Annotated in this window: 204 protein-coding genes, 2 tRNA genes and 2 pseudogenes (1 of these 208 running past the window's edge); 105 read left to right on the top strand and 103 right to left on the bottom strand. The window is 71.0% G+C overall.

All coding sequences use genetic code 11. The annotated features are described in order from the left end of the window. The 4 genes from CP975_RS21985 to CP975_RS22000 all read right to left on the bottom strand — a co-directional run. Nucleotides 1-192: the 5' end (the start) of a glycosyltransferase family 39 protein gene (locus tag CP975_RS21985; RefSeq protein WP_055529115.1), read on the bottom strand. The gene continues 1,014 nt to the left of window position 1, outside the view; only the first 192 of its 1,206 coding nucleotides appear in the window; its start codon is at nt 190-192; the stop codon falls past the left edge of the window. Nucleotides 193-355: 163 nt separating this feature from the next. Beyond that, entirely contained in the window at nt 356-1,999 is a 1,644-nt protein-coding gene (locus CP975_RS21990) for a phospho-sugar mutase (RefSeq protein ID WP_055529116.1), read from the bottom strand. A 481-nt stretch (nt 2,000-2,480) separates the two neighbouring features. Next, a complete protein-coding gene (locus CP975_RS21995) occupies nt 2,481-3,305 on the bottom strand; it encodes a purine-nucleoside phosphorylase (RefSeq protein ID WP_055536250.1) in 825 nt (274 codons plus the stop codon). A gap of 146 nt (nt 3,306-3,451) precedes the next feature. Then, nucleotides 3,452-3,889: a gamma-glutamylcyclotransferase family protein gene (locus tag CP975_RS22000; RefSeq protein WP_030795388.1), complete on the bottom strand. Its 438-nt coding sequence runs from the start codon at nt 3,887-3,889 to the stop codon at nt 3,452-3,454. 120 nt (nt 3,890-4,009) lie between these two features. On the opposite strand from CP975_RS22000, the gene CP975_RS22005 reads away from it, so the two are divergent. Both CP975_RS22005 and CP975_RS22010 read left to right on the top strand, forming a co-directional pair. Next, nucleotides 4,010-5,458 carry an NAD(P)H-quinone dehydrogenase gene (locus CP975_RS22005; RefSeq protein ID WP_055536251.1) on the top strand — a complete coding sequence of 483 codons (1,449 nt, stop codon included), beginning with the start codon at nt 4,010-4,012 and terminating at the stop codon, nt 5,456-5,458. Nucleotides 5,459-5,634: 176 nt separating this feature from the next. Beyond that, nucleotides 5,635-6,606 carry a DeoR/GlpR family DNA-binding transcription regulator gene (locus CP975_RS22010; RefSeq protein ID WP_150477256.1) on the top strand — a complete coding sequence of 324 codons (972 nt, stop codon included), beginning with the start codon at nt 5,635-5,637 and terminating at the stop codon, nt 6,604-6,606. A gap of 36 nt (nt 6,607-6,642) precedes the next feature. Here CP975_RS22010 and CP975_RS22015 read toward each other — a convergent pair whose 3' ends face one another. The 4 genes from CP975_RS22015 to CP975_RS22030 all read right to left on the bottom strand — a co-directional run bounded on the left by CP975_RS22015 (nt 6,643) and on the right by CP975_RS22030 (nt 10,493). Then, on the bottom strand, nt 6,643-7,206 hold the full coding sequence (locus tag CP975_RS22015) for a TetR/AcrR family transcriptional regulator (RefSeq protein WP_150477951.1): 564 nt from the start codon (nt 7,204-7,206) through the stop codon (nt 6,643-6,645). A 122-nt stretch (nt 7,207-7,328) separates the two neighbouring features. Continuing rightward, entirely contained in the window at nt 7,329-7,508 is a 180-nt protein-coding gene (locus tag CP975_RS22020; RefSeq protein ID WP_055533496.1) for a hypothetical protein, read from the bottom strand. Beyond that, a complete protein-coding gene (locus tag CP975_RS22025) occupies nt 7,508-8,392 on the bottom strand; it encodes a hypothetical protein (protein WP_150477257.1) in 885 nt (294 codons plus the stop codon). Before CP975_RS22025 ends, CP975_RS22020 begins: the two co-directional genes overlap by 1 nt. Before the next feature lie 325 nt (nt 8,393-8,717). After that, on the bottom strand, nt 8,718-10,493 hold the full coding sequence (locus tag CP975_RS22030; RefSeq protein ID WP_150477258.1) for an acetyl/propionyl/methylcrotonyl-CoA carboxylase subunit alpha: 1,776 nt from the start codon (nt 10,491-10,493) through the stop codon (nt 8,718-8,720). Between the two features lie 355 nt (nt 10,494-10,848). Here CP975_RS22030 and CP975_RS22035 point away from each other — a divergent pair, with 355 nt between their 5' ends. Further along, nucleotides 10,849-11,265 (top strand): hypothetical protein, encoded by a 417-nt coding sequence (locus CP975_RS22035; protein ID WP_246201590.1) that lies wholly within the window; start codon nt 10,849-10,851, stop codon nt 11,263-11,265. Here the strand turns inward: CP975_RS22035 and CP975_RS22040 are convergent. From CP975_RS22040 to CP975_RS22050, 4 genes are all read right to left on the bottom strand, one after another. Next, nucleotides 11,246-11,851, bottom strand: coding sequence for a Maf family protein (locus CP975_RS22040; RefSeq protein ID WP_055528457.1), 606 nt, complete (start codon nt 11,849-11,851; stop codon nt 11,246-11,248). The genes CP975_RS22035 and CP975_RS22040 overlap by 20 nt on opposite strands. 34 nt (nt 11,852-11,885) lie before the next feature. Further along, entirely contained in the window at nt 11,886-12,014 is a 129-nt protein-coding gene (gene mmpB / locus CP975_RS36255; protein WP_276314365.1) for a morphogenic membrane protein MmpB, read from the bottom strand. 72 nt (nt 12,015-12,086) lie between these two features. Then, complete coding sequence (locus CP975_RS22045; RefSeq protein WP_055528459.1) at nt 12,087-12,293, bottom strand: acyl-CoA carboxylase subunit epsilon; 207 nt, start codon at nt 12,291-12,293, stop codon at nt 12,087-12,089. A 10-nt stretch (nt 12,294-12,303) separates the two neighbouring features. Continuing rightward, entirely contained in the window at nt 12,304-13,887 is a 1,584-nt protein-coding gene (locus CP975_RS22050; RefSeq protein WP_055528461.1) for an acyl-CoA carboxylase subunit beta, read from the bottom strand. 124 nt (nt 13,888-14,011) lie between these two features. Here CP975_RS22050 and CP975_RS22055 point away from each other — a divergent pair, with 124 nt between their 5' ends. The 5 genes from CP975_RS22055 (at nt 14,012) to hutH (ending at nt 20,005) form a co-directional block, all read left to right on the top strand. Continuing rightward, the gene (locus CP975_RS22055; protein WP_055528463.1) at nt 14,012-14,872 is read left to right on the top strand and encodes a biotin--[acetyl-CoA-carboxylase] ligase; all 861 of its coding nucleotides are present in this window, start codon (nt 14,012-14,014) and stop codon (nt 14,870-14,872) included. Nucleotides 14,873-15,081: 209 nt separating this feature from the next. Beyond that, a complete protein-coding gene (locus CP975_RS22060) occupies nt 15,082-16,242 on the top strand; it encodes an adenylate/guanylate cyclase domain-containing protein (RefSeq protein WP_055528465.1) in 1,161 nt (386 codons plus the stop codon). A gap of 124 nt (nt 16,243-16,366) precedes the next feature. After that, complete coding sequence (locus CP975_RS22065; protein WP_030788494.1) at nt 16,367-17,164, top strand: enoyl-CoA hydratase/isomerase family protein; 798 nt, start codon at nt 16,367-16,369, stop codon at nt 17,162-17,164. Nucleotides 17,165-17,215: 51 nt separating this feature from the next. Beyond that, a complete protein-coding gene (locus CP975_RS22070) occupies nt 17,216-18,382 on the top strand; it encodes a GGDEF domain-containing protein (protein ID WP_055528467.1) in 1,167 nt (388 codons plus the stop codon). Between the two features lie 75 nt (nt 18,383-18,457). Continuing rightward, complete coding sequence (gene hutH / locus CP975_RS22075; RefSeq protein ID WP_055528469.1) at nt 18,458-20,005, top strand: histidine ammonia-lyase; 1,548 nt, start codon at nt 18,458-18,460, stop codon at nt 20,003-20,005. A 7-nt stretch (nt 20,006-20,012) separates the two neighbouring features. On the opposite strand, the gene CP975_RS22080 is transcribed toward hutH, so the two are convergent. Together CP975_RS22080 and CP975_RS22085 are read right to left on the bottom strand one after the other, a co-directional pair. Then, nucleotides 20,013-20,636: an AAA family ATPase gene (locus tag CP975_RS22080; RefSeq protein ID WP_070321161.1), complete on the bottom strand. Its 624-nt coding sequence runs from the start codon at nt 20,634-20,636 to the stop codon at nt 20,013-20,015. Then, the gene (locus tag CP975_RS22085) at nt 20,633-20,923 is read right to left on the bottom strand and encodes an LPXTG cell wall anchor domain-containing protein (RefSeq protein WP_055528530.1); all 291 of its coding nucleotides are present in this window, start codon (nt 20,921-20,923) and stop codon (nt 20,633-20,635) included. The genes CP975_RS22080 and CP975_RS22085 overlap by 4 nt, the downstream gene beginning before the upstream one ends. A 128-nt stretch (nt 20,924-21,051) precedes the next feature. Here CP975_RS22085 and CP975_RS22090 point away from each other — a divergent pair, with 128 nt between their 5' ends. The 4 genes from CP975_RS22090 (at nt 21,052) to CP975_RS22105 (ending at nt 27,420) form a co-directional block, all read left to right on the top strand. Next, nucleotides 21,052-21,387, top strand: coding sequence for a hypothetical protein (locus tag CP975_RS22090; protein ID WP_030788505.1), 336 nt, complete (start codon nt 21,052-21,054; stop codon nt 21,385-21,387). Nucleotides 21,388-21,701: 314 nt separating this feature from the next. After that, nucleotides 21,702-22,964 carry a L,D-transpeptidase gene (locus CP975_RS22095; protein WP_055528471.1) on the top strand — a complete coding sequence of 421 codons (1,263 nt, stop codon included), beginning with the start codon at nt 21,702-21,704 and terminating at the stop codon, nt 22,962-22,964. Between the two features lie 197 nt (nt 22,965-23,161). Beyond that, nucleotides 23,162-26,491, top strand: a complete 3,330-nt coding sequence (locus tag CP975_RS22100; protein WP_055528473.1) for a S8 family peptidase — start codon at nt 23,162-23,164, stop codon at nt 26,489-26,491. Nucleotides 26,492-26,586: 95 nt separating this feature from the next. Beyond that, complete coding sequence (locus tag CP975_RS22105) at nt 26,587-27,420, top strand: alpha/beta fold hydrolase (RefSeq protein ID WP_055528474.1); 834 nt, start codon at nt 26,587-26,589, stop codon at nt 27,418-27,420. On the opposite strand, the gene CP975_RS22110 is transcribed toward CP975_RS22105, so the two are convergent. Together CP975_RS22110 and CP975_RS22115 are read right to left on the bottom strand one after the other, a co-directional pair. Next, the gene (locus CP975_RS22110) at nt 27,402-27,788 is read right to left on the bottom strand and encodes a VOC family protein (protein ID WP_055528475.1); all 387 of its coding nucleotides are present in this window, start codon (nt 27,786-27,788) and stop codon (nt 27,402-27,404) included. The two genes, CP975_RS22105 and CP975_RS22110, sit on opposite strands and share 19 nt — an antisense overlap. Before the next feature lie 159 nt (nt 27,789-27,947). Next, entirely contained in the window at nt 27,948-29,000 is a 1,053-nt protein-coding gene (locus CP975_RS22115) for an NAD(P)-dependent alcohol dehydrogenase (RefSeq protein ID WP_055528476.1), read from the bottom strand. Between the two features lie 130 nt (nt 29,001-29,130). On the opposite strand from CP975_RS22115, the gene CP975_RS22120 reads away from it, so the two are divergent. Both CP975_RS22120 and CP975_RS22125 read left to right on the top strand, forming a co-directional pair. Continuing rightward, nucleotides 29,131-30,093: a helix-turn-helix transcriptional regulator gene (locus CP975_RS22120; protein WP_150477260.1), complete on the top strand. Its 963-nt coding sequence runs from the start codon at nt 29,131-29,133 to the stop codon at nt 30,091-30,093. 161 nt (nt 30,094-30,254) lie between these two features. Then, nucleotides 30,255-30,581, top strand: coding sequence for a helix-turn-helix domain-containing protein (locus tag CP975_RS22125; protein WP_055528478.1), 327 nt, complete (start codon nt 30,255-30,257; stop codon nt 30,579-30,581). Between the two features lie 7 nt (nt 30,582-30,588). Here the strand turns inward: CP975_RS22125 and CP975_RS22130 are convergent, their stop codons facing one another. Both CP975_RS22130 and CP975_RS22135 read right to left on the bottom strand, forming a co-directional pair. Then, on the bottom strand, nt 30,589-31,197 hold the full coding sequence (locus tag CP975_RS22130; protein ID WP_055528479.1) for a ClpP family protease: 609 nt from the start codon (nt 31,195-31,197) through the stop codon (nt 30,589-30,591). Nucleotides 31,198-31,211: 14 nt separating this feature from the next. Continuing rightward, a complete protein-coding gene (locus CP975_RS22135) occupies nt 31,212-31,871 on the bottom strand; it encodes a ClpP family protease (protein WP_055528480.1) in 660 nt (219 codons plus the stop codon). Nucleotides 31,872-32,109: 238 nt separating this feature from the next. Here CP975_RS22135 and CP975_RS22140 point away from each other — a divergent pair, with 238 nt between their 5' ends. Then, nucleotides 32,110-33,030: a hypothetical protein gene (locus CP975_RS22140; RefSeq protein ID WP_055528481.1), complete on the top strand. Its 921-nt coding sequence runs from the start codon at nt 32,110-32,112 to the stop codon at nt 33,028-33,030. Here CP975_RS22140 and msrA read toward each other — a convergent pair. Both msrA and CP975_RS22150 read right to left on the bottom strand, forming a co-directional pair. Further along, nucleotides 33,027-33,725 carry a peptide-methionine (S)-S-oxide reductase MsrA gene (msrA, locus tag CP975_RS22145; RefSeq protein WP_055528482.1) on the bottom strand — a complete coding sequence of 233 codons (699 nt, stop codon included), beginning with the start codon at nt 33,723-33,725 and terminating at the stop codon, nt 33,027-33,029. The genes CP975_RS22140 and msrA overlap by 4 nt on opposite strands. Nucleotides 33,726-33,837: 112 nt before the next feature. Continuing rightward, nucleotides 33,838-34,956 (bottom strand): hypothetical protein, encoded by a 1,119-nt coding sequence (locus CP975_RS22150; protein ID WP_055528483.1) that lies wholly within the window; start codon nt 34,954-34,956, stop codon nt 33,838-33,840. Nucleotides 34,957-35,080: 124 nt separating this feature from the next. Here CP975_RS22150 and CP975_RS22155 point away from each other — a divergent pair, with 124 nt between their 5' ends. After that, nucleotides 35,081-36,244 (top strand): cystathionine gamma-synthase, encoded by a 1,164-nt coding sequence (locus CP975_RS22155; protein WP_055528485.1) that lies wholly within the window; start codon nt 35,081-35,083, stop codon nt 36,242-36,244. 25 nt (nt 36,245-36,269) lie between these two features. Here the strand turns inward: CP975_RS22155 and CP975_RS22160 are convergent, their stop codons facing one another. The 3 genes from CP975_RS22160 to CP975_RS22170 form a co-directional block, all read right to left on the bottom strand. Beyond that, nucleotides 36,270-36,521, bottom strand: a complete 252-nt coding sequence (locus CP975_RS22160) for a hypothetical protein (RefSeq protein ID WP_055528486.1) — start codon at nt 36,519-36,521, stop codon at nt 36,270-36,272. 28 nt (nt 36,522-36,549) lie between these two features. Further along, nucleotides 36,550-37,032: a sigma factor-like helix-turn-helix DNA-binding protein gene (locus tag CP975_RS22165; RefSeq protein WP_055528488.1), complete on the bottom strand. Its 483-nt coding sequence runs from the start codon at nt 37,030-37,032 to the stop codon at nt 36,550-36,552. An 83-nt stretch (nt 37,033-37,115) separates the two neighbouring features. Continuing rightward, entirely contained in the window at nt 37,116-37,634 is a 519-nt protein-coding gene (locus CP975_RS22170) for a MarR family winged helix-turn-helix transcriptional regulator (RefSeq protein ID WP_055528490.1), read from the bottom strand. 157 nt (nt 37,635-37,791) lie between these two features. Between CP975_RS22170 and ilvA the strand changes: the two genes are divergently transcribed. The 3 genes from ilvA (at nt 37,792) to CP975_RS22185 (ending at nt 40,960) form a co-directional block, all read left to right on the top strand. Beyond that, nucleotides 37,792-39,021 carry a threonine ammonia-lyase gene (gene ilvA, locus CP975_RS22175; protein WP_055528492.1) on the top strand — a complete coding sequence of 410 codons (1,230 nt, stop codon included), beginning with the start codon at nt 37,792-37,794 and terminating at the stop codon, nt 39,019-39,021. Nucleotides 39,022-39,104: 83 nt separating this feature from the next. Continuing rightward, nucleotides 39,105-40,112 carry an ATP-binding cassette domain-containing protein gene (locus tag CP975_RS22180; RefSeq protein ID WP_055528494.1) on the top strand — a complete coding sequence of 336 codons (1,008 nt, stop codon included), beginning with the start codon at nt 39,105-39,107 and terminating at the stop codon, nt 40,110-40,112. Beyond that, complete coding sequence (locus tag CP975_RS22185) at nt 40,109-40,960, top strand: ABC transporter permease (protein ID WP_055528495.1); 852 nt, start codon at nt 40,109-40,111, stop codon at nt 40,958-40,960. Before CP975_RS22180 ends, CP975_RS22185 begins: the two co-directional genes overlap by 4 nt. A gap of 61 nt (nt 40,961-41,021) precedes the next feature. Here CP975_RS22185 and greA read toward each other — a convergent pair whose 3' ends face one another. Together greA and CP975_RS22195 are read right to left on the bottom strand one after the other, a co-directional pair. After that, nucleotides 41,022-41,519, bottom strand: coding sequence for a transcription elongation factor GreA (greA, locus tag CP975_RS22190; RefSeq protein ID WP_055528497.1), 498 nt, complete (start codon nt 41,517-41,519; stop codon nt 41,022-41,024). A 201-nt stretch (nt 41,520-41,720) separates the two neighbouring features. Continuing rightward, entirely contained in the window at nt 41,721-42,155 is a 435-nt protein-coding gene (locus tag CP975_RS22195; RefSeq protein WP_246201591.1) for a DUF4307 domain-containing protein, read from the bottom strand. 124 nt (nt 42,156-42,279) lie between these two features. On the opposite strand from CP975_RS22195, the gene mca reads away from it, so the two are divergent. Continuing rightward, on the top strand, nt 42,280-43,161 hold the full coding sequence (mca, locus tag CP975_RS22200; RefSeq protein WP_150477261.1) for a mycothiol conjugate amidase Mca: 882 nt from the start codon (nt 42,280-42,282) through the stop codon (nt 43,159-43,161). A gap of 19 nt (nt 43,162-43,180) precedes the next feature. Further along, nucleotides 43,181-43,432 carry a hypothetical protein gene (locus CP975_RS22205; protein ID WP_246201806.1) on the top strand — a complete coding sequence of 84 codons (252 nt, stop codon included), beginning with the start codon at nt 43,181-43,183 and terminating at the stop codon, nt 43,430-43,432. Here the strand turns inward: CP975_RS22205 and CP975_RS22210 are convergent. The 8 genes from CP975_RS22210 to CP975_RS22245 all read right to left on the bottom strand — a co-directional run bounded on the left by CP975_RS22210 (nt 43,429) and on the right by CP975_RS22245 (nt 53,252). Then, nucleotides 43,429-43,833: a peptidase inhibitor family I36 protein gene (locus tag CP975_RS22210; RefSeq protein ID WP_055528532.1), complete on the bottom strand. Its 405-nt coding sequence runs from the start codon at nt 43,831-43,833 to the stop codon at nt 43,429-43,431. The two genes, CP975_RS22205 and CP975_RS22210, sit on opposite strands and share 4 nt — an antisense overlap. A 173-nt stretch (nt 43,834-44,006) precedes the next feature. Continuing rightward, a complete protein-coding gene (locus CP975_RS22215; RefSeq protein WP_055528503.1) occupies nt 44,007-45,284 on the bottom strand; it encodes a wax ester/triacylglycerol synthase domain-containing protein in 1,278 nt (425 codons plus the stop codon). Between the two features lie 28 nt (nt 45,285-45,312). Beyond that, nucleotides 45,313-46,518 (bottom strand): beta-ketoacyl-[acyl-carrier-protein] synthase family protein, encoded by a 1,206-nt coding sequence (locus CP975_RS22220; protein ID WP_055528504.1) that lies wholly within the window; start codon nt 46,516-46,518, stop codon nt 45,313-45,315. Beyond that, complete coding sequence (locus CP975_RS22225) at nt 46,515-46,814, bottom strand: acyl carrier protein (protein WP_342787970.1); 300 nt, start codon at nt 46,812-46,814, stop codon at nt 46,515-46,517. The genes CP975_RS22220 and CP975_RS22225 overlap by 4 nt, the downstream gene beginning before the upstream one ends. 84 nt (nt 46,815-46,898) lie before the next feature. Beyond that, entirely contained in the window at nt 46,899-48,158 is a 1,260-nt protein-coding gene (locus CP975_RS22230) for a wax ester/triacylglycerol synthase domain-containing protein (RefSeq protein WP_055528507.1), read from the bottom strand. A 105-nt stretch (nt 48,159-48,263) separates the two neighbouring features. After that, the gene (locus CP975_RS22235; protein WP_167532715.1) at nt 48,264-49,610 is read right to left on the bottom strand and encodes a WS/DGAT domain-containing protein; all 1,347 of its coding nucleotides are present in this window, start codon (nt 49,608-49,610) and stop codon (nt 48,264-48,266) included. A 16-nt stretch (nt 49,611-49,626) separates the two neighbouring features. Next, on the bottom strand, nt 49,627-49,881 hold the full coding sequence (locus CP975_RS22240; protein ID WP_055528511.1) for an acyl carrier protein: 255 nt from the start codon (nt 49,879-49,881) through the stop codon (nt 49,627-49,629). 134 nt (nt 49,882-50,015) lie between these two features. Further along, entirely contained in the window at nt 50,016-53,252 is a 3,237-nt protein-coding gene (locus tag CP975_RS22245; RefSeq protein ID WP_055528512.1) for a tetratricopeptide repeat protein, read from the bottom strand. A gap of 136 nt (nt 53,253-53,388) precedes the next feature. Here CP975_RS22245 and CP975_RS22250 point away from each other — a divergent pair, with 136 nt between their 5' ends. Continuing rightward, nucleotides 53,389-55,410, top strand: coding sequence for a thioredoxin domain-containing protein (locus CP975_RS22250; RefSeq protein WP_055528513.1), 2,022 nt, complete (start codon nt 53,389-53,391; stop codon nt 55,408-55,410). Nucleotides 55,411-55,505: 95 nt separating this feature from the next. Here the strand turns inward: CP975_RS22250 and trhA are convergent, their stop codons facing one another. Then, nucleotides 55,506-56,222, bottom strand: coding sequence for a PAQR family membrane homeostasis protein TrhA (gene trhA, locus CP975_RS22255; RefSeq protein ID WP_055528514.1), 717 nt, complete (start codon nt 56,220-56,222; stop codon nt 55,506-55,508). A 279-nt stretch (nt 56,223-56,501) separates the two neighbouring features. On the opposite strand from trhA, the gene CP975_RS22260 reads away from it, so the two are divergent. Then, nucleotides 56,502-58,346 carry a phosphoenolpyruvate carboxykinase (GTP) gene (locus tag CP975_RS22260; protein ID WP_055528515.1) on the top strand — a complete coding sequence of 615 codons (1,845 nt, stop codon included), beginning with the start codon at nt 56,502-56,504 and terminating at the stop codon, nt 58,344-58,346. A 194-nt stretch (nt 58,347-58,540) separates the two neighbouring features. Continuing rightward, on the top strand, nt 58,541-60,253 hold the full coding sequence (locus tag CP975_RS22265; RefSeq protein WP_055528517.1) for an SMP-30/gluconolactonase/LRE family protein: 1,713 nt from the start codon (nt 58,541-58,543) through the stop codon (nt 60,251-60,253). 75 nt (nt 60,254-60,328) lie between these two features. Here CP975_RS22265 and CP975_RS22270 read toward each other — a convergent pair whose 3' ends face one another. The 5 genes from CP975_RS22270 to CP975_RS22290 form a co-directional block, all read right to left on the bottom strand. After that, nucleotides 60,329-60,739: an SCO4983 family protein gene (locus tag CP975_RS22270; protein WP_055528518.1), complete on the bottom strand. Its 411-nt coding sequence runs from the start codon at nt 60,737-60,739 to the stop codon at nt 60,329-60,331. 86 nt (nt 60,740-60,825) lie between these two features. Further along, nucleotides 60,826-62,037: a pyridoxal phosphate-dependent aminotransferase gene (locus tag CP975_RS22275; RefSeq protein WP_055528519.1), complete on the bottom strand. Its 1,212-nt coding sequence runs from the start codon at nt 62,035-62,037 to the stop codon at nt 60,826-60,828. Nucleotides 62,038-62,250: 213 nt separating this feature from the next. Continuing rightward, nucleotides 62,251-62,649 carry a DUF2267 domain-containing protein gene (locus tag CP975_RS22280; protein WP_055528520.1) on the bottom strand — a complete coding sequence of 133 codons (399 nt, stop codon included), beginning with the start codon at nt 62,647-62,649 and terminating at the stop codon, nt 62,251-62,253. 37 nt (nt 62,650-62,686) lie between these two features. Next, on the bottom strand, nt 62,687-63,109 hold the full coding sequence (locus tag CP975_RS22285) for an Hsp20/alpha crystallin family protein (RefSeq protein ID WP_030788642.1): 423 nt from the start codon (nt 63,107-63,109) through the stop codon (nt 62,687-62,689). Between the two features lie 153 nt (nt 63,110-63,262). Continuing rightward, a complete protein-coding gene (locus CP975_RS22290; protein ID WP_055528521.1) occupies nt 63,263-63,640 on the bottom strand; it encodes a hypothetical protein in 378 nt (125 codons plus the stop codon). A 397-nt stretch (nt 63,641-64,037) separates the two neighbouring features. Here CP975_RS22290 and CP975_RS22295 point away from each other — a divergent pair, with 397 nt between their 5' ends. The 4 genes from CP975_RS22295 to CP975_RS22310 all read left to right on the top strand — a co-directional run bounded on the left by CP975_RS22295 (nt 64,038) and on the right by CP975_RS22310 (nt 67,134). Continuing rightward, complete coding sequence (locus CP975_RS22295; protein ID WP_055528523.1) at nt 64,038-64,385, top strand: MerR family transcriptional regulator; 348 nt, start codon at nt 64,038-64,040, stop codon at nt 64,383-64,385. 317 nt (nt 64,386-64,702) lie between these two features. After that, nucleotides 64,703-64,906: a cold-shock protein gene (locus CP975_RS22300; RefSeq protein ID WP_030788646.1), complete on the top strand. Its 204-nt coding sequence runs from the start codon at nt 64,703-64,705 to the stop codon at nt 64,904-64,906. 275 nt (nt 64,907-65,181) lie between these two features. After that, nucleotides 65,182-66,738 (top strand): DEAD/DEAH box helicase, encoded by a 1,557-nt coding sequence (locus CP975_RS22305; RefSeq protein WP_055528524.1) that lies wholly within the window; start codon nt 65,182-65,184, stop codon nt 66,736-66,738. A gap of 102 nt (nt 66,739-66,840) precedes the next feature. Beyond that, entirely contained in the window at nt 66,841-67,134 is a 294-nt protein-coding gene (locus CP975_RS22310; protein ID WP_055528525.1) for an SCO5918 family protein, read from the top strand. A gap of 17 nt (nt 67,135-67,151) precedes the next feature. Here CP975_RS22310 and CP975_RS35890 read toward each other — a convergent pair. Further along, nucleotides 67,152-67,223: pseudogene (locus CP975_RS35890) on the bottom strand (XRE family transcriptional regulator); the annotation flags it as partial. Between the two features lie 161 nt (nt 67,224-67,384). On the opposite strand from CP975_RS35890, the gene CP975_RS22320 reads away from it, so the two are divergent. Together CP975_RS22320 and CP975_RS22325 are read left to right on the top strand one after the other, a co-directional pair. Beyond that, nucleotides 67,385-68,011, top strand: a complete 627-nt coding sequence (locus CP975_RS22320; protein ID WP_055528533.1) for an SAM-dependent methyltransferase — start codon at nt 67,385-67,387, stop codon at nt 68,009-68,011. 21 nt (nt 68,012-68,032) lie between these two features. Next, a complete protein-coding gene (locus CP975_RS22325) occupies nt 68,033-68,533 on the top strand; it encodes a DinB family protein (RefSeq protein ID WP_055528526.1) in 501 nt (166 codons plus the stop codon). A 30-nt stretch (nt 68,534-68,563) separates the two neighbouring features. On the opposite strand, the gene CP975_RS22330 is transcribed toward CP975_RS22325, so the two are convergent. Both CP975_RS22330 and CP975_RS22335 read right to left on the bottom strand, forming a co-directional pair. Next, a complete protein-coding gene (locus CP975_RS22330) occupies nt 68,564-70,183 on the bottom strand; it encodes an N-acyl-D-amino-acid deacylase family protein (protein ID WP_055528527.1) in 1,620 nt (539 codons plus the stop codon). Between the two features lie 212 nt (nt 70,184-70,395). Further along, on the bottom strand, nt 70,396-71,742 hold the full coding sequence (locus tag CP975_RS22335; protein ID WP_150477263.1) for an amino acid deaminase: 1,347 nt from the start codon (nt 71,740-71,742) through the stop codon (nt 70,396-70,398). 127 nt (nt 71,743-71,869) lie between these two features. Here CP975_RS22335 and CP975_RS22340 point away from each other — a divergent pair, with 127 nt between their 5' ends. The 4 genes from CP975_RS22340 (at nt 71,870) to CP975_RS22355 (ending at nt 75,727) form a co-directional block, all read left to right on the top strand. Further along, nucleotides 71,870-72,952 (top strand): sugar kinase, encoded by a 1,083-nt coding sequence (locus CP975_RS22340; RefSeq protein ID WP_055531482.1) that lies wholly within the window; start codon nt 71,870-71,872, stop codon nt 72,950-72,952. Next, nucleotides 72,949-73,725, top strand: coding sequence for an IclR family transcriptional regulator (locus CP975_RS22345; protein WP_055531474.1), 777 nt, complete (start codon nt 72,949-72,951; stop codon nt 73,723-73,725). The genes CP975_RS22340 and CP975_RS22345 overlap by 4 nt, the downstream gene beginning before the upstream one ends. A 7-nt stretch (nt 73,726-73,732) precedes the next feature. After that, the gene (locus tag CP975_RS22350; protein ID WP_055531476.1) at nt 73,733-74,143 is read left to right on the top strand and encodes a RidA family protein; all 411 of its coding nucleotides are present in this window, start codon (nt 73,733-73,735) and stop codon (nt 74,141-74,143) included. A gap of 138 nt (nt 74,144-74,281) precedes the next feature. After that, a complete protein-coding gene (locus CP975_RS22355; protein WP_055531478.1) occupies nt 74,282-75,727 on the top strand; it encodes a GntP family permease in 1,446 nt (481 codons plus the stop codon). A gap of 22 nt (nt 75,728-75,749) precedes the next feature. Here the strand turns inward: CP975_RS22355 and CP975_RS22360 are convergent, their stop codons facing one another. Then, nucleotides 75,750-77,090: a M14 family metallopeptidase gene (locus CP975_RS22360; RefSeq protein ID WP_150477265.1), complete on the bottom strand. Its 1,341-nt coding sequence runs from the start codon at nt 77,088-77,090 to the stop codon at nt 75,750-75,752. A gap of 222 nt (nt 77,091-77,312) precedes the next feature. Between CP975_RS22360 and CP975_RS22365 the strand changes: the two genes are divergently transcribed. The 15 genes from CP975_RS22365 (at nt 77,313) to CP975_RS22435 (ending at nt 89,783) form a co-directional block, all read left to right on the top strand. Next, nucleotides 77,313-78,644: an Nramp family divalent metal transporter gene (locus tag CP975_RS22365; RefSeq protein WP_055536341.1), complete on the top strand. Its 1,332-nt coding sequence runs from the start codon at nt 77,313-77,315 to the stop codon at nt 78,642-78,644. Nucleotides 78,645-78,828: 184 nt separating this feature from the next. After that, entirely contained in the window at nt 78,829-79,722 is an 894-nt protein-coding gene (locus CP975_RS22370) for a hypothetical protein (RefSeq protein ID WP_055536340.1), read from the top strand. 92 nt (nt 79,723-79,814) lie between these two features. Next, the gene (gene cpaB / locus CP975_RS22375) at nt 79,815-80,525 is read left to right on the top strand and encodes a Flp pilus assembly protein CpaB (RefSeq protein WP_055536339.1); all 711 of its coding nucleotides are present in this window, start codon (nt 79,815-79,817) and stop codon (nt 80,523-80,525) included. Nucleotides 80,526-80,535: 10 nt separating this feature from the next. Next, the gene (locus CP975_RS22380; protein WP_055536338.1) at nt 80,536-80,736 is read left to right on the top strand and encodes a hypothetical protein; all 201 of its coding nucleotides are present in this window, start codon (nt 80,536-80,538) and stop codon (nt 80,734-80,736) included. Between the two features lie 10 nt (nt 80,737-80,746). After that, the gene (locus CP975_RS22385; RefSeq protein ID WP_055536337.1) at nt 80,747-82,372 is read left to right on the top strand and encodes a CpaE/TadZ family protein; all 1,626 of its coding nucleotides are present in this window, start codon (nt 80,747-80,749) and stop codon (nt 82,370-82,372) included. Then, on the top strand, nt 82,369-82,785 hold the full coding sequence (locus tag CP975_RS22390; protein ID WP_055536336.1) for a TadE family protein: 417 nt from the start codon (nt 82,369-82,371) through the stop codon (nt 82,783-82,785). The genes CP975_RS22385 and CP975_RS22390 overlap by 4 nt, the downstream gene beginning before the upstream one ends. 33 nt (nt 82,786-82,818) lie before the next feature. Then, nucleotides 82,819-84,156 carry a TadA family conjugal transfer-associated ATPase gene (locus CP975_RS22395; protein ID WP_055536335.1) on the top strand — a complete coding sequence of 446 codons (1,338 nt, stop codon included), beginning with the start codon at nt 82,819-82,821 and terminating at the stop codon, nt 84,154-84,156. A gap of 34 nt (nt 84,157-84,190) precedes the next feature. After that, nucleotides 84,191-85,138 carry a type II secretion system F family protein gene (locus CP975_RS22400; protein WP_055536334.1) on the top strand — a complete coding sequence of 316 codons (948 nt, stop codon included), beginning with the start codon at nt 84,191-84,193 and terminating at the stop codon, nt 85,136-85,138. A gap of 27 nt (nt 85,139-85,165) precedes the next feature. Further along, nucleotides 85,166-86,041, top strand: coding sequence for a DUF5936 domain-containing protein (locus tag CP975_RS22405; RefSeq protein WP_055536343.1), 876 nt, complete (start codon nt 85,166-85,168; stop codon nt 86,039-86,041). A 327-nt stretch (nt 86,042-86,368) separates the two neighbouring features. Then, entirely contained in the window at nt 86,369-86,587 is a 219-nt protein-coding gene (locus CP975_RS22410) for a hypothetical protein (protein WP_199783260.1), read from the top strand. Then, the gene (locus tag CP975_RS22415) at nt 86,584-87,192 is read left to right on the top strand and encodes a pilus assembly protein TadG-related protein (protein WP_150477267.1); all 609 of its coding nucleotides are present in this window, start codon (nt 86,584-86,586) and stop codon (nt 87,190-87,192) included. Before CP975_RS22410 ends, CP975_RS22415 begins: the two co-directional genes overlap by 4 nt. A gap of 32 nt (nt 87,193-87,224) precedes the next feature. Then, nucleotides 87,225-87,818: a hypothetical protein gene (locus tag CP975_RS22420; RefSeq protein ID WP_150477268.1), complete on the top strand. Its 594-nt coding sequence runs from the start codon at nt 87,225-87,227 to the stop codon at nt 87,816-87,818. A gap of 2 nt (nt 87,819-87,820) precedes the next feature. Then, nucleotides 87,821-88,468, top strand: a complete 648-nt coding sequence (locus CP975_RS22425) for an OmpA family protein (RefSeq protein ID WP_150477269.1) — start codon at nt 87,821-87,823, stop codon at nt 88,466-88,468. A 79-nt stretch (nt 88,469-88,547) separates the two neighbouring features. Continuing rightward, nucleotides 88,548-89,372, top strand: coding sequence for a class I SAM-dependent methyltransferase (locus CP975_RS22430; protein WP_150477270.1), 825 nt, complete (start codon nt 88,548-88,550; stop codon nt 89,370-89,372). 48 nt (nt 89,373-89,420) lie between these two features. After that, nucleotides 89,421-89,783: a winged helix-turn-helix transcriptional regulator gene (locus tag CP975_RS22435; RefSeq protein WP_055532695.1), complete on the top strand. Its 363-nt coding sequence runs from the start codon at nt 89,421-89,423 to the stop codon at nt 89,781-89,783. Nucleotides 89,784-89,994: 211 nt separating this feature from the next. Here CP975_RS22435 and CP975_RS22440 read toward each other — a convergent pair whose 3' ends face one another. After that, nucleotides 89,995-90,369 (bottom strand): DUF192 domain-containing protein, encoded by a 375-nt coding sequence (locus tag CP975_RS22440; protein WP_425474330.1) that lies wholly within the window; start codon nt 90,367-90,369, stop codon nt 89,995-89,997. A gap of 332 nt (nt 90,370-90,701) precedes the next feature. Here CP975_RS22440 and CP975_RS22445 point away from each other — a divergent pair, with 332 nt between their 5' ends. Next, nucleotides 90,702-91,211: a hypothetical protein gene (locus tag CP975_RS22445; protein WP_150477272.1), complete on the top strand. Its 510-nt coding sequence runs from the start codon at nt 90,702-90,704 to the stop codon at nt 91,209-91,211. A gap of 33 nt (nt 91,212-91,244) precedes the next feature. Here the strand turns inward: CP975_RS22445 and mgrA are convergent, their stop codons facing one another. Continuing rightward, entirely contained in the window at nt 91,245-92,282 is a 1,038-nt protein-coding gene (gene mgrA / locus CP975_RS22450) for an L-glyceraldehyde 3-phosphate reductase (protein ID WP_055532525.1), read from the bottom strand. 131 nt (nt 92,283-92,413) lie between these two features. Between mgrA and CP975_RS22455 the strand changes: the two genes are divergently transcribed. From CP975_RS22455 to CP975_RS22470, 4 genes are all read left to right on the top strand, one after another. Further along, the gene (locus CP975_RS22455) at nt 92,414-93,175 is read left to right on the top strand and encodes an isoprenyl transferase (RefSeq protein WP_055532523.1); all 762 of its coding nucleotides are present in this window, start codon (nt 92,414-92,416) and stop codon (nt 93,173-93,175) included. A 330-nt stretch (nt 93,176-93,505) separates the two neighbouring features. After that, nucleotides 93,506-94,828 (top strand): RNA 5'-3' helicase PhoH2, encoded by a 1,323-nt coding sequence (gene phoH2, locus CP975_RS22460; RefSeq protein ID WP_055532520.1) that lies wholly within the window; start codon nt 93,506-93,508, stop codon nt 94,826-94,828. 398 nt (nt 94,829-95,226) lie between these two features. Next, on the top strand, nt 95,227-95,955 hold the full coding sequence (locus CP975_RS22465) for an aggregation-promoting factor C-terminal-like domain-containing protein (protein WP_055532518.1): 729 nt from the start codon (nt 95,227-95,229) through the stop codon (nt 95,953-95,955). Nucleotides 95,956-96,090: 135 nt separating this feature from the next. Next, nucleotides 96,091-97,410, top strand: coding sequence for an AI-2E family transporter (locus tag CP975_RS22470; RefSeq protein WP_055532516.1), 1,320 nt, complete (start codon nt 96,091-96,093; stop codon nt 97,408-97,410). A 60-nt stretch (nt 97,411-97,470) separates the two neighbouring features. Here the strand turns inward: CP975_RS22470 and CP975_RS22475 are convergent, their stop codons facing one another. Then, the gene (locus tag CP975_RS22475) at nt 97,471-98,001 is read right to left on the bottom strand and encodes an alkyl hydroperoxide reductase (protein WP_030793685.1); all 531 of its coding nucleotides are present in this window, start codon (nt 97,999-98,001) and stop codon (nt 97,471-97,473) included. Nucleotides 98,002-98,016: 15 nt separating this feature from the next. Further along, nucleotides 98,017-98,571, bottom strand: coding sequence for a peroxiredoxin (locus CP975_RS22480; RefSeq protein ID WP_030793682.1), 555 nt, complete (start codon nt 98,569-98,571; stop codon nt 98,017-98,019). Between the two features lie 133 nt (nt 98,572-98,704). Here CP975_RS22480 and CP975_RS22485 point away from each other — a divergent pair, with 133 nt between their 5' ends. Then, on the top strand, nt 98,705-99,658 hold the full coding sequence (locus tag CP975_RS22485) for a LysR substrate-binding domain-containing protein (RefSeq protein WP_425474270.1): 954 nt from the start codon (nt 98,705-98,707) through the stop codon (nt 99,656-99,658). Nucleotides 99,659-99,709: 51 nt separating this feature from the next. On the opposite strand, the gene CP975_RS22490 is transcribed toward CP975_RS22485, so the two are convergent. Genes CP975_RS22490 through CP975_RS22500 form a run of 3 tightly spaced genes read right to left on the bottom strand, consistent with a single transcriptional unit; the run spans nt 99,710 to nt 103,334 of the window. Further along, nucleotides 99,710-102,127 carry an FtsX-like permease family protein gene (locus tag CP975_RS22490; RefSeq protein ID WP_150477274.1) on the bottom strand — a complete coding sequence of 806 codons (2,418 nt, stop codon included), beginning with the start codon at nt 102,125-102,127 and terminating at the stop codon, nt 99,710-99,712. Then, nucleotides 102,124-102,810 (bottom strand): ABC transporter ATP-binding protein, encoded by a 687-nt coding sequence (locus tag CP975_RS22495; RefSeq protein ID WP_055532514.1) that lies wholly within the window; start codon nt 102,808-102,810, stop codon nt 102,124-102,126. The genes CP975_RS22490 and CP975_RS22495 overlap by 4 nt, the downstream gene beginning before the upstream one ends. Further along, a complete protein-coding gene (locus tag CP975_RS22500) occupies nt 102,807-103,334 on the bottom strand; it encodes a PadR family transcriptional regulator (RefSeq protein WP_055532527.1) in 528 nt (175 codons plus the stop codon). The genes CP975_RS22495 and CP975_RS22500 overlap by 4 nt, the downstream gene beginning before the upstream one ends. A 279-nt stretch (nt 103,335-103,613) precedes the next feature. Between CP975_RS22500 and CP975_RS22505 the strand changes: the two genes are divergently transcribed. Beyond that, nucleotides 103,614-105,875 carry a transglycosylase domain-containing protein gene (locus CP975_RS22505; protein ID WP_055532512.1) on the top strand — a complete coding sequence of 754 codons (2,262 nt, stop codon included), beginning with the start codon at nt 103,614-103,616 and terminating at the stop codon, nt 105,873-105,875. Nucleotides 105,876-105,944: 69 nt separating this feature from the next. On the opposite strand, the gene CP975_RS22510 is transcribed toward CP975_RS22505, so the two are convergent. From CP975_RS22510 to CP975_RS22525, 4 genes are all read right to left on the bottom strand, one after another. Next, nucleotides 105,945-107,978, bottom strand: a complete 2,034-nt coding sequence (locus tag CP975_RS22510) for a SpoIIE family protein phosphatase (protein ID WP_167532716.1) — start codon at nt 107,976-107,978, stop codon at nt 105,945-105,947. A gap of 62 nt (nt 107,979-108,040) precedes the next feature. Further along, complete coding sequence (locus tag CP975_RS22515) at nt 108,041-108,682, bottom strand: methyltransferase domain-containing protein (RefSeq protein ID WP_246201593.1); 642 nt, start codon at nt 108,680-108,682, stop codon at nt 108,041-108,043. Between the two features lie 116 nt (nt 108,683-108,798). Continuing rightward, nucleotides 108,799-109,488, bottom strand: a complete 690-nt coding sequence (gene fomD / locus CP975_RS22520) for a cytidylyl-2-hydroxypropylphosphonate hydrolase (RefSeq protein ID WP_055535826.1) — start codon at nt 109,486-109,488, stop codon at nt 108,799-108,801. A gap of 106 nt (nt 109,489-109,594) precedes the next feature. Continuing rightward, nucleotides 109,595-111,007 (bottom strand): class II fumarate hydratase, encoded by a 1,413-nt coding sequence (locus CP975_RS22525; RefSeq protein WP_055535828.1) that lies wholly within the window; start codon nt 111,005-111,007, stop codon nt 109,595-109,597. 196 nt (nt 111,008-111,203) lie between these two features. Here CP975_RS22525 and CP975_RS22530 point away from each other — a divergent pair, with 196 nt between their 5' ends. Next, a complete protein-coding gene (locus tag CP975_RS22530; RefSeq protein ID WP_425474331.1) occupies nt 111,204-112,673 on the top strand; it encodes a ricin-type beta-trefoil lectin domain protein in 1,470 nt (489 codons plus the stop codon). A gap of 83 nt (nt 112,674-112,756) precedes the next feature. On the opposite strand, the gene CP975_RS22535 is transcribed toward CP975_RS22530, so the two are convergent. Beyond that, nucleotides 112,757-114,424: a fumarate hydratase gene (locus tag CP975_RS22535; RefSeq protein WP_055535832.1), complete on the bottom strand. Its 1,668-nt coding sequence runs from the start codon at nt 114,422-114,424 to the stop codon at nt 112,757-112,759. Nucleotides 114,425-114,647: 223 nt separating this feature from the next. Here CP975_RS22535 and CP975_RS22540 point away from each other — a divergent pair, with 223 nt between their 5' ends. Both CP975_RS22540 and CP975_RS22545 read left to right on the top strand, forming a co-directional pair. Then, nucleotides 114,648-115,334: a DUF1707 SHOCT-like domain-containing protein gene (locus tag CP975_RS22540; protein WP_055535834.1), complete on the top strand. Its 687-nt coding sequence runs from the start codon at nt 114,648-114,650 to the stop codon at nt 115,332-115,334. A 125-nt stretch (nt 115,335-115,459) separates the two neighbouring features. Then, nucleotides 115,460-115,834: a WhiB family transcriptional regulator gene (locus tag CP975_RS22545; RefSeq protein ID WP_150477276.1), complete on the top strand. Its 375-nt coding sequence runs from the start codon at nt 115,460-115,462 to the stop codon at nt 115,832-115,834. Between the two features lie 108 nt (nt 115,835-115,942). Here CP975_RS22545 and glpX read toward each other — a convergent pair whose 3' ends face one another. Beyond that, complete coding sequence (gene glpX / locus CP975_RS22550) at nt 115,943-116,974, bottom strand: class II fructose-bisphosphatase (RefSeq protein WP_030793645.1); 1,032 nt, start codon at nt 116,972-116,974, stop codon at nt 115,943-115,945. A 165-nt stretch (nt 116,975-117,139) separates the two neighbouring features. On the opposite strand from glpX, the gene CP975_RS22555 reads away from it, so the two are divergent. Beyond that, nucleotides 117,140-117,658, top strand: a complete 519-nt coding sequence (locus tag CP975_RS22555) for a DUF4245 domain-containing protein (RefSeq protein WP_055535838.1) — start codon at nt 117,140-117,142, stop codon at nt 117,656-117,658. Nucleotides 117,659-117,760: 102 nt separating this feature from the next. Here the strand turns inward: CP975_RS22555 and CP975_RS22560 are convergent, their stop codons facing one another. The 4 genes from CP975_RS22560 to CP975_RS22575 form a co-directional block, all read right to left on the bottom strand. Next, nucleotides 117,761-118,351 carry a malonic semialdehyde reductase gene (locus CP975_RS22560; RefSeq protein ID WP_055535840.1) on the bottom strand — a complete coding sequence of 197 codons (591 nt, stop codon included), beginning with the start codon at nt 118,349-118,351 and terminating at the stop codon, nt 117,761-117,763. Nucleotides 118,352-118,479: 128 nt separating this feature from the next. Then, entirely contained in the window at nt 118,480-118,728 is a 249-nt protein-coding gene (locus CP975_RS22565) for an exodeoxyribonuclease VII small subunit (protein WP_055535842.1), read from the bottom strand. A 9-nt stretch (nt 118,729-118,737) separates the two neighbouring features. Continuing rightward, nucleotides 118,738-119,955, bottom strand: coding sequence for an exodeoxyribonuclease VII large subunit (gene xseA / locus CP975_RS22570; RefSeq protein ID WP_030793639.1), 1,218 nt, complete (start codon nt 119,953-119,955; stop codon nt 118,738-118,740). A gap of 176 nt (nt 119,956-120,131) precedes the next feature. Then, complete coding sequence (locus CP975_RS22575) at nt 120,132-121,523, bottom strand: APC family permease (protein ID WP_150477277.1); 1,392 nt, start codon at nt 121,521-121,523, stop codon at nt 120,132-120,134. Nucleotides 121,524-121,619: 96 nt separating this feature from the next. Between CP975_RS22575 and CP975_RS22580 the strand changes: the two genes are divergently transcribed. Then, entirely contained in the window at nt 121,620-122,603 is a 984-nt protein-coding gene (locus CP975_RS22580; RefSeq protein ID WP_150477278.1) for a 4-hydroxy-3-methylbut-2-enyl diphosphate reductase, read from the top strand. Nucleotides 122,604-122,652: 49 nt separating this feature from the next. Then, nucleotides 122,653-123,396 (top strand): polyphosphate--glucose phosphotransferase, encoded by a 744-nt coding sequence (gene ppgK, locus CP975_RS22585; RefSeq protein ID WP_055533077.1) that lies wholly within the window; start codon nt 122,653-122,655, stop codon nt 123,394-123,396. A gap of 57 nt (nt 123,397-123,453) precedes the next feature. Here ppgK and CP975_RS22590 read toward each other — a convergent pair whose 3' ends face one another. Next, nucleotides 123,454-124,116 carry a DUF6542 domain-containing protein gene (locus CP975_RS22590; protein WP_055533079.1) on the bottom strand — a complete coding sequence of 221 codons (663 nt, stop codon included), beginning with the start codon at nt 124,114-124,116 and terminating at the stop codon, nt 123,454-123,456. A gap of 225 nt (nt 124,117-124,341) precedes the next feature. Here CP975_RS22590 and ychF point away from each other — a divergent pair, with 225 nt between their 5' ends. The 13 genes and pseudogenes from ychF to CP975_RS22640 all read left to right on the top strand — a co-directional run bounded on the left by ychF (nt 124,342) and on the right by CP975_RS22640 (nt 140,233). Then, complete coding sequence (gene ychF, locus CP975_RS22595) at nt 124,342-125,430, top strand: redox-regulated ATPase YchF (RefSeq protein WP_055533081.1); 1,089 nt, start codon at nt 124,342-124,344, stop codon at nt 125,428-125,430. A gap of 399 nt (nt 125,431-125,829) precedes the next feature. Beyond that, nucleotides 125,830-126,028: pseudogene (locus tag CP975_RS35895) on the top strand (hypothetical protein). Between the two features lie 149 nt (nt 126,029-126,177). Continuing rightward, on the top strand, nt 126,178-126,402 hold the full coding sequence (locus tag CP975_RS36400; RefSeq protein WP_342787971.1) for a DUF6879 family protein: 225 nt from the start codon (nt 126,178-126,180) through the stop codon (nt 126,400-126,402). Beyond that, nucleotides 126,335-127,012 carry a helix-turn-helix domain-containing protein gene (locus CP975_RS36405; RefSeq protein WP_342788020.1) on the top strand — a complete coding sequence of 226 codons (678 nt, stop codon included), beginning with the start codon at nt 126,335-126,337 and terminating at the stop codon, nt 127,010-127,012. The genes CP975_RS36400 and CP975_RS36405 overlap by 68 nt, the downstream gene beginning before the upstream one ends. Before the next feature lie 302 nt (nt 127,013-127,314). Continuing rightward, nucleotides 127,315-128,931: a site-specific DNA-methyltransferase gene (locus tag CP975_RS22605; RefSeq protein ID WP_150477279.1), complete on the top strand. Its 1,617-nt coding sequence runs from the start codon at nt 127,315-127,317 to the stop codon at nt 128,929-128,931. After that, the gene (locus tag CP975_RS22610; protein WP_055533085.1) at nt 128,928-131,405 is read left to right on the top strand and encodes a DEAD/DEAH box helicase family protein; all 2,478 of its coding nucleotides are present in this window, start codon (nt 128,928-128,930) and stop codon (nt 131,403-131,405) included. The genes CP975_RS22605 and CP975_RS22610 overlap by 4 nt, the downstream gene beginning before the upstream one ends. Before the next feature lie 995 nt (nt 131,406-132,400). Further along, complete coding sequence (locus tag CP975_RS35900) at nt 132,401-132,826, top strand: hypothetical protein (protein WP_246201595.1); 426 nt, start codon at nt 132,401-132,403, stop codon at nt 132,824-132,826. Between the two features lie 91 nt (nt 132,827-132,917). Then, a complete protein-coding gene (locus CP975_RS35905) occupies nt 132,918-133,358 on the top strand; it encodes a DUF234 domain-containing protein (RefSeq protein ID WP_246201597.1) in 441 nt (146 codons plus the stop codon). Nucleotides 133,359-133,695: 337 nt separating this feature from the next. Beyond that, nucleotides 133,696-137,046, top strand: a complete 3,351-nt coding sequence (locus tag CP975_RS22620; protein ID WP_246201599.1) for a type ISP restriction/modification enzyme — start codon at nt 133,696-133,698, stop codon at nt 137,044-137,046. Nucleotides 137,047-137,634: 588 nt separating this feature from the next. Next, on the top strand, nt 137,635-137,838 hold the full coding sequence (locus CP975_RS22625; RefSeq protein ID WP_030789175.1) for a cold-shock protein: 204 nt from the start codon (nt 137,635-137,637) through the stop codon (nt 137,836-137,838). Nucleotides 137,839-138,001: 163 nt separating this feature from the next. Next, nucleotides 138,002-139,477: a DEAD/DEAH box helicase gene (locus CP975_RS22630; protein WP_055533089.1), complete on the top strand. Its 1,476-nt coding sequence runs from the start codon at nt 138,002-138,004 to the stop codon at nt 139,475-139,477. A 51-nt stretch (nt 139,478-139,528) separates the two neighbouring features. Next, nucleotides 139,529-139,885 (top strand): CBS domain-containing protein, encoded by a 357-nt coding sequence (locus CP975_RS22635; protein ID WP_055533091.1) that lies wholly within the window; start codon nt 139,529-139,531, stop codon nt 139,883-139,885. A 51-nt stretch (nt 139,886-139,936) separates the two neighbouring features. Further along, nucleotides 139,937-140,233, top strand: coding sequence for an SCO5918 family protein (locus CP975_RS22640; protein WP_055533093.1), 297 nt, complete (start codon nt 139,937-139,939; stop codon nt 140,231-140,233). 69 nt (nt 140,234-140,302) lie between these two features. Here the strand turns inward: CP975_RS22640 and CP975_RS22645 are convergent, their stop codons facing one another. Next, nucleotides 140,303-141,604 carry a cation:proton antiporter gene (locus tag CP975_RS22645; protein WP_055533095.1) on the bottom strand — a complete coding sequence of 434 codons (1,302 nt, stop codon included), beginning with the start codon at nt 141,602-141,604 and terminating at the stop codon, nt 140,303-140,305. Beyond that, nucleotides 141,601-142,314: a DUF6191 domain-containing protein gene (locus tag CP975_RS22650; protein WP_055533097.1), complete on the bottom strand. Its 714-nt coding sequence runs from the start codon at nt 142,312-142,314 to the stop codon at nt 141,601-141,603. The genes CP975_RS22645 and CP975_RS22650 overlap by 4 nt, the downstream gene beginning before the upstream one ends. Nucleotides 142,315-142,480: 166 nt before the next feature. Between CP975_RS22650 and CP975_RS22655 the strand changes: the two genes are divergently transcribed. The 3 genes from CP975_RS22655 (at nt 142,481) to CP975_RS22665 (ending at nt 156,088) form a co-directional block, all read left to right on the top strand. Beyond that, nucleotides 142,481-153,982 carry an amino acid adenylation domain-containing protein gene (locus CP975_RS22655; RefSeq protein WP_167532717.1) on the top strand — a complete coding sequence of 3,834 codons (11,502 nt, stop codon included), beginning with the start codon at nt 142,481-142,483 and terminating at the stop codon, nt 153,980-153,982. A gap of 92 nt (nt 153,983-154,074) precedes the next feature. Continuing rightward, the gene (locus CP975_RS22660) at nt 154,075-154,632 is read left to right on the top strand and encodes a DUF3995 domain-containing protein (RefSeq protein WP_150477954.1); all 558 of its coding nucleotides are present in this window, start codon (nt 154,075-154,077) and stop codon (nt 154,630-154,632) included. 133 nt (nt 154,633-154,765) lie between these two features. Continuing rightward, a complete protein-coding gene (locus tag CP975_RS22665) occupies nt 154,766-156,088 on the top strand; it encodes an ATP-binding protein (RefSeq protein WP_055528884.1) in 1,323 nt (440 codons plus the stop codon). On the opposite strand, the gene CP975_RS22670 is transcribed toward CP975_RS22665, so the two are convergent. The 15 genes from CP975_RS22670 to CP975_RS22740 all read right to left on the bottom strand — a co-directional run bounded on the left by CP975_RS22670 (nt 156,074) and on the right by CP975_RS22740 (nt 166,642). Then, nucleotides 156,074-156,586: a 3-hydroxyacyl-ACP dehydratase FabZ family protein gene (locus tag CP975_RS22670; RefSeq protein WP_055528883.1), complete on the bottom strand. Its 513-nt coding sequence runs from the start codon at nt 156,584-156,586 to the stop codon at nt 156,074-156,076. The two genes, CP975_RS22665 and CP975_RS22670, sit on opposite strands and share 15 nt — an antisense overlap. Continuing rightward, nucleotides 156,583-157,074 (bottom strand): hypothetical protein, encoded by a 492-nt coding sequence (locus tag CP975_RS22675; protein WP_150477282.1) that lies wholly within the window; start codon nt 157,072-157,074, stop codon nt 156,583-156,585. The genes CP975_RS22670 and CP975_RS22675 overlap by 4 nt, the downstream gene beginning before the upstream one ends. Further along, on the bottom strand, nt 157,071-157,454 hold the full coding sequence (locus CP975_RS22680; protein ID WP_055528881.1) for a hypothetical protein: 384 nt from the start codon (nt 157,452-157,454) through the stop codon (nt 157,071-157,073). The genes CP975_RS22675 and CP975_RS22680 overlap by 4 nt, the downstream gene beginning before the upstream one ends. Further along, entirely contained in the window at nt 157,455-157,868 is a 414-nt protein-coding gene (locus CP975_RS22685; protein WP_055528880.1) for a DsrE family protein, read from the bottom strand. A 2-nt stretch (nt 157,869-157,870) separates the two neighbouring features. Further along, entirely contained in the window at nt 157,871-158,206 is a 336-nt protein-coding gene (locus CP975_RS22690) for a hypothetical protein (RefSeq protein WP_055528879.1), read from the bottom strand. Further along, nucleotides 158,203-158,463 (bottom strand): acyl carrier protein, encoded by a 261-nt coding sequence (locus tag CP975_RS22695; RefSeq protein WP_055528877.1) that lies wholly within the window; start codon nt 158,461-158,463, stop codon nt 158,203-158,205. The genes CP975_RS22690 and CP975_RS22695 overlap by 4 nt, the downstream gene beginning before the upstream one ends. 41 nt (nt 158,464-158,504) lie before the next feature. Beyond that, complete coding sequence (locus CP975_RS22700; protein WP_055528876.1) at nt 158,505-159,221, bottom strand: 2-hydroxychromene-2-carboxylate isomerase; 717 nt, start codon at nt 159,219-159,221, stop codon at nt 158,505-158,507. 63 nt (nt 159,222-159,284) lie between these two features. Next, a complete protein-coding gene (fabG, locus tag CP975_RS22705; protein ID WP_055528875.1) occupies nt 159,285-160,031 on the bottom strand; it encodes a 3-oxoacyl-[acyl-carrier-protein] reductase in 747 nt (248 codons plus the stop codon). Continuing rightward, nucleotides 160,024-161,085, bottom strand: coding sequence for a beta-ketoacyl synthase N-terminal-like domain-containing protein (locus tag CP975_RS22710; RefSeq protein WP_055528874.1), 1,062 nt, complete (start codon nt 161,083-161,085; stop codon nt 160,024-160,026). Before CP975_RS22710 ends, fabG begins: the two co-directional genes overlap by 8 nt. Beyond that, complete coding sequence (locus CP975_RS22715) at nt 161,082-162,089, bottom strand: hotdog family protein (protein WP_055528872.1); 1,008 nt, start codon at nt 162,087-162,089, stop codon at nt 161,082-161,084. Before CP975_RS22715 ends, CP975_RS22710 begins: the two co-directional genes overlap by 4 nt. Beyond that, nucleotides 162,089-162,970, bottom strand: coding sequence for an alpha/beta fold hydrolase (locus CP975_RS22720; protein WP_055528871.1), 882 nt, complete (start codon nt 162,968-162,970; stop codon nt 162,089-162,091). Before CP975_RS22720 ends, CP975_RS22715 begins: the two co-directional genes overlap by 1 nt. Then, on the bottom strand, nt 162,967-163,968 hold the full coding sequence (locus tag CP975_RS22725) for a beta-ketoacyl synthase N-terminal-like domain-containing protein (RefSeq protein WP_055528870.1): 1,002 nt from the start codon (nt 163,966-163,968) through the stop codon (nt 162,967-162,969). The genes CP975_RS22720 and CP975_RS22725 overlap by 4 nt, the downstream gene beginning before the upstream one ends. Then, nucleotides 163,965-165,107: a beta-ketoacyl synthase N-terminal-like domain-containing protein gene (locus tag CP975_RS22730; RefSeq protein WP_055528869.1), complete on the bottom strand. Its 1,143-nt coding sequence runs from the start codon at nt 165,105-165,107 to the stop codon at nt 163,965-163,967. The genes CP975_RS22725 and CP975_RS22730 overlap by 4 nt, the downstream gene beginning before the upstream one ends. After that, nucleotides 165,104-166,330, bottom strand: coding sequence for a beta-ketoacyl-[acyl-carrier-protein] synthase family protein (locus CP975_RS22735; RefSeq protein WP_055528867.1), 1,227 nt, complete (start codon nt 166,328-166,330; stop codon nt 165,104-165,106). Before CP975_RS22735 ends, CP975_RS22730 begins: the two co-directional genes overlap by 4 nt. Before the next feature lie 27 nt (nt 166,331-166,357). Next, complete coding sequence (locus tag CP975_RS22740) at nt 166,358-166,642, bottom strand: acyl carrier protein (protein ID WP_051819956.1); 285 nt, start codon at nt 166,640-166,642, stop codon at nt 166,358-166,360. Between the two features lie 208 nt (nt 166,643-166,850). On the opposite strand from CP975_RS22740, the gene CP975_RS22745 reads away from it, so the two are divergent. Then, nucleotides 166,851-167,609, top strand: a complete 759-nt coding sequence (locus tag CP975_RS22745; protein WP_070321173.1) for a hypothetical protein — start codon at nt 166,851-166,853, stop codon at nt 167,607-167,609. A gap of 59 nt (nt 167,610-167,668) precedes the next feature. Next, nucleotides 167,669-168,331 (top strand): O-methyltransferase, encoded by a 663-nt coding sequence (locus CP975_RS22750; RefSeq protein ID WP_055528865.1) that lies wholly within the window; start codon nt 167,669-167,671, stop codon nt 168,329-168,331. A gap of 76 nt (nt 168,332-168,407) precedes the next feature. Here CP975_RS22750 and CP975_RS22755 read toward each other — a convergent pair whose 3' ends face one another. The 3 genes from CP975_RS22755 to CP975_RS22765 are packed head-to-tail and all read right to left on the bottom strand — an operon-like array spanning nt 168,408 to nt 172,419. Continuing rightward, on the bottom strand, nt 168,408-170,090 hold the full coding sequence (locus CP975_RS22755) for a phytoene desaturase family protein (protein WP_055528864.1): 1,683 nt from the start codon (nt 170,088-170,090) through the stop codon (nt 168,408-168,410). A gap of 53 nt (nt 170,091-170,143) precedes the next feature. Continuing rightward, nucleotides 170,144-171,220 (bottom strand): beta-ketoacyl synthase N-terminal-like domain-containing protein, encoded by a 1,077-nt coding sequence (locus CP975_RS22760; RefSeq protein WP_055528863.1) that lies wholly within the window; start codon nt 171,218-171,220, stop codon nt 170,144-170,146. Continuing rightward, complete coding sequence (locus CP975_RS22765) at nt 171,217-172,419, bottom strand: beta-ketoacyl-[acyl-carrier-protein] synthase family protein (protein WP_150477283.1); 1,203 nt, start codon at nt 172,417-172,419, stop codon at nt 171,217-171,219. The genes CP975_RS22760 and CP975_RS22765 overlap by 4 nt, the downstream gene beginning before the upstream one ends. A gap of 223 nt (nt 172,420-172,642) precedes the next feature. On the opposite strand from CP975_RS22765, the gene CP975_RS22770 reads away from it, so the two are divergent. From CP975_RS22770 to argF, 4 genes are all read left to right on the top strand, one after another. Continuing rightward, a complete protein-coding gene (locus tag CP975_RS22770) occupies nt 172,643-172,846 on the top strand; it encodes an MbtH family protein (protein ID WP_030789108.1) in 204 nt (67 codons plus the stop codon). 37 nt (nt 172,847-172,883) lie between these two features. Continuing rightward, nucleotides 172,884-180,422: a non-ribosomal peptide synthetase gene (locus CP975_RS22775; protein WP_055528861.1), complete on the top strand. Its 7,539-nt coding sequence runs from the start codon at nt 172,884-172,886 to the stop codon at nt 180,420-180,422. Between the two features lie 12 nt (nt 180,423-180,434). Then, the gene (locus CP975_RS22780) at nt 180,435-181,922 is read left to right on the top strand and encodes a tryptophan 7-halogenase (RefSeq protein ID WP_055528859.1); all 1,488 of its coding nucleotides are present in this window, start codon (nt 180,435-180,437) and stop codon (nt 181,920-181,922) included. A 190-nt stretch (nt 181,923-182,112) separates the two neighbouring features. Continuing rightward, entirely contained in the window at nt 182,113-183,096 is a 984-nt protein-coding gene (argF, locus tag CP975_RS22785; RefSeq protein ID WP_055528858.1) for an ornithine carbamoyltransferase, read from the top strand. Between the two features lie 70 nt (nt 183,097-183,166). Here the strand turns inward: argF and CP975_RS22790 are convergent, their stop codons facing one another. From CP975_RS22790 to CP975_RS22815, 6 genes are all read right to left on the bottom strand, one after another. Next, entirely contained in the window at nt 183,167-183,349 is a 183-nt protein-coding gene (locus CP975_RS22790; RefSeq protein ID WP_055528856.1) for an acyl-CoA carboxylase subunit epsilon, read from the bottom strand. 20 nt (nt 183,350-183,369) lie between these two features. Continuing rightward, a complete protein-coding gene (locus CP975_RS22795) occupies nt 183,370-184,914 on the bottom strand; it encodes an acyl-CoA carboxylase subunit beta (protein WP_150477284.1) in 1,545 nt (514 codons plus the stop codon). Nucleotides 184,915-184,958: 44 nt separating this feature from the next. Beyond that, the gene (locus CP975_RS22800) at nt 184,959-185,390 is read right to left on the bottom strand and encodes a hypothetical protein (protein ID WP_055535761.1); all 432 of its coding nucleotides are present in this window, start codon (nt 185,388-185,390) and stop codon (nt 184,959-184,961) included. Between the two features lie 171 nt (nt 185,391-185,561). Continuing rightward, entirely contained in the window at nt 185,562-186,353 is a 792-nt protein-coding gene (locus tag CP975_RS22805) for an AfsR/SARP family transcriptional regulator (protein ID WP_055535763.1), read from the bottom strand. Nucleotides 186,354-186,751: 398 nt separating this feature from the next. Beyond that, a tRNA-Val gene (locus tag CP975_RS22810) sits at nt 186,752-186,849 on the bottom strand. Nucleotides 186,850-186,903: 54 nt separating this feature from the next. Continuing rightward, nucleotides 186,904-186,998, bottom strand: a tRNA-Val gene (locus CP975_RS22815). 198 nt (nt 186,999-187,196) lie between these two features. Between CP975_RS22815 and CP975_RS22820 the strand changes: the two genes are divergently transcribed. The 6 genes from CP975_RS22820 to fabI all read left to right on the top strand — a co-directional run bounded on the left by CP975_RS22820 (nt 187,197) and on the right by fabI (nt 192,242). Then, a complete protein-coding gene (locus CP975_RS22820; protein ID WP_055535765.1) occupies nt 187,197-188,189 on the top strand; it encodes a DUF2156 domain-containing protein in 993 nt (330 codons plus the stop codon). Between the two features lie 51 nt (nt 188,190-188,240). Next, entirely contained in the window at nt 188,241-188,405 is a 165-nt protein-coding gene (locus CP975_RS35090; RefSeq protein WP_167532718.1) for a hypothetical protein, read from the top strand. 198 nt (nt 188,406-188,603) lie between these two features. Beyond that, entirely contained in the window at nt 188,604-189,722 is a 1,119-nt protein-coding gene (locus tag CP975_RS22825) for a fatty acid desaturase family protein (RefSeq protein ID WP_055535766.1), read from the top strand. Beyond that, on the top strand, nt 189,722-191,143 hold the full coding sequence (locus CP975_RS22830; protein ID WP_055535767.1) for an MFS transporter: 1,422 nt from the start codon (nt 189,722-189,724) through the stop codon (nt 191,141-191,143). Before CP975_RS22825 ends, CP975_RS22830 begins: the two co-directional genes overlap by 1 nt. A 14-nt stretch (nt 191,144-191,157) precedes the next feature. After that, a complete protein-coding gene (fdxA, locus tag CP975_RS22835; protein ID WP_150477285.1) occupies nt 191,158-191,481 on the top strand; it encodes a ferredoxin in 324 nt (107 codons plus the stop codon). Further along, nucleotides 191,478-192,242 (top strand): enoyl-ACP reductase FabI, encoded by a 765-nt coding sequence (gene fabI, locus CP975_RS22840; protein ID WP_055536129.1) that lies wholly within the window; start codon nt 191,478-191,480, stop codon nt 192,240-192,242. The genes fdxA and fabI overlap by 4 nt, the downstream gene beginning before the upstream one ends. Nucleotides 192,243-192,324: 82 nt before the next feature. On the opposite strand, the gene serS is transcribed toward fabI, so the two are convergent. The 11 genes from serS to CP975_RS22895 form a co-directional block, all read right to left on the bottom strand. After that, nucleotides 192,325-193,602: a serine--tRNA ligase gene (gene serS, locus CP975_RS22845; RefSeq protein ID WP_150477286.1), complete on the bottom strand. Its 1,278-nt coding sequence runs from the start codon at nt 193,600-193,602 to the stop codon at nt 192,325-192,327. Between the two features lie 128 nt (nt 193,603-193,730). Next, nucleotides 193,731-194,951, bottom strand: coding sequence for a beta-ketoacyl-[acyl-carrier-protein] synthase family protein (locus tag CP975_RS22850; protein ID WP_055530472.1), 1,221 nt, complete (start codon nt 194,949-194,951; stop codon nt 193,731-193,733). Further along, complete coding sequence (locus CP975_RS22855) at nt 194,951-195,181, bottom strand: acyl carrier protein (protein ID WP_055530471.1); 231 nt, start codon at nt 195,179-195,181, stop codon at nt 194,951-194,953. Before CP975_RS22855 ends, CP975_RS22850 begins: the two co-directional genes overlap by 1 nt. 76 nt (nt 195,182-195,257) lie before the next feature. Further along, complete coding sequence (locus CP975_RS22860) at nt 195,258-196,280, bottom strand: beta-ketoacyl-ACP synthase III (protein WP_055530469.1); 1,023 nt, start codon at nt 196,278-196,280, stop codon at nt 195,258-195,260. Next, a complete protein-coding gene (locus tag CP975_RS22865; protein WP_055530467.1) occupies nt 196,277-197,281 on the bottom strand; it encodes a ferritin family protein in 1,005 nt (334 codons plus the stop codon). The genes CP975_RS22860 and CP975_RS22865 overlap by 4 nt, the downstream gene beginning before the upstream one ends. Next, entirely contained in the window at nt 197,278-197,832 is a 555-nt protein-coding gene (locus tag CP975_RS22870; protein WP_055530466.1) for a flavin reductase family protein, read from the bottom strand. The genes CP975_RS22865 and CP975_RS22870 overlap by 4 nt, the downstream gene beginning before the upstream one ends. Next, a complete protein-coding gene (locus CP975_RS22875) occupies nt 197,829-198,371 on the bottom strand; it encodes a hypothetical protein (protein WP_055530464.1) in 543 nt (180 codons plus the stop codon). The genes CP975_RS22870 and CP975_RS22875 overlap by 4 nt, the downstream gene beginning before the upstream one ends. A 21-nt stretch (nt 198,372-198,392) precedes the next feature. Then, a complete protein-coding gene (locus CP975_RS22880; RefSeq protein ID WP_055530462.1) occupies nt 198,393-198,875 on the bottom strand; it encodes a type II toxin-antitoxin system RatA family toxin in 483 nt (160 codons plus the stop codon). Nucleotides 198,876-198,877: 2 nt separating this feature from the next. Continuing rightward, nucleotides 198,878-200,188 carry an aspartate aminotransferase family protein gene (locus CP975_RS22885; protein ID WP_030791461.1) on the bottom strand — a complete coding sequence of 437 codons (1,311 nt, stop codon included), beginning with the start codon at nt 200,186-200,188 and terminating at the stop codon, nt 198,878-198,880. Nucleotides 200,189-200,231: 43 nt separating this feature from the next. Further along, the gene (locus CP975_RS22890; RefSeq protein ID WP_055530461.1) at nt 200,232-201,371 is read right to left on the bottom strand and encodes an acyl-CoA dehydrogenase family protein; all 1,140 of its coding nucleotides are present in this window, start codon (nt 201,369-201,371) and stop codon (nt 200,232-200,234) included. A 36-nt stretch (nt 201,372-201,407) separates the two neighbouring features. Next, nucleotides 201,408-203,045 carry an aldehyde dehydrogenase family protein gene (locus tag CP975_RS22895; protein ID WP_246201601.1) on the bottom strand — a complete coding sequence of 546 codons (1,638 nt, stop codon included), beginning with the start codon at nt 203,043-203,045 and terminating at the stop codon, nt 201,408-201,410. Between the two features lie 249 nt (nt 203,046-203,294). Here CP975_RS22895 and CP975_RS22900 point away from each other — a divergent pair, with 249 nt between their 5' ends. The 10 genes from CP975_RS22900 (at nt 203,295) to CP975_RS22945 (ending at nt 218,995) form a co-directional block, all read left to right on the top strand. After that, nucleotides 203,295-203,615: an acyl carrier protein gene (locus CP975_RS22900; protein ID WP_246201603.1), complete on the top strand. Its 321-nt coding sequence runs from the start codon at nt 203,295-203,297 to the stop codon at nt 203,613-203,615. A gap of 33 nt (nt 203,616-203,648) precedes the next feature. Further along, nucleotides 203,649-209,381, top strand: coding sequence for a type I polyketide synthase (locus CP975_RS22905; RefSeq protein ID WP_055530457.1), 5,733 nt, complete (start codon nt 203,649-203,651; stop codon nt 209,379-209,381). Nucleotides 209,382-209,393: 12 nt separating this feature from the next. Continuing rightward, nucleotides 209,394-211,058, top strand: a complete 1,665-nt coding sequence (locus tag CP975_RS22910) for a fatty acid--CoA ligase (RefSeq protein ID WP_055530456.1) — start codon at nt 209,394-209,396, stop codon at nt 211,056-211,058. A gap of 46 nt (nt 211,059-211,104) precedes the next feature. Continuing rightward, complete coding sequence (locus CP975_RS22915) at nt 211,105-212,118, top strand: LLM class flavin-dependent oxidoreductase (protein ID WP_055530454.1); 1,014 nt, start codon at nt 211,105-211,107, stop codon at nt 212,116-212,118. Nucleotides 212,119-212,153: 35 nt separating this feature from the next. Then, nucleotides 212,154-212,915, top strand: coding sequence for a thioesterase II family protein (locus tag CP975_RS22920; protein WP_055530479.1), 762 nt, complete (start codon nt 212,154-212,156; stop codon nt 212,913-212,915). After that, nucleotides 212,912-214,420: an MFS transporter gene (locus CP975_RS22925; protein ID WP_150477287.1), complete on the top strand. Its 1,509-nt coding sequence runs from the start codon at nt 212,912-212,914 to the stop codon at nt 214,418-214,420. Before CP975_RS22920 ends, CP975_RS22925 begins: the two co-directional genes overlap by 4 nt. A gap of 235 nt (nt 214,421-214,655) precedes the next feature. Continuing rightward, nucleotides 214,656-215,867 carry a cytochrome P450 gene (locus CP975_RS22930; RefSeq protein ID WP_070321200.1) on the top strand — a complete coding sequence of 404 codons (1,212 nt, stop codon included), beginning with the start codon at nt 214,656-214,658 and terminating at the stop codon, nt 215,865-215,867. Nucleotides 215,868-215,988: 121 nt separating this feature from the next. Next, nucleotides 215,989-216,945, top strand: coding sequence for a diacylglycerol/lipid kinase family protein (locus CP975_RS22935; protein WP_055530452.1), 957 nt, complete (start codon nt 215,989-215,991; stop codon nt 216,943-216,945). A gap of 54 nt (nt 216,946-216,999) precedes the next feature. Beyond that, the gene (locus CP975_RS22940) at nt 217,000-217,368 is read left to right on the top strand and encodes a nuclear transport factor 2 family protein (RefSeq protein WP_055530450.1); all 369 of its coding nucleotides are present in this window, start codon (nt 217,000-217,002) and stop codon (nt 217,366-217,368) included. A gap of 73 nt (nt 217,369-217,441) precedes the next feature. Continuing rightward, nucleotides 217,442-218,995: an MmgE/PrpD family protein gene (locus tag CP975_RS22945; protein ID WP_150477288.1), complete on the top strand. Its 1,554-nt coding sequence runs from the start codon at nt 217,442-217,444 to the stop codon at nt 218,993-218,995. 38 nt (nt 218,996-219,033) lie between these two features. Here the strand turns inward: CP975_RS22945 and CP975_RS22950 are convergent, their stop codons facing one another. Then, a complete protein-coding gene (locus CP975_RS22950) occupies nt 219,034-219,687 on the bottom strand; it encodes a ScbR family autoregulator-binding transcription factor (protein WP_150477289.1) in 654 nt (217 codons plus the stop codon). Between the two features lie 233 nt (nt 219,688-219,920). On the opposite strand from CP975_RS22950, the gene CP975_RS22955 reads away from it, so the two are divergent. Beyond that, nucleotides 219,921-220,943, top strand: coding sequence for a ScbA/BarX family gamma-butyrolactone biosynthesis protein (locus tag CP975_RS22955; RefSeq protein WP_055530448.1), 1,023 nt, complete (start codon nt 219,921-219,923; stop codon nt 220,941-220,943). Here CP975_RS22955 and CP975_RS22960 read toward each other — a convergent pair. Further along, a complete protein-coding gene (locus tag CP975_RS22960) occupies nt 220,920-221,522 on the bottom strand; it encodes a TetR/AcrR family transcriptional regulator (protein ID WP_246201604.1) in 603 nt (200 codons plus the stop codon). The genes CP975_RS22955 and CP975_RS22960 overlap by 24 nt on opposite strands. A gap of 93 nt (nt 221,523-221,615) precedes the next feature. Between CP975_RS22960 and CP975_RS22965 the strand changes: the two genes are divergently transcribed. After that, nucleotides 221,616-222,839, top strand: a complete 1,224-nt coding sequence (locus CP975_RS22965; protein WP_055530444.1) for an acyl-CoA dehydrogenase family protein — start codon at nt 221,616-221,618, stop codon at nt 222,837-222,839. Next, nucleotides 222,826-223,479, top strand: a complete 654-nt coding sequence (locus CP975_RS22970; RefSeq protein ID WP_055530442.1) for an HAD family hydrolase — start codon at nt 222,826-222,828, stop codon at nt 223,477-223,479. Before CP975_RS22965 ends, CP975_RS22970 begins: the two co-directional genes overlap by 14 nt. Before the next feature lie 118 nt (nt 223,480-223,597). On the opposite strand, the gene CP975_RS22975 is transcribed toward CP975_RS22970, so the two are convergent. Genes CP975_RS22975 through CP975_RS22985 form a run of 3 tightly spaced genes read right to left on the bottom strand, consistent with a single transcriptional unit; the run spans nt 223,598 to nt 226,286 of the window. After that, nucleotides 223,598-224,521, bottom strand: coding sequence for a hypothetical protein (locus CP975_RS22975; RefSeq protein WP_055530440.1), 924 nt, complete (start codon nt 224,519-224,521; stop codon nt 223,598-223,600). Next, a complete protein-coding gene (locus CP975_RS22980; protein ID WP_150477290.1) occupies nt 224,518-225,120 on the bottom strand; it encodes an RNA polymerase sigma factor in 603 nt (200 codons plus the stop codon). The genes CP975_RS22975 and CP975_RS22980 overlap by 4 nt, the downstream gene beginning before the upstream one ends. 50 nt (nt 225,121-225,170) lie before the next feature. Further along, entirely contained in the window at nt 225,171-226,286 is a 1,116-nt protein-coding gene (locus CP975_RS22985; RefSeq protein ID WP_150477955.1) for a threonine synthase, read from the bottom strand. A 344-nt stretch (nt 226,287-226,630) separates the two neighbouring features. Between CP975_RS22985 and CP975_RS22990 the strand changes: the two genes are divergently transcribed. Beyond that, on the top strand, nt 226,631-228,205 hold the full coding sequence (locus CP975_RS22990) for a S8 family peptidase (protein ID WP_150477291.1): 1,575 nt from the start codon (nt 226,631-226,633) through the stop codon (nt 228,203-228,205). 268 nt (nt 228,206-228,473) lie between these two features. After that, nucleotides 228,474-229,229 carry a GntR family transcriptional regulator gene (locus CP975_RS22995; RefSeq protein ID WP_150477292.1) on the top strand — a complete coding sequence of 252 codons (756 nt, stop codon included), beginning with the start codon at nt 228,474-228,476 and terminating at the stop codon, nt 229,227-229,229. Nucleotides 229,230-229,563: the final 334 nt, after the last annotated feature.

Consider the following 229,563-nt stretch of genomic DNA (forward strand, 5'->3'; position numbering starts at 1 on the left):
CGCCCAGGGGACGAAGACCAGCAGGCCGAGCGTGCGTACGGCCGCGTACGCGAGCAGGGCGGGGGAGGCCTGGCGCAGGGCGCGGGCCGCGCGGCGGCGCAGGCCGGGGGCGGGCCGGGCCGCGCCGAGGGGGCGCCGGGACGCCGGGACCCTGGACGGGGCGGCGGTGGAGGGAAGTGGTCCGTACGGCACTGCGGCGGCTCCCGGAACGTACGTGATCGTGCGCTACCGGTCGAACCTTCCTGGGGGACCGGCAGCACACCGTGCCGCTGCGGCAGCCGCAGGAGTGGAATCACTCGGACGGGTGGCCTCTGGGTGGGGCCACCCGTCCGCCACCCGTCTGAGGGCGGAGGGCTCAGATGCCCGCGGCCGCCGAGAGATCGCGCTTGATCTCGGCGAGGAGCTGCGCCGCCCGCGCGCGGGCCGCCGGGAGTTCCGCCTTCGAGGCCAGCGGGACGACCACTTCGAGGTAGCACTTGAGCTTCGGCTCCGTGCCGCTCGGGCGCACGATGACGCGGGCGCCGTCGAGCGTGTAACGCAGGCCGTCGGTGGGCGGCAGCGTGTCCGTGCCCCGCGTCAGGTCCTCCGCCAGCGTCACGGGCAGGCCCGCGAGTTCCGCCGGGGGCTGCTCGCGCAGGCGGCGCATGGCGTCCGCGATCAGGGACAGGTCCTCCACGCGGACCGACAGCTGGTCGGTGGCGTGCAGGCCGTGCTCCAGGGCAAGGTCGTCCAGGAGGTCGAGGAAGGTGCGGCCCTGCTCCTTCAGCTCGGAGGCCAGCTCCGTGAGGACGAGCGCGGCGGTGATGCCGTCCTTGTCGCGTACGCCCTCGGGGTCCACGCAGTAGCCGAGCGCCTCCTCGTAGCCGTAGCGCAGGCCGTCGACGCGGGCGATCCACTTGAAGCCCGTCAGCGTCTCCTCGTACGGAAGACCCGCCTTCTCGGCGATTCGGCCGAGGAGGGAGGAGGAGACGATCGACTCGGCGAAGGTGCCCCGTGCTCCGCGCTTGACGAGGTGCGCGGCGAGCAGCGCCCCCACCTCGTCGCCCCGGAGCATCCGCCAGTCGGCGCCGTCCTTGACCGCGGCGGCGCAGCGGTCCGCGTCCGGGTCGTTGGCGATGATCAGGTCGGGGGCGGGGCTGGTGCGGGCCGCGGTCGCGAAGGCCAGGTCCATCGCGCCCGGCTCCTCCGGGTTCGGGAACGCGACCGTCGGGAAGTCCGGGTCCGGCTCGGCCTGCTCGGCGACGAGCGTGGGGGCGGGAAAACCGGCGCGCTCGAAGGCCGCGAGGAGGGTGTCCTTGCCGACGCCGTGCATGGCCGTGTAGACGGCGCGCGCGGTACGGGGGGACTCCGGGGCCAGGACGGCGTCCGTGCGGGCCAGGTAGGCCTCCAGGACGTCGTCGCCGAGGATCTCCCAGCCGCTCTCGGGGCGGGGGACGTCGTGCAGGCTCGCGATCGCGTCGATCTCGGCGGCGATCTCCGCATCGGCGGGCGGCACGATCTGGGAGCCGTCGCCGAGGTAGACCTTGTAGCCGTTGTCGCGCGGGGGGTTGTGGCTCGCCGTGACCTCCACGCCCGCCACCGCGCCGAGGTGCCGTATGGCGAAGGCGAGGACGGGGGTCGGCAGGGGGCGGGGGAGTACGGCCGCGCGGAGCCCGGCGCCGGTCATCACGGCCGCGGTGTCGCGGGCGAAGTCGGCGGACTTGTGGCGGGCGTCGTAACCGATGACGACGAGGCCGTCGGTCCGGCCCTTGCCCTTGAGGTACGCGGCGAGTCCGGCGGCTGCGCGGATGACCACGGAGCGGTTCATGCGCATGGGGCCCGCGCCCAGCTCGCCGCGGAGTCCGGCGGTGCCGAACTGGAGCGTGCCGGCGAAACGGGCGGTCAGCTCGGCGGTGTCCTCGGCGTCGACGAGCTTGGCCAGCTCTTCGCGGGTCTCGGGGTCCGGGTCCTCGGCCAGCCAGGCCTGGGCTCGCGCGATGAGTTCGGAGTTGTCCTGCACGGGGTCGTCAGCCTCTCGTTGCGGCGTCGCTTGAGCGGGGTCTGGGGTGGTTGTACCCCGCCGGGTATGTCTACCCGGTTGGGTTTTGGGGTGGGGCCGGGGCCGGGGTGGGCCGGGGGCTGTGCCCCCTGGGTGTGCCTGCCCGGTTCGTTTTGGGGCGGGGCCGCGCCGGTATGTCCGTCCTCGCCATCTCGGCGCGGGCGGCCTTCCGCTGTTGCCTGGGGCGGCAGGCAACGTGCTCCGGGCGGACAAACCGGCACGTCCCTCGCGTCTCGATCAGGGGTGCGGGCCGGTGGGCCCCCACCCCACCCCTCGGTGCGAGGTAAACGGGCCCCGCTCCGGCCCCCTACCCCACCCATCCGGTACGGGGTAAACGGGTGGGTGGGGGAGCCCGGCGCGGAGCGCCGGAGACCGAGCCGCAGCGCGGGGCGCGGAGACGAGAGACGGGGAAGCCGGTCCGAGACGCCCCCGTCAGAGCCCGTCAGATGCGGTTGAGGACCTTGCCGAGCAGCTCGCCCATCCGCGTGGCGCTGTCGCGGCCCGCCTGGAGGACTTCCTCGTGGTTCAGCGGCTCGCCCGTCATACCCGCGGCCAGGTTCGTGACCAGCGAGATGCCCAGCACCTCCGCGCCCGCCTCGCGCGCGGCGATGGCTTCGAGGACCGTGGACATGCCGACCAGGTCCGCGCCGATCGTGCGGGCCATGCGGATCTCCGCCGGCGTCTCGTAGTGCGGGCCGGGGAACTGTGCGTAGACGCCCTCCTCCAGGGAGGGGTCGATCTCCTTGCACAGGGCGCGCAGGCGCGGCGAGTACAGGTCCGTCAGGTCCACGAAGTTCGCGCCGACGATCGGGGACGTCGCCGTGAGGTTCAGGTGGTCGCTGATCAGCACCGGCTGCCCGGGACGCATGCCCTCGCGCAGGCCACCGCAGCCGTTGGTCAGCACGATCGTCTTGCAGCCGGCGGCCACGGCGGTGCGGACGCCGTGCGAGACGGCGGCCACGCCACGGCCCTCGTAGTAGTGGGTGCGGCCCAGGAAGACCAGCACGCGCTTGTCGCCGATCTTGAAGGACCGGATACGGCCGCCGTGCCCCTCGACCGCGGGCGGCGGGAAGCCGGGCAGCTCGGTGACGGCGAAGTCCGCCTCGGGCTCGCCCAGCGCGTCGACGGCCGGCGCCCAGCCGGAGCCCATCACGAGGGCGACGTCGTGGGTCTCGGCGCCCGTCAGCTCACGCAGGCGCGCGGCGGCGGCGTCGGCGGCGGCGTACGGGTCGCCCTGGATGTCGTCCGGAATAACTGAAGCGTTCACGCCGACGAGGGTAGCGGGTTACGGCCTACGCGCGTAGATGACGATGCTCACGGGATTCTCCCCGCCGTCTTGTCGTTTCCGACAAGGGAGCGCCGCGGGGTGCGGCGAAGGGCCGCCGATGCGCGGCGAGTGAGGGCCGGTGAGGGCTAGCAGGGCCTCTTGCGGAGTTCCATCACATAGTCGTGAGGCGCCCCGGCCGACTCCGCCGCGTCCGCCAGCTCGCCCAGGTAGCGCGCGGAGGGGAGGCCGCCCTCGTATCCGTTGAGGACGTACACCCAGGCCGGCTCCTCGCCCTCCAGGGTGTCCACCCGGACCCGCATGCGCCGGTAGATGTCGAGCCCCACGCCCTCCCAGCGGTCCATGGAGTCCTCGTCCATGGGAGCGATGTCGTAGAGGGTCACGAAGACCTGGGAGCGGGGGGCCTCGACGATCGTCGCGAGCGCGCCCTCCCACCCCATGTGCTCCCCGCCGAAGGTGAGCCGCCAGCCGGTCAGCCAGCCGGTCGAGCGCAGCGGTGAGTGCGGGGCGCGGCGTGACATGAGCCGCGGATCCAGATTGCCGGCGTACGCGGCGTAGAGCGACATGACGTCGAGGGTACGGCAGCAATCAAGGACGCAGGTTCCGCGGCGGGAGGACCGCCCGGACGGGGGCGTTCGCACGGACGGTGGGCCCCGGCGCGTCCGTACCTTGAAGCGTGCGGGACAATGGAGTACGTGACTCGGATCGTGATCATTGGCGGCGGACCCGGCGGATACGAGGCGGCCCTGGTGGCCGCCCAGCTCGGCGCGGAGGTGACCGTCGTCGACTGCGACGGTCTGGGCGGGGCGTCGGTGCTCACCGACTGCGTGCCGTCGAAGACCCTGATCGCCACGGCCGAGGTGATGACCACCTTCGACTCCTCCTACGAGGAGCTGGGGATCATCGTCGCGGACGACACCCCGCACATCGACACCCCCGCGCGCGTGGTCGGTGTGGACCTGGGCAAGGTCAACCGCCGTGTGAAGCGCCTCGCGCTCGCGCAGTCCCACGACATCACCGCTTCCGTCACGCGTGCGGGCGCGCGCGTGCTGCGCGGCCGGGGCCGTCTTGAGGGCCAGCAGGAGACCGACGGTTCGCGCAAGGTCGTGGTGCGGGCCGCCGACGGCAGCGAGGAGACGCTCGTCGCCGACGCGGTGCTCATCGCCACCGGCGGTCACCCGCGCGAGGTCCCGGACGCCCTGCCCGACGGCGAGCGGATCCTGAACTGGACCCAGGTCTACGACCTCGACGAGCTGCCCGAGGAACTCATCGTGGTCGGCTCCGGTGTCACCGGTGCCGAGTTCGCCGGTGCCTACCAGGCGCTCGGGTCGAACGTCACCCTCGTGTCCAGCCGTGACCGCGTGCTGCCCGGTGAGGACCCGGACGCCGCCGCCGTCCTGGAGGACGTGTTCCGGCGGCGCGGCATGAACGTGATGTCCCGCTCCCGCGCCGCCTCCGCCAAGCGCGTCGGCGACCGCGTCGAGGTCACGCTGGCCGACGGGCGCGTCATCTCCGGTTCGCACTGCCTGATGGCCGTCGGCGCCATCCCGAACAGCAGCGGCATGGGCCTGGAGGAGGCCGGGGTCAAGCTCAAGGACTCCGGGCACATCTGGACCGACAAGGTGTCCAGGACCTCCGCCCCGGGTGTCTACGCCGCCGGTGACGTCACCGGCGTCTTCGCGCTCGCCTCCGTCGCCGCCATGCAGGGGCGCATCGCGATGTACCACTTCCTGGGCGACGCGGTGACCCCGCTGAACCTGAAGACCGTCTCCGCGAACGTCTTCACGGACCCCGAGATCGCGACCGTCGGCTACAGCCAGGCCGACGTCGACGCGGGCAAGATCGACGCGCGCGTCGTCAAACTGCCGCTGCTGCGCAATCCGCGCGCGAAGATGCAGGGCATCCGCGACGGATTCGTCAAGATCTTCTGCCGTCCGGGTACGGGCATCGTGGTCGGCGGCGTGGTCGTCGCGCCGCGCGCTTCGGAACTGATCCACCCCATCTCGATCGCGGTCGACAACAATCTGACGGTCGAGCAGATCGCGAATGCGTTCACCGTGTACCCATCGCTTTCGGGGTCGATCGCCGAGGTGGCGCGTCAACTCCACACGCGGAAGACGGCGGGCGAGGGCTGATCGGTACGGCGGCCTGATTCAACGCTTCGCAGGTCACGCACTGTTGTCACCCATTTGCGCGGCATAGGCGGAGTAACTAGGCACCTATACCACTTGGTGGTCTGCCGTGCGAACAACTTCTGTAATTCGGCGCAAACTGCTGAAAGTAGACGGTCGTTGGGGTTACTGTCAGTTTCGTGTTCGCTGCAGAACGTCGCCAATTGATCCTCGAAATGGTGCGGGCCAACGGAGCGGTATCGCTCCGGGAGCTCGCCCGCGTCGTCCAGACCTCCGAAGTGACCGTACGGCGGGACGTGCGCGCGCTGGAGGCAGAAGGACTCCTCGACCGCCGGCATGGCGGTGCGGTATTGCCGGGCGGATTCACGCGGGAGTCCGGCTTTCCGCAGAAATCACATCTCGCGACCGCCGAGAAGACGGCTATCGCCGATCTCGCGGCGGGACTCGTCGAAGAAGGCGAAGCCATCGTCGTCGGGGCGGGTACGACCACGCAGGAGCTGGCCCGACGGCTCGCGCGGGTCCCCGGCCTGACCGTCGTCACCAACTCCCTGCTGGTGGCACAGGCGCTGGCCCATGCCAACAGGGTCGAAGTCGTCATGACCGGCGGCACCCTGCGCGGCTCCAACTACGCCCTCGTGGGCAGCGGGGCCGAGCAGTCCCTGCAAGGGCTCCGGGTGTCGCGCGCGTTCCTGTCGGGCAGTGGTCTGACCGCCGAGCGCGGCCTCTCCACGTCCAACATGCTCTCCGCGAGCGTGGACCGCGCGCTGGTGCAGGCGGCGGCCGAGGTCGTGGTCCTCGCCGACCACACCAAGCTCGGCACCGACACGATGTTCCAGACCGTGCCGACGGACGTCATCACCCGCCTGGTCACGGACGAGCCCCCGGCGCACGACGACCGGGCGGCCACGGAACTCCAGGCCCTGGCGGACCAGGGCGTACAGATCGCGGTGACGGGCGGCTCCGCGAACCCTAGCGCCGGGCCCGGCGTCGATTCCGTCCAGCCGGGGCGCCAGCCGCGCCGGGACGTGCCCCTGCCGGGCCAGCGTCGCAACCACGGGGCGGGCCCGGGGCAGCAGCTGCGCAGCGCGCTGCTCGGGGAGCAGCCGCCGGGGGAGCGGGCCGCCCGCGTCGCGGATCTGCGCCGCCGCTGACCGCGGGGCGGGGCCGGCGTATGGGGGGCAGGGGGCTTACGCCGCCGTGCACCCGTCGGCCTTCAGGCCCCGCAGGGTCAGCATCAGCAGGCGGTCGGCCAACTCCGGGTCGTCCGGCGTCTCTTCGGCCGCCAGCGAGATCGCGTTGGTCAGCTGGAGCAGGTCGGAGATGGAGACGTCGGGCCGCACGGCCCCCGCCTCCTGCGCGCGGGCGAGCAGGGCAGCGCCCGCCTCGCCCATGGGCTTGCTGCACCGCGCCAGCGCCGAACTGTCGTCGTGCGACGCGGACATGAGCGCGCTCGACAGGCCGCGGTACTCACCCGCATGAGTGACGATGGCCCGCAGCCACGTCACCAGCGCGGCACAGGGCTGCGGGTCGTCGAGCAGGGCGTGCGAGCGCGCGAGGAGATCGCTCACCGCGTCCTCCCAGACCGCGCTCATCAGCGCGTGCCGGTTGGGGAAGTGCCGGTAGAGCGTGCCGATGCCGACGCCCGCGCGGCGCGCCACGTCCTCCAGGGACGTGCCGGTGCCGTGCTCGGCGAAGGCGGCGCGGGCCTCCGCGAGCAGCCGGTCGTAATTGCGGCGCGCGTCGGCCCGCATGGCCCGCGTGGACTGCCGCGCCGCGCTCGCCTGCTGGTCCATGCCGGTCGTCATCCCGCACCCTTCGTGAACGTACGCGTCCTTCAAGGATGCCACTGCCCGGGCGCGGCGATCGGTGGCGGTCAGGGCTCGCGGCCCCCGAAGAAGGCCTCCAGCTCCGCCCTCGCCCTGCGCTCGCGCGGGTGGGGTGGCAGGCAGCCGCCGCGCAGGTTCCGGGCCAGCCACAGCACCAGGGGGTACGTGACACAGGTGCCGACGAGCAGTCCGCTCAGCACACCGATGGCCAGCTCTCCCATGATCATCAACTCACCTTCGCGCGGAGCGTCTTGCTGCCGCTCCCGCACGCGCTCCTCGGCGGCGCGCGGAAGCCGTCGTGGGCCGCGGTGATCATCGTGGTGCCGTCGTCCGGGGTCACGGCGCCGTAGCCGAGCAGCCGCCAGCGCGGGTCGACGGCGTCGCTTTCGTGGTACGGCACGGGGCCGGTGGCCGACGGCACCAGGAGCGGGGCCGGCTCCCGGGCGCAGCCGTGACAGACGGCGACCTCGCCGGCCGCCGCGCCGGGGAGTGCCACGCGCGCGTGGCCGCGGTCGTGCAGCGGGTTGAAGTAGCAGGGTGGGTCGGGCAGCAGCGGCCGCTCGGTCACCAGCGCCTGCACGGCCCGCATCCCGATGCGGCTGAACTCGACGGCCGCGACCAGCTCTCCGAGGGCGTACGCGGCGTCGTACGCGGGGTCGGGGCTTCCCGGCCCGCCGTCGCCCGCGGGGTGGAGGGTGGAGTTGCTCGCCTGGATCGACGCCGTGGTGGCGTACGAGGCGAGCTCCTCGCGGAGTCCGGGCGCCAGCGTGCAGCTGTGGCGCAGCGAGCAGCCGAGCGCGGAGGCGTCGCTCAGGAGGCGCGCGCGCTGTTCGGCGTACGGTCGCAGGACTTCGGGGTCGCCGTGCGGGTCCGGCAGCGGGGCGCGCCAGTCGGGCGGGGGCAGCGGCAGGGTGAAGACGCGGGGGCGGCGCGGGCCCGGCGGCAGCCTTGTGAAGCGGCGCAACAGTGCCAGGGACAGGCCTGCGACCAGCCCCAGGACGAGTCCCGCCTCGTAACGCTCCCCGGCGCCCGCGCTCGCCACGAGCCATCCGCCGCCGGTGACGCCGCCCACGGCGGCCACCAGTGCCAGTAAGTCCCCTGTGCGTGTCACTGAAGCCCCCCGTGGTCTTCGGCTCTACGGCTATGTGGGGAGGACGCGGGGCGGGGGCGCGGTGGTTGCGGGGTGCTGGTGGTGGCGTCCCGCGTCTTGGCTCGGTCGGTCACCGGCTCCGCCGAGTTAGTCCTCAAACGCCGGACGGGCTTGATATACCCGCCCGGGCGGGCTCGGTATGCCTGGGGGGCGGCTTGAGATGCCCCCGGGGCGGGGCGCAGGCCGGGTACGCCCGCGAAACCGCGCCGGACACGCCCGCGGGGCCGGGCTGGATCGACCAGCCCGGCCCCGCGGGTGTTCCGTTCCTCGGTGTTCGAGGACCGGGTCAGTCCTTGATCTCGCAGATCACCGCGCCGGAGGTCAGGCTCGCGCCCACCTCCGCGGTGAGGCCCTTGATCGTGCCCGAGCGGTGGGCGTTCAGGGGCTGTTCCATCTTCATGGCCTCCAGGACGACGATCAGGTCGCCCTCGTTGACCTCCTGGCCCTCCTCGACCGCGATCTTGACGATCGTGCCCTGCATGGGCGAGGCGAGGGTGTCGCCGGAGGCGGCGGGGCCGGACTTCTTGGCCGCGCGGCGCTTGGGGCGGGCGCCGCCCGCCGCGGCGGTGCGCGCGATCGTCATGCCGAGGGAGGACGGCAGGGAGACCTCCAGGCGCTTGCCGCCGACCTCGACGACGACCGTCTCGCGGCCCGGCTCCTCGTCCGTCTCGGTGTCGGTGGCGGGTGCGGTGAAGGCCGGGATGTCGTTGACGAACTCGGTCTCGATCCAGCGGGTGTGGACGGTGAAGGGGTCGCTGGAGCCGGTCAGTTCGGGTGCGAACGCCGGGTCCTTGACGACGGCACGGTGGAAGGGGATGGCGGTGGCCATGCCCTCCACATTGAACTCCGCCAGTGCACGCGCGGCACGCTGCAACGCCTGCTCGCGGGTGGCGCCGGTGACGATCAGCTTGGCCAGCAGCGAGTCCCAGGCCGGGCCGATGACCGAGCCGGACTCCACGCCCGCGTCCAGGCGCACACCGGGACCCGAGGGCGCCTCGAACTTGGTGACCGTGCCGGGCGCGGGCAGGAAGTTGCGGCCCGGGTCCTCGCCGTTGATACGGAACTCGAAGGAGTGCCCGCGCAGTTCGGGGTCGCCGTAGCCCAGTTCCTCGCCGTCGGCGATGCGGAACATCTCACGGACCAGGTCGATGCCGGCGACCTCCTCGGTGACCGGGTGTTCGACCTGGAGGCGGGTGTTGACCTCCAGGAAGGAGATCGTGCCGTCCACACCGACGAGGAACTCCACGGTGCCCGCGCCGACGTAGCCGGCCTCCTTGAGGATCGCCTTGGACGAGGCGTACAACTCCGCGACCTGCGCCTCGGAGAGAAAGGGTGCCGGGGCCTCCTCCACCAGCTTCTGGTGGCGGCGCTGGAGCGAGCAGTCCCGGGTGGAGACCACGACCACGTTGCCGTGCTGGTCGGCCAGGCACTGGGTCTCCACGTGCCGGGGCTTGTCGAGGTAGCGCTCCACGAAGCACTCACCGCGGCCGAAGGCGGCCACCGCCTCGCGCACCGCCGAGTCGTACAGCTCGGGGACCTCTTCCAGGGTGCGGGCGACCTTCAGGCCGCGCCCGCCACCACCGAAGGCGGCCTTGATGGCGATGGGCAGGCCGTGCTCCTTCGCGAAGGCCACGACCTCCTCCGCACCCGAGACCGGGTCGGGCGTGCCCGCGACCAGCGGGGCACCGGCACGCTGGGCGATGTGCCGGGCGGCGACCTTGTCCCCCAGGTCGCGGATGGCCTGCGGCGGCGGGCCGATCCAGATCAGGCCCGCGTCGATGACGGCCTGCGCGAAGTCGGCGTTCTCCGAAAGGAAGCCGTAACCGGGGTGGATCGCGTCCGCCCCCGAGTCCCTGGCCGCCGCCAGCACCTTGGAGATGTCCAGGTAGCTGGTGGCCGGAGTGTCACCGCCCAGCGCGAACGCCTCATCGGCCGCCCGCACATGCAGAGCGTCCCGGTCGGGATCTGCGTAGACGGCAACACTCGCGATCCCCGCATCCCGGCATGCCCGGGCAACACGGACAGCGATTTCGCCACGGTTGGCGATGAGCACCTTGCGCACGATGGCTCCCTCCTTGAAACAAGCCGAGTTTAGGGACTGCCGACACGGCCTTACGACCCGTCCCCAAGGGTGAGCTTGCCCACACGGAGTGTGATGCGAGGTCCCCTCGTCCCGCGAAAACCCTTGTCGCACCGGAGTACGCAGGGGTCCTGCCCGGCAGCCTAGCCCTCCGGTGTGGCCAAGGTCTCTGTGAGGCCGCGCTGCGGGACGCCCGCATTCTTTGTGGAGTCCCTACGAATGGCCCAATGATTCTTTGCCCGCCGCACAGCCCTTGTCCCGGCGTTTACCGGTGAGTAGCGTGCGCGACAGCTCGACGTACCAGCGGTAACAGAGGGAAGAAAGAGGGTGGGGTGCCGTGGCGCGCAGACCGGTGGCCTGGGCGGGCGCGATCGTTCTCCTCGCGGAGGCGGTCGGCATCGCGCTCCTCAACTGGTTCCTCGGCCTCGTCGTCGACAGGCAGGAGATGTCGCTGGCGGGCCTCGATCCGCATGCGATGACCGTCTCGACGTGGATCGCCGGCCTTGTCTTCGGCGGCTACCTCGCGCTGTGCGGCGTCATGCTGGCCCTCGTCGGCGCCCGCGACCGCGCCCCCGGCCGCTTCGGGCGCCTCCTGCTGATCAGCTGCGCCGTCGTACACGGGGTGCTCGGCGCCTTCTGCGTCGGCCTGGTGGGCTGGCCCGCGTTCGCGTTCATGATGGTCGTACTCGGCCTGATCGTGCTGCCGCTGGTGGCCTACGACAGGGCGGGCCGGGCTACGCCCACAACTGCGTGATGCCCACGTCCAGTTGACCGAGCAGGCGGCGCAGCAGCGGCAGGGAGAGGCCGATCACGTTGCCGTGGTCGCCCTCGATGCCGTCGATGAAGGGCGCCGAGCGGCCGTCCAGCGTGAACGCCCCCGCCACGTGCAGCGGTTCGCCGCTCGCGACGTACGCGGCGATCTCCTCGTCGGAGGGCTCGCCGAAGCGGACCACGGTCGACGCCGTCGCCGACGCGTACTGCCCGGTGGCCGTGTCGTAGACGCAGTGGCCCGTCTGAAGGACGCCCGCGCGCCCGCGCATGGACTTCCAGCGGGCGGTCGCCTCCTCCGCGTCGGCGGGCTTGCCGAGCGCCTGCCCGTCCAGCTCCAGGACCGAGTCGCAGCCGATGACCAGGGCCCCCTTGGCCTCCGGCCGCGCGGCGACCACGGAGGCCTTGGCCTCGGCCAGGGCGAGGGCCAGCTCGGCGGGGGTCGGCGCGGAGACCTTGTCCTCGTCGACGCCGCTGACGATCACCTCGGGCACCAGACCCGCCTGCCGGAGCAGACCGAGGCGGGCGGGGGACTGCGAGGCGAGCACGAGACGGCGTGGCTGATCACTCATGCGGTCAGCGTAGGCGCTCGCACCCTCGGGACGCTCAGTGGATGCCGAGGACGAACATCGCGATCACCATGGCCAGGGCGAGGACCAGGCCCGCACGGCGCATCTTGGCCTGCATGTCGCGCATGTCCTTGGGCGGGTTGTTCTCGGGGTCCGACCACAGCATGACTCCGATACTGCGGCGGGGCGGGCCGGGGCGCCTGAGTACGCGTACTCAAGTTCCCCGGCCCGATCCGCCTCAGCCGGGCCAGTACGTGCGGCCCCACGCCGTGGGGCCCGGCGCGGGCAGCCGGTCGCGGGCCACGCGCGCGGGGTCGGCCCATGCGTCGGGCGGCGTGGGCGCGCCGGACGGCTGGTTCGCCACCGCCGCGGCGCGCGCCTGGACCACCGCGAGTGCGGCGGCCAGCTCCTCCGGGGTCGGGTTGCCCCGTACGACCTTGATCACTAGGGCTCCTCTACAGGGGGATGTTGCCGTGCTTCTTCGGAGGCAGGGACTCCCGCTTCGTACGCAGCTGCCGCAGGCCCCGCACGAGGTGCGAACGGGTCTCCGACGGCATGATCACGGCGTCGACGTAACCGCGCTCGGCCGCGGCGTACGGGTTGAGCAGGGCGTCCTCGTACTCCTGGATCAGCCGGGCCCGGGTCTCCTCCTGGGCCGCCTCGTCACCCGCCGCGGCGATGGTGCGGCGGTGCAGGACGTTCACCGCGCCCTGCGCGCCCATCACCGCGATCTGCGCGGTCGGCCAGGCGAGGTTCAGGTCGGCGCCCAGGTGCTTGGAGCCCATGACGTCGTAGGCGCCGCCGAAGGCCTTGCGCGTGATGATCGTGATGAGCGGGACGGTGGCCTCGGCGTAGGCGTAGATGAGCTTCGCGCCGCGGCGGATGATGCCCGTGTGCTCCTGCTCGACGCCCGGCAGGAAGCCCGGCACGTCCACGAAGGTCAGGACCGGCACGTTGAAGGCGTCGCAGGTGCGCACGAAGCGGGCGGCCTTCTCGGAGGCGTCGATGTCCAGACAGCCGGCGAACTGCATCGGCTGGTTGGCGACGATGCCCACCGGGTGCCCCTCGACGCGGCCGAAGCCGGTGAGGATGTTCGGCGCGAACAGCGGCTGCGTCTCGAAGAACTCGCTGTCGTCCAGGACGTGTTCGATCACGGTGTGCATGTCGTACGGCTGGTTCGCGCTGTCCGGGATCAGCGTGTCCAGCGCACGGTCCTCGTCCGTGGGCGCGAGGTCCGCCTCCTCGGGGAAGGCGGGCGGCTCGCTGAGGTTGTTCGAAGGCAGGTACGACAGCAGGGACTTGACGTACTCGATGGCGTCCTTCTCGTCGCCCGCCATGTGGTGCGCCACGCCCGACGTCGAGTTGTGGGTGCGGGCGCCGCCCAGCTCCTCGAAGCCGACGTCCTCGCCGGTGACCGTCTTGATGACGTCGGGCCCGGTGATGAACATGTGCGAGGTCTGGTCGACCATCACCGTGAAGTCGGTGATGGCGGGGGAGTAGACCGCGCCGCCCGCGCACGGCCCGACGACCAGGGAGATCTGCGGGATCACACCGGAGGCATGGGTGTTGCGGCGGAAGATCTCGCCGTACATGCCGAGGGCCATGACGCCCTCCTGGATGCGGGCGCCGCCGGAGTCGTTGATGCCGATGACCGGGCAGCCGGTCTTCAGCGCGAAGTCCATGACCTTGACGATCTTCTGCCCGAAGACCTCGCCGAGCGCGCCGCCGAAGACGGTGAAGTCCTGCGAGAACACGGCTACGGGGCGGCCGTCGACGGTGCCGTAACCGGTCACCACGCCGTCGCCGTACGGCCGGTTCTTCTCCAGGCCGAACTGCGTCGAGCGGTGCTGCGCGAACTCGTCGAACTCGACGAAGGAGCCCTCGTCGAGCAGCAGCTCGATCCGCTCGCGTGCCGTCAACTTGCCCTTGGCGTGCTGCTTCTCGACCGCGCGGGCCGATCCCGCGTGCGTCGCCTCCTCGATGCGGCGCTGGAGGTCCGCGAGCTTTCCGGCGGTCGTGTGGATGTCGATCTCGGACATAGGGATGCGGCTCCCTGCCTGCTCAAAGGTGCGTATGGCGGCTTACGGCTGGCTACTGACCCGTAGCGTATCGGCGCGGATACGGTTCGGCAGTGCGGCGTTTACCACACCTAGGGTGGCTTGCATGACGCCGTCAGATGCTGAAGACAATCGCTGGTCCGACCTCGGACGACCGCCCCTGAACGCCGCCTCCCTGCGGCGGACCCTGCTGCGGGAGGGCGGGCTGTGGACCTCCCTGGACGTGGTGCCCGCCACCGGGTCCACCAACACCGACCTCGCGGCGCGGGCCGACGAACTGGCCGAGGGGGCGGTGCTGGTCGCCGAGGAGCAGAGCGCGGGGCGCGGGCGCCTGGACCGGCAGTGGTCGGCGCCGGCCCGCTCCGGGCTCTTCTTCTCCGTCCTGCTCAAGCCCGCCGAGGTGCCGGTCGAGCGGTGGGGGTGGCTGCCGCTGCTCACCGGCGTCGCCGTCGCGACGGGGCTCTCCCGGGTGGCCGGTGTGGACACCGCACTCAAGTGGCCCAATGACCTCCTGGTGACTGTCGGTGAGGAGGAGCGCAAGGCCGGGGGGATCCTCGCCGAGCGGGCCGGCGCGTCCGGCGCGGGTGTCGTCATCGGCATCGGCCTCAACGTGACGCTGCGTGAGGATGAGCTGCCCGTGCCCACGGCCGGTTCCCTCGCGCTCGCCGGGGCGGGCACGACGGACCGGGACCCCTTGCTGCGGGCCGTGCTGCGGTCCCTTGAGCAGTGGTACGGGGTGTGGCGGAAGGCGGACGGCGACCCGGCCGCCTCCCGGCTCCAGGAGGCGTACGCGGCGGGATGCGCGACGCTGGGCCGACGGGTGCGCGCCGAGCTGCCGGGCAACCGGGCGATCGTGGGCGAGGCGGTAGCGGTGGACGGCGACGGCCGCCTGGTCCTCGCCACGGAGCAGGGGGTGCAGGAGCCGGTGGGAGCGGGCGACATCGTCCACCTGAGGCCGGCCCCGTAGGAAAGGCGGCAGGCCGGGCCGCCGGGCCCCGTAAGGGGCGCGGGGAACGGCGCGAGCAACCCGAACGCACCCGCACACAAACCAGGACGCCCCGCGGGGAACCGCCCCCGCCCCCGGCTCCCGGGGAGTCGGGAGTGAGCTGCGGCACACCTGCCGTAAAGTTGGCGCCGGTCGATACCTGACCGCGGCAGATCGGAAGGGCAGCAGGCGTGACCGTCGATGACACGGGCTCCGGCGAGGGCGCACAGCGCGGCCCCGACGCCGGGACGGACGCCTCCGCGATCCCCGAAGTGGAGGACGAGAAGGCGGACGGCGAGTCCGCGAAGAACCCCCTCGCCCTCCAGCTCGAACAGCTCATCCTCGGAGCCGACCGCCGCTACACCCCCTTCCAGGCGGCCCGCAGCGCGGGCGTCTCGATGGAGCTGGCGTCCCGCTTCTGGCGGGCCATGGGCTTTCCCGACATCGGCCAGGCCAAGGCGCTGACAGAGGCCGACGTGCTCGCGCTGCGGCGCCTGGCCGGTCTCGTCGAGGCGGGGCTGCTCAGCGAGGCCATGGCGGTGCAGGTGGCCCGGTCGACCGGGCAGACCACCGCGCGGCTCGCCGAGTGGCAGATCGACTCCTTCCTGGAGGGGCTCACCGAGCCTCCCGAGCCGGGCATGACCCGCACGGAAGTCACGTATCCGCTCATCGAGCTGCTCCTGCCCGAGCTGGAGGAGTTCCTCGTCTACGTATGGCGCCGCCAGCTCGCCGCCGCCACCGGCCGCGTCGTGCAGGCCGCCGACGACGAGGAGATGGTCGACCGGCGGCTCGCCGTCGGCTTCGCCGATCTGGTCGGCTTCACCCGGCTGACCCGGCGCATGGAGGAGGAGGAACTCGGCGAACTCGTCGAGGCCTTCGAGACCACCGCCGCGGATCTCGTGGCCGCGCACGGCGGACGGCTCATCAAGACGCTCGGCGACGAGGTCCTGTACGCCGCCGACGACGCGGGCACGGCCGCGGAGATCGCGCTGCGCCTCATCGAGACCATGGCCAACGACGAGACCATGCCGGAGCTGCGCGTCGGGATGGCCTTCGGCACCGTGACGACGCGCATGGGCGACGTCTTCGGTACGACGGTCAACCTCGCGAGCCGCCTCACGTCGATAGCGCCGCGGGACGCCGTCCTGGTGGACGGGGCGTTCGCGGAGGACCTGACGCGCACCGGCGACGCCCCCGCCTCCGAGGCGCAGGCCGCGGAGGCGGCCGCCGCGGCGGAGAAGGAGGGCGAGGAGCCGCCGTCCTACCGGTTCGCGCTCCAGCCCATGTGGCAGCGGCCCGTGCGCGGCCTCGGCGTCGTCGAGCCCTGGCTCCTCGCCCGCCGTACGCCGTAACGCCCCCGCGTACGTACGCCGTGATGTCCCCCCGCGTACGTACGCCGTGCTGCCTCTTCCCGGCGCCGGGCCCGGCTGACATGATCCCCGGGTAACGGTCGTTAACCACGAGGAGGCGTCGGTCATGGGTGACGAGCAGCGGTACGGGGAGTACGTGGCGGTCAGGCGGCACGGTCATGTCGTCGAACTCGTCCTGGACCGCCCCAAGGCCATGAACGCCGTCTCCTCGGAGATGGCCCGCTCCGTTGCCGCCGCCTGCGCCGCCCTGTCCGAGGACCGGGACGCCCGGGTCGTGGTCGTGACGTCCACGCATGAGCGGGCGTTCTGCGTGGGCGCCGACCTCAAGGAGCGGAACTCACTCAGCGACGCCGAGTTGCTGCGGCAGCGGCCCACGTCCCGGGCCTGCTACACCAGCGTCCTGGAGCTGCCCATGCCCACCGTCGCCGCCGTGCACGGCTTCGCGCTCGGTGGCGGGTTCGAACTCGCGCTCTCCTGTGACGTGATCGTCGCCGACCCGAGCGCGGTCGTCGGGCTGCCCGAGGTGTCCGTCGGCGTCATTCCGGGCGGTGGCGGTACGCAGCTCCTGCCGCGTCGCGTCGGTGCCGCCCGCGCCGCCGAGCTGATCTTCTCGGCGCGGCGCGTGGAGGCGGCCGAGGCGCGGGAGTTGGGGCTGGTCGACCTGCTGGTGGGCGAGGGCGAGGCGCGGACGGAAGCGCTCGCGCTGGGCGCCCGCATGGCCGCCAACTCACCGGTCGGCCTGCGGGCCGCCAAGCGTGCCCTGCGGCTGGGGCACGGCCTCGACCTGCGCGCGGGCCTCGAGGTGGAGGACGCGGCGTGGCGGACGGTGGCGTTCTCGGGCGACCGGGCGGAGGGCGTCGCGGCGTTCAACGAGAAGCGGAAGCCGGAGTGGCCCGGGGAGTAATGGATTATGTCCCGAAGTTCCACATTGCCGTAAACGTCATAGCCTGGAGTGATGGGTGAGGATGTCCGGCTGCGGGCCGTGGTGGAGCTGGCGCAGGGAATGGCCGCCGCGCAGACTCCGCGTGAGTCCTGGCGGGCCGCCGCCCTCGGCGCCTGTCGCGGGCTGAGCGGCAGTTTCGCCGCGCTGTCCGTGTGGGAGCGGGACCTGGGACGGCTGCGGGTGCTCGTGAACGCGGGCGAACGGGCCGAGGGCGAGGAGGAGTTCCCGGAGGGGGAGGCGTACCCCGTCCACCAGTTCCCGGAGATCACCGAGTTCCTGCACGAGCGCTGGGCCGGCGGCGGCGAGCCGAACGCCTGGGTCGAGACGGCCGAGGGGCCGCGGGGCGGGCATTCAGCGGGCTACTGCCACCAGCGCGTCACGGCGCTGCGCCGCCGCGGCCGGGGCTGCTGTGTGGTCGCGCCGATCGTGCTGCACGGGCGGGCGTGGGGCGAGCTGTATGTGGCCAGGCCGGTGGGGGCGCCCGTCTTCGGCCGGTCCGACGCCGACTTCGCCACCGTCCTCGCGGCGGTGGCCGCCGCCGGGATCGCCCAGACCGAGCGCCTGGAGGAGGCGCGCCGGCTGGCCTTCACCGACGCGCTGACGGGGCTCGCCAACCGGCGGGCGGTGGACCTGCGCCTGGACGAGGCGGTGGAGCGGCACCGCGCCGACGGGGCCGTGGTGAGCCTGGTCGTCTGTGACGTGAACGGGCTCAAGCGGGTCAACGACACCCGGGGCCATGCCGTGGGCGACCGCCTCCTCGAACGCTTCGGCTCGATCCTCTCGCTCTGCGGGGCGATGCTGCCGGGGACGCTGGCGGCGCGGCTCGGCGGCGACGAGTTCTGTCTGCTCTCCGTGGGGCCCACCGCGGACGAGGTGGTCCGGGTCGCCGACGAACTGTGCGTACGGGCCGCCGAGTTGGAGCACGGCGACGGGGTCGCCTGCGGGGTCGCCTCCACCGGGGACCCGATCGGCCCGGTGCGCTCGGCCCGCCGCCTGTTCCGCCTCGCGGACGCGGCCCAGTACCGCGCGAAGGCCGCCCGCGCGCCGAAGCCGGTGGTGGCGGGCCGGGAGGGCCCGGCGGGCGCCCAGGATTCGGTGATCCGCCTCGCGGACTCGCCGCCGCGGACGGACGAGCCGGGGGAGCGCCGCAGGTTCCGGGGGCGGGGGACGCCGGGCTGAGCCCGGGGTAAGTGGCTCGGGCGGGATCCACCCGTGACACCTGGCGATTCAATCCGTACGCTGCTGAATATGGATATGCACAGCGTGGGCATCGTGGCCCTAGGGACGTCCGGGACGACCGCGGCGGACGTCGTCGCCGTCGCGCGGGGGAACGCGCGGATCGAACTGACCGAGGAGGCGCGGAGCGCTCTCGCCGCCTCGCGCGAGATCGTCGACGCGCTCGCGGCCAAGCCCGACCCCGTCTACGGCGTCTCGACCGGCTTCGGCGCCCTGGCCAGCCGCCACATCGGCCCCGACCTCCGCGCCCAGCTCCAGCGCAACATCGTCCGCTCGCACGCCGCCGGCATGGGCCCGCGCGTGGAGCGCGAGGTGGTCCGCGCGCTGATGTTCCTGCGCCTGAAGACGGTCTGCTCGGGCCACACGGGCGTACGCCCCGAGGTCGCGCAGACGATGGCCGACGTCCTCAACGCCGGGATCACCCCGGTCGTCCACGAGTACGGATCGCTCGGCTGCTCCGGTGACCTGGCTCCCCTCAGCCACTGCGCGCTGACGCTGATGGGCGAGGGCGACGCCGAAGGCCCCGACGACGAGCTGAGGCCCGCGGGCGAGCTGCTCGCCGCGCACGGCATCACCCCGGTCGAGCTGCGCGAGAAGGAGGGCCTGGCCCTCCTGAACGGCACCGACGGCATGCTGGGGATGCTCGTCATGGCCCTCGCCGACCTGGAGAACCTCTACAAGTCGGCCGACGTCACGGCGGCCCTCACCCTCGAAGCCCTGCTCGGCACGGACAAGGTCCTCGCCCCCGAGCTGCACGCCATCCGCCCGCACCCGGGCCAGGCCGCGTCCGCCGCCAACATGCTCGCGGTCCTTGCCGGTTCGGGCCTCACCGGCCACCACCAGGACGACGCGCCGCGCGTCCAGGACGCGTACTCGGTGCGCTGCGCCCCGCAGGTCGCGGGCGCGGGCCGCGACACCATGGCGCACGCCCGTACGGTCGCCGAACGCGAGCTGGCCGCCGCCGTCGACAACCCCGTCGTGCTGCCCGACGGCCGCGTGGAGTCCAACGGCAACTTCCACGGCGCCCCCGTGGCGTACGTCCTCGACTTCCTCGCGATCGCCGCCGCCGACCTCGGCTCGATCGCCGAACGCCGCACGGACCGCCTCCTCGACAAGAACCGCTCGCACGGCCTGCCGCCCTTCCTCGCGGACGACGCGGGCGTCGACTCGGGCCTGATGATCGCCCAGTACACGCAGGCGGCCCTGGTCAGCGAGATGAAGCGGCTGGCGGTCCCCGCGTCGGCCGACTCCATCCCGTCCTCCGCCATGCAGGAGGACCACGTCTCCATGGGCTGGTCGGCCGCGCGCAAACTGCGTACGGCCGTCGACAACTTGACCCGCATCGTGGCGATCGAGCTGTACGCCGCCACGCGCGCCGTCGAACTGCGCGAGGGCCTCACCCCGGCCCCCGCCACCCGGGCGGTCATCGAGGCCGTCCGCAAGGCGGGCGTCGAGGGGCCGGGCCCGGACCGCTTCCTCGCCCCGGACCTGGCGGCGGCGGACGCGTTCGTCCGCTCGGGCGCGCTGCTCGCGGCAGTGGAGCCGGTCACCGGCCCGCTGGCCTAGAAGGTGCTCAGACCGGCGGGCCCCCGCGCAGGGCCTGCCGGATGCGGGGTGTGAGCGTGCCCCAGGGGCGCGCGTCGACCACGGGCAGCGCGTGCAGGGCCGCCTGCCGCGCGAGCCAGTGGGAGTACGAGGCGCTGACCTCGGCGCGCTCGGACTGGTCCCCGCTGTCGGGCTCCCGGCAGGCGTAGTTGGCCGCGATCCGGTGCGGGTCGCCCTCATGGAGGAACACGGCCCGCACCTCGCGCCCGGCCGCGGCGCCCTCGCGCACGGCGAGCGCGGCCGCGGCGGGCGTGAGGTAGTCGCCCTCGATCACGGCGGGCACGTCGACGGTCAGGCGGTTGCGCACGACCCCGAGGAGCGCGGGGTCCAGGGCCTCGGCGGTGGCGATCTGCAGGTCCAGGACCACCGCCGGGGAGAGCCGGGAGACGTCAAGGCCGTCGAAACGGTGGAGCCCGGGGTGCCCCTCGGCCGTGGTGACCGCCCGGACCGCGCCGACCACGTCGTCGAATTCGACGACGAACGCCGCCGACTCCTCGGCCAGTTGGGCGGCGACCCGGCTCTTGCCGATGCCGGACGCGCCGCCGATCAGCAGGATGTCCCAGGGTGGCGCGATGGCCGGGCCGCCGTTCAGTACGCCGCGCCGCGCGCCGCGGCCGACCGCTCCCTGCGTACGGAGTAGGCGACGAAGCCCGCTCCCAGGCCGAGGAACGCCGTCCCGCCGATCACGTACGGAGTCGTGTCGAAGCCGCCGGTGTCCGCGAGGCGGCCGGTGGACGCGGTCGTCTCGTGGTGGGGCGCTGCCGAGGTCGCGGGCCTGTCGTCCCGGGCGCTCTCGTGCGACCCGGTGGAGGTCGCGTTCGCGGAGGGGACGAACCACAGGGCGCCGAGGAGGGCTCCTGCGGCGGTGGCGGTCAGCATGGATCGACGTGCGGACACGGAATCGGATCCCCCTTGTGGTGCTGGCGAATTGGCCGTGTGGGCCGATGGTAGTGAAAGGCGCGGGTCGCGGGAAAGTCGCGGGGGAGGCGGGCCGTACGCTCCCTCGTATGACTGGAGACGAGACATCACGGTTTGTACGGCTGCGGGTTGAAATGGTGGTCGAGGTCGAGGACGCCGGGAAACTGACCGGCGCGGCGCTCGGGCGCATCGCGGAGGACGAGCGGATGCCCGCCGAGGAGCGCGCGCACGCCGAGGCCGCCGTCAAGGAGGACGGCGCCGAGGCGCTCGCCTATCTGGTGGATCCGTTCGACCTGGTCAGCGAGGTCCCCGGGATCGAGCTGACCCAGGCGTCGTGGAGCAGCGAGATGATCGACTACGACCCCGATTCGCCGGACTGGGACCCGGACGAGGATGATGACGACGAGGACGACGAGTTGGTGTAGACCGGCGGCGCGATCCGGATGAGGCGATCCGGATTAGCCGATCCGGAATCGGGGACCCCGGACAGCGACCGCCGTCCGGGGTCCCGTCTCGTCCCGCCCCGGCACGGTGATCGGTTTTCCTGCGGGCGGTCCCATGCCGCACAGTGGTGGCAGGGGGCGGTTCCAGTACCGCGGAGGTGGTGTTCCCCACATTCCGCGCGGTAGTGGAACGGGACGAACCGGGCAGGACGTTATGCGGGGTTACGAGGGACTCTCGGGGGCGGGCCGGGGATCCGGCGGCTTTCGGGGATTCGGCAACTATGGAGATGCGTGTGATGACGGACAGTAGGCGTCGCAAGCCGGGGCGTGGACGCAAGGGCCTGGCGGCCGTGTCCGCTCTCGTCGGCGGCGTGCTCGTGCTCTCGGCGTGCAACGGCGACGACGGCGACAAGGCCTCCGGCGGCAAGGAGTCCCAGAGCCGGGTCGACGAGGCGGCCGCCAAGAAGACCTCCGCCGCCCAGATCAGGATCGCGCCGAAGAACGGCTCCGACAACGCCAGCATCAACAGCGCGGCCAAGGTCTCGGTCAGCGACGGCACACTCACCGCCGTGACCATGAAGACCGGCGCCGGCAAGGCCGTGGCCGGTCAGATATCCGCTGACAAGAAGAGCTGGAAGCCCAGCGCCCAGCTCGAACGCGCCACGAAGTACGAGATCTCGGCCACCGCCAAGGACTCCGAGGGCCGCAAGGCGCACGAGAACTCGACGTTCACGACCGTCTCACCGGCCAACAGCTTCATCGGCAACTTCACGCCCGAGGACGGCTCCACGGTCGGCGTCGGCATGCCCGTGTCGATCAACTTCGACAAGGGCATCACGAACAAGAAGGAAGTCCAGTCCGCGATCAAGGTGTCGTCCACCAGCGGCCAGGAGATCGCCGGCCACTGGTTCGGCAACAACCGCCTGGACTTCCGTCCGGAGGACTACTGGAAGGGCAACTCCACCGTCACGCTCAAGATGAGCCTCGACGGCGTCGAGGGTGCCGACGGTGTCTACGGCGTCCAGCAGAAGACCGTCCAGTTCAAGATCGGGCGCAATCAGGTCTCCGTCGTCGACGCCAAGACGAAGACGATGAAGGTGACGCGTGACGGGAAGGTCGTGAAGACCATCCCGATCTCCGCGGGCTCGCCCGAGAACAAGACGTACAACGGCAAGATGGTGATCTCCGAGATGTTCAAGGAGACCCGCATGGACGGCGCGACCGTCGGCTTCAAGGACGGCGACGGCAAGGGCGAGTACGACATCAAGGACGTGCCGCACGCCATGCGCCTGTCCTCGTCGGGCACGTTCATCCACGGCAACTACTGGGGCTCGCCGTCGATCTTCGGCAACGCCAACACGAGCCACGGGTGCATCGGCCTCGAGGACGCCAAGGGCGCGGGCGACAAGAGCAAGCCCGGCGCGTGGTTCTTCGACAACACCATCACCGGTGACGTCGTCGACGTCCGCAACACCGGCGACAAGACCATCGCCCCGGACAACGGCCTCAACGGCTGGAACATGGACTGGGCGCAGTGGAAGGCCGGCTCCGCCGTCTGATCCCGCACGGTCGTACGGACGTGACCGCGGCCCGCACCCCGACCGGGGCGCGGGCCGCAGTCACGTCCCGGTAACAACCCTCTGGCACCAACTCTCCACTTCCTCCCCACTATTGAGCAGATGTTCGACTCTGGGCATACTTCGCTCATCGAGGGGCGACAGCCCCTGTGACTCCAGGGGGAGACTTGCACAGACAAGTGAAGAGAGCGTGCGGGGCCGGCATCGCCGCGGCGGTCGCCGTCGCACTCGCGGCGGGCATGACCAGCCCGGCCGGCGCGCAGCCGGTACCGGCGGGGGACGCGATCGGCGCGCAGGGCGCGGCCGGGGGCAAGCAGCGCGTCACGCTGATCACCGGCGACCGGGCCGTCGTGGACGCCAAGGGCCGCGTGGTCGGCCTTGAGCGCGCCAAGGGACGGGAGCACATCCCCGTACAGGTGCGGCGCAGTGGCGGGCACACGCTGCTGATACCCGCCGACGCGCAGCGTCTGATAGCCGACGGCAAGATCGACCAGCGGCTGTTCGACGTCACCGAACTGAACTCCAAGCGCAACCGCGCGGCCCAGAAGAAGGGCCTCAAGCTCATCGTCGGCTACAAGGGAGCCGCGGCCGGCGCCAAGGCCGACGTCCGCTCCGCCGGTGACACCACGGTCCGCAGGACCCTGAAGTCGCTGAACGCCGACGCGGTCACCACCCCGAAGGACGACGCCGCCGACCTGTGGGCCGCGCTCACCAGCGGCAAGGGCGACGCCCGCACCGCCGCGTCCGGCGTGAGCCACGTCTGGCTCGACGGCGTCCGCAAGGCGAGCCTCGACAAGAGCGTCAAGCAGATCGGCGCCGACAAGGCGTGGGCCGCCGGGTACGACGGCAAGGGCGTCAAGATCGCCGTCCTGGACACCGGCGTCGACTCCACCCACCCGGACCTCAAGGGCCAGGTGGTCGGCGAGAAGAACTTCACGCCGTCGCCCGACGCCAAGGACCGCTACGGCCACGGCACGCACGTCGCGTCCACCGCGGCCGGTACCGGCGCCAAGTCGGGCGGCAAGCTCAAGGGCGTCGCGCCCGCCGCCAAGCTCCTCAGCGGCAAGGTCCTCGGCGACGACGGCTACGGCGAGGACTCCGGCATCATCGCGGCCATGGACTGGGCGGTGGCCGAGGGCGCGGACATCGTCAACCTCAGCCTCGGCGGCGGCGACACCCCGGGTGTCGACCCGCTCGAAGCGCAGGTCGACAAGCTCTCCGCGGAGAAGGGCATCCTCTTCGCGATCTCCGCGGGCAACGACGGCGAGCCCGGCTCCGTCGGCTCGCCGGGCAGCGCCGACTCCGCGCTGACCGTCGGCGCGGTCGACGACAACGACAAGCTGGCGGACTTCTCCAGCCAGGGTCCGCGGGTCGGCGACGGCGCGATCAAGCCCGATGTGACGGCTCCCGGTGTGGACATCACCGCGGCCGCCGCTCCGGGCAGCGTCATCGAGCAGGAGGTCGGCCAGAAGCCCGAGGGCTATCTGACGATCTCCGGTACGTCGATGGCGACCCCGCACGTCGCGGGCGCCGCCGCCCTGCTCAAGCAGCAGCACCCCGACTGGAAGTACGCCGAGCTGAAGGGCGCTCTGACCGCGTCCACGAAGGACGGCAAGTACACGCCGTTCCAGCAGGGCTCGGGCCGTATCGCCGTCGACAAGGCCATCAAGCAGACCGTCTACGCCGACCCGGTGTCGGTGAACTTCGGCGCCCAGCAGTGGCCGCACGCCGACGACAAGCCGGTCACCAAGAAGGTGACGTACAAGAACGCCGGCAAGGACGACATCACCCTCGACCTGACCGTCTCCGGCAAGGACCCGAAGGGCCGCACGGCCCCGGCCGGCTTCTTCGCCCTCGGCGCCAAGAAGGTGACCGTCCCCGCGGGCGGCTCGGCCTCGGTCGACCTGACCGCCGACTCCAAGCGGGGCGCCGCCCTGGACGGCACGTACTCCGCGTACGTCGTGGCGAGCGGTGGCGGACAGTCCGTGCGGACGGCCGCCGTCGTGGAGAACGAGGTGGAGTCGTACGACCTGACGCTCAAGTTCATCGGACGGGACGGCGCTCCCGCCAAGTTCTACGACGGTGACCTGGAGGGCATCTCCGGGCTCGCCAAGGACAAGTCCTACAACCCGTTCGACGCGTCCGGCACCGTCAAGGTGCGGGTGCCCAAGGGCGGCTACATCCTGAACTCCGGGATCTACGCGGACCCGGAGGACTTCACCAAGGGCGCCGACTGGATCGCGCAGCCCAAGCTGAGCGTCACCAAGGACACCACGGTGACCCTGGACGCGCGGACGACGAAGCCGGTGGACGTCACGGTGCCGGCGGCCGGCGCCAAGATGGCGTTCGCCGCTCCGGACTTCAGCGTCGAGACCTCGGAGATGGGCTACAGCTTCGGCTGGTTCCTCGACTCGTACGCGAACTTCCGTACGCGTCACCTCGGCCCGCAGATCACCGACGGCTCGGTGTTCCAGCAGTGGGACGGGCACTGGACCGACGGTGACGACACCCAGTACAGCGTCGTCACCGGCAGCAAGGTCAAGCAGCTCGCGACCGGCTACACCCGGCACTTCAAGGCGAGCGAGCTGGCCAAGGTGAAGGTGAACCTCGGCGCGTCCAGCACGAACAAGAAGGGCGCGCTCAACGCCTTCGGCGACATCCCCGGCAGTTCGAGCGGTTCCTCGCTCGGCATTCCGCGGCCGCTGCCCTCCACGCGGACGCTGTACGTGTCCACCGTGGACAAGGCGAAGTGGAGCCTCGACATGGAGCAGCACGCCGGGACCAACCCGGAGGGCTGGCCCATCGTCGACGCGGGTTACACGCTCGGCGCGCCGCAGACCTACAAGGCCGGTCAGAGCTACGAGAAGACCTTCAACACGGCGGTCTTCGGTCCGCGCGTCGGCGGCACCTTCGGCGTCTTCCGCCAGGACAACGAGATCGTGGGCGCCCTGCCGCTGTTCGCCGACGGCAAGAACCACCTGGGCTCCTCGCTCTACACGTCCGTGAAGACGACGCTGTACCGCAACGGCACCAAGATCGGCGAGAACGACGACCCGCTGGTCGGCGGAGCGCCGTTCAAGGTGTCCTCGGGCGATGCCGCGTACGAGCTGAAGACGTCCGTGAAGCGCTCCGTGAAGGTCGCCGCGGCCACCACCCGGGTCGACGCGAGCTTCAAGTTCCGCTCCAAGAAGGTGGAGAGCGCCAAGCTTCCCGTCTCCACGGCGCGGTTCAGCCCGGTGGTCGACCTGCGCAGCAGGGCGAAGGCCGGCGAGACGCAGTCCGTGCCGGTGACGGTCCAGGGCTCGGCGGCGGGCTCGAACCTCAAGTCCCTCTACGTCTACGTGTCCTACGACTACGGCCAGACGTGGAAGGAGGTCGAGGTGAGGGGCGGAAAGATCTCCGTGAAGAACCCCGCGAAGGGTGAGGGGATCTCCTTCCACGCCAAGATCACGGACAAGAAGGGGAACAAGTCGACGCTGTCGCTCTACAACGCGTTCTACGGCAAGTGATCTTGCCCGCCTAGTGCGTTGAGCCCCGGCGTGGCGCCGATGGGACTGTCGATCATGTATCGCCGGTATCCGTCGGCGCCGCGTTACTGTGAGCCATGCCCTTCGCGGAAGCGGCCGACGGCGCCGCACTCCACTACCTGCTGCACGGCTCCGGTGAGCCGTTGGTCCTGCTGGCCGGGCAGTCCAACAACCACCACTGGTGGGACTGCGTGCGCGCCGACTTCGCCGCGCGCTTCACGACCCTCGTACTCGACCACCGCGGCACCGGCGAGAGCGACCGGCCCGACACGGACACGTACAGCACGCCCGGCTTCGCCCGGGATGTCATCGCGGTCCTCGATCACGCGGGGATCGAACGCGCCCACGTCTACGGCACGTCCATGGGCGGCCGCATCGCGCAGTTCCTGGCCGCCGACCACCCCGAGCGCGTCGGCCGGCTCGTCCTCGGCTGTACGTCGCCGGGGGCCCCGCACGGCGTCGAGCGCGGCCCCGAGGTCCGGGCGGCCCTGACCCAGGCCGACCCGGACGCCGTGCGCCGCGCTCTGCTGGAGCTGATGTACACCCCGGGCTGGCTCGCCGAGCGGGAGCGCGAGGACCCGGGGCGGGATTTCCACACCCTCGGCGACCCGACCATGCCCGCCCACGCCCGCCGCCGCCACCTGCGGGCCAGCGCCCGGCACGACGCGTGGGACGCGCTGCCCCGGATCCAGGCCCCGACGCTCGTCGTCCACGGCACGGACGACGCGTTCAACCCGGCGGCCAACGCCCCGCTGCTCGCCGCCCGCATCCCGGACGCCAGGACGTTCCTCGTCCCCGGCGCCCGGCACGCCTACTTCGAGGAGTTCGCGGACGTGGCCACCGAACCGGTGCTCGCGTTCCTGGACGGGGGCGCCCCGCCCCGGAGCCCGGGTCAGCCGCCGCTGCCGTAGGGCTTGGTCAGGATCTCCAGCTTGTGCCCGTCCGGGTCGTCCCAGTAGACGCCCCGGCCGCCGTCGTTCGTGTTGATCTCGTTCGCGCGGTGGTGGTACGGGTCGGCCCAGTAGGGCAGGCCCCGTGCCTTGATCCGCCCGAAGATCGCGTCGAACTCGTCCTCGGAGACCAGGAAGGCGTAGTGCTGCGGGGTGATCGGCCCGCCGTCGCCCTCGAAGTAGTCGAGGGCCACGCCGTTGGGGATCTCCACGGGGATGAACGGCCCGTACTGCGGGCTCACCTCAAGCCCCAGGATGTCCGCGAGGAACTGGGCGGACGCCTTCTTGTCCGTGGCCGCGACGATCGTGTGGTTCAACTCGATGGACATGAGGTGACCTCCTCGTTTGCCGGGACCCCCGTGGTCCTGCGCTGACAGGGACCACGGTAGGCCGGGGAGCGGGGCGCCCGGATCGGTCACGGGTCCCGGTTCCGCCGCGCCCTGCGGACCAGGCCCCGGGACCGAGGCGTTTTCAGGCCACGCGGGCGCTCAGATCGTCGCGGCGTCGATCACGAAGCGGTAGCGCACGTCGCTGGCGAGGACGCGCTCGTACGCCTCGTTGATCTGGTCGGCGCGGATCAGCTCGATCTCGGAGCCCAGGCCGTGCTCGGCGCAGAAGTCCAGCATCTCCTGGGTCTCCCGGATGCCGCCGATGCCGGACCCGGCGAGGGTCTTCCGGCCGGCGATCACCGAGAAGAGGCTGAGGGAGACCGGCTCCTCGGGGGCGCCGACGTTCACGAAGGCGCCGTCCGTGCGCAGCAGGCCCAGGTACTTGTCGAGCGGCAGCGGCGCGGAGACCGTGGAGAGGATGAGGTCGAAGCGGCCGGCGAGCGCCTCGAAGGTGGCGTCGTCACTGGTCGCGTAGTAGTGCTCGGCGCCCAGTCGCAGGCCGTCGTCCTTCTTGCGCAGGGACTGGGAGAGGACGGTCACCTCGGCGCCCATGGCGTGCGCGATCTTGACGGCCATGTGGCCGAGACCGCCGAGGCCGACGACGGCGACCTTCGTGCCGGGGCCGGCCTTCCAGTGGGCGAGCGGGGAGTACGTGGTGATGCCGGCGCACAGCAGCGGGGCGGCCACGTCGAGCGCGATCCCGTCGGGGATGCGCAGGGTGAACGCCTCGTCCACGACGATGTGCGTGGAGTAGCCGCCGTAGGTCGGCTCGCCGTTCTTGTCGAGCGCGTTGTACGTGCCGACATTGCCACCCGTGCAGTACTGCTCCAGGCCCGCCGCGCAGTTCTCGCACCGGCGGCAGGAGTCGACCATGCAGCCGACTCCGACGTGGTCGCCGACGGAGAACTTGGTGACGCCGGGGCCGACCTCGGCGACGATTCCGGCGATCTCGTGGCCGGGCACCATCGGGAAGATGCCCTCGCCCCAGCCGTCGCGGGCCTGGTGGATGTCCGAGTGGCAGATACCGGCGTACTTGATGTCGATCAGGACGTCGAACTCGCCGACGGCGCGGCGCGGGATCGTGGTCCGCTCCAGGGGTGCGTCGGGGGCGGGGGCGGCGTAGGCGGAAACGGTGGTGATCTGCTCAGTCATGGCTACGACACTGCCAATGACCTGCGGGTTCACCCAGACACCCGTTCTGCCTACGTCCAGCGGTCCTACCACTGGCGGGGTCAGGCTCGTGGTCGTACGACGCGGGATACGGGGCGGGATACTGGAACGTATGGACGAATCACCCGAGACGCCGGGCGCTGCCGGGGCGCAGGAGACAGCGGGGTCGCTGGAGGCAGCCGGGACGCCCGGGGTGGTCGCGGCTCCGCCCCTGGACGCCCGGGCCGAGCTGAGCGAGTTCCTGCGCACCCGCAGAGCCCGGCTCCAGCCGCAGGACGTGGGGCTGCCCAGCTTCGGGCGGCACCGCCGAGTGCCGGGCCTGCGCCGCGAGGAGCTGGCGCAGCTCGCCGGGGTCTCCGTCGCGTACTACACCCGTCTCGAACAGGGGAACGGCCGCAATGTCTCGGGCGAGGTGCTCGACGCCATCGCGCGCGCCCTGCGCCTGACCGACGCCGAGCACGCGCACCTCACGCGCCTCGCGAAGCCGAAGACCGTGAAGAAGAAGCGGGCCACCCGCCAGCAGTACCTGCGGCCCGCCCTCCAGCAGCTCCTCGACTCCATGGACACCGTGCCCGCGTACGTCGTCGGCCGCCGCACGGACATCCTCGGCTGGAACGCGCTCGCCGCGGCGCTCCTCGGTGACTGGGCCGAACTCCCGCCCGGGGAGCGGAACCTGGCGCGTTTCTGCTTCCTCGACCCGCGCTCGCGCGACCTCTTCGTCGACTGGGAGCTGAAGGCGTCCGACGTCGTCAGCTACCTCCGTATGGATGCCGGCTGCTACCCCAACGACCCGCTGCTGTCCGGGCTGGTCGGCGAACTCTCCGTGCGGAGCGAGGAGTTCAGGAATCTGTGGGCCACGCACGACGTGCGGGAGAAGGGCCACGGCGTCAAACGGCTGCGCCATCCCCTGGTGGGCGAGCTGTCCCTCTCGTACGAGACGCTGCGGCTCCCCGACGACTGCGACCAGTCGCTGATCATGTACCACGCGGAGCCGGAATCGGCGTCGGCGCAGGCGCTGCGGCTGCTGGCTAGCTGGGGCAGGGACGCGGCGTCGGTGGGGTCGGCGACGAAGTGAGGAACAGCCCTGCGGAACAGGCGATTTCGCGGGCGGCAGAACGCTTGGCGCTGCCCGATGGCGTGATCACTCCCTAGGCTGGGGGAGTGAGCAGCGATGAGCGAGTGAGCAGCGATGAGCGGCAGAAGCCGAACGAAGCCCGCGTGATTCCCCTACACCCAATGAAGACAGCGCCGCGCCCGCCCGCCGATGGGGCCAAGGAGCCTCTCTGGCGGGACGTCGTCGGGGACGTCCTGCGCCGGGAGCGCCTCGCGCAGGAGCGCACGCTCAAGGACGTGGCGGACGCCGCCCGGATCTCCATGCCGTACCTCTCCGAGCTGGAGCGCGGCCGCAAGGAGGCCTCCTCCGAGGTCCTCGCGGCCGCCGCCCACGCGCTCGGGCTGCGCCTGTCCGACCTGCTCTCCCTGGCCCAGGGCCGGTTGGTCGGCCTCCCCCGTGCGAGGCCGACCGGGGCGGCGTACCAGGGCGAGGTGCGCCTGGCCGCGTAACGCCGGGTCAGGCGGCGACGGGCAGGACCCGCCTGCTGAGTACCTGATCGGCGAGGCCGTACGCGACGGCCTCCTGCGCGGTGAAGACCTTGTCCCGGTCCATGTCGGCGCGCAGGGTGGCGACGTCGTGGTGCGTATGCCGGGACAGCACCTCCTCCACCTGGGAGCGGATCCGCAGCATCTCCTGTGCCTCCAGGGCGAGATCGGACACCGTCCCCTGCCGGCCGCGGCTCGCCGGCTGGCCGAGCAGCACGCGCGCGTGGTCGAGCACGAACCGCCTGCCGGGGTCGCCGCCCGCGAGCAGCACGGCGGCGGTGGAGGCGGCCTGGCCGACGCAGAACGTCGAGATCGGCGCGGAGATGAAGCTCATCGTGTCGTAGATGGCCATGAGCGAAGTGAAGCTGCCGCCGGGCGAGTTGATGTAGATGGCGACCTCACGCTCGGGCGCGGAGGACTCCAGGTGGAGCAGTTGCGCGATGACGACGTTGGCGACGCCGTCGTCGATCTCCGTGCCGAGGAAGATGATGCGCTCGGAGAGCAGGCGGCTGTAGATGTCGTAGGCGCGTTCGCCCTGCGGGGTGCGCTCGACGACCGTGGGAATCGTGTACTGACTCATGTCCGCTGTCTCCCTCAGATCCCGAGCCCGATGCGCCGCTTCGACCCGGCGGGCCGCACGTCCTCCAGGGACTCGACCACGCGGTCGACCATCCCGTACTCCTTGGCCTGCTCGGCCGTGAACCACCGGTCGCGGTCACCGTCCCGGGAGATCGTTTCGGGGCTCTGGCCGGTGTGCTCGGCCGTGATCCGTTCGATGGCACTCTTCGTGAACTCCAGGTTCTCGGCCTGGATGGCGATGTCGGCGGTGGTGCCGCCGATGCCCGCGGACGGCTGGTGCATCATGATCCGCGCGTTGGGCAGCGCGAACCGCTTGCCGCGCGTCCCCACGCTGAGCAGGAACTGGCCCATGCTGGCGGCGAATCCCATGGCGAGGGTGGAGACGTCGTTCGGGATGAGCCGCATGGTGTCGTAGATGGCGAGCCCCGCGGTCACCGACCCACCGGGGCTGTTGATGTACAGACTGATGTCGGTCTTGGGGTCCTCCGCCGACAGCAACAGCATCTGCGCGCAGACGCGGTTGGCGGACACCTCGTCGACCTGCGTCCCGAGGAACACGATCCGCTGGTTGAGCAGCTGGGCGGCGAGGTGATCGTCGAACCGCGAAGGGACGGTCTCCCCGTCCTCACCCCGCGGCCGCACCACCGCGTCCCAGCCACTGCCGAGTACTGACATCGGACCTCCCTCAACTACCGCGGCTCCAACACCGCGCCGTGCCCCCACTGTTGCCCGCCGCGACCGCGACTGTCAGAAATCTCGGCTGGGGGCAGATTCGCTGAGGGCAGAGGCCCGGCGGGCGCGGTTCTTGAGGACGCGGGCGTTGTCAGTGGGCCTCAGTACGCTGCCGACGCGGCGCGCGGGACAGGTGCGCGCCCTACGCGGGCAGAGGCTCGCGACGTGAGGGGAGAGGTACATGGGGGTCGCCGTCATCGCGGCCGTCGCGGCTGTCGCCGCGGCGGCCATCGCGGCTTGGGCGACGCTGCGGGCCAGAAGGAAGCCGGACGGCAGGATCAGGCTGGTCGACGTCTTGGTGGCCGACGCGTCGGCTGTCCTCGCGGAGCCGGAGCCCGCGGCGAGGGTCCTCGACGAACTGGCCCCCGAGCGCCCCGTCCTGGACATCGCCGTGCACAACGACGGGGGTCAGAGCTGCCTGGTGCGCCGCGTGTCCCTGGAGGTGGAGGGCCTCGTCCACGTGCCGGCGCTGGACCTGCCCCTGGTGGTCGACCTGCCGGGCGGACCGATCACGGAACCGCTGCCTGTTTGCGAGCGCCGTCTCGGACCCAGCGGTTCCTACCGCTTCGGTTTCCCTCTGCGGGAAGGCCGGCATACGCGGGGCGTCAACCAGCAAGTGGCCGCCGGTGAGGACGACCGGTTCCTGCTCTCCCTCATGGCACGGGAGGCGGTGAGGGGCCAGGACTTCTACCGGGTGACGCTCTCCCTCGACTGCGGCAGGACCAGGCGAGGAAAGAAGACGAAGCCGCTCACGTGGGAGCCGATCACCGTCGCGGCGTACGGTCTGCCGGACTGGGAGACACCAGAGGTGATCAGGGAGCGCCTGACGTACATCGCCGACCGCGCCCGGGAAGTGGCCCCGGGCGGCGGCGACGGTGTGTGCGTGATCTTCAACGCCATGGCACACCCGCTGCGGACGGCGATGGCGGACTACGTCGACTTCTACGAGGCCAAGCTCAAGATCCTGGAGGCGCTGCTCAGACAGTGCCGGGAGCACCTGACGGACAGGGCGGCGATCGAGACCCGGCTCGCGGCCCTGGAGGCCGCTCTCGGCGAGGTGGCGAGCCTGTACGGGCACGCCACCGCCCACAGGGCCCCTTAGCTATCGGCCGGGGCGATGCCCGTCGGGCATGCCCGGCCCCAGTTCGTCTCCGAGGGGGTGTCCAGGAGGGCGCCCGTGCCGCCGATGCCGCAGTAGCCGTCGGGGTTCTTGTCCAGGTACTGCTGGTGGTAGGGCTCGGCCGGCCAGAAGGGCTTGTTGTCCGCGGGCAGGATCGTCGTCGTGATCGTGCCGTGGCCCGCCGCCGTCAGGACCTTCTGGTACGCCTCCAGGGACGCCTTCGCTCCCGCCTCCTGCTCGGGCGAGTGGGTGTAGATCGCCGAGCGGTACTGCGTGCCCACGTCGTTGCCCTGGCGGAAGCCCTGCGTGGGGTTGTGGGACTCCCAGAAGAGCTTCAGGAGGGACGCGTACGAGACGCGCGCCGGGTCGAAGACGACGCGGACCGCCTCCGTGTGGCCCGTCAGGCCGGAGCAGACCTCTTCGTAGGACGGGTGCTCCGTATAGCCGCCCTGGTAGCCGACGTACGTCGTCCAGACGCCCGGCGTCTGCCAGAACTTGCGCTCCGCGCCCCAGAAGCAGCCCAGCGCGAAGTCCGCGACGGCCAGGCCCTCGGGGTAGGGGCCGAGCAGTGCGTTGCCGAGGACCGTGTGGCGCGAGGGGACCTCGAATTCCGGGGTCGCCCGGCCCTTCAGGGCCTGCTCGGGGGTGGGGAGCTCGGGCGTGCGGCCGAAGATCATGCGGGTCTCTCCTCGTGCGGGGCCTGACAGGGCGCGTACAGCTTCGTAGAGGGCTGCACCAGGGGAACGTGCTGGGCGGGTCCCTGCATTCCGGCCTTGCGATCCGGGCCGCTCAGAGCGACAGCGTCGCCGGGCTTCCGCCGTTCGCCTCGTACCCGGCTACGGCCAGCGCGCGGTACACCGCGTAGCTCTCGGCCGGGTCGGGGGTCAGGGTCCAGGGCAGCGCGCCGACGTGGCCGTCCACGTGCACCAGCTGGTGCATGGCCTCCGCCCAGCGCTCGCAGCGGACCAGGAAGAACACCAGGAGGTGGCGGACGTGCGCCAGCATCGGGTCGTCCGGGCGGGCCGCGTGCACCGCGAAGAGGGCGCCCTCGACGGCCTTCGTGACGACCTCGCTCTCGTAGAAGCCGCGGACGAGATTCACCTCGGGCATGTGTTCGTAGACGGCGAAGAGCGGGAGCGCCGCGAGGAGGGAGGCGCGGGGCGCGCGCGCCGCGGCCGCCTCCGTGAAGCTGTACGCGAGGTCGCGCGAGCCGTGCCACTTCTCGCACCAGTAGTGCAGCGCCGCCAGATGCGCGCCCATGTGCGCGGGCGCGCGGTCCAGGATCTTCAGCCAGAGCTGCTCGAACTCCTCGCGGGGGTACGCGAGACCGCGCGCGATGGACAGCTCGATGATGTACGGGACCGGGTCACCCGGCGCGAGCAGCGCCGCCTGCGCGCACGCCTCCTTGGCCTCCTCCAGAATGATCCGGAACTCGTCCGTGCCCTGGGCGGCCGTCCGCCACGCCTGCTGGACCAGGAACTCCGCGTGCACCGCGGCGCCACCGGCGTCCTTGGGAGCCTCGGCCCGCCACACCCGCAGCCACTGCCCGCCGGGGCTGTCGCTCACGCCGCCCGGCCGCTGCTGGAGCTCCAGTGAGGCCGCTCCCGCGAAGGCCTGCACACGCTGCCAGCGCTGCTCGCCGTGCGTCTCCGTGCCCGCGAGGAGCTGCGAGGCGGCCTGCCACCCCTGCGTGCGCTGAACGAGGTCGAGGACTTCCAGGAGATCGGCGTCCGGCCCCGGCATGCGGATGTCCAGCTCCTCCTGGCGCAGAAAGCCGTAGTGCGCCGGGTCCGCGGCGTCCGGTGAGCCGGGCTCGACCTGCCGGATCCCGCCGCGCCTGCGCAGCAGCACGGGCCCGAGGACCGCGCCGATCATGACCACAGCGAACAGGAACCAGAGAATCTCCATGGCTCAAGCGAACCAGACGGGTCCGACAATTGGCCAACCTGCCGGGACGTACCCGTACCGACTTGGACGGAAGGACCCTCTCCCCCGGGCGGAAGGGCCCGAGCGCGCACTACGCTCAGGCCGCATGAGTGACTTGCACAGCACGCCCGGCACACAGAGTTTCGAGACCGTGGCGATCCACGCGGGCAACACGGCCGACCCGCTCACCGGCGCCGTCGTCCCGCCCATCTACCAGGTGTCGACCTACAAGCAGGACGGCGTCGGAGGCCTGCGCGGCGGCTATGAGTACAGCCGCAGCGCGAACCCGACGAGGACCGCCCTGGAGGAGAATCTCGCCGCCCTGGAGGGCGGCCGCCGCGGGCTGGCCTTCGCCTCGGGCCTCGCGGCCGAGGACTGCCTCCTGCGCGCGCTGCTCAGCCCCGGCGACCACGTGGTCATCCCCAACGACGCGTACGGCGGCACGTTCCGCCTCTTCGCCAAGGTCGTCTCGCGGTGGGGCGTCGAGTGGTCCGTGGCCGACACCTCCGACCCGGAGGCGGTGCGGGCCGCGGTGACCGACCGTACGAAGGCGATCTGGGTGGAGACCCCCTCCAACCCGCTGCTCGGCATCACCGACATCGCCGCGGTCGCGCAGATCGCCCGTGACAGCGGGGCGCGCCTCGTCGTCGACAACACCTTCGCGAGCCCTTACCTCCAGCAGCCCCTCGCCCTCGGCGCGGACGTCGTCGTGCACTCCATGACGAAGTACATGGGCGGCCACTCGGACGTCGTCGGCGGCGCGCTCGTCGTCGGCGACGAGGCGCTCGGCGAGGAGCTTGCGTACCACCAGAACGCGATGGGGGCCGTCGCCGGGCCCTTCGACGCCTGGCTGGTGCTGCGCGGCATCAAGACCCTCGCGGTGCGCATGGACCGGCACAGCGAGAACGCCACCAAGGTCACCGAGATGCTGACCCGGCACGCGCGCGTGACGCGCGTCCTGTACCCGGGCCTTCCGGAGCACCCCGGTCACGAGATCGCCGCCAAGCAGATGAAGGCGTTCGGCGGCATGGTGTCGTTCCAGGTCGAGGGCGGCGAGGAGGCGGCCGTCGAGGTCTGCAACCGCGCCAAGCTCTTCACCCTGGGCGAGTCCCTGGGCGGTGTCGAGTCCCTGATCGAGCACCCGGGCCGCATGACGCACGCCTCGGTGGCGGGCTCGGCCCTGGAGGTCCCGGCGGACCTGGTGCGCCTGTCGGTGGGCATCGAATCCGCGGACGACCTCCTGGCGGACCTCCAGCAGGCACTGGGCTAGTCCGTCCGGCACGAACACCCCCCCGCTACCAGCGAGTAAGCGGCGGAGTCGTCTCCGAAGGCGGCTCCGCCCACGGCTGCGCGACGGACGCCCACACGGCGAACGCCACCACGCAGGCGAGCAGCACCACCCACAGGAGCCTGCGCAGCACCACGCGCCGCCGCAACATCCGCCCGCCCCGCCGCACGGCGTCATCGAAGAGCCCCGGCGGCACCGACGCCTGCGCACTCTCCAGGAGCCGCCGGACGGCCGTCTCCTTGCGCTCGTACTGGCTCATGAGGGCACCGCCCCACGCTCGTACCGGCTCATGAGGGCGCCGCCCCGCTCAGCGCCCCCGTCGGCGCGGGCCCGCGCGGCGGATGCAGGGCCGTCGCTATGGCACGCGCGCAGATCGCCGCGACCCGCTCGGCCGGCAGCCCGAGGAGCGCCGCCGTCTGTTCCTCGGCCACGCCCTCGTACATCCGGAGCACGAGAATCAGCCGTTCCTGGGGGCTCAGCCGGGCCAGGACGCCGCCGTGACCGCGATGGTGGCGCCAGGCCCCGCGCGCGAAGCGCAGGGCGAGCTGCTGGCGGGTGCGGTCGTAAGGGTCCTCGCCGCGCAGCCGGTCCCACGCCGCGTACGTATGTGCGAGGGCGGCGGTCAGCAGGGCACGCGCGCGTGGGTTGTCCGCCGGGCGCTCGGCGGTGAGCAGCGTCGCGGCATGCAGGAGCCTGCCTGCCGCGCCCGCGACGAACGCCTCGAACTCCCGGGCACGGCGGGCGTCCTGGAACGCCTGCCGTTCTCGCACCGCGCCTCCCGGCCGGAAGGAAGGAGGGGAACCCCGCACAAGGGGGCGTCCCGCTCTCATATGAGGCCAGGGCGGGGCCGGGGTCAAGACTCCGGAGTGGCCGGAACCTCTCCGCCGGGCGCCGCGTGTGACGTCTGGCGAGCCGAGAGGGCGGAGTTGAAGCGTGTGAGGAGCGCGCAGAAGCTCTCACGCTCCTCCGGCGCCCAGTCCTGCGTCAGTTCGGCCATCAGCTCGCGCCGCGAGGAACGCACCTCGTCGAGCCTGGCCTGGCCGCGCGGCGACAGCTGGAGCACCACGGCACGGCCGTCCTCCGGGTGCGAGGTGCGCTTGACGAGCCCGGTGTCGACCAGCGGGGCGACCTGCCGGGTGACCGTCGAGGAGTCGATGCCCATGCTCGCCGCGAGCGCTTTGACGCCCATCGGCCCTTCCTTGTCGAGGCGGTTGAGCAGCAGATAGGCGGCGCGGTCCATGGAGTTGCGGACCTGGCCTACCCCGCCGAGGCGGGTCTGCTCCGCGCGGCGGGCGAAGACCGCCACCTGGTGTTGCAAGCTGTCGAGAAGGCCGGGTTCACTGGCGGTCGTCATGTCCGGAGTTGTGGGCATGGCCGGGGGCTCACTTCATGCGAGGGCGGTGGGTTGGGGGACAGGGTACGCGGCCGGGACGCGGACCGTACCTGCGCTGCGCAAACCTACGCGCAGAACGGTCTCGGCCTTTGGTCACCGCGGGAGGACTCGGGCGGCGGCTGCGAGACTTGGCGTCATGAGCTATCGCACGCCTCACTCCTTGCCGACCGTCACCCTCGACGATGTGCGCGGTGCGCGGAAGATGCTCTCCGGAGTGGCCCGGATGACGGCGATGGAGGGCAGCAGGCACCTGTCCCAGCTGGTCGGCGCGCCGGTGCACCTCAAGTGCGAGAACCTCCAGCGGACGGGCTCCTTCAAGCTGCGCGGGGCGTACGTGCGTATCGCGGGCCTGCTTCCCGAGGAGCGCGCCGCGGGTGTCGTGGCCGCCAGCGCGGGCAACCACGCGCAGGGCGTGGCCCTCGCCTCCTCACTGCTCGGCGTGCGCTCCACGGTGTTCATGCCCGCCGGGGCGCCCCTGCCCAAGGTCGCGGCGACCAGGGAGTACGGCGCCGAGGTGCGGCTGCACGGCCAGGTCGTCGACGAGACGCTGGCCGCCGCGCAGGAGTACGCGCGCGAGACGGGCGCGGTCTTCATCCACCCCTTCGACCACCCCGACATCATCGCGGGGCAGGGCACGGTCGGCCTGGAGGTCCTGGAGCAGTGCCCCGAGCTGCGCACCCTCGTCGTCGGCGTCGGGGGCGGCGGACTCGCGGCGGGCATCGCGGTGGCCGTCAAGGCGCTGCGCCCGGACGTGCGGCTCGTCGGCGTGCAGGCGGCGGGCTCCGCGGCCTACCCGCCCTCGCTCGCCGCGGGGCACCCGGTGTCGATCGACAACCCCGCGACCATGGCGGACGGCATCAAGGTCGGACGCCCCGGTGATGTTCCGTTCCAACTGGTCGAGGACCTGGTCGACGACATCGTCACGGTCTCCGAGGACGAGCTGTCCAGCGCCCTGCTGCTCTGCCTGGAGCGCGCCAAGCTGGTCGTCGAGCCCGCGGGCGCCAGCCCCGTCGCGGCCCTGCTGAGCAGCCCGAAGTCGTTCGAGGGGCCGGTCGTCGCGCTGCTCTCGGGCGGCAATGTGGACCCGCTCCTGATGCAGCGCATCCTGCGCCAGGGCATGGCGGCGGCGGGCCGCTACCTGTCGCTGCGGCTGCGCCTGACGGACCGCCCCGGCGCCCTCGCCACGCTCCTCGGCGTGCTGACCGTGGTCGACGCCAACGTCCTCGACGTGAGTCACGTACGCACCGACCCGCGCCTCGGCCTGACCGAGGCGGAGGTCGAGCTGCACCTGGAGACGAAGGGGCCCGAACACTGCGCCGAGGTGGGCGCGGCGCTGCGCGAGGCGGGCTACACGGTCATCGTCTGAGCCCCCGCCCACCAGGCGCATGATGTCCGACAAATCTAAACTTTTCCCAGGAAGTCCCCCCACCGGACCACTGGGAGACCCACATGCCAGGCGCCATCTACGCCGAAGGTCTGGTGAAGACCTTCGGTGACGTAAGGGCTCTGGACGGCGTCGATCTGGACGTCCCCGAGGGCACCGTGCTCGGCCTCCTCGGGCCGAACGGCGCGGGCAAGACCACCGCGGTGCGCTGTCTGACGACGCTCCTGACACCCGACAGCGGCAGGGCCGTCGTCGCGGGGATCGACGTGCTCAAGCACCCGAACGAGGTGCGCCGGGCGATCGGCCTCTCCGGTCAGTTCGCCGCCGTGGACGAGTACTTGACGGGCCGCGAGAACCTCCAGATGGTCGCCAGGCTCTACCAGATGAGGGCGAAGGAGGCCAAGGCAAGGGCGGGTGAGCTGCTCGACCGGTTCCACCTCGCCGACGCCGCGGACCGCCCCTCCAAGACGTACTCGGGAGGCATGCGCCGCCGCCTCGACCTTGCGGCCGCGCTCGTCGTCTCGCCGCCGGTGATGTTCATGGACGAGCCCACCACCGGCCTCGACCCGCGCAACCGCCAGCAGCTGTGGGAGGTCATCCAGGAACTCGTCTCGGGCGGTACGACGCTCCTGCTGACCACCCAGTACCTGGAGGAGGCCGACCACCTCGCGCACGACATCTGCGTCGTCGACCACGGCCGCGTCATCGCCCGCGGCACCTCCGACCAGCTCAAGGCCCGCACCGGCGGCGAGCGCGTCGAGGTCGTGGTGCACGAGCGCGAGCACATCCCCACCGCCTCCGAGGTCCTGCGCGGCTTCGGCAAGGGGGACGTCACCGTCGCCGAGCACACGCGCAAGCTGACCGTGCCCGTCACCGGCGGCGCCAAGCTGCTCGCCGAGGTCATCCGTGAGCTGGACACGCGCGGCATCGAGATCGACGACATCGGCCTGCGCCGCCCGACCCTCGACGACGTCTTCATCTCCCTCACCGGCCACGTCGCGGCGCTGGAGGACGAGGGCAACGGCGCGGGCGCCGCGGCCAAGGCCAAGCGGAACAAGGAGGCCGGCATATGAGCACCGTCACCGACGCCGTGCCCTCGGCGGGCCCCAGGCCCGCGGGCGGCATCGGCCAGTCCGTCAGGGACTCCCTGGTCGTCGCCAAGCGGAACCTCATCCGCATGTCCAGAATTCCCGAGATGATGATATTTGGTCTGATTCAGCCAATTATGTTCGTGGTGCTGTTCAGCTACGTCTTCGGCGGCTCCATGAAGATCGGCGCCAGCACCGACCCCTCCGTCTACCGCAACTTCCTGATGGCGGGCATCTTCGCCCAGACCGTCACCTTCGCCACCGCGGGCGCGGGAGCCGGTATCGCCGACGACATGCACAAGGGCCTCATCGACCGCTTCCGGTCACTGCCCATGGCGCGCGGCGCGGTCCTCACCGGCCGCACCATCGCCGACCTCGTGCAGACCGCGCTGACCCTGCTGGTCCTCGCGATCGTGGCGCTGCTCGTCGGCTGGCGCATCCACGAGGGCATCTGGAAGGCGCTCGGCGCCTTCGGCCTGCTGCTCCTGCTCGGCTACGCCTTCACCTGGGTCGGCGCGCTCATCGGCCTCTCGGTGCGCACTCCGGAGGCGGCCACGTCGGGCGGCCTGATCTGGCTCTTCCCGGTCACGTTCATCTCGAACGCGTTCGTGGACTCCAGCCAGATGACACCCTGGCTGCGCCACGTCGCCGACTGGAACCCCTTCAGCGCCACCGTCCAGGCCTGCCGCGAGCTGTTCGGCAACCCGGGCGTCTCGGCGTCCACGGCCTGGCCCATGCAGCATCCGGTCTGGGCCTCGGTGATCTACTCGGTCCTGATCATCCTGGTCTTCCGCACGCTGGCGGTCCGCAAGTACCGCTCGGCGACGGCCTGACGCGCGACGGGCCCCCGGCACCTGAGGTGCCGGGGGCCCGTCCTTGCTGCGACGCTACGGCTCAGCCCTGGTACGGCTTGGCCTCAAGGATCTTGACGGAGGCGAGCTTGCCGTTCGGCAGTTCGTACCGCGCGTCCTCGCCGATCTTCTTGCCGTTCACGCCCGAGCCCAGCGGGGACTGCGGCGAGTACGTCTCGATGTCGTCGCTCGCGTACTCCCGGGAGGCGAGCAGGAACGTCAGGGTGTCGTCCTCGTCGCCGTCGAAGGCGATGGTCACGACCATGCCGGGCGCCACCATGCCGTCGGCCGCCGGGGCCTCACCGACCTTGGCGGTCTCCAGGAGCTGGGTCAGCTGGCGGACGCGGAGCTCCTGCTTGCCCTGCTCCTCCTTGGCCGCGTGGTACCCGCCGTTCTCGCGCAGGTCCCCCTCCTCGCGCGCCGCCGCGATCTTCGCGGCGATCTCGGTGCGCGCGGGACCAGACAGGTACTCCAGCTCGGCCTTGAGCTGGTTGTACGCCTCCTGGGTCAGCCAGGTGACGTTCTCGCTGGTCTGGGTCACAGGTGCTCCTCGTAGGTACTGGGAATACAAAGCATCGCCCTACCCAGAAGGATGTTCCCTCACGGGTGGGCGAAACCACGAGCCTAACAATTCCGGTGCGCCAGGGGGAGGACATAAGCCATCAGAATCACGTCAACGCAGGTGAGGGCCGTAAAGCGGGGCCGCACCCGGCCGTGTCACCTGCCGGCCCGGTCGGCCGTGTCAGTCGGAGTGGCAGCCCAGCAGCTCGACGCTGGTCGCCCTCTCGGTCGTACGCAGGGTGACGACCCGGTCGATACGGCCCTCGCGCTGGTCGAAGCGGAAGTCCGCGCGGCCGACCTCGGCGCCGGACTCGGCCTGTGAGCGCAGGGTGCAGTACCCCTTGGCGTCGGCGTCCTTGCGCACTTCCAGGTGCGCCTCGACGGCGGTGGCCGAAACGACGTCGAACTTGATGACCTCGGCGCTGAGCTTCGTACCGTTGACGTAGTCGTAACCGAACCACCCGACTACGCCGAGCAGGACCACGCCCAGCACGGAGCCCACGATCCTCAGCTTGCGGTCGGCGGCCTCGTCAGCCGTGCGCGAGCGGCCGTACCGCCCCTGGGGAAGCCCTTCCGGATGTGCCTCGGAAGGCCCCTCGGAAGGCTTCGAACCCACCGCCGCCATGATCGTCCTCCAGGAACAGGGGATGCCGGAATTTTCCGCCCCCCGGTTCCGTCACTATAGAAGCCGCGTGTTGCGCCGGATGACCGAGGGCGCCCAATACCTTGAGGATCGAGTCTTGACTGAGCAGCTTCGACTGATGGCCGTGCACGCCCACCCCGACGACGAGTCGAGCAAGGGCGCGGCCACCATGGCCAAGTACGTGTCCGAGGGGGTGGACGTGCTCGTCGTGACCTGCACGGGCGGTGAGCGCGGCGACATCCTCAACCCGAAGCTCCAGGGTGACACCTACATCCAGGAGAACATCCACGAGGTGCGCAAGAAGGAGATGGACGAGGCGCGCGAGATCCTCGGCGTCAAGCAGGAGTGGCTCGGCTTCGTCGACTCGGGGCTCCCCGAGGGCGACCCGCTGCCGCCGCTGCCCGAGGGCTGCTTCGCGCTGGAGGACGTGGACAAGGCGGCGGGCGAGCTGGTGCGCCAGATCCGCGCGTTCCGCCCGCAGGTGATCACGACGTACGACGAGAACGGCGGCTATCCGCACCCCGACCACATCATGACCCACAAGATCACGATGGTGGCGTTCGAGGGCGCGGCGGACGCCGAGAAGTACCCGGAGAGCGAGTTCGGCGCGGTCTTCCAGCCGCAGAAGCTCTACTACAACCAGGGCTTCAACCGCCCGCGCACCGAGGCCCTCCACCAGGCGATGCTCGACCACGGTCTGGAGTCGCCGTACGGGGACTGGCTCAAGCGGTGGGACGAGTTCGAGCGGGTCGAGCGCACCCTGACCACCCACGTCCCGTGCGCCGACTTCTACGAGATCCGCGACAAGGCCCTGATCGCCCACGCCACGCAGATCGACCCCGACGGCGGCTGGTTCCGCGTCCCGATGGAGCTCCAGAAGAAGGTCTGGCCCACGGAGGAGTACGAGCTGGCGAAGTCGCTCGTCGATACTTCCCTCCCCGAGGACGACCTCTTTGCGGGCATCCGCGACAATGCCTAGCGTGAACGCACATCTGGCAATGACGCATCTCGTCCCTCTTGCCAAGGAGGTCGACGACGACAAGGTGACCCCCGGCGTCCTCGGATTCATCGTCTTCGCGGTGATGGCCCTGGCCGTGTGGGGCCTCATGAAGTCGATGAACCGGCACATGGGCAAGGTCGACTTCAAGGAGCCGGAATCCGGGCGGCCGAAGCCGGGCGACGAGCCGGTCGCCGCGACGACCGGCTCGAATGCGGCCGCCGACGAGAAGAAGCCGGGCGGCGAGAGCTAGCCCTCGCCGGGCGGCGTGCCACAGCTCGGGCCGCCCGGCCCGTCGAACTGCACCGAGCTGAAGAAGTCCTGGTAGGTGGGGAAGAAGTTCCCCTTGCCCGTCGGGCCGGAGGAAGTCACGGCCGTGCAGCCGCTGTAGTGCGCCTCGGACCAGAGGTAGATGGTCGAGGCGGTGCGGTTCCAGTCCGACTTGGCCCGGTCGTTCATGCCGAGCGCCGCCAGGTCCGGGGTGTTCCCCCTGAGGGTGATCATGTCGCCGGTGCCGTCGAGGCCCGAGAACATGCAGTAGTAGCCGCTGGGGCACCGGTCGTACCCGTCAGCCGCGTGCGCGGTGGTGCCCGGGACCACGGTGGCGGCCGCGGCGGCCACCCCCACGACCAGTACCGACAGCTTGTTCCTCATTTTGTTCCTCATCGTGATGCCCTTGCGCATTCCGATCCGCCCTTCCTCGGCTCGACAGACCCTCCAGACTTGTGGATGCGCGGAGCGGTCCGCTACCCCCCGCAGGGGTGACTCGCGGGGGTGACTCGCGCAGAGCGGTCCTGACGGCCTCCGACCCTGTTCGGGTACCTCGCCTACGCCGCTGTCGCCACCGCCGCCAGTTCCTCCGCGACGGTGTCGGCGATCAGCTGGGAGTCCTCCGGTCGGAGGTGGCTCACCACGGAGAGGGTGTAGACGTCGGCGGTCTGCACGAGGCTGAGGTTGGCGGTGCCGGGTGAGGAGAGCGCGGGCAGGGAGACGACGCCGCTCAGGCGCCGGCCGTGCAGGTGGCTCGGATTGTCCCGCCATTTGAACGCCGTGCACACGGCCGTGGTGACCTCGGGCCGAATCATGCGCCTGGCCAGCGCCGCGGTGAGCCAGGGCACCGCGCGCGCGGCACCCTCCAGGACGGGCAGGGCCGCGTGGTGGGCCTGGCGGCGTTGGTGCAGGTCCGCCATCAGGTTCTGGCACGTGTGCAGGCGCCCGGCCGGGGAGTCGGTGCCGAGGGGCAGCGGGATGCGGACGGCGGTGATGAAGTTGCCGAGCTTCTGCGCCTCGGACCGGCCGCGCAGGTCCACCGGCACCGTCGCGTAGAGGGGCGCGCGCCCCCGGGGCCAGGACGAGGTGGTGCCGTAGCAGGTGGGGAGGGCGCCCGCCACGGCACCGAGCAGCAGTTCGTTCAAGGTCGCTCCGCGTCCCCCCGCGGGCCGGCGGCGGGCCGAGCGCATCACGTCCGGGTCGAGCCGGGTGACAGCGAGGGACGGGTGGGCTTCGCCGGATGCCAGCGGCAGGCGCTGCCCCAGGGCGTTGCTGTCCCGGCACTCTCTGAAGAGGGCGGCGGGGCGGACGCGGGGGCGCTGCCGCGGTGGCGAGGGAACCGGCGGCGTGGGAATCGGTACCGCGGGCAGTGGTGCGGGCGCCCGGGGCGTGGCGAGCTTGGAGCCGTCCATGAGGAGGCGAAGGAGGGTCGCCATGGAACTGCCGTCGATGAGTGCGTGATGGGCGAGCAGCACCAGGGCGTGTTCGCCGTTCGGAGCGGGCTTCGGTACCAGCAGCTGCCACAGAGGCCGGTCGGGCCGCAGCCGCCGGCCGACCGACGCGGACAGGAGCGGGCGCAGCTCCTGCTCGGAAGCGATGACGTGCGCGGCGGGGTCGAACGGTCTCCCGGCCGCCCAGCGGTGGCCCGAGAGGGCCGCCGGTCCGCGGGGCGCCTCCAGGACCTGATGCATCCGGTCGAGCCCTCCCCACCGCTCGCCGACGCGGGACCGCAGCTCGGCCAGGTCGAAAGGCTCTCCCGTGAAGAGCGCGGCCGTGCCGATCGTCCCGGACAGCCCGGTGCGCACGAAGCCTTCGTCGAGTCCCGACAGCCTCATGTGTACGACCCTTCGCTCTTCATCTGCGTCAGCGCTCGGCCGAGTCGAGGACGACACAGGAGTTGTGCCCGCCGAAGCCGAAGCTGTTGCTGATCGCCGGTCCCGCGGACAGCTTGCGCGGCTGGACGACGATGTCGAGATCGCACTCGGGGTCCAGCCGCGTGAGGTGGGCGGTGGGCGGTACGACTCCTTCGTGCAGCGACAGAGCGGTGATTACGGCTTCCAGGGCTCCCGCAGCCCCGAGGGCGTGCCCGGTCACCGACTTGGAGGCGGTCACCGGCACGGCGGCGGGACCGAACACGGAGGTGATGGCGCGCGCTTCCGCCAGGTCGTTGAGCGTGGTGCCGGTGCCGTGCGCGTTGACGTGGGTGACGGCGTCGGGAGCGATACCGGCGTCGGCGAGTGCCTGCTCCATGCAGGCGGTCGCACCGGTGCCGTCGGGGTGCGGTGCCGTGAGGTGGTGGGCGTCGGATGTGCACCCGTACCCGATCAGGGTGGCGTAGATCCGCGCGCCCCGGGCGCGGGCGAGGTCCAGCCGTTCCAGCACCATGAAGGCCGCCGCCTCCGCGAGGAGGAACCCCTGCCGCTCCGCGTCGAACGGCCGTGAGGCGCGGGCGGGTTCGGCGCAGTCCGTGACCATGGCTCCGGACCGCGCGAAGGCGAGTGCGGTCGTCGCGGTGAACGGACTGTCGTGGCCGCCGGTCACGACCACGTCCGCGCGCCCGGCCCGGATCATCTGCATCGCCTCGCCCACGGCGTGCGTTCCCGAGGCGCACGCGGTGGAGAGGGTCAGGGTGGGGCCGGTGACATCGGCCTTGGAACTGATCCAGTACGCACCGGCGTTGGGCATCACCCGCGCCGGGTAGAACACGTCGGGCTTGCCGATGCCGTGTTCCTGGCTGATCAGGCCGCCGTAGGTGGTGCCGGTGACGACCGCCCTGCGCGCGGCGGGGACGTGCAGGCCCCCGGCGTCCGTGACCGCGTCCATGGCGGCGCACACCGCCATCTGCACGGAGCGGTCCGCTCGGCGTGCCTCTTTCGGGGCGAGGTAGCCCTCGGGAGTGAAGTCGGGCATGGGATACGCGGGGTGCACGACGGTGGCCTCGTCGTCGAAGGCGTGCAGCGTGGCCGCGCAACGGGAGCGCAGGAGGTTCTCCCACAGCTCACCCGTCGTCGCCCCGGCCCCGCAGCGGACTCCGAGGCCCGTGACCGCGACAGCGTCGTTGCGTGTCATCCAGTGACCACGCCCGGGGCGGGCCGGGTGCGCTGCTTCACGATGAGAGCGGCGACGTCACCGACCGTGGACACCGCGGCGGGGTCGGCTCCCTTGAGGGACACGCCGAACAGTTCCTCCGAGGCGACCTGGAGTTCGGTGACGTCCAGGCTGTCGGCCCCGAGGTCGGCCACGAGCCGGGCGTGCGGGACGACGTGCTCCTGCGGCACGGACATGATGTGTGCGCAAAGGGGGCGCAACTCGGCCCATACTTCCGATTGTTCAGCTTCTACCGCCGCGTTCACTTCTGTTTCCACGGTGCTTTTCCCTTCTTCAGGTCTTCCGGTGCGTCAGGTCTTCCGGTGTCAGGTCTTCCAGTGGCGCCGGGGCTTGCGGTGGCGTCATGACATCCGCGCCAGGGTCTCGAATTCACCCACCACGGCGTCGGCGAGTAGTTGGGCGCTGTCGGGGAGCAAGTGGCAGACCACGGTGAGCGTGCAGGCGGTATTGCTCTGCATCAGATGGAAGCTCGCACTGCCCGGCCGGTGCAGCGGCGGCAGCCCCACGACGTGCTGAAGTCGGTTGCCGCGAAAGGCGGATGACGCGTCACGCCATTTCATGGCGGTCGTCACCGTCGCCACGAAGGTCGGCTCCGTGGCACTGTCCGCCATCCGAGCGGTCAGCCAGGGCGCCGCACGGTGGACCGTTTCTGCCATGGGGAGCAGTGCGGCGGCGTGGACGCCGGACCGTGCGGGCACCGCTCGCAGCGAGTTCTGGCAGACCCGCAGGCGGGCGACGGGGTCGTCATGGTCGAGGGGCAGCGCCACTTGTACGGCCGTGGAGCCGTTGCCCAGAGCGTCCTGGTCGTCCCGGGCACGCAGGTCGCTCGGTACGGCCGTGTACACGGGCCGGGTGCGCGGCCAGTGGCGTGGGGGGCCGAAATGGGCGCGCAGCCCCCCGGCGACCGCGCCGACCAGCAGTTCGTTCAGCGTCGCGCCGCGCGTGTCCACGGGGTGCCGGCGCGCGGCGCGGATCGTGGGGGCGGGCAGTGCGCGTACGGCGACCGAGGGGGACGTCCGAGGAGGCGACGGTGTCGGGAGGGCCTGCCCGCGGGCCGCCAGCGCCTTGAGTTCCCTGGCCACGGCGCCGAGCCGGACGCGGGGCCGCGGCGTACGGCCCGCGCCCCGCGCCGGGACGGCGTCGTCCATCAGAAGGCGCAGCAGGGTTTCGAGGGAACGCCCGTCCAGCAGCACGTGCTGGGCCACCAGTGCCAGGGCGAACCCACCGTCCGGGCCGCCAGGAACGGCGTAGAGCCGCCAGGGCGGCGCCCCGTCGGGGAGCGGGCGGCCCACCACGTCCGCCCACAGGTCGTCGAGCTTGCCCGGCGCGGCAAGGACGTGCGCCTCGGGTTCGAACGGCCCGGGTACGACCCAGTGGGGGCGGCGTCGACGCGGTGTCCGCCGCTCGCCCGCGCCTGTCGTGAGCGAGATGTCGAGCAGGTGGCTCATCCGTCGCAGCGCCGTCCATCGTTCGGCGACCCGCGCCCGGACTTCGCGGAGGTCAGGCTCCTCGCCGGTGAAGACCGCCGCCGCGCCGATGACACCGGGGCAGCCGTTGTGCAGCAGCGTCGCATCGGGGAAGGAGAGCCTCATGCGATCCATGGCCGACATCTCCTCCGCTGGGGGGCATCCTTTGGGGATCTTCCTTGTTCCGGGCGCTGTTGGCCTGACTCGACCGCCGCTCGCAGTCACAGAAGGCAACGAGATTCACAGCGGGGAGTTACGACCGGCGGTGCTCACCGTGCCGCCGAGGGACGTCAGTTCGCGTTCGAACGCGGCCGCCAGCAAACGGGCTTGGCCCGGAGGGGTGTTGCTGATCACGGAGAGGGTGTGCGTGCCCGCGTAGCTCGTCAGGGTCAGGCTGACCGCCTCCGGGTTCTGCACCTGGGGCAGGGTGATCGCCTTCGCCAGCGGCGCGCCGTCCAGGAACCACGGGCCCCGGGGCCACCTGATGGCAGTACAGACCACGGGGGCCCACCGGCGCGAATTGGCTCGTACGGCGAGCAGGCGCAGCCCCCAGGGGCCCAGACGGGCGGCGGTGCTGAGCAATTGTGTGGCGGCGGCCGCGGTGTGCGCGGAGTCGGAAGCGGCCGCCTCTGCCCGGCATGCCGCAAGCCGTTCCCGGGGGCTGTCGATGGCCATGGGGAGCGGTATCCGCACCGCTGAGACGACGTTGCCCAGCGTCTCGGGCTGCTCCGGCGTGCGCAGGTCCACGGCGAACAGGCCGTACAGCGGGCGGGTGGCCGCGGCCCAGTGGTCCGGGTCGCCGTGGACGGTCCGCAGGGCGCCCGCGGAGGCCGCGAGCAGGATTTCGTTGAGGGTCGCGCCGAGTCCGGGCAGGGCCCGGCGGGCCGCTCGTACCGCGTCCGTGTCCACGTCCACCCAGGCGAGATCCCGCTTCGCCCCCGGTGGGCCGGAGGGCAGCGGCAGGGCCTGCCCCGAGCGCAGCGCGTCGAGCGGCCGACCGGTGCTCCGGGGCTGCCCGTCCTGCACCGCGCGTCGAGGTCCGGGGAGCCGAGGCGTCCGGACGGCCCGCGCGCGCCCCGCGGCCTTGGCGCCGCGCCCGGGACCGCCGTCGAGGAGACTGCTCAGCAGCAGCTCCAAGGAACGGCCGTCCATCAGGGCGTGATGGGCGCTCAGGACGAGCCCGAACCACTCCTGTGGGCCGGTCTGCCGCACCGTGCGTACGAGCCGCAGGCGCCAGGGCGGCAGCCCGTCGGGCACGGGCTGGGTGACCAGCCGGCCGAGCAGGTCGGTGAATGCCGTACCGCCGGCGCCCCCATCCACGCGCCGGCCCTCGGAGGGGGTGTCCAGGACGTGGTCGCGGACGTGGGCGCGGACGTCGAAGCCGTCGAGCGGCACCCAGCGGTGCGGGCGCAGCCACGTCGGCCGCGCGGGCCGCAGCAGAGTCCGGCGCAGCAGGGGAAGACCGCCCCAGCGCTCGACCACCCTGTCGCGCAGATCATCGAGGGGTGGTGGTGCCCCCGTGAACAACGCGGCCATGGCGATAGGGGGTTTGGGGTGCGTGCCCGCGCCGCAGAGGAGTTCGTCCACAGGTGACAGGGCAATACTATTTTTCATAAGAGGTGCCGACGGACAATGAGGATTCGACGGCGGCGGCGATCTCGCCCAGTGTGGTGTCCAGGGTGAGTTGATCCTCGCTGAACGGCCGGCCGATCCTGTTCTCCAGGGTGATGGCGAATTCGACCTGCGCGAGCGAGTCGAGATCCACGTCCTCCACGGTCGTGGCGGGCGTCAACTCCTCTTCCGCGCACCGGAATTTGTCCACGAGGATATCCACGACAGTGCTGTATCCCTTGGTCATCGCATCTCCTTGAGGTCAGCTCGGACCGGCATGCCGACGGCCCCTGCGACCTCCCATCCTTACGACGCCACTCGGCATAACCGGCCGCCTAGAGGCATTTCACCTGAAGGGAGTACGGGATTGGACGCGGCCGGTCACCGCGGCCGCGGCACCTCCACCCCCATCACCTCCCGGGCGTGCCGGTTGGGCACCATGCCGAGGCGCCACGCCTGCCAGCCCGTCTCCAGCTCGGCGCCCCGCTCCAGGAGCAGCCCGTACGCCTGGAAGTAGTCGGCGAGCTTGCCGTCGCGGGTCGGGTGGTCGGCGCGGGCGAGCTGATTCAGCTCCTCCTGGGCGACCGCCGTGCCGATCTCCCAGCCGCCCGGTGAGGCGTACGGCAGCAGGGTGCAGCGCAGGAAGCGGGCCCAGTCCTCGCCGCGGCGGTCGCCGTAAGAGGTGAACAGGGTGATCGCCTCGTCGCACAGGGCCAGCGCCTGCTGCGTGCGGGAGTTGCCCGCGTCCACGACCGCCAGCTCCAGGCATGTCCAGGCCTCGCCGTGCGCGACGCCGATCCGCTGGAAGTCGGCACGGGCGTCGACCAGGAGCTGGCGGGCGAACCCGGAGTTGCGCAGCGAGCCGGTCTGGGCGGCGCGCTGGTCGCGGGTGACGCGCGCCGAGTGGTGGCGGGCGCACGCGAGCCCGTACACGTCCCGCATCCGGGAGAACATCGTGCGCGCCCGCTCCAGGTCACGCACCGCCTGGTCGAGGCTGCCCATCTCCTCCAGGGCCTGGCCGAGGTAGTACAGCGACCAGGCCTCGCCCCGCACGTCCTCGTTGTCGCGGTGCCGGGACACCGCCTGGCGCAGGCCGTCGACCGCCGGTGAGGGGTCGCCGTCCACCAGGCGGGCCCGCGCCAGCTGCGTCATGGCCCAGGCCTCGCCGCGCGCGTCGCGCGTGCGGCCGTACAGGTCGAGGGCGTCGCGCAGCTCCGTCTCCGCGCGCGGTACGTCGCCCATGCGCAGCCGCAGCTGCCCGAGCTGGAAGTGTGTCCACGCCTCGCCGTGCACGGAGCCGCCCGCGCGGTGCAGGGTGAGCGCCCGCTCCAGCATGTCGAGGGCGTGCGCGAGATGGGCACGGTCGCGCTCCACCGCGGCGAGCGCGTGCAGCGTCCAGGCCCGGTCGCCCGCCAGCTCGTCGGAGGCCTGGAGGTCCAGCGCCTCCGTCAGCCGGGCCGCGGCCTCCGTGAGGTTGCCCTGGTGGTGCAGCGTGATGCCGAGGGAGCCGAGCGCGCGGGCCGCGGCGGCGTCCTGGTGGGCCTCGAAGTAGAGGTCGACGACGGAGTTCAACGTCGTACGCGACTGATCCAGCTCGCCGAGCTGACGGGCCGCGATGCCCGTGCGCCACTGCACGCTGCGGCCGAGGAGACCCTGGTCGATGGCCTGGGTGAGTTCGTTGATCTCGCCCAAACGGTAGAGGTCGCCGCGCAGCAGGCAGTAGTCGCACAGGGCGCCGAGGAGGTTCAGGACGGCCCGCTGGTCGACGCCCTCCGCGTGCCGCAGGGCCGCCGTGATGAACGTCGACTCGTCGTCCAGCCAGCGCAGCGCCGCGTCGAGGGAGGTGAAGCCGTGCTGCCCGGCGGTCCCCGACCGGAAGACGGTGTTCGACCGGGTGGACGTCTTGCCGTCGACCAGGCGGATCACCGTGTCGGCCAGCTCGCCGTAGCTGACGATGAGCCGCTCCTGCGCGGCGGTGCGCTCGGCGGGCTCCTCCTCGTCCAGGAGGCGGGCGAGGGCGAAGGTGCGTACGAGGTCGTGCAGGCGGTAGCGGCCGCCCCGGAGCCGGTCGACCAGGCCCGCGTCGGAGAGCGCGGTGAGCCGGCGGCCCGCCTCCTGCTCGTCCGTGGCGAGCAGCGCCGCCGCCGCGGCAGGGCCGAGCGAGGCGCGTCCGGCGAGCGCGAGGCGCCGCAGCAGGCGCCGGGCGGGCTCGGACTGGTCGGTGTAGCGCAGCCACAGGACGCGCTCGATGGGGCCGACCTTGTCGGCGGGCCCGTACGCCGCGAGGTCCGCCGCGAGCCGGCGCGGGGTGCGCGGGCCGAGCGAGGACCCGGCGGCGCGCAGCGCGAGCGGCAGACCGCCGCACAACTCGCGTACGGTATCGGCAGATTCGGCGTCGTAGGGCCCGGAGGGGTCCTCGGCGGACTCCCGCAGCAGCTCCTCCGCGCCCGCCTCGTCCAGCGCCTCGACCGGGAGCCGGTGCACCCAGGCGGGCAGGTCGGCGGGGATCTCCAGCGGCTCCCGCGCGGTGACGAGGACGAGGCTGTCCGAGCGCTCCGGGATCAGGGTGCGTACCTGCTCGGCGTCGCCCGCGTCGTCCAGGACGATGACCACCGCCACACCCGTCAGATACTGGTGATACAGCTCGCTGAGCCGCTTGACCTGCTGTTCCTGCGAGGAACGCTCCCGGAAGAGCAGTTGCTCGCGCGGCGCGCCCAATCGATTCAGCAGGTGCAGCAGCGCGTCGCGCGTGGACAGCGGGGTCTCCCGCGGGGCGTCGCCGCGCAGGTCCACCACGCACGCGCCGCGGAACTGGTCCCGCAGATCGTGCGCGGCCCGCACCGCGAGCGATGACCTTCCCGAGCCGGGCGCGCCGTACAGCATGACGACCGTGGGCCGGGTGTCCGTGCTGGCGCGCGCCGCGTGCACCCACCGGGCGATCTGTCCGAGCTCGGCCCTGCGCCCCGCGAAATGCCTATCGTTCTGAGGGAGTTGGGAGAAGGACTGCTCCAGCGCGGAGCGCCTGCGCGCCGCCGCGCTCTTGTCCGTGCCGCGCAGCTGCGGCGCGGCCTTCTTCGCCGTCCCCGTGCCCGTGGAGGCGGCGAGGACCCGCTGCTGGTCGAGGAAGGGCCTGATGCCCCGCACCTCCAGTGCCGTCAGCCACTGGAGCCGCAGCTGTTCGGGCCCGCCCGGCTGGCTGAGCGCCCCGGCGCGGCGGCTCGCCGCCGGCACGTGGGAGGCCGTCACCTTCAGGACCGTCGCCGCAGCTCCCGCCACCGCGACGACCGCGCCGGTACCGAGGGCCGTACCGACGCTCGTGCCGAACGACAGGTCGGACACCCCGGCCGCGACGGCGGCAACCACCGCCACCAGAAGGGGAGTTCCGGCGCCCTCGCGCGCGTACCGCTGGCCGAAGGTGAGCCGCCCGGCATCCGCCTCGTCCAGCGCCCGGGTGTACGTGTCGTACTCCTCGGCGGCCGTCTGCGCCATCGCGTCCAGGGCGCCGCGCGCCCGGGAGAGCAGTACGGCGCCGTCGACGCGCCCGCCCGAGCGCCGCACCTCCTCCTCCACGGCCCGTGCCAACAGCCGCTCGGCCTCGGCCCGATGGCTGTCCCGCATATGGGTTCCCCCTCCGAGAGCAACGGTTGCCTGCGGTCGCAAGTGTGCTGCGTGCGGGGCGCCGATGCGAGGGAGTCGGCGGATCAGGGCCCGGCGTACGTGAGCCGGGCGCCCGGTGTGCGCGAGGATGGGGGGTATGCCGAACCGACTGGCCCAAGAGACGTCCCCCTACCTGCTCCAGCACGCCGACAACCCCGTCGACTGGTGGCCCTGGTCGGCCGAGGCCTTTCAGGAGGCCCGCGAACGGGGCGTGCCGGTGCTGCTCAGCGTCGGGTACAGCAGCTGTCACTGGTGTCACGTCATGGCGCACGAGTCCTTCGAGGACCAGGCGACGGCCGCGCTCATGAACGAGAAGTTCGTGAACATCAAGGTCGACCGCGAGGAGCGCCCCGACGTCGACGCCGTCTATATGGAGGCCGTGCAGGCCGCGACGGGCCAGGGCGGCTGGCCCATGACCGTCTTCCTCACCGCCGACGCCGAGCCCTTCTACTTCGGTACGTACTTCCCGCCCGAGCCCCGGCACGGCATGCCGTCCTTCCCGCAGGTCCTCGACGGCGTGCACCGGGCGTGGACGGACCGGCGCGGCGAGGTCGCCGAGGTCGCCGGGAAGATCGTGCGCGACCTCGGGGAGCGGCAGCTCACGCACGGCACCGGCGAGAAGCCCGGCGAGGACGAGCTGGCGCAGGCGCTGCTCGGCCTGACCCGCGACTACGACGCGGCGCACGGCGGCTTCGGCGGTGCGCCCAAGTTCCCGCCGTCGATGGCGGTGGAGTTTTTGCTGCGGCACTACGCCCGCACGGGCGCGGAGGGCGCGCTCCAGATGGCCGCCGACACCTGTGAGCGGATGGCGCGCGGCGGCATCTACGACCAGCTCGGCGGCGGCTTCGCGCGCTACTCGGTCGACCGTGAGTGGGTCGTGCCGCACTTCGAGAAGATGCTGTACGACAACGCGCTGCTGTGCCGCGCGTACGCCCATTTGTGGCGGGCCACCGGCTCGGACCTCGCGCGTCGCGTGGCGCTGGAGACCGCGGACTTCATGGTCCGCGAACTGCGCACCAACGAAGGCGGGTTCGCCTCCGCGCTCGACGCCGACAGCGAGGACCCGGCGACGGGCAAGCACGTCGAGGGCGCGTACTACGTATGGACGCCCGCGCAGTTGAGGGAGGTGCTGGGGGAGGCCGACGCGGATCTCGCGATGGCCTGCTACGGCGTGACGGAGGAAGGCACCTTCGAGGAAGGCGCCTCCGTTCTGCAACTCCCTGTCGCGGAAGGCCCGCAGGCGGAGGCCTCGCGGCTCGAATCGGTGCGGGAACGGCTGCTCGCCGCGCGTGCCGAGCGGCCCGCTCCCGGGCGTGACGACAAGATCGTCGCTGCCTGGAACGGCCTCGCGATCGCCGCGCTCGCGGAGGCCGGCGCGTACTTCGACCGGCCCGACCTCGTCGCGGCCGCCGTGGGCGCGGGCGATCTCCTCGTACGTCTGCACATGGACGACCGTGCGCGGCTCGCCCGCACCTCGAAGGACGGGCGCGTCGGTGCCAACGCGGGCGTGCTCGAGGACTACGCCGATGTCGCCGAGGGCTTCCTCGTGCTGGCCTCCGTGACGGGGGAGGGGGTGTGGCTGGAGTTCGCCGGGTTCCTGCTCGACCACGTCCTCACGCAGTTCGTCGACGAGGAGAGCGGGGCCCTGTACGACACGGCGGCGGACGCGGAGCGGCTGATCCGGCGGCCGCAGGACCCCACGGACAACGCGGCGCCCTCCGGGTGGACGGCCGCGGCCGGGGCCCTGCTCTCGTACGCGGCGCACACGGGGGCCTCGCCGCACCGGACCGCGGCGGAGCGGGCGCTCGGGGTCGTCAAGGCGCTCGGGCCTCGCGTGCCGCGGTTCATCGGGCACGGTCTCGCGGTCGCCGAGGCGGCGCTGGACGGACCGCGCGAGGTGGCCGTCGTGGGGGAGGTCCTCGGTGACCTGCACCGGACCGCGCTGCTCGGCACGGCGCCGGGGGCGGTGGTGGCGGCGGGGCCCCCTGGCTCCGACGAGCTTCCGCTGCTCGCGGGCAGGGGGCTGGTGGACGGGCGTCCGGCGGCCTACGTCTGCCGGGGCTTCGTCTGCGACGCGCCGACGACCGATGCGAGTGCGCTCGCCGGGATGCTCTCCTAGCGCTGGGTACGCGTCCGCGCAGACGAAAGTGGCCGCGGCTGAAGAGCCGCGGCCACCGGGTGGAGTAAGGGGGAAGAGAAAGGAGGGGGGAGGGGTCAGCCGTGCTGGTAGGCCACCAGTGAGATGCCGATGTAGTGCACGGCGAAGGCCGCCAGCGTCAGCGAGTGGAAGACCTCGTGGAAGCCGAAGAAGCGGGGCGAGGGGTTCGGCCGCTTGATGCCGTAGATCACGCCGCCCGCGCTGTAGAGCAGCCCGCCGACGACGACCAGGACGAGCACGGCGATGCCGCCCGTGCGCATGAAGTCCGGCAGGAAGAAGACGGCCGCCCAGCCCATCGCGATGTAGCACGGCGTGTAGAGCCAGCGGGGGGCGCCGACCCAGAACACGCGGAAGGCGATTCCCGCGACGGCCGCGCCCCAGATGCCCCAGAGCAGCCACCGCCCCTTCGCGTCGGGGAGCAGCAGCATCGTCAGCGGGGTGTAGGTGCCCGCGATGATCAGGAAGATGTTGGAGTGGTCGAGTCTGCGCAGGACACCGTCCGCTCGCGGGCTCCAGTTCCCCCGGTGGTAGAGCGCGCTCACCCCGAAGAGGAGGCAGGCGGTCAGGGCGAAGATGCCGCAGGCGATCCGGCCGCGGGTGGAGTCCGCGAGCGCGGTCAGCACCAGCCCGGCCACGACCACCGCGGGGAACATTCCCGCGTGCAGCCAGCCGCGCATCTTGGGCTTCACGGGCAGCGGCATGTCCTGCGGGGGTGGGACGAGGGAGGGGGCGTCCTCGGGTTCCGGGATCGCTTCGGAGACGGAGGCGGTCATGCTCGGCATCGTACCTACGCCCCCGTAAGTCGGACATCAACCGCACGTGAACCGGTCATCAAATCGGATGGAACCGCCGTCCTCACACCCGAAGCCGTACAAGTGGCGATGCTCACGCCGCTCAGGTGTGAGGCCCTCTGGACAGATGCGCGGCCGCGTCGGATGATCAAATGAGTGCGGTCGGCACCGGATGAGCGCCAGAGGATCTACACGTGAAGCGTCCGGGTCGCAGCCCCCACGGGGCATACATCCTCAAAAACCCCTCGATTAGGAGCAATCGTGGCGCGCGACATCGCGGCTCCCAGCACCCCGACCAACACCGTCCCGACCCGTCACAAGGAGCTGCTCTCCTGGGTCGACGAGATCGCCGAACTGACACAGCCGGACAGTGTGGTCTGGTGTGACGGCTCCGAGGCGGAGTACGAGCGCCTTTGCGAGGAGCTCGTCGCCAAGGGCACGTTCAAGAAGCTCGACCCGGTCAAGCGCCCGAACTCCTACTACGCGGCCTCCGACCCGACCGACGTCGCGCGCGTCGAGGACCGCACCTTCATCTGCTCCGAGAAGGAGGAGGACGCGGGCCCGACCAACCACTGGAAGGCCCCCGCCGAGATGCGGGAGATCTTCCGGGGCGCGGACGGAGAGGGCGGCGTCTTCCGCGGTTCGATGAAGGGCCGCACGATGTACGTCGTGCCCTTCTGCATGGGCCCGGTCGGCTCGCCGCTGTCCGCGATCGGCGTCGAGATCACCGACTCCGCGTACGTCGCCGTCTCCATGCGCACCATGACCCGGATGGGCCAGGCGGTCCTGGACGAGCTGGGTGAGGACGGCTTCTTCGTGAAGGCCGTCCACACGCTCGGCGCCCCGCTCGCCGAGGGCGAGGCCGACGTGCCGTGGCCCTGCAACTCCACGAAGTACATCTCGCACTTCCCCGAGGACCGCGAGATCTGGTCCTACGGCTCGGGCTACGGCGGCAACGCCCTGCTCGGCAAGAAGTGCTACGCCCTGCGCATCGCCTCCGTCATGGCGCGCGACGAGGGCTGGCTGGCCGAGCACATGCTCATCCTGAAGCTCACGCCCCCGCGGGGCGAGAGCAAGTACGTCGCCGCCGCCTTCCCGAGCGCCTGCGGCAAGACGAACCTCGCCATGCTGGAGCCGACGGTCCCGGGCTGGACCGTCGAGACCATCGGTGACGACATCGCCTGGATGCGCTTCGGCGAGGACGGCCGCCTCTACGCGATCAACCCCGAGGCCGGCTTCTTCGGCGTCGCGCCCGGCACCGGCGAGCACACCAACGCCAACGCCATGAAGACGCTGTGGGGCAACTCCGTCTTCACGAACGTCGCGCTCACCGACGACGGCGACGTCTGGTGGGAGGGCATGACGGAGGAGACCCCGGCCCACCTCACGGACTGGAAGGGCAACGACTGGACGCCGGAGTCAGGCACCCCGGCCGCCCACCCGAACGCCCGCTTCACCACCCCCGCCTCGCAGTGCCCGATCATCGCGCCCGAGTGGGAGGACCCCAAGGGCGTGCCGATCTCCGCGATCCTCTTCGGCGGCCGCCGCGCGAGCGCCGTCCCGCTGGTGACCGAGTCCTTCGACTGGCAGCACGGCGTCTTCCTCGGCGCGAACGTGGCCTCCGAGAAGACCGCCGCCGCCGAGGGCAAGGTCGGCGAGCTGCGCCGCGACCCGTTCGCGATGCTGCCGTTCTGCGGCTACAACATGGGCGACTACATGGCCCACTGGGTCAAGGTCGGCGCAGGCAAGGACCCGTCCAAGCTCCCCAAGATCTACTACGTCAACTGGTTCCGGAAGAACGCCGACGGCAAGTTCGTGTGGCCCGGCTTCGGTGAGAACTCCCGGGTCCTGAAGTGGATCGTGGAGCGCCTCGACGGCAAGGCCGAGGGCGTCGAGACCCCCATCGGCATCCTGCCGACGATGGACTCGCTCGACACCGACGGCCTCGAACTGGCCGATGCCGACCTCAAGTTCCTGCTCACGGTCGACAAGGAGGCCTGGCGCGAGGAGGCCTCCCTGGTCCCCGAGCACCTCAACACCTTCGGCGACCACACGCCCAAGGAGCTGTGGGACGAGTACCGCGCGCTGGTGCAGCGCCTCGGCTGACCGACCCGCGCGTTCGTGGAAGGGCCCCGCACAACGGCGTGCGGGGCCCCTCCCGTACGTACGCACGTCATATACATGCACGTCACACGGTCCTCACATGTTTCAATGACCCCACACATGGCCCGCTGTTCGAAGCGTGCCGTCAAGAGAGCCTGTGGGGGGCCAAGTTGAAGCACTCTCAGCGGTTACGGCGCATGACGGGCATCGCCCTCGCGGTGGCGCTCGGCTCGGCGGGCCTGGTGGCCGCCGGGACGCCCGCCGCGTACGCCGTCACACCGTCGGACGAGGCGGCGAAGCTGCCGATCTCCTCGTTCGGCGCCATGGTGGTCGACTCCGCGCACGAGCGCGTGTACGTCACCGACGGCCGTAAATCCAGCGGGCCGGGCGCGGTCCTGGTGTACAACTTCCAGGGCCAGAAGGTGGGTTCGCTCGCCACCGACCACCCGGCGTCCGGCATGGCGCTCAGCGCGGACGGCGCGACGCTGCACGTGTCGCAGGCCGGCGGCATCCTGAAGTTCGACACGGCGACGCAGGCCAGGGGCGACATCGCGTACACGCCGTACAACACCACCTGCGGCCGGGACGTGGCCGTGGCGGGCGGCAAGACGTGGTTCACGGAGACGCCGTACATGGAGGGGTACTGCGACCGCCCCGACAACAGCGCGCTGCTGTACGGGGTCAACGGCACCTCCTCCGTCTCCACCGGCTGGAACACCCAGGGACGCCTGAAGCTGGAGGCGGGCCCGGAGGCGCCGGACCGGCTCGTGATGGGGCAGGCGGGCGCGGGCACCGACGCCAATCCGTTCCTCACCACCTTCGACGCGAGCGGCGAGAACCTCGTACGGGGTCCCTCGCGGCGGTTCGCGGACGCCGACGGCAAGGGTGCGCTCGACCTGAAGGACATCGCCCAGAGCGCCGACGGCAAGCGCATCGCCGTCGCCGACGCGGCATACGGCACGCGGCTGCTCGCGGCCGACGACCTGGCGGACGCCCCGGCCGGCTATCAGCCGCTTCCGGAGGGCGCGAAGGCGTCGGCGGTGGCGTTCAGCGGCGACGGCAAGTACGTGGCGCGCGGCGCGGCCGCCTCGGGCAGCACGGCCGATCTGCTGATCCAGCCCGCCGACCCGGCGGACGGCACCACGGCCATGGAGTTCGCCTTCGAAGGGGCGCTCGACGGCTCGCGGGTCGTGCCGCAGGGCCTCGGCTGGGCCAAGGACGGCTCGCGGCTCTTCGCGGTGACCTCGGACATCCACGGCGGCCACTGGCTGCACGTCATCCAGCCGCCCGCAGCGCAGCACGACTCGCGCTTCACGGGCGGGCTCACCACCACGCCCACGAAGGCCGTCGTCGGTGAGCCGCTGGGCATCCGCGGCAGGCTGGAGCTGGACGGGCCCGCACCCGCGGAGCCCCTGAAGGTGACCGCGGTCCGCAAGGACGCCGACGGCACCCAGGAGGTGGCGGCCGCCAAGGTCGCGGCCGACGGCAGCTTCACCGTGCTCGACGTGCCGGACAGGACGGGTGAGGCGACGTACACCCTGCGCTTCCTCGGCGATGTCACCCACCGCCCGGCCGAGGACGTCACGGTCACCGTCGACGTGGCGAAGGCGCCGACGGCGATCGAGCTGAAGGCACCCGCCGAGGCGACCCGCGCGGGTGGCGTGGAGATCACCGGCAAGCTGACCGGCCAGGGCCGCGCGCTGCCGTCCGGGATCGGCCTGAAGGTGACGCGCACGGACCGGTTCGGCACGACGGGCGAGCTGACGTCCGCGTCGGTCGCGGCCGACGGCACGTTCCGTATCAAGGACCTGCCGAACAAGCGGGGCAGGACTGTCTACGCGGTGAGCTACGAGGGCGACGCCCTGCACGCGGGCTCGTCGGCCGAGGCCACGGTGAGGATCACCGGCTAGGCAGAGGTCCGGCTGGGGCCGGTCCGTTTGGGTGGCACCCGGTCCGCGGCCTCCCCGGCCGCGGACCGGGGCCGGTCAGGAGGCGCCGACCAGGCGCGTGGCGTCCGCGTGGGCGTCCATGCGCTCGGCGGCCAGGATCGCCGCCGCGGTGTCGGCGCGGGAGGCCGCCACGACCAGGGCGCGGCCCGCGAGGGCGTGGGCGCGCTGGTGCAGGGCGGCCAGGTGCGGTTCGTGGATGGCGGCGGCCACGGAGGATCGCGCCGGCTCCTCGCCGCGGCGCAGCCGCGCCACCTGGGCAGCCAGCCGCTCGGCGGCGGCGTCCAGGTCCGTGCCCGGGGCGAGGGTGCGCAGCTCGTCGGTTACGGCGAGGAGCGCCGCGAGGTGCCCGGCGAGCTGGATGTCCAGCTCTTCCTCGCGGGAGCGGTGCGGGAAGCTCGCGTCGTCGGCCATGGTGTGGACCGACTTGGTGCGGATCGGCTCGTACATGGGGTGGCCTCCAAGCGGTATGGGGACCATCCTAGCTTAGATTCCGTCTAAAGTTGAGCGCGGTCCGGGAGGGCCCGGCATGCGCGTCACGGCTGGCTGTAGCCGTCCAGGAAGGTGCCGATCCGGGTGATCGCCTCCGTGAGGTCCGTCGCCGTGGGCAGCGTCACGACGCGGAAGTGATCGGGCTCGGTCCAGTTGAAGCCCGTACCGTGCACGACCATGATCTTCTCGGCGCGCAGCAGGTCGAGGACCAGCTGCCGGTCGTCCTTGATCTTGAAGACCTTCGGGTCGAGCCGCGGGAAGAGGTACAGCGACCCCTTCGGCTTCACACAGCTCACGCCGGGGATCCGCGTCAGCAGGTCGTACGCGGTGTCGCGCTGCTCCAGGAGCCGCCCGCCCGGCAGCACCAGGTCGTTGATCGTCTGGCGCCCGCTCAGCGCCGCGACCACGCCGTGCTGGCCCGGCATGTTCGCGCACAGGCGCATGTTGGCGAGGATCGTCAGGCCCTCGATGTACGAGGAGGCGTGCGCCTTCGGCCCCGAGATCGCCATCCAGCCGACGCGGTAGCCCGCCACGCGGTAGGCCTTCGACATGCCGTTGAAGGTGAGGGTCAGCAGGTCGGGGGCGATGGCGGCGGTCGCCGTGTGCGTCACGCCGTCGTAGAGGATCTTGTCGTAGATCTCGTCCGAGCAGACCAGGAGGTTGTGGCGGCGCGCGATGTCGGTCAGCCCGCGGAGCATGTCGTCGCTGTAGACGGCACCCGTCGGGTTGTTCGGGTTGATGATCACGATCGCCTTGGTGCGGTCGGTCACCTTGCGCTCGATGTCGGCGAGGTCCGGCATCCAGTCGGACTGCTCGTCGCAGCGGTAGTGCACGGCGGTGCCGCCGGACAGGGAGACGGCGGCGGTCCACAGCGGGTAGTCCGGGGCCGGCACGAGGACCTCGTCGCCGTCGTCGAGCAGGGCCTGCATGGCCATCACGATCAGCTCGGAGACGCCGTTGCCGATGAAGACGTGCTCGACGTCGGTCTCGATGCCGAGGGTCTGGTTGTGCATGACGACCGCGCGGCGGGCGGCGAGCAGGCCCTTCGCGTCGCCGTAGCCGTGCGCGTCGCCGACGTTGCGGAGGATGTCCTCCAGGATCTCGGGCGGGCACTCGAAGCCGAAGGCGGCGGGGTTTCCGGTGTTGAGCTTGAGGATGCGGTGGCCTGCTGCTTCCAGCCGCGTCGCCTCCTCAAGCACGGGGCCCCGGATCTCGTAACAGACGTTGGCGAGCTTCGTCGACTGGATGACCTGCATGGCGGGGAGCTTACGGGGTGTACCGGTGGTCGGGGGAGCGGATTCTTCCGGCGCGGGCTCGGCGCCTTTGCGGTCCGCGGTCTTGTTCCCGGGGTCCCGCGGCCCGGCAATAACCGCCCGGACGCACGAGAGCCGGCGGTGACGCCGCGGGCGCCGCCCGGCCCCTTCTGGAAGCTGAAAAGGGGGTGCGGGCGGCGCCCGGATCTCAGGTCCTCAGGCCGCCGGCGCCAGCTCGGCCCTGCCGAAGAGCAGGGCGTAGCCCGGCGGCAGCAGGTTCAGCAGGCGGTCGACCAGCTCTTCGTCGACCGCCCGCGCCAGGGTGGTGAGGACGGAGCTGACGTCCCATCGGGCGGTGGCCGGCGTGGCACCGTCGAGCCGCAGCGCCACGCTCTCGACGAACTCCGGTGCCGTGAGCCGCCGCACCACGGGCACCTCGTCCGCGATCACCCTCGCGGCCTCGGCCGGCAGCCGCCCCGCCAGGTCTACGCGTTCGTCCCCGACGACCTGGCCGCCGAGGGCGGACAGCACGGCGCGCGTCACGCGCTCCGCCTCTGCCGCAGTGGCGTACTGGCCGGACTCCCGCACCGCCTCGATGAGTTCGCTCCATCTCATCGTGCCGTTCTCCTCCGTCTCGTGTCGTTCGTCCGGGTCAGCCGCTGATCTGCCTGCGGCCGCTTCCGCCGCCGCTGATCTGGATCTTGCGCGGCTTGGCCTGCTCGGCCACGGGGATGCGCAGGGTCAGGACGCCGGCGTCGTACGAGGCGTCGATGCGCTCGGTGTCCAGGGTGTCGCCGAGGAACAGCTGGCGGGCGAAGGTGCCGGTGGGACGCTCGGCCGCGATCATCTCCACGCCCTCGGGGGCGGGGGAGCGGCGCTCGGCGCGCACGTTCAGGACGTGGCGCTCCACGTCCAGGTCGATCGACTCCGGGTCGACGCCCGGCAGATCGAAGTGGACCACGAAGTCATCGCCCTCGCGGTAGGCGTCCATCTGCATTCCGGCCGGCCGCGCGCTGCTGAAGACCTGCTGGGCGAGTCGGTCGAACTCGCGGAACGGGTCGGTACGCATGAGCATCACGGGTCACTCCCTTCCTCAGGTACTGGGTGCGATGCCCTTACGTTTTTCTATATAGCCCGAAGGAAGAAAATTGACAAGGCCGGACTCAGGTCCGGGCCCGGATCCAGCCGCGGGAGCGGCGGCGCGGGCCCGGCCCCGAGTCCGGGACGGTCAGTGGTCGGAGTAGCTGAGGTCCCCCACGGTCCAGGCGCTCACGTCCTGGAGGGGGATGCGGTACATCCCGCCCGTCTCCGGCAGGCCCACGTTGCCCTGGAGGATCCGGGCCAGGTGGAAGTGCAGGTGGGTGGGGGGCGTGGCGTCCCGCGGCGGGTCGGCGGGCACCCCGTCGCCCTCGAACACGGAGGCGAAGGGGCCCAGCTGGTCGGAGTCCTTGAGGACTTCGGCGACGCGCCGCCGCCACAGGGCTTCGGGGGCCAGCCGTCCGGTGATGACGGCGCCGGCCACGACCACGGTGAGGGACATCTGGTTGCTGCGCTCGGACTCCACCAGGGTGGCGATGTCGACGAGCAGTTCGTCAGGCTTCGACATGACTGGTGAGCCTACCGAGGGGAGGGGGCGCGTGGGTGCCCTGATCCCCTCTCCTCGATCCCTCCTCCTCCGCTCCCGAAAATCTGTCACGGCTGGAGTAGACATGCACAACCGCCGTTGTTAGAGTTCCTGGTGTAGTCAAAGACGTTCAGCACGAGAGAGGAGTGGACGCCATCAGGATCGCCTGGGCGAGGTTCGTCGTCGCCCGGGTACCGCAGACCCCGGATTGGAAGGTGGTCCCCGGTCACGCATCCGCGATCCCCGCATCCCCGCCCTCTCGGGCGGCTGTGCGGAAACAGATAGCCGGCACACAGGGCCGGTAGATGGTGTTGAAACCCCTCGGGGCCTGGTGCCGTAGCGGCACCAGGCCCCTCGACGCGTTCCAGAAAAGGTGCAAATGCCCCCAGAGACCCTCACGCATGGCCCCGACCGGTTCGATGACGACGACTTCCCCGCCTACACGATGGGCCGGGCCGCCGAGATGATCGGCGCCACACCCGGCTTCCTGCGGGCGGTCGGCGAGGCCCGCCTGATCACACCGCTGCGCTCCGAGGGCGGCCACCGCCGCTACTCGCGCTACCAGCTGCGCATCGCCGCGCGCGCCCGCGAACTCGTCGACCAGGGCACGCCGATCGAGGCCGCCTGCCGCATCGTCATCCTGGAGGACCAGCTCGACGACGCCCTGCGCCTCAACGAGCAGCTGCGCCGTACCCCCACCGGATCCGAGGGGGGATCGTCGTCCTGAGGGCGCCGTCCACGAAACGCTGCACCTCGCGCCGCCAGATATCTACGGTGGCAAATGCAGAATTTCGCGTGATGCGCGGTGAGGGTTTTTATGCCGACCGGCGGACGGCATAAAAAATCATGCGCCGACGGCGAGGGCGTGCTACTGTCGTTATCAGTTGCAGTTGTGGTTCCCAAGAGACTTCAAGTGCTCAGTCGGCGTTATGTGTCGGCGGGGCACTTTGTATTGCCGGTCATTACCGGACGGGGTAATCATTACGACAACGCGGAGTTCGCACAGTGTGGACTCCACGGGCACTGCCCCGAAGGAGATATGACATGGCTACTGGCACCGTGAAGTGGTTCAACGCGGAAAAGGGCTTCGGCTTCATCGAGCAGGAGGGCGGCGGCGCCGACGTCTTCGCTCACTACTCGAACATCGCCACCCAGGGCTTCCGCGAGCTGCAGGAGGGCCAGAAGGTGACCTTCGACGTCACGCAGGGCCAGAAGGGCCCGCAGGCCGAGAACATCGTTCCCGCCTGACGCTGACGCGCACTTCGTAGCTGGGGCCCGCACCTTGGGTGCGGGCCCCAGCTCGTTTTGTTTCCGGGGATAACGCCCCCGATGGCACGACGCAACACCCGACACCCCGGTGAATCAACCCGGAGCGTGTCCCCCTCTCTTGACCGGCCTGTCTCGAATGTATTTCGACGGCCGGAATCAATGTTTTATTCCCCCGGCCGTTCCTGCAATTCTCGACACCGTTTACGGTGTCGGCGAGAATTCCTCGATACGCGCCGCATCGAGGAAGGTTCTTCATGAACCGCTCAACTCGCACGAACGGCCGACACGCGGGCAGTCCCCGCTCATCCGGCGGCTTCCGCGCCACGGAGGGCTCCCGTTCCGGTGGCGGCCCCCGCTCCGGCGGACCCCGCTCCTCCGGACGGTCGTACTCCAAGGGCCCCTCGCGGCGCCCCGCCGCGCTCCAGGGAGAGTTCGCCCTCCCGGTCACCGTCACCCCGGCCCTGCCGCCCGTCGAGGACTTCGGCGCGCTCGGACTGCCGGACGGCGTGGTGCAGACCCTCACCCGTCTGGGTGTCACCGAGCCCTTCCCGATCCAGGCGGCGACGCTGCCCAACTCCCTCGCGGGCCGTGACGTCCTCGGCCGCGGGCGCACCGGCTCGGGCAAGACCCTCGCCTTCGGCCTCGCCGTGCTCGCGCGCACCGCGGGACAGCGCGCCGAGCCGCGCCGCCCGCGCGCCCTGGTCCTCGTACCCACCCGTGAGCTGGCGCAGCAGGTGACCGACGCGCTCACCCCGTACGCCAAGGCGGTGCGGCTGCGCATGGCCACCGTGGTCGGCGGTATGTCGATCGGACGGCAGGCCGGCGCGCTGCGCGCCGGGGCCGAGGTCGTCGTCGCCACGCCCGGCCGGCTCAAGGACCTCATCGAGCGCCGCGACTGCCAGCTCGACGACGTCGCCATCACCGTCCTCGACGAGGCCGACCAGATGGCCGACATGGGCTTCCTGCCCCAGGTCACCGAACTCCTCGACCAGGTGCGCTCCGGCGGCCAGCGGATGCTGTTCTCGGCCACCCTGGACCGCAACGTCGACCTCCTGGTCCGGCGCTACCTCAACGACCCGGTCGTCCACTCGGTCGACCCCTCGGCGGGCGCGGTCACCACGATGGAGCACCACGTGCTGCACATCCACGGCGCCGACAAGTACGCCACCACGACGGAGATCGCCGCCCGCGACGGGCGGGTGATCCTCTTCCTGGACACCAAGCACGCCGTCGACCAGCTCACCACGCACCTGCTCAACAGCGGGGTGCGGGCCGCGGCGCTGCACGGCGGCAAGTCCCAGCCGCAGCGCACCCGTACGCTCTCGCAGTTCAAGTCCGGCCAGGTCACGGCGCTCGTCGCGACGAACGTCGCGGCGCGCGGCATCCACGTCGACGACCTCGACCTGGTCGTCAACGTCGACCCGCCGGCCGACCACAAGGACTACCTGCACCGCGGCGGCCGCACCGCCCGCGCGGGTGGTTCCGGCAGCGTCGTCACGCTGGTCACCTCGGCGCAGCGGCGCGACATGAACCGGCTGATGGTGGCCGCGGGCATCACCCCGCAGACCATCCAGGTGCGGTCCGGCGAGGCCGAGCTGACGCGTATCACCGGAGCCAGGACCCCTTCGGGGGTCCCGGTGACCATCGCCGCCCCGCCGAAGGAAGGCTCCCGGCGCGCCGGCGGCTCCCCGGCCCGTGGCCGCCGTCCCCGCGACGGTCGCGCGCGCCGCGCCTACGCCTCCCGCACGCAGGGTGGCGGCGCGTCGCAGGGCGGGGCCCCGCAGGGGGCTTCGCAGAACAGGGCCGCTTGATCCAGGGCCGCTCGACCCCGGGCTCCCGCCCGGGGTCTTCCCTCCGGGCTCCCGCCCGGAGCCCCTTCAGGTCTCCCCGCCCCTTCCCCTCTGTGAGGCACCATGCGCTGTGTCATCGCCCGCTTCCCCTTCGACCTGTTCAAGAGCGAGGTCGAGCAGGCCATGAAGGGCGTCAAGCCCGAGCCCGTCACCGGTGAGTCGGTGATCATCAACCGACGTCACTACCCCGTCAAGCAGGTCGGGGAAGTCATCACGCGGCAGGACCGCCGCGACTTCTCGGCGCGCGAGGTGACCCGGGCGCTGACCGGCCTCGGCTTCACCTGCCGCGCCATGCCCGAGCCCGTCGCGCCGGACCCGGAGCCGGCGGCGCAGGCCTGGCCGACGTCCCTCGTCTAGCCGCCCCCCCCCGGGGGGAACTCGGCCGCCTCGCCCGCTGGGAGCGTCAGATCGCGCTCGCCGACCAGCAGGCGCAGGCGGCCGTTGAGGTTGAGTACGTACCAGCCCTTGCCGGAACCGCAAGAACCCGTGCCAGATCACGGGGAGCCGGACAAGACTGCGGGCGTTCCCGAAAGCCATGCTGGAGGAGCCCTCGATGAACCCCGTGAACCCCCTGAGCCCCGTGAATCCCTCGGATTCCGTGGAGCCGGTGAAGACCGCCGACCCCGTCGCGTTCTGGGACGGCGTCTACGCGGCCCGGCCGGCGGCCACCGATCCGCGGCCGAACGTACGACTCACCGAGACGGTCACCGACCTGTCGCCCGGCGATGTGCTCGACCTCGGCTGCGGCGAGGGCGGCGACGCGCTGTCGCTCGCCCGCCAGGGATGGCACGTCACCGCCGTCGACGTCTCGGCCGTGGCGGTCGGGCGCCTCACCGCGCTCGCCCTCGCACACGGCCTCGGCGACCGGATCGCCGCCGAACGCCACGATCTGCCCGGGTCCTTCCCGCGCGGCGCCTTCGACCTCGTCAGCGCCCACTACTTCCAGACCCCCCTCGAACTGGACAGGACGACCGTCCTGCGCAAGGCCGCGCACGCCCTGCGCCCGGGAGGGGCGCTGCTGGTCGTCGACCACGGCTCGACCGCCCCCTGGTCGTGGAACCAGGACCCTCACGTGCGCTACCCGGCTCCCCAGGAGGTCGCCGCGGATCTCGGCCTCGACCCGGCGGAGTGGACGGTCGAGCGGGCCGATGCGCCCCGCCGGACGGCGACCGGACCCGACGGGCGTACCGCCGAGGTCATCGACCACGTCCTGATCATCCGTCGCGCCGCCTGAAACCCGGTGAGGAGGCACGCCATGCCCGCCGAATCCCGCCGCGCACGCCGCGGTGACGCCCCGCCGCCCCGGACCGGGAACAGTGAGACCGAGGTCCTGCGCGGCTTCCTCGACTACCTTCGCCACTCGGTCCGCGCGAAGGTCGAGGGCGCCCCCGAACCGGGGGTACGAACCGCCGGAGTGCCGTCCGGCACGAACCTGCTCGGCCTGCTCGGCCACCTCACCGCCGTCGAGCGGTCCACGTTCCTCGGCGAGCGGGTCACCGACTGGCCGGCGACCTTCCGCGCCGCGCCCGAGGACAGCGTGGCCGACGTCGTCGCCCGCTACCGGCAGGCGGTCGGCCAGGCCAACGACGTACTCGACGGATGCGCCGACCTCGGCGCGCCCCTGCCCCGCCCCGGACCGAACGGCCCGGCCCCCAGCGTCCGTTGGGCTCTCACCCACCTGATCGAGGAGACCGGCCGCCACGCCGGCCACGCGGACATCCTCCGCGAACTGATCGACGGCGCGACCGGACGCTGAGGGCCGGGGCCGGGGCCGGGGGCCGGGTGGTCAGGGCGTACGGCGTACGGCGCGCCCCGCGAGGGTGTCCGTGCGGCGGCCGTCCCGCATCACGAACCGGCCGTCGATCAGGACGTGCGGAATGCCGACGGGCAGCGTGCGGGGCGCTTCGAACGTCGAGCCCGCCGCGACCGTCTCCGGGTCGAAGAGGACCAGGTCGGCGCGGTAGCCCTCGCGGACGAGGCCCCGGTCGGGGAGCCGGAGGCGGGCCGCGGGCCGCGAGGTGAGGTGGGCGACGGTCTCCTCGAGGGACAGGACACCCAACTCCCGTGCGTAGCGCCCGAGATACTGCGGGAACGTGCCGTAGGCGCGCGGGTGCGGTTTGACCCCTTGCAGGATGCCGTCGCTGCCACCGGTGTGCACGCGGTGCCGCATGATCGCCCGGACGTTCTCCTCGTGGCCGACGTGCTGGAGGATCGTCGAGCCCAGCCTGTCGTCGATGAGCAGACGGCGGGCGGTGGTCCAGGGGGCCTCGCCCCGCGCGTCGGCCAACTCCTGGATCGTCCTGCCGACGCAGGAGGCGAGCCCGGGAGCGAGGGCGCCGGAGATCTCGATGGTGTCCCATTCGATGGGGACGCCGTGGCAGCCGTCGGAGCCGACGACCTCCAGGTGATGGCGGATCCTCTCGGCGGTCCCGTCGTCCCGGAGCCGGGCGAGGATCGCGTCCGGGCCGCCTTCGCCCGCCCAACTGGGCAGCATCGCGACGAGCGTGGTGCAGCCGGGGGTGTAGGGGTACGTGTCGAGGGTGATGTCCGCGCCGTGCGCGAGGGCGTCGTCGAGGAGGGCGAGGAGGTCCGGGGCCCTACCCTTGTTCACGCCGAAGTTCATGGTGGCGTGCGCGAGGTGCAGGGGACAGCGCGCGGTGCGGGCGAGGTTCACCATCTCCTCGTACGCCTGGAGGGCGCCCGCCCCGTAACTGCGGTGATGGGGGCAGTAGTAGCCCTTGTGGGCGGCTACGACCTCACACAGCGCGGCGAGTTCGGAGTCGTCGGCGTACATGCCGGGGGTGTAGGTGAGGCCCGAGGACATGCCGACGGCGCCCTCGCTCATCCCCTCGGCGACGAGGTGCCGCATGCGGTCCAGCTCGGCGGGGGTCGCCGGGCGGTCGTCCCAGCCCAGTGCGTACATCCGTACGGTGCCCTGCGGGATGAGGTAGGCGGCGTTCACCGCGATGCCGTGGCCGCCGTGGGCCGTGTCCAGGGCGTCCAGGTAACCGCCGACCGTGCGCCACGTGAAGTCGATGTCGGAGCCGTCGCCGTTCCAGCCGGTGATGGCCCGGCGGACCTGGGCGAGCGTGCGGTCGTCCACGGGGGCGTAACTGAGGCCGTCCTGGCCGATGACCTCCAGGGTCACACCCTGGGCGGCCTTCGCGGTGTGCTCCGGGTCGCGCAGGAGGGCGAGGTCGCTGTGGGCGTGCATGTCGATGAAACCCGGCGCCAGCGCCAGGCCCTGGGCGTCCAGGGTGTGCCGCCGCGCCGCTGCCGGGCGGGGGCCGGTGTCGCCCTCCCTGTGGATCGCGGCGATCCTGCCCTCCTGTACGCCGATGTCGGCGCGGTAGGAGGCACCTCCGGTGCCGTCTATGACGCGGGCGTCTTGGATCACCAGGTCCATGGCGGGGCCTCTCTTGGGGGGCTTGCGCGTCTTGCGGGGCGCTTGGGCGGGGGGGCGGGGGGGCTAAACGCGTGGGTGGATGGGAGACGGCCGTCGCGCGGCGACGGGGCGGGGGATGACGCCGGGCAACGGGCCGGGTGGCGGAGGCACAGCCCCACCCCGCCCGCCCCATCCCGCCCCGCAAAGCCCCCCAAACCCCCAAGACCCCCCGGTCAGAAGAACGTGCGGATGTAGCCCGTGACCGCCCCATCCCCCTCCACCAGGGGAATCAGCTGCCACTTGTCGAACACCGTGCACGGATGGGAGAGGCCCATCCCCACCCAGTCGCCCACGGCGAGTTCCGCCTCCGGCGAGGTCCGCAGCCATCCGTGCTGGTCGGAGAGGCCCGTCACCGCGATGCCGGTCGCGGGGCTCTCCACGCCGCCCGCCACCCCGCCCCGGCGGACGACCTGCGCCTCGGGCAGGTCGAGGTCGTACGCCGCGTCCCGCTTCCCCGCGTTGGTGAACGCCTGCTCCGAAGAGGGACGCGACACCACCTGCGACCAAAGACGGAACGCAGGCTCCAGGCCGCCCTCCCCCGGGACGCGGTTGAAGGGCGTCAGCTTCCGGTAGTGGCCGTCGTCATGCGAGACGTACGCACCCGAACGCAGCAACTTCAGTACGGGCGAGGAGAGTTCCGGCACCTCGGCGAAGACCGACGCCACCGCGTCGAACCACGCGCTGCCCCCCGCGCTGAGCACGGCCTCCGGAAGATCCGCGAACCGCCCCGACCTGTCGAGTTCGACGAGCAGCGCGACGAGCCGTCGCAGCCACGCGGTGACCCGCTCCGTGGAGGGCCGCGGCACCTCGCCCTCGTATCCGGCGACGCCCACGAGCCGCAGCGTGTCCGCGCCCGCGACGGCGTTGGCGATCTCGAAGCACTCGGCCTCGGTCCGCACCCCGGTGCGTGCCTCGTCGCCCGCAGCCAGTTCGATGACGACGTCCACGGGGCGGCTCGCCCCCGCCTCGCTGAGCGCGGCGTGCATCAACTCGACGCCGCGTACGGAGTCGACGTAACAGATGAAGCCGAAGGACGGGTCGGCGTTCATCTCGCCGGCCAGCCAGCGCAGCGCCGCCGCGTCGACCAGTTCGTTCGCGAGGAAGATCCGCGAGGTGCCGAAAGCCCGCGCCACCCGCACCTGGTGGGGCACCGCGAGCGTGATGCCCCACGCCCCGCGCTCCATCTGCCGGGCGAAGAGCTGCGGCGCCATCGACGTCTTGCCGTGCGGCGCGAAGGCCAGGCCGTGCCGCTCGGCGTACGTCTCCATGAGGGCGAGGTTGTGTTCGAGGCGTTCCGCGGAGAGCGCGAGGACGGGCGTGGTGAACCCGCCGGTGAAGAGGTTCCGGCGCTGGGCCGCCAGCTCGCCGACAGTAAGGCCCTCCGCGTCGGGGGGCAGGCCCTTGAAGCGGTGGTCGATCCGCTCGTCCGCGAGCGCGGCCAGCGGATCGGCGGACCGGACGACGGCGTCGGCCGCGTCGTCGGCGTGGTCGTCGGCGTGGTCGGCGTTGTCGGCGGCCATGGGCGCCTCCTCCAGAGTGCGTTGCAGCATCTGCAACAGTCATTGCGTATGGCGTTTACTGCTGTCTAACATCCGAGCCAACGCCGGGTCAACGGATCCGGAGGGACGGTTGAGGGGCTGGAAGAACGTGACCGCACAGGCAGCCGCGACGGCGGCCGCGCAGGCAGCAGTGGACGTCGTGGCGCTCGGCGAGTCCATGGTCACCTTCCTGCCCGCGCGACCCGGCCGCCTCGCCGACGTGCCCTCCTTCGACCGCGGAATCGGCGGCGCCGAGTCGAACGTCCTGTGCGCGCTCGCCGCGGCCGGGCACACCACCCGCTGGGTCAGCCGCGTCGGCGCCGACGGCTTCGGCGACCACCTCGTCGAGTCGATCGCGCGCTGTGGAGTGGACACCTCCGCCGTCGGCCGCGACCCCCACCGCCCCACCGGCATCTACTTCCGCACCGCCGACGACCGCTCCACCGACGCCCACGAGGTCGTCTACTACCGCGCGGGCTCGGCCGCCTCCGCCATGGCGCCGGGCTCGGTCGACGAGGACGCGCTCGCCTCGGGCCGCGTCCTGCACCTGTCGGGCATCACGCCCGCCCTCTCCGCCGGCTGCCTCGATCTCGTACGCCACCTCTGCACCCGGCGCGTCGACCGCGGGCCGCTCGTCTCCTTCGACGTCAACTACCGCCCACGGCTGTGGAAGGACGCGGGCGGCGGCTCCGCCCACGCGCCCGGCGTCCTGCTCGGCCTGGCCCGCGGCGCCGACCTCGTCTTCGTCGGCGAGGACGAGGCCGCGGCCGCCTGGGGCGTCACCGGCGGCCCCGCAGCCCTGCGCGCCGTACTGCCCGAACCCGACACCCTCGTCGTCAAGCAGGGCGGCCGCGGCGCCACCGTCCTGCGCCACGGCGAGGACCCCGTCTTCCAGCCCGCCCTGCGCGTGGACGTCGTCGCGCCCGTAGGCGCCGGTGACGCCTTCGCCGCCGGGTTCCTCTCCGCCACCCTGCGCGACCTGCCCGCCGACCGGCGGCTGCGCCACGGCCACCTCATGGCCGCCGCGGCCCTCACCGTCCCCGGCGACCTCGCCGCACCCCCCGCCCGCCCACACGCCGACCGCCTCGCCGCTCTGGACGACGCCGCCTGGGAGACACTTCGTCTCGGTCCCGGCTGGACGGCGAACGCCCCGGAGGAGCCCGGGGCCGACGAGGAGGTACGTACCCCATGAGCCAGACCGTCGACCGCGCGCTCTCGATCCTGCCGCTGCTCGCCGAGGGCCCCGCCGACCTGGGTCAGGTGGCCGACCGGCTCGGTGTCCACAAGTCCACGGCGCTCCGGCTCCTGCGCACCCTCCACGAGCACGGCCTGGTCTTCCGCCAGTCCGACCAGCGCTACCGCCTCGGGGCGCGCCTCTTCGCGCTCGCCCAGGAGGCCGTCGAGAACCTCGACGTGCGCGAGATCGCCCACCCCCACCTCCTCGCCCTCAACGAACGCTGCGGCCACACGATCCACCTCGCCGTCCACGAGGACGGGGAAGTCCTCTACATCGACAAGGTCGAGAGCCGCTACCCGGTACGGATGTACTCCCGCATCGGCAAACCGGTCGCCATCACCGTCGCCGCCGTCGCCAAACTGCTGCTCGCCGACTTCCCGGAAGCCGAGCGCCGCGCCTTCGCGGAGAAGCTCGACTACCCCACCTACACGTCCCGTTCCACCCCCAACGCCGCCGCTTTCCTGCGGGAGTTGGAGAAGGTGCGCGAACAGGGCTGGGCCACCGACCTCGGTGGCCACGAGGAGTCCATCAACTGCGTCGCGGCCCCCGTCCGCGGCGCCGACGGGCGCGTCGTCGCCGCCATGTCGGTCTCCGCGCCGAACGTGGTCGTCACCGCCGAGGAACTCCTCTCCCTCCTCCCGCTGGTGCGCCGCACGGCGGAAGCCATCAGCCGGGAGTACTCCGGCGCCGCTCCCGACGCGAAAACCGCCCCTATCAAGGAAGCCTGATCAGCAGATGACCGAGAAGACAGCCCTCACCCCGGCCACCCACACCACCCCGCCCGCGAAGTTCTCCCACGGCGTCAAGAAGGGCAACATCCTCCAGGTCGCCGGTCAGGTCGGCTTCCTCCCGGCCGAGGAGGGCAAGGCGCCCACCCCGGCGGGCCCGACCCTGCGCGAGCAGGCCCTCCAGACCTTCGCCAACGTCAAGGCGATCCTCGAAGAGGGCGGTGCCACCTGGGACGACGTGATGATGATGCGCGTCTACCTCACGGACGTGGACCACTTCGCCGAGATGAACGAGATCTACAACGCCTACTTCGAGGAGCAGGGCCTCAAGGCCCCCGCCTCGGCCCGCACCACCGTCTACGTCGGGCTGCCCAAGGGCCTGCTCATCGAGATCGACGCACTCGCCGTGCTCGGCTGACACACGCTCAGTTCCCGGCTGACACCCCTTCACTTCCCGCAAGCCGTACGTCGTCACGGCGCGGCGCCCCCTTCCCCCGGGGCGCCGTGCCGTGATCCGCCCTGCCCACGAAAGCCCCATGCACTTACGAGGTCAACCATGTCCCCGTCCCACACCGGCGGTCTCCTCGCCCTGATCGACGGCACGGCGGGCCTGCTGACCGTCGCCGCGCTCGGCATCGTGCTCCTGCTCCTCCTGATCATCAAGGTCAGGCTCCAGCCCTTCGTGGCGCTGCTCGCGGTCTCCATAGCCGTCGGTCTCGCGGCCGGCCTCTCCGTCACCGAACTCTTCGGCACCGTCCAGAAGTCCGACGCCGTCTCGGTCGTCGAGTCGGGCATGGGCGGCATCCTCGGGCATGTGGCGATCATCATCGGCCTCGGCACGATGCTCGGCGCGATCCTGGAGGTCTCGGGCGGCGCGGAGGTGCTGGCGTCGCGCCTGCTGGGCCTCTTCGGTGAGAAGCGCGCGCCGCTCGCCATGGGCCTGACGGGCCTGATCTTCGGCGTCCCGGTCTTCTTCGATGTGGGCATCTTCGTCCTGGCCCCCATCGTGTACGCCGCCGCCAAGCGCAGCGGCAAGTCGATCCTGCTGTACTGCCTCCCCCTCCTCGCGGGCCTGTCGATGACCCACGCGTTCCTGCCCCCGCACCCGGGGCCGGTGGCGGCGGCCGGACTCCTCAAGGTGGACCTCGGCTGGGTCATCCTGATGGGCGTCGTCTGCGGCATCCCGGCGGTGCTCGCCGCGTGGGCGTACTCGGCGTGGATCGGCGAGCGCATCTTCGTACCCGTACCGCAGGACATGGTCGAGGCCGCGGAGGAGGCGAAGGCGGCGGTGGTCGCCGAGCAGCGGGAGGCGGGTGTGGCCCCGCAGGAGAAGCCGGTGCCACTGCGCCTCGTCCTCGCCATCATCGGCACGCCGCTGGTCCTGATCCTCCTGGCGACGTTCTCCTCGATCGCCTTCGACCCCTCGACGACCCGCTCGGTGATCGAGTTCTTCGGCAACCCCTTCGTGGCCCTCACGATCGCCCTGCTCATGGCGTACTACCTGCTGGGCATCCGGCGCGGCTGGTCCCGCAAGTCCCTGGAGAGGGTGTCGACCTCGTCCCTGAAGCCGGTCGGCAACATCCTGCTGGTGGTCGGCGCGGGCGGGGTCTTCGGCGCGGTCCTCAAGGCGAGCGGCGTCGCGAAGGCCCTCTCGGACACCTTCCAGGACGTGGGCCTGCCCATCATCGTCCTCGCCTACCTGCTCTCCCTGGTGCTGCGCGTCGCCCAGGGCTCCGCGACGGTCGCGATCGTCACGACGGCCGGCATCGTCGCCCCGCTCCTCGCGGAGGGCGACCACTCGCAGGCCTTCGTGGCCCTGGTCATCATGGCGATCTCGGCGGGCTCCATCTTCGCCTCGCACGTCAACGACGGCGGGTTCTGGATGGTCGCGAAGTACTTCGGCATCAGCGAGCGGGACACGCTGAGGACGTGGACGGTGCTGGAGTCGGTGCTGTCACTGGCCGGGTTCGCGGTGGCGGCGCTGGTCAGCCTGTTCGTGTAACAGGCTGACCAGGACCGGGCTGTCAGGCCGTGCAGTACTGCTGTTCCTTGCCGATGGACCGGTACATGCAGTCCGAGTTCTCCAGGAGTTGCAGGACCGCGTCGCGGTTGCGCGAGGTCTCGCGTTCGATGACCTCGTCGGGCGGGTAGAAGCCGCCGCCGCCCGCGGTCGACGGGTACATCTCGAAGGTGTAGCTGAAGATCTTCTGGCTGCCCCACAGCCAGTCGTTGATCGACCCGTCCGTGATGTAGAGGTCGCTGGACTGCTGCGGCGTGTAGCCGTTGCTCGCGGCCATCTTGCGGCCGACGGTGGCGTGCGCGTCGCGGTCGTCCTGGGTGAGGCCGGGGCCCGTGTCGCTGTACGTGTAGCCGTAGGGCCACAGGATCAGTTCGCTGTACGTGTGGAAGTCGATGGAGGCCCTGATCTGCTGCTTGCCGCCGACGACGCGGCTGCGGACGAAGTTGGCGACGACCTTCACCTCGGGGGCCGACTCGGCGCTCGGGCCGCGGTAGGTCTCGGAGCCGGTGTTGCCCGATGAGCCGCCGCAGCAGCCCCACCGGTAGGCCCAGTTGCGGTTCATGTCGGTGCCGACGTTCGACGAACCGCTGTTGGGCTGGCGATTCTTGCGCCAGCTGCGGTAGGAGCCGGTCGCGATGTCGTACTCGCCGCCGTCCGGGTTCAGGTCCGGCACGATCCAGATCTCGCGCTCGTCGACCATCTTCTTGACCCGGGCGTCGGTGGCGTAGTCGTCGCCCAGCTCGCGCAGCAGGTAGAGCGCCATCTCCACCGTCAGGTGCTCGCGGGCGTGCTGGTGGTGGGTGAAGAGGACCTCGGGCTCGGCCTCGTCGGTGGCCACGTTGTCGCTGATCTTGATGGCGACGATGTCCCGGCCCTGGTAGGACTTGCCGATGACGCGCTTGCTCATCAGGTTCGGGTGGGCCGCGATGCGCTGGTCGATCGCCGCCGTCATCTCGGCGTAGTTGTGGTAGCGCGAGTCGGCGGGCGGGAAGTCCTTGGCCTCCACCGGCAGTCCGTTCGTACGCTTCGGGGGGCCGGCCAGAGCCCTGAGTTCGTAGCCCGCCTCCCGGAGCCGGGCCGCCTCGCGGCCGTCGGCGGAGACGACCACCGCGCGGGCGTGGACCTCGTCGATCGCGACACCCGTGCGGGCGAGCGCGGTGCGGGCGGCTCGGTCGTCGGCCATCGGGATCTCGTACTGACGGGTCTCCTCATCGGCGGCCGCCGCGCTCCGGGCGGTGGTGCCGGGCTCGGACGGGGAGGCGTTGGCGGTGAGGGGGGCCGCCACGGCGAGGGCGAGAAGGGCCGCGAGGGTGGCGGATCTTCTGCCGCGTATGCGGAGTCGCATGAAGTCTCCTCAGGGGTGGGGGGGTGTTTCAGTGCGACGCGTGGGGGTGCGGGGGTGCTGGGACGCGGGGTGCTGGGACGCGGGGTCTTGTGCGGGGTGCGCACTGTCGTGCGCACGGTGCGGGTCGCGCCGCCCCATCGTCGAGGCGTGGCATGCTCCGGTCAATGCTGTCTTCCGGCCAACCCCTTGTGCCCCGCGCCGCTTTGCGCTTTCTTGATCGGCATGGCTGAAACCACAGGCAGTGGCACCACCGCCGGCGCATCGGCACCCCAGCCCCGCAAGTCGAGCTGGAAGTACATCGGCCCCGGCATCGTCGTCGCCGCGACCGGCGTCGGCGCCGGTGACCTCGTCGCGACCCTCATCGCGGGCAGCAACTTCGGCTACACCCTGCTCTGGGCCGCGGTCATCGGCTGCGTCGTGAAGATCTCGCTCGCCGAGGCCGCCGGCCGCTGGCACCTGTCCACCGGACGCACCCTCTTCGACGGCTGGGCGAGCCTCGGCCGCTGGACGACGTGGTTCTTCGTCGTCTACGTGGTGATCTGGGGGTACGTCTACGGGGCGGCGGCCATGTCGTCCTCGGGGCTGCCCCTCCAGGCGCTCTTCCCCGACGTCATGGAACTCAAGTGGTGGGCGATCCTCACCGGCCTCGTCGGGCTCGTCTTCGTCTGGTTCAACAAGTACGCCGTCTTCGAGAAGGTCATGACGGTCCTGGTCGGCGTGATGTTCGTCGTCACCGTTTACCTCGCCATCCGCGTCACCCCGCACCTGGGCGAGGCCTTCGCGGGCCTGCTGCCCGTCCTGCCCGACGAGAAGGACTCGATCCTCAACACGCTCGGCCTGATCGGCGGCGTCGGCGGCACCATCACCCTTGCCGCGTACGGCTACTGGGTCAACGCCAAGGGCTGGACCAACACCGGCTGGATGAAGGTGATGCGGCTCGACAACCGCGTCGCGTACATCACCACCGGCGTCTTCGTCGTCGCCATGCTCTTCGTCGGCGCCGAGATGCTGCACTCCGCGAACGTCGCCATCGCGAGCGGCGACAAGGGCCTCGTCCAGCTCTCCGGCATCCTGGAGAAGGAGTACGGCAACGCCACCGCCAAGCTGTTCCTCGTCGGCTTCTTCGCCACGTCGTTCACCTCGCTGATCGGCGTGTGGCACGGCGTCAGCCTGATGTTCGCGGACTTCGTCGAGCGCTACCGCAAGCAGCGGGCGGGCGCCGACGAGAAGGCGCTCAGCGGCGAGGAGGTGGCGTCCGGCGCGCGCGAGGAGTCGGTGCCGTTCCGCGCGTACCTGCTCTGGCTGACCTTCCCGCCGATGATCCTGCTCTTCCAGGGCCAGCCCTTCCGGCTGATCATCATCTACGGCGTGCTGGGCGCGGCCTTCATGCCCTTCCTCTCGCTGACCCTCATCTGGCTGCTCAACTCCTCGCGCACACCCAGCGAGTGGCGCAACGGCTGGCTCAGCAACGGCATGCTGGCGGTCGCGGGCCTGCTGTTCCTGGTCCTGTGCGTCAAACAGATCTCCGACCAGGACTGGAGCAGCTTCTTCTAGCTCTCTGCCAGCTCTCCGTCAGTTCCCCGGTAGCTCCCCGCGCCCGCCCACCGGACACCCGCTTCCCAGTACGGGACAGTCACCTCCACGTGAACACTGGGAAGTTGGGTGTTGAGGTGGCCCTTGCCTGGATATGGTGCTGGGGCCGAGGAGAAGTGCAGGGTGAGCCGCAGGGGGTGCGCGCATGCCGACCGCCATAGCCGTCACCGGCCCCGACCTCGTGCTGCCCTCGCCCGACCGGCACACGCCCTCCGCCGCCGTCCTCCAGTCCGCCGTACGGCCCCCGCGGGCGTACTCGCTGGACCAGGCGCTCACCGAGATGCACACGCTCATCGAGCACCACGGCTATGTGATCGCCCTGTGCCCCGCCTCGGCGCCCGCAGCCGTCACGCAGCGCCTGTACGCGGTCCGCTCGGTCCTGGAGAGCGACCGGATCGCCGTCGTCCGCTCCGACCTGCCGCCGCTCGGCCTCGCCGTACTCGCCCTCCAGTTACGGCAGTTGTCCGTCTGCGACTTCAGCCCCGGCGTCCTCGCCTCCGCCGCCCGGCTGCTCTCCCACTACATCTACGCGGGCGCCCTGCTCGGCTCCGTCACCAAGCTCGACCGCGTCCCCGTCACCCTCCAGTCGCACGCCAAGTCCTGGCTTCCCGGAGCGCAGTTCGCGGTCCTCGCCACCCCGCGGCCCGAGCTGGTGAAGCTCTCGGGCGACGGCTCGCAGGCGCGCCTGACGGGACCGGCGTTCGGTACGAAGATGCTGTACGCACCTGGGCAGTTGGCGCCCGGCTGGGTCACCGGTCACCTCGCCCCCGCCTGGCGCTCCCAAGAGGTCGAGGAGGCCCGCCTGCCCGCCGAGTCCGCCCGCTGGTGGGCCACCGGCAAGCTCGTCGAGTTCGCCGCGGCCATCCCGGACATCTCGGTCCTCTACCAGCTCGTGTCGTCCGTCCGCCGCGACGACTGCCACTGGTGCGGGCTCGAACTCATCGGCGACCGCTGCGCGTTCTGCGCGGCGCCGCTGCCGCCGCCCGAGGACCGCCCCGGGCGCCCCGTCCGCGCACTCCTGCCCCGCGGTGCGACCTAGCCGCCCCACCCTCGTACGCGACCCGCGACCGACGACGCGCCACCCCGCTCACTGTCCGTAGCCACCCGCACTCGATCGAGGTAGTCCGGCCCATGAACTCACGCCAGCGCCGCGGCGTCATCCTGCTGGTCCTGTCGGTCCTGTGCGCGTTCGGCGCGTTCGCGGGCGTCCTCTCGGTGATCCGTGACGTGAACTCGAAAGTGGGCCCCGAGGTCACCGCGTACAAGCTCAAAGGGGACATCGCGCCCTACAAGGAACTGACCGCCGAGCAGTTCGAGAAGGTCGAGATGCCCGAGCGGTGGCTCTCCGACAACGCCGTCACCAACCTCCGTGAGATCCGCGGCAAGATCGCCGTCACCCAGCTCCGCGAGGGTTCGCTGCTCCAGTCCGACATGATCGTCAAGCGGCCCGAACTCGGCCCGGGACAGCAGGAGATCGCCATCATGATCGATGCGGCGACCGGCGTCGCGGGCAAGATCACGCCCGGCTCGACGGTCAACATCTACGCCACCTTCAAGGGCGAGAGCGACAAGGCGAAGGACCAGTCCAAAGTCATCGTGGAGGGCGCCAAGGTCCTCGACGTCGGCAAGCTGACCCCGCTCGAACCGGACCAGGACGACCGCACGCGCCGCAGGGCGAGCGAGGCCGTGCCGATCACGTTCGCCCTCGGCACGGCGGACGCGCAGCGCGTCGCGTACGCCGAGTCGTTCGCCACGCACGTCCGCCTCGCCCTCATCGGCGCGGGCGGCGACCCGACGGTCCCGCCGCGGGACCGGACGTACACCCTCGACGAGGACAAGTAGGAGGTCTCGCATGGCCACTCGGATCCTGCCCGCCGTGGGGGACATCGAGGCCGCCCGCGTGCTGTCTGCGTGCACCGGCAGGCTGCCGGACGCGGTGTCGGCCTGGGCCGTGGTGCTCGCCTTCCGTGTGTGGTCGGCTTTTTCGGGTGCGGGTGGCGGTGTGGTGTTGTCGCCGTGCGGTCGGGCATGCACCTTCGACGAGGACAAGTAGGAGGTCTCGCATGGCTACTCGGATCCTGCCGGCCGTGGGGGACATCGAGGCCGCCCGCGCGTTGTCCACGCTGACCGGGCAGCTGCCCGACGCCGAGCCCTCCCTGCCCGTCGGTGACTCCACCGCGCTGCTCGACACCCTCGCGCGCCTCGCCGCCGAGTCCGTCGACGAGCTGCCGGAAGTCGTCCTCGTCCACGAGCGGATCGGGCCGGCCCCGGCGCTCGACCTCATCCGCGACCTCGTCCTGCGCTTCCCCGCCGTCGGCGTCGTCCTGATCACCGCCGACACCAGCCCGGGCACCCTCACGGCCGCCATGGACTCCGGGGCACGCGGCATCGTCGGCTTCCCGCTCGCCTACGACGCCCTCGCCGAACGCGTCCAGGCCGCCGCGGCCTGGTCCGCAGGCATGCGGCGCCACCTCGGCAGCGGGGGGCTCGAACTGTACGGCGGCGGTACGGGCGGGCCCGGGGCGCCCGGCGGCGCGGGCACCGTCGTCACGGTCAGCGGGGCCAAGGGCGGCGTCGGGACGACCCTGACGGCCGTCCAACTCGCCCTCGCCGCACAGGCGTCGGGCCGCACCACCGCCCTCCTCGACCTCGACCTCCAGTCCGGCGACGTCGCCTCCTACCTGGACGTACAGTTCCGCCGCTCGGTCGTCGACCTCGCCGCCATCACCGACATCACGCCCCGCGTACTCCAGGACGCCGTCTACACCCACGAGAGCGGCATCGGCCTGCTCCTCGCCCCCGCCGAGGGCGAGCGCGGCGAGGAGGTCACCGACCGGGTCACCCGGCAGATCCTCGGCTCCCTGCGCGCCCGCTACGACGTCGTGGTCGTCGACTGCGGCGCCTACGTCACCGCCGCGAGCGCCACCGCCGTCGAACTCGCCGACCACGCGTTGCTGCTCCTCACCCCCGACGTCGTCGCGGTACGCGCCGCCAAGCGGATGGTGCGGCTGTGGGACCGCCTCCAGATCCGCAAGGCCGAGGAGACCCTCACGGTCGTCAACCGCCACGGCAAGGGCACGGAGATCCAGCCCTCCCTGGTGGAACGCGTCACCGGCACCCGCGTGGCCCGCACCACCGTGCCCGCCGCGTTCAAGGAACTCCAGGCCGCCGTGGACGCGGGCCGCATGCAGGACCTCGACAGCCGCTCCTCGGTGAAACAGGCGCTGTGGGGTCTCGCGGGCGAGCTGGGCCTCATCGACGCGGACAAGGCCAACGCCGGCAAGCGCGGCGGCCTCACCCTGCGGAGGAAGGCGGCCACCGGCGACCGCGGCGCGGTCACCCTCGAATTCGCCGGGATGTTCCCGCTGCTCCTCACGGTCATGGCGATCCTCTGGCAGTGCACCCTGTACGGCTACACGTACTCCCTCGCCGGGAACGCCGCGGACGAGGCGGCACGGGCGGCCACGGCGGCGTACGCGGCCGGGGAAGGCGAGGCCGGCGCCTGCTCCGCCGCGGCCCAGGAGCACCTGCCCGCCGCCTGGCAGGGCGCTGAGGTCTCCTGCGTGGACGAGGGCGCGGTGTGGAAGGCCACCGTGTCGGTGGACGTCCCGGTGTTCTTCCCCGGCTTCGACGCGGGGTGGCACGTCGACGGGAAGGCGGGCGCGGCGAAGGAGGGGGACGACGGATGAGGGCGCCGAGGTCTCCGCGGTTCCTGAGGCCCCGCCGCCGGGGCGGCCGAGGAGCACCCCGCCGCTGGGGCGACCGCGGGGTATCGATGCTGGAGTTCGCCGGCTTCCTGCCGATCCTGCTCCTCGTCGGCCTCGCCGCGATCCAGCTCGGCCTGGTCGGCTACGCCGCCAACCAGGCGGGCTCCGGCGCCCGCGCTGCGGCCCGCGCGGCCTCGCAGGGCGACTCGGGGGAGGCGGCCGGGGCAGCGGCGATGGACGGCGGTCTGGATGCCTCCGTCGCGGTCGGCTCGGGCGGCGACACGACGACCGCCACGGTCGAGGTCCAGGTGCCGACGCTGCTCCCCTTCGTGGACGCGGGCTGGAGCGTCACCAAGGAGGCCACCATGCCCAACGACGACGACGCCGAGTACTGAACCCCGTACCCCTGAAGGAGGTTGAAGGACGCCATGAGCCTGCGCGACCGCGTGGCCCCCACCCACCAGACCGAGCCGAGCCGCGACGACGGCCTCGTCGCCGTCTACCGCTCCAAGCTCCTGGAGGAGATCGACCTCGCCGAGATGTCGTCGCTCACCGCCGCGGACCGCCGCGTCCGCCTGGAGCGCGTCCTCGGCCACATCATCAGCCGCGAGGGACCCGTCCTCTCCACCTCCGAACGCGCCCAGCTGATCCGCCGCGTCGTGGACGAAGCACTCGGCCTCGGCGTCCTCGAACCGCTCCTCGCCGACGCCTCCATCACCGAGATCATGGTCAACGGCCCCGACTCGGTCTTCGTGGAGCGCGCCGGCCGCGTGGAACAGCTCCCGCTCCGCTTCGCCTCGAACGACCAGCTCATGCAGACCATCGAACGCATCGTCTCGACGGTCAACCGACGCGTCGACGAGTCGAACCCCATGGTCGACGCCCGCCTGCCCACCGGCGAGCGCGTCAACGTCATCATCCCGCCGCTCGCCCTCACCGGCGCCACCCTCACCATCCGCCGCTTCCCCCGCGCCTACACGCTCCCCGAACTGATCGGCCTCGGCTCACTCGACGAGCACATGCTGATGCTGCTCGCGGCGTTCGTGCGCGCCCGCTTCAACCTCATCGTCAGCGGCGGCACGGGCAGCGGCAAGACCACCCTCCTCAACGCCCTCTCCGGTCTGATCCCGGCCCACGAACGCATCATCACCATCGAGGACTCCGCGGAACTCCAGCTCCAGCAGGACCACGTCATCCGCCTCGAATCGCGCCCCGCCAACGTCGAGGGCAAGGGCCAGATCACCATCCGCGACCTCGTGCGCAACAGCCTGCGCATGCGCCCCGACCGCATCATCGTCGGCGAGGTCCGCGGCGGCGAGACCCTCGACATGCTCCAGGCCATGTCGACCGGCCACGACGGCTCCCTCGCCACCGTCCACGCGAACACCGCGGAGGACGCCCTGATGCGCCTCCAGACCCTCGGCTCCATGTCGGAGGTCCAGATCCCCTTCGAGGCGCTGAAGGACCAGATCAACTCCGCCGTCGACGTGGTCGTCCAGCTCGCCCGGCACAGCGACGGCTCCCGCAAGGTCTCCGAGATCGTGCTGCTCGTCTCGCACGGCCGCCAGCAGTTCCGCATCGCGCCCGTCACCCGCTTCGTGGCCCAGCCGATCGGCCCCGACCGGGTCGTGCGCGGCTGGTTCGAACACCTGCCCCTGCCCCGCGAGATCGCCGACAAGCTGTACGGCGCGGGCGAGCCGGTACCGCCGGCGTACGGCGTGGCGGAGGCGATCGACGTCCTGGACACGAGGGAGGCGATCGGATGACCGGCCCGTCCCCGAGCGAGGAAGGCGGCGCCCGATGAACAACCCCGCGCTGCTCGCCCTGGGCGCCACGATCCTGTGCGGCACGCTCGCCGTCGCGGGTGTCCACTCGTACGCGTCCGGGCGCGCCCAGCGCCAGGCGCTCGTCGACCGGCTGGCGCTCGGCCCCGGCAGCGGGGACGGCGGCCCGCCCGGCCGCGCGCGCCGTTTCGCGGGCGTCGACCGCCGCCTGCGTCGCACGCGCCTCGGCAGGTCGATCCAGCTGCGGCTCTCCTCGACGGGGCTCGACCTGACCGCGGGCGAGTTCTTCACCTACGTCGTCGCGGTCGTGGCGGCGCTCTGGCTGATCGCGGCGGCGACGCTCGCGCCCTTCTTCGGCCCGATCGCGGGCATCGTGGCGATATGGAGCGCGGTCGCCTTCCTCAACTGGCAGCGCCAGAAGCGCATCGAGGCGTTCATCAACCAACTCCCGGACGTGGCACGCATCCTGGCCAACGCGACGGCGGCCGGACTGGCCCTGCGTACATCCCTGGCGATGGCGGCGGAAGAGCTCGAGGCTCCCGCCGGCGAGGAACTGTCCCACGTCGCCGACCAGTTGACGCTCGGCCGCTCGATCGACGACACCCTGGGCGAGCTGGCGGCCCGCCTCCCCTCCCGCGAGCTGATAGTCCTCGTCACGACACTCGTCCTCTCGAACAAGGCGGGCGGCACAGTGGTGAACTCCCTGCGGAACCTCACCCAGACCCTGGAGGACCGCAAGGAGACCCGGCGCGAGGTCCGCACGATGCTGTCGGAGGTCCACGCGACGGCGTTCACGGTCCCGCTGCTCGGCCTGGGCTCCCTGCTCCTGATCAACTCCTCCAACGAGGGCGCTCTGGAACGGGTGACCGGCTCCCCCATGGGCCAGACGCTGATCCTGATCGCGCTCGGCCTGTACGCGGTGGGCTTCTTCGTGATCAGACGCCTCGGCAAGATCGAAGTGTAGGGAGCGGTCGACGTGTTCGGTCTGGCGATGGCGGCCGTGATGGGCCTGGCGGTGGCGGGAGTGTGCCAGGGCATCCGCATGTACCGCGCGGAGGCGAAACTCCCCTCGGACCTGGCGATAGCCCTGGAGGTAGGCGCTACGCGCGTCTCGACGGCGGGCTCGGCGGTGGACCGCCTGGGCATGCGCTTCGCGCCCTTCGTCCTGCGCCTGATGGGCCCGAAGCGGGTGGACGCCAAACGCCGCAGGATCGACATGGCGGGCAACCCGGGAGGCCTGACGATCGACCGCTATGCGGCGCGCAGAGCGGTCTACGGCATCTTCGGCGTGGTGATGGGCCTGGTGTTCCTGACGAACGGCGCCGTGCTCTTCGGTCTCCTGACCTTCGCGTTCGGGGTGACGGCGGCGGACGCCCTGATCTGGCAGGCCATCCGCGAACGCCGCGAGGTCATCGACCGCACCCTGCCGGACTTCCTGGACGTCCTCGCGGTGGTGGTCTCGGCGGGCCTCGGTTTCCGCCAGGCGCTGGACCGGGTCGCGGAACGGTACGAGGGTCCGTGGGCGGACGAACTGCGCATCACCCTGCGCCAGATGGACATGGGCGTCAGCCGCCGCCAGGCCTTCGACGAACTCCGCCGCCGCAACGCGTCCGAGCAGGTCGCCCAGTTCGTCTCCGCGCTCCAGCAGGGCGAGGAACTGGGTTCGCCGATCGCGGACACGCTGATCCAGATCGCGACGGACATGCGCCGCACGGACGCGCAGAACTCCCGCCGCAGGGCGGCGAAAACCATCCCCAAGGCGACGCTGGTGACCCTGGTCTTCATGCTCCCGGCCACGATGATCCTTATCGCGGCGGGCATGTTCCTCGGCTCGGGTTCGGACTTCGGTTCGATTCTGGGGCGCTGAGCATGCGTCGTTCAGCAACTGCGTCGGCTGCTTCAACTGCTTCATCTGCATCGACTGCGTCAACTGTGCGAAACCCCTTCGCGGATGCAATGCGATGTGGGACAGTCGGCTCTGAGTTCACGGTCCGCGGTTCGCGGGAGGGGGCTTCGTGCATGGTGATCTCGAAGAGAGGGAAGGGAATCCGCCAACTTGCGGGCGGGCGACGCCTGTTAGGGCGCGGGTTGCGCAGAGTGGCTGCCGAAACACGTGTTGTCGCGTACGTTGCCCATGACGACACCGCCGGAGGTTGCGGCCGTCGCGGAATCGGGTGGACGAGAAGGGGCCGTCGTGCTGAAGGAACGCGTGCTCAGAGTCTGGGTCGACTGGTCGGTGACGGTGGCATCCCGGGTCCGGGGGAGGGATCGGGATGCGGGGGCGGGGTTTGTGGAGTATGCGGGGCTCATGATTCTTATTGCGGGGATCTTTACGTTGATCGATGGGCTGGGTCTCGACGGCCTGATCTCGGGCGCGATCCTCGATGCGGTCAACAACGTCATCGGCGGTTGATCTCGCACCTGTCGAAGAGCGACCGAGGGCAGACTCTCCCGATCTATGTCTGGTTGACGGGGGTTCTGCTCTTTGTTGCATTCGCCTTCTTCGCGTTCGCTCAGGCTGCCTCGGCCCGAAACGGCGCACAATCCGCCGCTGACGCAGCAGCATTAGCGGCCGCGCAGGAGGCCAGAGACGAACTCATGGGCGGCTTGGAGCTGTCCATTGGTGGAGGGGACGACTGGCCCGACTGGCTCGCCGGTGAGAAGTTCACCGGCGAGGGGGCGCGAGTCGCGGCGGAGACGCTTGCCGCGGAGAACGACTCCACCGTGATCGGCTTCGGGCCCGCTGAGGTGAACGGCTACCCGGGCTTCCGTGCGGAGATCGAGACCACGTACACCGTCGGCGATTCGATCATCCCGGGTACTGAATCCAAACACGCCAAGGCCGACGCCACCGCCATCGTGAAACCGCGATGTGGCATCGATCCGTCGGCCGACCCGGAGAAGGCCGTGGAATTCGACTGCGAGGGCGGGGAGTCCTTCGAGATCGACCCGGACGACTTCGAACTGGATGATCTGCCCGACGCATCCGTCCTCTTCTCTGTCCACCTGGCCGACTGACCGGAGATCGACGAAAGAAGGAAGCGGTAGCCATGAGCATTCGGCGCGCCATGCTGACCCGCAGGGCATTGACCGCTGTGGCGATCACGACGGGGCTGGTCCTCACGGTCGCTGGCTGCGGCGGTGGGGGTGACGAAAAGCCCACGTCGGAAAAGAAGTCGTCCAATACCAAGACTGACGGAGAGAGCAAGGGTCGTGGGCAGCCCCAAAAGCCCGCAGAAGGGAGCACGCTGGCCGAGGTCAAGGGAGAGTCCGGGCTGACTCTCAAGGTGACATCGGCCAAGCGCGACGATGGTGGATTCCTTACCGTCGAGGGAACTGTGACGAATGGAAGCGGTAAGGCCTGGGTGGCTGCCAGTTGGCGAGGCGATGAGCGCGAGTTGACCAAGAACGGGGGCTCGATGGCGGGGGCCAGTCTCGTGGACGCCGCAGGCAAGAAGAAGTACCTCATCCTCCGGGACACACAGGGGCGTTGCCTGTGCACACGATTTACCGGTGGTGTGCTTTCCGGGCAGTCGGTCGACTGGTTTGCTCAGTTCCCAGCCCCCCCTGAGGGCACGACCAAGGTCGACTTCCAAGTCGGCGCCATGCCCCCCGCCCCCATCAAAATCTCCGAGGGCGAATAACCATGACCCCCCACCCCTCCCACCCCCTCCGAACCGCCGGCGCCGTCACCCTCACCGCCCTGGCCCTCCTCCTCGGCCCCGCGCCCGCCTGGGCCGACGAAGGGGACCCCAGCTCACCCCCCGGCAGCACCACCACCTCCCCACCCCCCGAGGTCGACTCCAACAGCCCGGGGCTGAAGCTTGCCGACGGGGCCACGCTCGCGCCCGCCAAGGTGCTGGACATCAAGTCGGTCGTCGAGGACCTCGGCGGCGAGGAGCGGCGCGAGGACACCAACACGGACGTGAAGTTCGCGTTGCAGGCCGAGGTCCTCTTCCCCAAGGACAGCGCGAAGCTGAACCCGGAGGCGAACGCCCGTATAAAGGCGATCGCCGAGGAGGCCAAGGCGCAGAAGGCCACGGACGTCAGAGTGTTCGGCTTCACGGACAACCTCGGCTCCTACGGCCACGGCAAGAAACTCTCCCGACAGCGCGCGGAAGCCGTGCACGACGAACTGGCCGGCCACCTCGGCCCCGAGGTCACGTTCTCCGTACGCGGCTACAGCGAGGACTACCCGATCGCGGACAACGGCTCGGAGGAGGGTCGCAAGAAGAACCGGCGCGTGGAGGTCTCCTTCCCCCGCGGGACGGCGCCCACCGGCACCAACGGCTGACCCCCTCACCGGCACGGCCGCGACGCGGCGCGCGCGAAACCCGGATGTGCCGCACCGCAACGGATGCCAGGATTGCTTCATGAGCGCCCACCCCGCTGGCCCCACTGGTCCCATTGGTCCCACCGGCTCCGCCACCACCCCCACCACCTTCGACGACCTCCTCGCCGAAGCCGAGGCCGCGCCCACCGAAGGCTGGGACTTCTCGTGGTTCGAGGGCAGGGCCACCGAGGCACGCCCCTCGTGGCGGTATGCCGAGGCGATGGCGGAGCGCCTCGCGCGGGCGGAGGCCTCGCTCGACATCCAGACCGGCGGCGGCGAGGTACTGGCCTCCGCGGCCACCCTGCCGCCGCTCGCCGTCGCCACGGAGGGCTGGCCCGCGAACGTCGCCAAGGCCACCGCCCTCCTGCATCCGCGCGGCGTGGCCGTCGTCGCGTCGCCGGAGGACGCGCCGCTGCCCTTCGCGGACGGCGCCTTCGACCTTGTCACCAGCCGGCACCCGGTGCGGGCCCGCTTCGACGAGATCGCCCGCGTGCTCCGCCCCGGCGGCACGTACTTCGCGCAGCACGTCGGACCCGCCAGCGTCTTCGAGGTCGTCGAGTACTTCCTCGGGCCGCAGTCCGAGGAAGTCAGGAACGGCCGCCATCCGGACCGCGAGCGCGCCGAGGCCGAGACGGCGGGCCTGGAGGTCGTGGACCTGCGGGCCGAACGGCTGCGGATGGAGTTCTTCGACATCGGAGCCGTCGTCCACTTCCTGCGCAAGGTGGTGTGGATGGTCCCCGACTTCAGCGTGGAGAAGTACCGGCCGCGGCTGCGCGAGCTGCACGACCGGATCCAGACGGAGGGGCCATTCGTCGCCCACAGCGCCCGCCACCTCTTCGAACTCCGCAAGCCTGTACGGGCGTAGTCTGTACTGTCCTTCCGGTAAGTGACCCAGCGAGCAGAGGAGTTGGCCGTGGCGAAGGAACGAGGGCCGTACGCCTGTGGGCTCGACGCCGCGGTGGATGTCGTCGGCGGCAAGTGGAAGCCGATGATCCTGTGGGCCCTGCACGCGGGCAGGACGCTGCGCTTCGGGGAGCTGAAGCGGCATATCCCGGCCGTCAGCGAGAAGGTGCTGATCCAGCAGCTGCGGGAGCTGGAGTCGGACGGCATCGTGCACCGCGAGGTCTACCGGGAGGTGCCGCCGAAGGTCGAGTACTCCCTGACCGACCTCGGCCAGTCCCTCAACGCGGCGCTGCGGCCCCTGGGGTTGTGGGGCGACCAGCACATGCGGCAGATCGTGGCGAGCAAAGAGGGCAAGCCGTCGAACGCCGCCTGACGGGGCGATTGGTAGGGACTGGGGCAAAACCCCTGTACCGCCCACACCATGACGTACGGGCCAGAATCGAAGCCTTGATTCCGCATCGTTATCAATACTGGCTCGATCTGCCCCTGAGCGTCACGTAAGTTCAGACCAAGGCTAATTCGCGCAAGCAAAGCTGTGCGTGCGGTGCCGTGCGGTGGAGGGGGCCGCGCGGCACCGCGAGCCGTCATCCCGCGTCGCGTACGACGATCCGCGCGCCCCGGCGTACGCCCCACCCCGCCATCGCCCCTGCCGCCGCCTCCATCACATGCCGGGCGCGCGGTCGCGGCAGCCCGAGGCGACCCGGACGCATCGTACGGACGGCCAGCACCCGCAGCTCACGGTCCAGATACGCCACATCGATGGCGAACCGCATCCGCACGGTGTGCACGCTCCTCGCCGGCGTCAGCAGCAGCGCTCCCGTCACACCCGCCCGCCCGAGCAGCCCCCGCCGCCGCGCCCCAGCCGAGTCCGCGATCTCCAGCGGGACCTCCAGAGGGGGCTCAGCGGAGGCCTCCGCCGAGTTCCCCGCCGGCCGGCCCTCGGACTCGATGACCCTCATCGTCGCCATGCCCGCGAAATTAGCGGTCCGTACACCCGGCGCGTCAAGGACGCGACGCCATCCGGGGTCCCCCGTGAGGAGTACTGCCGTGCGCGGCCGAAATCCGCCTCTGAACCCCGTATTCCGCCGGAAGAACGGGGTCTCGCAGTTGTCGCGCGGTCTCGGAGAGTAGTTGTGGAGCGCCAATGCACGCAGCATCACTTACGAAGGGTTATGGTGGAAACCCCCCCTCGGGCCGGTCCGTCTCCCCCCCACGGACCGGCCCGTTTTTTGTGCCCGCGCGCCGGAGCCCGTCGATCAAGGCCGCCGCCCTCCCCGTTATGGTCAGGGACATGTCGAACGATTTCCCCCCGCCGCAGCAGAATCCGCAGGTCACCCCCCAGGGCCACCCCCAGCCCGGCCCTCCGAACAACCCCCAGCCAGGCCTGCCGACTTACCCCGGCCCGTCCCAGGACCCCGCGTACGCCTACGGCCCGATGGCGCCGCAGCGGATGCCCGGCTCCGTCCGAGCCGCGCGGATCGTCCTCTGGGTGCTCGCCGGCCTCGTCATCATCGGCTCGATAGGGATCGCCGCCACGGGCGACTCGGAGACCGCGGGCGCCGCCGTCGGGGTGAACTTCCTGCTCATGGTGGCCGCCGGCCTGGCCTTCCGGTTCCCGAAGGGGGGCGGCGGTCTCCGCGTGGCCTGCATCGTCCTGATGGCGCTCCACGCCCTGAGCGCGCTCGCCGGGGCGGCGGGCGGCAACCCCGGCGGCCTCGTGCCGCTCCTCGGCGCCATCGCGGTGATCATCCTGCTCGCCCAGGGGACCGCGGGCGCCTGGTTCAACCGCCCGCGCCCCTAGGACGACCCCTCTCAGCCGCCAGGGCGACCCCTCTCAGCCGCGCCCGGCCCAGATGTTGGTGCCGGGCGTCGAGACCGCGAACGTGTCGATGGCCGAGAGCTCCGCGTCCGTCAGCTTCGGGCCGGCCAGCGCCGCCACGTTCTCCTCCAGCTGCTTCACGCTGGAGGCGCCGATCAGGGCCGAGGTCATCCGCTCGTCGCGGAGCACCCAGTTGAGGGCGAGCTGGGCGAGCGACTGGCCGCGGGCCGCGGCGATGTCGTTCAGCCCGTTGAGCCGGCGCACGACCTCGTCGCTCAGCAGGTCCGGATCCAGGGACTTGCCCTGTGTCGCGCGCGAACCCTCCGGAATGCCCTTCAGGTACTTGTTGGTGAGCAGCCCCTGGGCGAGCGGCACGAAGGAGATGCAGCCCATCCCGGCGCGCTCCAGCGTGTCGAGGAGGCCGTCCTCCTCGGTCCAGCGGTTGATCATCGAGTACGACGGCTGGTGGATGAGCGCCGGCACGCCCATCTCCCGCAGCAGCCGCGCCGCTTCGGCGGTCTGCTCGCTGTCGTACGAGGAGACGCCCACGTAGAGCGCCTTGCCCTGCTGGACCGCGGACGCGAGCGCGCCCATCGTCTCCTCCAGCGGGGTGTCCGGATCGAAGCGGTGCGAGTAGAAGATGTCGACGTAGTCGAGGCCCATCCGCGACAGCGAGGCGTCCAGCGAGGAGAGCAGGTACTTGCGGCTGCCCCACTCGCCGTACGGGCCGGGGTGCATGAGGTAGCCCGCCTTGGTCGAGATGATCAGCTCATCGCGGTACGAGGCGAAATCCTGTGCGAAGAGCTTGCCGAAGTTCAGCTCCGCCGAGCCGGGCGGGGGGCCGTAGTTGTTCGCCAGGTCGAAGTGCGTGACGCCCAGGTCGAAGGCGCGGCGCAGGATCGCGCGCTGCGTGTCCAGGGACTTGTCGTCACCGAAGTTGTGCCAGAGGCCGAGGGAGACCGCGGGCAGCTTCAGTCCGCTGCGGCCCGTACGCCGGTACTCCATCGAGTCGTAGCGGTCCGCCGCCGCGCGGTACAAAGACGTGTCGTTCATGGGGATGAAGCTACTTCAGCGGCGCCGACCCGACTTCGGTGGGAGGCCTCCGCAGCGGTAGGGTGTCGCCCTCGGGGACTGCCCTAGGCGCACCCCTTGAGGACCGCCATCTGCTGGAGGGGCTGACACACGTGAACCTGCGCGACCTGGTGTACGGACTTTACGCACGCCGGGTGGAAGGCCGCCTCGACCACGACCAGGTGCCCAAGCACATCGGGGTCATCCTCGACGGCAACCGCCGCTGGGCGAAGGCGTCCGGCGGGACCACCGCACAGGGCCACCAGGCCGGCGCGCACAAGATCGAGGAGTTCCTCGGCTGGTGCGCCGAGACCGACGTCGAGGTCGTCACGCTGTGGATGCTCTCCACCGACAACCTCGACCGGCCCGAGGAGGAGCTGACCCCGCTCCTCGGCATCATCGAGGCCACCGTCCGCTCGCTCGTCGCCGACGGCCGCTGGCGCGTGCACCACGTCGGCGCCCTCGACCTGCTGCCCGCCCGCACCCAGGCCGTCCTGAAGGAAGCCGAACAGGCCACCCACGACAACACCGGGATACTGGTCAACGTCGCGGTCGGTTACGGCGGCCGCCAGGAGATCGCCGACGCGGTGCGCTCGCTGCTCCTGGACCACGCCGACAAGGGCACCAGCCTGGAGGAGATCGCGGAGAGCGTCGACATCGACCTCATCTCCAAGCACCTCTACACCAGCGGCCAGCCGGACCCCGACCTGGTGATCCGTACGAGTGGCGAACAGCGCCTGTCGGGCTTCATGCTCTGGCAGTCCGCTCACTCCGAGTACTACTTCTGCGAGGTCTTCTGGCCGGCCTTCCGGAAGGTCGACTTCCTGCGTGCGCTGCGCGATTACGCGGCCCGCCACCGCCGCTACGGCGGCTGACACCCGCACGCCCCTGAGGCCGGGGTCACCCGGAGTTAACCAACGCGTCGTCATATGCCCTGGCATGGCTGCGCTTGTTCGAGGGAATAAGCCTTCCAGGTCGACGTCCTAGCAGTACCCGAAAGGGACGTCGTATCTCAGCGGACGCCATGAGGCCGTCCGCCCGGGAGGCCCTTTGCACCAGGACGACCGTGTGAGCAGCGCGGGCGACGTGGAGGGCCGGCGCTCGGCCCGCGCATCGCGGCCGCGCCGGGCCTGGATCACACCCGCCGGCCCGCCCGGAATCCCTCCCGTCGCTCCCCGACCTCATCCGAGGGGGTACGTCCTTCCGTGGTGACCAGCACAAAGCGCCGCATGCCCGACAGGCGCACCTATGTTCTCGACACCAGCGTCCTGCTGGCCGATCCGAACGCCCTGACCCGCTTCGACGAGCACGAAGTCGTGCTGCCCGTCGTCGTGGTGACGGAGCTGGAGGCCAAGCGGCACCATCCGGAGCTCGGCTACTTCGCCCGGCAGGCGCTGCGCCTGCTGGACGACTTCCGCATCCGGCACGGCCGCCTGGACGCCCCGATCCCGATCGGGGATCTGGGCGGCTCGCTGCGCGTCGAGCTCAACCACTCCGATCCCGGCGTGCTCCCGGCCGGTTACCGGTTGGGGGACAACGACTCCCGCATCCTCGCCGTAGCCCGCAACCTCCAGGCCGAGGGGTACGACGTCACGGTCGTCTCCAAGGACCTGCCGCTCAGAATCAAGGCGTCGTCCGTCGGACTCCTCGCCGAGGAGTACCGCGCGGAGCTGGCCATCACGGACTCCGGCTGGACCGGCATGTCCGAACTGACCCTCTCCGGTGAGCAGGTCGACCTCCTCTTCGAGGAAGACCACCTGTACGTCCCCGAGGCGGCGGAACTGCCCGTGCACACGGGCCTGACCATCCAGTCCGAGCGGGGCAAGGCGCTGGGCCGCGTCACGGCCGAGGGCAACGTCCGCCTCGTACGCGGCGATCGGGAGGCCTTCGGCATCAAGGGGAGGAGCGCCGAACAGCGGATCGCCCTCGATCTGCTCCTCGACCCGGACATCGGGATCGTCTCGATGGGCGGGCGCGCGGGAACCGGCAAGTCGGCGCTCGCGCTCTGCGCGGGCCTGGAGGCCGTCCTGGAGCGCAGGCAGCACCAGAAGGTGATGGTCTTCCGGCCGTTGTACGCGGTCGGCGGGCAGGAGCTCGGCTACCTCCCCGGCACCGAGGCCGAGAAGATGGGCCCCTGGGCGCAGGCGGTCTTCGACACGCTCGGTTCGGTGGCGGGCAAAGAGGTCATCGAGGAGATCAGCGCGCGGGGGATGCTGGAGGTCCTGCCGCTCACCCACATCCGCGGGCGCTCGCTGCACGACGCGTTCGTGATCGTGGACGAGGCCCAATCCCTGGAGCGGAACGTCCTGCTGACCGTTCTGTCCAGGATCGGGGCGAACTCCCGTGTCGTCCTCACTCATGACGTCGCCCAGCGCGACAACCTCCGCGTGGGGCGGTACGACGGAGTGGTCGCCGTCGTCGAGAAGCTGAAGGGGCATCCGCTCTTCGCCCACGTCACCCTCACCCGGTCCGAGCGTTCGCAGATCGCGGCCCTGGTGACCGAAATGCTGGAGGACGGCCACATCTGAGTCAGTTCACGGCGTATACGCGGTAGTTGGCGCCGCCCGGTGAAGCGAAGGAGCCTAGCCGGGCGGCGTCGTCGTGCGCGCCTCTTTCCGGAAAACTCCTGGAGCAAACGGCGTGTGAGCTTTCCCACGCAACGGAGAATTGCCTTGCGGTGTCGAGCTGGGGCAGAGTCTGGGTCCTGTCAGGCCCCGCATGCGACACACGTGTACCCCCAGCGGTACGAAACCCCAGAACTTCATAGTGGCCGTCGCATGCCGCCCGAGCACCACGCGGCGCTCCCCACGCGGGAGTTGTCCACCGGGCCCGTGCCTCCCGTGACCGATCGCAAGCGGAGGCCAGCGCCAGGGGCACGATTGCGTCCGCGAGGTCACCTATGCGGGCGATGCTGGAAGGAAACCGTGTGAGCCGGATTTCGGTCCGGGGATTCGCCGTGGCATCCGCCACCGCGGTCACCACCGTCGGAGCTGTCGTGGGTGTCGCCTCGGGCAACACCCAGCCCTCGAACACGAACGACTTCGAGGCAGCGGCGAGCGACGCGACGCTTCTCGCAGAGATCCCCGCGGGTCAGCAGGCCCAGGTCCAGACCGCGTCCCTGACGCAGCAGGCCGACGCGCAGGCCCTGGCCGCCGACACCGCCGCCAAGAAGACCGCCGCGGAGGAGGCCCGCAAGCAGGCCGCCGCCTCGGCTATCGAGAAGCAGAAGGCCGCGGAGAAGGCCGAGAAGGCGGAGGCGGCCCAGAAGGCCGCCGCGAAGAAGGAGCGCGAGGAGAAGGCCGAGACCAAGGCCAGCCGCTCCTCCACCCGCGACGCCGGCAGCTTCAAGCCCCAGGGCTCCTACACGGTCGCTCAGGTCCAGGCGATGGCGCGGCAGATGGTGCCCGCCGGCCAGTTCCAGTGCTTCAGCAACATCGTCAACCACGAGTCCACGTGGAACTACAAGGCCACCAACGCCTCTTCCGGCGCGTACGGCCTCGTCCAGGCGCTGCCCGCTTCCAAGATGGCCTCGGCGGGCGCCGACTGGCAGACCAACCCGGCCACGCAGATCAAGTGGGGCCTGAACTACATGAACGACCGCTACGGCAGCCCGTGCGGCGCCTGGGACTTCTGGCAGGCGAACAACTGGTACTAGGCCGCTCCCCGGCCGTACCGCGCTCAACCTCGGGAGCCCCCCACCGTCCTTCGGTGGGGGGTTTCTCCCGTGTACGGTCGGTGCGGACAGCTCCAGGGGGGAGTGGTGGGGAAAGACGGGGGTAGAGGACGGATCATGTCGCGAGTGCCAGGGTGGATCGGTCGGCTCGGCGCCGGACTGAGCGAGATGGGCGAGCGGTTGAACGAGAAGCGCCGCGAAGAGGACGCCGACTCGGACGCCGATGAGTCGAACGACCCCGCCAACGGAGAGCAGGAGCACGTGCCGCCGCCGCCCGCGTATGCGCCGGACGTGGCGGCCAGGCCCGATCCCGTGGCGGCCCTGCCGTGGGGGATGAGGGTCGCGGCCGAGGCCGGCTGGCGGCTGCTCGTCCTCGCGGGCACGCTCTGGGTCCTGATGAGGGTCATCAGCGCGGTCCAGCTGGTGGTGCTCGCCTTTGTGGCGGCGCTGCTGATCACCGCGCTGCTCCAACCGACGGTGGCGCGGCTGAGGAGGCTCGGCCTGCCGCGCGGCCTCGCGACGGCGGTCACCGCGATCCTCGGCTTCGTCATCATGGGCCTGGTCGGCTGGTTCGTGGTCTGGCAGGTCATGGAGAACGCCGACGAACTCTCGGGGCAGGTCCAGGACGGCATCGAGGACCTGCGCAAGTGGCTGCTCAACAGCCCCTTCCACGTGACCGAGGACCAGATCAACGACATCGCCAAGAGCCTGCGCGAAGCCGTCGGTGCCAACACCGAGGAGCTGACGTCCGCCGGCCTCGAAGGTGTGACGGTCATCGTCGAGACGCTGACCGGCCTGCTGCTCGCGATGTTCTCGACGCTCTTCCTGCTGTACGACGGCAAGCGCATCTGGCAGTGGTTCCTGAAGCTGGTGCCGGCGAACGCCCGGCCCGGCATCGCCGGCGCGGGCCCCCGGGCCTGGCGCACGCTCACCGCCTATGTGCGCGGCACGGTGATAGTGGCCATGATCGACGCCATCTTCATCGGCCTCGGCATCTACTTCCTCGGTGTGCCCATGGCCGTGCCGCTGGCCGTCATCATCTTCCTGGCCTCGTTCGTGCCGCTGGTCGGCGCCGTGGTCTCCGGAGCCCTCGCGGTGGTCGTCGCGCTGGTCACGCAGGGCGTGTTCACCGCCGTGATGGCGCTGGCCGTGGTCCTCGCCGTGCAGCAGATCGAGGGGCACATCCTCCAGCCGTTCATCCTCGGCCGCGCGGTGCGGGTACATCCGCTGGCCGTGATCCTGTCCGTCGCCGCGGGCGGCATGGTCGCCGGGATCGGCGGGGCGGTCGTGGCGGTGCCGCTGGTCGCCGTCACGAACTCGGTCGTCGGCTATCTGCGGTCGTACTCCCGCGAGGCGGCGCTGAAGAAGCGGGCGCCGCAGCCGCAGGGGACCACGGCGGTGGACGCCGCGCAGGAGAGGTCCGCCGGACAGGCTTGATATGCGAGTGGCCCGGCCCGAAACCTTCAAGGTTTCGGGCCGGGCCACTCGCATGAGGTGTTACGCGAGGACGTCCTCGGAGTCCAGCGTGACGCCGACAGCCTGGATGACCGCGGCGATCTTGACGGCCTCCTGGATGACCTCACGGTCGACGCCGGCCTTGCGCAGGACCTGCTCGTGCGAGTCCAGGCACTGGCCGCAGCCGTTGATCGCGGAGACCGCGAGGGACCACAGCTCGAAGTCGACCTTCTCGACACCCGGGTTGCCGATGACGTTCATCCGCAGACCGGCGCGCATCGTCCCGTACTCCGGGTCGGAGAGCAGGTGACGCGTGCGGTAGAAGACGTTGTTCATCGCCATGATGGCGGCGGCCGACTTGGCGGCCGTGTACGCCTCGGGGGAGAGGTTCGCCTTGGCCTCGGGCTCCAGCTCGCGCAGCACCTTCGGGGAGCGGGACGCGATGGCGCAGGCCAGCACGGTGCCCCACAGCTGCTGCTGCGGCAGGTCGCTGTTGCCGATGACCGAGCCGAGGTTCAGCTTCAGGTCCTTGGCGTAGTCCGGTACGGCGGACTTCAGTTCGTCGAGTGCCATGTCAGAGGCTCCTGTTCACTCGCCGGAGAGCAGCGCGACCGGGTCGAGGGTCTCGTCGCCCTTGGTCCAGTTGCAGGGGCACAGCTCGTCGGTCTGGAGGGCGTCGAGGACCCGGAGGACCTCCTTGGGGTTACGGCCCACGGAACCGGCGGTCACCATCGTGAACTGGATCTCGTTGTTCTGGTCGACGATGAAGACGGCGCGCTGCGCGAAGCCGTCCTCGCCCTCGATGCCGAGCGCGCGCATCAGCTCGTGCTTCGAGTCGGCCAGCATCGGGAAGGGCAGGTCGGTCAGGTCCGGGTGGTCCTTGCGCCAGGCGTGGTGCACGAACTCGGAGTCACCGGAGAAGCCGAGGATCTGGGCGTCACGGTCGGCGAACTCGTCGTTCAGCTTGCCGAAGGCCGCGATCTCGGTCGGGCACACGAAGGTGAAGTCCTTGGGCCACGCAAAGACGATCTTCCACTTGCCCTCGTAGGTCTTGTGGTTGATCTGCTCGAACTCCTTGCCCTGCTCCAGGGAGACACAGGCGGTCAGGTCGAACTCGGGGAACTTGTCACCGACAGTGAGCACGCATACTCCTTGCGACGAAGAAAATCCCTTTTGGGGATTTTCCTGCGGGGTTGGACTGATGACGATGGTGGCACAGGGTGCATTGATTAGGGAAATAGCTAGAGTGGGTCATGTTGATCGGAGGTAGTTATCAGTGCGAGCCATAAATAGGGGCAAGCAGAGCAACGGCAAGCAGCCCAGCCTGGCGCAGCTGCGCGCCTTCGCCGCGGTGGCCGAGCATCTGCACTTCAGGGACGCCGCCGCCGCGATCGGGATGAGCCAGCCCGCCCTGTCGGGTGCCGTGGCCGCGCTGGAGGAGGCACTGGGTGTCCAGCTCCTGGAGCGCACCACGCGCAAGGTGCTGCTCTCCCCGGCCGGCGAGCGTCTCGCCGTGCGGGTCAGGGCGGTCCTCGGCGAGGTCGAGGCGCTCCTGGAGGAGGCGGACGCCGTCAAGGCGCCGTTCACCGGGGCGCTGCGGCTCGGCGTGATCCCGACCGTCGCGCCCTATCTGCTGCCGACGCTGATCTCGCTGGTCCACGAGACGTACCCGGACCTGGACCTCCAGGTGCACGAGGAGCAGACGTCCTCGCTCCTTGAGGGGCTCGCGGCAGGGCGGCTCGACCTGCTGCTGCTCGCGGTGCCGCTCGGTATGCCGGGGGTGACCGAACTGCCGCTGTTCGACGAGGACTTCGTACTCGTCACGCCCCTCGACCACTGGCTCGGCGGCCGCGAGGGCATCCCGCGCGAGGCCCTGAAGGAGCTGAACCTGCTGCTGCTCGACGAGGGGCACTGCCTGCGCGACCAGGCCCTGGACATCTGCCGCGAGGCGGGCCGCGCGGACGCCCCGGTGACCACGACCGCCGCCGGGCTCTCCACCCTCGTCCAGCTGGTCGCGGGCGGGCTCGGCGTGACGCTGCTGCCGCGCACCGCCGTGCGGGTGGAGACCAGCCGCAGCAACCAGCTGCTGACCGGGTACTTCGCCGATCCGGCGCCGACGCGCCGGATCGCCCTCGCGATGCGGGCGGGGGCCGCGCGGGCGGCCGAGTACGAGGAGCTGGCGGAGGCCTTGCGGGGGGCGGTGCGGCCGTTGCCGGTGCGGGTGGTGTGACCCCGCACCGGCAACGACCGCACGACCGATGCCGGCGCGCGGGGGGCGGGCCTACTCCGTGCGCAGGCCCTCCGGCCGCATCATCCGCCACAGCGGCGGCAGGCTGAGCAGGGTCACGACCGCGACCAGCACGGCGCCCGCGGCCGTCAGAGGGACGAACATCCACCAGTCGGTGACCGGCTTCCGGATCATACGGACCATGACGTAGCCGAGGCCGAGGCCGCCCACGACGGCGAGCGCCAGCCCGATCGCGACCGGGATCGCCGTCTGCCAGAGCACCGACCACGCCATCGAGCCGCGCCGCGTACCGAAGGCCGTCAGGGCCGCCAACAGGCGCTTGCGCTCCCGTAGTTGCTCCAGCATCGACACCAGCATGGACGCCGCGATCAGCGCCATCGTGGCCACCGCGCCGATCTGCAGACCGGTCTGGATGGTGGCGTACTGCTGGTCGCGCTCGACCGCGCGCAGCGTCATCACGTGGAGGAACGGGTCGATGTGGGCCGCGGTGTTGCGGATGTACTCCTCGGCGTCCGAGTCGTCCGGATCGACCTGGATCATCGCCGTCGTCGTGGCGTCGACCAGCTTGGACCGGTCGACGGCGCCGAGGGTGGCGTAGACGCCGTCGTGCAGGTCGCCGCCCGGGTCGGGGCGCGCCCTGACCGTGCGGGAGTCGGCGGGCAGCGTCCACAGGACGTGCTCGCGGCCGGGGTCGTCCCAGCTGACGGGGTTGAGGTCGAGCTGCTTGCCGGGGCGGGCCGACGCGTCGACCCACTTGTTCATCCGCTTGTTCCCGGTGTGCACGACGAAGGTGTCACCGTCCTCGCACGAGCCGATGCGGGCCAGCTCGCGCAGGTTGGCGCAGCTGCCGACGGTCAGCTCCGTGGTGGGGCGCAGGGCATCGGGGTTCTTCAGCTTGCCGGGCATGACGACGTACGTGGAGACCGTGCCGATGACGTTCTTGACGCCCTTGGTCGTACGGAACTCGTCGATCATCCGCCCGGCGAGCTTCCCGTCCGCGACGTCGGCCGTGACCACCAGCTTGGCGCGGCCGGGGTCCTTGCCCGTGACCCGGTTGAAGTCGTCGTGCATGGCGCCGAACAGCATCTGGAGGGCGACCGCGCCCGCCACCGCGACGGTGATGCCGCTGACCGCGCGGGCCGCCGTACCGCTGCTCAACTGAAGCCTGCGGGTGGCCAGCTGCCAGGGCACCGGGCCACCGCCGCGCAGCCGGGCCATACTCGCCTCGACCAGCCACGGCAGCAGCGCGGCGAGGCCCACCAGGGTGAGCGTCGAGCCCAGGCCGATGGCGTAGACCGACGGGGCCATGTCGCCGGCGACGCGGCCCGCCGCCAGCAGGATGGCGAGCCCGACGAGCGGCATCAGGATCCGCCACCACATCCGGCGCTTGCGGGGCTTCGCACTGCGGACGACACCGAGGGGCTCGATGGAGACGGCACGCAGCGAGATCATCGTGACCACGACGGCCGTGACCGGGACGGCCGCCAGGATCAGCGCGGCGAGGGCGGGCAGCGGCACCACGTCGGAGGGGAAGGCGCTGACCCGGTACAGGTCGACCACACCGGCCAGTTGGCGCAGGGCGAGGAAGAACGCCCAGCCCAGGGCCAGGCCGAGCAGCGCCCCGCACAGGGCCTCGCCCGCCGCGATCCGCCGCACGCTCCGCGCGTCGGCGCCGACCAGGCGCAACGCGGCCAGCCGTCGGTCGCGGCGCTCCCCGCCGAAGCGGACCGCCGTACCGATGAAGATGACCACGGGGGTCAGCAGGACCACGCAGATCATGACGACGAGGACGAGCAGGAGCGGATCCAGCGGCTCGGCGGGCAGGTGGAAGCCGTAGGCCTCGACGCGCTGGCCGCCCTTCTCCCGGGTGAGGGAGTCGGAACCGGCGTAGTAGTACAGCTCCTGAGGGCTCGTCAGGCCCGCGTCGCCGAGGGTGCCGGTCACGCGGTAGGCGCTGAAGCGTTCCCTGAGGAGGGCGCCCTCGGAGCTGTCGAGGAGCTTGCGCAGGGCCGGGGAGGCGACCATCTCGCCGGGGCCGGGCAGTGCGTCGAGGCCGGGCGGCAGTACCGGGTGCTCGCCCTCGGCGCGCACGATACGGCCGCTGACCGTCACATCCCGGAAGTCGGTGGGGGAGTCGCGCTGGAGGACCGTCTTGTCGGAGGGCTTGATGCCGTCGGAGGAGAACTGCCCGGAGGGTGTGCGGGCCGCGCCGCGGTCGTCGATCGCCTGCAACAGCTGCGGCACGGACGCCGCGCCGAGCAGCAGCGCCACCCCGAGCCCCACGCCGACGGCGGTCAGGATCGTGCGGGTCCAGCCCTCGCGGCCGCCGCCGACGGCGAAGCGTATGCCCAGGGCGAGGTCGCGGAGGAAGCCGCCGCCGGGGCGCGCGCTGCCCGGCGGGGGCGGCGCCCCCGGTCCCGTACGCGCCTTCGTAGGGGTGTCGAGGCTCATACGACCCGCTCCATGTCGCGCGACCTGCCGTCGCGCACGACGATCTCGCGGTCGGAGTAGGCGGCGACACGGGTCTCGTGGGTGACCAGGACGACGGCCGCGTTGGCCGAGCGGGCGGCTTCGGTCAGCAGCTCCATCACGCGCTCGCCGTTGAGCGAGTCCAGGGCGCCGGTCGGCTCGTCGGCGAAGATCACGCGCGGGCTCGTGGCCAGCGCCCGGGCGACGGCGACGCGCTGTCCCTGGCCGCCCGAGACCTCGCCGGGCCGCTTGGCGGTGACGTCGTCGACCTCCAGGCGCTCCATCCAGGTACGGGCGGTCGCCTCGGCCTCCTTGCGCTTGGCGCCGTTCAGCCGCAGCGGCAGCGCGACGTTCTCGACGCAGGTGAGTTCCGGCACGAGCTGGCCGAACTGGAAGACGAACCCGAACTCGCTGCGCCGCAGCGCGCTCAGTTCGGCGTCCCGCAGGGCGGTCAGCTCGCGGCCGTCGTACGTGATGGTGCCCTCGTCGGGGCGGACGATCCCGGCGAGGCAGTGCAGCAGGGTCGACTTGCCGGAGCCCGAGGGGCCCATGACGGCGACGACCTCACCGGGGTGGATGGAGAAGGCAGCGCCGTCGAGCGCGGTGGTAGGGCCGTAGGTCTTGCGGAGTCCGTGGGCCGTGAGGAGGGAGCCTGCGGGGGTCATGGGGAGCGCACCTCCTGGGCGAGCTTGCCGAGGCGCGCGGCGGTCAGCTCCAGCCAGCGCAGATCGGCTTCGAGATGGAAGAGCGCGTGGTCGCAGACGAGCTGGTCGGCGAGGTCGCCCTTGCGTTTGCGGTCGGTGAGGATGCGCATCAGGCGCAGGTGCTCGGCGCGCTGGACATCCAGGAGTTCGGCGGCGTCGCGGTCGGTGAGGAGCGCGAGGACGACCTTGGTGTAGAGCGTCGACTGGAGGTAGGGCTCGGGCTTCTCCGGGGTGGCGAGCCACCGCTGGACGTCGGTGACGCCTGCGTCGGTGATCGCGTACCGCTTGCGCTCGGGACCGCCGCCCGCCTCTATGCCGTCGACCTCGACGAGGCCGTTCTTCAGCAGCCGGGACATGGTCGAGTAGACCTGTCCGTAGTGCAGGGGCTTGTCGTGCCCGAACTTCTCGTCAAAGGCCCGCTTGAGGTCGTAGCCGTGCCGGGGGCCCGATTCCAGGAGACCCAGAAGGGTGTGGCCAATGGACATGACGAGCACTGTACACGGTGTGTATACGTGCCGTGTATACGCCTGGTGTAGAGCGCACAAGTTCGAAAAAGGGGGCAACCTTCCTGCCCCTGAAACCGTCGGTTCCTTAGGGGCAGGTGCTCATTGTCACGTCCGGAAAAGACCGGATCGCAGGACCTTTGTCCCTAGGTGCGGTGTTAGCTTCATGAGCTGACTTAAGCGACCAGCGACTTGCCAGTGAGAAGACGGGGCGTACGGGAAGTACGCGTCGTACGAGACGGAAGCGGAGCACTCTCAGTCATGGGCCGAGCCGAAGAACGACAAGCGCGGCAGCGCGGTGCCCGCCGGGCAGTGCGCGGGCGCCCGTCCGGCGGGGGCAAGCCCAAGCGCACCGGCATACGCCGCTTCTTCACCTGGAAGAAGCTCCTCGGGACGTTCTTCGGACTCATCCTCCTCGGCATGGGCGCCTTCGTCGTGCTCTACCTGGTGATCGACATCCCTGAGGGCAACGCCGCGGCGAAGAGGCAGAGCAACGTCTACAAGTACAGCGACGGGACGATCCTGGCGAGGGACGGCAAGGTCAACCGCGAGATCGTCGACCTCGACAAGGTGCCCGAGGGTGTCCAGAAGACCTTCGTCGCCGCCGAGAACAAGTCCTTCTACAAGGACCAGGGCGTCGACTTCAAGGGCACGGCACGCGGCGTCCTCAACACGCTGACCGGCAAGGGCAAGCAGGGTGGCTCGACGATCACCCAGCAGTACGTGAAGAACTACTACCTCACGCAGGACCAGACGGTCAGCCGCAAGCTGAAGGAACTGGTCATCTCGCTGAAGGTGGACCGCGAGAAGAGCAAGGACGACATCCTCGCGGGCTACATCAACACCAGCTACTACGGCCGCGACGCCTACGGCATCCAGGCCGCCGCCCAGGCCTACTACGGCGTCGACGCCAAGAAGCTGGACGTGGAGCAGGGCGCCTACCTCGCCGCCCTGCTCCAGGCCCCCAGCCAGTACGACTGGCAGGCCGCGACCCAGACCGGCAAGAAGCTCGTCAAGGCCCGCTGGAACTACGTCCTCGACAACATGGTCGAGGAGGGCTGGCTGGACTCCGGCAAGCGCGAGGCGATGAAGTTCCCCGTGCCGGAGGACCCCAAGGCGCTGCCCGGCCGTGAGGGCCAGATCGGCTACCTCGTGGACGAGGCCAAGCGGGAGGTCCTGCGCAACAGCGGCCTCAGCGAGGCCGAGTTCGCGGCCGGTGGTTACACGATCACGCTGAACATCGACCCCAAGAAGCAGAAGCAGCTTGAGAAGGCCGTCGACAAGAAGCTGAACGACAAGCTGGACCGGAAGAAGAACAAGGCGGACGCCCGGGTCCAGGCGGGCGCGGCGTCCGTCGACCCCAAGACCGGCAAGGTCCTCGCCATGTACGGCGGCGAGAACTACGTGAAGCACTACACGAACAACGCCACCCGCCGCGACTACCAGTCGGCCTCCACCTTCAAGCCGCTGATCCTCGCCGCGGCCCTGGAGAACGGCGCGACGACCCAGGACGGCAAGCCGATCACGGCGAGCACCGTCTACGACGGCACCAGCGGGCGCCCGGTCAAGGGCAGCGAGGTGGGCTTCGCCCCGCCGAACGAGGACCACGTCGACTACGGCCCCGTCACCGTCCAGAAGGCGATGAACAAGTCCATCAACTCCGTCTTCGCACAGATGGGCGTGGACGTCGGGATGCCCAAGGTGATGGAGATGGCGGGCAAGCTCGGCATGGACGTCAAGGGCCTGCCCGCCGTGCCCGCCCAGACGCTGGGCTCCATGGGCGCGAGCCCGCTGGAGATGGCGGGCGTGTACGCCACGCTCGACAACCACGGCAAGAAGGTCACCCCCGCCCTGGTCGCCTCCATCGAGCACAAGGACCGCACGGTCGACCTGCCCGACCCCATCGGCGACCAGGTCGTCAAGCGCGGCACCGCCGACGCGCTGACCTCCGTCCTGACCGGCGTCGTCGACGACGGCACGGGCCACGCGGTGCGCAACTCCGTGCAGGACGTCGCCGGCAAGACCGGTACCTCCGACGACAACAAGTCGGCCTGGTTCACCGGCTACACACCGAAGCTGGTCACCTCCGTCGGCCTCTTCGGCGAGGGCGCCCCCGGCACCCCCGAGCAGAACAAGCAGGTCTCCATGAAGGGCGCGGGCGGTCTGCCGCGCGTCGACGGCGGCAGCTTCCCGGCCGAGATCTGGGCGGCGTACACCTTCGACGCGATGGGCGCGCCGAGCGAATTCGACCTCGACACACGCATGGGCGCGGCCATCGCGCCGCCCCCGGAGCCGACGCCGAAGGATTCCAAGGAGCCGTCGAGCACGCCGTCGAAGCCGGAGAAGGACCCGTCGTCGAAGCCGCCGACGCAGTCCCCGTCCTCGGAGCCGCCGACGCAGTCCCCCTCGTCCAAGCCGCCGACGCAGTCCCCGTCGTCGAAGCCGCCGACGGACGAGCCGGACCCCACGCACACGATCGAGATCCCCGAGGATCCCGACGACCGCGGGCCGAGCAGGGACTGACGTCCGCCCCGCGCACGTGAGAAAGGCGCCCGGAACCTTCGAGGTTCCGGGCGCCTTTCTCATGTGCGGTCAGCTTCGGTTCAGCTCGAACCAGACGACCTTCCCGGTACTCAGGCGGGTCGCGCCCCACCGCCGCGCCATCTTGTTGACCAGGTACAGCCCGCGGCCGCCCTCGTCCGTGGCGCGCGCTTGGCGCAGCCGGGGCAGCTGCGGGACGTCGTCGCCGACCTCGCAGCGCAGTACGTCCGTACGCAGCAGCCGCAGCGTGATCGGCCGCGACGCGTACCGCACGGCGTTCGTCACGACCTCGCTGACCAGCAGCTCCACCGCATCCGTCATGTCCTCAAGGCCCCAGCGGACCAGCGCGCTGCGGGCCAGGCGGCGGGCGCGGGACGGGGTCGCGTTCTCCGGTTCGAGGAACCAGTACGCGACGTCGCTCGGCGCGATGCCGTCGAAGCGGGCGGCGAGCAGCGCGATGTCGTCGTCCCGGTCGCCCGGACCGAGCATGTCCAGCACCTCGTCGCAGAGCGCCTCAAGGGGCGGCGGGTGGTCGGGGCCGGTCAACTGGGCGGTCGCGGCGAGACGTTCGCGCAGCTGCTCTATGCCGGTCCACACATCGCGCAGGCGGGACTCGACGAGCCCGTCCGTGTACAGGAGCAGCGTCGCGCCCGCCGGGGCGTCCAGCTCCACGGCCTCGAAGTCCACGCCGCCCACGCCGATGGGGGCGCCCGGCGGCACGCGCAGCACCTCGGCTCGGCCGCCCAGATGCAGCAGGACGGGCGGCGGGTGACCGGCGTTGGCGATGGTGATGCGGTGCGAGACCGGGTCGTAGACCGCGTACAGACAGGTCGCCATGCGGTCGGAGCCGAGCCGCTGCGCCTGCTCGTCCAGGTGGTGCAGGACCTCCTGGGGCGGCAGATCGAGCCCGGCGAGGGTCTGCGCGGTCGTCCGCAGCTGGCCCATGATCGCCGCCGACGTCATGGAGTGCCCCATGACATCGCCCACGACCAGGGCCACCCGGCTGCCCGGCAGCGGGATCGCGTCGTACCAGTCGCCGCCGACCCGGGCCGTCTCGGCCGCCGGGAGATAGCGCGAGGCGAGCCGCACCCCGGTCGGGCGCGGCAGCGTCTCGGGCAGCATCGTGCGCTGCAACTCGTCGGCGATGTACGCCTCGCGGCCGTACAGGACCGCCTTGTCGATGCCGAGCGCGCTGTGCGTGGCCAGCTGGGCGGCGACGAGCAGGTCGTCCGCCTCGAAGGGGTGGCGGTCCGGGCGGCGCAGGAACACGGCCGCGCCGATCACCCGCCGCCGGCCCCGCAGCGGCGCCAGGATCGCCCGCTGCCCGGACGGCACGGTCCGCCCCTCGCCGAGCAGTTCGGGCAGGGCGGCCCGCGCCGCCGCCGAGTCCGCGAAGACGGGCCGCACGCCGCGCAGCACCTCGGCGAGCGCGCCGCCCTGGCGCACCTCGCACAGCTCGGCGGTCCCCATCACGTCCGTGATGTCGGGCGTCACCACCTGGAGCGAGGGCAGCGGGCCGCCGTCGGTGTCCGGCTCCTCGGCGCCCTCCTCGATGGAGCGCAGCCGGTCCGTGCGGCGCAGGCGCAGCACCAGCGGGCCCGAGGGCCGCTCGTCGCCGACGGGCAGCGGGTCGCGCAGATAGACCAGGATCGCGTCGGAGAAGGTCGGGACCGTCGCCCGGCACAGACCCATCACGATCTCGTCGAGGTCGATGCCGCGCGCGATCCGCCGGGTCGCCGCGCCCACGAAGCGCAGCCGGTCGCCGTCGCGGCGCATCGCCACGGGTCCGGCGCCCGGCGGCTGCGGCCGGCCGGTGCGCCGCTCCTCGCCGTGCGGCGGGCCCGGGGGCGGGCCGGGCTGCGCCGGCACGCCGTCGGGCGCGGGGCGCGGACGGCCGGGGTCCGGCTCGGAGGCGGACGGCTGGGAATGCTCACTGGTCGGCGGCACCGATGCTCCCGGGGATGTGTCGCGCGCGCCCTGTGACGTCTCGGGGGAACGCAGCAGCGCCCCGCGGGGATCCGCGGGGGCGGTCGGCCGGGCAACTGGTGCCTTGCGACCCTCGTGGGGGGTGAGGTGCTCCGTCACGCGTTTCGAATCCGTCCGTCCGGGGCTGCGCGCCGTGCGCGCCGTCCAGCGTTGCACGTCGCTCAGCCGCGTCGGCAGTGCAGAAAGATCTGGTGTTCCGGTGGTACGTCGCTGCTGGCGGGCGCGTACGAGTACGTGTCCTCGCCGGTGATCTCGAAGCCCGCGTCCCGCACGACCTGCCGCAGTTCGTCCCGCAGGTAACCCGATACCCGGATTGTGTGGCCCAGGAACGGGATCGCCGCGTCGTCGAGGTCGGCCTCGACCATGGACAGCTCCATCAGGCCTCCCGGCCGCAGCAGCCCGTGCAGCCGCCGCAGCGCCCCGGGGATCTCCGGACGCGGCAGCATCAGCAGGGCGAAGAAGCAGGCGATGCCGTCGAACCGGCCGATTCCGGCCGGGCCGTCGGTCGCCAGGTCCGCGATGTCGATCTGCCGGAACTCGGCCGCGGGGACGTTCTTTTCGGCCAGGGCCAGCATGCCCGCCGAGAGGTCCGTGCCGAGGACGGAGTGACCCTTCTCGGCCAATTGCAGCGCGGTCGGCAGACCCGTGCCGCAGCCCACGTCCAGGACCCGGGAACCGGGCGCGAGCGCCTCGGCGAGACGGCGCCCCGCGGCGAGCTGACCCTCCTTGTGCGGGAAGGCTTCGTCGTAGTGCTGTCCGATGGCGTCAAAGGCCTCGGCCTGGCCCCTGCGGTCCTCGCTCACGTTCTGCCGCCCTTCAATGACTTCCTGTCAGACAGCGCGCGGACTCTCGGAGTTGTCGCTGTGCGCCCTTGCGGAGGACGATCCTACGTTTGAACCACGGGGGCGCATCAAGGGTCTCATGAGGACACATGCGCGGGCGTACGGTCCCAGTCATCCGGAAGGGGTGGTACGACCCAGGACGGATCGGGACGCCAGTGCTGCCAGCCGTCCGAAAACGGTGCCCCCCAGGCCTCGATCACCTTGAGGGCGGCCCGGCCGGCGGCGCGTACGTCAGCAGCCTTTTCCGGGTCCATCAGGCCCACCCGCAGGGCCTCGGCGAACTCGTCCTCGTCGTGCCAGCGCCAGCTGCCGTCGGGGCGCACGGAGATGTCCAGAAAGTGATCCTCGGAATCCACGCCGCCCGACCAGCGGGTGCGCGGTTCCTCCAGGTTCACGTACCAGTTCTTGAACCGCCAGCCCGGGTCCCAGAACAGCCAGACCGACCACGGATCGCCGGGGCGGGCCAGCTTGAGGACGCCGGTGCCGAACCAGCGGTCCCTGCGCACGGCGCGCGGTTTGGTGTAGCGGGTGGCCAGGGGCTCGTGGTGCAGGGGGGTCCCGTCGGCCAGCACCGGCTTGACGCATTCGGTGCCGGGCGCCATCCAGACGGCGAGCAGGTCCTCGCTGTCCTGGACGACGGTGACGGGACGGCAGATGTGCACGCGGTCCCCGGCGTTCTCCCGGTACCGCCACAGGATGTGGTCCCCGGGGGCCCACCGGGCCGCCGCACCGTCACCGTCCGCCGTCTTCCCGTCGAGGTCTGTCATGGACAGATATTAGACGGGCCTCCTGTGACGGGCCGGTGGATCACCCGGGAACGCGAGGTCCCGGCGCGAGGTCCCGTTGCGAAGGCCCGGCGCGCCAAGCCCGGTGCTAGGGGCGCGTCATGCGCAACACGTCCAGGGCCTGGTCCAGTTGCTCCAGGGTGAGGTCGCCCCGGTCGACGTAGCCGGCCTCCAGGACGACCTCGCGGATCGTCTTGCGCTCGGCCAGGGACCTCTTGGCGACCTTCGCCGCCTCCTCGTAGCCGATGTACTTGTTCAGCGGCGTCACGACGGACGGCGAGGACTCGGCGTACTCCCGGGCGCGGTCGCGGTTGGCGGTGATCCCGTCGACGGTCCGGTCGGCGAGCAGCCGGGAGACGTTGGCGAGCAGCCGGATCGACTCCAGTACGTTCTTGGCGATCACCGGAAGCATGACGTTCAGCTCGAAGTTGCCGGCGGCGCCCGCCGCGGCGACCGTCGCGTCGTTGCCGGTGACCTGCGCGGCGACCATCAGCGCGGCCTCCGGGATGACCGGGTTCACCTTGCCCGGCATGATCGACGAACCGGGTTGCAGATCCGGGAGGTTGATCTCCGCGAGGCCGGTGCGCGGGCCGGATGCCATCCACCGCAGGTCGTTGGCGATCTTCGTCAGGCCCACGCCGATCGTCCGCAGCTGGCCGCTGGTCTCGACGATGCCGTCCCGCGCGCCCTGCGCCTCGAAGTGGTCGCGCGCCTCGGTCAGCGGCAGCCCCGTGGCCCGCGCGACCTCGGCGATGACGGCCGCGGAGAAGCCGGGCGGGGTGTTGATGCCCGTACCCACGGCCGTGCCGCCGAGCGGCAGTTCGGCCAGGCGGGGCAGGGAGGCCTCCAGGCGTTCGATGCCGTACCGCACCTGGGCCGCGTAACCGCCGAACTCCTGGCCGAGGGTCACGGGCGTGGCGTCCATGAGGTGCGTGCGCCCGGACTTCACGACGTCCGCGAACTCCTCGGCCTTGCGCTCCAGGGCGGCGGCGAGGTGGTCGAGGGCGGGGATCAGGTCGCCGGTCACCGCGCCCGTCGCCGCGATGTGGATCGAGGACGGGAAGACGTCGTTCGAGGACTGCGAGGCGTTGACGTGGTCGTTGGGGTGTACGTCGCGTCCGAGCCGTTCCGTCGCGAGCGTGGCCAGGACCTCGTTGGTGTTCATGTTCGACGACGTGCCGGAGCCGGTCTGGAAGACGTCCACGGGGAAGTGGGCGTCCCAGCGGCCCTCGGCGACCCCGGCCGCCGCGTCCGCGATGGCGTCGGCGATGTCCTTGTCGAGCACGCCGAGGTCCGCGTTGACCTTGGCGGCGGCCCCCTTGATCCGCGCGAGGGCGGCGATGTGGGCGCGCTCAAGGCGCTGTCCCGAGATGGGGAAGTTCTCCACCGCGCGCTGGGTCTGGGCGCGCCACTTGGCGTCGGCGGGGACCCGCACCTCGCCCATGGAGTCGTGCTCGGTCCGGTACTCGCCGGTGCGGTCTTCGCTGGCGTCGCTGGTCATGCCGTGAACCTACCTCTCCGTTCGAAGCCCGTCGAAAAGCCCCGCGAAGTTGAGCACTTGTCTTGTTGCAGGTATTCCCAAGCCCTCTACCCACCAGTAAAAACCGTGGGTAACACCAATCCGGGGAGGCGCGATGAAGCGCATCAGAAGCAGCGGACGGGCTCGGCTGCGATGTTCGTTCGCGGCGGCCGTCGCGATGACGGCCGTGCTCGGCACGGCGGCCGGGGCACCCGCCCGGGCGGCGGACGGGCCGAAGGCGCCCGCGTCCGCGCCGCTGCCGCCCGAACTGGAGAAGATCCGGGCGGCCGAGGCGACCAAGCTCTACGGCAGCCCTGCCGAACGCCCGATGGCCGAGCGCAAGACGGGCCTGATCTCCCTCGGCGACAGCGAGATCTCCGGTGAGGGGGTCGGGACGTACGAACCGGGCACCGACGGCCCCGACAACTGGTGTCACCGCTCGCCGGACGCCGCGATCCACCGGACGGGCATCCCCGCCGACGTGACGTACAACGTCGCCTGTTCGGGGGCGCGGACCGTCAACATCAAAATCGGCGGCCAGAAGCAGTACGCCGACGAGCTGGTGCAGAGCGACAACCTCGCCGTCAAGGCGCGCAACACGAGGATCAAGACGATCCTGCTCGTCGTCGGCGCCAACGACGACCTTCAGTTCTCACCCGTGATGACGGACTGCGTCACCCGTTACCTGCTCGGCCAGGGACCCTGCGCGGCCAAGTACCACGACGGCTGGCAGGCGCGCGTGGACGCCCTCGTACCCAAGGTCGAGCAGTCCATCCGCGACCTCAAGACCGTCATGAGGGACGCGGGATACCAGGAGGGCGACTACCAGCTCGTCGCCATGGGCTACCCGAGTCCGATCGGACCGGACTTCCGCGACAACCCCGCGTTCCCCGGCAAGCTGGCCTGCGGCGGGCTCGGTTACGACTCCGACACCGAGTGGGGCCGCAACTACGCGGTGCCGACCTTCGAGACCGGCATGCGCAGGGCCGCGAGGAACGCCGGAGCGACCTATCTCGACAACTCCCGCCTCTTCCACGGCCACGAGGTCTGCATGGAGGACACCTGGGCGCGCGGCCTCTACGTCGACCTGTCCAACCCCTTCCCGCCGGACTCCAACTCCGTACGCCAGTCCTTCCACCCCAACGCCCGCGGCCACGCCGCCTTCGCCTCCTGCCTGACGCAGCTGTACGCCTCCGGCAAGCGTGAGGCCAGCTGTGCCGACCCGGCGAGCACGGGCAGCCGGAAGCTGTACGAGGGCGCCTGGGACGATGCGTTCAAGCCCCTGAGGAACGAGGCCACCGGGACGTGCCTGGACGTCGACGCGTCCAAGAGCCGTAACGGCACGAAGGTCCAGGGCTGGGACTGCACGGGTCATCGCAACCAGATCTGGTGGTACGACGACTCGCGGCGCTCGCTGCACACTGGATTGACCCAGGATCGCTGTCTGGACGTGCCGGACGGCGCCTACAAGGAAGGTGCCGCCGTTGTGTTGTGGAACTGCCACGGGGGTGGCAACCAGAAGTTCGTCCGGGAGACCGGGACGGTGCGGCCCGCTGCCGCGAGTGAGCTGTGTCTGACCCTTGCGGGGGGCAAGGAGCCGTTGCGGCTTCAGAAGTGTGCCGGGACTGCGAATCAGCGGTTCGCCTGAGGGGTTGCCTTCACTGCGGGTGCGCCGTGGCCGGGCGCGCAGTTCCCCGCGCCCCTTCGGGGCGCACCCGCAGGTTTCGCGTGCTACGCCAGGCCGGGACCCCGCACCGGGATGTGCGTGAACGTCGGCTCGGGGGCCGGGTTCTGGAAGAAGTCGTTGCCCTTGTCGTCGACGACGATGAACGCCGGGAAGTCCTCGACCTCGATCTTCCAGACCGCCTCCATGCCCAGCTCCTCGTACTCGACGACCTCGACCTTCTTGATGCAGTCCTGCGCGAGGCGCGCGGCCGGGCCGCCGATCGAGCCGAGGTAGAAGCCGCCGTGCGCGTCGCACGCGTCGGTGACCTTCTGGGAGCGGTTGCCCTTGGCGAGCATGACCTTGGAGCCGCCGGCGGCCTGGAACTGCTCCACGTAGGAGTCCATCCGGCCCGCCGTGGTCGGCCCGAAGGAGCCGGAGGCGTAGCCCTCGGGGGTCTTGGCGGGACCGGCGTAGTAGACCGGGTGGTCCTTCAGGTACTGCGGCATCTCCTCGCCCGCGTCGAGCCGCTCCTTGATCTTGGCGTGTGCGATGTCGCGGGCCACGACCAGCGGGCCGGTGAGCGACAGGCGGGTCTTCACCGGGTGCTTGGTCAGCTCGGCGAGGATGGCGTCCATGGGCTGGTTGAGGTCGATCTCCACGACGTCCGCGGCCTCGTCGAGGTGCTCGTCCGTGGTCTCCGGCAGGAAGCGCGCCGGGTCCGTCTCCAGCTGCTCCAGGAAGACGCCCTCAGCGGTGATCTTCGCGGTGGCCTGGCGGTCGGCCGAGCAGGAGACGGCGATGGCGACGGGCAGCGAGGCGCCGTGCCGGGGCAGGCGCACCACGCGTACGTCGTGGCAGAAGTACTTGCCGCCGAACTGCGCGCCGATGCCGATCCTCTGGGTCAGCTCGAAGACCTTCTCCTCCAGCTCCTTGTCGCGGAAGCCGTGGCCGGTCGGCGATCCCTCGGCGGGCAGCTCGTCCAGGTAGTGCGCGGAGGCGTACTTCGCGGTCTTCAGGGCGAACTCGGCGCTGGTGCCGCCGACGACGATCGCCAGGTGGTAGGGCGGGCAGGCCGCCGTACCCAGGGAGCGGATCTTCTCCTCCAGGAACTTCATCATGGAGGCCTCGTTCAAGACGGCCTTCGTCTCCTGGTAGAGGAACGACTTGTTGGCGGAGCCGCCGCCCTTGGCCATGAAGAGGAACTTGTAGGCGCCGCCGTCGGTCGCGTACAGCTCGATCTGCGCGGGGAGGTTGGAGCCGGTGTTCTTCTCCTCCCACATGGTGAGCGGCGCCATCTGCGAGTAGCGCAGGTTCAGCTTCGTGTACGCGTCGTAGATGCCCTTGGAGAGCGCCTTCTCGTCCTCACCTTCGGTGAGGACGTTCTGTCCGCGCTTGCCCATGACGATCGCCGTGCCGGTGTCCTGGCACATGGGGAGCACGCCCGCGGCCGCGATGTTCGCGTTCTTCAGCAGGTCGAGTGCCACGAACTTGTCGTTGGACGACGCCTCGGGGTCGTCGACGATGCGCCGCAGCTGGGCCAGGTGCGCGGGCCGCAGATAGTGCTGGATGTCGTGGATCGCCTCGGCGGCGAGCTTGCGCAGCGCCTCCGGGTCGACCTTGAGGAACGTCCGCCCGTCGGCCTCGAAGGTGGAGACACCCTCGGAGGTCACCAGCCGGTAGGGGGTGGTGTCCTCTCCCAGCGGGAGCAGGTCGGAGTACTCGAACTCTGGCATGTGCGGCCATTCCTCACTCGGCAGACAGCGGCGCGGCCTCCATTGGCGGCGCGCCAACCAGCGTAGAACGCGCGAAGCGGGCCGGGTTTGTGAGGTAAGGCTCAGTAGGGCGCGGCCGGGCTCCCGCGGGTCGCCTGCCGGGTTGTCTGCGGGTTGGCTGCGGGTTGTCCGGGGTTGTCCACAGGGCTGGTCGCGATCTATCGCGTCTGGGTACGCTGCTGGGGTGGACCTCGAAAAGCGCCTCCCGCAGCCCGATCCCGCCGCAGCCGACGAGCCGGGATCGCTCCGCGCCTCGGACGCCGACCGGGACCGCACGGCGGACATCCTCCGCGACGCCCTGGCCGAGGGCCGCCTGACCGCGGAGGAGCACGCCGACCGCGTCGAGGGGGTCTACCGCGCCAAGACCATGGCCGAACTGCGGCCGCTGGTCAGCGACTTGCCCGCGGGCCATGAGCAGCCGCGGGCGGGGTTCAGGCCCGGGCCCGCCCCGTTCCGCCCCTCCCCGGGAGCGGTCCCGCCGGTCGCCGACGAGAACATGGTCGCGGTGCTCAGCGGCTGCGTCCGCAAGGGCCGCTGGCGCGTGGGCCGCCGCACGCACGCGTACGCGATCTTCGGCAGTGTCGAGATAGACCTGAGCGAGGCGATCTTCGAGCAGCGCCAGGTGGTCATCAAGGCGATCGCGATCTTCGGCTCGGTCGAGGTCCGCGTCCCGGAGAACGTGTCGTTGCGCGGCAGCGGCGCGGGCGTCCTCGGCACTTTCGAGGTGGACACGCTCGACTCCGCCGACCAGGACGCCCCCGTCGTCTTCGTGGACGGCCTGGCGGTCCTCGGGAGCATCGAGGCGCGCCCCCAGCGCGGCAAAATCGTGCGTGACCTGCATCAGCGCCTGCGCAAGCACCTCGGGCACTGACGGCCGAGGCCCCGCGAGGGGAAGGCGGACCTCCGCGTATCGGAACTCAGTGCATAGGCGCGCACACAGCGGGTAGAGCTTGCTGCATCGTCTCTCGCTCGCGAAGCCGTCGTCAGGAGTAGACCGTGCTGCAACCGTCGCATCAGTCCCTACAGGTCGCCGCTGTCCCGGCTCAGCGGGGCCCGGCGCGGGACCGGACCGATGACGCGCCATGGCATACGGAGGCCGTGTGCCGTCGCGACGAAGCCGGACTGTTCTTCGCCCCGTCCAAGGAACCGACCGCGGCCAGGCTCTCGCGCGAGGAGGCGGCCAAGCGCGTCTGCGCCCGCTGTCCCGTGATGGTCGCCTGCCGCGAGCACGCCCTGCTCCAGCCCGAGCCGTACGGCGTGTGGGGCGGCCTCACCGCCGCCGAGCGCCGCGTGGTCCTCGCCCGCAGGCGCAGGCGTGACCTGGAGCTCCAGAAGGCGGCGCACGCGGCGGGCGTCGCCGCAGCGGGATAGCCCTCGGGCGCAGGGGAAGCGAGAGGTAAGGGGGCGTCCCCCGCACGGGACGCCCCCTTACCTCTGCGTAATGCTTCTCCTGCTGCGGACTTCTTCTGCCGCTGCGGACTACTTCGCGCGGTCGAAGTCGACCGCGCTGTAGGCGCGCAGCTTCGAGAGCCGGTGGTCGGAGTCGATCTTGCGGATCGTTCCCGACTTGGAGCGCATGACCAGCGACGACGTCGAAGCGGTGGCCGCTCGGTAGCGGACGCCCTGGAGCAGCTCGCCGTCGGTGATGCCGGTCGCGACGAAGAAGACGTTGTCGCCCTTGACCAGGTCGTCGGTCGAGAGTGTGCGGTCCAGGTCGTGGCCCGCGTCGAGGGCCCGCTGGCGCTCGGCGTCGTCCTTGGGCCACAGCTTGCCCTGGATCACGCCGCCCAGGCACTTGATCGCACAGGCCGAGATGATGCCCTCGGGAGTGCCGCCGATGCCCATGAGCAGATCGACGCCGGTGCCCTCGCGCACGGCCATGACCGAGCCCGCCACATCGCCGTCCGAAATGAACTTGATGCGGGCGCCGGTCTCGCGGATCTCCTTGACGATGCCCTCGTGGCGGGGGCGGTCCAGGATCATGACCGTGACGTCCTCGGGGGAGGAGTTCTTGGCCTTGGCGACGCGGCGGATGTTGACCGACGCGGGCGCGTTGATGTCGACGTAGTCCGCGGCCTCGGGGCCGGTGACCAGCTTGTCCATGTAGAAGACGGCGGACGGGTCGAACATGGCGCCGCGGTCGGCGGCGGCCAGGACGGCGATGGCGTTCGGCATGCCCTTCGCCGTCAGCGTCGTGCCGTCGATCGGGTCGACGGCGATGTCGACCTCGGCGCCGGTGCCGTCGCCGATGCGCTCTCCGTTGAAGAGCATCGGGGCCTCGTCCTTCTCGCCCTCCCCGATGACGACGACGCCGTTCATCGAGACGGTGTGGACGAGGGTCCGCATGGCCCTGACCGCGGCGCCGTCCGCGCCGTTCTTGTCGCCGCGGCCGACCCAGCGGCCCGCGGCCATGGCGGCGGCCTCGGTGACCCGGACGAGCTCCAGGGCGAGGTTGCGGTCGGGGGCCTCGGGGGAGACCTCCAGCTCGGACGGAAGATGATGCTCGGTCATCGGGACGCACCTCTCTGCTGATACGACGACGGCCGGATGAGGGATTGTGAACGACTCTATCTGTAGGTCGACAAAATGAGCAGTGGGCCCCACGCATGAGCGGACCGGGCGGAGAGGGGAGATACCGGGGGAAGATCCGTGCCGGGCGCCTGAGACCATGGGGGCGTGGCAGGCAGACAAGGCAACCAGACCGTCAAGAACATGCTGTGGTCGTTGGTGGTGATCGCCCTGGTCGCGGGCGTGATCTACATCTTCGTCCCGCATGACGAGTCCAAGACCCCGGTCAAGCGGGTCGACTACCGCGTGGAGCTCCTGACGGCCCGGCGGGCCGCGGCGTACCCCGTGGCGGCGCCCGAGGGCCTGCCCAAGGAGTGGAAGCCGACATCCGTGCGGTTCAACGGCGCCGAGCACGACGACTGGCACCTCGGCTTCCTCGACCCCGGCGGTGAGTACGTGGCGGTCAAGCAGTCCACCGCCAAGCCGGCCAGGTTCATCGAGAAGGCCACCCAGGAGGCCACGAGGACCGACGCCACCGAGAAGATCGGCGGCCGGACGTGGCAGCGGTACAAGGGTTCGACGTACGACGCCCTGGTGAGCACCGAGAAGGGCGCGACGACGGTCGTCACGGGCACGGCGTCCTTCGGGCAGCTCGCGAAGATGGCGGAGTCGCTGAGAACGGCGTGAGCGTGGCGCGGTGAGCGTCGAGTGACGCGATGACGCGAAGGGCCCCCGGCGGTGTGCCGGGGGCCCTTCGCGTGGCGGTGGAGCGTGCGGGGTCGCTGTCGCTCAGACCGTGGTGACGACGTCGTCGTAGGCCAGGCGCGGGGAGCGCGGGAACCAGGCGTCCTCGCCCGGCTTGCCGATGTTGACGACCATCAGCGGGGTGTGGTCGTCGTCCAGGAACTCCTTCTGAACGCCGGCGGGGTCGAAGCCGGTCATCGGGCCCGCGGCCAGGCCGGCGGCGCGGACGCCGACGATGAAGTACCCGGCCTGGAGGGTGGCGTTCACCAGCGCGGCCTGCTCACGGGCCGGGCGCTCGGCGAAGAACACGTCCTTGGCCTGCGGGAAGTGCGGGAACAGCGCCGGAAGCTCCTCGTGGAACTCGTTGTCCGCGGAGAGGATCGCGACCAGCGGCGCGGACGCCGTCTTCGGGCGGTTGCCCTCGGCCATGTGCGCGACCAGGCGCTCGCGGGCCTCGGGGGAGCGGACCAGGGTGACACGCAGCGGCGACTGGTTGAAGGCGGTCGGGCCGTACTTGACCAGGTCGTAGATCGCCTGGACCTGCTCCTCGGTGACCGGCTCGTCGGTGAAGGTGTTCGCGGTGCGCGCCTCGCGGAAGAGCAGGTCCTGGGCGGCGGGGTCAAGAGCGAGGGACATGGATCTACCTTCTCGTTGCATGCTGTGGATCAACTGGCACCACCGACAGTACGGCACTTTACGTTTAAGATTCAACCAAAGCTGGGGCGTCGTGATCCGCTTCACATGAGCGTGGGTGCCCGGCCCGGTCAGCCCTCGGGGGCGTCCGCCTCGGCGTCCTCGCCCGCGAGGGCCGCGTCCAGACGGGCGCGCGCCCCGTCCAGCCAGCGGCGGCACACCTTCGCCAGCTCCTCGCCCCGCTCCCACAGGGCGAGCGACTCCTCCAGGGTCGTGCCGCCGGTCTCCAGGCGGCGTACGACCTCGATCAGCTCGTCCCGCGCCTGCTCGTACCCGAGCGCGTCCGCCGGGCCCGTGGCCTCGTCCGTCTTGCTGGTCATGCGCCCACCCTAATGGTCGGTTTGTGTGGTTCGTACGGTGAATTCGCCCTCGGCGACGCGGGCCCTCAGCTCCTCGTCGGCGCCCACCTCTGCCGGGGCCCGCACCACCGCGCCGTCCGCCTTCTGGAGCACCGCGTACCCCCGCTGGAGGGTCGCGGCGGGGGAGAGGGCGACCACGCGCGCGTGGGTGTGCGTCAGCTCCGACGACGCCCGGTCGAGCAGGTGCCCGAGCGTGCGCCGCGCCCGGTCGGCCAGCGCCGCGACCTGCTCCTCACGCTCCTCGACCATGCGGTGCGGATGCTCCATGGAGGGGCGCCCCAGAGCGTGCGCGAGGCCGCGGTCCTCGCGGTCCAGAAAGGCGTCCATGCAGCGCCGGGCGCGCTCGCGCAGGGCCTGTACGCGCTCGTACTCCTCGCCGACGTCCGGTACGACCTTCTTCGCGGCGTCGGTCGGGGTGGAGGCGCGCAGGTCCGCCACGTAGTCCAGGAGGGGGTTGTCCGGCTCGTGCCCGATCGCCGAGACCACCGGCGTACGACACGAGGCCACCGCCCTGATCAGCTGCTCGTCCGAGAACGGCAGCAGGTCCTCCACGCTGCCGCCGCCCCGCGCCACGATGATCACGTCGACCTCGTCGAGCGCGTCGAGGTCCTGCACGGCCTGGACGACCTGCGGCACCGCGTGGACGCCCTGGACGGGGACGGTGCGCACCTCGAAGCGGACGGCGGGCCAGCGGTGCCTGGCGTTCTCCAGGACGTCCCGCTCGGCGGCCGAGGCACGGCCCGTGACGAGGCCGATGAGCTGGGGCAGGAAGGGCAGGGTCTTCTTGCGCTCGGCCGCGAAGAGGCCCTCCGCGGCGAGGCTCTTCTTCAACTGCTCGATCCGCGCGAGCAGTTCACCGACGCCGACGGGCCTTATCTCGGCGGCCCGCAGGGACAGCTGGCCCCGGGGGGCGTACCACTCCGGCTTGGCGTGGACGACGACGCGGGCGCCCTCCGACACGACGTCCGCCACGGCGTCGAACACCTGGCGATAACAGGTGACGCTCACCGAGATGTCGTGCGACGGGTCGCGCAGCGTCATGAAGACGACGCCGGCGCCGGGCCTGCGCGACAGCTGGGTGATCTGCCCCTCGACCCAGACGGCACCGAGCCGGTCGATCCAGCCGCCGATGAGCCGCGACACCTGCCCCACGGGCAGCGGCGCGTCCGCGGACGTGTTGAGAGCCATGCGGCCGAGCGTAGCCGCAGGGTGTGACAGCGGGGCGCGGCTGGTCCGGAGCGGTTCGACACGGGCGAACGGCCCCCACTCCGCCGCTTCGGCACGGGGCGAACGGCCCCTACCCTGCCGATTCGGCGCCGGGTAAACGGGTGGGTGGGTGGGAGAGATTCGCCGCGAAGCGGCGCCTAGGACACCCGCCGAGCCCCCTGAGCAACCAGCACCACCAGCCCCACGAGAAGCCAAACCGCCCCCACGACCTGCGCGGACCCCGACGCCTCCCAAATAACGGCCACCACGATCAACGCCCCCAGCGCAGGGATCAGCAGATGCCGCCACCAGCTGAAACCGTCTTCGCGGTGCCGTACCGCGAACCACCCCACCACGCTCGCGTGGAGCAGCAGAAACGCCGTCAGCGCACCGATGTCCACCACGGACACCAGGTGGTCCATGCCGTCGTCCCGCCGAGCCGCCCACACCGCCGCCACCATCGTCACCACCGCCGCGCACAGCAGCGCGACCCGAGGCGTACCGGAGTCCGTCCGGGACAGAACCTTCGGCAGCCGCCGGTCCCGCGCCATCGCGAAGAGCAGTCGTCCCGCCGCCGCCTGCCCCGCGAGCGCGGCGAACGCCGCGCCGATCGCCTTGCTGACGGCCACCAGATCGTGCAGCCACGACCCGGCCGCCGAGTCCACGGCGTCGTAGAACGCGGTGCCCTGCTTGCCCGGTTCCGCGGCCAGCTCGGCGGAGGACAGCGGCTCGAGGAGGGCCACCAGATACGTCTGCGCGACGAAGAGCACACCCGCGAGCGCCAGACAGAACAGCACCGCCCGCGCGACCTTCGCCGAGCCCCCCGTCACCTCCTCCGCGAAGGAGGCGATCGCGTCGAAGCCCAGATAGGACAGGACGGCGATCGACACCGCGCCCACCACCGCCGAGAGCGCGAAAGCACCCTGCGAGCCGTCCCCCGTCAGCGGCGACAGCCAGTCCCGCCGCGCCCCGTCCTGGACGAGGACGACCGCCGCCGCGACGACGAACACGAGGAGGACCACGACCTCCATGGCGAGCACCGCGAAGCCGACCCGGGCGGCCGCCCGCACCCCCCACAGGTTCAGCGCGGTCGTGATGAGCACCGCGATCGCCGTCCACACCCACCGGGACACCGAGGGGACCAGCGCGTTCATGGCGATACCGGAGAAGAGGTACGCGACCGCCGGGATGAGCAGATAGTCGAGCATCGCCATCCACCCGGCGATGAACCCGGGGCCCTTACCGAGCCCCACGCGCGCGTACGCGAAGACGGACCCCGCCTGGGGCACCACTCGCACCATCTGCGCGTAGCTGAAAGCGGTGAACGCCATCGCGACCGTGGCGATCAGATAGACGAGGGCGACGGCGCCGTGCGACTTCGCGTCGAGCGTGCCGAAGACACCGACCGGCGCCATGGGGGCGATGAACAGCAGACCGTAGACGACGAGGTCACGGAAGCCGAGACTGCGCCGCAGCCCCGTGCCGTCGGTGGGCTCGGCGGCCCCGACGCCCTCGGAGGGCGCTCCCGTATGGGCGGACTGTCCGGACATCGTGCCTCCGTGGATCAACGCGGGAGATCAACGCAGCCTCCAGTGTCCCCAACGCGGCGATCTTTGACGCGCTGGACGCGGCCTTACGATGGGGGCATGACTGCAACGCCTGGCTCCCGCCGTGTCCTGCTCGCCGCTCCCCGTGGCTACTGCGCGGGCGTGGACCGTGCCGTGATCGCCGTCGAGAAGGCCCTGGAGCAGTACGGGGCCCCGATCTACGTCCGCCACGAGATCGTCCACAACAAGTACGTGGTGCAGACCCTGGAGAAGAAGGGCGCCATCTTCGTCGACGAGACGGCGGAGGTCCCCGAGGGCTCCATCGTGATGTTCTCGGCGCACGGCGTGGCCCCGACCGTCCACGCGGAGGCCGCCGAGCGCAGGCTCGCCACGATCGACGCGACGTGCCCGCTGGTCACCAAGGTCCACAAGGAAGCGGTCCGGTTCGCCAAGGAGGACTACGACATCCTCCTGATCGGCCACGAGGGCCACGAGGAAGTCATCGGTACGTCCGGTGAGGCGCCCGAGCACATCACGCTCGTCGACGGCCCCGACGACGTGGCGAACGTCGAGGTCCGCGACCCGGACAAGGTCGTCTGGCTCTCCCAGACCACGCTCTCCGTCGACGAGACGATGGAGACGGTCGACGCGCTGAAGGGCAAGTTCCCGAACCTGCTCTCGCCGCCCAGCGACGACATCTGCTACGCCACGCAGAACCGCCAGATCGCGGTGAAGAAGCTCGCCGAGGACGCCGATCTCGTCATCGTCGTCGGCTCCAAGAACTCCTCGAACTCCATCCGCATGGTCGAGGTCGCCCTCGACGCCGGCGCCCCCGCCTCGCACCTGGTGGACAACGCCGACGAGATCGACGAGGCGTGGCTGGAGGGCGTCACCACGGTCGGCCTGACCTCGGGCGCGTCCGTGCCGGACGTCCTGGTGGACGGCGTCATCGAATGGCTCGCCGAGCGGGGCTACGGCGACGTGGAGACGGTGAAGACGGCCGAGGAGTCGATCACCTTCTCGCTGCCCAAGGAACTCCGCAGGGACCTGCGCGCCGAGGCGGCGGAGCTGTCGCGGCGCTGAGTCGGCCGTCGGAGCTGTCGTGGGGCTGAGCGGGTCGTACGGTGGGGCCATGGAGATCTTCGGTGTGGACATCGGCGGATCCGGGATCAAGGGCGCGCCCGTTGACCTGGATCGCGGAGACCTGGCTCAGGAGCGGCACAAGGTCCTGACCCCTCATCCGGCGACGCCGGACGCGGTGGTGGAAGGCGTACGCGAGGTCGTGGAGCACTTCGGCTGGACGGGGGACGTCGGGGTCACGTTCCCCGGCGTGATCACCAACGGCGTGGTGCGCACCGCCGCGAACGTCGACAAGGGCTGGGTGGGCAAGGACATCCGCAAGCTGGTCTCGGACCGGCTCGGCGGGGCCTGTGTCACCGTCCTGAACGACGCGGACGCGGCGGGCGTCGCGGAGATGCACCGCGGCGCGGGCCAGGGCCGTACGGGCACGGTCCTGATGCTCACGCTCGGCACGGGCATCGGCAGCGCGCTGTTCACCGGCGGCCGCCTGGTGCCGAACACCGAGCTGGGCCACCTGGAGCTGCACGGCCACGACGCGGAGAAGAAGGCCTCCTCCAAGGCGCGCGAGGACGAGGACCTGAGCTGGGAGCACTGGGCGCGGCGCGTCCAGAAGTACCTCGCGCACGTGGAGATGCTGTTCTCGCCGGAACTGTTCATCATCGGCGGCGGCGTGAGCCGCAAGGCGCACAAGTTCCTGCCGCTGATCGAGGGCATCGAGGCGGAGATCGTCCCGGCCCAGCTCCAGAACAACGCCGGCATCGTGGGCGCGGCGATGGCGGCGGCGGGCGAGGCGTAGCCCTACGTACGTACGGCCTGTGCTGCTCTTCGGCCGCCCGCCCGCCCGTCCGCCCGCTCAGGCGGCGGGGACGCGCTTCCCGCCGCCCGGGTGCCGGGGCGGCACGGCACGCGGCTGCCCGCGGCGCTGCGCCATCAGCCGGATCTTGCGCACGGTCACGATCACGCCGGCGACGAGCGTGCCTCCGTAGAGCCACCCCGCGTGCAGCGCCAGCGACGTTACGAGCCCCATGAGCTGGCCACCGAACCCGCCGGTGCCCCCGGAGATCGGCAGGATCCCGGCGGCGAACGCGATCGGCACGCCCACCGGCGCGGTGACCAGGTCGGCGGGGCGCACCCACAGCGCGGTGAGCGCGGCCACGGGCACGAACAGCACGCCGTACGCGACGAGGGAACTGCCGAACAGCAGCCGCAGCAGACAGGCGAACAGGAACATCACGGCCGCACAGAACAGACCGCTGCCGAGGCCCGTCAGCCGCGGGTTCGGCATCTGCCGCAGCCTGCGGTACAGCGACATCTGCCGCAGCTTGCGGTACAGCGGGGAGCGGCGCAGCGCCCGGACGAACGGCGGCTCGGGACGGCGCGGGCGGGCCGCGGCCCGGTACACCGTGCCGGGCCCGGCCGCCCCGCCCTGCGGGGGCAGCGGGGCGGTCCGCCGGGGCCGGGCCGCCGCGGCGGCCTTCGGGTCGGGCTGAGAGGGACGCGTCCTGTGTTGCTCCACTGGACCAACCTAGGTCGGCTTCCGCGCGGAATCAGGCGCGGGACACGCCCTTTGGGTGACCTTGGCCATGCGTTCGACAGCGAGACGGCTGGGCGGGCGGCCGTCCGGAGGGACCGGTTGCGGCACGCCGTAGACTGGTGGATCGGCCCACGTACGAAGCGCACGCACGAAGCGCGGGTACGAGGGGACCACCCCACCCAGCCCTGACGTACGGGAAGTCGCAACGTGTCGCTCACGATCGGAATCGTCGGTCTGCCCAATGTCGGCAAGTCGACCCTGTTCAACGCCCTGACCAAGAACGACGTGCTGGCGGCCAACTACCCGTTCGCCACGATCGAGCCGAACGTCGGCGTGGTCGGCGTCCCCGACCCCCGCCTGACGAAGCTCGCGGAGATCTTCTCCTCGCAGAAGGTCCTCCCGGCGACGGTCGACTTCGTCGACATCGCGGGCATCGTGCGCGGCGCGAGCGAGGGCGAGGGCCTCGGCAACAAGTTCCTCGCGAACATCCGCGAGTCGGACGCGATCTGCCAGGTCATCCGCGCCTTCAAGGACGAGAACGTCGTACACGTCGACGGCAAGGTCTCGCCCAAGGACGACATCGAGACGATCAACACCGAGCTGATCCTCGCCGACCTCCAGACCATCGAGAAGGTCCTCCCGCGCCTCCAGAAGGAGTCGCGCATCAAGAAGGACATCGCCCCGAAGGTCAAGGCCGTCGAAGAGGCCAAGGAGATCCTGGAGAAGGGCGACACGCTCTTCTCCCAGGGCATCGTCCAGGGCGCGGAGCGCTCCGAGCTCCTCCACGACCTGCACCTGCTCACGACCAAGCCCTTCCTCTACGTCTTCAACGTCGACGAGGACGAGCTGACGGACGACGACTTCAAGGCCGAGCAGCGCGCACTGGTCGCCCCTGCCGAGGCGATCTTCCTCAACGCCAAGCTGGAGGCGGACCTCGCCGAGCTGGACGACGAGGAGGCCCTCGAACTCCTCCAGTCCGTAGGCCAGGAAGAGCCCGGCCTCGCCACCCTGGCCCACGTAGGCTTCCGCACCCTCGGCCTCCAGACCTACCTCACGGCAGGCCCCAAGGAATCCCGCGCCTGGACGATCAAGCAGGGCGCGACGGCCCCCGAGGCGGCCGGTGTCATCCACACCGACTTCCAGAAGGGCTTCATCAAGGCCGAGGTCATCTCCTTCGCCGACCTGGTCGAAACGGGCTCGGTGGCGGAGGCGCGGGCGGCGGGGAAGGCGCGTATGGAGGGCAAGGAGTATGTGATGCAGGACGGGGATGTGGTGGAGTTTCGGTTCAACGTGTAGTGCGTGATTCCTTGATCGCCGAAAGTGGCTGGTCAGATTAGGAAACCCAGGTCAAGGGGCCAGATCTTCGGGTCTGGCCCCTTCCTGTTTTCTCCTGCGGATTCACGCCGTTTCCGGGTCGTGTGCTGACTTGATGCTGACTCTGCGAAGGGGTCGAGCCGGTGATGACCTGGGCTTTCGAAGGGGCAGCGAGGGGCCGGGCTGACCCAGGCGGCGGGAAGAGGGCGGGAGCTCCCCAGTGGCCCGCTCGCGGGCCCTCTTTATGCAAGAACGCGCATAGTCGCGAGAGTGCATAGACGGCCGTGCACGGCGTCCGTACCGTCGTCCCGGGCGGCTCCGGCAGGGGAATGCGGACTTGGGGGTTCACGTGTCCGAGCGCACTAGATTGACCCACGGCTGATGGGCGGAGACGACAGGAGCGGCAACGGAAGCGGGGAGTGCGGACAGGGCGACTGCCCGAACGGGTACCGCACCAAGAATGGGGAGCATCGTAGTGCAGGGAGACCTGTTCGACGGCTTCACACCCCCGCCGGGGGACGGCTTGGGGGAGATTCCGGAGTGCGTGTTGCGGGAGGCAGTCCGTGCTCTTGGCTGGTGAGAAGTGACAGGTGAAGTTCAGCGAGTTCACGAGTGAGGCGTGGTGGCTGGCGCACGCCCCATCTACCGCGTCCCTCAGGAGGCTGACAAGTTCTCCCGGTTCCTCGCAGGAGAACGGTTCCCCGGCCCGTACGAGGACGCTGGACGGCGATGATCCGCAGGCACCGCGTGACCGGCGGGACGATCGGCCGCGTCCATGTGGTGACACGTCCGCCCTCGAACTACCTGCGCTTTGAGTTCAGGCGGTACTACCGCCATCAGGCTCCGGTCCATCCGCATCCTCGACGTCACGGACCGGACGAACCCCCTGGCAGGTGTCGACAACTTCTGGATGTTCGACCACTCCACGGTCGTCCTGATGAAGTACGCCGATGACGGAACGCAGATTGAGCGCGAGCTGTACGAAGGTGATCTCGCCCCGTTCCCGGGGTACCAGCGCATCGCTCTCGCCGAGTCGGTTCCGTTTCTGGGGTACGTGACTGCGCGACATTCGAGCCCGAGCAGCTCGGCCAGTCCGCTCAGGAACTCGCCGCCACGCTGCGGAAGCTGCGTAAGCAGGCCGCTCTCTCCGGGAACCGGCTTGCCGCGCTGCAACATGTCGCAGTCGAAGGTGAGCCGCATCGAGAACGGGAAGGTGCGCCCCACCCTGGTGGACGTAGAGCGACTGTTCACGGACCTGGAGGCCCCGCCGGCGCTGGTGGCTGAGGTGTCGGCGTTGGCCCGTCTCGCTGCGGCGGAGTGGCAGGACGCCGGCTCGATGTGCCGCAAGGGCTTGGACAAGACGCAGCTCGAACTGGCAGGTCTAGAAGCTCCTCGATCCATTTCCGGTTCGTCCTCCTGTCGATGCTCACGGCCTGCTGTCGACCCGGAGTACATCCGGGCCGGACTGGAGCACATCCCCGGTGGTGGCGATCAGCCAACACGGCACCGTTCCGACGTTCGACGTGTCGATGGCCGTGACGTTCGAGGTAACGGCACCTTTTGAGGCGACACCGGAGGCTCCACCGCGCTCTAACTCCGTGATGGTGACAGCCCCGCAGACGGATGAAGTCAGGGTGCCTACGGGCGCGGAAGCCGTGGACTGTGCAGGAAAAGTGCCCCGGGCCGCAATCGGTGAGGTGGTCGCGGCAGCTTTCTACGGCGGGTGGGGGCGACTCCCTCGGTGACGACGAGGGCCGAGAATGAGACCGCGCGGCTGAGGCGTCTGTGCCGGGCGACGGCGAACCAGGCTTCGCTGTCAGTGCGCCCCGGTACGCTGCTCAAGTCATCACAGTTGGAGGAAAAGACATGGGCACCTCGGGGCGTCTCAGCCTGACTTGGATCAACAAAGACAGGTCGCTCATCAGCACGCGGGACGGCGGCTATGAGTGGGTCAACCGGGACGACTTTCGGGTGACCGAGACACGCCTCCTCCGCGATGTGGCGACTGTGGGCGAGGTGCATGACGACCTCAAACGTGCTGCGGACAATCTGCTGATCCAGGGGGACAATGGGGACGCACTACGGGCGCTCTCCAGGCTCCCTGAATTCGCGGACGAGTACCGCGGCAAGGTGAAACTGGCGTATATCGACCCACCATTCAACACGGGTCAGGCGTTCGACCATTACAAGGATGGCGTCGAGCACTCAGTCTGGCTGACGATGATGCGCGACCGGATTCTCCTGATCCGAGACCTGCTAGCGCCTGATGGGAGTATCTGGGTCCACCTCGACGATAGCGAGGGGGCCTATGCACGGGTGCTTCTCGATGAGATTTTTGGGCGATCGTGCTTCGCGGGAACCGTCATCTGGAGATCCACGGATAACAGTAATAATGACGCGAAGACGTTCTCCGTGGACCACAATGTGATTCACGTGTACGGGAAGTCTCCGGGCTGGCTAACGAATCGAGTTGCTCGGCGAGAGGATCAGTCTGGACATTATTCAAATCCGGACAATGACCCTCGCGGCCCCTGGTTTGACGGGAATCCGCTTGGTTCGCCGAACCCACGAAAGAACCTTCAGTACGAAATCGTGTCGCCGCAGGGGCATGTGATCCGCTGTCCCCCGAACGGCTGGCGGTGGGCACGGGAGACACTGAACGAGAAAATGGCTACTGGGGAGATCCGGTTCACTCCGGATGGCAAAGGAATCCGACGGCGTACGTATCTACTGGAGCAGGGCGGGCTTCCGCCGTCGACGCTTTGGGCCGACATCGAAGAAACCGGAAGTAATCGCAAGGCGAAGGCAGAGCTGAAACGGATTTTCCGGGGGAAACCGACAGCCGAACTATTCAAGACACCGAAGCCGGAGTCATTGCTGCGAAAGGTTCTTGAGATCGCGACTCAGCCCGGTGACGTCGTCCTCGACTGTTTCGGTGGTTCCGGGACGACCGCCGCTGTGGCGCACAAGATGGGTCGGCGTTGGATCTTGACCGAGCGCGAGTCGGGGACAGTCGACAAATTCATTCGTCCGCGGCTTGACTGCATCGTCAACGGCGAGGAGCCCGGCGGGATTTCGAAGGCGGTCGGCTGGGAAAAGGGTGGAGGCTTCCGTCATCTCGAAGTTGCCCCCTCCATGTATGAGCGCATGGGTAATCGGCTACTCCTCGCCCCGTGGGTGGTCGGCGACGCCTTCGCTGAGACCGCCTGTGCGCAGATCCCTGGCTTCGAACTGGAGCCTGGCTCCGAGTCGCCGTTTGTCGGTCGAAAGGGGCGACGGCGTCTGGCGGTCGTCGATGGGCTTGTTGCCGAGAGCACAGTCCAGTCGATCGTTGAGGCGTTGTGTGAGAACGAGAGCGTTCTCATCGTGGCCAAGAGTTACCTGCGTGAGGCGGCAAGCCTCCTAGAGAAGCTCAGCCCTGGCTCGCGCATCAAGAAGGCCCCCCAGGACCTGTTGGACATGAAGGGACGTGTGCTGCGTTGAGCTGGATCACATACGACCAGGCCGCGATCGAGGACCTGGCGACTCGTATGGAGCTGCGGGACCCCAACCGTCGCGCCGTGGCCAAGGTCGTCGAGGAGATCCAGGCGGGGGAGGGGCGAGAGGTGGTCTGCGACCTGGCAACCGGCGTGGGTAAGACGTACATCTGCCGGGGCCTCATCGACTACCTGGCGGATCAAGGTGTTCGCAACATCCTGATTGTCACGCCGGGGCGGACCATTCAGAGGAAGACGCTGGCCAACTTCGACCCTGGACACCCCAAGTTCGTGCCAGGCGCCGACCACGAGCCCATCGTCATCACACCGGAGAATTATGCTGGCGGCCGTGTTGGCGACGCAATGCGTGATCCGGATGTGTTGAAGGTCTTCATTTTCAACGTCCAGCTGCTGACCAAGCCAACCATCAAGACCTCGCGCAGTACATACGAGACTGACGAGTTCATCGGTACCGCTCTGTACGACCACCTGCGTTCGGTCGAAGACTTGGTGATCATTGCCGATGAGCATCACGTGTACCGGAGCGATGCGAAGAAGTTCCATGAGGCGGTCCGCGATCTCAAGCCGCGGGCGCTTGTGGGCTTGACGGCGACTCCTGACGAAACAGACCGTAAGGTGCCTGGCAGGGTTGTCTTCCAATACTCGCTTGCCGAGGCCATCGCAGACCAACTCGTCAAGATTCCCGTCATCGTCTACCGCGAAGACGGGCACAACGACGTGCGCACACAACTGGCCGACGCTTGCCATCTGCGCAAGGTGAAGGAGGAGACCACGCGGGATTGGGCTGAGAGGAATGGGCGGCCCATGGTCAACCCAGTCCTCTTCGTGGTCTGCCAGAGCATTGAGGAAGCCACCGAGAGCGCCGCGATCCTGGCTGGCCCGGGATTCATCGACGAACCCGGCGCGGTGTTGCAGATCACCTCCGGCAGCAAGGATGACGCGCTCGAAGCTCTCGCCGGCATCGAGGAGCCCGACTCTCCGGTGCGGGCCGTGGTTTCCGTCGATATGTTGAAGGAGGGATGGGACGTCAAGAACATCAGCGTGATCGTTGCGCGACGTGCTCTCGCTTCTCAGACCCTCACTGAGCAGATCCTTGGCCGCGGTCTTCGGCTTCCTTACGGCGAGCGCGTCGGATTCTCGATGGTCGACTGCGTCGACATCATTGCTCACGAGTCGTACCGGAGGCTTCTGGACTCGAAGGAAGCCCTTCTGGAGCACACCCTTCCGCAGAGGGCGGAGACAGGCGGGACTCCGGGCGCTGGCACGAGCATCGCAACCACGTCTGGTGGTGAACGCTCTCTGCCCGCTTACCGTGAGACCGAGACGCAAGGGATGCTGACGTTCACCGCCGAGGCCCCTGTCCGGGATGGCGGGTTCGGCACCGAGGCATCCGAGGCGGTCTACCTCGGTATGGCCGACATGGAACATCGGCTTGCGGAAGCTGGGGTGGAGAAGGAGAAGGCCCAGCAGGTCATGAAGCCTGCGGAAGGGGCACCGCCCATTACGTTCCCCAGTAAGCGCCTGTTGGAGAAGCCGGACACCTACAGCTTGGCCTTCGTCAACTCCGAAGCTGTGGCCGAGAAGGGGAAGGTGTTCAAGCACGAGATAGAGGTGGAGCTGAAGCGCAAGGCGCTGAACGCTTCGCGTGGGCTTGACGGCACCGTGACCGTGGAAGCGCAGGACCAGAAGTCCGCCGTGGCGACTCAGCGTAGCTGGCCGATCTCGAAGGTCAGGGAGGACCTGGAAGAGCGGATTCTCAATCTTCCGCAGTTGAAGCTCACGGCTGACGAGGTCGAGGCCGCGCAGGAGCTTGTGCATACGTTCCTCGGCGCGGCGATCGAGGTTGATGCAGAGGACAGCACGCCTTGGGAAGAGGCTCGTGCGGAGCTGGCTCTGACGCAGTTGGAGAGGCTTGTGGTCTCCAGCTTCAAGCAGAAGCTCGCAACGGTCGAGCACGAGATCGTGAAGGTGACTGTCCCGCCTCCTGCCCAGCCGTGGCCGGGGCAGACGATGCCTCAGATGCAGATGACCGACAAGGTGATCCGGGGCATGGGGTATACGGGCTGGGGTAGCTCGATTCTGCCGGTCGTTCATTTCGACGCGCTGTCCACCGAAGTCAAGCTGGCCAGGCTGATGGATGTCAGCCCCAAGGTCGAGTGGTGGCTGCGGCTTGAGTCGCAGAGCGGCACCTTCATCCAGCTCGACAATGGCGCTCGCTACTTCCCGGACTTCATCGCCATAGACAAAGACGGTGTGCACTGGCTCGTCGAGGGCAAGTCCAACGCCGAGTCTTCCAGCGAATCGGTCCTTGCGAAGAAGGCCGCCGCTGTGTCGTGGGCGAAGGAAGTGACCGAACTTAAGCAGTTCGGGACTTGGAAGTACCTGTTCGCCACCGAGGAACATCTGAGCCAGTCGAACAGCTGGGACACTCTACTGACCGTCACTGGTGCCCGAGGGTAGAAATGGATGACGGCGGAGGAGCCCCAGCCGTTCAGACTGGGGTTCTTCCGTGGCGGCTATCGACGGGCGATCTTCTGCTCATGTGGCGACAACGGCCTGTCAAGGGACAGCAAGCGTCGCAATCGTCATCCAGTACCGATGCGTTGATCGCAACACGGCGCTCCTTACGGAGCAGCTGGAACATCCTCAACGGCGGCGCGTAGCCTAGATCAACAACGTGTGCGCAGCGAGGTCGAGGATGTGGGTCGTGTCAGCGGCCACTATGCGATCAGCGGCGAACGGAAGTCTGGCGGCGGCGCAGCCGCCGGACTGTGGCGAGCATGGCGTATAGGCGCTTCGAACTCATCGGTCCCTTTAGGGGCCGCCTTCGCGTCGTCCGCTGCGTGATGTGGGCACGACAGCACCCTGCGTAGCGATCGTAGTAACGTGCTGTCGGCCCCGGAAGGGGCCGCTGCCTCGAGGTAACCTCCGAAGTGGGCGGCCCTCCGGCTGCCCTGCTCACCGTTGTTTCGCACCTCCGCTGCGCTATGGGGGACGCTACGCGCCCCGCCACGTTTCGCCGCTGATCAGCGCAAGCTTTGGTCGGCCCCCATGGGGCCGCTCCGCCGCTGCTTTCTGCGCCGCTGGCTCGGCGCCTTGGGCCGTGGAACAACCCCTTCATGTGATTCAACGTGTGACTGGACCGGTACCGCACGAGCCACTCGGGGGCCGTAACCCCGTGACCGAGCGTGCCGACTTTGCCGCAATCCTCAAGCAGTCGTTGCTGCCGGGGGTGGAGTTGGTCGCGGGCTTCCAGGCGCAGGACTGGAACCAGGCCCTACGCTCCCTGGCGCTCGCGGTGCCCGATGACGCACCCAGCATCGCAGTGATCGACGAGGTGTCCTGGCTGGTCGAGCAGGATCAGGAATTTCGAGGGCGCACTCCAAACTGTCTGGGATCGTCATCTGCCTTCCAAGCCCGTTCTGCTGCTGCCGACTGGCAGCGATACATCGGTGATGAAAGCACTACAGTCCTACGGGCACCACTTCTTCGGCCGGGCGGCGAAAATGACCGTCCACCCGCTGAATCTGGCAGACGCGCGGGCCATGACCGAGCTCGACGATGCGGGGGAAGTCGACGCCCAGTTGATCACCGGTGGATTCGCCGAGATCGCGCAGTCATGGCGGCCGGGTTTCGGGCGTTCGGACTTCTTGCAGGCTTCGGTTTCCAATCCGCTTTCCTCGCTATTGGTGGGCGGCGCAGTGTCCCTGCCGGGCGATTTCCCCGAGGCTTCGCACTCACGGGCCGTACTGGAAGCGGTTGGCAGTGGTGAGCGTACGTCCAGTGCGATCGCAGCCCAGGCGGGCGCGTCAACGCGCTACCGTCCGGCACGCATTCCCTGCTACTGGCCATGTTGCAGGCCAAGCGGTCCTGGACGCTGATCTCCCGCTGTCCACCAAACGGGACGCGAGGAACAAGCGTTACCGGATCGCCGACCCGTACCTGCGGTTCCGGCTGGCGTTCTTGTTGCGCGTGATCCCGCTCATCGAGCGCGGCCGTGGTGACTTGGCGTTGGAACGGATTGAGCGGTCGTGGACCACTTGGCGCGTTCGAGCGGTCGAGCCGCTGATCCGCGAATCCCTGCTGCGTCTGATGGCCAACGACGAGTGGCCTGAGACCGAGGCCATCGGCGGTTGGTGGAACCGTCAGAACAACCCGAGATCGACCTCGTCGGGTCATACCGCGAGCCGGTGGCCAGGCAGGTGCACTTCGTCGGGTCGGTCAAAGTGGCTGGAGAACCAGCCGTTTGGCCGTCACGAGTACGACGCCTTGGTGCGTGACGTGTTGGATGTGCCTGGCGCCGGCCCGGATACTCCACTGGTCGCGGTCTCCCGCTGCGGGGTGGCGGGTAATCTGCCACATTCCGCTCACTGGGGACCGGAAGATCTTGTGCGCACATGGCAGCCCCGGTAGTCGCCGCACGGCCATGTCCAGCTTCCCGTGCCGGGCGCGATGGGTTCGGCGGTAGGTACGCCACCGCCGGATCTGGCCCACTGGGTTAACACTCTTACCTCAAGAACCATTGGCATCGGTATGCGCCTCCTCCGCGCCCCGCGCCCTTGTATGAGCGCTCCCCTCTCCTATCGTTCCGGCCGATGCTGTGGGACGGTGATGAAGCATCGCAAAGGGCTACAGCCTGGAGGGGGACGATGTGCCGAAGGACTGGATCCGGGATCTCGTGGCGAACTTCGGAGCCGAATGCAGGGCAGGCCTGAGATTTAGTGACACTGAGGCATCGATCAGCCCTCCAGTGAAGAAGCTCGTAGAGGCATTCGGTTCACGCTGGAAGTTGAACTCCCGCCTGCATCCCGAATTTCCTCTCCCAGAAGCGAGAGTTCGGCCCGACTACGCCGTGGAGAGCGGAGGGCGTGTCACTGGCTTTCTGGAGTTGAAGGCACCGAGCCACGACATCACGCCAGATGGTTTTACGAAACGTGACCGCGAGCAGTGGGATTTCATGCGGCAGCTTCCCAATGTCCTCTACACCAACGGACACACGTGGTGCTTGTACCGAGGTGGTCGACTTCCCCTACGGACAGTTCGGTTCGAAGGTGATCTGTACCGGTCCGGCAACCGGCTGCGCACGGCTGATTCGGATGGCGCCGCGTTGCGGGACCTGCTGCGCGATTTCCTCGGGTGGCAACCTGAACAGATCACCACCGTTCGTCGCTTGGTGACGTCCATGGCTCCACTGTGCCAATACCTTCGAGCGGAGGTATTGGAGCAACTCGACATCGAGCGACGGCTGCCAGAGCGCGCGCCGGCTCGGCGACGTGTCCACAAGCCCTTCACCGCGCTCGCTCATCACTGGGGAAAGGTCCTCCTCCCATCGACCGATGGGCAGGACCCAGATCGAATCTTCGCCGACCGTTACACGCAGACCGTCGCCTTTGCTTTGCTGCTTGCCCGTACCGAAGGACTGCATTTGGCAGGGCGCGATCTCGCAGCAGTGGCAAGTGAGTTGCAAGTCGAAAACACGGTCATGGGTCGCGCCCTGCAACTGCTGACGGAGAGGGTGGACACCGAGTTCTCCCGGCGTCTCAACACCTTGGTCCAAGTGGTGGACGCCGTCGACTGGAAGGCGATCACGAAGCAGCGCCCAGACGCTCACGTGCATCTCTACGAAGACTTCCTGGAGGAGTACGACCCCAAGCTGCGTAGACGTTCCGGTACCTACTACACCCCTCCGCGGCTCGTCCGTTCGATGGTCCGCTTCACCGACACCGTGCTGCGTACCCGACTCGAATGCGCGGAGGGCTTCGCCGACGGCCGGGTTACCGTCATCGATCCGGCGATGGGAACGGGGACTTTCCTCAGTGAAATCATCGATACGGTCGCCGAGCAGCGTGCCCGACGGGGGCAAGGTTTCCGTGGCGAAGCGGTCGAGCAGTTGGCAGGGCGACTCATAGGGTTCGAGCGGCAGATGGCGGCCTACGCGGTCGCGCAGATGAGGATCACCCAGACCCTTCGTGAGCAGGACACCCGTACGCGCCTGGATGACCTGCGACTTCACCTTGCCGACACCCTTGCAGACCCCTACGAGAGATCCTCACTCTTCGCATTCCTGCCTGCTGACGACGCATTGGTCGAGAACAGCCGACAAGCGGACTGGATCAAGCGGGAACAGCAAGTGACCGTCGTGATCGGCAATCCACCGGATCGTGAGAGGGCTGAAGGCGAGGGAGGGTGGGTGGAGGCGGGGTCGGAGAAGGAAGGTATCGCACCTCTCCTCGATGCCTTTCGGCTTCGAGGGAGAAGTGGCACTCAGGAGAATAAGCTCAAGAATCTCTATGTATATTTCTGGCGCTGGGCCACCTATAAAGTATTCGACCAGCACCGCCCGAAATCGCACCGAGGAATCGTCGCCTTCATCAGCACCGCGGGCTTCCTGAGTGGCCCGGGATTCCGAGGCATGCGGGAATATCTACGCCGTACGTGCTCGGAGGGTTGGATCATAGATCTCAGCCCGGAAGGTATCCGGCCTCCTGTGCCGACACGCCTCTTCCCTGGAGTTCAACAGCAGCTCACGATCGCCGTGTTCGTTCGCGCTGAGAGTGATGAGTCACCAGCCGACATTCGATATGTCGCTCTAGAGGGCACGGGCGAGCAGAAGTTCGCGAAGCTGGAAGCCCTTACTCCCGACAGTGCGCAATGGCGCCCCGTGCGTTCAGCTGCCCAGGATCCCTTTACACCCGCAGCGGAGGGTGATTGGGACAGCTATCCAGCGCTAGGTGACCTATTGCCGTGGTCGGTGCCCGGCGTGCTGCCGAAGCGTACGTGGGTCTATTCCACGGACAAAGACACGCTGCGAGATCGATGGCAGAGGCTCGCTGCGGAGAGGGACGTCGAGGAGAAGCGCTCGCTGTTCCGGGAGACGCACAGTCGAACCATCGACCGGAAGGTGCACCCTCTGCCTGGATCCGGGGTGCAGAGACAGTCGATGATGGAAAGTTCCCCTGTCTGCCCTGAACCGGTACCAGTCGCCTATCGCCCATTCGATCGGCAGTGGGTTATTCCAGACAACAGGGTGCTTGATAGAAGTTCACCGGACCTGTGGGAGAGCCGGATTCCGGACCAGTTGCGAGTAGTTGAGCAACATTCCAGAAAGTTCGGCCCTGGGCCTGCTGTGATCTTCTCGACTCTGTTGCCCGACCATCATTGCTTCGATGGCAGAGGTGGTCGGGTTCTGTCCCTTCTTCAGAAGGATGGCACGCCCAATGTGGCCCCCGGTCTGCTCCAGCACCTGACCAACTCCTATGGCTCCCAGAAGGTCTCCGCGATGAATCTGGCTGCGTACATTGCAGCCGTCACTGCCCATCCCGACTTCACATCACGGTTCGGGGACGAACTGACTACGCGCGGTGTTCGAGTTCCGCTCACGGGTGATGCCGCTCTGTGGTCGGAAGCGCTCTCTATCGGCAGGACCGTGATCTGGGCCTCGACCTTTGGCGAACGTTTCGTCGATCCGCAGGATGGGCGGCCCCGGGGCGCTGGCCAGGTCTGGGAAACGGCACTGCCGACCGTCACGTATCGCAAGCAGGTCGGTAGACATGAGTTGCCCGAGCGATTCCATTACGATCCCGACCGTCTCGAGCTGCGTCTCGGTAGTGGTGTCTTCGGACCGGTATCGCCTGGAGTGCGTGGGTACCAGGTCGGCGGGCAGAACGTACTTGACGGCTGGCTTCGGCGGCGAAGCGGTCCCCTGTCACCCAAGGCGGGCAGTGAGCTGGACCGTATACGCCCGAACCATTGGCTCCCTTCTTGGAGTGAAGAACTCCAACATGTACTGGCAGTTTTGTGGCACCTGGTCGAGGCGCAGCCCGCTCAATCCCTTTTGCTCGCCCGCATCCTTGGTTCCCCACTGATCAGTGTGGATGAGCTTCTCAGGCGCGGAGTCCTTCCCGTACCCGAACGCGCTCGCCGTTCAGCTCCGGCTCCCATACGTGACCAAACCATCCCAGGGACTGAGGGCATCGAACTGCGGGAGCCGCATGCAGTCAGACCGATCGAGCCGCGGGAGGACACTCCGGTGGCAGATCCATCCCTACGGCCACATAGGAGCAGGGAACCCGGCAGTAATCGGGCGTACCGGAAGCCATAGCCGGCCACAGGGTGATGGGGGCGTGAGCCCTTATTTCGGGTGGAGGGTCGGGGCATGAGGTGACTGATTGGTCCGGTTCTCTCTGGCGGGGAGCCCACAGGTGGCCTGCTGAGGCGGGTTGTGAGCCCCAGGCCTCGAAGCTGGGCACACCAGTACGCGATCGAGGCGGCGGTCGCCGAGGTCGTCCTGCGACAGCGCCGCGCCGTGGTCGTGTGGTCTCTCTGTGGGGGCGCGTGGTTCGGGTGTGAGGGTGTTAGGCGACGTATGAGCTGGAGGGTTGTGCTCCTTGTTCGTGCGTGGGGTGGGGGAATATCTATGGTCGCCGGGTGAGGCTTTAATGGTTCGGGCGGGGAGTGTGTTTGGCTTGGGGGGTTGAGTGTAATTATTTGTCGTACGCCTCGGGCTTCAGCGTGCTATTGTCGATCCCAGTTGCAGTTGTGGTTCCCAAAAACTTGAACGCCCTTCGTCGGGATTTTTGGACGTGGGAAGCGTTTTTTATTTCCGGTTGTTCTCCGGGCGGGGCATCATCGCGGCGACCCGGTATCCGTGACGTACGGGTCCGGTGTACTGCCCCAAGGGAGATACGACATGGCATCCGGCACTGTGAAGTGGTTCAACGCGGCCAAGGGTTTCGGCTTCATCGAGCAGGACGGTGGCGGCGCCGATGTGTTCGCCCACTTCTCGAACATCGCCGCCCAGGGCTTCCGTGAGCTGCTCGAAGGTCAGAAGGTCACCTTCGACATCATGCCGAGTCAGAAGGGTCCGACGGCCGAGAATATTATTCCCGTCTGACGCTTTAGTGAACTTCGTAGCTGGGGCCCGCATCCCTCGGGGTGCGGGCCCCAGCTGCGAGCATTTCCTTTTTCTGTTCTCTTCGGTCCGTTCTTGTAATTCCCTGCGCTGATCTTCCGCTGCGAGAATTCCTTGATACGTGCCGTATCAAGGAAGGTTCTGAATGAACCCCGCACGTACGAACGATCGCTCATCCCGCGCCCGCAGCCGTACCGGAGCGCCCAGCCGTACCGGAGCGCCCAGCCGCTCGGGTGGCCCGAGCCGCGGCGGTGGCTACGGCCGGCGGTCCGCTGCGGCCTCTGCCGAGTTCGCTCCGCCGAAGACCATCACTCCCGCGCTGCCCGCCGTCGAGGCGTTCGCCGACCTCGACATGCCCGAGCGGCTGCACGCCTCGCTCGCCGCGCAGGGCATGCGCGTCCCGTTCCCGATCCAGGGCGCGACCCTGCCCAACTCCCTCGCGGGCCGCGACGTCCTCGGCCGCGGGCGCACCGGTTCGGGCAAGACCCTCGCGTTCGGTCTGGCCCTGCTGGCCCGCACCGCCGGACAGCGGGCCGAGCCCTGCCAGCCGCTGGCCCTGGTCCTCGTACCTACACGCGAACTGGCACAGCAGGTGACCGACGCGCTCACCCCCTACGCCCGCTCGGTGAGCCTGCGCCTCGCCACCGTCGTCGGCGGAATGCCGATCAGCAGGCAGGTCAGCTCGGTGCGCCGTGGTGCCGAGGTCGTCGTCGCGACGCCGGGCCGCCTCAAGGACCTCATCGACCGGGGCGAGTGCCGGCTGAACCAGGTCGCGATCACCGTCCTCGACGAGGCCGACCAGATGGCCGACATGGGCTTCATGCCCCAGGTCACCGCGCTCCTGGACCAGGTGCGGCCCGAAGGACAGCGGATGCTGTTCTCGGCCACCCTGGATCGCAACGTCGACCTGCTGGTGCGCCGCTACCTCACCGACCCGGTCGTCCACTCCGTCGACCCCTCCGCGGGCGCGGTCACGACCATGGAGCACCACGTCCTGCACGTCCACGGCGCAGACAAGCACCGGACGACGACCGAGATCGCGGCGCGCGAAGGCCGGGTGATCATGTTCCTGGACACCAAGCACGGCGTCGACCGGCTGACGCAGGACCTGCTGAACAGCGGGGTGCGGGCCGCCGCCCTGCACGGCGGTAAGTCGCAGCCGCAGCGCACCCGGACCCTGGCCCAGTTCAAGACGGGGCACGTCACCGTGCTCGTCGCGACGAACGTCGCGGCACGCGGCATCCACGTCGACAACCTCGACCTCGTCGTCAACGTGGACCCGCCGACCGACCCCAAGGACTACCTCCACCGCGGCGGCCGCACCGCGCGAGCCGGGGAGTCCGGCAGCGTCGTCACCCTGGTCACCCCGGGCCAGCGCCGCGACATGACCCGCCTCATGGCCGCCGCCGGCATCGTCCCCCAGGCCACCCAGGTGCGCTCCGGCGAAGAGGCGCTCAGCCGGATCACCGGCGCCCAGGCTCCCTCCGGCGTCCCCGTGACGATCACCGCGCCGGTGACCGAGCGGCGTAAGCGCGGTGCCGCCTCCCGCGGCCGGCGCAGCCCCGCCTCGGCCTCCCGGCGCGCGATCGTGCGCCAGACCACTTTCGACGCGGCGGCCTGACCAGCCCGCTTCGTGATCAGGAAGTTGACCCATCTTCGCAGGAGGCACCTTTTGACGCTGGTTCAGATGCAGCGCGGCCCGGCGGGTGTCACGCCCGTGCACGGGACGGCGGCCGATGCCATTGACACGGCCGGGCCGCGGGTCGGTGACGACATGACCGTCGAGGTGGCCCTGTCCGTCATGGCCGGCGCCCGCACCGAGCACCTGCTCGTCTGCGACGACGACGGTCTGTGCACCGGACTGGTCACCCGGGCCCGGCTCGTGGCCGTCCGGGACGGCTCCGCGTACACGGACCGGGTGCAGCTCCGCGACCTTCCCGACCTCCGCGGGCCGCTCACCTCGCCGGTGTCTGCGAGGGCCGAAGGCGAGGAGGGCAGCGCTGCGGACGTTCTCGTCCTCGCTCGCTGAACCGCCTCACGGCGGCGGAACCACTCCCCTTCTCCTTCCTGTGAGGCATCCATGCGTTGTGTCATCGCCCGCTTCCCGTTCGATCTCACCAAGAGCGGTGTCCTGGAGACCATGAAGGGCGTCAAGCCCGAACAGGTCATCGGCGAGTCCGTGATCATCGGCCGCCGCACCTACCCCGTCAAGCAGGTCGGGCAGGTCATCACACGCCAGGACCGCCGCGACTTCAGCTCCGGCGAAGTTCTGCGGGCCATGCGCCAGCTCGGCTTCACCTGCCGCGGCCTGCCCGTCGCCGCGCCCACGCCCGACCTCTCTCCGATGCGACGGGCTTCCGCCCTGCTCGGCGCGTAGACGCGGGTACGCATAGACGCGGCTACGCGGGTACGCGGGTACGCGGGTACGCACAGAGTCTGCGTACGGTCATTTGTCGGTTGCCGGGACCGCTTCACGGGGTGAGGCCTCTTCCGCGCCGGAGGGCGTCGGCGCGGGCTGGTCGGTGGGTGCCCCGTTCTTTCCTGTCGTCGGCAGGATCCGGGTCAGCAGGGGGCCCGTGAGCGCGGTGGTCGCCACCGCCATGACCACCATCAGGGAGTAGAGCGTCCCGTCCAGCAGGCCCAGTTCCAATCCGATGCCGAGCACCACCAGTTCGGTGAGGCCGCGCGTGTTCAGCAGGGCGCCGAGCGCGGCCGCCGGCCGTCTGTCGAAGCCCCCGAGCCGCGCCCCGACGTAGGTCCCTAGGAGCTTTCCGGCCATGGCCACCGCCAGGATGGCGGCCAGGGTGCCGAGGTCCGTGAGGTCCAGTTCGGACAGGTCGACCTTGAGTCCGGCCAGTACGAAGTACACGGGCAGCAGGAGCAGTCTGGACAGCGGCTCCATCCGTTGCAGCGCGCCTTCGCGCAGCGCGCTGTGGCCGTCCCGCGGAATGATGGCGCCGAACAGGAACGCTCCGAATATGTAGTGCAGGCCCAGCCACTCGGTGCAGGCCGACGACAGGAGGAGCCCGGCCAGCACCAGAACCACGAGGTTCGTGCTCTCGCCGGAAGCGCCGGAAGCATTGCTCAGCCCGCTCACCTTGCGGAGCAGCGGACGTACGACCGTGATCATCAGGACCACGTACGGCACCAGGAGCACCAGACGCCAGTCGAGGTCCTCGCCCGTGGCCACGGCTGCCGCCACCGCCAGCAGGATCCAGACCAGCAGGTCGGTGATGGCCGCGCACGTCAGGGCGGTCGTGCCGAGCCGGGTACGGGTCAGTCCGCGGTCGGCGATGATCCTGGCGAGTACGGGGAACGCCGTCGCGGCCATGGCGACCGCGAAGAACAGGACGAATGCCAGGAGCGGGCCCTGACGGTGCGTGTCCGCGAGCAGCCACGCGAGCCCGGCGCCCAGGCCGAGCGGCAGCACTGTCGAGAAGGTGGTCGCCCACAGGGTGACCCGGCCCCCGCCGCGCAGGACGCCGAGGTCGATCTCCAGCCCGACGGCGAACATGAACAGGGCGAGGCCCACTCCGGCGAGCGCGCTCAGCAGGGGCCGTACGTCGGCGGGGAAGAGGGTGTCCGCGAAGTTGGCGCCGAGCAGGGTGGGGCCCAGCAGGACCCCGGCGAGTATCTCGCCGATGACCGCGGGCTGGCCCAACGCCCGCGCGGCCGCGCCCAGTAGGCGCGCGAGGCCGAGGATCAGGGCCAGGTCCAGGAGCAGGTAGAGCGTCTGCGACGGCGTCACCGGGAGGAACCTTCCTCCGCGTCCGGGCCGCCCTCGTCGGCGACCGGCACCCCCGAGCGCTCGCTGGCGTCCGGCGCCTCCGAGTGGCCATCCACGGCCGACACTCCCGAGTGGCCGTCAACGGCCGACACTCCCGAGTGGCGGTCCGCGTCCGGCGCCTCCGAGCGGCCATCCACGGCAGCCACTCCCGAGCGGTCACCCACGGCCCACGTCCCCGAGCCGTCGTCCACAGCCGACACCTCCGAACCGTCACCCGCGTCCGGCACCCCTGACCGACCACCCACAGCCGACACCCCCGGACCGCCCTCACTCACAGCCGACACCCTCGAACCGTCCTCGCCCAAAGCAGGCGCCCCCAAGCGGCCGTCCCCGGCCGCCCGTGCGTCGCGAGCCCCGTTCTCACCAGGCAGGACGACACTCGCGATGCCCTTGTTCAGGTCGATCCGCGTGCGCGGCGGCGCGCCGTCGCCCTCCTCGTCGCGGAGCATCTCCTGCTGTTGCTGCTGCTTGATCTCGACCAGCTTGTTGCCGTTGAAGATCAGGTTGAACTCGTCGAACGCGTGACCCGTCAAAGGGCGCCGCGCGCTGCTGCGCCGGAAGAGGATGCTGCGCCCCTTGAAGAAGCGGCGCAGGACCAACTCCGTCCCGCAGCAGATGAACAGCAACAACGCGAGCCCGGGTATGACGGCCTCGCTCCACACGACTGACATCGGATAGGCCTCCTGCTGACGAGGTCGACGCTATCCGGCAACCGGATCTCGTTCACCAGGATCCGGTGTCCCGTTTCGTCCAGTGCCGTCTCAGGCCTTGCACGGCATGTCCGCACAGCAGAGCCTCCAGTGGAGATTTAGCGCCTGCGCAGCCCGAGGAGAATTGATGATCCCGCTCTCGCACGCACAGCAGCGACTGTGGTTCCTCAACCGGTTGGAAGGGCCCAATGCCACCTACAACATGCCGGCCGTCCTTCGGCTGACGGGTGAGCTCGACCGGACCGCACTCGTCGCGGCGTTGCAGGACCTCATCGACCGGCACGAGCCGCTGCGCACGGTTTTCGTCAGCAGGGACGACGTACCCGGCCAGAAGATCCTCGCCCCGGGCGCGACCCGCCTGGAGGCGGCCGTCACCGAGGTCGCGCCGGAGCGGCTTGACGGCGAACTCGCCGAGTTGGCCGCCGAGGCCTTCGACCTGGAGGCGGAGATACCGATCCGGGCGCGGCTGTTCGCCCTGTCCGAGCGCGAGCACGTGCTGGCGCTGGTGATCCACCACATCGCGGCGGACGGCTGGTCGATGGCCCCGCTCGCCCGAGACCTCACCACCGCGTACGAGGCGCGTCGCGCCGGGCGGGCCCCCGACTGGCCCGAGCTGCCGATCCAGTACGCCGACTACACCCTGTGGCAGCAGGAGCTGCTCGGCGGCGAGGACGACCCGGAATCCCTGATCAGCGAGCAGGTCGAGTACTGGCGCAAGACGCTGGCCGGGCTGCCGGACGAACTGCGGCTGCCGGTGGACCGGCGGCGCTCCGCCGCGGCAGGCAACCAGGGCGGCAACGTTCCGTTCCGGGTGAGCGCGGAGCTGCACGGGAAGCTGTCCGAACTGGCCGCGCGGTCGGACGCCAGCCTGTACATGGTGGTGCAGGCGGGACTCGCCGCACTGCTGAGCCGGATGGGCGCCGGCACGGACATCCCCCTCGGCTCGCCGATCGCGGGACGCACCGACGAAGGCCTCGACGAACTGGTCGGCTTCTTCGTCAACACCGTGGTGATGCGCCTCGACACCGACGGCGACCCCACGTTCCGTCAGCTCATCGCCAGGTCCCGGGAGACGGCTCTCGGGGCGTACGCGAACCAGGAGCTGCCGTTCGAGCGGCTGGTCGACATCCTTCGCCCGGACCGGGCCCTCGGCAGGCACCCGCTGTTCCAGGTGATGCTGGCGTTCCAGAACAACACGCTGCCGCAGCTGCGGCTGCCGGGGCTGGTCGTCGAGGGCGAGCAGCTGTACACCGAGACCTCCAAGTTCGACCTCGCCTTCAGCATGGGCGAGCAGTTCGACGGCGAGGGGCGGCCGCTGGGCCTCGGCGGGACGATCGAGTACGCCACCGACCTGTTCGACCGCGAGAGCGTGGAGCGGCTCGGCGCGCGCCTCGTCCACGTATTCGAGGCGATGGCCGCCGATCCCGGACAGCGGGTCGGCGCCGTGGACGTGCTGCTGCCGGGCGAGCGCCAGCAGGTGCTGGAGGCGTGGAACAGGACCGAGCAGGACGTCCCCGAGGCCGGGTTCGCGGAGTTGTTCCGCGTCCGCGCGGCCGAGACCCCGGACGCCGTCGCGCTGGTGTCCGACGCGGCCACGCTGACCTACGGCGAACTCGACGCCGCCGCCAACCGGCTGGCCCGGCTGCTCGCCGAACGCGGCGCGGGCCCCGGGCAATTGGTGGCGCTGGCGCTGCCCCGCTCGGTGGAGCTGGTGACGGCGATGCTCGCCGTGGCCAAGGCCGGGGCCGCCTACCTTCCGGTCGACACCGGCTACCCCGCCGAGCGCATCGCGTACATGCTGGAGGACTCCCGCCCGGTCCTGACGGTCACCACCGGGGAACTGACCGGACGGCTGCCCTCCGGTGCGTCCGGCGGATCCGGCGGATCCGGCGGAACCGGCGGAGGGCAGCCGTCCGGTCCCGGCACCGGTCCCGGCACCCTCCTCGTACTCGACGACGAGCACACCCTCACCGAGCTGGACCGGCACAGCACCGACGGCCTGCCGCCGAACCGCACGCTCAGCAGCCCGCTCTACGTGATCTACACCTCGGGATCCACCGGGAAGCCCAAGGGCGTGGTGGTGACGGACAGCGGCGTGGCCAGCATGGTCCGCAGCCAGCGGGAGCGCCTCGGCGCGGGCCCGGACAGCCGGGTGCTCCAGTTCTCCTCGCCGAGCTTCGACGTCGCGTTCTGGGACTGCTGCATGGCGCTGCTGAACGGCGGCACGCTGTACCTGCGCTCGGCCGACCAGCTCATGCCGGGACAGGAGCTGGCCGAGTTCATCAGGGACCGGCGCCTCACGCACTTCACCATGCCGCCGTCCGTGCTCGCGGCGATGCCCTCGGGCGTGCTGCCGGCCGGCCTGACCGTGTCGGTCGCGGGCGAGGCGTGCCCCGGCGCGCTCGTGGAGCGGTGGGCGCCGGGCAACCGGATGTTCAACGCCTACGGCCCCACCGAGACGACCGTCATCGCGACCATGAGCGAGCGGCTGTCCGGCCCGGATGGACCCCCGATCGGCAGGCCGGTGGACAACACCCGGGTCTACGTCCTCGACGAGGCCCTGCGCCCGGTGCCCCCGGGCGTGGTGGGAGACCTGTACGTCGCGGGCGCGAGCCTCGCCGCCGGCTATCTGCGCCGCCCGGGCCTGACCGCGGAGCGGTTCGTGGCCTGCCCCTTCGGCGGCACCGGGGAGCGGATGTACCGCACCGGGGACCTCGCCCGGCTGGGTGCCGACGGACAGGTCGACTACGTCGGCCGCGCCGACGCGCAGGTGAAGATCCGCGGCTTCCGCATCGAGCCGGGGGAGGTCGAGTCCGTACTGGCCCGGCACCCCGGGGTGCGGCAGGCCGCCGTGCTGGCGCGGGAGGACCGTCCCGGCGACCGGCAGCTGGCCGCGTACCTCGTGCCGGCCGAGAACGACGCCGACCGGGACGAGTCGGCGGAGGAGCAGCAGCTCGGCAACTGGCAGGCCACGTACGACGCCACCTACGACGCCCACCACGAGGGCCAGGGCGGTCTCGGCGAGGACTTCTCCGGCTGGAACAGCAGCTACACCGGGCAGCCGATCCCGCTCGACGAGATGCGCAGGTGGCGTGACGCCACTGTGGCCCGGGTGCGGGAACTGAACCCCCGCCGCATCCTTGAGATCGGCGTGGGCAGCGGCCTGCTCCTCGCGCCGCTGGCGCCGGACTGCGAGTCCTACTGGGGCACCGACATCTCCGAGGTCGTCATCGAGCGGGTCCGCGCCCAGCTCGAAGGCCACCCCGACCTCGCGGGCCGGGTCGAGCTGCGCGCCCAGGCGGCGCACCTCTTCGACGGTCTGCCCACGGGGTTCTTCGACACCGTCATCGTCAACTCCGTCATCCAGTACTTCCCCAGCGCCGACTACCTCACCGACGTACTCACCCAGGCGCTCGGCCTGGTCGTCCCCGGCGGCAACGTGTTCGTCGGTGACGTCCGCAACCTCCGCCTGCACCGCGCCCTGCGCACCTCCGTCGAACTGCTCGCCACCGACGCCGCGGTCCGCGACGCCGCCGACGTGCGCAAGACCGTCGACCTGGCCGTGGCGCGGGAGACGGAACTGCTCGTCGACCCCGACTACTTCACCGGCCTGCCCGCCGCCGCGGACCTCGCGGTCAAGTACGGCACCGACCGCAACGAACTGACCGGACACCGCTACGACGTGGTGCTGCGCACCGCGCCCCAGCAGGAACCGGCCGCCGTCCAGGACCTCGCCTGGGGCCAGGACATCACCGGCACGGACGCGCTGCGCGCCGCGCTGGCGGCACGGCCGGAGGGCCTGCGCGTCACCGGCGTCCCCAACCACCGGATCGCCGGTGAGCTGGCCGCCGTACGGGCGCTCGAAGCCGGTGACCTGACGGCCGCTCAGGCCGCCCTGAGCGCCGACACGTCCGGGCTGCCCGCGCCCGCGGAGCTGACCGCCCTGGGCGAGGAGGCCGGCTACCGCACCACCGTCACCTGGAACGGCGCCGACCGCGACGGCAGCACCCTGGACGTGGCGTTCAGCGCACCCGGCACGGCGCCGGTGACGGGCTACCGCCCCGGCGCGCGTCCGGCCGCCGAAGGCCCCGCGCACACCAACGCCCCGGCCGCCGTACTCGCCTCGGACGCGCTGGTCGAGTCGGTGCGCGAGCACCTGCGGCGCGCGGTGCCCGACTACCTGGTGCCGACCGCGTTCGTCGTGCTCGACCGGATGCCGCTGACCACGAACGGCAAGGTGGACCGGCGGGCGCTGCCCGCACCCGCCGTCATCGGCAAGACCTCGGGCCGCGGCCCGCGCGACGACCGCGAGACCACGCTGTGCCGGATCTTCGCCGAGGTCCTCGGCCTGCCCCGGGTCGGCATCGACGACGGGTTCTTCGACCTGGGCGGCCACTCGCTGCTCGCGACCCGCCTGGTCTCCCGGGTGCGGGACGCCCTCGGCGTCGACCTGGCCATCCGCGACCTGTTCCTGACGCCGACCGTGGCCGGGCTCAGCGAGGTGCTGGACAAGGCCGAGGGAACGAGGCGGCAGCCGGTAGTTCGCCGGCGCCGCCCCGAGCGCACACCGCTGTCGCACGCTCAGCAGCGGCTGTGGTTCCTCAGCAGGCTGGAGGGCGGAAGCGCCACCTACAACATGCCGATCGCGATGCGGCTCACCGGCGAACTCGACCGCGAGGCACTGGCCGCCGCCATCCAGGACGTGTCCGACCGCCACGAGTCGCTGCGCACCCGCTACCCGGACATCGACGGCACCCCCTACCAGGACATCGTCGCCCCGGAGCAGGCCCGCATCGAGCTGGAGGTCGTCGGGACCACCGACGCGGAACTGCCCGCCCGCCTCGCGGACGCCTGCGGCCACGTCTTCGATCTGGCCGAGGAACTCCCGCTGCGCGCCACCCTGTTCGCGCTGTCGCCGCACGACCACGTACTGGCGCTGGTGCTGCACCACATCGCCGGGGACGGCTGGTCGATGGGCCCGCTGACCCGCGACCTCACGGACGCCTACGCCGCCCGCCGCGACGGCCGCAAGCCGCGCTGGGCGCCGCTGCCCGTGAATTACGCGGACTACGCCCTGTGGCAGCGGGAGCTGCTCGGCCGCGAGGACGACCCGGACAGCCTGGTCAGCGAGCAGATCGCGTTCTGGCGCAGGACGCTGGCCGATCTGCCCGAGGACCTGCGGCTGCCCGGCAGCAGGCCGCGCGGCACGAGCGGCGAGTACCACGGGGCCACCCACTCGTTCCGCATCGACCAGCGAACCCACCGCCGCATGGCCGAGCTGGCCACCGCCTCCGGCACCAGCCTCTACATGGTCGCCCAGGCAGGCCTCACCGCTCTGCTCACCCGGCTCGGCTGCGGCACCGACATCCCGCTCGGCACGCCGGTCGCCGGACGCACCGACACCGCGCTCGACGACCTCGTCGGCGACTTCCTCAACACGCTGGTGCTGCGCACCGACACGAGCGGCAATCCCACCTGGCGCGAGCTGCTCGACCGCATCGGCGAGACGAACCTCAACGCCTACGCGAACCAGGACGTGCCGATCGAGCGGCTGGTCGAACTCCTCAACCCCGACCGCTCGGCCGGCCGGATGCCGCTGTTCCAGGTACTGCTCTCGCTGCACGGAACCCCGCCGGAACCGGCGTTCCCCGGCCTCACCGCCCGCGCCGAGCCCGTCGAGCGGATCGTGCAGAACAAGTTCGACCTCGCCGTCCACCTCCGCGAGACCGCCGCCGAGGACGGCACCCCGGGCGGCCTCGAAGGCATGGTCGAGTACTCCACCGATCTCTTCGACGCGGCGGACGTCGAGCGGCTGACGGACCGGCTGGCACGGATCCTCACCGCGCTGGCCGACGACCCCGGGCAGCGGATCGGCGCGGCCGGCCTGCTGGAGGAGACCGAGTACGAGCAGGTCGTACGCGGCTGGAACGACACCGCGCACGAGGTGCCGCGCACCACCCTGCCGGACCTGTTCGCCGCCCAGGCGGCCCGTACCCCCGACCGCACGGCGGTGGTCTTCGAAGGCACCGAACTCACCTACGCCGAGCTGGATCAGCGCGCAGCCCGGCTCGCCCGGCTGCTCGCCGAGCAGGGCGCCGGACCTGAGACCTGCGTCGCGGTGGTGCTGCCGCGCTCCGAGACCCTCGTCGTCACGCTGCTCGCGGTCCTCAGGACCGGCGCCGCCTACCTGCCGGTCGACCCCGGCTACCCCGCCGAGCGCATCCAGTACCTGCTCGACGACGCACGCCCGGTACTCACCCTCACCGAGGGCCACCCCCTCCTCGACGCGCAGCACGCGGGCGAGGCCCTCGCGGCCGCCCCGGGCCGCTGCCTCCCGGAGCACCCCGCGTACGTCATCTACACGTCCGGGTCCACCGGAGCGCCCAAGGGCGTGGTGGTCTCGCACGCGAGCATCGTCAACCGGCTGATGTGGATGCAGGACCAGTACGGACTCGACGGGACCGACCGGGTGCTCCAGAAGACCCCCGCCGGATTCGACGTGTCGGTATGGGAGTTCTTCTGGCCGCTGCTCAACGGCGCCACGCTGGTGGTCGCCAAGCCCGGCGGGCACCAGGACCCCGTGTACCTGGCCCGGCTGATGAGCGAACAGCGCGTCACCACCGCCCACTTCGTGCCGTCGATGCTGGCCGTGTTCGCCGCCGAGCCCGCCGCGGCCGGGCTGCCGCACCTGCGCCGCCTGATCAGCAGCGGCGAGGCACTGCCGGCCGAGCTGGCCGAGCGGGCCCGCACGACGATCGGGACCGGCCTGCACAACCTGTACGGGCCGACCGAGGCGGCGGTCGACGTGAGCGCGTGGGAGTGCCGCGACGAGCCCGGCGCGGTCTCCGTGCCGATCGGCAGCCCGGTGTGGAACACCGCCCTGTACGTGCTCGACTCCACGCTGCGCCCGGTCCCGCCCGGCGTCGCGGGCGAGCTGTACATCGCCGGCGCCCAGCTGGCCCGCGGCTATCTGCACCGCCCCGGCCTGACCGCCGAGCGGTTCGTGGCCTGCCCCTTCGGCGGCCCCGGGGAGCGGATGTACCGCACCGGCGACGTGGCGGCCTGGCGGGCCGACGGCCAGCTGGAGTTCCTCGGTCGCGCCGACGACCAGGTCAAGGTGCGCGGCTTCCGCGTCGAGCCCGCCGAGATCGAGGCGGCCCTGGCCCGGCACGACCGCGTCGGGCACGCCGTCGTCGTACCGCGCGTGGACCCCTCCGGCGACACCCGGCTCTTCGCCTACGTCGTCCCGGCGGGCGCGGAGCGGCCCGAGCCGACGGCGCTGCGCGAGTTCCTCGGCGGCCTGCTGCCCGAGCATCTGATCCCGGCGGCCTTCGTCGTCCTGGACGAGCTGCCGCTGACCCCGAACGGAAAGCTGGACCGGCGGGCGCTCCCGGCACCCGACCACGAAGGCCGCAAGGCCGGACGCGGGCCGCGCGACAAGCGCGAGGAGACGCTCTGCCGGATCTTCGCGGACATCCTCGGCCTGCCCGAGGTGGGCATCGACGACGGATTCTTCGACCTCGGCGGCCACTCCCTGATGGCGACCCGGCTGATCTCCCTGGTCCGGGTCACGTTCGGTGTCGACCTGGCGATCCGCGACCTGTTCACGACGCAGACGGTGGCCGGGCTCGTGGAGATCCTCGACCGCTCGGGCGACAGCCGACGGCCGCCGATCGTGCGCGGACCGCGCCCGGAGCGGGTGCCGCTGTCCCACGCCCAGCAGCGGCTGTGGTTCCTCAACCGCCTGGAAGGCTCGAACGCCGCCTACAACCTGCCGATGGCGGCACGCCTGACGGGCCCCCTGGACCACGAGGCGCTGGCCGCGGCCGTCGCCGACGTCACCGTCCGGCACGAGACGCTCCGCACGGTCTTCCCCGAGACCGACGGCGTCCCCCACCAGCGGATCCTCGACCCGGAGCAGACACGGCCCGACTTCGAGGTGCGCGAGGTCGGCCGGGACGAGCTCGCCGCCGCGATCGCCCGGATCGCGGAGCGGGACTTCGACCTCCGCACCGACCTGCCGCTGCGGGTCAGGGTGCTCGCGCTCTCCCCGACCGAGCACATGCTCGTCCTGGTCCTGCACCACGTGGCGGGCGACGGCTGGTCGCTCGTCCCGCTCGCCCGCGACCTGAGCGCCGCGTACGCGGAACGCTGCGCGGGCCGGACGCCCGAGTGGACCGAACTGCCCGTGCAGTACGTGGACTACGCGCTGTGGCAGCGTGATCTGCTGGGCCGCACGGACGACCCGGACAGCCTCGTCAACGAGCAGGTCGCCTACTGGCGCCGGGCGCTGGCCGGGATCCCGGACGAGCTGCCGCTGCCGACGGACCGGCAGCGGCCGAAGACCCCGAGCTACGCCGGCGGCAGCGTCGACTTCGGCTACGGACCGGAGCTGCACGCCCGGATCAACAAGCTGGCCGTCGACTGCAACGCGACGGCGTTCATGGTCGTCCAGACGGCGCTCGCCGCCCTGCTGACCCGCCTCGGCGCCGGCACCGACATCCCCGTCGGCTCGCCCATCGCCGGGCGTACCGACGAAGCCCTCGACGACCTCGTCGGCTTCTTCGTCAACACACTGGTCCTGCGCACCGACACCAGCGGCGATCCGACGTTCCGCGAGGTCATCGACCGGGTGCGGGAGGCGAACGTCAACGCGTACGCCCACCAGGACCTCCCCTTCGAGTACCTGGTCGAGGCGCTCAACCCGGACCGGTCCCCGGCCCGGCACCCGCTGTTCCAGGTGATGTTCGCCTTCCAGAACACCCGGGACACCGAGCTGCGGCTGCCCGACCTCGCCGCGGAGGCCTTCGAGGTCGGCACCGACGCCACCATGTTCGACCTGTCGGTCCACCTGACGGCCCGCTACCACGAGGACGGCCGGGAGGGCGGCGCCCGCGGCGCGCTGATGTACAGCGGCGACCTGTTCGACAGGGAGACCGTGCAGATGATCGCCGATCGCCTGTTGCTGATGCTGGAGGCGATCACCGGCCACCCGGAGCAGCGGATCAGCCAGGTCGAACTGCTCGGCGCGGCCGAGCGGAAGCGCATCCTGGAGGAGTGGAACGGCGCCACCGCGCCGGTCCCCTCGGCCACCCTGCCCGAGCTGTTCGCCGCGTCCGCGTCCCGCGACGGCGCCGCCATCGCGGTACGGGCGGGTGGGACACGGCTGAGCTACGACGCGCTGCGGTCCCGTGCCAACCGGCTGGCGAGGCTCCTCGTGGCCCACGGCTGCGGTCCGGAACGGCGGGTCGCGCTGGCCCTGCCGAGGGACGAGCGGCTGCCGGTCGCGATGTGGGCGGTGCTCGACTCCGGCGCCGCGTACGTGCCGATCGACCCCGGCCACCCGGCCGAGCGGGTGCGCTACCTGGTCGAGGACGCCCGCCCGGTGCTCGCGGTGACCGACCGCGCAGGCGCCGCCGTGCTGCCCGAGGGCCTGCCCCGGATCGTCCTCGACGACCCGGAGACCGAGGCCGCGCTCAGCCGCCTCGACGACGGTGACCTCACCGACGCGGACCGGACGGCGCCGCTGCGCCCCGACGACGCGGCCTACGTCATCTACACCTCGGGTTCGACCGGGCGCCCCAAGGGCGTCGTGGTCGCGCACCGCGCCGTGGCGAACCTGTCGGCGTGGGCGGGCGAGGCCTTCTCCGCGGACGTGTTCGCCGCCACGCTGGCCACCACCTCGGCGACCTTCGACGTCTCGGTGTCGGACCTGATCCTGCCGCTGCTGCACGGCGGCGCCATCGAGGTGGTGCGCGACGTCCTCGCCCTCGCCGACGGGGACCGCCCCGAGGCGAGCCTGGTCTGCACGGCCCCGTCCGCGATGTCGGCCGCGCTCGCCACCGGCGGGCGCCTGCGGATCGGCACCGTCATCCTGGTGGGCGAGGCGGTCACGCCACGGCTCATGCACGACCTGCGGGCCGCCGCCCCCGGCGTGCGGATCGCGAACCTGTACGGCCCGACGGAGGCCACCGTCTACGCCACCGAGTGGTACGACGACGGCAACGCCGCCGGTGTGGCGCCGATCGGCCGGGCCCTCACCAACTACCGCACCTACGTGCTGGACCACGGCATGAACCCGGTGCCCCCCGGCGTCACCGGGGAGCTGTATCTCGCGGGAGCCGGTCTCGCCCGGGGCTACTTCGGGCGGCCCGGGATGACCGCCGAACGCTTCGTCGCCTGCCCGTTCGGCGGTGCCGGGGAGCGCATGTACCGCACCGGCGACCTGGTGCGCTGGGGCTCCGACGGCCAGTTGGAGTTCGTCGGCCGGGTCGACGACCAGGTCAAGATCCGTGGTCAGCGGGCGGAACCCGGCGAGACCGAGGCCGTGCTCGCCCGGCACGAGAGCGTCGCCCAGGTCGCGGTGATCGCCCGGAAGGACGAGCAGGGGGACACCGCCCTGGTCGCCTATGCCGTGGCCGCCGAGGGCCACGAGGCGGAGCCGGCCGCGCTGATCGAGTTCGCGCGCCGGGAGCTGCCGGGCCACCTTGTCCCGTCGGCGGTCGTGCCGCTGGAGCGGCTGCCGCTGACGGCCAGCGGAAAGCTGGACCGGCGGATGTTGCCGGCGCCGGGGGCCACGCGGTCCGCCGACGGACGCGGGCCGCGCGACGCCCGGGAGCAGGCGCTGTGCGACCTGTTCGCCGAGGTGACCGGGGCGCCGAAGGTCGGTATCGACGACAGCTTCTTCGAGCTGGGCGGGCACTCCCTGCTCGCCACCCGGCTCGTGGCGAAGGCGCGGGACCGGCTCGGCGTCGAACTCGCCGTGCGGACCCTGTTCGAAGCACCGACGGTCGCGGCCCTCGCCGACCGCCTCGACGCGACCGGCCAGGAGAACTCCGGTGCGGGCTCGCTCCAGGTCATGATGCCGCTGCGCGCCGAGGGCAGCCGCCCGCCGCTGTTCTGCGTGCACCCGGCGACCGGGCTCGGCTGGGTGTACTCGGGTCTGCTGCGGCACCTGGAGAAGGACCAGCCGGTCTACGCGGTCCAGGCCCGCGGCCTGGACGGGCAGGGCGGGTACGCCGCGTCGATCGACGAGATGGCCGCCGACTACGTGGCCCACATCCGCGAGGTGCAGCCGCACGGGCCGTACCAGCTCCTCGGCTGGTCCTCCGGCGGCGCGGCCGCCCACGTCATCGCCGGGCTGCTGCGGGAGCAGGGCGAGCACGTGCACCTGCTGGCCATGCTCGACACCACGGTCCCCGGGGCCGACTACACCGACCCGGACGCCGGGGTGATGTTCCAGGCACTGCGTTACGTCGGCCTCGACCTGCCCCAAGTGGAGGGGGAGGAGCTCGACTTCGCCCACGTGCACGCCTTCCTGCGCGAGATCGACCATCCGCTCGCCGGTCTGGGCGAGAGCAGCCTGGCCGCGCTGCCGGAGATCCTCCGCAGGGCCACCGAGATGCTCCAGGTGCCGTTCACCCGTTCCGTCGACACCGACCTGCTGTTCTTCACCGCGAAGCTCACCCACCCGGATGAACCGGACTTCGCATTGACCTGGCAGCCCCTGATCACAGGTCAGATCACGGAGGTCGAGGTCGACTGCGAACACAATCAGATGACGGAACCGAAGGCGCTGGAACAAATCGCCCCGGCCCTTCAGGCGAAACTCTGGACAACTGATTGGTGAGGCAGGTAGGAGGGCCCGACCCCCGGCAAACCGCCATCGTGGCGCAGTTCACAAGTATTACCGCACTGGTATGCTTGCGTCGTCCCTTGCTGATGAGAGAACGTCGGCACCACCGAGAACAATTCGGGGGACAGTCGCAATACGGGGGTCGGGGGTTGCGGTTCAGTGGGTCACGCTGCCATGGGTATCTTGCTGCCGGCTGGGCGGTAATTTTCGCTGCTCTGCATTTCTTCTGGGCTCTCGGCGGGGAAGTCGGTCTCGACGTCTCGTCCGGTGAGCGACTCGCGTCCGAGCGGCCGGCCTGGTTCGTGGCCGGCGGGCTCTGGGGCGTGGGCCTCCTGTGCCTGATCGGCTCCGCGATCGCGCTGGGCCTGCGGCGACGCGGTGTGCGCGGGCCGCGGTGGCGGCTGCTCCAGTTGCTCGGGTTCGCGATCTGCGCACTGCTGCTGGTCCGGGGCGTGCTCGTCGAAGTGCTGCTCCTCGCCGGTGTTTCGGCTGTCGGTGAGGTCAGCGCCGCGCAGAAGTTCTGGACGCTCACGGTGTGGAACCCGTGGTTCATTCTCGGTGGGGTGCTGTTCGGGATGACGGCGAGAAGCTTCGGCAAGGGTATGGCGGACCGATCGGGATCAGGACCCGCGGTCCGGCACTGAGCGGGCGAAACGCACGCAACTTGTAGTTCAACATTCGACAATTTCGGGGGTGATTGTCGTGGTGACACCTGTAAATGCATCGGAATTCGTAGAGCAGCTGCGTGAACTTCGACTGAACGTCGGGCAGCCTTCTATGCGCCGCCTACAGCAACTGGGCGGGACGACCAGGGCAGCCAATGGAGACGAGGTCGACGCGCTGCCGCGGAGCACGGTCTCGACGATTCTGCGCGGCGACAAGCTGCCGCGCTCGGAATTCGTCTCGGCATTCGTGACGGCCTGTCTGGTGTACGGCGGGCAGCCACCGGAGAAGGTGGCCGAGGCGACCGAGCGCTGGCTCGCCCACTGGCGAGCGCTCTACGCCACGGGAGCGACGGAGGGCGCCGAGGGCAGACCCGCCCGGGACGCGCCTCTCGCCGAGGAGCCGAAGAGGTGGAGCGTGCCCCGGCACCTCCCGCTCGGCGCGCCGTTCCTGGCGGGCCGGGCGGCCGAACTGGACGTGGCGGAACAGCTGTTCCGGCGGCAGTCCGGAGGCGGCGTCTTCCTCGTGACGGGCTCGGTCGGCGTCGGCAAGTCCGCGTTCGCGGTCCGCTGGGCGCACAGCCTGATCGACGACTTCCCGGACGGCCAGCTCTACGTCGATCTGCGCGGCCCGCACGGCCCGTTGGACAGCCAGCAGGCCCTGGGCGTGCTCCTCGGCAGCCTCGGTGTGCACGAGGACGACTGCCCGAAGGACCCGTGGCGTCGGGTGGAGCGGTACCGCTCGCTGATCGCCGGCCGCCGCATGCTCGTCGTCCTCGACAACGCCTGCGACGCCGAGCAGGTCCGCCCGCTCCTCGCGACCGGCGAGCACTGCCGGACCGTCGTCACCAGCCGGAACCGCATGTCCGGCCTCGTGGCCAGGGAGGCCGCGCAGCGGCTGGTCCTGGAGGTGCTCAGCTCGGAGGCGGCGTGCGCGGTGCTGAGCGCCGTCATCGACGAGGCCCACCTGGTGGAGGCGCGCGCCGAGCTGGAGGAACTGGCCGAGCTGTGCGGGTATCTGCCGCTCGTGCTGCGGCTGGCCGCCGTGAAGTTCACCGACCGGCCCGGGCAGGGCTTCAAGAGCTTCGTCCGCTCCATGCGCGACGGCGGCCAACTGCTCTCCCTCGCGCTCGACGGTGACACCGGCAGCTCCATCCAGGACGAACTGGAGTTCTCGTACCGGAGACTCGGCCTGGACGCGAAGCGGTTCTTCCGGAAGATCGGGCTCGTGGACGAGACCGGGTTCACGCTGGAGGCGGGTGCGGCGCTCGCCGGGATACCCCTCGCCGAGGCCGACCGGCTGACCGCGCAGCTGGAGTCGGAGCACCTGGTGGCGGAGGTCGGCGGGCGCAGGTTCACCATGCCCCGGGTGTTGCAGGCGTTCGCGCGGGCCATGGAGCGCAACGCCGGTGAGGCCCGCACGCTAATGCTCGCCTGACGCGTCCGGGGCGGCGGCGGATGTCGCCGCCCCGGTGACCACGGCGGCCGGGCGGGCCACGGCGATCAGGGACCCCACGGTGAGGAGCACCTGATCGCCGACCCGGCTCTCGCCCGCCATGAACGCGTTGTCGTCCACCAGCCGTTCGACCCATACGCGGTGCCGGATCACGTCACCGGGGAACGCGGAGCCGCTGAACGCGCAGTGCCGCAGCCGGCCGACCATCGGCAGACGGTCCTCCTCGGAGTCCGGGCCGCGGCTGCCGAGCCAGAGCAGCGCGGCGGACTGCCCGAAGGATTCCAGGATCATCGACCGGGGATAGGCGTACCGCTCGGCCGGGAGGTTCTCGGCCATGTCCTGGTAGCACGGCTCGCTGCCGGTCACGGCCTTGGCGGTCTCGATGGTGCGGCCGCGGTCGAAGTCGAGCACCCGGTCCACCAGCACCATCGGGTGCCGGACCGGGAGCAGCGCGAGGAGCCGCGCGTACCCGGAGTTCATGAGGTTCCTCCCCGTACGAGTTCGACGGTCATCCTCGCGACCTGTTCGCCGTCGCCGCGGCGGCAGTCGAGCGCGGCCCGCAGGGCGCCCGGGCGACCGGCCGACACCCGGATCAGCAGCCGGAGTTCGTCGCCCTCCAGCATCGGCCTGAGCACCCGCGCGGAGTCGAGCGACCCCAGTTCGAGCCACTCGCCTCCCGTGCTGTCCGGGCTGTCCGGGCTGTCCGTGCCGAGGTGCGCGGCGAGCGCGGGGGAGCGGTGGAGTTCGGCGCCGACCGCCTGCCGGATGCCGTCGAGCAGGAAGATCGCCGGATAGAGGGTGACCTCCGGGAAGTGCCCGGCGAGGTAGGGGTCGGTGGACCGCACCACCTTGGCCGCCTCGATCAGCAGCTCGTCCGCCTCGGCGCGGGCCGTGATCCGGTCGGCGCCTTCGAGCGGCCGGGCGTATCCCCGTCGCCCGCGCACGGGAACCGCACGTCGCCCGCTCACAGGAACCACACCCCGGCGTACTCCCCCCAGCGAGCGGCGAGCCGAGCGGTGTCCAGCTTGGTGACGCCGGGGAGCAGCGGGGCGTCGGCCAGGCCGAGGGCGGCGAGGCCGGGCTCGTCGACGTAGACCGCCGCCCCCTTGTCCACCAGCGCGCCGACGGACCGCCGCGGGTCCCCGAGGGTGTTCAGGACCGTCGGCCCCACCCGGAGGGCGGGCGGCGGCGCGGCACCGGCCAGCGCGGCGGTCACGCTCGTGCCGCGCAGCACCACGTCCATGCCGCCGAGCTGGTCGCCGAGCATCTCGACGCCGTAGAGCGCGTCGAAGAACTGGGCCTCCGCGCTGCCGCGGTAGCCGCGGTCGATGATGACCAGGTAGGCCACCTACGCACCTCCGATATAGATGGTCCGGCGGGCCGCGCCGATCGTCGCCGCGAGGCGGGCGTCGGAGCGCAGCCGGACCTCGGCGATGTGGTCCCCGGCGCCGCGCTCCGCGCTGCACGCCGTGCAGACGATCCAGCTGAACCGGCCCTTGTAGGCGGTGAGCAGGCCCCGGATCAGCGCACCGGCCGTCGGCGCCGGTGTCGCCGGGTCGCGCAGGTCGGCGGGTTTGGTGTCGCCCAGCGAACCCTGGGTCAGGATGGTGTTGTAGCCGCAGGCCCAGACCCTGATGGTGTGCTCCCTGTCCAGTACGGCCTGGGCGAGGCGGAGCACGGTGGTCAGCGCATCGGACGTGTGGGGCGGGGCGGTGAGGACGACCAGCACGTCCCAGGTGCGGCGTTCGACGGTCGCGGCCATGGTCAGTGCCACACCACCCGGGTGCCGGGCTCAAGCAGCCAGTCCGCCACGTCGCCCATGCCGGTGGTGCGTACCCCGGGGGCCAGCGGCGCGGCGTGCAGCGCCCGGTGGGCGAGGGTGAACTCGTCGATCCAGGCCTGCCCGCCCGCACCGAGGAACCGCGGCAGCCCGGCGCTCGCCCCGCGGATCCCGAGCGCGACGCCGTCCGAGGCGAGGAACAGGCGCACTCGCTCACCGGCGCCGGCGAGCGCGGCGGCGTCGGCGAGGAAGCGCTCCGCGGTGGTGCCGGACTGGGTTTCGACCAGCAGGTACCGCTCGGCCGGGTGGTCCTCCCTCACGCCGCCGACGTCCCCAGCTTGCGGAGCAGCAGCGCGGAGATGTCGGACAGGGTCCGCACCTCGCCGATCTCATGCGATTCGATCTTGACCTGGTACTGCCGCTCCAGGGTGACGGCCAGCTCCATGGCGAGGAGGGAGTCGACGCCGAGGTCGCGGACGAAGTCGATCTCCGGGGTGATCGACTCCCCGTCGACCTCCAGTACATCGGCGATCAGTTCGCGCAGCTCTGCGGTATCGAGGGTGGCTTCGGCGGTCATGGGAATCCCTTCCATTGTTGGTCTCCGCGGTGGTCGCGGCGTCAGCCGCAGCCGCCCGCGTGTCCGGCGTCCCCGCCGGCCCGTATCGGCTCGGGCTCCAGGCCCGCCTCGTCCAGCCAGGTGAGATAGGTGTCGGGGCCCGGCTCCTCGCCCCGGACCTTCGCGACGTAGGCGCGCAGCCGGTCGGCGCCGAAGAACTTGTCGTGGCCGTGGATGAAGAAGGGGACGCCGAACAGGCCGTCCTTGTACGAGCGGGTCAGCGCCTCGGCCCCCCGGCGCCGCAGCTCCGGATCGTCCGAGGCGTCGGCGACCAGGGCGGGGTCCAGGCCGAGTTCGGCGGCGATCTCGGCGATGACGGCCCGGTCGGTGATGTCCCTGCTCTGCTGCCAGCGGGCGCGGTAGGCCAGCGCCACGTACTCCCGGCCGAGGCCAGCGTCCTCGGCCACCAGGTATCCGAGGTGGGCGATCTCCCAGTTCGGCTCGCGGTCCACCGGCCAGGTGACGGCGAGTCCGCGGGCCTCGGCCAGCCGCCGGGCGTCCTGGAGGATGTAGAAGTTCTTCGCCCGGGACATGTCGACGATCGGCAGCTGGACGCCGTCCTTGTCCAGCAGCGCCTGCGTCCGGCTGTCCGGCTCCCAGAACGGTATCCACTCGATCGCGTCCGCCACGTCGGGGTAGCGGTCCATCAGGTCGCGGTAGGCGAACCACGAGTACGGGCTGCGCAGCGAGAAGTACCAGCGGGGTGGTTTGCGGGCCATGTCGGTGGCTTCCTTTCGGGTCGGAGCGAGATGCCGCTCGGGTCGGAGCGGGTGCCGCTCGGGTCAGAGCGAGATGCCGCCGTCGATCTCGAGGACCGTTCCGGTGATGAAGCCCGCGCGGGGCGAGACCAGGAACGACACCAGGTCCGCCACCTCCTCGGGGCGGCCCATGCGGCGCAGCGCCGTCTCCTCGATGGCCTTCTTGGTCGCCTTCTCGGGCAGTACGGAGGTCATGTCGGTGTCGATGAACCCGGGTGCGACCACGTTCGCGCGGATCCCGTAGGGGCCCGCCTCCTTGGCCAGCGAGCGCGTGAACCCGATGATCCCGGCCTTGGCGGCCGCGTAGTTGGTCTGCCGGGCGTGGCCCTTCACCCCGGCCACCGAGGACAGGTTGACGATCACTCCGGAGCGGCTCTTCATCATGTCGAAGATCGCGGAACGGCAGACGTTGTACATGCCGTCGAGGTTGATGTCGAGGACGGTGTGCCAGTCCTCGTCCGCCATCAGCACCAGTGCGCTGTCCCTGGTGACGCCCGCGGAGGTCACCACGGCGTCGATCGGGCCGAGTTCGCTGCCCGTCTCACGCACCCAGGCGCGCACGGCCTCGGCGTCGGTCACGTCGACCCGGGTGGCGACGGCGCGCCGGCCCAGCCCGGCGATCTCCTTCTCCAGCTCCCTGGCCGGCTCCTCGGCGCTGACGTAGCAGAACGCGACGTCGTAGCCGTCCTCGGCCAGACGGCGCACGACCGCCCGGCCGATGCCGCGGGATCCGCCGCTCACCAGTGCGACCGGTGACGGGGTTTCAGGCATGGGTACTCCCTGGTTCCTTCGCGATTCGGAAAAGGGCACAGCCGAGAACGTTGTCCCGGTCGGCCGACAGCACCGCCGCCACGCGTCCGCGGGCGGTGGGGTCCCCTTCGGCCGCGGCCAGCACGGACGCGATCTGGAACGGGGCGGCCGCGGCGCCGGCGTCCCCCCAGGCCTCCTCGCCGGGCAGGATCAGCGGGGCGTGCCCGTCCAGGCGGACCTCGCCCTGCCCGACCGCGGGGGAGACGGCCCACAGGTCCGCCGCCGCGACCCCGGCCCGTGCCAGGGCGCGGGCGAGGCAGTCCGCGAGCGCGGCGTCCTGCTCGCCGTCGCGGAACACGCCGAGGGTGACGCCGAGGACCTCGGCGAGCACCGGCGCGTCCGGGGGCGCGGCGGGTTCGAGGAGCAGCAGTGAGCAGCCCTCGCCGAGCGTGGTCGGCCGGTCCGGGTCACCGGACAGGTGTTCCAGCCAGGCGCGGTCCTCGGTGAGTTCCTCGGCGCCGCCGCAGAGCACCGAGCGCGCGTGGCCGAAGGAGAGCAGCCGCAGGGCGTAGCGCAGCGCGAACAGTCCGGCGGCCCTGCCGCCCGCGACGGTCGTGTTGGGGCCCTTGAGGTGGTGCCGGATGGCGCACTGCGCGGCGGAGCTGTTCATGATGGCGTTGGGGATCCGCGGCGTGTCGATGTGGAACGGCATCGCGCGCGTATGCGTGTCCCGGGTGATGTCCATCATGCTCGTGCTGCTGCCGGCGGTGGTGCCGAGCACGAGCGCCGCCCCCTCACCGGCCGCGACGTCGCGGTGGCGGCTGTCGGCACCGAGCAGCTCGTCGGCGGCGGCCGCGGTCAGCGCCGAGACCCGGTCCATCGACCGGGTGCCCTTGCGGCCGAGCACCTCCGCGGCGACGAAGCCCGGTACCCGCGCGACCCGTTGCCGCGGGACGGGCCAGTCATCGGGCCGGGTCACCGCGGACGTCCCCGCCGCGACTCCGGCCGCGAAGGCCCCCCGGCCGAGGCCGAAGGGCGAGACCGCGGACCAGGCGGTGATGACGGGCGTCGTCACGACTCCTCGCCGGGCAGGCCCTTGATGGCCCGGTCGATCCGCTCGTCCCAGGTGACGACCCGGGCCTGGTTGCCGTTCTCCACGACGCCGTAGCCGTGCGTGATGACACCCGTGGCCATCTTGACCAGGTGCCCCTCGCGCACCACGTAGCAGTCCATGCGCGAGGTGTAGAGCAGGTTCTTGAAGACGCTCTCGACCGTGTAGACGGTGTAGAGGTCCTCTTCGAGCAGGGCCTCGCCGAGGATCTCGATGCGGGAGTGGGTGACCGCCGGGATCCAGTTGCGCTCGGCCAGCTGCGCGCCGATGGAGATGCCGCGGGCGTCGACGAAGCGGTGCTTGGCCTCCTCCATCTGCCGCAGGTACGACGACATGTGCATGCGGCTGAAGAAGTGCACGTACGGATACGGGACGCGGAACTTCCAGCCGTGGCCGTTGCGCCCGGCGAGCAGCTGGTCGAGCACGGGGTCCTGGTCGGTCGAGCCGCCGGACGGCAGGTCCTCACCCGTGGCCGGGACGGCGTCGCCGGGCTCCGGGGTGCCGAGGGTGGCCACGGTGAAGCGGTCGAGCGCGGCGGGGGCCGGCACCCGGCCCGGCAGCCGCCGGTCGTCCTCGTCCCGGCGCAGCACGGCCGCCGCCGAGGCGGTGACGATCTTCTTCGGCTCGCCGTCGCGCAGGACGGTGATCGCCACCTTGAACCGGAACGCGGTGTCGTCGTCGCCCGTCACCGGCCGCACTTCCAGCGAGGCCTCGTCGTCGACGAACACCCCGCCGCGCAGGCGGGCTTCGAGGTCGACGAGGTCGAAGCCGAGGCCGTACTCCTCGTACAGCTCGCCGACCGGCAGGCCCTGCCGCCGGAAGTGCTCGATGACCGCCTTCTCGACGAGGTAGTTGACGTGCTTGAAGCCGATGTACGTGCCGATGTTCGCGCCCTCGTAGCCGGGCGTGAGGGTGACCGTGGTGGTCTCCGTGAGCACGTTCTTGACCGCGGTGTCGATGTCAGCCATCAGATTCGCTCCATTAGCGTTGAACGGGGCCGTTCCCCGGCCGCTTCGGGGGTGGCGCGGATGCGTCGCAGGAAACCGCCGAGCGCGTCGGCGAACTGCGCGGGCCGCTCGGCCATCGGGAAGTGCCCGGTCTCCTCGATCGTGTGCAGGGCCGCCGAGGGCATCCGGGCGACCAGGTCCTGTGCCTCCCCGGTCACCGCGATGCGGTCCTCGGCACCGGACACGACCAGCACGGGCGTGCGCACCTCGGTGGGGCGCAGCCACGGCGTGCGGAGGTACAGCTCGAAGAACCGCGACCAGCCGTAGGGGCCGATCGTCTCGCACAGCCGCTCCGCCAGGGCGCGGTGCAGCTCCGGCTTCGACCGCGGTCCGGCCGCCACCCGGATGCCCTCCTCCATGGTGCGGACGAACTGCTCAGGCAGCCCCGCCATGGTGTTCCAGTCGAAGTCCTCGGGCCGGGGCCGGAAGAAGGGGGACAGCAGGAGCATCCCCTTCAGCTGGTGCCCGGCGCGTCCGGTGCGCGCGGACGCGCCACAGGCCAGGTCGAGCAGCAGCATGGCGGAGAAGGAGTGCGCCACCACGACGTCGGCCGGGCCCACGGTGTCCGCGAGTTCGTCGAGGGCCTCGGCGAGCCACGAGGCGGAGTCGAGGCGGTGCGCCCAGTCGGACGGTCCGGTGCCGCGCCAGGGCAGTTCGGCCGTGTGGATCTCGGCGCGGCGCAGCTCCGCGTGCCGGGGGGCCAGCGCGAGCAGCCGCTCCCACACGGTGGCGCTGTCCGCCATGCCGTGCAGCAGCAGTACGCGGGGCCCTTCGCCGTCGCTGATCGTGCGCTGACGGAGCAGCACGGGCCGTATGCCGTCGGCCGGGGACGCCACGTTCACGCGCGGGCCACCCCGCTCCCGGTCACCGCGCCGCCCGGCGCGGTGAGGACGAGCCCGGCGACCGCGTCGTCGGAGTCCGTACCGGCGACCGCGTACACCGGGCCGCCGCCGCCCGCGGCGAAGTGCCCTACCGCGGCGGCGCACTGGAGGACCCCCAGCGCGCCCGACGCCGGGCCCCAGCGGTCCTCCAGATCGTGCCGGGGCACGCCCGGCAGGGCGTCCACCGGCGCCTGCCGCGGCGCGAGCCAGGCATGGGGGGCGCCGCCGAGCGCGAAGAGGCAGTCGGCGAGCGAGCCGGTGCGGACGTAGCCGTGGAGACCGGCGAGCACCGGGGCGCCGCGCCCGGCCGCGGCCGCCGGGGACTCGAGGACCAGCGCCGCGGCGCCGTCGAGCGGGTGCGCGTGCCCGGTGAGGCGGCGTACGACGTCGTTGGCGGGCTCGGCGCCGACCACCAGGACGTGCCGGGCGCGGCCGGCCGCCAGCAGCACCGTGGCCCAGTGCACCGCGTCGAGGCCGGAGGTCGGGCCGTTGCACAGCATGAGGTTCGGGCCGCGCAGCCCGAACCTGATCGCGATCTCGGAGGCGGTGACGTTGCTCGAAAGACGCGGGGCGTAGACGGGGCTGAGGAGCCGGGTGCCGCCGTCGGCCGCGATGGCCGTGGCGACCTCGCACACCGAGTCCAGGTTGCCGAAGTTCGAGCTGACGACGACCGCGACCGACTCGCCGGGCACCAGCAGCTCGGCGGCCACGGCCGGGGCGCCACCGCCGGGGGGCGTGGTCAGCCGCGCGTCGCCGGTCATCAGACCGGCGGCGTTCAGCGCGTCCCGCGCGGCGCAGAGCGCGAGCCGGGTCGCCTGATCCAGATAGCGCAGGCCCTTCTTGCCGATCAGGGCCGCGGGGTCGAACGGATCGGCGCCCTCGGCGGTGTGCGTGGTGAGCTGTGTGGCGGTCCGCGCGCCCGGCACGGCCAGGCCCACGCCCGTGGCGACCGCGCTCATCGCCGGCCGGCCACGAGTGCGACCGCGTTGATCCCGCCGAAGCCGAAGGCGTTGACCTGCGCAAGGGCCAGGTCCGCCGGTGCGGCCGCGTCCCGCACGATCCGGAACTCCTCGACGTCCTCGATCGGTTCGTCCAGACCGAGCGTCGGCGGGACGAGACCGCCTTCCATGGCCCGCAGCGCGACGATCAGGCTGTGCAGTCCGGAGGCTCCGGACGTGTGGCCGGTCATCGACTTCATTGCCGTCATCAGTGCCTTCTGGGGGGCGGGGCCGAACACCGCCCGGATGGCCCGGGCTTCGGCGGCGTCGTTGGCGTGGGTTCCGGTGCCGTGCAGCATCACCAGGTCGATGTCCTCGGGGGTGACACCGGCCCTGCGGTGCGCGTCGCGGATCGCGGTGGCGATGCTGCCGGGCTCCGGGGCGGTGGTGTGGTGGGCGTCGCAGTTGACGGCTACGCCGCGCACCCGGCCGGGGGCCGGACGGGCCGGGTCCTCGGTGCGGCGCAGCACCACGGCCGAGGCGCCCTCGCCGAGGATCGTGCCCCTCCGGTTGCGGTCGAAGGGGCGTACGGCGTCCGGTGCCACCGACTGGAGCCGGTCGGCGATCCCCACCATGCTCTCGGTGACGGCGTCGACACCGGCCACGACCACGGTCTCGGCGCCCGCCGCCAGCAGGTCGGTGCCCAGCGACAGCGCGTAGAGCGACGCCGAGCAGGCGTTGGAGACGGTGTGGGTCATGGTCGCGCCGAAGCGCTCCCGCAGCGCGGTGCCGAAGTGCAGCTCCCCGGCCGTGTACGGGACTTCGCCGCGGGCCCACAGCTCGACCGAGCGCAGCTCCCGCAGGCCGGTGCCGACCAGTACCGGGATGTCGCCGAGCCGCTCGTCGACACCGGCCTCGGCGAGCGCCTGCGCGATCGCTTCGAGGAGGAAGGCGGTGGCCCGCCCCGGTACGTCCCCGGCGGCGCCGCGGTCGTCGATCTCGTACAGCCGGTCGCCCGTGTAGTACGACCGCTCGAAGCCCCGCATCGGATGCAGGCCGGACGTGCCCGCGCACAGGGAATCGAAGATCTCGGCCGGGGTCCGGCCGATGGAGGCCACCGCGCCGGTTCCGGCGATCGGCCAGCCTGCGTGCTCGCTCAACGGGACTCCTCGTACCGGCCCAGGACCGCGACCGCGTTGTTGCCCCCGAAGCCGAGACCGTTGTTCTGCACGATCCGCAGGTCCGCCTCGACGGCGTGGTTGGGCACGCAGTCGATCCGGCACTCCGGGTCGGTGCGGTTGTGGTTGATGGTCGGCGGGATGAAGCGGTGGGTGATCGCCAGCGCGCAGGCGATCGCGGCCAGCGCGCTCGCCGCGCCCATGGTGTGCCCGAGCATCGACTTGACCGACACCGTGCGCGGCGGCTCGTCGCCGTAGATCTCCCGGATCGCCTGGGACTCCGTGATGTCGTTGGCCTTCGTGCCGGTGCCGTGGGCCGAGATGAGGTCGACCTCGTGCGGCTGCACGCCCGCGTTCTCCAGCGCGAGCGACATCACCCGGGCCACGCTGGAGAGGTCCGGCGCGACCTGGTGGTAGGCGTCGCAGTTGAGGCCGTAGCCGAGCACCTCGGCGTAGATGCGGGCCCCGCGGGCGAGCGCCGACTCCAGGTCCTCCAGGACCAGTACGCCGGCGCCCTCACCGGTGAGGATGCCCTTGCGGTCGGCGTCGAAGGGGCGGCAGAGGTCGGGGGCGATGGTGCCGAGCCGGTAGAAACCGGCGAAGGTCTTGCGGCACATGGCGTCCGCGCCGCCGCACAGGGCGAAGTCGACGTCCCCGGAGCGGACCGCGTCGTAGCCGTAGCCGATGGCGTAGTTGCCGGCGGCGCAGGCGGTCGGGATGGTCACCGCCTCCACGTCCGTGAGGCCCAGCTCCAGGGCCACGGCCGAGGACAGCCGGGCGGCCCGCAGGCGGCTCGCGACCTGCCGGTCCATGGCCGCGTGGCCGTGGGCCAGCTGGGTCTCCACCAGCTCGTCCAAGTCGCGCGACTCGCCGTCGGTGGTGCCGATGGAGATCATGCCGGGCCGCTCGCGCAGCGTCCCGAGGTCGAGACCGGCGTCCGCGACCGCCATCCGCGCCGCCGACACGGAGAACCGGGTCGCGGGGCCCAGCGAGTCGACGGGAAGGTTCTGGATCCAGGCCTCCGCGTCGAACTCGCCGAGCCCGCAGCCGGTGGAGTGCTCGAAGCCGGCGGTGTCGAACACCGTGATCGGCCCGGCACCGCTGCGCCCGGACCGCAGGCCGGCGGTGAACTCCTCGACCCCGGTCCCGATGCTCGACAGCACTCCGAGGCCGGTCAGGACCACCCGCCTGTCACGTGACGCCATCAGCTCCTCATTCCCTGTGCGGAGGGGTTACTTCTTCGCCCAGCCCGCGGTTTCGGAGACCACGTCGTAGACGCCCTGGAGGTTCGTCATCCGGCCCAGCTCGGCCTGGTCGATGACCACCCCGAACTCACGCTCCAGCGCACCCAGGATCTCGATGGCGCGCAGCGAGTCGGCGCCGTACTCCTCGTTGAACAGGCCCTCGGTCGTGACCTCTTCCTCTTCGAGCTCAAGGATTTCGCAGACGATTTCCTTAATCTTCGCGAAATTGGCGTCGGTGGTCGTTGCCACAGTCGTGACCTCTTTCTCCGGCATGTGGATTTCTCCGCATGCGAGTTGAGCATCGGTTCAGTAGTTCAGATCTCATGCGGGCGGGCGCTGTCCCGCAAGGTCATGGACGGCACGGGACGGAACGAGACAGCCGCTCCTCGTATCCCGCCCGCGGGGCCGTGGGTTAGCGTGCGTAATCGGTAATGAGGGGGAGTTGCGCCGCAACTTCGAGGGGATGGGTGAAAAAGACGCGATGACTGATGAATATGAGCGCCAGAAGGCCACGCGTCAGCAAAAGGCAAGGGAATGGCAGCCCGGTGAACCGCTGCCGGTCATTGCCTATACGGAGGAGGAGGACGCCCTCTGGGAGACGGTCACCGCCAAACTGGGTTCCCTGCACGCGGAAGTGGCGTGCGCGAACTACCGGCGGGCCGCCGAGGCCGTCGTCCTCCACCGGCACCGGGTCCCGCAACTGGCCGAGGTCTCACCGGTGCTGACCGGCCTGACCGGCTTCCACCTGCGGCCCGCCGAAGGCACCGTCCCCGCCAAGGATTTCCTCGGCGCGTTCGCGGACGGCGGGTTCCACGCCACGCAGTACCTGCGGCGCCCCGACTCGCCCTACCACTCCCCGGAACCGGACGTCCTGCACGAACTGGTCGGCCACGCCGTGATGCTGGGCGACCCCGTCTTCGCGGACCTGTACCGGAGCTTCGGCGAGGCCGCCCGGCGGGTCTCCACACCGGAGGCCATGCGGGACCTCGTCCACGTCTTCTGGTTCACCATCGAGACCGGTGTCGTGTACGAGGGCGGCCGGCCCCGGGTGTGCGGCGCGGCCCTGCTGTCCTCGGTCGCGGAGATGGAGTCGCTGGACAAGGTGGAGCTGCGGCCGTTCGACACCGCGGACATCGTGGCGCAGGACTTCGACGACACGGACTGCATGCCGGTGCTCTTCGCCGCCGAATCGGTCGACCACCTGGTCGCCGAGGTGCAGCGGTTCCTGACCCGGCTGTGACTTCCTGACCCGGCGGTGACCCATGCCCGGCCGGCCGACATCACACTGAGAGCGAAGACATGAGAATCCAGGTCAGCATCACCGAGGAACTCCAGGACTACATCGCGGACGTCTCCCTGTCCGAACCGGCGCCGCTCGCCGAGCTGCGCGAGGAGACCTCGCGGCTCGACGAGCGCAACATGCAGGTCTCGCCCGAGCAGGGCCAGTTCCTGTCCGTGCTGCTGCGCGCCATCGGCGCCAAGCGGACCCTGGAGGTCGGGGTCTTCACCGGCTACAGCCTGCTGCGCACCGCGCTGACCCTGCCCGCCGACGGCCGCGTCACGGCCTGCGACATCAGCGACGAGTGGGCGAGGACCGCGCTCGGGCACTGTGAGCGGGCGGGCGTGGCGGACAAGGTGGACCTGCGGATCGGCGACGCCCGGCAGAGCCTGGCCGCCCTCGTCGAGGAGGAGGGCGCGGCCGGCGGTTACGACTTCGTGTTCCTGGACGCGGACAAGGAGGGCTACGAGACGTACTACGAGTACGCCCTGACCCTGCTGCGGCCGGGCGGGCTGCTGGCCGCCGACAACGTGCTGTGGTCCGGGCGGGTCATCGACGAGTCGGTGCAGGACTCCGAGACCCGGGCGCTGCGCTCCTTCAACACCAAGCTGCGCGGCGACGACCGGGTCGACCTGTGCATGCTGCCGTTCGCCGACGGCCTGACGCTCGCCGTCAAGCGCTGACCGAACACACTGAGGGCGTGTCCGCGACGAGGTGACGTCGCGGACACGCCCTTCGCGCTTTCGCGCCTTTGCGGAGTCAGTCCACCTTGGCCAGTCCGCGCGCGTCCCGCCGCGCCGCCCCCCGGGAGACGGCGAGGGGATCCCAGTCCGCGGCGCGCGCGGGCAGCCTGTCCCGGTCCCCGAAGACCGCGCCCGTGTGCGCCGCGGTCAGCAGCCGCCGCCCGAGGATCCGGGAGGCGCAGGCGATGCCGCTGACCATCACGCCCGTGATGCCGCTGCCGTAGCGGGTGCTCTGGCCGACGACGTGCAGGCCCCCGACGCCGGTCGCGGTGTCCGGCCTGGCGCCCGTGGCGCCCCAGGTGGCCAGGCCGAACGGGGAGCCGCCGGTGGAGAGCGTGTAGCGCTCCTGGGTCAGCGGGGTGGCCAGCTCCAGATGCGTGATGTGCTCCCGGAACGGCCCGAGCGCCCGCTCCCCGGCTCGCAGCACGGCCTCCGTGAAGCGCTGCTTCTCCGCCAGGTAGGCGGGCTCGCGGCGGTAGCGGCCTCCCTCGGCCGGCCCCCGCTCGACGCCCCAGTGCCGGTAGCCGGGCGGGCACATCGTCATCAGCTGGAAGTTCGCGTGTCCCGGAGGGGCCAGGTGCCGCGCACCGGGCTCCTTCAGGGAGGCGAACGAGACGAAGAGGAAGCGCACGTCGTCGGGTTGCTCGCCCGCGTGCAGTCCGCGGTAGAGGTCGCCGATGTCCTCGTGGTCGTACCACCAGAGGTTGGCCTCGGACCGCCGCGCCGGCGGCCGGTCGAGGGCGACGTAGAGGGTGGCGAAGGGCAGCCCCATCGTCGCCTCCCGGGTCGCGCGGACGATGCGCGGGCTGAAGTGCTCCTCGCCGACGAGGTCGAGGACCGTGCGCCGGTAGTCGGCGCCGGAGATCACCAGCGGCGCGGTGAACGAGGTCCCGTCCGTCAGGCGCACACCGGTGGCCGTGCGGTCCGTGACGTCGATCGAGGCGACCCGGCTGCGGGTGCGCAGCTCGCCGCCGTGCGCCTCCAGGACCTCGACGAGCGTCGCGGCCAGCACCTGCCCGCCGCCTTCGGGGACGTAGGCGCCGCGGAGGTAGTGGTCGGTCACCGTGGCGTGGGTGGCCACCGTCGCGACGTCCGGGCCCATGCCGTAGTTCGGCGACTGGGCGGCGAGCACCGTGCGGGCCCGGGTGGAGAGGCCGCAGTGGTCGAACAGTTCGGCCAGCGGCCGCCTGCCCCAGGCCCGTACGTTCTCGGTGCCCGCGGCGATCTGCGGCAGCGTGGCGTCGGTGAGCAGCGCCCAGCGTTGTTCACCGCCGACGGCCCGGCAGATCCCGGTGAAGGTGCGCAGGCCCTCCGCGTCCTCGGGCAGCGCCCGCTGGAGCCGCGTCAGGTACGCGTTCCAGTCGGCGGGCACGTCGAGCGTGAGGCCGGGGACGCGGACCTCGTCGAAGCAGTCGCGGTCCAGCTCGCGGAAACGCACCCGGTCGCCCGCGCCGAGGCCCGACAGGATGGCCGGGATGACGCCGTCGGGCCCGCAGTCGCCCAGGTAGTGCACGCCGACGTCGAACTCGTAGGCACGGCGGCGGCGGAAGACGTGGCTGTTGCCGCCCGCCCAGTCGTGCTGTTCGAGCACGAGCACCCGCCGTCCCGCGGCGGCGAGATAGGCGGCGCAGGTCAGGCTGCCGAGGCCGCCCCCCACGACGATGGCGTCCCACTGCTCTTCGGTGCTGGTGGTGGTCAAGGAGTCCTCGCCGTGGTGATGGGCCGTGGTGATGGCCGTGGCCGGTGCCTGGGTCAGCGTGCGGGATACGGCCGCAGCAGCGCGCAGCCGAGAGTGCCGTCGTGATCGACCGCGGTGACCAGCGCGAGACGGCCGGCGAGCGCCGGGTCTTCCTCGGCCCGGACGAGCACGGTGAGGACCTGGAAGGCGGCCGCGGCGGCCGCCTGGTCACCGATCAGTGCGGCGCAGTCGGTCTGCGCGGGAGGCCGGTGGCCGAACAGCGCGGAGAGCGCCTCCTGTTCGGGTCCTTCGGCCGCGCCCGGGGCGACGAGCGCGACGTCCTCGGGCCGTGCCCCGGCCCGCTCCAGCACCCGGCGCAGACAGCGCAGCAGGGTCGCGGGGATCTCCCCGGCGTCCTCGTACACGCCGAACTCCAGCGCGACGACCTCCGCCAGGCCGTCCCGCTCGGCGGCGCCGTCGGCGCCGGATCCGCCCGGCTCCAGGCGCAGTACCGCCGCCCCCTCGCCGAGAACCGCGGTGCCGGGGGTGCCCGGGGTGCCCTGCGCGTGCTGGTGCAGGTGCGCCCGCGCGTCGGAGTACTCCTCGGCGCCGCCGCAGTACAGCGTCCCCGCGCGGCCGCCCGCTTGCAGCCTGCGCGCGTAGTTCAGCGCGAGGAGACCGGCCGCGCGGCCGCCCGCGACCGTCGCGTTCGGGCCCTTGAGCCCGTGCCAGATCGCGCACTGGCCGGCCGCGCAGTTCATCACCGTGTTGGGGAAACGGGCCGCGTCGACGTAGAACGGCCGCTCCCCGTCGAGGGAGCTGCGCGTGAAGTCCATCGTGGACTGCACGCTGCCGGTGGTGCCGAGCACCAGGCCGGGGGCCGGGCCACCGGCCGGGGCGGCGGGCGCGTCCGGCCGGTCCACCAGCTCGCGGACCGCCGCCACCGACAGCGCGGTGACCCGGTCCATCGAACGGGTGCCCTTCTTGCCGAGCACGGCACGGCCGTCGAAGTCCGGAACCAGCCGGGCGGCCCCGGCCCCTGGGGCGGCGGCCGGAACCCCGCCCCGCAGCCCCGCCCGGAAGGCGTCCGCGCCGAACCCGAAGGGCGAGATCGCCGACCATGCCGTGATGACGGGTCGTATGCCTGTCACGCTGCTCCTCCGTCGTAGCGGCCGAGGATGACCACCGCGTTGTTGCCCCCGAAGGCGAGCCCGTTGTTCTGCACGATCCGCAGGTCCGCCGCCACCGACTCGTTGGGCACGCAGTCGAGGCCGCAGTCGGGGTCGGTCGTGGTGTGGTTGATGGTCGGCGGGATGAAGCCGTGCTCCAGGGCCAGGGTGCAGCCGATCGCGGCCAGCGCGCTGGCCGCGCCCATGGTGTGCCCGAGCATGGACTTCATCGACACCGTGCGCGGCGGCCGGTCGCCGAAGACCGCGTGGATCGCGCTCGCCTCGGTGCTGTCGTTGGCCTTCGTGCCGGTGCCGTGCGCCGAGATGAGGTCCACCTCCTCCGGCTTGACGCCCGCGTCCTCGACCGCGAGCCGCATGCAGTCTGCGACGCTCTCCTCCAGCGGCGCGACCTGGTGGTACGCGTCGCAGTTGAGGCCGTATCCCAGCACCTCGGCGTGGATGCGGGCGCCGCGGGCGAGCGCCGACTCCAGGCTTTCGAGGACCAGGATCCCCGAGCCCTCGCCGGTGAGGATGCCCTTGCGGTCGAGGTCGAAGGGGCGGCAGACGTCGGGGGCGATGGTGCCCAGCCGGTAGAACCCGGCGAAGGTCTTGAGGCAGACCGCGTCCGCGCCGCCGCAGAAGGCCAGGTCGGCGTCGCCCGCGCGGATGGCGTCGAGGCCGTAGCCGATCGCGTAGTTGCCGGCGGCGCACGCCGTCGGGATGGTCACCGCCTCGGCGTCGGCGAGCGCGAACTCGCGGGCGACGGAGGCCGAGAGGCGGGAGGCGGAGGCCCGGCGGGCGATGCGCGGGTCCGCCGCACCCGGCTCCGCGAGGTCCCGCGCCACCAGACGGTCGAGGTCGCGGGTCTCGCCGTCGGTCGTGCCGACGGCCACCAGGACGCGGCTGTCGGCCAGCACTTGAGAGGTCAGCCCGGCGTGATCCGCGGCCATCCTCGCGGCGGCCACGGCGAACCGGGCCGCCCGGCCCAGCTCTTCGGGGTCGAGCCGCTCGATCCAGCGCCCCGGGTCGAAGTCGGCTATCTCGCAGCCGTTGGCATGCTCGAAGCCGGTGGTGTCGAACGCGGATATCGGCCGGACCGCACTGCGGCCCGAGCGCAGTCCGGCGAGGAATTCGGTGACCGAGGTGCCGATGCTGGAAACTGCGCCGAGCCCGGTAATCACTACCCGCCGGCCGGGTTCTTTCCTTTTCCCAGCAAGCAATTCACTGACCCCAATTCAGAAGAGAAAAGCAGTTCAGGTATGCCCGGCAGACTACAAGCCGGGCTCCGCGCGGGTACACAACTGCCGGTGTCTCGTTCCGTCCCGTACCGTCCTTCCACTTGCTGGGACGCCGTCGCGGCGGCAATTCTGCAGTTCGAGCGCGCCGATGCGATAGGGGAGTCCCATGACGAATCCGTTCGACGACAACGAGGCGGTCTTCTCTGTTCTGGTGAACGGTGAAGGACAGCATTCGCTCTGGCCGGCATTTGCCGACGTGCCGGAGGGGTGGACCGCGCAGCTCTCCGGGAGCAGCCGCGAGGCCTGCCTGGCCTACATCGAGGAGAACTGGACGGACATGCGGCCGAAGAGCCTGCGCGAAGCCTCCTGACGTCCACCGCCCTGGACCACCGGCCACTACCTCGGGGATGAACATGAACAACGTCGGCGGTGACCTGCTGCCCCTTTCCGCGGCACAGCGCGGAATCTGGTACGGACATCAACTCGACTCCAGCGGCCGGCGCTACCGGATCGCGGAGTACTTCGACATCCGCGGAGCCGTCGACCCCGAGGCATTCGGCACCGCCTGGCGGCAAGTCGTCGAGGAGACCGACGCGTTGCGCGTCCGCTTCACCGAAGAGGCGGACGGACCACGGCAGTTCGTCGCGGGGCCCGCCGACGTCGACGCCACCCTGGACGTGGTGGACGTCTCCGCGCTGCCGGACGCCGCGGGCGCCGCGCTGGAGCGGATGCGCGCCGACCTGGACCGGCCGGTCGACCTGACCCGGGGCCCGCTGCACACCGTGCTGCTGTTCAAGCTGGCCGCGGACCGCTGGCAGTGGTACTTCCAGTTCCACCACGCCGCCCTGGACGGCTACAGCGGGGCCATGGTGGTCCGCCGCGTCGCCGAGGTGTACTCGGCACTCCTCGCCGGTGAGCGGGCGGACCGCGCCGAGCCGTTGCCGCTGCGCGGTCTGCTCGACGACGAGGCCGACTACCGCGCCTCCGACTCCTTCGCCGCCGACCAGGAGTACTGGGACGCCCAGCTGGCCGACCGCCCCGACCCGGTGACCCTGGCCGAGCGGTCGTCCGGCGCGTCCGGCGAGCCCGCGCGCTGCTCGGCACAGCTCGGCGCGGACCTCCAGCAGCGGCTGACCGACTCCACCGGGCGGGCGCTGCCCACCGTCGTACTGACCGCGGTGGCCGCCTATCTGCACCGGCTGACCGGAGCGCGGGACCTCGTGCTCGGACTGCCGGTGACGGCACGGCCCGGCCCCGGCGCCAAGACGCCCGGCATGGTGTCCAACCTGCTGCCGCTGCGCCTGACCGTGACCAGCGGGCTCAGCTGCGCCGACCTCGCCCGGCACGTGCTGTCCCGCGCCCGCGAGGCGCTGCGCCACCAGCGGTACCGCTACGAGGACATGCGCCGCGACCAGCGGCTGTCCCTGGAGGACGAGTCACTGGTCGGCCCGGTGGTCAACGTCCTGCCGTTCAGCTACGACCGTGGCTTCGGCGGCCACCCGATGACCTCCCACAACCTCGCGGGCGGCCTGGTCGAGGACCTGTCGATCACGGTCTACGACCGCGGTGAGGGACAGGGGCTGCGCGTCGACTTCGACGCGAGCGCCCTGTACGGCCAAGAGGACCTCCTGACCCATCAGCGCGGTCTGCTGCGCGTCCTGACGGCGATGGCGGACGACCCGGCCGTGCAGGTCGGCCGCATCGAACTGCTCGACGAGGCCGAGCGCCACCAGGTGCTGCACGCCTGGAACGACACGGCCCGCGCACACCCGGCGGCGACCTGGCCCGCGCTCTTCGAGGCCCAGGCCGCGCGCACCCCCGACGCGACCGCCCTCCTCTTCGAGGACACCGAGCTGACCTACGCCCAGCTGAACGGCCGCGCCAACCGGCTCGCCCGCACCCTGGTCGCCTCCGGCATCGGCCCCGAGAGCGTTGTCGCGCTGGCGCTGCCGCGCTCGATCGAGCTGATCACCGCGATGCTCGCGGTGTCCAAGGCGGGCGGCGCGTACCTGCCCCTCGACCTCGAACACCCGGCGGAGCGCCTCGCGTTCATGTGCGCGGACGCTGCGCCCGCCTGCGTCGTCGTCGACGAGCGGAGCCCGGCGGGCCTGCCGGGTGACCTGCCCCGGATCACCCTCGACGACCGGGCGGCCGCCCATGCCGACACCGGCGAGGACACCGGCCCGGCCGGCACCGACCTGACCGACGCCGACCGGCTCGCCCCCCTGCTGCCGGACCACCCGGCGTACGTCATCTACACGTCGGGCTCCACCGGCCGCCCGAAGGGCGTCGTCGTCACCCACGCCGGCGCGGCGTCGCTCGCCTTCGGGCAGATCGCCCGGCTGGCGGTGGACGGGAACAGCCGGGTGCTCCAGTTCGCCTCGCCGAGCTTCGACGCGGCGTTCTCCGAGGTGTCGATGGCCCTCCTGTCCGGAGCGGCCCTGGTGCTCGCGCGCGCCGAACAGCTCGTCCCCGGCATCACCCTGACCGAGCTGGCCGCCAAGCACGCCCTGACCCATGTGACGCTGCCGCCCGCCGTCCTCTCCGCGATGCGGCCCGGCGAACTGCCCGCGGACCTCACCCTCAACCTGGCGGGCGAGGCGTGCCCGGCCGAAGTCGTCGCCGGCTGGTCGCCCGGCCGCCGCATGCTCAACGCGTACGGCCCGACCGAGAGCACGGTCTGCGCGACCATGTCGGACCCCCTGACCGGCGGCACGACCCCGCCGATCGGGCGCCCGATCGACAACATGCGGGTGCTCGTCCTGGACGGCGCCCTGCGCCCGGTGCCCGCGGGCGTCACCGGCGAGCTGTACCTGGCGGGGCCGGGCCTCGCCCGGGGCTACCAGGGACAGCCCGCGCTGACCGCGCAGCGGTTCCTCGCCTGCCCGGCCGAGGCCGCACAGGCCCCGGGCGAGCGGATGTACCGCACGGGCGACCTCGTCCGTTGGCGCGCCGACGGGCAGCTGGAGTTCCTCGGCCGCGCCGACGACCAGGTCAAGATCCGCGGCTTCCGCATCGAACCGGGCGAGATCGAGTCCGTGCTCGCCGCCGACGACGCCGTGCGCGAGGTCGCCGTGGTGGCCCGCGAGGACGTCCCCGGCGAGCGGCGCCTGATCGCCTACGCCGTGCCGCACGAGGGGCGCACCATCGACCCGGTGGAGGCCCGCAGGTCGGTCGCCGAGGTTCTGCCCCGGCACCTGGTGCCCGCGGCGGTCGTGGTCCTCGACCGGCTCCCGCTGACGCCCAACGGAAAGCTGGACCGGCGCGCGCTGCCCGCCGCCAGGTTCGCGGGCACCGGCCCGAGCCGCGCCCCGCGCAGCCCGCGCGAGGAGATCCTCTGCGGCCTGTTCGCGGACGTCACCGGCGCGCCCAAGGTGCACATCGACGACCACTTCTTCGACCTCGGCGGGCACTCGCTCCTCGCGACCAGGCTGGTGGCCAGGATCAGACCCGCCTTCGGCGTGGAACTCACCGTCCGCGACATCTTCGGCGCGCCCACGGTGGCCGAGCTGGCGCGGCGCCTCGACGAGGTCGGCGGCTCGCTGCGGCCCGCCGTGACCCGCGCCGAGCGGCCCGACCGGCTGCCGCTGTCCTTCGCCCAGCGCCGCCTGTGGTTCCTCGGCCAGATGGAGGGCAAGAGCGCGACGTACAACATGCCGGCCGTGCTGCGGCTGACCGGCGACCTCGACCGCGCGGCACTCGCCGCGGCGCTCGGGGACCTGAGCGACCGGCACGAGGCCCTGCGGACGGTGTTCGGCGAGGTCGACGGGGTGCCGTTCCAGCGGGTCCTCGACGTCCGGCCCGAACTGCCGTGCACCGACGCCACCGAGCAGGGCCTCGACGCCGAGGTCGCCGCGTTCTGCGGCCGCGAGTTCGACCTGGCCGTCGATCCGCCGCTGCGCGCGCACCTCTTCGCGCTGTCCCCGACCGAGCACGTACTGGCCCTGGTGATCCACCACATCGCGGGCGACGGCTGGTCGATGGCCCCGCTCTCGGACGACCTGGCGGCCGCCTACCGGGCACGGGCCGCCGGGCTCGACGACGGCGCTCCCGAACTGCCCGTGCAGTACGCGGACTACACGCTGTGGCAGCAGCGGCTGCTCGGCACCGAGGACGACCCGGACAGCCGGATCAACGAACAGATCAGGTACTGGGCGAAGGCCCTGGACGGCGCGCCCGACGAGCTGCCGCTGCCCGTGGACCGCCGGCGCCCCGCGATCGCCAGCTACCGGGGCGCCACCGCCCGGTTCGAGATGAGCGCGGGCCTGCACACCCGGCTCACCGAGCTGGCGAGGCAGAGCGACGCGAGCCTGTTCATGGTGGTGCAGGCGGGTCTGTCCGCACTCCTCAGCAGGCTGGGCGCCGGTACGGACATCCCCATCGGCACGGCCATCGCGGGCCGCACCGACGAGAGCCTGGACGAACTCGTCGGGTTCTTCGTCAACACCCTGGTGCTGCGCACCGACCTCGGCGGCGACCCCTCCCTGCGCGAACTCATCGCACGCGTACGGGAGACGGACCTCAACGCCTACGCCAACCAGGACCTGCCGTTCGAGCGCCTGGTGGAGATCCTCAACCCGAGCCGGTCGACGTCGCGCCACCCGCTGTTCCAGGTGATGCTGGCGTTCCAGAACCTGGCCGACGTCGAGTTCCGGCTGCCCGGCCTAGAGGTCGAGGCCAAGCAGCTCTACACCGACACCGCCAAGTTCGACCTGGCCTTCAGCGTGTTCGAGCAGTTCGACGAGCAGGGCGCGCCGCGCGGACTGACCGGTGTGGTCGAGTACGCCGTCGAGCTGTTCGACCCGGCCACCGTCGAGCGGATGCTGGACCGTCTCGTCCAGGTCTTCGAGGTGATGACGGCCGACCCGGACACCCGTCTCGCCGACATCGACGTCCTCGACTCCGCCGAGCGGCGGCTGGTGCTGCACGAGTGGAACGACACGGACCGGGACGTCACCCCGACGGTCTTCCCGGAACTCTTCCAGGCGCAGGTGGCCGCGGTCCCCGACGCGGTCGCGGTCCGCGGCGAGGGCACCGCGCTCACCTACCGGGAGCTGAACGGACACGCCAACCGGCTGGCCCGGCACCTGGCCGCGCACGGCGTGGGCCCCGACGACTACGTGGCGCTCGCGCTGCCCCGGTCGATCGAGCTGACCACGGCCATGCTGGCGGTGCTGAAGGCGGGTGCCGCCTATCTGCCGGTGGACCCGGACTACCCCGCGGAACGCGTCGCGTTCATGCTGGGCGACGCCGCGCCGCGGTACGTGGTGACCGCGGCGGACAGCACGGTCCCGCTGCCCGCGGGCCTTGAGCGGATCGTCCTCGACGAGGAGACCCGCTCGGCCGTCTCCCTGCTGCCGGGCGAGGACCTGACGGACGCCGACCGGGTCGCGCCCCTGCGGCCGGGCCACGCCGCCTACGTCATCTACACCTCCGGCTCCACGGGCGTACCGAAGGGCGTGGTGGTCTCCCACGCGGGCATCGCGAGCCGGATGGGCAGCGAGATCGAGCGCCTGGAGGTCGAGCGGGACAGCGTCGTGCTCCAGTTCGCCTCGCCCAGCTTCGACGGCGCGTTCTCCGACATGTGCATGGCGCTGCTGGCCGGCGCGACGCTGATCGTGGCGCCGCGCGAGAAGACGCTGCCGGGGCCGGGGCTGAGCGCGCTGATGCACGAGCAGGGCGTCACCCACGTGACCCTGCCGCCGCCGGTGCTCGCGGCCCTGCCGGACGACGGCCTGCCCGCGCCGATGATGCTGATCATGGCCGGTGACGCCTGCCCGCCCGACCTCGTGGCCCGCTGGGCGCCCGGCCGCCGGATGGTCAACGCCTACGGCCCGACCGAGGCCACCGTCTGCGCCACGGTCAGCGACCAGCTCGTCCCCGACGGCGCCCAGCCCCCCATCGGACGGCCGCTGGACAACACCCGGCTCTACGTCCTCGACGACCGGCTGCGGCCCACTCCGCCGGGCGTGGCGGGCGAGCTGTACATCGCGGGTGAAGCCCTGGCGCGCGGCTATCTGCGGCGCCCGGGACTGACCGCGGGGCGGTTCGTGGCCTGCCCGTTCGGCGCTTCCGGGGAGCGGATGTACCGGACCGGGGACGTGGTCCGGTGGCGCGGCGACGGCCAGCTGGAGTTCGTCGGCCGCTCCGACGACCAGGTCAAGGTCCGCGGCTTCCGCATCGAACTGGGCGAGGTGGAGGCGGCGTTGACCGCCCACCCCGGCGTGGCGCAGGCCGTCGTGGTGCCCCGCGAGGACCAGCCGGGCGGCAAGCGCCTGGTCGGCTATCTCGTCCCGAGCGGGGACGATCCCGCCGTGGCGAGGGACCGGGACGAGCGGCAGGTGCAGGAGTGGCAGCTCACGTACGACTCGCTCTACACCGGCGGCGAAGCGGCCGAGTTCGGCGAGGACTTCTCCGGCTGGAACAGCAGCTACGACAGCCGGCCGATCCCCGTCGAGCAGATGCGCGCCTGGCGGGACGACACCGTGGAGCGGATCCTCGCGCTGCGGCCGAGGCGCGTGCTGGAGATCGGCATGGGCACCGGACTGCTCCTGTCGAAGATCGCGCCGGAGTGCGAGAGCTACTGGGGCACCGACATCTCGCCCCAGATCGTCGAGGGAGTCCGCGGCCAGGTGGCCAAGGACCCGCGGCTCGACGGCCGCGTCGAGGTGCGCGTCCAGCCGGCCCACGACCTCGACGGGCTGCCCCGGGGCCACTTCGACACCGTGGTGCTGAACTCCGTCGTGCAGTACTTCCCGAACGCCGACTACCTGGAGAAGGCCCTGCGGGGACTGCTCGGGCTGCTGGCCCCGGGCGGCCGGGTGTTCGTCGGCGACGCGCGCAACATCCACCTCCTCGAAGCGCTGCGCACCGCTGTCGAGCTGGGCCGCCCGGGCGGCACGTCGGACGGCAGGGCGCTGCGCGCGGCGATCGAGCAGTCCGTGTCGCTGGAGAAGGAACTGCTGATCGACCCGGCGTTCTTCACCGGCCTCGACGCGGCGGCGGACCTGCGTGTCAAGCGGTCGGACTTCCGCAACGAACTGACCGCGCACCGGTTCGACGTCGTCCTCCACAAGCAGCCGCACGAACGCGTCGACACCGACGGCGCCCGTGAGGTCACCTGGGGCGCCGACGTCACCGGCCTGGACGCGCTGGCGGACCGGCTGGCCGCGGCGCACCCCGCGCCCGTGCGGCTGCGCGGCGTGCCCGACACGCGGGTCGAGTACGAACTCGCGGCGGTACGCGTCCTGGCCGACGGCGGCACGCCCGACGAGGCGAGGGACAGGCTGGCGCGGCGCGACGGCACGCTCCCGGAACCCGGGGACTTCGCCGGGCCCGCCGACCGGGCCGGTTACCGCGCTCTGGTGCTGCCTCCGGGCGAGGACGGAACGCTCGACGTCCTGTTCGTGGAGCGGAACGCGACGGGGGTGCCCACGACCGGGTACCTGCCGCGGCGCTCCGGTCCCCGGCCGCTGACCAACAACCCGTCCCTGGCCGCGGAGGCCGTCTCCCTGAGTGCCGCGGTCAAGGCGCACCTCCAGGCCTCCCTGCCCGACCACATGGTCCCCTCGGCCCTGGTCGTGCTGGAGGAGCTGCCGCTGACACCGAACGGCAAGGTGGACCGGCGCGCGCTGCCCGCACCGGGCCGGGCCGGCGCCGGGACCGGCCGGGGGCCGCGGAACGAGCGCGAGGAAGTGCTGTGCCGGCTCTTCGCCGAGCTGCTCGGCGTACCGGCGGTCGGCATCGACGACGACTTCTTCGAGCTGGGCGGCCACTCGCTCCTCGCGACCCGTCTGGTGTCCCGGATCCGCTCGACGCTGGGCGTCGAGCTGGCCATCCCGGATCTGTTCAACGCGACCACGGTCGAGAAGCTCTCGGGCCGGCTGGCCGTGGCGCGCAAGCGCGAGCGGCCGGTGCTGCGACCGCGTCCACGCCTGACAAGTTAAGGAGATTGACCGTTGTCCTCAGAAGAGTTCGATGTCGTCGTGGTCGGCGGTGGCCCGAGCGGCTCGACCGTCGCGTCCTTCGTCGCCAAGCAGGGTCACCGGGTGCTGCTGCTGGAGAAGGAGACCTTCCCGCGGTACCAGATCGGCGAGTCGCTGCTGCCCGCGACGGTGCACGGCATCTGCGGGATGCTGGGCGTGGCCGACGAGGTGGAGAAGGCCGGCTTCACGCGCAAGCTCGGCGGCACCTTCCGGTGGGGCACCAACCCCGAGCCGTGGTCGTTCGCCTTCGCGATCTCGCCGCGGATGGCCGGTCCGACCTCTCATGCGTACCAGGTCGAGCGGATGAAGTTCGACGACATCCTGCTCAAGCACTCCCGCAAGCTCGGCGTGGACGTGCGTGAGAACTGTTCCGTGACCGAGGTGATCGAGGACGCCGAGCGGGTCCGCGGCGTCGTCTACACCGACGCGGACGGCACGCGGCACACGGTCAACGCGCGCTACGTCGTCGACGCGTCCGGCAACAAGAGCCGGATCCACCGTCAGGCGGGCGGCGAACGCACGTACTCGGACTTCTTCCGCAACATCGCGATCTTCGGGTACTACGAGGGCGGCAAGCGGATGCCCGCGCCGAAGCAGGGCAACATCTTCTGCGCCGCCTTCGACGAGGGCTGGTTCTGGTACATCCCGCTGAGCGACACCCTCACCAGCGTGGGCGCGGTGGTGCACCGCGAGTTCGCCGAGTCGGTGCAGGGCGACCCGTCCGAGGCGCTCTCGCAGCTCATCGAGAAGTGCCCCCGCATCGCCGACCTGCTGTCCGACGCCGAGCGCGTCACGGACGGCGTCTACGGCCAGGTGCGCGTCCGCAAGGACTACTCGTACAGCAACAACAGCTACTGGCGTCCGGGCATGGTGCTGGTCGGGGACGCCGCCTGCTTCCTCGACCCGGTCTTCTCCTCCGGGGTGCACCTGGCGACCTACAGCGCGCTGCTCGCCGCGCGGTCCATCAACTCCGTGCTGGCGGGCGACATCGGCGAGGAGGAGAGCTTCGCCGAGTTCGACGCGCGCTACCGCCACGAGTTCGGCCTGTTCTACGAGTTCCTGGTGTCGTTCTACGACATGAACAGCGACCACGAGTCGTACTTCTGGCAGGCGAAGAAGGTCAACAGCTTCGCGGACTCCGAGCTGGAGGCGTTCGTCGAGCTGGTGGGCGGGGTGGCCTCCCTCGACGGCGCCTTCGTGGACGCCGAGTCGGTGCGGACGCGGTTCAGGAACACCGCCGGTGAGCTGGAGCGGTCGGTGGCCCAGGTGGACCGGACCGGCGGGGACGACGCCACGCCGCTGTACCAGTCGGAGATCATGGGCAGCGTCATGGAGCAGGGCACCCAGATCCAGGTGCAGGCCGCGCTCGGCGGCGACCTCGATCCGTCGGACGCCCTGTTCGAAGGCGGTCTCGTGCCCTCGGCGGACGGCCTGCGCTGGGCGGTGTCGGCCGAGCGGTGAGCTGAAGAGCTGAAGAGCTGAAGGGGGGAAGGGGCCGGACTCGTCGGAGTCCGGCCCCTTTCGTATGTGTGACCTCCGGCGCACGCGGTTGACCTGTTGAGGCTGCATGTTAATGTAAAGGTCTGCATGATTATCGACCCAGCCATCGACCCAGTGCCGTCGGGGCTGGTCAGACTTCGGAGGTAGTGCCGTGACGATTTCGGGCCTCAAGGGGCGCAGCCTGCTGTCCCTGCGCGAGCTCAGCGGCGACGAGATCCGCGAGCTGCTGGCCAAGGCGGCCGACCTCAAGGAGCGCACCGCCCTCGGGGTGAACGTGCCCGCCCTGGCCGGCAAGAACATCGCCCTGATCTTCCTGAAGCCCTCCACCCGTACGCGCGTCTCCTTCGTCGTCGCCTCGACGCAGTCCGGCGCGCACCCGGAGATCTTCAACGGCGACGACATCCGCTTCGGCGTCAAGGAGTCCGTCCGGGACATCGCGCGCGTCTTCGGTCGCGTCTTCGACGGCATCATGTTCCGCGGCTACGAGCACGCCACGGTGGCCGAGTTCGCCCAGTACGCGGGGGTTCCCGTGTGGAACGGCCTGTGCGACAGCTACCACCCCACCCAGGTGCTCGCCGACCTGCTCACCCTGCGCGAGAACTTCGGCGACCTGGAGGGGCTCCCGCTGACGTACGTCGGTGACGGCCGCAACAACATGGCCGTCACCCTGGCCATCGCCGCCGCCAAGCTCGGCCTCGACCTGCGCATCCTCGCACCGAAGCCGCTCCAGCCCGACCCCGAGCTGATCAAGGAACTGCTCGCCGGGCGCGAGTCGGAGCGGGCCCGGGTGCTGGTCACGGAGTCGCCCGAGGAGGCGCTGAGCGGTTCGGCCTGCGTCTACGGCGACGTCTGGGTCTCCATGGGCGAGGAGGACCAGACGCAGGAGCGCATCGACCTGCTGCGCGACCTGAAGGTGACGAGCGACCTCATGGCCCTCACCGGCCGCGAGGACAGCATCTACCTGCACTGCCTGCCGGCCTTCCACCTCCTGGACACGGAGACCGCGATCGCGCACCCCGACATCCGCGAGGTGGACGACGAGGTCTTCGAGGGTGCGCAGAGCCGAGTCTTCGACCAGTCGGAGAACCGTATGCACACGGCCAAGGCCCTGATGCAGCTGACCATCGCGGGCTGAGACCCGCACGCACCAGTGCGCGCCCCCGGACAATCCGGGGGCGCGCACTCGTGCGTCACGGCGGCGGCCGTCAGCCCTGCCAGCTGTGCGGGGCCCGGTACTTGTCGTGGCGCCACGACGTGCTCGGCGCGGTGGTGGCGGTGGCGGTGGTCCGGGGCGGGGCGGCTGCACGGGACAGCAGGAGGACGGTCAGGGCCGCCAGCTCGTCGGCGGTGACCTCGCCTTTCTCGATGCGGATGTCGGCTGTGGGCATGGGACCTCCGGTCGTGGGCGTCACTGCGGGGGATTGCCGTGCTTCCGGGAGGGACGGTCGGCGTGCTTGCCCGCGAGCATCGCGAGGGAGTTGATGAGGACCTCGCGGGTCTCGGCGGGGTCGATGACGTCGTCGACCAGGCCGCGTTCGGCGGCGTAGTAGGGGTGCATCAGTTCGGCCTTGTACTCCTTGACCATGCGGGTGCGCATGGCTTCGGGGTCTTCGGCGGCGGCGATCTGGCGGCGGAAGATGACGTTGGCCGCGCCTTCGGCGCCCATCACGGCGATCTCGTTGGTGGGCCAGGCGTAGGTGAGGTCGGCGCCGATGGACTGGCTGTTCATGACGATGTAGGCGCCGCCGTAGGCCTTGCGCAGGATCAGTGAGATGCGCGGGACGGTGGCGTTGCAGTACGCGTACAGCAGTTTGGCGCCGTGGCGGATGATGCCGCCGTGTTCCTGGTCGACGCCGGGCAGGAAGCCGGGCACGTCGAGGAGCGTCACGATGGGGATGTTGAAGGCATCGCACATCTGCACGAAGCGGGCGGCCTTCTCGGAGGCCTCGATGTCCAGCACCCCGGCCAGGGACTGCGGCTGGTTCGCCACGATCCCGACCACCTTGCCGTCCAGACGGGCCAGGGCACAGATGATGTTCCGCGCCCACCGCTCGTGGACCTCCAGGAAATCACCGTCGTCGACGATCTCCTCGATGACCTTGGCCATGTCGTACGGGCGGTTGCCGTCCACGGGCACCAGGTCGAGCAGGGCCTGGCACGCGCGGCCGGCCGGGTCGTCGCAGCCGTGCGCCGGGGGGTTCTCGCGGTTGTTCGACGGCAGCATCGACAGCAGATAGCGCACTTCTTCGAGGCAGGTCTCCTCGTCGTCGTACGCGAAGTGCGCGACGCCCGACGTCTCGGCGTGGACATCGGCGCCGCCCAGGCCGTTCTGCGTGATCTCCTCGCCGGTCACCGCGCGGACCACGTCAGGCCCCGTGATGAACATCTGCGAGGTCTCACGGACCATGAACACGAAGTCCGTCAGCGCGGGCGAATAGGCCGCGCCGCCCGCGCACGGGCCCAGCATCACACTGATCTGCGGGATGACGCCCGAGGCCTTGGTGTTGCGCTGGAAGATCCCGCCATAGCCCGCGAGAGCCGTGACGCCTTCCTGGATGCGGGCCCCCGCGCCGTCGTTCAGCGAGACCAGCGGAGCACCGGCCGCGATGGCCATGTCCATGATCTTGTGGATCTTGGTGGCGTGCGCCTCACCCAGCGCACCGCCGAAGATCCGGAAGTCGTGCGCGTAGACGAAGACCGTACGGCCCTCGACCGTGCCCCAACCGGTGACGACGCCGTCCGTGTACGGCCGCTTCGCCTCCAGGCCGAAACCGGTCGCCCGGTGTCGGCGCAAGGGTTCGACCTCGCGGAACGAGCCCTCGTCGAGGAGCAGTCCGATCCGCTCCCGGACGGTGAGCTTGCCCTTGGCCTTCTGAGCGGCGGTAGCCGGTTCGCCGGGCCCCGCGAGGGCCCGGTCCCGGATCGCCGCCAGCTCCGCGACGTGGAGTCTCATCTCTCCCCTTACCGGTTGCCGTCACCGGGGACGCTGTGGGCGGTTCAGTTGGTGAGCTTGCGCAGGCCGCTGATCTGGAGCCCGGCGAACCCGCCGACGACAGCAGCCTGCATGAGGATCCACACCGTGCCGATCGTGTTCGGGTCGAACCAGCCGAACAGCGCGGTGGCGACACTGGCGACGGCCCACAGCAGGTTGGCCTCGATGACGATCTTGGTGGCGGCGGCGGACGGCACCTGCTGGGCGGCGAGGACGCCGACGAGCACGCCGTAGACGGTCAGGAAGACACCGATCCCGCGCAGCAGCCCGGCGTTCATGTCGAGGAGGTCGCCGACGGGGCCCGCGGCGATCAGGTAGATCAGGCCGTTGCCGGCCGTGACGGCGGCGTCGAGACCGAGGAACAGACGCAGCGGGCGCGCGGCGGACGAGTTCGTGGCCGCGGTTCCAAAGCGTGCGGAGGTCTGGCTCGTGGTCATGAAAACTCCTGGTGGATACGGTGGTTGGGTCGATGCGCGCCGCGCGGGACGCGTACGGGGAGGCTCCGCGCGGTGCGCGGGCGCCCGCTTTCCGTTCCGATGGTGGCAATCGCCGCTGACCGGCCGCTGACATCCCGCGTGCGCGGCGGCTCCGTACGCGGGGCCCCTGTGTCAGGCGGGCTGGAGCAGGGTGCGGGGCTCCGCGGCCAGGGCGGGGTCGTGCGCGAGGATCGCGTGCTCGACCTGGCGCAGGGCGGGGGACGGGTCGATGCCCAGCTCGTCCGAGAGGTGCCGGCGCATGGCGCGGTAGACGTTGAGCGCGTCGGCCTGGCGCCCCGAGCGGTAGAGGGCGACCATCAGCTGCTCGCAGAAGCGTTCCCGCAGCGGGTGGTTGCTGTGCGCCTCGTGGAGTTCGGCGAGCATCGCGGCGTGATGCCCGAGCCGCAGCTCCGCCTCGAAACGCAGTTCCATGGCGCGCATGCGGTACTCCTCGTAACGCGCGCAGGCGAGCTGGCAGATGGTGCCGCCGGGGAAGTCGCCGAAGACGGGGCCGCGCCACAGGGCGAGCGCCCGGCCGAGCAGTTCCGCCGTGGCGCCGGGGTCGGCCGCGCCCTCGGCCTCGGCCTGCCGGACCGACTTGGTGAATTCCGCCGCGTCGAATTCGCCCTCGTGGATGGTGAGCCGGTATCCGGAGGGGTGAATGGTCACCCGGGACACCGCGAGATCGGGCTCCAGGCTCTTCAGTTTCCGGCGGAGTCGGCTGATGTGAGCCTGGAGAGCATTCGCCTGCTTGTCCGGGACGCAATCGCCCCACATTTCTTCAACGAGGCTCTCGCCCGAGATCGGGCGACCCTCGCTGACGAGCAGCGTCTGGATGAGATTGCGCTGGAGATCCCCCGAGATCTCCGCGAATCCTGACGCGGTGCGGATCTGCAGTGCTCCGAGAATCGAAAAGCTCAGCATGCCGTTTCCCCCTTGGCTTTCGTTGCTGCAACGTCGGGGTGGTTCACCTTCCGGGTCGCCAGGGCCATCGGTGCTGCGGTGTGGGGGCCCGCGGGTGGAGGTCGGCGTGGCGATCTCTGGGCGTCCCCGACCTGGGGAGACAGGGGGCGCACCCTCTGCCTCCTTCCGGCGAAGACCCTCTCACGGTATCATTCCTTTGGGAAGGTATTTTTTTGAACGAGGCGGATCGGCTGCGTGACAACGGCCCTGACCTGCCGCTTCGTCCAGAAGAAGAGAGGTGTGTCCGCCGGACGCAGGCCCGCCCCGGCAGGCCTGGCCGCTGTCGCGGGGCGCCGGGGCGGTCGCTTCACCGGGGCGGGGGAGGCCCGGCGAAGTGGATGTGGAAGTCACTGTTCCAGTGGCGGAGAGGGCAGGATTCGAACCTGCGTGGGCCGCGGACGACCCGACCTTGAGCGTGAGCCCGAGATCCCCGATAAACCACTCCGGGCACCTCTCCTGGTGGTGCGGGCACGGTGTTCCGTGCCTGTACGGGCACGGTGTTCTGTGCCTGCGGAGAGGGCAGGATTCGAACCTGCGTGGGCCGCGAGCGACCCGACCTTGAGCGTGAGCCCGAGATCCCCGATAAACCACTCCGGGCACCTCTCCGTGTTCCCGGCCCGGTTTCCCGTGCCGTTCACGAGAACAACATTGCCAGGCACTTCTGACGGCCTGCTGACGCCTCTCTGACATGCCGTCACGCCCACCGCCGTACACCCTCGGTGTGAGTTTTACGCCCTTCCCATGAAAGGGGCGGCGGTGCTCTACTCTCCTCGACCGCAACGGCTTCCGAAAGGGAAACGGATCATGACCGTGACCGTAGTGGAAAACCCGATTCTCCAGGCTGTCCGCACCCATACGCGGGCCGAGAATCCCAGCGCGTTCCTCGCGCTGAACAGTGGCAACAGCACCTTCACAGTGCCGGGAACGGACGGCGTCGTCATCTACCGCAGGACCGGCCGCTTCGCCGTCCAGTTCGGCGGGCCCTTCGCCGCCCCCAAGGACTACGACACCCTCCTCGACGGTTTCCGGCGCCACGTGAGGGAGCAGGGGCTGACCCACGTAGGCGTCCAACTCCAGCGCGACGACGCCGAGCGCTACGCGCGGCGCGGGTTCACCGTCAACCAGATCGGCGCCTCCTGGGCGGTGAGCCTGGCCGAGTTCACCCTGCGCGGCACCCGCTTCATGCAGCTGCGCAACAAGATCTCCCGCGCCTACCGCAACGGCCTCCAGATCCAGGAGGTCGAGGCGGACGCCTGGCGGGAGGCGCTGGAGGCCATCGACGGTGCCTGGCTGTCCAGCAAGGGCGCGGCCCGCCCGCTGGAGTTCCTGGTCGGCGAGATCGGCGGCGAGGCGCAGGAGCACCGGCGGCTCTTCGTCGGCACGATCGCCGGGGCGCCGGTCGCCTACATCTCGTACTCCCCGGTCTTCGGCAGCCGCGCCGGGTGGATGCACGACCTGAGCCGGCGCGTGCCGGACGGGTCGCCGGGCCTGATGGAGGCCATCAACGCGCACGCCATCGAGGTGTTCCGCGGCGAGGGCGTCCCGTGGCTGCACTTCGGCTTCACGCCCTTCACGGGCCTGGACGCCGAGCACGAACTGGACGGCCACAGCCCGGCGTTCCAGTGGCTGATGCAGGCCCTGTGGGCCGAGGGCGCCGCGCTCTACCCGGCCCAGACGCAGCTCTCGTACAAGCACAAGTGGGCGCCCGACGCGACCATCCCGGAGTACGTGGCCTTCGACGGCCCCGCGTCCCTGGCGTCGTTCGCGCACATCTTCCGTGCGTGCAACGCCTTCTGAGGTGCCGTCAGACACGCGCAACCCGAAACCGACCGACAGGAGTGAACGACGATGAGTGGCAACGCGGAGACCATCGACACGCTCAAGCACGCCATGGTGGAACAGCTCATGGGTGTCATCGCCGCCCCCGACGACGAGGACGTGGCCCGCGCCGCGGACACCGTGGTCCGCGACCTGGACGCCCTGCTGCGGGCCGAGCCCGGCCCCGCGGCCTGAACCGGCGCGGAGCGACGCCGAGCGGCACTGAGCGGCACCGAGCGGCACTGAGCAGCGCCGATCAGTCCAGCATCAGCGCCACATCAGTGCCTCACGGAACGCTGCACACACGTTCGCCCGGCGTCCGTCCGGTGGGATACCCGACGCCGGGCGGGCGCCGCCGCCCGGTTCGGGCACTTCTTCCGAGGAGAGCTTCGTATGCAGCGTCCGTACGTCCAAGAGACCGGTGTCGCCGTCGACCCGCAGCGCCCCGCTGTTTCTCAGCACAAAGCAGCCCCGCAGCGCACCGGGGCATCCGCGACCTTCTCCGAGCTGCTCAAACGCGTCAAGGCGGAGGGGCTGCTCGACCTCGACCCGCGGTACTACATCGGGCGCCTCACCCGGAACACCACGCTGCTCGTGGCCGGGCTCACCGCGTTCTTCCTGCTGGGCGACTCGTGGTGGCAGCTCGTCGTGGCGGTGTGGATGGGCCTCTGCGGCGGCCAGTCCTCCTTCATGTGGCACGACGCGGGCCACAAGGCGATGTTCCGCGACAAGCGGGCCGCCTCCGCGGTCGGCTACTTCCACGCCAACTTCGTCAACGGGGTCAGCTTCGGCTGGTGGGTCAACCACCACAACCGTCACCACAGCAACCCCAACCATCTGGACATGGACCCGGACATCGGCCGGCGCACCGCGATCTTCGACATCAAGCAGTACGCGACCCGCACCGGCGTCCAGCGCTTCATCGTGCGCTACCAGAGCGTGCTCTTCTTCGTGCTGCTCGTCCTCGAGTCGTTCAAGATGCACAAGACGGCCGTGAAGTCGATCGCCCAGGGCCTCACCAAGCGTCCCGTCCTGGAGTCCACCCTGCTCCTCGCGCGCGCCGCGATCTATCTGACCTGCGTCTTCACCGTCCTGTCGCCGGTCCTCGCGGTCACCTTCATCCTGGTCCAGCAGGCCACCCTCGGCGTCTACTTCGGCATGATCTTCGCCCCGAACCACAAGGGCATGGACGTGCGCGACGGTGACGAGGAGACCCTGGACTGGCTGGAGCGCCAGGTCCTGACCTCCCGCAACATCCGGCCCTCGTGGTTCATCGACTTCCTGTACGGGGGTCTCAACTACCAGGTGGAGCACCACCTGTTCCCGGCCATGCCGCAGAAGAACCTGGGGCGGGCCCGCGAGCTGACCCGCGAGTACTGCGCCGAGCGCGGCGTCCCGTACCACGAGGTCGGTTTCTGGGCCTCCTACCGCGAGGTCGCCTCCTATCTGCACGAGGTCAGCGCCCCGGTCCGCCGCGGTGACGTCGACGCGCACCTGGAACGGGCCGCCTGATGGCCGACACGCTTTCCAGACCGGCGGCCGGGGCCACGGCCGCCGCGGGCGCCTCGATCGGCGTCCGGCTCGACCGGATGCCGATCACCCCGACCCACCGTAGTGTCACCGCGGTCATCGGCGTCGGGCTGCTCTTCGACACGTTCGAGAACAACCTCTCCGGCACCATCGCCAAGGTCCTCCAGAACGACTTCGCCTTCGGCGCCACCGAGCTGAAACTGGTCCTCGCCTCCGCCTTCATCGGCCAGTTCATCGGCTCGCTGGTGCTCGGCAAGATCGCCGACCGGTACGGGCGGCGCCGGGCGTTTTTGATCAACCTCGCGATCTACTCCGGTTTCTCGCTGCTCGGCGCCTTCTCGCCGAACGCGGCCTGGCTGATCGCGACCCGGTTCTTCGCCGGCATCGGCATCGGCGCCGAACAGTCCCTCTCCGACTGCTACTTGTCGGACGTACTGCCCGCGAAGAAGCGCGGCCGGTTCATCGCCTGGGCGTACACGCTCGCCTTCTGCGGGGTGCCCGCCGTGGGCTTCGCCGCGCTGTGGCTCGTCCCGCTGACACCGCTCGGCATCGACGGCTGGCGCTGGCTCTTCGTGATCGGGGCGCTCGGCTCGGCCGTGGTGTGGGTGCTGCGCAGGCGGCTGATCGAGTCCCCGCGCTGGCTGGCGACGGTCGGCCGCGAGGACGAGGCGGAGGCGCTGGTCGCCCGCATGGAGGCGGAGGTGCCTGGCGGGGTCCCGGCGGTGCCGGAGGCCGGCCTCGCGCACGCCGCGGCCAACGGGCCGGCCCCCGCGACCCGGCTGCGGGACATCTTCCAGCCCCACCTGCGGCGCCGCACCACCATGCTCTGGATCTTCTGCGCGCTGTCGACGGTCGGCTACTACGGCTTCGGCACGCTCGCCCCGCAGATCCTCGCCGCCAAGGGGTACGGGATCGTCGCCGGCATCGGCTTCACCGCCGTCTGCTTCCTCGGCTACCCCGTGGGCTCCGCGCTCGCCCTGCCCATCATCGACCGCGTCGAGCGCAAGAAGCTGGTGGTCGCGTCGGCGGGCGCGATGGTCGTGGCCGGGCTCGGCTTCAGTTACGCGGGTTCGCCGACGGTCATCATGGTCTTCGGCTTCGCCTACACGGTGTTCAGCAACCTCTTCTCCAGCGTCTCGCACGTCTACCTCGCCGAGCAGTACCCGACCGCCATCCGCGCGGCCGCGTCCGGCGCGGCGTACTCCCTGTCCAAACTCAGCGCCGCCGCGCTGCCGTTCGTCCTGCTCCCGGTCCTCCAGTCGTACGGGCCAGGGGCGCTGTTCGGTGTCATCGCCACGGTGATGGCCGCGCTCGCCGTCACCGTCCTCACCCTGGGCGAACGCACCACCGGCGTCCCGGTCGACCGCGCGAGCACCGCTGACCCCACCGCCCCGCCGACGTGAATGAGGAAACCAGCATGGCCTACGTCATCGCCCAGCCCTGCGCCGATGTGAAGGACAAGTCCTGCATCGACGAATGCCCCGTGGACTGCATCTACGAAGGCGGCCGCGCCCTCTACATCCACCCCGAGGAATGCGTGGACTGCGGCGCCTGCGAACCCGTCTGCCCGGTGGAGGCCATCTACTTCGAGGACGACGTACCCGCCGACTGGGGCGACCACAGCGGCTCCAACGCCGCCTTCTTCGAGGAGATCGGCTCACCCGGCGGCGCCGCCGCCCTCGGCGCGCTCCCGCACGACTCCGCCCTCGTCGCCTCCCTGCCGCAGGCGGTGGCGTCATGAGCGGCCTGCTCGCGGGCAAGCGCGTCCTGGTGACAGGTGTCCTCACCGAGGCGTCCATCGCCTTCCACGCGGCGCGCCTGGCCCAACTGGAGGGCGCCGAGGTTGTATTGACCGGATTCGGGCGGCTCTCCCTGATCGAGCGCACCGCGGCCCTGCTGCCGAAGCCCGCCCCGGTCGTCGAACTGGACGTCACCGACCCGGCGCACCTGGACGGCCTCGCCGACCGCCTGCGGGAGCACGTCGACGGCCTCGACGGCGTCGTGCACTCCATCGCGTACGGCCCGCCCGGCGCCTTCGAATTCCTCGCGGGCGAATGGGAGGACGTGTCGACCGCCGTGCACGTCTCCGCGTACTCCCTGAAGTCCCTGACCACCGCCTGCCTGCCGCTTCTCGAACCGCGCGGCGGCTCGGTGGTGGGCGTCACCTTCGACGCCACGGTCGCCTGGCCCAAGTACGACTGGATGGGCGTCGCCAAGGCCGCCCTGGAGTCCACCAGCCGCTACCTCGCCCGGGACCTCGGCCCCCGCGGCATCCGCTGCAACCTCGTCGCCGCGGGCCCGCTGCGCTCCATGGCCGCCAAGTCCATCCCCGGCTTCTCCGAACTGGCGGACGACTGGCACACCCGCGCCCCGGCGGGCTGGGACCTCACCGACCCGGACCCCGCGGCCCGCGGCATCGTCGCCCTCCTCTCCGACCTCTTCCCGCGCACCACGGGCGAGATCGTCCACGTGGACGGCGGGGCGCACATGATGGGCGCGTGACCCGCGGACGCATGACGGAGGGGGAGTTCAGGTGCCGGCACCTGAACTCCCCCTCCGTCATGCGTCCGGCGGCAGCCCTCGGTCACTCCGTCGTGCCGTCCGGCAGGATCCGGCGGAACCCCGTGTACGAGATGAGCGCCTCGGGCAGTTCGACCGAGCCGTCCGGGCGGGCGCCCTGTTCGAGGAGCGCGGCCACCGTGCGGCCGATGGGCAGGGCCGAGCCGTTCAGCGTCGCCGCGTACTCCTTGCGGCCGTCCGCCGTACGGTGGCGGATGCCGGCGCGACGGGCCTGGAAGGTGCCGCAGTCGGAGACCGAGGAGATCTCGCGGTAGGAGCCGCTGCCCGGCAGCCACACCTCGATGTCGTAGGTCGAACGGGCCGAGAAGCCGAGGTCCCCGGCCGGCAACTGCACGATGCGGTAGGAGAGTTCGAGGCGGCGCAGGCACTCCTCGGCGTGCTCCAGCATCAGCTCCAGCTGCGCGGGGGCGTCCTCAAGGGTGCAGACGCGCACCAGTTCCACCTTCTCGAACTGGTGCAGTCGCAGGATGCCCCTGGTGTCCCTGCCGTACGCCCCGGCCTCGGCGCGGAAGCACGGGGTGCGGGCCGTGAACGCGTACGGCATCTCGCGGGCGTCCAGGGCCTGCTGCGCGAGCAGGTTGGTGAGCGGAACCTCCGCGGTGGGGATCAGGAACAGCTCGCGGTCGCCGACCTGCGTGGCGAACAGGTCCTCCGCGAACTTGGGGAGCTGGCCGGTGCCCGTCATGGTGTCGCGGTTGACCAGGAACGGCACGGAGTGCTCGGTGTAGCCGTGCTCGCCCGTGTGCAGGTCGAGGAAGAAGTCGGCGAGGGCGCGTTCGAGGCGGGCCCCGGGGCCGCGGCTCACGGTGAAGCGGGCGCCGGAGAGCCGGGCCGCCGCCTTGCCGTCGAGGATGCCGAGCCGCTCGCCGATGTCGGCGTGGTGGCGGGAGCCGTCCGCCTCGCACGGGGGCGGGCCGCCCCGGCGTATCTCCACCGCCTCCTTCTCGGAGTCGCCGTCCGGCACCGAGTCCAGCGGGATGTTGGGGACGGCGAGGACCAGGTCGGCGAGGCTCTTGCCCGCCTCCTTGGCGGCCGCCTCCGCGCGCTGGACCTCGGCGCGCAGCGTGCGCGCGGCCTCCTTGTCCTGTTCGGAGGGCGGCCCGGGGGTGCGCTCGCGGGCCGCGCGGTTCATCTCGGTGCGCAGCCGGGTCACTTCGGCCTGGGCCTCGGCCCGGCCGCGGTGGGCCGCGTCGAGCGCGCTCACGTCGAGGTCGTGGCGGCGGCGGGCGAGACGCCGTACCGCCTCGGGCCCGGACGCGATCAGTTCGCGCGGATCGTGCATGGCTTCTCCTGGGGTCTGCGGTGCGGGGCGGGGGAGATGCGCCGAGCCGCCCCCCTGGCGAGGGGCGGCTGCGGCTCCTGCCCGGGGCAGGGGTCGGGGGCGGGATGGGAGCGGGTCCGCTCCGGTGCTCACGCGGGGGCGAGGGCCAGGACGGTGTTCTGACCGCCGAACCCGCAGGAATTGCTGAGCGCCAGATCGATGGGCATGGAGGTCGCCGAGTACGCGAGCTTGACGTCGACCTCCGCGTCCGGCATGACCAGGTTGGCGATGGGCGGCACCAGTTCGTGCTCGATGCTCAGCAGCGTGAACGCCGCCTCCACCGCGCCCGCCGCGCCGAGCAGATGCCCGGTCACGCCCTTGGTCGAGGTGACCAGCGGATCCCCCTGGAGGGTCCGTTTGATCATCCTCGCCTCGGCGACGTCGTTGAGCGGCGTCGAGGTGCCGTGGGCGTTCACGTGCTGTACGTCGTCCGGATCCGCGCCCGCGTCGGCGAGGGCCGCGCGGACCGCCGCCTCAACCCCGGCGCCGTCCGGGTGCGGCGACGTCATGTGATGGGCGTCGGCGGTGGCGCCGTAGCCGATGATCCGGCCGTGCTGGTGCGCCCCGCGGGCCCGGGCGTCCTCGACGCGTTCCATGACGAGGATCCCGGCGCCCTCGCCCGCGACGAAGCCGTCCCGGTCGGCGTCGAAGGGACGCGACGCGCGCGTCGGATCGTCCTCGCGCCGGGACAGGGCGCCCATCTGCGCGAACCCGGCCATCACCAACGGCGTGATCATGGCCTCGCTGCCGCCCGCCAGGACGACGTCGCAGCGGCCGAGCGCGAGCAGGTCCCGTGCCGTGCCGATGGCCGTCGCCCCGGACGCGCAGGCGGTGGCCACCACGAGGTTGGGTCCCGTCGCCCCGAACTCGATGGCCGTCTGACCGGCCAGCATGTTCGGCAGCTGCATGGGCAGCAGCAGCGGCGAGACCCGGTCGGCGCCCTTCTCCCGTAGCGCGTGGTGCTGTTCCTCGACCGTGCCGGGGCCGCCGTCCGCGCAGCCGAGCACCACCCCGACCCGGGCACCGTCCCAGGTCAGCGGGTCGAGCCCGGCGTCGGTGATGGCCTCGCGCGCGGCGACGAGCGCGAACTGCACGAACCGGTCCAGGCGGTGGGCCCGGCGGGCCGTCAGCAGGGCTTCGGGGTCGAAGCCGGGCACGCGGCAGGAGATGCGCACCGGATTGTCCGCCAGCACGGGATCGAACGCCGCGCCCGACCGGCCCTCGCAGACCGCCGCCCAGCTCGGCCCGACCCCGATGCCGCCCGGGGTGACGAGGCCGAGCCCGGTGACGGCGATGTCGATGCCGGCCATCAGACCTTCGCGCTCCTCGTCTCCATGAGCGCCACCATGTCGGCCACGGTCTCGGCCTCCAGGAGGTCGTCGTCGCTGACGTCGATGTCCAGTTCGGACTTGAGCAGCAGCGACAGCTCCACCACGGCGAGCGAGTCCAGCTCGATGTCGTCCCTGGTGGCCTCCGGCGTGATGGCCTCGGGGGACACCTTGAGCTTGTTGGACAGGATTTCCTTGAGCTGCTCCAGCATGACGATCCCTTTCGGAAGGCGTACGCGCCGTTCGGCGTACGGGTCTTGAGGAGGTACCGCCCGGCGCCGGCAGGCGTCAGACGGACTGCACTTCGGGCCAGACGAGCGTCGCGGCCCCCCAGGAGAGCCCGCCGCCGAACGCGGTCAGCAGCACCCGGTGCCCGGCCGTGAGCCGGCCCTCGGCGGCGGACTGGGACAGGAGCAGGGGGAGCGAGGCGGCCCCGGTGTTGCCGACCTGCTCGATGTTGCTGAGCTGCCGCTCGGCGGGGATGCCGAGCCGCTCCGCGACGGAGTCGAGGATGCGGGCGTTCGCCTGGTGGGCCGCGAACCGGTCCACGTCGTCGAGCCGCCAGCCGGACAGCTCGGCCGCCTCCTGCGAGGTGGCGGTCATCCGCTCCACCGCGTGCCGGTAGGTGTCGCGGCCGAGCATCCGGAAGTACTGGTCGCCGGGCTCGGGCGGGGTGCCCGCCGAGCGCTGCCGGGAGCCGCCGGCCGGTACCTCGATGAGGTGGCTCAGCTCGCCGTCGCTGCCGAGGACCATCGGCCCGACGGCGCCCGGTTCACCCGCGTCCCCGGCCCGCAGGACCACGGCCCCCGCGCCGTCCGCGAAGATCACCGCCGTGGTGCGGTCCTCGGGGTTGATGATGGTCGTGAAGGCGTCGGCCGCCACCAGCAGCACCCGCTCCGCCATCCCCGAGGCGATGAGCCCCGAGGAGGTGGCGAGCCCGTAGAGGAATCCGGAGCAGACGGCCGCCACGTCGAACGCCGCGACCTGGCCGAGACCGAGCCGCGCCGCCACCGCCGGCGCGGTCGCCGGGCACGGCTGGTCGGGGGTGGTGGTGGCCAGGACGACGGCGTCCACCTGCTCGGTGCTCGCCGACTTCAGGGCGCGCAGACCGGCCTCCACCGCCAGATCGGAGGTGGCGGTGCCGGGCGAGACCACGTAGCGCTCGGCGATTCCGGTGCGGGAGCGGATCCACGCGTCGGAGGTGTCGAGACGCCGCGACAGCTCGTCGTTGGTCACCTTGTCCGGCGGCACGTACGAGCCGATGCCGCAGACCACCGCCGACCGGCCGAGCGGCCGGGCCGCGCCGCTCATGCGCCCGGCTCCGGACGCTTGAGGACCTCGGCCGGGCTGCTGAGGACCTCTACGGGCAGCCCCATGTACGCCATACGGGACTCGGCCATCTCGTCGGTCCACTGCTCGGCCATGTCGTAGCGCTGCTCGGGGGTGGTGTCGAGCATCCGCACGCCCGGCCAGATCTCGTAGTCGCCGATCTTGTCGGCGTGGTCGGCCATGCCCTTCTGGAACAGTTCCTCACGGTGGATGACGAACTCCCGGTCGGGGATCTCGTCCCAGAGCCTCACCCCGGCCCGCAGGATCTCCATCAGGCGCGGACGGTACTCGGGGTGGGCGATCACGTGGTCGCGCAGGATGGTGCTCGCCACCGTCAGATGGCGGATCTCGTCGATGGCGGTGCCGCGCGAGATCTCCCCGGTGGCCGGGGACAGCGGCGTCCACTTGCGCTCGCTCAGCTCGGCGGCCGGGGCGAGCACCCCCTCGATGACGATGGCGAAGACGGCGACGCCGCCCGCGAAGTCGCCCTGGTCGCGGACGATGTCGAGGGTGAAGTCGACGACCGGGTTCAGGACCCGCTCGCGGTAGTCCGCGGCCATCTCGTCGATGTCCTTGAGGAGTGTGTCCGCGGGGTGCCCCAGCTCCACCAGGTGGTTGCGGAAGACGCGGGCGTGCCGGGCCTCGTCGATGAGCTGGGTGGCGTAGAACTCCATCTCGGGCACGCCCGGCGCGAGCGCCACGTAGTGGCCGAGCAGGCGCGTGGCGATCTCCTCGGACAGGCCGCGGAAGCCGAACTCCAGGACCAGCGCGTCGCGCAGCGGCCCCGGTTCCTTCAGGAAGTCGGGGACCGTCGCCCGCTCGTGGTGCCCGGTCGCGCCGCGGTCGCGCAGGGTGCCCTGGGCGACGGAGGTGAACCAGTAGGCGAGGTCGCAGTCGTCGGGGCCGAGGGTGAGTTCCTTGGCGCCGTCGAGCAGCCCTGGCGCCTTGTCCCAGTCGGCCTCGGGGGCCACAGAACCGGTCATGATGCCGAAGTCTCCTTCGTGGTGCGGGCGGGACGCAGGGAGCCCGCGACGAGGCCGCCCGCGTAGCTGAACAGCGGGGGGCGGTTCTCGGCGGTGGCGCGGACGACGTAGCCGAGCAGCACCTCGCCGTCGCCCGCCCGGTGCGAGGAGTGGAGCCGGCAGGAGTAGTAGGCGAGCGCCTCGGTCAGCCGCGGGGCGCCGGCGTAGGAGTCGGCCGTCCAGGGCACGCCGTCGAACTGCGCGCTGCCGTCGGGGCGCGAGCTGTCCGCGAACCACCGCGCCAGGTCGCCCTGCCCGCCGTCCAGGACGTTGACGACGAACCGCCCCTCGGCCCCGGCGAGCCGCGCGAACGACGAGCCGGGCCGCAGCGCGACCCCGATCAGCAAGGGCTCACGCGAGACGAGGGTGACCGTGCTCGCCGTGGTGCCGTGCAGCTGTCCGGCGTGGCCGACGGTCAGCACCGACACCGGCGACGCCAGGTGGTACAGCGCCCGGCGTCGCTCGGCCGGGTCCTGGCGCACCGGGCGGCGCAGCGGGGTGAGTGTGCTCATCGCAGGGCCTCCTCACGGGCCCGGGCCGCGGGCCGCGGCGGCTCGGCGATGTGCCCGACCGGCTCCGGGTCCTGCGCGTGGCCGGCCGGCTTGGGGTGGGCGACGCCGAGGTCGTCCAGGAGCCGCAGATAGCCGCTCTGCCGCACCGGCTCGAAGGGCAGTGCGAACGACTTCATGAAGTTGCCGAACAGGCCGCGGTCGCCGAAGAGATGGAAGGGCAGCACCAGCAGCGCCCACTCGGGACCGATCAGCCAGCACCACAGCGCGGCCACCACGGCCTGGGTGATGAGGCTGTGCATCACGTTGTAGAGGACGTAGTACACCTTGGAGATCGGTTTCCCGCCGCTGCGCTTGAAGGCGATCGCGCCGGGGATGTAGCCGATCAGGTCGATGTAGAGGAAGAGGGCGACCGCCGGGATCCAGCGGATGTCGCCGAGGTGCGCGATGAGCAGCCCGGTGGTGACCGCGAAGCCCACCAGGTACTCGGCGCGGTGCAGGGAGAACGTCTTCGGCGTCTCGAAGGGATTGGCCTGGTCCATGGTCAGCTCCTGGCTAAGGTCTCAGGCGCCGACGGCGGCCGGCTGGGACAGTTCGAGGCCGCCCGCGATCCGCGTCTTCGGGAACAGGCCGGTCAGCGCCCAGGCGACGGTCTCCTTGACGACCCGCTCGGCGATCGGGTCGAGGATGCCCTCCAGGCTCGGGATGCCGAAGTCGAATTCGGCGTCGAAGCGGACCGCGACGTCGTCGCCGTCCTGCGTCAGCGACCAGACGCCGGTGAAGGAGTCGAAGTCGCCGTCGGACTGCTCGAAGCGGATCTCGCCCTGCTCCGGCAGGAAGACGTCGTCCTCGGTCCAGCGCAGCAGACCGCTGCGGAAGTGCAGCTCCCAGCTGGAACTGCACCGGGTCTCGGGCAGGGTGGCGTGCACCGTGGTGGAGTTCACGTGAGGGGCCAGGTCCGGGTACTTCTCCCAGCGCATCACGGCGTCGAAGACCGTCGAGACCTGCTCCGCGGGGACCACTGCTTCCAGTTCAACGTGCCGCACGATCAGTTACCGCCTTCCGGCATGGTGGCCGCGCCGCGCACGAGGTCGCGGGTGGCCAGGTCGAAGGAGTTGAGGAGGAACTCCACATCGGTGTCGCTGAGGACGGCGGGCGGCGTGAACCGCACCACCGAGCTGCCGTTCATGGAGTGGTTGGCGACCACCCCGTGGTTGAAGAGCTCGATCAGCAGCTCGCCGGCCAGACCGGCCTCGACGAGCTCCACGCCGATGAGCAGCCCCTGGCCGCGTACGTCGACGACGAGTTCGGGGATGTTGCGGTACGCGATCTCGGCGATCCGCGGCAGCAGCACGGCGCCCAGGTCGGTGGCCCGGGTGACCAGGCGCTCCTCCTTCATGGCCCGCACCGCGCCCTGCACCGCGGCCATCAGGACGGGCTGCCCGGAGAAGGTGGCGGTGTGGACGTAGGGGTCCTTGTCGAAGGGGCGGAACGCCTTGCGGGTGGCGATCGCCGCGGAGACCGGCAGCACACCGCCGCCGAGCGCCTTGCCCGCGAGCAGCACGTCGGGGCGTACGCCCTCGATGTCGGCGCCCCACCACTCGCCGAGGCGGCCGAAGCCGGACTGCACCTCGTCGAGGATCAGGAACCCGTCGTGCTCGCGGACCAGTTCCTCGACCCGCTTCAGATAGCCCTTGGGCGGCATGATGACGCCGCCCTCGCCCTGGACGGGCTCCAGGATGACGCAGACCTCGCCGGGGTGGGCGGCGAGCGTGGCCTCCAGGGCGTCGGCGTCACCGAACGGCAGGTGTTCGAAGTCGGGTATCAGTGGCCGGAACGGCTTCTGGTAGACCTCCTTCGCGGTGGCGGACAGGGCGCCGAGCGTCTTGCCGTGGTAGCCGCCGCGCATGGAGACGGTCCGCTTGTAGCCGCCGGCGCGGGCCAGCTTCAGGCCGGTCTCCACGGCCTCGGCGCCGGACAGCGCGAAGTGCACGCGGTCCAGGCCCTCCGGCATCACGGAGACCAGGGCCTCGGCGGCGCGGGCCACCGTCGGTTCCAGGAGGATGCGGGTAGCGGTGGGGTGCGTACGCAGCTGGCGCTCCACCTCCTCCATCACGATGGGGTGGCGGGCGCCCATGATGAAGACGCCGTAGCCGCCGGCGTTGAGGAAGCGCTCGCCGTCGCTGGTGGTGAGCCAGGCGCCTTCGGAGGCCACCTCCATGTGGCTGCCGAAGAGTTCGGCGAGGGTGGCCCGGCCCTTGCTGAGATGGGCGCGGTACAGGCCGAGGACCTCCGCCTCGGTGTCGGCCGCGGAGGCCGAGGGGCCCGCGGACGCCGGGTTTTCCTGGATTACGGTCACGGTTCACTCACTCCAAAAAAGCAGGTGCGGTCGGGGCTGCGGGTCAGGCGAGGACCAGCGGGCCGCCGTCGAAGTAGCGAAGGAGCGGCTCGGCGGCGGCGCCCCGGCCGGGCGGGTGGAAGGCGAGCGCGGTGGACGCGGCCGCCTCCAGGGCGTGGCCGGAGGAGCGGATGAAGTCCAGGCCGCCCAGCAGTTCGAGGGAGTGCGAGGTGATGCGGGGCAGTGCGTTCTGCACGGCGTAGCGGGCGACGAGCACCCGGGCCACCGACGCCTCGTCGCCCGGCTCGGGGCCGATCGCGCGGGCCACTCCTTCGAGCAGCGCCACGGAGGCCTCCAGCTCGACCCCGAGGGCGGCCCGCTCCTGGACGCTGCCGCGCTCCCGCTCCTGGACCTGCTCGACCAGGGCGGCCGCGCCTCCCAGGTATCCGGCGGTGATGAGCATCTCGAACCAGACGAACCCGGCCGTCTGGAGGTCGTCGAGGCGGCGCGGATCGTCCGCCCCGGCCCGTACGACCATGTCCTTCGGTACGAAGACGTCCTCCAGGAGCACCTCGTCGCTCTCCGCCCCGGCGAGCAGCTCGTTGCCCCAGAAGGGGCGGACGGTCAGACCGGGCGAGTCGGCGGGCACCAGGGCGAGCGCCAGTTCGGGATCGCCCTCCAGGCCGTGGATGGCGATGCTCGCGGTGAGCAGGCTCATCGAATGGGACAGGCTGCACGGCTTCTTGGCACCCGAGAGGAGGTAGCCGCCCTCGACCGGGCGGGCGGTCACCGACGGGGTGAGGATGTTCTGCTCGGTGCGGCCCTCGGCCCAGCCGGAGGCCATCACCAGCTGGTCGGGGACGACCCGGCGCAGCAGGTCGTTCTGCGCGTCGGTGAGCCGGCCCTTGGCGACGGCCAGCGAGTAGAGCATGGCGACGGTGAAGTGGTGCATGGACACGGCCGCGACGAGGGACGGCGAGAGGGAGCCGAGGGCCAGCTGGGTGTGGAGCGCGTCCAGCGGGGCGGCGCCGTGGCCGCCGAACTTCTCGGGGATCAGCAGGCCGACACCGCCGTGGATGCGGAAGAGGTCGATGATCGGGCTGCCGGGCTTCTCCCGCTCGGTGTACGGGATCTGCTCCAACTCCTTGAGCAGGCCGGGGTGGTAGCGCTCGCAGACGGCCCGAGCGACATCGAGGGAACGCACGTCAGAACCTCCGAAGGAGAGGGGAGTGGAAGCTGTTCAGTCGTCGAAGGCGCCGAAGACCGCCTCGTAGGGGCTGACGTCACGGGCGATGCTGACGCCCTGCACATGGGACGTCTTGAGCATCGGGTAGTTGGCCTCGCCGAAGGCGCCGCCGGTGCGGCCGGTGCCGCCGTGGCTGGGCAGATAGGGCAGGAAGCCGATGTGGGAGTCGTTGACCTTCAGCAGGCCGCCGTTGACGACGCGGCGCACGAAGGTGTCGATGACGTGGTCGGAGCGCGACCAGAGGGAGTTGCGCAGCCCGTACTCGTTGGAGTTGACGAACCTGAGGAAGTCCTCCAGGAGGGCGTCGTCGTTGTCGGCCTCCGGCACGATGACGGGGATCAGCGGGAAGAACGTCTCCTCGCGCACCACGTCGTAGGTGCGGGCGCGGTCCAGGCCGTCGACGCGTACGACGGTGGGCTGGAGGAAGACACCGGTCTCGGACGGGGTGCCGTCCAGTTCGGTGCGGTTGCCGCCGGTGACCAGCTCGGCGCCGTTGTCCAGGGCCTGGCGGAGCAGCCGGAAGAAGCGCTCGCTGCGGCGCACCGGGGAGAGCAGGACGTCCTCCTCCTCGGGATAGCCCGGCCTGATGGCCTTGACCTGCTCCTTGACCTCGGCGATGAGGGCGTCCGCGACCGCCGGGTGAACCAGTACGTAGTTGGGGACCATGCAGATCTGGCCGGAGCCGAAGAACGACTCGGTGATCGCCTCGGCCGCCCACTTCACGTCGGCGTCCTTCCACACCACGATGCCGTCGTTGCCGGCCAGTTCGAGGATCGGCTTCTTGCCGTTGGCCACGCAGGCCTGCTCGAAGCGCAGCCCTTCCTGGCTGCCGCCGATGTAGAAGATGTCGTTGATCAGCGGGTCGGCGACCCACCGGTCCAGGGTCTGCTTGGGGTTGGAGCACACCGCGTTCAGGACGCCCGGCGGGGCGTCGAACTCCTCCAGGAGCGGCGCCACGATGTCCCGCAGCAGCCACATGGTGGACAGCGCGATGCTGCGCGGCGCCCGGACCACCACGGCGTTGCCGGCCATCAGGGCGAGGACGGACAGGGCGGCGCTGGGCAGCGGGGCGTTCTGCGGCGGGTTGAAGGCCACCACGCCGTCCGGCTGGCGTTGCAGGATCAGCTTGCGGCCGCCGTACTCCTTCTCGACCCGCATCTGCTTCGTGTACCAGCGCAGGCTGCCGGGAGCGTAGATCTGGAGCAGGCAGCTCAGTTCCCAGCGGGCCAGCTTCACCGGGTGGGACTCGGCGACCAGCATCTGGAGGAACTCGTCCTGGTGCTTGATGAGTTCCTCGCGGAAGCGGGTGCCGAGGCGCATCCGCCGCTCCTGCGGTACGGCCGCCCAGCCGGGGGCCGCCGCGGCGGCGGCCTGCGTGGCCAGGTCGATGGCGGAGTCGTCGGCGATGGCGCAACGCCCCACGACATAGGGGTGGTTGGCCGCGTCGGATTCGGGGTCCTGTTCCAGCGTGCGCTTGAGGCTCACGCTGGTGAAGACGTCCTCCAGCAGGGAACGCCCGCTGACGGTGTAGACCCACCCGTCACCCGCGACGTCCTTGCCAGCGATGTAGAGGTCGTAGCTCTTGAGTCCGGAATGTGCCGGAGCACGTTCCTCCTGTATGGCGCCGCGCATTATCAGCCTTTCGGGTGGGGTTTCTCCGAGTGGATTCCGATCTGGTGAGCCCTTGCGAAGCATCTCGATCGTGACAGCGGGATCTGACCCGGCGCTGACGCCGTACTGATTGGCCGGGCCGAACTGATTGAGACAACCCCGTGTTCAGAACCGAAAGAGGTGACTGAGTGGCGGGCGCGGAGGGTACGCGCGCGACGTCAGTGAGGCGTCAGCCCGCATTGATTTCATGGCTCCATGTCTCCCGAACACATGACACTTCAGCAATTCCGGGAACTTCCCCGGACGGAACTCGCCGAGGAAATGGAACAGCTCCTCGTCAGCCAGTTCAGGGCGACCCTGCTCATGGACGACGCGGAGGAGCTGCCGCTCGACATCAGCTACTTCGACCTCGGTCTCACCTCGCTGAAGCTCACCGAGATGAGGCGGACCCTGGAGGGGATCCTCGACCTCTCCATCAACGCGAACGTGCTCTTCAACGAACCGACGGTCGGCCGGCTCCTCGACTATCTCGTCGACGCGGTGTCCGACCCGTCCCACGCAATAGCCGGCGCGATACCCAGCACCAACTGATCCACCAGGGTCCCGGACAGAAGGAGACGCGGTATGCCGCGCGAGGAATCAGAGAAGAATCAGGCGTCCGACCGGGCGCCGGAGCCGATCGCGATCGTCGGTGTGGGCCTGCGATTCCCCGGCGGCAGCAATTCCCTCGATGAATTCGACGCCTTCTTGCGCGAAGGGCGCTCGGGGATCGGACCCATTCCCGGCGACCGGTGGGACGTCGAGGCGTTCACCCCGCAGAGCCCGGACGACAAGGGGAAGATCCACACGACGTCCGGCGGATTCCTCGACCGCATCGACCGTTTCGACGCGGCCTTCTTCAACATCTCCCCGAAGGAAGCCCAGTACATGGACCCCCAGCAGCGCATGCTGCTGGAGACCGCCTGGCAGGCCCTGGAGCACGCCAACATCGACCCGGCGCCGCTGCGCCGCGGCAACGGCGGCGTGTACATCGGCGCCAGCTCCATCGACTACGCCCTCGAACTGGACTCCCTGCCCTACGAGGAGCTGGACGGCCTGCTGGCCTCCGGCATCACCATGTTCCCGCTGTCGGGGCGCCTGTCCTACTTCCTCGGCTGGCGCGGCCCGAGCATGAGCGTCGACACCGCGTGCTCGTCGTCCCTGGCCGCCCTGCACGTCGCCGTGCAGGGACTGCGCGCGGGCGAGACCGACATCGCGCTGTGCGGCGGCGTCAACGCCCTGCACCACCCGCGTATCCCGGTGATGTTCTCCAACGCGCAGATGCTGTCCCCCGACGGGCAGTGCAAGACCTTCGACGAGTCCGCCGACGGGTACGCCCGCGCCGAGGGCTGCGGCATCCTCGTACTGAAGCGGCTCTCCGACGCCACCCGCGACGGCGACACCGTCCTCGCCCTGGTCAGGGGCACCGCCGTCGGCCAGGACGGCGACAGCGCGGGCCTGACCGTGCCCAACGGCCCCGCCCAGGAGAAGGTGATCCGCTCCGCGCTCGCCGCCGCCGCGCTCGCCCCCGAGGACATCCAGTACGTGGAGGCGCACGGCACCGGCACCCCGCTCGGCGACCCCATCGAGTTCGGCGCCATCGGGGACACCTTCGCCGACTCGCACACCAAGAGCGACCCGCTGCTCGTCGGCTCCGTGAAGACCAATCTCGGCCACATGGAGCCCGCTTCCGGGATCGTCGGCGTCATCAAGGCGGTCCTCCAGATCAGGTCCGGCACGATCTACCCGCACCTCAACCTCGACACCCCCTCCGGACGCATCCCCTGGGACCTGTACCCGGTGCGGGTGCCCACCGCGTGCGAGCCGTGGAAGGCGCCGGTCCGGCGCGCGGTCGTCAACAGCTTCGGCTTCGCGGGCACCATCGGCGCGGTCGTTCTTGAGCAGCCCCCGGCCACCGCGGCGCCGGACTCCGCGGCGGGTGAGGCGCCCGCGACCCCCATGTTCACGCTCTCCGCCAAGACCGCCGCCGCCCTGCGCGAACAGGTCGCGCGATACCGGCAGTTGCTGGCCGATGCCCCGGAGCTGCCGGTCGACGGGCTCTGCTACACCGGCAACGTCTCGCGCACCCACCACCCCTACCGCCTCGCGGGCCCGGTCACCGACCGCGCCGCGCTCACCAAGCTCCTCGACAAGGCCGCGGACCACGACCACCAGGGCCCGGCCGGCATCCGCAAGGTCGCGTTCATGTTCAGCGGGCAGGGCGCGCAGTACGCGGGCATGGGCGCCCACCTGTACGGGGGCTTCCCGGTCTTCCGCCGCCACGTCGACGAGTGCGACCGCCTGTTCGCCGCCGAACTGGGCCGCTCCGTACGCGACTTGGTGATCGGTGCCGCCGACGACCCCGAGTCGATCGACCGTACCGAGTACACCCAGCCCGCCCTGTTCACCCTGGAGTACGCCCTCGCCCAGCTGTGGATGTCCTGGGGCGTGCGCCCGAACGTGCTCATCGGACACAGCATCGGCGAGGTGTCGGCCGCCGCGGTCGCGGGCCTGTTCAGCCTCCCGGACGCCGTGACGCTCGTATCCGCCCGCGCCCGCCTCATGCAGGCCGTGCGCGCCGAGGGCGGCATGGCGGCGGTCACCGCCCCCGCCGAGGACGTCCTGCCGCTCCTCGATCCCCACCCCGACCTGGCGCTCGCCGCCTCCAACGCCCCCGACCAGTGCGTGATCTCGGGCGGCGCCGACGCGCTCGCGCAGGTCACCGGGCAGCTGCTCGCCCAGGGGCTGCGCGTCGACCGGCTGGCCGTCTCGCACGCCTTCCACTCGCCGCTCATGGCCGAGGTGTACGACGACTTCCGCGCCGCCCTGGAGGCCATCACCTTCCGCGAGCCGTCCATCAGCCTCATCTCCAACGTCACGGGCAAGCTCGCCCGCCTCGCCGAGATCGGCACCCCCGACTACTGGGTGCGGCACATCGGCGAGCCGGTGCAGTTCCTCGCCGGCATCCGCGCGGTCGCCCGGCGCGGCCGCCACGCCCTGATCGAGATCGGCCCCTCCACCGCGCTGACCGCACTAGCCCAGCGCTCCCTGCCGGTCGCCGACCACCTGTGGCTGGCCAGCCTGCGGCGGCGCGACCGGGGCGGTGACACCACGCTGCGGGCCCTCGCGGAGTACTACACCGCGGGCCTGCCGGTCTCCTGGGCCGGCTACCACGACGGCCGTGCCGTCCCCGCCAAGACGGCGCTGCCCACCTACGCCTTCCAGCGCAAGCGCTACTGGCTGCCCACCGCCACCCCCCGCAAGGGCGGCGCGCGGGGCGGGGCGGCGCATCACCCGCTGCTGGGTACGGAGGTGCGACTGGACGGGCCCGTGCGGGAGTTCACGGCCGAGTTCACCGTCGAGGAGCTGGGCGCGCTCGCCGACTTCGCCGACGGCGACCGCACCACGCTGCCCGCCGGTGCCTACGTAGACCTGCTGCTCGCCCTCCAGGACGCCGTGCACGGCCACACCCGCGCGGCCGTCCAGGAGCTGAGGCTCCCCGAACCGCTCACCCTGAAGGCCGAGACGCCCCTCACCCTGACCACCCGGCTGCGGCCGCGCGCGGACGGCGGCGCCGAGGTGACGGTCCTGAGTGTCGCGGAGAAGACCGGCGACGACGCGGGTGACGAGGGCACGGAGCGCGTGCACGCGACCGCCGTGCTTGCCCCCGGCCAGGACCAGGACGAGCCGCCGCTCACCGGGCTCGTCGCGGGACCCGCTCTTCTGGAGAGCGACGCCGAGGACCTCTACACCGACCTCACGTCGGTGGGCCGCCCGCACGGTCCGCGCGCCCGCACCCTGCTCGGCGCGGCCCGCCACCCATCGGGCGTATACACGGCCGAGTTGACCTGCCGCTTCACCGCCTCCGTCGAGCAGGTGCCCGCCGAGCTGATCGAGGCCGCGGTGGAGGCGGCCGTCGTCCTCGACCCCGAGGGCCCGGTCTTCCTGCCCCGCGAGATCGCGTCCGTACGCCACTTCAAGAAGCCCCGCGGCGAGCGGCTGACCGTCGTCGCCCGCGTCACCACGGAACAGGACCGGCGCCTCGCCGACATCCTGGTCCTGGAGAACGGCGACCCCGTCATCGAACTCGGCGGCGTCACCCTCGCCCGCCCCGAAGTCCCGGCCGGGCGACGGCAGTTCCTGCACCGACCCGAGTGGGTGCGCCGCGCCCTGTCCGCCGCCGTGCCGGACGCCGCCCCCCGGCACGTCCTGCTCCTCGGCCGCACCGAGGACGCCGGCACCGCCCCGGACGGCCTGCGCGTCACACCCGTCGCCGACTCCGCCGCCCTCAAGGCCGCCCTGGACGACGACTCCGTCACCGACGTCTGCTGGAGCTGGCGCCCGCTGCCCGGCGCGATGTCGGCCGAGCTGATGCGCGCCGAGTGCGAGCACAACTACCGTGATCTGCTCGGCCTGTTGACCGTGCTCGACGCCGCGGCCCAGCAGCGGCCGCCCCGGCTGTGGCTGGTCACCGAGGGCGCCCAGCGGCTGCCCGGCGACAGCCCCGGCAGCGGCGCGCACCTGGCCGCCGCCACCCTGTGGGGCTTCGGCCGGGTGCTGCTGACCGAGTCGCCCCAGTACCGCGCGACGCTGGTCGACCTCGCGCCCGGCGACGGCCTGTCGGCGCTGCTCGACGAGTGCCGTGCCGAAGCGCCCGGCGAGTACCAGATCGCCCTCCGCGGCGGCCTGCGCCACGTCCGACGGCTGCTGCCCGGCGACACCGCCCGCACCTGGCCCGGCGGCTTCGCGCTGCGCCCCCCGGGCTCCGGCGACCTCTCCGACCTGTGCCTCGCGCCCGCCGAGGACCGCGCCCCCGCGGCCGGCGAGGTCCAGGTGCGGGTCGCCTCGGTCGCCCTCACCGCGGCCGACGCCCGGGCAGCCCTGGACGGCGAGGAGTCCGGCGTACCCGGACCCGTGCTCGGCTCACTGGCCGCGGGAACGGTCCTCGCGGCCGGCGCCGAGGCCGCTTTCACCGCGGGCGACGAGGTCTACGTACGCCATGACGGCGCCCTGCGCGCCACCCTCACCGTCCCGGCCACCGAGGTGGCGCTCGCGCCCGGCGCGGCCAGCGGCAAGGCGCGGGGCGGGGCCGAGGCGCGGGGCGGGGCCACGGCCTTCCGCCTGGAGGAGCTGGGTGAGGCGCTGCGCACCGCCGCCTCCGGGTCCCGCGCCGAGGTGTGGGTGGACGTGCCGGGCGGCCCGGACCCCGAGCCCGCCCCGGCCCGCGTCCGCGCCGACCGCACGTATCTCGTCACCGGAGGTCTCGGCGGCCTCGGTCTGGTCACCGCACGCAAGCTGGTCTCCCTCGGCGCCCGGCACCTGACCCTGGTCAGCCGCGGCGGACGGGCCACCGAGGAGGCCGCGCCGGTCCTCGCCGAACTGTCCGAACGGGCGGAGGTCAGCGTCGTACGGGCCGATGTGAGCAGCACCGACGACGTGCGGAACCTCGCCGCCGGGCTCGCGGCAGGTCCCCACCCGGTCGGCGGTGTCGTGCACGCGGCGGGCTCCTTCGACAAGAAGCTGATCGCCGAGCTGACCTGGGAGTCCATCGACGCCCAGCTCGCCCCGAAGGCGTACGGCGGCTGGCTGCTGCACGAGGCGGCCGAGGAGTTCTTCCCCGACCTCGACTTCTTCGTGACGTACTCCTCGATCGCCTCCGTTCTCGGCGGCGCCACCCAGGGCCACTACGCGGCCGCGAGCGCGGGCCTCGACAGCCTCGCCGAGTGGCGCGGCCTGCGCGGACTGCCGGGCCTCTCGGTCAACTGGGGCGCCTGGGCCAGGGTCGGCATGTCCGCCCGGCTCGACGAGCAGCTGGCCCAGGAGATCGACCGCAGCGGCGTCCGCTTCTTCTCGCCCACCAGGGCGCTCGACACCCTCGCCGCGCTCTGGCAGCGGCCCGGCAGCCGCCGGGTGGTGGGCGAGTTCGACTGGGCGCGCTATGTGGCGGGCGGCGGAGTGGACGACGCGTTCTACGACCGGCTCGCCCGCCACGACCAGGGCGGCGCGGTCGGCACCGGCCTCGACCTCACCGCGCTGGCCGCCCTGCCGAAGCCGGAGCGCACGGCCCTGATCGCCGCGGCCGTGCGCGAGAAGGTCGCCGACGCGCTGCACATGGACGCCGGGGACGACCTCGATCCGAACGCCGAGTTCGTCTCGCTCGGCCTGGACTCGCTCATGGCCCAGACCGTCAAGGGCGGCCTGGAGACCCTGTTCCGGCTGCCGCTGCCGGCATCGCTGACCTTCGACCACCCGACGGTCCGCAGGCTCACCGAGTTCCTCGACGGGCGCCTCGCCCCGGCCACGCAGCAGCACCCCTGACGGGAGACCACAGTGGAACACCACACCACCAGTAACTGGACGCTGACCCGCACCTCCAGGACGCACGCCGGGGGCCGGGCGGAGCACGCCGCGATCATCTGCGAGGGCCGCACCACCACCTACGGGAAGCTGCACAGGGACAGCAACCGCGCGGCCCACGCCCTGCGCGACGCCGGGATCGGCCCCGGCGACCGCGTCGCCTACCTGGGACGCGAGTCGGAGAACTACTACCTCACGATCCTCGCCTGCGCGAAGGCCGGCGCCGTCCTGGTCCCGGTCAACTGGCGCCTCACCCAGGGCGAGGTGGACCACATCCTGCGCGACTCGGGCGCCGTGCTCCTCTTCGTGGACGACGAGTTCTGGGAGACCGCCGACCGGGTCAGGCCGCAGCTGCCCGGCCTGCGCACCGTCGTCCGCGTCGACGGCACCGACAGCGAGGGCGAACCGGCGCGCGGCGCCGGGCTGCCCGCCTGGTACGCCGACCACCCCACCACCGACCTGGAGCCGGGCACGGGACCGGACGACGCGGTCGTCCAGATCTACACCAGCGGGACCACCGGGCTCCCCAAGGGCGCGGTCCTCGCCCACCGCAGCTTCTTCACGCTGCCCGCCGCGATGCGCGAGCACGGCGCCGACTGGCTCGACTGGCTCCCGGACGACGTCAGCCTCATCTCGCTGCCGGGCTTCGGCATCGCGGGCATTGGCTGGTTCATGCACACCTTCAACGCCGGTGGCACGAGCGTGGTGATGCCGCAGTTCATCCCGCAGGAGGCGGTGCGGCTCATCCGCGAGCACGGCGTCACCATCACCTTCGCGGCGCCCGCCATGCTCCAGATGATGATGGCCGAACGCGGCGCGGGCCCGGCCGCGTTCACCTCCCTGCGCAAGATCGCCTACGGGGCGGCGCCGATGTCCGAGACGCTGCTCGAACGCTGCCTCGCGGTCTTCGGCTGCCAGTTCGCGCAGATCTACGCCAGCACCGAGACCGGCAGCGTCGCGGTCTGCCTGCCCCCCGAGGCACACCGCCCCGGCACCGGCCTCCTGAAGTCGGTCGGCAGGCCCTGCCCCGGCAACGAGGTCAAGGTCATCGGCCCGGACGGCGAGAGCCTGCCGCCCGGCGAGACCGGTCAGATATGCGTACGCACCCCCTCGCGCATGCTCGGCTACTGGAACCTCCCCGAGGCCACCGAGCGCACCGTCGTGGGGGAGTGGCTGCACATGGGCGACGCCGGCTACCTCGACGAGGACGGCTATGTGTACCTGCGCGACCGCATGAACGACACGATCATCGTGGCCGGGCAGAACATCTACCCCGCCGAGGTCGAGAAGGCGCTCGCCGCCCACCCGGCCGTCGCCGACGCCGCCGTCGTCGGACTGCCCGACCCGCACTGGGGCGAGGCGGTGCACGCCGTCGTCGTCCCGCGGCCCGGCGCCACCGTCAAGCCCCGCGAACTGCTCGTCGCCCTCCGCGCCCACCTCGCCGACTACAAGATCCCGAGCGCCTTCCACTTCGCCGAGGACCTGCCGCGCAACCCGTCGGGGAAGATCCTGCGCCGCGCCGTGCGGGACCGGCTGACCGCCGAGGCACCCCCGGCGGCCGAGCGCCTGACCCTGCCCGTCCAGCGCCGCGACTCGGCACGGACGGCCTCGCTGCCGCCGCAGCGCCAGCACGCCTGACGCACGGACCAGACGATCCAGCGGACCACACGAAACGGAGCACCCCATGCAGTCCTTTGCCGGGCCCCTGCGCATCGGCATCCTGTTGCCCACCCGGGAACAGGCCATCAACGGCGCCTACGCCGCCGCACCGCTGCTCGACTTCGCCCGGCAGGCCGAGGCGCTCGGCTTCGACTCGCTGTGGGCGGGCGACTCGCTGACCGCCAGGCCGCGCCTCGACCCCCTCGTCGTGCTCTCCGCGGCCGCCGCCGCCACCGAGCGGATCACCGTCGGCACGGCCGCGTTCACCCCCGCCCTGCGCCACCCGCTGATCGGCTCCCACCTGATCGCGAGCCTGGACCACGTGGCCGCCGGCCGACTGGTCCTCGGGCTCGGCTCCGGCTTCCCGATGCCCGAGACGGAGGAGGAGTTCGCCTCCGTCGGGGCCTCCTTCGCCGGGCGGGTGGGGCGGCTCGACGAGATCGCCGCGCTGTGGCGCACCGCCTGGCGCTCCGGCGAGGAGGGCCAACCCACCGCATTCCAGGGCAAGTTCTGGCAGGCCGAGCGCCTTGAGCGGCTGCCGAAGCCCGCCTCGCCCGGCGGCCCGCCGCTCTGGCTGGCCGGCAGCGACACCCCGAAGGTGCTCGCCAGGGTCGCCGAGAAGTACGACGGCTGGCTGCCGTTCCTGCCGGACGCCGAGGCGTACGGCAGGGCCCGCGCCCGCATCGCCGAACTCGCCGAGGCGGCGGGCCGCGCCCCCGACGCGGTAACCCCCGCGCTGTACGCGACGGTCACCGTCAACCGCGACGAGGCGGCGGCCAAGGCCGAGCTGGAGCACTACATCGAGCACTACTACGGGCGCTCCCTGGAGCAGATGTCGGCCATCCAGGCCTACGGCTGGGGCAGCGCCGAGAGCTGCGCCGAGTGGCTCGGCGCCTATGTGCGCGCCGGTGCCCGCCACCTCGTCATCCGGATCGGGTCGCTCGACCCGGAGCCGCAGCTGAAGGAGATCGCCGAGGTGCTGCTGCCCGCGGTACGCGCCATCGGCCGGCACACAACCGTTGGGAGAACACAGTCGTGACCACCGCCACCGCCACTGCCACCCTGGGCCAGGAGATGTCCGCCGCGGGTGAGTGGTTCCACCCGGCCGAGCCGTCCGAGGACGCCTCCGTACGGCTGTTCATGCTGCCGCACGCGGGCAGCGGAGCCATCATCTACCGCGACTGGGAGCGGCTGCTGCCGGGCGACATCGCCCCGCAGGCGGTCACCCTGCCAGGACGCCACAACCGGCGCGACGAGATGACGTACGAGGACTGGGACCCGCTGCTCGACGCGCTCCACGAGGCGGTCGCCGACGACCTGGACGAGCGGCCCTTCGCGTTCTTCGGGCACTGCCTCGGCGCCCAGCTGGCGTTCCGCCTCACCATCCGTATGGAGGCGGAGGGCGGCCCCTCGCCGGTCCTCGTCGGCATGTCCGGGTGGTCGCCCGTCGGCTTCTTCCAGCCGACGGAGGAGCAGAGCCGGATGCCCGCCCCCGAACTCGTCGAGTGGATCAAGAAGTTGGGGTCGTTCCCCGCCGAGATCTACGACAACCCCCAGATGCTCGCCCTCGTCGTCCCCGCGCTCCGCGCCGACCTGCGCGTCGCCGCCCAGTACGTCGACGACGGCGCGGGCACCGCCTGCCCGCTGGTCTCCTACGGCGGCGCGTCCGATCCGCTGATGGAGAGCCCGGACGCCATGGAGCACTGGGCCGGGCGCAGCCCCCAGTACCTGGGCCACAGCGAGTACCCGGGTGGCCACTTCTACATCGACAGCCACGCCGAGGCCGTCACCACGCACTTCGCCCAGCGGCTGCGGCGACTGGCGGGCCGCTCATGACTACCGAGGCGGACCTCAACGTCAAGGCCGAGGCGGACATCGACATCAAGGGCGCGGGCGTCCCGCCCCTCGCGCCTCAGGCCGCGCCGCCGGACGAGGCCGCGGCGGCCAAGCCCTCCTACGGGGCGCTGCTCGTCGTCCTGGCCGGCCTCTTCATCACCAACCTCGACTTCTTCATCGTCAACGTGGCGATCCCCTCGCTCCAGACGAACATGCACGCCACCGCGGCGGAGATCCAGCTCATCGCCGTCACCTTCACCATCGGCCTGTCCGCGCTGCTGATCACCGGCGGCCGGCTCGGCGACATCTACGGCAGGCGTCGGGTCTACTCGATCGGCGTGCTGCTCTTCACGCTCGCCTCGCTGGCCTGCGGCATCGCCCAGAACATGGGCGAGCTGATCATCGCCCGCGGCATCCAGGGCGCGGCAGCGGCGCTGGTCATCCCGCAGGTGCTCGGCATCCTGACGACCACCTACTCGGGCAAGCACCGCGCCGTCGCGTTCAACGCGTACGGCATCGCGCTCGGCGCGGCCGCGGTCTTCGGGCAGCTGATCGGCGGGCTGCTGATCAAGGCCGACGTGTTCGGCATGGACTGGCGGACCATCTTCCTCATCAACGTGCCGATCGGCGCGATCGTGCTCGCGCTCACCCCGAAGCTGGTGCCGGAGTCGAAGTCCGAGGGCCGTACCGGGCTCGACCTGGTCGGTGTCCTGCTCGTCACCGCCGGGCTCACCGCGGTCGTGCTGCCGCTGGTCATCGGCCGCGAGGAGGGCTGGCCCGCCTGGACCTGGCTGTGCATGGCGGCGGCGGTGCCGCTGCTCGCCGCCTTCTGGTTCTGCCAGCGGCGGCTCGCGGCGAGCGCCAAGTCGCCGCTGGTGAGCCCGTCCCTCTTCCGTGACAGGGCGTTCGGCGTCGGATCCGTCACCATCCTCGTCTACTTCTCGGTGATGGCCTCCTTCTTCCTGGTCCTCGCGCTCTACCTCCAGCAGGGGCACGGCGCTTCGGCCCTGGAGTCGGGGCTGCTCTTCGTGCCGCTGGGCCTCGGCTTCTTCGTCGCCTCGGCCATGGCGCCCAAGTTCGCCGCCAAGCTGGGGCGGCAGGCGCTCGCACTGGGCGCCCTGGTGGTGGCCGCGGGCGACATCGCCTTCGCCCAGACCGCCTCCCAGCTCGGTACCACGGGCTCGGTCGGCTGGTGCATCCCCGCGATGGTGGTCTGCGGCTTCGGCATGGGCCTGGTGGTCGCCCCACTCACCTCGCTGGTCCTCGAGGGGGTGGCGACCGAGCACGCGGCGGCGGCCTCCGGGGTGTTCTCCACCGGCCAGGAGATGGGGAACGCGCTGGGCATCGCGATCATCGGCGTGGTCTTCTTCGACCAGGTCGGGGAGCACCCGTCGGCGCAGGGCTACACCGACGGGTTCGGGTTCAGCCTGTACGTCCAGGCCGGCATCTGCGTCCTGGTCGCGGCCCTGGTGCAGTTCCTGCCGCGCAAGGCCGAGAAGGGCTGAACAAGGGCCCGGTACCGGGCGGTTCGGACGGCGGGTGCCCCGGAGCGAAGGCTCCGGGGCACCCGCCGTCCGTATGCCGTGAGAGCGCGGTCGCGCGTGTTACGCAGGTGTGTCCCCACCGGTCACGACAGGCACGAGATCCGGCCAGAAAGGGTCAGCCGGACGTCAGGGGAGCATCAGGGCATTCGGCCAGCATGACGGAAAGGAACAAGCCATAGCCCAGGGGGGAAATGCCATGACGGTCACTCCTGTCATGCCCGAGGTCCAGGAGCGGCTCGCCGCCTGGCCCATGCCGCGCACCTGCCCGTATTCACCGCCGGACGCCTACGCCGAACTCCGCAGGGGCGGACCCGTCAAGGTCCGGATCAGGACAGGTGAGGCGTGGCTCATCACACGCTACGACGATGTCCGCGCGGTCCTGACCGACGCGCGTTTCAGCTCGGACGACACCCAGCCCGGCTTCCCCGTTCGTATACAACTGCCGCCCGCGCCCCGGGTGATGTCGTTCACGCGCATGGACGGCCCGGAGCACGGGCGGCTGCGCCGCATGGCGATGACCGAGTTCACCGCCCGCCGCACCCGCGCGCTGCGGCCCTCGGTGGAGCTGCTGGTGGAGCGCCTCGTCGACGAGCTGGAGCGGGGGCCACGCCCGGCCGACCTGGTGGCCGCCTTCTCCGTCCGGCTGCCGTCCCTGGTGATCGCCCGCATGCTGGGCGTCCCGGAGGCGGACGAGTGCGACTTCACCGAGCTGAGCCAGGCCGTCCTCTCCCAGGACGCCACGCCCGAGGAGATCTACGCGGCCTTCGTCGAGATGACCCAGTACCTGGACGAACTGATCCGCCGCAAGGGCCGCGAGCCCGAGGAGGACCTGCTCAGCCGCCTCGCCACGCAGTACGTGGCCACCGGCGAGCTGTCCCACGACGACCTGGTGGCGATGGCCCGGCTCTTCCTGGTGGCGGGCCACGAGACCACCGCCCACCAGCTCAGCCTCAGCGTGCTCAGCCTGCTGCGCGAGCCGGGCCGACTGGAGCGGCTGCGCCGCGACCCGGACCTGTTCGCCCCGGCCGTCGAGGAACTGCTGCGCTACTGGTCCATCACCCAGGACAACCAGGTCCGCGTCGCCGTCGAGGACGCGGAGATCGGCGGCGCCCGCATCGCGAAGGGCGACGGCGTGATCCTCGCCTACCCGAGCGCCAACCACGACGAGTCGGTCTTCCCCGGCGGCGACCGCGTCGACCTGGACCGGGACGCGAGCCGGCACATCGCCTTCGGCTACGGCCCGCACCTGTGCCCGGGCGCCTCGCTGGCCCGCATGGAGCTGGAGGTCGCCCTGCGCGCCCTGGTGGGCCGCTTCCCCGGCCTGCGCGTCGCGGACGTCCCCGGGGCGGTGTCGTTCCGCGAGAACACGATCAACTACGGGCTCGACTCCCTGCTCGTGACCTGGTAGCGGACCCGCCGTCGAGCCCCGTGGCGGACCCGGCAGCGGAGTCAGCCGCACGTCAGACCGGCGTCAGCGCCCGGTGGAAGAGTCTTTCGCAGGTGCTACCAGATCAAGGAGTACGCCCGACATGGCCGACAGCAGCGACGCCGCGGGCCCCACCAGGGCCCTGGTCATAGCCAATCCCGCATCCGGCAGCCACAGCCCTGAACTGGTGCGCGACGTAGTGGAGTTGTGCGCAGCCCACCTCTCCCGCGCCGAGCTCCACCTCACCACCGCCCGGGGGGACGCGACCGCCTTCGTGCGCCGCGCCCTGGAACGTCCCGAGGGGGCGCCCGACCTCGTCGTGACCATCGGAGGCGACGGCACCGTCCGCGAGGTGGTCCAGGGTCTCGACGGGGCCGCCGGACGGGCCGCGCTCCAGGTGGTGCCCGGCGGCACCGGCAACTCCGGGTACAAGATGCTCTGGGGCGACCGGCCCTGGACCGAATCCCTCAAGGCGGTCCTCGCCGACTCCGGTCCTGGCGGCAGCGCCCGGCTGCGCCGACTGGACCTGGCGAGGCTCGCCGAGACCGGCAACCGTGTCTACCTGGGCGCCTGTAGCGGTGTGATCGCCGACGCGCTGATCAGCGCGAAGGACAGCCCGCTGCGCGGTCGGGAGCGGTACGCCAAGGCGTTCGCCGACAGCGCGAAGGCCTACGTCCCGTACCCGGGCCGGGTCGTCGTCGACGAGCGGGTGGTGCACGAGGGCCCGACCGTCCTCGCCAACGTCGGGGGCGGCCGCTACCGAGGCGGCCGGTTCCTGGTGCTGCCCGACTCGCTGCTCGACGACGGACTGCTGGACGTCTGCGTCATCGGCGGCGGGGTCGCCGCCACCGAGGTGCCCGGACTGACCCTGGACGCCGCGCACATGGCCCATCCGGCGACCGTGTACGCACGCGGCCGCTCGATCACCGTCGAGCGCACCGACGGCGAGCGGCTGCCCCTGGAGCACGACGGCGAGTACCAGTACGCCATCGGCGCGTCGGCCACCTTCGACGTACTCCCCGGGGCGCTCACCGCCTGGGCGCCGACGGACCCCGCCTGACCTGGCCCTCACGACCCTTACGACCATTACGCCCCTTACGACTAAGGAGACCTCATGAGCGACCTCAGCAACACCGTCACCCGCTACCTCGCCATCTGGAACGAGGCCGACGCCGACAAGCGCGCCGCGGCGATCGCCGAACTCTTCACCGCCGACGCCCCCTACATCGACCCGCTCGCCGCGGTCGAGGGCCACGAGGGCGTCGCCGCGGTCATCGCGGGCGCCCGCGACCAGTTCCAGGGCCTCAGCTTCGAACTGATCGGCACGGTGGACACCCACCACAACGTCGCCCGCTTCCAGTGGGGCCTGGTCACCGAGCCCGGCGCCGAGCCGATCGCCATCGGTTTCGACGTCGCGGTCACCGCCGACGACGGCCGCATCAAGGGCGTCTACGGCTTCCTGGACAAGGTCCCCGCGGCCTGATCACCCCGGGGCGGCCGTGCGCCACCGGCGTACCGCCGCCCCGGACCACACCGCTACAGGAAGGGCGCGTCCCATGTCGGCAGTCCTCGCCGAACGCGTGGCCCGGACGCTGTGCGAGCAGTGGGAGCGCCCCCGGCCCGCGCCCGCCCGCGCGGCCACCGACACACCGTTGCGCGAACTGTCCCGGTGGGCCGCCCAGTTGCGCCCCCAGGACATCCCGTGCCGGGTGCTGAAGCTCGCCGCGAGCCAGGTCCTCTCGCAGATCGCCTCCATCAGGGCGGGCCTCGCCCACCCGCTGGGCCGCAAGCTCGTCGCCGCCTTCGGCCACCCCATGCAGCGCGACCCGCGAGCCGCGGCGGGCGTGTTCGCCGCCCTCGGCTCCTGGCTCAACCTCGACGACACCGCGTACGCCGGACATCTGTCGAACTCGACCGTCGCGGTGCCCCTCGCCTTCGCGTACGCCCGCAAGCTCGACGGGCTCTCCCTGCTGACGGCCGTCGTCGCGGCCAACGAGTGCGCGGCCCGCATCACCGCCTCCGCGACCCTCGGGCCGCTGCGCGGGCAGAGCGCCGTCCACACCCACCTCGCGGGCGCGGTGGCGGGGCGGCTGCACTGCGACCGCGCCCCCGCCGAGCAGTGGGAGAACTCCTTCGGCCTGGCCTTCGCGATGCCCAACTGGCCGCTGATGCGCGCCTTCCTGGCGAGTGACGCCCGGCTGTTCAACACCTTCACGCCCGTCCGCACCGCCATGGACGCCTGTGACGCGGCGGCGGCCGGGCTGCGCGGCGCCCCCGACATCATCGAGCACCAGGACGGCTTCCTGGCCCGCTTCGCGACCGTGCCGCTGCCCGACGCGGTGGCCAAGGGGCTCGGCCGCCGCTGGCACACCGACACCCTGTCGTTCAAGATGCACCCCGGCGGCCCCGGCATCGACGCCGCAGTGGACTGCGCCACGGAGATCCACCGGGAGCTGGGCCCGATACGCCCGCGGGACGTGGCGGAGATCGTCGTCGAGGCGTCCCTGTACACGCTGTTCGCGGGGGAGCGCGCGGCCCAGTACGTCTACGGCCCCGGATCCCCGCTCGGCGCCCTCGTCCTCGACGTGCCCTACCCGGTGGCCACCACGCTGCTGACCGGGGAGTTCTCGGTCGACGACTTCTCCTCGCCGCTCCTGGACGACCCCGACCGCTGGGAGCTGGCCCGCCGCGTGCGCCTGGAGCACGACACGGCCATGACCCGCGAACTGTTCCTGTCCGACGCGCCGTTCGGGGAGGCGGTGCGCGAGGCGGGCCCACGGGCCGAGCCCTGGCTGCGCGGCTTCGGCGGCGACGACCTGGTGGACCTCGTCGGCAACCTCGGCGCCGCCGGCCACGACTTCGCCCACTCGACGAAGGCCACCGGCGCCCGGGTCACCGTACGGCTGACCGACGGCCGTACCGTGACGCGCGGACGTCTCATCCCGGTCGGCGCGGCAGGACCCGACACGCGCTCGCGCCACTCGGAGATGGTGCGCGAGAAGTTCCTCGCCGTCGGGGGCTCGCAGCAAGTGGCGGACACCGTGGGCGCGTTGCACCGCATGCGGCCGCGCGGGGTGCGGCGGTGGATAGAGGCGGCCTTCCTCGACTGACGGCCCCTGCGACCCCGCGCCTGCCCCGCCCCGCCCGGTCAGCCGGCCTGCCGGTCCGGGGGCAGGAAGACGTCGACGATCTCCTGTACGCGGTCGACGACGTCCTGGCGGTCGGCCTGGACCCAGGAGATGTGCTGCGCGCCGAAGAGCGCGGACCGCAGCACGCGCGCCAGCGCGGCCGGGTCGGCGGTCTCCAGCGTCCCCGCCTTCCGGCAGTTCTCCAGCAGCTCGGTCAGCAGGTCGGTGAAGCCGACGTAGGGGACCGGCATGTCGGCCTTGATGTAGGGCCGCTCGATCTGGAGCCGGGAGCCCGCCTTGATGAAGTCGTCGTCACGGAAGCCGCGGGCCACCTCCGTCATGACGTCGGCGACCGTCGCGGGCGAGGACTGGTCGCCCTCGAGGACGGGGGCGATGATCTCGTTCAGTCTGCGGTAGAACTCGTCCGCCACGGCGGCGGCGATCGCCTCCTTGTTGGCGAAGTGGAAGTACACGGCCCCCTTGGTCAGCTCCGCCTTGTCGGCGACGTCCTTGATGGTGACGGCGGGGAAGCCGGAGTCGGCGAAGACCGAGGCCGCCGCGTTGAGGATCGTCCTGCGGGTGTGGATGGCCCGCTCCTGCTTGAGGTGCGAGGTGTCGTCGGACGAGGTTGCGGTCGGCAGGGGGAGCGGAGGTGCCTTGCGTTCGTTGCTCATGGCTTCCAAATCGTGCTCAGTGTGTGCCAACTGGTCAGTACCCAGGGTGAGTTGGTGGTGATGGAACGTGGTTCGACTCTTGAAATATACCTTCTCGCAGGTATATTAATTCCCGCGCAGCAAGGCTTCACACGTCTGTTCTCCAGCACGAGATCGTCCTGATTTGGGGGGAAGCTTTGTCTCAGAAGTCGGTCGTGCTCATCGATGATTCCAGAAACCGGGATGCCGCATCAATGGCTTGCACGGCACCTGGCCTCACGTTCCTCAGACCCGTCCCGCGCGAGCTGGTGCACCGCAGCTCGATCGCGGAGGTCTTCGTCACGGACGGCTGTCGTGTAAGCGACAGCCGTTTCTCCGTCGCGGCCCAGTGGCCGCGCGACCACGCGCTCTACCACCCGGACGAGCAGGGGTTCAGTGATCCCATGCTGTTCGCGGAGACCATCCGCCAGGCCCTTCTCTATGTGGCCCACGAGCACTTCGAGGTGCCGATCGGGCACCGGTTCGTCGGCCGCGACCTGTCCTTCGAGATCACCGACCCGGCCGCGCTGCGGATCGTCGGCGTCCCCGTCCCCGTGGTCCTCGAGGCCGAGTGGACCTGGGAGGAGGGCCGGCCGAGGGGGGCCCGGCTCGACGTACGCCTGCTGGCGGGCGGCAAGCCCTGCGGCAGCGGCACGATACGGGTCTACGTCATGGACGACAGGCGGTACGGACTGCTGCGCCGGATGGCGTGGGGCGGCGACGCCCCGCCGGTCCCGGCCCCGGACCGCGCCACGGCCGCCCCGCTCGTGCCGCCGCGCAGGGTGGGCCGGCTGCGCTGGAAGGACTGCGTCCTGGAGCGCTGCTGGCCGGACGGCGACTGGCAGCTGCGCCTCGACCGCGACCACGCGGTGCTCTTCGACCACCCCACCGACCACGTGCCGCTCATGGTCCTGATGGAGGGCTTCCGGCAGCTCGGCCACCTCTGTGTGCACGAGACGGTCGAGGAGCCGCTCGTCGACCAGGCGTTCGCGCTGGTCGGCGCCCAGGTGGAGTGCGCGGCCTTCGCCGAACTGAACGCACCGATCCGGCTCGTCGTCGAGCAGAGCGTGCCCGGCCTCACCCCGGCGGACGCCTTCCGGCTACGCGTCGCGGCCCTCCAGGGAGACACCCTGCTGGCCAGGACCGATATGACGTGGGCGGGCGTCGGGCCGCGCAACCCCCGGGAGGTGGCGGGCCGTTGGCCCGAGCCGGCCTCACTGGCCGGGCTTGCCCCGTAGGGCGTGGGACAGCACGTTCCACATGGCGGCCACGCGGCTGCCCGGCTCCGGCCGTTCGTGGGCGGAGCCCATCCAGAACACACTGAAGAACGCGGCCACGAGCAGGTCGGCCACGGCCTTGGCGGACGCCGAGGCCTCCCAGTGCCCCTCCCGCTGCACCTCTCCCACCAGGTCGAACACGACGGAGTGGGTCTCCTCCAGCAAGGGCGCCGTCACCCCTGACGCCTGAGCGGTCTCCAGCGCCAGCCTGAGCGCGGCGCGGGCGCGCACATCGCCCTGGAACAGCTCCCCCAGGGTGAGCATGAGCGTCCGCAGCCGGCCGAGCGCCGGTCCGGTGGACGCCTTCGCCTCACCCAGGGGGAGCTCGACCGCGGTGGTCAGGTGGGACGACAGGACGGCGGCCAGCTCCTCCTTGTTGGAGAAGTGGCCGTAGAGGGCGCCCTTCGTCAGGCCGATCTGGTCGGCGATCTTCTGCAAGTTGGTGTTCGCGTACCCGTATCGCGCGAACTCGTACGCGGCGGCGTCCAGGACGGCGTCGTATGTGCGCAAGGCCCGTGCTTGCTTCGGCAAGGTGCACACCTCCTTCACTGGGGATCGAGCGGCGAGGGACCGACGGCGCTAAAGATACGTTCAAGAACGAATTCTAATCGGCGAGAGAGGTGTATGCCACAGATGATTCAGTCACAGAGTTCACCGGCGGGACATCGGCGGTCCGGCGGCCACGCGCTGCCGCCCGCCGCGGTCGCGAGCGCCGCCAGGTCGGCGGCCGTCCACACGGACGGCGCCGATCGGGAGCGGCGGCTGCACGAGGAGACCGCGCGGCTGCTGACCCGCGCCGGATTCGCCCGGCACTTCGTCCCCCGCGCCTGGGGCGGCACCGAAGGCACCTTCGCCGCCCTCCTCGACGCGGCCGCCACGGTCGGCGCGGGCTGCGCCTCGGCCGCCTGGTGCGGGGCCCTGTGGGGCGCGCACGGCAGATTCGCCGCGTATCTGCCTCCCGACGGGCAGCGCGACCTCTGGGCGGCCTCGCCCGACACCCGGATCAGTGCCGTGATGAGCGCGTCGGGCGAGGCGAGACCCACCCGGGACGGCTGGCTGCTGAGCGGCGTCTGGGCGTACGCGAGCGGGGTGGCCTTCGCGGACTGGCTGCTGCTCGCCTCCACCGAGCCCGTCGAACAGGGCGGACGCTGCCGGGTGTTCGCCGTCCCGCGCGCGCGGGCCACCGTCCTCGACACCTGGCGCGCCGACGGGATGCGCGGCACCGGCAGCCACACCGTCGTCGTCGAGTCCGTCCCCGTGCCCCGCCACCGCTCCTTCCTCATGGCCGACCTGACCTCCGGCGCCCCCGGCCCCGGGCGGGCCAGCTGCCACACCGTACCCGCCGAACTCGGCGGCGGCCTCCTCTTCTGCGCCCCCGCCCTCGGTGCCGCCCGCCACGCGCTGGAGGCGTGGTCGCAGGGGGCGGCCCGCCGCGCGCGTGACCTCTCCGACGCCGACGCGCTGCGGCTGCACCGGGTCCTCGCCGTCTCCGCGGACGAGATCGAGGCCGCCCAGCTCCTGCTGCGGGACGCCGCGCAGCGCGCCGACGCCGGCACCTGGACCGAGCGGGACGTGGCGCGCAACCGCCGCATCGCGGCGTCGGCGGTCGGCCTGCTCGCGCGCGCGGTCGAGCGGCTCCACCGCACCGGCGTACGCCCGGACCCGGCGGGCCCGGACGTCGTCGGGCGGTGCCGTCGCGACGTACGTACCGTGGCGGGCCACCGGATGCTGCGCAGGGAGCGGGCCGCGGTCGACTACGCCCGCAGCGTCTTCTCCGAGCTGTCCGACATACCCGCGCCCGCGGTACCCGCCCCCGCGCGGGAGCTGACCCCGGAGGCTCCCCATGCCGACATCTGAACTCTCAACACCCCGACGCCCGCGTCTCGTCTTCTCCGACGTGGACGAGACGCTGATCACCTGCAAAAGCCTCCTCGACTTCCTCGGCTACTACTTAGCGGGCCGCTACGGCCCCGAGGGGGCGAGCCGCGCGGCCCGGATCCGCGAGGACCTGCACGCGCAAGTGACGGCGGGCCTCCCGCGGGCCGACGCCAACCGCGCGTACTACCGCGCCTGGCGGGGTGAGCCGGTGGCGGCGGTCGAGGAGTGGGCCCGCCGCTGGTTTGCCGAACGCAGCGCCGCCGAGGGCTTCTACGTCCGCGAGGTCGCGGCACAGCTGCGCGGACACCGGGCCGAGGGCGCGAGCATCGTCCTGGTCTCCGGCTCGTTCAGACCGCTCCTCGACCCGCTCGCCGAGGCGGTCGGAGCCGGCCACGTGCTCTGCGCGCGCCTGGAGCGGTGCGGCCGCTTCTACACCGGCGCGCTCCTGGGCGCCCCGGTCATCGGCGACGAGAAGCGCCGCCTGGTCCGCGAACTCCTCGCCCGGCACCCGCACATCGACCCGGCGGACTGCTACGGCTACGGCGACGACCCCTCCGACCTGCCGATGCTGTCCGAGGTGGGGCACGCGGTGATGGTCGGGGCGTCGTCCCACGGATAGGGGCGGCGTCCCACGGACAGGAGCGCCGGACCCTCGGACGGACAGCGAAACGGCCGTCGGCGGGCCGGGCCTTGATGGCCCGTCCCGCCGACGGCGAGGCTCACCCGCCCGATCCCGCTCAGCCGGCCCTGTCCGCCGGACCCACCTCCAGCCAGGTGTAGCGGTCCGCGGGGGTGTCCTGTCCCCGGGTCTTCTGCGTGTTCTCCAGGAGGAGGCCGGTGTCGGGGTCCACGACGTAGCGGTCCTTGGTCCAGGTCGTCACGTCCTTGCCCGGCCCCGTGGAGAACCACGCCTTCCGGACGATCTCGACGGCGACGCCCGTCCTGCCCTTGCTGTCCTTCACCTCACCGATCAGCTCGATGCCGGGCGTGTCCGCGAGGATCCGGAAGAGCGCGGCGCGCAGCCGCGGGCTCGCGGGGGAGTCCTCCAGCATGATCAGGATCTGCTCGAAGCGGCGCTCGGCGTCCTTCGGGAAGAGCGCGGCGAGAGCCTTCTCGTCGGTGGGCAGCTTGTCGAGCTGCGGCCACGTCAGCCACTCCTCGCCCACCGGCCACTTCTTGACCTTGCCCTCGACGCCGCCGCGTGCGTAATAGGTCGTGAAGGTGCGCTTCCCGTCGTCCTGGTTGTCGGTCTCGACGCGCACCTTCCAGTACTCGGCGTCCGAGGCGGGGGCATCGGCGGCCACCGCCGCCATGTCGTCCAGGAACCGACCCGCCGAGGCCGAAGCGGTCGCCGCGGGCTTGCCGCCCAGGTCGAGGACGGGGTAGGCCACGGCTCCCACCGCGATCGCGGCCACGGCGGCGGCGGCGACGAGCAGCCTGCGGCGGCGGGGTACCGCGGGGCGGGTCTCCCGCTGCGCCTCGAAGGCCACGGCGGCCTGCGCGGCGGCCACGGCACCCGGCCGGGGCGGCGGCACCTGACCCGCGGTGAGCAGCTCCGCGGCGCCGGGGAAGTCGAGAAGGGCGTCGCGCTCCTCGCGGGGGTCGCGAAGGGCCTCGCGCTCCTCGGGGGAAAGGCCACCGTGCTCAGTGCGTTCGGTCATGCCAGGTCTCCTGTCAGCTTGAGGGGCGTGTCGGCGCGCAGCCGGTTGCGGGCGCGGTGCAGCCTCGATCTGGCCGTTCCCGCCGGGATGCCGACGGCCGCGGCGGCCTCGCCGGGTGTCAACTGCTCCCAGGCGACGAGGAGCAGCAATTCGCGCTCCACCGAGGGGAGTTCGGCCAGCAGTGCGCGAAGCCGCGGTGCGACCGCCGCGGCGTCGAGCCGCGCGTCCACCGCCTCCCACGGGTCGTCACGGCCCTCGCCCCGCGGCCCGGTGCGCTGCCGCTCGGTCCGCCGCCAGTGCGCGGACAGAACGTTTCTGGCCACGCCGAACAGCCAGGCCCGCGCGGGACCGCGGTCCGCGTCGAAGCCGTGCCGCGTGGAGTAGGCCTGGAGCCAGGCCTCGGCCAGCAGATCGTCGGCCGCGCCGGGTGCCCGCCGGGCGAAGTAGCCGTGCAGCGCGTCCGAGTGGCGTCGCACCAGCGGCTCGAAGGCCGAGGCGTCGCGCCCGGCGCGGGCGAGCAGCTCCTCGTCCGTCGCCTCGCCGCCCGCGCCGGGGCCGTCCCGTTCCTCCGGTGTGCCGTCCCGTTCATCCGGTGTCACGAGCCCTCACTCTCCGACCGCCGGACGGCGGTCCCACCCCCTACTTGGCGTCAGCCCTCCGTGGCGTTCGCGAGCCCCGCCTTGGCGCCCGCCCCGCACAGCGGCACCACCGCCGTCCGCTCGCCGAGCGCCCCGTCCCGCACGGCCGCCCAGCAGGCCACGCCGGTCGACTCGACGTACAGGCCGCGCCCCGCGAGATCCCGCTGGGCCGCCGCGATCTGCTCCTCCGTCACGGTGAGGAAGCCGCCCCCGAAATCGCGTACCGCCCGCAGGATCTGCCGCGCGCGCGGCGGGCGGGGGATCGCGATCCCCTCGGCGAAGGTGGGCGCGGGGGCGCTCTCGCCGACCAGATCGTCCGCGCCCGCCCGCCAGGCCTCGGCGAGCGGGGCGACCGCCGCGGACTGCACCGCGTACAGCGCGGGCGCTTTCGCGATGAGCCCCGCCGCGTACAGCTCGCGCACCGCGAGGGCCGCGCCGAGCAGCAGCGTGCCGTTGCCGACGGGTACGACCAGGGCGTCGGGCAGCCGGCCTCCCAGGTCCTCCCACAGCTCGTGGACGTAGGTCTTGGTGCCCTGGAGGAAGTACGGGTTGTGGACGTGGGAGGCGTAGAACGTGCCGGGCTCGTCGGCGGCGGTACGAGCCGCGCGTGCCGCCGACTCCCGCCCGCCGTCGACGACTTCGAGCCGCGCGCCGTGCGCGCCGATCTGCTCCAGCTTCTTCGGCGACGTCCCCGCGGGCACGTACACGGTGCAGGGGAGCTGGGCCCGCGCGCAGTACGCGGCGAGGGCCGTGCCCGCGTTGCCGCTGCTGTCGGCGATGACACGCTCGGGGCCGAGGCGCTGCGCGAGAGCGGCGAGCACGACGGCGCCCCGGTCCTTGAAGGAGAGCGTCGGCATCAGGAAGTCCAGCTTCGCGGAGATGCCGTCCGCCAGCTCCACGACAGGCGTACGGCCTTCGCCGAGCGAGATGGCGGGGGCGGGCAGCGGCAGGCACTCGGCGTACCGCCAGAGCGAATTGACGCGCCCGGCAAGGGACTTGAGGTGTGCGGGAGTGGGGGAGAAGTCCAGGTCGAGGGGCCCGCGGCAGACGGGACAGGCCCAGGCGAGCGACCCCCCGGGAACACGCGCCCCGTCGACGGGGCAGAAGGAGTCGGGCAGGGCGGGCATGGCGCCAAAGACGCTGAGAGCAGTCATGCGCGCAGGCTAGTGAATCGACTCCGGCGGCCCCGAAGACCGAGCCCGGCGTCCCCGGAGTGACGGGGCGAGGCGAACCCGAGGCGAGGCACTCACGTTACGTCCGGTCCTGACCCTTGTGGGATTCCTATGGATCAGTCAATCTTTCGTCCCGACGGGGGCGGAATCCCGTGCGGTCGGGCGTGTTCGTATAGATGTACGGATAGATGTGCGGACGTATTGACATGCCCCTGACGGGTGCCTCCGTGTGTGGCGAACCAAGTGTGGACAGCACCAATCCCCCACCAGCGCACCACCTATTGAGGAGGACCCCTCAGATGGCAGTGATGCGTCATACCCGCCGAAGACTGGCCGGGATCAGCGCGACAGCGGTCGCGGCCCTCGCCCTCGGCGTCGTCTCCGCCCTCCCGGCCAACGCCCAGCCGGAGCAGGCGGAAGGCAGGATCGAGAACGCCGGAGCCCCCGGCACGATCAAGAACAGCTACATCGTGAGCCTCGGCAAGGACGCCCCGAAGGCCCGCTCCGCCGAGGGCAGGGCCCTCGCCAAGGAGTACGGCGCCGAGATCGAGCGGACCTACGACAAGGCCCTCAACGGCTACGCGGTCGAACTGACGGAGGCCGAGGCGAAGAAGTTCGCCGCCGACCCCGCGGTCGACGCCGTCGTCCAGAACCGGACGTTCACTGCCTCCGCGACCCAGACCAACCCGCCCTCCTGGGGTCTGGACCGCATCGACCAGAAGAACCTGCCGCTGGACCAGAAGTACACCTACCCGGACTCGGCGGGCGAGGGTGTCACCGCGTACGTCATCGACACCGGCGTCCGCATCAGCCACAGCGACTTCGGCGGTCGCGCCTCCTACGGCTATGACGCCATCGACAACGACAACACCGCGCAGGACGGCCACGGCCACGGCACGCACGTCGCGGGAACCGTCGCGGGCACCCTGCACGGCGTCGCCAAGAAGGCCAAGGTCGTCGGCGTCCGCGTGCTGAACAACCAGGGCTCGGGCACCACCGCCCAGGTCGTCGCGGGCATCGACTGGGTGACCAAGAACGCGGTCAAGCCCGCCGTCGCCAACATGTCGCTCGGCGGCGGCGCCGACAGCGCGCTCGACACGGCCGTACGCAACTCCATCGCGTCCGGCATCACGTACGCGGTCGCGGCCGGCAACGAGTCGACCGACGCGTCCACGAAGTCCCCCGCGCGCGTCCAGGAGGCCATCACCGTCGGCGCCACGACCAGCACCGACGCCAGGGCCAGCTACTCCAACTACGGCAGCGTCCTGGACATCTTCGCCCCGGGCTCCTCGATCACCTCGGCGTGGAACTCCGGCGACTCGGCGACCAACACCATCTCCGGTACGTCGATGGCGTCCCCGCACGTCGCGGGCGCGGCGGCGATCTACGTGGGCCAGAACCCGTCGGCGACCCCGGCGCAGGTCTCCACCGCCCTGGTCAACGCCTCCTCGACCGGCGTCGTCACCAGCCCCGGCACCGGCTCGCCGAACCGCCTGCTGAACGTGACGGGCGGCACCACCAACCCGCCGGGCCCGAAGTTCACCAACGACACGGACTACGCGATCGCGGACAACGCCACGGCCGAGTCCCCGGTGACCGTGACCGGCGTCGCGGGCAACGCGCCCGCGGCCCTGAGTGTGCCGGTGACCATCCAGCACACGTACATCGGCGACCTCCAGGTCCAGCTGATCGCCCCCGACGGCACGGCCTACACCCTCAAGGCCTATGGCACCGGCGGCAGTTCGGACAACATCAACACCACGTACACGGTGAACGCCTCCTCGGAGACGGCCAACGGCACGTGGAAGCTGCGGGTCAGCGACAACGCGGCCCAGGACACCGGGAAGATCGACACGTGGGGGCTCCAGTTCTGATCCGAGTTCTGATCCGCCCACCCCTCGTGAACGCATAGCGCAGCGGATCTCGTCCCCGCGGCACGGCTCAGGGTCCCCGACCCGTCCGGCCGCGGGGACGAACGTTTCCTCGGTGCGCTCGGTCGGACGCCATATCCGGGTAAGAGCCCTGCGTAAAGACCTGCGAGGGCAGAAATCATCACTTCGAGTGATTCCTTGGCCTAGGGTTGCAGGCTACAACCCACGGTTGCCAGGCTGTAGCTGTCTGTCAACCTGATGGGAGTGGCCAGTGACTTTCGGTGAGCAGCCGGCGTATCTGCGCGTCGCGGGTGATCTTCGCAAGAAGATCACCGACGGTTCGCTCCCGCCGCACACCCGGCTCCCCTCGCAGGCGAGAATCCGCGAGGAGTACGGCGTATCGGACACGGTCGCCCTGGAGGCGCGCAAGGTCCTGATGGCCGAGGGCCTGGTCGAGGGCCGCTCCGGTTCCGGGACGTATGTGCGCGAGCGCCCCGTCCCCCGCAAGATCGCCCGCACCGGCTACCGCGGGGTGAACGGCGGCTCGACCCCCTTCCGCCAGGAGCAGGCCGCCGATGGCGCGCGGGGTACGTGGGAGTCCCGCAGTGAGCAGACCGAGGCGGGCGCCGGGATCGCCGAGCGCCTCGGCATCCGCCCGGGCGACCGCGTGATGTGCACCAAGTACGTCTTCCGTGACGCCGGGGAGGCCATGATGCTCTCCACCTCCTGGGAGCCCCTCGCCGTGACGGGCCGCACCCCCGTCATGCTCCCGGAGGAAGGCCCGCTCGGCGGCTGCGGAGTGGTGGAGCGCATGGCGGCCATCGACGTCGTCGTGGACAACGTCGCGGAGGAGGTCGGCGCCCGCCCGGGCCTAGCCGAGGAGCTGACGGCGCTCGGCGGCGTCCCCGGTCATGTGGTCCTCGTCGTCCAGCGGACGTACTACGCCTCGGGCCGCCCCGTCGAGACGGCCGACATCGTCGTCCCGGCCGACCGGTACCGCATCGCGTATCACCTGCCCGTGAAGTGATGGGGCCGCCGTCGGCGTGTTCACCGGGCCCGTCGTGATCACGATGGGTTTCGGCTCTTTAGGGCCGACCCCCACGTCCCTCATCCACGCCTCCTTCAACTCCTCGGCCGGTCCGCGCCCCGGTGAACGGACTGCCCGTCCAGGCGGGCCCGGGGCGCACTCGCGCGGTGCGCCCCTCGCCGCTGTCGCTCTGATGGCCGATTGACAACGGCCTGCGTATCTCTTTGTGCAAACTCGTATCCGCTGAGTAAAGGTCGGGCGTAGGCTCGGGCATATGCGGATTGCGGTTTCCTTGGTGATCGAGGCGTGGCGCGCGCCGGGGGCGGCGAGCGGA

The organism is Streptomyces alboniger (assembly GCF_008704395.1).
Lineage (GTDB): Bacteria > Actinomycetota > Actinomycetes > Streptomycetales > Streptomycetaceae > Streptomyces > Streptomyces alboniger.

Coding starts and splice junctions, on each gene's coding strand:
- CP975_RS22000 (WP_030795388.1), bottom strand. CDS start 3,889: ATGTCGCTCTACGCCGCGTACGCCGGCAATCTGGATCCGCGGCTCATG.
- CP975_RS22005 (WP_055536251.1), top strand. CDS start 4,010: ATGGAGTACGTGACTCGGATCGTGATCATTGGCGGCGGACCCGGCGGA.
- CP975_RS22015 (WP_150477951.1), bottom strand. CDS start 7,206: ATGCGGGCCGACGCGCGCCGCAATTACGACCGGCTGCTCGCGGAGGCC.
- CP975_RS22020 (WP_055533496.1), bottom strand. CDS start 7,508: ATGATCATGGGAGAGCTGGCCATCGGTGTGCTGAGCGGACTGCTCGTC.
- CP975_RS22040 (WP_055528457.1), bottom strand. CDS start 11,851: ATGAGTGATCAGCCACGCCGTCTCGTGCTCGCCTCGCAGTCCCCCGCC.
- mmpB (WP_276314365.1), bottom strand. CDS start 12,014: ATGCTGTGGTCGGACCCCGAGAACAACCCGCCCAAGGACATGCGCGAC.
- CP975_RS22050 (WP_055528461.1), bottom strand. CDS start 13,887: ATGTCCGAGATCGACATCCACACGACCGCCGGAAAGCTCGCGGACCTC.
- CP975_RS22055 (WP_055528463.1), top strand. CDS start 14,012: ATGACGCCGTCAGATGCTGAAGACAATCGCTGGTCCGACCTCGGACGA.
- CP975_RS22065 (WP_030788494.1), top strand. CDS start 16,367: ATGGGTGACGAGCAGCGGTACGGGGAGTACGTGGCGGTCAGGCGGCAC.
- CP975_RS22070 (WP_055528467.1), top strand. CDS start 17,216: ATGGGTGAGGATGTCCGGCTGCGGGCCGTGGTGGAGCTGGCGCAGGGA.
- hutH (WP_055528469.1), top strand. CDS start 18,458: ATGCACAGCGTGGGCATCGTGGCCCTAGGGACGTCCGGGACGACCGCG.
- CP975_RS22085 (WP_055528530.1), bottom strand. CDS start 20,923: ATGCTGACCGCCACCGCCGCAGGAGCCCTCCTCGGCGCCCTGTGGTTC.
- CP975_RS22090 (WP_030788505.1), top strand. CDS start 21,052: ATGACTGGAGACGAGACATCACGGTTTGTACGGCTGCGGGTTGAAATG.
- CP975_RS22095 (WP_055528471.1), top strand. CDS start 21,702: ATGACGGACAGTAGGCGTCGCAAGCCGGGGCGTGGACGCAAGGGCCTG.
- CP975_RS22105 (WP_055528474.1), top strand. CDS start 26,587: ATGCCCTTCGCGGAAGCGGCCGACGGCGCCGCACTCCACTACCTGCTG.
- CP975_RS22110 (WP_055528475.1), bottom strand. CDS start 27,788: ATGTCCATCGAGTTGAACCACACGATCGTCGCGGCCACGGACAAGAAG.
- CP975_RS22115 (WP_055528476.1), bottom strand. CDS start 29,000: ATGACTGAGCAGATCACCACCGTTTCCGCCTACGCCGCCCCCGCCCCC.
- CP975_RS22120 (WP_150477260.1), top strand. CDS start 29,131: ATGGACGAATCACCCGAGACGCCGGGCGCTGCCGGGGCGCAGGAGACA.
- CP975_RS22125 (WP_055528478.1), top strand. CDS start 30,255: ATGAAGACAGCGCCGCGCCCGCCCGCCGATGGGGCCAAGGAGCCTCTC.
- CP975_RS22130 (WP_055528479.1), bottom strand. CDS start 31,197: ATGAGTCAGTACACGATTCCCACGGTCGTCGAGCGCACCCCGCAGGGC.
- CP975_RS22135 (WP_055528480.1), bottom strand. CDS start 31,871: ATGTCAGTACTCGGCAGTGGCTGGGACGCGGTGGTGCGGCCGCGGGGT.
- CP975_RS22140 (WP_055528481.1), top strand. CDS start 32,110: ATGGGGGTCGCCGTCATCGCGGCCGTCGCGGCTGTCGCCGCGGCGGCC.
- msrA (WP_055528482.1), bottom strand. CDS start 33,725: ATGATCTTCGGCCGCACGCCCGAGCTCCCCACCCCCGAGCAGGCCCTG.
- CP975_RS22150 (WP_055528483.1), bottom strand. CDS start 34,956: ATGGAGATTCTCTGGTTCCTGTTCGCTGTGGTCATGATCGGCGCGGTC.
- CP975_RS22155 (WP_055528485.1), top strand. CDS start 35,081: ATGAGTGACTTGCACAGCACGCCCGGCACACAGAGTTTCGAGACCGTG.
- CP975_RS22160 (WP_055528486.1), bottom strand. CDS start 36,521: ATGAGCCAGTACGAGCGCAAGGAGACGGCCGTCCGGCGGCTCCTGGAG.
- CP975_RS22170 (WP_055528490.1), bottom strand. CDS start 37,634: ATGCCCACAACTCCGGACATGACGACCGCCAGTGAACCCGGCCTTCTC.
- ilvA (WP_055528492.1), top strand. CDS start 37,792: ATGAGCTATCGCACGCCTCACTCCTTGCCGACCGTCACCCTCGACGAT.
- CP975_RS22180 (WP_055528494.1), top strand. CDS start 39,105: ATGCCAGGCGCCATCTACGCCGAAGGTCTGGTGAAGACCTTCGGTGAC.
- CP975_RS22185 (WP_055528495.1), top strand. CDS start 40,109: ATGAGCACCGTCACCGACGCCGTGCCCTCGGCGGGCCCCAGGCCCGCG.
- CP975_RS22205 (WP_246201806.1), top strand. CDS start 43,181: ATGACGCATCTCGTCCCTCTTGCCAAGGAGGTCGACGACGACAAGGTG.
- CP975_RS22210 (WP_055528532.1), bottom strand. CDS start 43,833: ATGAGGAACAAGCTGTCGGTACTGGTCGTGGGGGTGGCCGCCGCGGCC.
- CP975_RS22215 (WP_055528503.1), bottom strand. CDS start 45,284: ATGAGGCTGTCGGGACTCGACGAAGGCTTCGTGCGCACCGGGCTGTCC.
- CP975_RS22220 (WP_055528504.1), bottom strand. CDS start 46,518: ATGACACGCAACGACGCTGTCGCGGTCACGGGCCTCGGAGTCCGCTGC.
- CP975_RS22230 (WP_055528507.1), bottom strand. CDS start 48,158: ATGGATCGCATGAGGCTCTCCTTCCCCGATGCGACGCTGCTGCACAAC.
- CP975_RS22240 (WP_055528511.1), bottom strand. CDS start 49,881: ATGACCAAGGGATACAGCACTGTCGTGGATATCCTCGTGGACAAATTC.
- CP975_RS22245 (WP_055528512.1), bottom strand. CDS start 53,252: ATGCGGGACAGCCATCGGGCCGAGGCCGAGCGGCTGTTGGCACGGGCC.
- CP975_RS22250 (WP_055528513.1), top strand. CDS start 53,389: ATGCCGAACCGACTGGCCCAAGAGACGTCCCCCTACCTGCTCCAGCAC.
- trhA (WP_055528514.1), bottom strand. CDS start 56,222: ATGACCGCCTCCGTCTCCGAAGCGATCCCGGAACCCGAGGACGCCCCC.
- CP975_RS22265 (WP_055528517.1), top strand. CDS start 58,541: ATGACGGGCATCGCCCTCGCGGTGGCGCTCGGCTCGGCGGGCCTGGTG.
- CP975_RS22270 (WP_055528518.1), bottom strand. CDS start 60,739: ATGTACGAGCCGATCCGCACCAAGTCGGTCCACACCATGGCCGACGAC.
- CP975_RS22275 (WP_055528519.1), bottom strand. CDS start 62,037: ATGCAGGTCATCCAGTCGACGAAGCTCGCCAACGTCTGTTACGAGATC.
- CP975_RS22280 (WP_055528520.1), bottom strand. CDS start 62,649: ATGAGATGGAGCGAACTCATCGAGGCGGTGCGGGAGTCCGGCCAGTAC.
- CP975_RS22285 (WP_030788642.1), bottom strand. CDS start 63,109: ATGCTCATGCGTACCGACCCGTTCCGCGAGTTCGACCGACTCGCCCAG.
- CP975_RS22290 (WP_055528521.1), bottom strand. CDS start 63,640: ATGTCGAAGCCTGACGAACTGCTCGTCGACATCGCCACCCTGGTGGAG.
- CP975_RS22295 (WP_055528523.1), top strand. CDS start 64,038: ATGCCCCCAGAGACCCTCACGCATGGCCCCGACCGGTTCGATGACGAC.
- CP975_RS22300 (WP_030788646.1), top strand. CDS start 64,703: ATGGCTACTGGCACCGTGAAGTGGTTCAACGCGGAAAAGGGCTTCGGC.
- CP975_RS22305 (WP_055528524.1), top strand. CDS start 65,182: ATGAACCGCTCAACTCGCACGAACGGCCGACACGCGGGCAGTCCCCGC.
- CP975_RS22310 (WP_055528525.1), top strand. CDS start 66,841: ATGCGCTGTGTCATCGCCCGCTTCCCCTTCGACCTGTTCAAGAGCGAG.
- CP975_RS22325 (WP_055528526.1), top strand. CDS start 68,033: ATGCCCGCCGAATCCCGCCGCGCACGCCGCGGTGACGCCCCGCCGCCC.
- CP975_RS22330 (WP_055528527.1), bottom strand. CDS start 70,183: ATGGACCTGGTGATCCAAGACGCCCGCGTCATAGACGGCACCGGAGGT.
- CP975_RS22335 (WP_150477263.1), bottom strand. CDS start 71,742: ATGGCCGCCGACAACGCCGACCACGCCGACGACCACGCCGACGACGCG.
- CP975_RS22345 (WP_055531474.1), top strand. CDS start 72,949: ATGAGCCAGACCGTCGACCGCGCGCTCTCGATCCTGCCGCTGCTCGCC.
- CP975_RS22350 (WP_055531476.1), top strand. CDS start 73,733: ATGACCGAGAAGACAGCCCTCACCCCGGCCACCCACACCACCCCGCCC.
- CP975_RS22355 (WP_055531478.1), top strand. CDS start 74,282: ATGTCCCCGTCCCACACCGGCGGTCTCCTCGCCCTGATCGACGGCACG.
- CP975_RS22360 (WP_150477265.1), bottom strand. CDS start 77,090: ATGCGACTCCGCATACGCGGCAGAAGATCCGCCACCCTCGCGGCCCTT.
- CP975_RS22365 (WP_055536341.1), top strand. CDS start 77,313: ATGGCTGAAACCACAGGCAGTGGCACCACCGCCGGCGCATCGGCACCC.
- CP975_RS22370 (WP_055536340.1), top strand. CDS start 78,829: ATGCCGACCGCCATAGCCGTCACCGGCCCCGACCTCGTGCTGCCCTCG.
- cpaB (WP_055536339.1), top strand. CDS start 79,815: ATGAACTCACGCCAGCGCCGCGGCGTCATCCTGCTGGTCCTGTCGGTC.
- CP975_RS22380 (WP_055536338.1), top strand. CDS start 80,536: ATGGCCACTCGGATCCTGCCCGCCGTGGGGGACATCGAGGCCGCCCGC.
- CP975_RS22385 (WP_055536337.1), top strand. CDS start 80,747: ATGGCTACTCGGATCCTGCCGGCCGTGGGGGACATCGAGGCCGCCCGC.
- CP975_RS22390 (WP_055536336.1), top strand. CDS start 82,369: ATGAGGGCGCCGAGGTCTCCGCGGTTCCTGAGGCCCCGCCGCCGGGGC.
- CP975_RS22395 (WP_055536335.1), top strand. CDS start 82,819: ATGAGCCTGCGCGACCGCGTGGCCCCCACCCACCAGACCGAGCCGAGC.
- CP975_RS22400 (WP_055536334.1), top strand. CDS start 84,191: ATGAACAACCCCGCGCTGCTCGCCCTGGGCGCCACGATCCTGTGCGGC.
- CP975_RS22405 (WP_055536343.1), top strand. CDS start 85,166: ATGGCGGCCGTGATGGGCCTGGCGGTGGCGGGAGTGTGCCAGGGCATC.
- CP975_RS22420 (WP_150477268.1), top strand. CDS start 87,225: ATGAGCATTCGGCGCGCCATGCTGACCCGCAGGGCATTGACCGCTGTG.
- CP975_RS22425 (WP_150477269.1), top strand. CDS start 87,821: ATGACCCCCCACCCCTCCCACCCCCTCCGAACCGCCGGCGCCGTCACC.
- CP975_RS22430 (WP_150477270.1), top strand. CDS start 88,548: ATGAGCGCCCACCCCGCTGGCCCCACTGGTCCCATTGGTCCCACCGGC.
- CP975_RS22440 (WP_425474330.1), bottom strand. CDS start 90,369: ATGAGGGTCATCGAGTCCGAGGGCCGGCCGGCGGGGAACTCGGCGGAG.
- CP975_RS22445 (WP_150477272.1), top strand. CDS start 90,702: ATGTCGAACGATTTCCCCCCGCCGCAGCAGAATCCGCAGGTCACCCCC.
- mgrA (WP_055532525.1), bottom strand. CDS start 92,282: ATGAACGACACGTCTTTGTACCGCGCGGCGGCGGACCGCTACGACTCG.
- CP975_RS22470 (WP_055532516.1), top strand. CDS start 96,091: ATGTCGCGAGTGCCAGGGTGGATCGGTCGGCTCGGCGCCGGACTGAGC.
- CP975_RS22475 (WP_030793685.1), bottom strand. CDS start 98,001: ATGGCACTCGACGAACTGAAGTCCGCCGTACCGGACTACGCCAAGGAC.
- CP975_RS22490 (WP_150477274.1), bottom strand. CDS start 102,127: ATGAGCCTCGACACCCCTACGAAGGCGCGTACGGGACCGGGGGCGCCG.
- CP975_RS22495 (WP_055532514.1), bottom strand. CDS start 102,810: ATGACCCCCGCAGGCTCCCTCCTCACGGCCCACGGACTCCGCAAGACC.
- CP975_RS22500 (WP_055532527.1), bottom strand. CDS start 103,334: ATGTCCATTGGCCACACCCTTCTGGGTCTCCTGGAATCGGGCCCCCGG.
- CP975_RS22505 (WP_055532512.1), top strand. CDS start 103,614: ATGGGCCGAGCCGAAGAACGACAAGCGCGGCAGCGCGGTGCCCGCCGG.
- fomD (WP_055535826.1), bottom strand. CDS start 109,488: ATGACAGACCTCGACGGGAAGACGGCGGACGGTGACGGTGCGGCGGCC.
- CP975_RS22525 (WP_055535828.1), bottom strand. CDS start 111,007: ATGACCAGCGACGCCAGCGAAGACCGCACCGGCGAGTACCGGACCGAG.
- CP975_RS22530 (WP_425474331.1), top strand. CDS start 111,204: ATGACGGCCGTGCTCGGCACGGCGGCCGGGGCACCCGCCCGGGCGGCG.
- CP975_RS22535 (WP_055535832.1), bottom strand. CDS start 114,424: ATGCCAGAGTTCGAGTACTCCGACCTGCTCCCGCTGGGAGAGGACACC.
- glpX (WP_030793645.1), bottom strand. CDS start 116,974: ATGACCGAGCATCATCTTCCGTCCGAGCTGGAGGTCTCCCCCGAGGCC.
- CP975_RS22560 (WP_055535840.1), bottom strand. CDS start 118,351: ATGTCCCTCGCTCTTGACCCCGCCGCCCAGGACCTGCTCTTCCGCGAG.
- CP975_RS22565 (WP_055535842.1), bottom strand. CDS start 118,728: ATGACCAGCAAGACGGACGAGGCCACGGGCCCGGCGGACGCGCTCGGG.
- xseA (WP_030793639.1), bottom strand. CDS start 119,955: ATGGCTCTCAACACGTCCGCGGACGCGCCGCTGCCCGTGGGGCAGGTG.
- CP975_RS22575 (WP_150477277.1), bottom strand. CDS start 121,523: ATGTCCGGACAGTCCGCCCATACGGGAGCGCCCTCCGAGGGCGTCGGG.
- CP975_RS22580 (WP_150477278.1), top strand. CDS start 121,620: ATGACTGCAACGCCTGGCTCCCGCCGTGTCCTGCTCGCCGCTCCCCGT.
- ppgK (WP_055533077.1), top strand. CDS start 122,653: ATGGAGATCTTCGGTGTGGACATCGGCGGATCCGGGATCAAGGGCGCG.
- CP975_RS36400 (WP_342787971.1), top strand. CDS start 126,178: ATGATCCGCAGGCACCGCGTGACCGGCGGGACGATCGGCCGCGTCCAT.
- CP975_RS22605 (WP_150477279.1), top strand. CDS start 127,315: ATGGGCACCTCGGGGCGTCTCAGCCTGACTTGGATCAACAAAGACAGG.
- CP975_RS35900 (WP_246201595.1), top strand. CDS start 132,401: ATGAAAGCACTACAGTCCTACGGGCACCACTTCTTCGGCCGGGCGGCG.
- CP975_RS22625 (WP_030789175.1), top strand. CDS start 137,635: ATGGCATCCGGCACTGTGAAGTGGTTCAACGCGGCCAAGGGTTTCGGC.
- CP975_RS22630 (WP_055533089.1), top strand. CDS start 138,002: ATGAACCCCGCACGTACGAACGATCGCTCATCCCGCGCCCGCAGCCGT.
- CP975_RS22640 (WP_055533093.1), top strand. CDS start 139,937: ATGCGTTGTGTCATCGCCCGCTTCCCGTTCGATCTCACCAAGAGCGGT.
- CP975_RS22650 (WP_055533097.1), bottom strand. CDS start 142,314: ATGTCAGTCGTGTGGAGCGAGGCCGTCATACCCGGGCTCGCGTTGTTG.
- CP975_RS22655 (WP_167532717.1), top strand. CDS start 142,481: ATGATCCCGCTCTCGCACGCACAGCAGCGACTGTGGTTCCTCAACCGG.
- CP975_RS22660 (WP_150477954.1), top strand. CDS start 154,075: ATGAGAGAACGTCGGCACCACCGAGAACAATTCGGGGGACAGTCGCAA.
- CP975_RS22665 (WP_055528884.1), top strand. CDS start 154,766: ATGCGCCGCCTACAGCAACTGGGCGGGACGACCAGGGCAGCCAATGGA.
- CP975_RS22670 (WP_055528883.1), bottom strand. CDS start 156,586: ATGAACTCCGGGTACGCGCGGCTCCTCGCGCTGCTCCCGGTCCGGCAC.
- CP975_RS22685 (WP_055528880.1), bottom strand. CDS start 157,868: ATGGCCGCGACCGTCGAACGCCGCACCTGGGACGTGCTGGTCGTCCTC.
- CP975_RS22695 (WP_055528877.1), bottom strand. CDS start 158,463: ATGACCGCCGAAGCCACCCTCGATACCGCAGAGCTGCGCGAACTGATC.
- CP975_RS22700 (WP_055528876.1), bottom strand. CDS start 159,221: ATGGCCCGCAAACCACCCCGCTGGTACTTCTCGCTGCGCAGCCCGTAC.
- fabG (WP_055528875.1), bottom strand. CDS start 160,031: ATGCCTGAAACCCCGTCACCGGTCGCACTGGTGAGCGGCGGATCCCGC.
- CP975_RS22715 (WP_055528872.1), bottom strand. CDS start 162,089: ATGGCTGACATCGACACCGCGGTCAAGAACGTGCTCACGGAGACCACC.
- CP975_RS22725 (WP_055528870.1), bottom strand. CDS start 163,968: ATGAGCGCGGTCGCCACGGGCGTGGGCCTGGCCGTGCCGGGCGCGCGG.
- CP975_RS22735 (WP_055528867.1), bottom strand. CDS start 166,330: ATGGCGTCACGTGACAGGCGGGTGGTCCTGACCGGCCTCGGAGTGCTG.
- CP975_RS22740 (WP_051819956.1), bottom strand. CDS start 166,642: ATGCCGGAGAAAGAGGTCACGACTGTGGCAACGACCACCGACGCCAAT.
- CP975_RS22745 (WP_070321173.1), top strand. CDS start 166,851: ATGACTGATGAATATGAGCGCCAGAAGGCCACGCGTCAGCAAAAGGCA.
- CP975_RS22750 (WP_055528865.1), top strand. CDS start 167,669: ATGAGAATCCAGGTCAGCATCACCGAGGAACTCCAGGACTACATCGCG.
- CP975_RS22770 (WP_030789108.1), top strand. CDS start 172,643: ATGACGAATCCGTTCGACGACAACGAGGCGGTCTTCTCTGTTCTGGTG.
- CP975_RS22775 (WP_055528861.1), top strand. CDS start 172,884: ATGAACATGAACAACGTCGGCGGTGACCTGCTGCCCCTTTCCGCGGCA.
- CP975_RS22790 (WP_055528856.1), bottom strand. CDS start 183,349: ATGCCCACAGCCGACATCCGCATCGAGAAAGGCGAGGTCACCGCCGAC.
- CP975_RS22795 (WP_150477284.1), bottom strand. CDS start 184,914: ATGAGACTCCACGTCGCGGAGCTGGCGGCGATCCGGGACCGGGCCCTC.
- CP975_RS22800 (WP_055535761.1), bottom strand. CDS start 185,390: ATGACCACGAGCCAGACCTCCGCACGCTTTGGAACCGCGGCCACGAAC.
- CP975_RS22805 (WP_055535763.1), bottom strand. CDS start 186,353: ATGCTGAGCTTTTCGATTCTCGGAGCACTGCAGATCCGCACCGCGTCA.
- CP975_RS22820 (WP_055535765.1), top strand. CDS start 187,197: ATGACCGTGACCGTAGTGGAAAACCCGATTCTCCAGGCTGTCCGCACC.
- CP975_RS35090 (WP_167532718.1), top strand. CDS start 188,241: ATGAGTGGCAACGCGGAGACCATCGACACGCTCAAGCACGCCATGGTG.
- CP975_RS22825 (WP_055535766.1), top strand. CDS start 188,604: ATGCAGCGTCCGTACGTCCAAGAGACCGGTGTCGCCGTCGACCCGCAG.
- CP975_RS22830 (WP_055535767.1), top strand. CDS start 189,722: ATGGCCGACACGCTTTCCAGACCGGCGGCCGGGGCCACGGCCGCCGCG.
- fdxA (WP_150477285.1), top strand. CDS start 191,158: ATGGCCTACGTCATCGCCCAGCCCTGCGCCGATGTGAAGGACAAGTCC.
- fabI (WP_055536129.1), top strand. CDS start 191,478: ATGAGCGGCCTGCTCGCGGGCAAGCGCGTCCTGGTGACAGGTGTCCTC.
- serS (WP_150477286.1), bottom strand. CDS start 193,602: ATGCACGATCCGCGCGAACTGATCGCGTCCGGGCCCGAGGCGGTACGG.
- CP975_RS22850 (WP_055530472.1), bottom strand. CDS start 194,951: ATGGCCGGCATCGACATCGCCGTCACCGGGCTCGGCCTCGTCACCCCG.
- CP975_RS22855 (WP_055530471.1), bottom strand. CDS start 195,181: ATGCTGGAGCAGCTCAAGGAAATCCTGTCCAACAAGCTCAAGGTGTCC.
- CP975_RS22860 (WP_055530469.1), bottom strand. CDS start 196,280: ATGAGCGGCGCGGCCCGGCCGCTCGGCCGGTCGGCGGTGGTCTGCGGC.
- CP975_RS22865 (WP_055530467.1), bottom strand. CDS start 197,281: ATGACCGGTTCTGTGGCCCCCGAGGCCGACTGGGACAAGGCGCCAGGG.
- CP975_RS22870 (WP_055530466.1), bottom strand. CDS start 197,832: ATGAGCACACTCACCCCGCTGCGCCGCCCGGTGCGCCAGGACCCGGCC.
- CP975_RS22875 (WP_055530464.1), bottom strand. CDS start 198,371: ATGGACCAGGCCAATCCCTTCGAGACGCCGAAGACGTTCTCCCTGCAC.
- CP975_RS22895 (WP_246201601.1), bottom strand. CDS start 203,045: ATGCGCGGCGCCATACAGGAGGAACGTGCTCCGGCACATTCCGGACTC.
- CP975_RS22900 (WP_246201603.1), top strand. CDS start 203,295: ATGACACTTCAGCAATTCCGGGAACTTCCCCGGACGGAACTCGCCGAG.
- CP975_RS22905 (WP_055530457.1), top strand. CDS start 203,649: ATGCCGCGCGAGGAATCAGAGAAGAATCAGGCGTCCGACCGGGCGCCG.
- CP975_RS22915 (WP_055530454.1), top strand. CDS start 211,105: ATGCAGTCCTTTGCCGGGCCCCTGCGCATCGGCATCCTGTTGCCCACC.
- CP975_RS22920 (WP_055530479.1), top strand. CDS start 212,154: ATGTCCGCCGCGGGTGAGTGGTTCCACCCGGCCGAGCCGTCCGAGGAC.
- CP975_RS22925 (WP_150477287.1), top strand. CDS start 212,912: ATGACTACCGAGGCGGACCTCAACGTCAAGGCCGAGGCGGACATCGAC.
- CP975_RS22930 (WP_070321200.1), top strand. CDS start 214,656: ATGACGGTCACTCCTGTCATGCCCGAGGTCCAGGAGCGGCTCGCCGCC.
- CP975_RS22935 (WP_055530452.1), top strand. CDS start 215,989: ATGGCCGACAGCAGCGACGCCGCGGGCCCCACCAGGGCCCTGGTCATA.
- CP975_RS22940 (WP_055530450.1), top strand. CDS start 217,000: ATGAGCGACCTCAGCAACACCGTCACCCGCTACCTCGCCATCTGGAAC.
- CP975_RS22945 (WP_150477288.1), top strand. CDS start 217,442: ATGTCGGCAGTCCTCGCCGAACGCGTGGCCCGGACGCTGTGCGAGCAG.
- CP975_RS22950 (WP_150477289.1), bottom strand. CDS start 219,687: ATGAGCAACGAACGCAAGGCACCTCCGCTCCCCCTGCCGACCGCAACC.
- CP975_RS22955 (WP_055530448.1), top strand. CDS start 219,921: ATGGCTTGCACGGCACCTGGCCTCACGTTCCTCAGACCCGTCCCGCGC.
- CP975_RS22965 (WP_055530444.1), top strand. CDS start 221,616: ATGATTCAGTCACAGAGTTCACCGGCGGGACATCGGCGGTCCGGCGGC.
- CP975_RS22970 (WP_055530442.1), top strand. CDS start 222,826: ATGCCGACATCTGAACTCTCAACACCCCGACGCCCGCGTCTCGTCTTC.
- CP975_RS22975 (WP_055530440.1), bottom strand. CDS start 224,521: ATGACCGAACGCACTGAGCACGGTGGCCTTTCCCCCGAGGAGCGCGAG.
- CP975_RS22985 (WP_150477955.1), bottom strand. CDS start 226,286: ATGCCCGCCCTGCCCGACTCCTTCTGCCCCGTCGACGGGGCGCGTGTT.
- CP975_RS22990 (WP_150477291.1), top strand. CDS start 226,631: ATGGCAGTGATGCGTCATACCCGCCGAAGACTGGCCGGGATCAGCGCG.